Here is a 222,800-nt window from a genome sequence, read left to right as displayed (position 1 = left end):
GGCGGCCGCGGGCGCGTCCTGAGGACGCCCGCCGCCTTCCGTGGTGGAGGGGTCGTCCACGGCGGGGTGGGCCGGATCGGCGGCGGCGGCCGTCTCCTTGACGGCGGGCGCGATGTCCTTCGTGATGTCGACGCCCTTGGGCGGGGCGTCGGGGCCGTGGGTGCACAGGCCGCCCTGGGTGCGGTACACACCCACGCACCGGTCGCCCTTGGGGGCGGCCTGGAGGCCGTCGTACACCATGCCGCGGGCGTTCTCGTTGGCCGGAGCGCCCGACAGCGGGGCCGGCTCCTGGTCCCGGGCGGGCTCGGCGGCCATCACGGCCGTCTCGGCCGCGGCCCCCGAGGCCTCCCCGGCCTCGGCTCCGTCGCCGATGCCGGAGTAGGCGATTCCTGCGGTGATCACCGCCGCCGAGGCCATGGCGGCGGTGAGGAGTATCAACCGCCGCGGTTTGCGGCGGTGTTCGCTTCGTCTGCGTCGTCCTGTCATGGGCACCTCAAGTCGTTGGTCGGATGACTGGGTGCGCGGAAGCCTGCCAGACGAATGCGCCGGAGAATTCGGACAAAGGTGAGGGCGGCTCAAGAAATCCTTCTGTTACCTGAACCTCAAATTTGACGAACAATCAATTCGCTGTAAAACAAGGGCAGTTACGCGCGTCGCACTTCATTGGTCCAGGCCTTCCCGGGGGATTCGTTACCGAATCGAGATATGGCGACTTTGCTTGTTGACGGGAATTCAGTCAGGGATTCATCCAATTACTACCTGTCGAATTTCCTCGGTTACGACCCGTGAGGAACCGTGCAGTCCGGTCGCCGCTTCGAGGGTCCCCGTCAGCCGGCGCCCGCCCGGTAGCGTCCCGGGGTCGTGCCGAACTCCCTGCTGAAGGCGTGCGACAGGGCGTACGGAGTGCCGTAGCCGACCCGACGGGCGATGGCGGCCAAGGGGTCCGGGGTGTCGCGGAGCATGGCGGCGGCGAGGGTCAGGCGCCACCAGGCGAGGTACGCCATCGGGGGCCGGCCGACCAGCCTCGTGAACCGGCGGGCCAGGGTGGCGCGGGAGACTCCCGCCTCGGCGGCGAGCCGGTCGTTGCTCCACGGCGCGGACGGCTCCGAGTGCAGGGCCCGCAGGGCGGCTGCCGTCACCGGGTCGCCCAGCACGGCCGGCCACGCCCCGGCGGTGTCCTCGGTCACCCACGAACGGATCATGTACACGAGGAGCAGGTCGAGCAGGCCGGGGACCGCCAGGCAGGCTCCCGGCTGCCGCCCGTCCAGCTCCCGGCCCAGCAGGTCGATGGCGGCCCGCAGTTCGGGCCGGACGCCGACCCGGTTCGGCAGGTGCACGACCGGCGGCAGCTCCGCCAGGAGCGGATGTACACGACTGTGGTCGAGCCGGTACTTGCCGCACAGCAGCTCGACCTCCCCGACGCCGGCGCCCCGCGGCGCGCCCGGTTCCCTCCCGCCCGACCACCGCTCGAAGGGCACCGCCCGCGCCACCGTCGCGGCATCGGCGGGGGAGTCGGCGATCACGTGCCCCGTCCCGTGCGGCAGCAGCACGGCGTCCCCCGCGCCGAGCGCGACCGGGGGACCGCCGTCGGGCAGCAGCCAGCAGCTCCCCTCCAAGACCACGTGGAATCCGGCACCGTCGTACGGAGCCAGCCGTGCGCACCAACTGCCGCCCACCCGCACCCGGTTGGAGGAGGCCTGCCCCGTGCGCACCGTCGAGATCGCGTCGCTCACCACATCCATCGCACCAGGGTACGGAACGGCAGTGAGACGCACGCGTATCGGGAAGAGCCAGACGGGCATTGAGAGACTCACCCCCCGCTTCCTAAGGTCGGGGACATGAGCGAAGAGAGCGCACAGCGCATGATGCTGGGAGACGTCGAGGTCATCCGGGTGGTCGAGTGGCAGGGACCCTTCGTCCCGGCCCGGGACCTCGTACCGGACGCCGCGGCCGAGGTGTGGAAGGACAACGAGCGCGAACTGGCCCCGGACCACTGGGATCCGGAATCCGACAGGGCGGTGATGGCACTGCAGACCTGGGTGCTGCGCAGCGCCGGGCGGACGGTCCTGGTCGACACCGGCGTGGGCAACGGGCGGGAACGGCCCGGCTCCCCGCAGTTCCACCAGTGGCAGGGGGACTTCCTCGGACAGCTGGCCCGGGCCGGCGTCCGCCCCGAGGACGTGGACGTCGTCGTCAACACCCACGTCCACGGCGATCACGTCGGCTGGAACACGGTGGGCGTACCGGGGGAGTGGGCGCCGGCCTTCCCCAATGCCCAGTACCTCATCCCGGCGGCCGACGACTTCCACTTCGGCCCCGGCAACGCCTACGCGAAGGGCCTGCGGGAGGACGACCGGCTCATCTACGAGGACAGCATCGAGCCCGTCCACCGGGCCGGGCAGTCCCTGCTGTGGGACGGCGCCCACCGCATCGACGAGAACCTCACCTTGGAATCCGCACCCGGCCACACGCCCGGCTCCGCCGTACTGCGGCTCGCCTCGGGCGCCGACCGGGCCGTCTTCGTCGGGGACCTCCTGCACAGCCCGGTGCAGATCCTGGGGCCGGCCTGCAACAGCTGCTTCTGCATGGACGCGAGCCAGGCCGAGGCCAGCCGCCGCCGGGTCCTCCAACGCGCCGCCGACGAACGGGAGCTGGTCGTCCCCGCCCACTTCGGCGGGTCGGGAGCCGTGGAAGTGCGCCGCGACGGCAGCGGCGACGGCTTCGCCCTCGCCCGGTGGGCCGCCTAGTGCGGCGCCGCGTTGATCCTTCGGGGGGTTGCCGATCAGCCGGCGGGGTCGCCGAGGTAGAGGCCGACGGCGCAGTCGAGGGCGCCTTCGGGGCTTCCGAAGGACAGGCCCGTGGGCAGGATGTCGTCCTTGTGGCGTTCGTTGCCGTAGGTGAACAGAGCGAAGCCCCGCATCTCGGGGTGGCCGGTGTCCTTGCGAGGTCTGCCATGCCGCGGCCATTTCGCCTCCCGCGACGAACTGGCCGCGGCCATCGACACCTTCGTCCTGGCCTACGACGAACACGACGCCAAGCCCTACCGCTGGACCTACGACGGCAGCCCACTCAAAGCCGCATGAACCCCCGAAGGATCAACGCGGCGGTGCCCTGGTACGTCCTAGTACTGGAAGAGGACTTCCGGATTGTTCGGCGAGGGGCCGTCCAGCAGCGGACCGTGGATCCCCTTCAGCGTCTGGTCGAAGAACGCTGTCACGTACTCGCGGGTGATCACCACCCCGCGTTCCGGGGAGAGGGGCGGCGTCGGGAACCCGGCCTCCTCCAGAAGCAGGTCCAGGTCGCTGAAGCTGAAGTGGTCGGCGCCGGCGACCGTCAGCCACTTCTTGTAGCCGCCGAGGGCGGCCCAGGTCTGCCCCCACGTGGTGTCGTGGCCGCCGACCGGGTGGTTGTCGGCCGCACCCAGCATGAGGAACGGCCGGTTGATCTGGCCGGGCATCGGGGCCGGGTGGAAGGCGCCGTCCATGTTCACTCCGGCCCGTACGCGCGGGTCGGCGATCATCGTGGCGGCGGCCGCCGCTCCGCCGAGGGAGTGTCCGGCCATGCCGATCACGTGCTTGTCGATGAGGTGTGCCAGGCGCCACGCCGTATTGCCATGCGTCAACTGGTCGATCACGAAGGACACGTCCAGCGCGCGGCCGGCGGCGACGGAGTCGAAGTCGAGCGCCGGGTCATCGCAGATCGCGCACGGCGGCGTCTGGCCGTTCGCCAGCGTCTCCCCGCTGTCCTCGTAGGTGTGGCCGACGAGCGCGACGACGTAGCCGTGACTGGCCAGGTCGGTCGCGAGCGAGGTGAGCACCATGCGCGGGTCCTCGTACGCGGGTGAGAGGACCACCAGCGGATGCTTGCCGCGTTGCGGCCGCGCGCCGTCGAAGGCGTGAGTGGTGACGTTGGAAAGGTTCTGCGGGGTGACGCCGGAGCTCGCCGGCAACTTCGCTTGCCGGATGATTCCGGCTGCCTCGGCGAGGGTCATATAGGGGGCCGGAGTCCCGGTCCCGGGGACGGCCGGGTAGACCATCGTGACGGTCAGTTGGCGGGGGCCGGATGACGGCACCCACGGGTCGGGACGGCTCGCGTCGGTGAGGTGGATGACGTCCTCGCCGGCGGCGTAGGGGCCGGTCGGCGCAGGGAGCGTGCCTTGGAAGGACCGCGGTGGCGCGGTGGCCGTGGCCGGTGCGGTGTCGAACGCGTGCGTGGCCACCGGTGTGGCCGACGGTGTGGTCGTGGCGCCGAACCCGGCGCCGGTTCCGGTGACGAGGGCGGCGAGCGCCAGCACCGCGACAGCGCTGATACGGCGATTGCGTTTCATCCTGCCGGCCGAGCAGGGGCGGCCGGCGGCGCTCGAGTGTCGATCGGTCATGGCCCCACGATGTCGCACCAGGCGGCGCCGGGTCGGTAGTGTGAACCCGCCGGCCGGAAGGGGGGTAAACCCCACCCCGCTGATGTGCTCTCCTCGCTACGCGGCCACGGGCGCCCAGCGGTGGACGCCGACGCGGCGCGGGGTTCCCTTCGCTGACATCGTCTAGAGCCACCTACGTCCTGGCCTACGACGAACACGACGCCAAGCCCTACCGCTGGACCTACGACGGCAGCCCACTCAAATCCGCATGAACCCCCGAAGGACCAACGCGGCACTGCACTGGCGCGCCGCCGGGCCCGTCCGGCTCACCCCTCGTCCGGGAGCAGGAACGCGCGCCGTTCCTCGGCCGACAGCCGGTGCAGGATGCGCGAGCGGGTACGGCGCAACAGGGCGTCCGGGTCGGTCTCGGACACGTCCCAGATCCGCATCGTGCGGTCCCGCGAGGCGGTCACCAGGCGGGAGCCGTCCGGATGCCAGTCCAGGCTGTTGACCCAGTCGCCGCCGATCCCGACGACGGCGAGCTGCGTCGCCGTGTCCGGGTCCCAGAGGCGGATCGTGCGGTCCCGGGACGCGGAGGCGATCCGGGTGCCGTCAGGCGACCAGGCCACGCCCTGCACCCGGTCCTCGTGGCCGGTCAGGACGGCGAGTTCGCTGCCGACGGCGGGATCCCAGAGCCGCAGCGTGCGGTCGCGGGAACCGGTGACCAGCCGGGTGCCGTCCGGCGACCAGTCGACCTTCCAGGCGTGGTCGGCGTGGCCCGTCAGCACGGTCCGCGCCCGGCCCGTCTCCGTGTCCCACACGACGACGGTCCACCCGGCGCCGGAGGTGGCGAGCAGCCGGCCGTCCGGCGACCAGGCCGCCCCGGTGAGCCAGTCGTCGTGGCCGCGCACCCGCGACCCGGACTCCAGGACGTGCAGCGCGGCGCCCGTGACCGCGTCCCAGATCCGTACGGTGCCGTCCCGGGAGGCCGTCGCCACCCGGGTGCCGTCCGGCGACCACGCGATGTCGGACAGCTCGTCCCGGTGCCCGAGCAGTTCCGTACGGGAACCGCCCGCTCCGGGCACCCACAGCAGGGCCCGGCCGTCGCGCAGGGCCGCCGCCACCCGGGCGCCGTCGGGGGACCAGGCGACGTCCGACACCTCGGCCCCGGGGCGCAGCAGGTCCGTCTGCCGGCCGGAGCGCGGCTCCCACAGTCGTACGGTGCCGTCCTGAGAGGCACTGGCCAGCCGCCGCCCGTCGGGGGAAAACGCGGCGTGCCACACCGAATCCTCGTGGCCGCGCAGGCCGGTGGTCCGCTCGCCGGCGTCCCACACGGCGAGGACGCAGTCGCGGGAGGCACTGGCCAGCCGTGACCCGTCCGGGGACCAGGAGACGGCGTACACGGTGTCGGTGTGGCCGCTCAGCCAGAGCGAGGCCTCCGCCGCGGGCGCCAGCGGCGCTTCGGGCAGCTGCCAGACCCGCACCCCGCGGTCCTGGTCCCCGGCGGCCAGCCGCCGCCCGTCCGGGGACCAGGCCAGGCAGTTGAGGCCGTCCATGCTGTCGAGCCGCTGCCGCACCGTCCAGGTGTCGGTGGACCAGATCCGCACCGTACGGTCCTTGGACGAGGAGGCGAGTCCGCTCCCGTCCGGGGACCAGCACACGGCCTCCACCGTGTCCTGGTGGTCCCGCAGTTCGCGCACCGTCTCCCCGGTGTCCGCCGCCCAGATCCGTACGACGGTTCCCTCGCCCGCGCTGGCGATCCACCGGCCGTCGGGGGACCAGTCCACGGCCCACACCGGGCGTACGTGCCCCTGGAGGGCCGCCACCTCGGCGTACGCGCCGGCCGGGTCGGTGTCCCAGACGCGCAGGACCCGGTCGCTGCCGACGGACACGAGGCGGCCGCCGTCGGGCGCCCAGGCGATGCCGGTCACCCCCTCCGTACGGTCGCCGTGCCCGTGCCGCAGCGAGGCGAGCGACGTCCAGGTGGCGGTGGACCAGATGCGCACCGTCCCCTCGCGGGCGCCGCAGGCGATCCGGGTCCCGTCGGGCGACCAGACCACGGAGCGGAGCCAGTCGCGCCCCGTCAGGTGAACCGCCGGGTCCGCCGCGATGTCGGCCTCCGCGTCCGCCACGGACCACACGCGCAGGCCCCCGTCCCCCGAAGAGGCCGCCAGCCACCGGCCGTCGGGTGACCAGGCCGCGTCCGTCACCGAGGCGCGGAAACCCCGGTGGACCCCGCGGAGCCGGGAGGAACCCACCGCGGTGCGCAGCGCCTGGGTCAACGCCGGCGTGAGCCCGTACTCCCGTGCCGCGGCGACCCCGGCCGCCATGGCCTGCTCCGGCCTGCGGTCCGCGCTTTCGAGCAGCCGCACGGCCACGGCGTCCGCCGCGCGCGCCATCGTCGCCCGGTCCGCCCGCGCGGAGCGGTCCACGAACTCCGCGACCAGCGGCGCCGAGCCCAGCGCCGGGGCGGACCCCTCCATCCACCGCCGTGCCAGGGTGAGCCGCTCCCCGGCCAGCAGGTACGCGTCCGGCCGGCCGGCGTGCTCCCAGTCCTGGGCCCAGCGCTCCAGTTCCGTACGCCGGCGCAACTCGTCGGCGCGGGCGGCGACCGCCTGGCCCAGCGGCGGCCACCGCCGGAACAGCGCCTCGTGCGCCACGTCCAGCGTCCCGCGGTCGCCCGTCAGCAGCCGCCCCGCCACGAAGGCGTCGGCGACCTCCCGCTGCGCCGGCCCCAGTTCGGCGCGCGGCACCCGCCGCCGGGTGGGCTCGTCCCGGTCGACCGTGACGAAACGCAGCAGCGTCTCCAGGACCGGCGCCCCCGCGCCCAGCTCGGCCGTGATCCGGTCCGCCCGCTCGGACAGGGCCCCCGGAACCCCGCCCAGGGCGCGGTAGGTCTCGTGGGTCACCGTCCCCCCGGAGCCGCCCGCGCGCAGGTACAACTCCTGAAGGGTGTAGGCCAACAGCGGCAGGGCGTCGCCGCCCCCGCAGTCGTCGACCATACGGGCCGCGACACCCGGGGCGAAGGACAGGCCGGCCTGTTCGGCGGGCCGCTCGATGACCTCGTACAGCTCCTCCCGGCCGAGCGCCCCGATCGCCATGGTGTCCCGGACCAGCTCGGCGAGCCCGCCCTCCAGGACGCCGGTGAGGAAGTCCGAGCGCAGGGTGGCCACCACCCACAGCTGCGGCTCATCGCGCAGGGCCGTGCGCAGCACGTCGAGGAAGGCTGCGCGCTCCTCCGGGCCGGACAGGGTGAGCAGCTCCTCCAGCTGGTCGACGACCAACAGTGCGGGCCGGTCGCCCGGCAGCCGCTCCAGTCCGAGGCGCAGCGCGCCCACCGGGTCCGTACCGGGCGAGAACGGTTCGGCCACCGCCCAGCGCCTGCGCCGCCGGGCCAGCGCGGGCAGCAGTCCGGCCCGTACGAGGGAGGACTTGCCGCTGCCCGAAGGCCCGACGACGGTGACGCACCGCGCCGCCCGCCCGGGCACCGCCGGGTGCAACCGGCCCACGAGCTCGGAGACTTCGCGGTCGCGGCCGAAGAAGACGGCCGCGTCGGCCTCGGTGAAGGCTTCGAGGCCGGGATAGGGCGGCTGCCCGGAAGTCCACGTCCGCCGGACGGCCGCGGGCCGGTCGAGATGGTGCAGCCAGACCTGGCCGGCGACCAGCGCCAGCACCCCGAAGCCGAGCAGCGGCACCGACCAGGTGCGCAAGAGCCGGAGCGGCAGCGGGATTTCGCCCTCCTCGCTGGTCGCGTAGTTCGTCGTGATGGCCAACAGCGCCCCGACCAGGACGAGCAGGACATCGAGTATGAGTTTGACAGGCCGTCGGTCCACCCCGACAACCTAACCGGGCGGCACGGAAGTTGGGCTCCACGGTCCGGTGCGCGGACGCCCCGCCGCGCATAGCGTGCCCGTATGAACATCGACAACGCGAGCGGCGTCCTCGACGAAGCCCTGGAGCGACTGCACACATCGGGTCCGGAGCGCCTCGGGCGCCTCACCAACCACGCCCCCATGGTGGTCGAGTCCCTCGCCTCGCACGGCCGGTCGGCCGACGTGCACCGCTGGCTCGACCTCTACTCCTCACACCTGGAGGAGTTCCCGGCCCCCTTCGCCCCCGTCACCGGGGCCGACTGGCCCGAGGCGCTCGGGGACCCGCGCCGGGCCGCCGACTGGATCGCGTACTTCACCCGGGAGATCGCCGACCGGCCCTGGCGGGAGCTGCTGGCCACCTGGTGGCCGCGACTCCTGCCCGGCATGTACGGCGGCTCCACCCACCCCGTCATCCGGGTCGGCCACGCCGTCCGCGCGCTCACCCTGAACGGCGAGAACCCGCCCCGGCTCACCGAACTCGCCCACGGACTCGGCTACTGGGCCGCCCGCCACCAGCCGATCACCGGCATCACACCGCTCGCCGCCGCGCCCGGGGTCGGCGCCCTGGCCGCCCTCGACTCCGTACCGCCCATCGCCGGTGCCGGCGGCGGCTTCCCCACCCGGCTGGCCCGCGTCGACCGGCTGCCGGCCTGGCAGGACGGCACGACCGACCCCGACGAGGCGCGGCTGCGGCTCACCGAGCTGGTGCGCGCCGCGACGCACCGCTACGCCACGCACGGCCACGGCAACGCGACGATGATGGTCCACGCGGCGACGGCCCCCAACGCGGTGCTGCGGACCCTTCCCGCACTTCCGCGCGAGCTGTGGGTGCCGAGCCTGCACGCCGCGTGGACGGCCTCCGCCGCGGTGACGGCGATGTACGCCCCGGCGGAACCGGTCGCGTGCACGGGCCCGCGCGTGCGGCTCACGGGGGAGGAGGTCATGGAGCGCGCCCTCGCCCACGGCGACGAGCACGTGATCAAGATGACCGACACGGCGCTAGACGTCGGCGACGAGCAGGCACTCGCCGCCGCCCTCCGCTGCGCCGAACTCAGCGACCCGCTGCAGGGTTGAGCAGCAGCCCGCGCAGGTCGATCACCTCGTAACCCTCCTCCTGGACGGCGTCTACGATCCGGGGGAGGGCCTGCGCGTCGAGGACGACCCCGTCGCCGGTACTGCCCACGTGCATCTGGATGATCGCGCCGGGGGCGAGCGCGTCGACGGCCCGCTCGACGGCCTCGTCCACGCTCATGCCGCCCGCCGGCCCGAGGTAGCCGTTGGTGTCGGTGGTGAACTCGATCGCCGCGTAACCCAGGTCGTTGACGTCCGCGACGGACTCCTCCGAGGTGGCGCTGTACGGGAACCGGAAGAACGGTAGCGGCTCCGCCCCGGAGGCCGCGCGGATCGCCGCGTCGGCGCGGCGCACCTCGTCCGCCCGCTCCGCGGTGCTCAGGTCGTCGAAGTAGGGGTGGCTGTGCGAATGGTTGCCCAGGCCGTGCGCGGCGCCCATCGCACGGACCGCGGCGGGGTGCTCCTCGGCGAACCGCCCCGTCGGGAAGAACGTCGCGGGAAGCTTCCGGCGGCGCAACTCGCCGAGGACCGCGTCGATCCCGCTCTCGTCCCAGGCGGCGTTGAAGGTGAGCGCCACCACCTTGCGGGACGTGGGGATGCGCCGGATCTCACTGCCCAACAGCTCCGCCGGCGGACGCGGGCCGGGCGGCGCCCAGCCGGAGCGCCGCACCGTCCGCCCCGACGCGGACGCGGCCGTACACGGCGCCAGTCCCGCGCCCGCGGCCAGCGAAAGTGCCGCCAGCGCGGCCCGTCGTCCCGGATCCACCATCGTCACGTCACCCTCCGTACGGTCTGCGGCGACCATGGAAGACGACTATGGAAGAGGCGGGGCGTGGTGCCCGGCAGCCCCGGCCGGGCACCCGGGTGATCTCAGCCGTGCATCCGGCGCAGCCGGGTGGTGAGGTGGTGCTGCAAGGGCTGCCCCACCGCCGCCATGTCGTGGGTGACCGTCATCCCGCCCTCGTGCAGGGCGTAGTGGCGCCGCGTGCCGGTGACCTCCTTGGCCAGCGGGGTCAGCGCCACGTCCTTCGTCTCGATCTCGATCTCCGTGCCGGACACCCGCCCGACGTACGTCTCGACGATGCCGGTCGGGTGGGCGAGCACGACCTCCAGGCCCGCGTCGGGCGTCACCCGCCACCAACCCGCCTCGCGACCCGCCGGGCGCACGGGCGCCCCGTCCCCGTCGATCAGCCACGCCCGCGCCTCGTAGCGCAGGAAAGGCCGGCCGTCGTGGCTGAAGGTGATCTCCTGCTCGTACCGGAAGTCCTTCTCCAGGGTCGGGTACTGACCCTCCCCGCGGCCGTGCCAGCGCCCGATCAGGGGCAGCACGGGCGTCAGCAGCGGGTGCGGCTCGGGCCCCTCGCCGAGGACGTGGGTGTCGGGGTACGGATTGTCCTGCGCCGACTCGAACATGTTCACCTTGCCTGTGTACGAAGATCCCGGGCTCCGCAGCCTAATGCCCGGGCCCCGACGGGACCCGCCCGTCCCGGGGAGCGGGACGGGCGGGTCGTACCGGGCGTGGTGCCGTCGGCTACCGGGTCGGCACCGTTCCCGCGACCGAGGACGGAACCGGCGCCAGACCCGCCGGCCGGGTCGTGAACGTGCCCCGGCCCTGGGTCCGGCCGCGCAGCCGGGACGCGTAGCCGAACAGCTCGGCCAGCGGCACGACCGCGGTGACCACGGCGGCCCCGGACACGGCGGTGGACGCCGAGACCCGGCCCCGGCGGGCCGCGAGGTCGCCGAGGACGCCGCCCACGGACTCCTCGGGGACGGTCACCGTCACCTCCGCGACCGGCTCCAGCAGCTCCATCGCGCTCGCGCGCAGCGCCTCGCGCAGGCCGAACCGGCCCGCCGCGCGGAACGCCGGCTCCGAGGAGTCCTTGGAGTGGGTCGCCCCGTCGGTGAGCGTGACCCGCAGGCCCGTCACCGGGTGGCCGCCGAGCGGTCCCGCGAGGAGGGCGTCGCGACAACCGGCCTCCACGGCACGCGCGTACTCCTGCGGCACCCGCCCGCCGACGACCGTCGACCGGAACTCGAACACGGCCTCCTCCAACGGCTCGACGTCGAGGACGACGTGCGCGAACTGCCCGGCCCCGCCTTCCTGCTTGACGTGACGGTGGACCAGGCCCGTCACTCCGCGCACGACGGTCTCCCGGTAGGAGACCTGCGGACGGCCGACCTCGATCTCCACCCGGTGGGCGCGGCGGACCTTCTCCACCGCCACCTCCAGATGGAGTTCACCCATCCCCGACAGCACCGTCTGACCCGTTTCCGGGTCCGACCGCACCACCAGCGAGGGATCCTCCTCGACCAGCCGCGCCAGCGCCGAGGCCAGCCGCCCCGTGTCGGTGCTGCGCCGGGCCTCGACCGCCACCGACACCACCGGGTCCGCCACCGACGGCGGTTCCAGGACCAGCGGCGCCCCCGGCGCGCACAGCGTCGTGCCCGCCCGGGCCGCCTTCAGCCCGATCACCGCGACGATGTCACCCGCACGCGCCTCCTCCCGTTCCTCGTGCCGGTCGGCCTGCACCCGCAGGATCCGGCCGACCCGCTCGGTGCGGCCCGTCGCCGGATCCAGTACGGACTCGCCCTTGCGCAACGTGCCCGCGTAGACCCGTACGTAGGTGAGCCGGCCCGTGGCCGTGGCCGTCACCTTGAAGGCGAGGGCCGCGAACGGCTCCGCGGGGTCGGGGGCGCGCTCCTGCTCCGCGCCGCCCGCGACCGTCCCCCGTACCGGCGGCATGTCCGCCGGCGAGGGAAGGTACGCCACCACGGCGTCCAGCAGCGGCTCGATCCCGCGGTTGCGGTAGGCCGACCCGCACAGCACCACCACGGCCTCCCCGCTCAGCGTCAGCTCCCGCAGGGCGCTGACCAGGGTCCGCTCCGTCAGCGCCGACGTCGCGCAGAACTCCTCCAGGGCCCGGGGGTGCAGCTCGGCCACCGATTCCTCCAGCAGCCGGCGACGCCTCAGGGCCTCCTCCCGCAGCGGCTCCGGGACGGGACCGGCCTCGTACGCGTCGGAGCCGGAGCTCCAGGTCAGCGCGCGCATGGCGAGCAGGTCGACGACACCGGTGAAGGCGTCCTCGCTGCCCACGGGCAGCTGGACCACCAGGGGTACGGTGCCGAGCCGCTCCCGGATGGAGGCGACGGCCGTGTCGAGGTCGGCGCCCGCCCGGTCCAGCTTGTTCACGAACGCGATCCGCGGCACTCCGTACCGGTCGGCCTGGCGCCACACCGACTCGCTCTGCGGCTCCACGCCGGCGACGGCGTCGAACACCGCGACCGCCCCGTCCAGCACGCGCAGGGAACGCTCGACCTCGTCGGCGAAGTCGACGTGCCCCGGGGTGTCGATGAGGTTGACGCGATGACCGCCCCAGGAGCAACTGACGGCCGCGGCGAAGATGGTGATGCCGCGGTCGCGTTCCTGGGCGTCGAAGTCGGTGACGGTCGTGCCGTCGTGGACCTCGCCGCGTTTGTGGACGGCGCCGGTCGCGTACAGGACGCGTTCGGTGATCGTGGTCTTGCCGGCGTCGACGTGGGCGAGGATGCCCAGATTGCGGACGGTGGTGAGGTGGGTGCTGCGCATGGCCCGAGGCCTTTCGGATGACGAGGAAGAGGGCAGCGCGATTCCCGGACGCGGACGCGGACACCCGTCCGCGCGGCCGGAAGGGCCGTACGGATCACGGGCGGGGCGAACGAACTCGGATGAGCTGGTACGAGCCGAGGGGAACTCAGCTGTGCGTCACGGGCATACGGTGACGGCCGCGCGGCCGGCACCGCACGCTCCGAGACACCGGGATCACGTCGTACCGGGACCGGGGAGCGAAAGCGGCGGTGCGGTGAACGCACATGGCTCGGCTCCCCCTTCTCTTCACTCGGCATGAGGCGCGCGATGCCCTGTCGGCAGCGCGTGAGGCGAGTGTAGTGAGCGAACTCGCCGCGGGGCACGTCATTTTGGTGGGGGGTCAGGCGTCCGCCGTGAAATCGGGCAGGACCAGGGAACCGTCCTCGGCCAGGGTGAAGCCGGGGTTGTGGGCGACCTCCCAGGCGTGGCCGTCGGGGTCGGTGAAGACGCCCGAGTAGAAGCCGATGGCGTTGACGGCGGCGGGGCGGGTGACGGTGCCGCCGGCCTTCGCGGCGGCGTCGAGGAGGGCGTCGACCTCGGCGTCCGTGCGTACGTTGTGCGCGAGGGCGATGCCACCGAACCCGGTGGGCGCGGGGGATTCCGGCAGCCCGCAGTCCGCGGCCAGTTTCCGCCGGTCCCACAGGACCAGGGCCAGACCGCCCGCCTGGTGGAAGACCGTCTCCTCGACCTCGGTGCCGCGCCATCCGAGCGCCGCGTAGAACGCCTTGGCACGGGCGAGGTCGGTGATGCCCAGGGTCACGAGGCTGATCCGCTGTTCCATCCCCTCACCGTATCCGCCGGACACGGGCCGGGCCGGGAAGTCGGGCGCCGCGAAGGGTGTGAGCGGACCCGACGAGGGCAGACCCGGAGTACGGGGCGCGAGCGAAGGAGCCGCGCCCCGGCCACGGTTCGGCCCGGGCTACGGGTCGCCGCCCGGGCTACGGGGCACGGTTGGTCTATGGGCCGCGCCCGGCCGTGGGTCTCCGCCCGAGCCGTGGGCCGCCGCCGCGGCCGTGGGGCCGCCGCCCGGCTACGGGCTACTGTCCCGCCCGCCCGGCCGCGTACGCGCTCTGGGCCACTGCCCTGGGCAGGGCCACCGCCGGGGCTACGAGCCGCTACCCCGGGCACGGGCCACCGCCGGGGCCGGCCCCGAACCCCGGGCGATTCCAGCCCCTCCGGCGTTTGAGGAGCGGGGTCTGGGGCGGAGCCCCGAGAAACCCGGCCGCGGGCCACCACGCCAATGGGTTGTGGGCCGAGCCTGCCACGGGTCGTCGCCCGGGCTATGACACCCGGGCGCGGGCCCCCGCCGGGGCCACGGGCCACGGGCCGCGCGCCCGGATCAGGATCCCCCGTCGGTGCCCTCCGCTTCGGCCGTGGCTTCCATCGCGGCGATGCGGCGCTTGACCACGACCGTCGCGGCGGCCGCGCTGAGGGCGAACGCCACCGCGATGAATGCCGGACGGTCGAGTCTGTGCCCGCTGACGTGGTCGAGCGAGATGCGCCCCGGGCCGGTGACGCCGAGGCAGGCGGCGACGGAGCCGAGGAAGGCCGGGTACTCGAAACCACCACCCTGCGCGAAGAAGCCGGCGGGGGCGTGGACGGAGACGGCCCCGGCCATGGCGCCCGCCGCCGCGGCCCCGGCCGCGGGGGTGGCCAGCCCCAGCACCAGCAGCGCACCCCCGCCCGCCTCGCCGAGCCCGGCCGCGATGGCGCTCTCCCTGCCCGGAGTGAAGCCCATGTGCTCCATCGCCCGGGCCGTACCGTCGATGCCGCCCCCGCCGAACCAGCCGAAGAGCTTCTGTGTACCGTGCGCGATCAGAACGCCGCCCGCCGCGAGGCGCAGGCCGAGCAGCCCGAGGTCCTTACGAAGCGCGAAGTGCATGGGGCGACCTTTCGACGGGCGTGCATGGGCGAGTGGCGGAACGGCGGGATCTGTTCCCGCACCCCACCCACCGCCACACCGCACCCCCGCCGAATGGCGCAGGGCGCAGAGCGGCACCAACGGGCGGCACGAACGGACGGCAGCGAAGGGCCGCGGCGAAGGGCCGCGGCCTCAGCGCTCATCGGCCGCGCGCTCCGGATGCGGGCGGACCTGCTCCTCCCTTCCTGTGCCGGTCCGCTGCCGCTTGGCCGTGTGGCCCCCGGCTCCGGCGTCATCCGCGCCGGTGGGTTCCGGACGGCCCGCCGCGTCCGCGGCCGCTGCCCGGCGGGCCACTTCGCCTCTCCTCGCGTCCTGCTCGCTCATGGGGTGCTCCATACGGTCAATCAGGCGGCTCCGGGACGGCCGGACGCTCGCTGGGAGACGGTTCGGCGGGTGGGTGCGCGGGCCCGGGCGGGGGCTCGTCGGGGTCCGGGGTGCCGGGATCGCGCGGAACCGGGTCCGGGCTCTGTCGTCCGTTCCATGCGACTCTCGCCTCCTGTTCCCGTTCCTATTCCTGTTCGTCGATCCCGATGGCGTCCTCCAACTCACGGTGGGCCGAGCTCCAGGCGCCTTCCCGCTGCTCCAACAGGGCGTGGGCGATCGCGTCCAGCTTGCGCTGGATCGCATGCTCGGCCCGGCGCTCGGAGTTCTTCAGCAGGGCCAGCAGCAGCAGGGACACCGCGCCCATGGCGTCACCGGCGAGGTGCTGCCATTCCATCGGCAGGTGGAACAGGTGCACGGTGGCGAACCCCGCCACCAGCAGGAGGCACAGGCACGAGAAGAGGGCGGAACTCGTGAAGTTCGAGGCGAGTTCGGCCAGCCTCTCGAAGCGGCCGAGCCGCCCCGGGCGGCCCTTCTTCGCCGGGTGCGTGAACGTCATGCCCGGCGCCTGCCCCCATGAGGGCCGCCGAACCACATTCCGGGCGGGGACACGTACCGCGGTCGACGGCCACGCAGCGCACATGAGGACGCCCCCGGGCCCGGCGGGGGCGTCCTTTCCGCGGCGTCAGGTCCGCAGCAGCCGGCCGAAGAGCCCGCTTCCCCGTACGCGGACTCCTCCGCGTCCGTGAGGTCGGCCTCCTGCCGCAGTTCGCCGCGGTCCGCCTCGCGGGTGTCGTCGGCGGTCGCCTCACCCGGGTGCAGCGGGCGCTCCCCGTCGTCTCCGGACCGGGCGAACTGCTCGGTGGTCAGGCCCTGTTCCTCCGTGCGCCGTTCTTCGTCCTCATGCATGTCCGGCGCCGGCTTCGTCCACGGCCTCCGCCAGCAGGTAGCTGCCGAGGAAGGGACAGATCTCCAGCGGGCCGTTCATGCGGGACGACGACACCGGCCACCGACCGTGGCCGGTGCGGCCGAGGTGGGTCAGCCCCGCAGGAGGCGGTCCTTCTGGACGGCGAACTCCGTGTCCGTGAGCACGCCCTGCTCGTGCAGCTTGCCCAGGCGTTCCAGCGCGTCGAGCGTCTCGTCGGTCATCCCGCCCGCTGCCGCGGCCGGCGCGGGTGCGTACTCGGGCTGCTCGACGACCTGCTGCGCGGCGGCCTTCTCGGCCTGGTGCCGGGCGACTCGGCCGGACACGGCCGTCGCGGTGCCCGCGACCACGGCGGTGCGCGCGGCGACACCGACGATCCCCGGTCGTCCTCCTCGCGCGAGGCGACGTCCTAGCATGGTCCTCACCCTTCTCTCATGTCCCTCAAGCGGCGTTCTCGTACGCCTGCTCGACCACGGCCGCCGGGATGCGCTCGTGTGCCACGAGTTCACCGCCGGCCCTGCGAATGGCACTCGTGATGCCGGCCGCCCAGGTGTTCTCCCAGACCAGCAACGCCGCCGCGGAGTTCGGTACGAGGTCCTCGGCGATCAGTTCGAGGTCCTCGTGGCTGAACAGGCCGCCGATCTCGCCTTCGACGTCTTCGAACACCACGGCTTCGTCGGGCTCCAGCGCGTCGAGTTCGACGTAGGTGACCGCTCCGTCCGCGTCCTTCTTGACGAAGGTGAGGTCGAGGATCCGTACCGTGCCGCTCGCCACGAGCGCCTTCAGCTCCGGGACGATCTCACCGCTGAACCGGTTGCCCGGGAAGGCGATGACCACGTACTCGACAGGTCCCACTTCCATGTCCGATGTCCTTCCTCACGTGATCGAGCGTACTGCTCCGTGCGTCCCCGGAGACGGCCCTCAGCTCGCGAGGACCTTCGCCTTGGCCTGCTCGTACTCGGCGGCGGTGATGTCGCCGCGGTTCTTGAGGTCGGCGAGCTTGGACAGCTCCTCGGCATGGCTGGTCGGGGTCCCGGCGCTCTCGCGCACGTAGGAGCGGAAGGCCGCTTCGTGCTGCTGGGCCCGTTGCATCTCGCGCATGCCCATGCCGCGCCCGCGGGCGATCAGGTAGACGAACACGCCGAGGAAGGGCAGGAAGACGACGAACACGGTCCATCCGGTCTTGCCCCAGCCGCCCAGGTCATCGTCGCGGAAGATGTCCCCGATGATCCGGAAGAGCAGCATGAACCACAGGATCCAGATGAAGATGATCAGGGTGCTCCAGAACACGCCCAGCACCGGATAGTCGTAGGCCAGGTACAGCGTCGCGCCGTTCATGCGGTTCTCCCGTCGATCGTGGTGCCCGCACCGGGGCTGCTCCAAGAATGTGGCGCCGGGCGGGGCCGCCGCCTCACCCCACGGGGGTGAAGCCCGGGGCGTCCGGCGGGCGGGGCCGGGACACCGCTGCCGAGGGCGCCGCGGGCCTCGCATCACCCCAGCCAGGTGACCCGACTGGTGATCACCACCGATCCCGGCTTCAGTGGAGGGCGTGGGACGATCACAGGCCGTACCTCCGGTTCCAGGGATCCCGGCGACGACCGGTGACCCCATGCTCACGGTCAGGTTCACCGTGCCGGCCGTGCCGAAGCACCTCGTCCACCGGAGCGGACTGCTCAAGCGCCTGACGGCCGGGGTGGAGGGGCCCCTCACCCTCGTCAACGGCCCGGCCGGCTCCGGCAAGACCGTCCTCGCCGCACACTGGGTCGCCGAGGGCACGGCCCCCGGCCCCACCGCATGGCTGACCGTGGAGCCGGGCGACGCTCCCGGCGCCTTCTGGGCGTACGTCCTGGAGGCCCTCGACCACAGCGGGGCCGTGCTGCCCGCCGAAGTCGGCCGGCCCACCCGCGCCGAGGGGGTCACCCGCTCGTTCCTGGTACGCCTGGCGGAGGCGCTGGCCGGGTCCGACCGGCCCGCCGTCCTCGTCCTCGACCAGTTCGACACGGCCGAGGCACCCGACGTCACCGAGGGCCTGGACTTCGTACTGCGGCACGCCGCCGAAGGCCTGCGCATCGTCCTCACCAGCCGGACCGACCCCCTGCTGCCCCTGCACCGCTACCGCGCGGCGGGCGAGATAGCGGAGATACGGTACGAGGACCTCAGGTTCACCGACGAGGACGCCGAGGCCCTGCTGCGCGAACACGGGCTGGCGGTCTCGGACGCCGGGATCGGGCTGCTGATGGAACGGACCGAGGGCTGGGCGGCGGGAGTGCGCCTGTGCGCGCTCGCGATGCAGAACAGCGCCGACCCCGAGGCGTTCCTGCGCCAGTTCGCCGCGGACCGCACCACCATCGCCGACTACCTCCTGCGCGAGGTGCTCGACGCCCAGCCGGGGCCCGCACAGGACCTGTTGCTGCGCGCCTGCGTCACGGACCGCATCCACCCCGACCTCGCGGACACGCTGACCGGCCGGGACGACGCCGCCCGGACCCTCGCCGGACTGGCCCGCGACAACGCCTTCCTGCAACAGACCGAGACCTCCGCCTGGTACCGGCTGCACCCCCTGTTCGCCGAGGTCCTCCGCGCTCACCTGAGGGAACGCCGGCCGGGCCTCGAACCCCGGCTGCGCGGGCGGGCGGCGCGCTGGTTCGCCCGGACCGGGCGCCTCCCGGAGGCCGTGGCCCAGGCCGCGGCCTGCGGGGACTGGCAGTTCGCGTCGGGGCAGCTCGTCGACAACCTGGCGATCGGACGGCTCTTCACCGGTCTGGAGGCCGACCAGCTGGGCCGGGCCTTCGCCGAGATGCCGGCCGGTACGCCGGGCGCGGCGCCCGCACTGGTCGCGGCGGCCTGCCGCCTCCCCGACCAGGACCTCTCCGGGTGCGAGGCGGGGCTGCGGCGCGCTGACGACTACCTCACCGACGAGTCGGGCCCGGAGGCCAGGCTCACCCGGGCCTTCGTCGGGGTGCTCGCGGGACGGCTCGCCGACGACGTGGCGGCCACCGAACGGGCGGCGGCCGACGCCGACCGGCTGCTCGGCGAGCTGCCCGGGCCACTGCTCGCCGAGCGCCCCGAGATCCGCGCCCTGATGCTGGCGGGCCTGGGCGCGGCCGAGCTCGGGGCGGGGCGCCTCGACCGCGCCGAGACCGTCCTCACCGCGGCCGTCGATGCCTGCGGGGCACCGGGGACGGAGTACCCGCTCTGCGACGCGCTCGGTTCGCTGGCCCTGGCCGAGCTGAGGGGCGGCCGGCTGCGGCAGGCGGCCGAGCACGCGCACGCCGCGCTCGCCGTCGCCGAGCAGTCCGCGCTGCCGCCCGAGCGGCGGACCGGCGTCGCCCACCTCGTCCTGGCGGGCGTCGCCACCGAGCACGACGACCTGGCGGCCGCCCGCGACCACCTGGACCTGGCGACGGCCGCGGCCGGCCCCAGGCCGGAGCGCGTGGCCGCGGTCGAGGCCGCCGTCATCGGGGCCCGGCTCGCGGCCTCCGAGGGCGACGGGCGCGCCGCCATCGGGGTCCTGCACGCGGCGGGCACGGCCGGGGCCCCGCCGCGACCGCAGGTGTGGGCGCTCGCGGAGCTGGCCGCGGCCGAGTCGGCCGTCCACCTGGCCCACGGCGACGCCGCCGCCGCACTCGCCGCCCTGGACGGCGTCGACGCCGCGGCCGCCGGCCGGCCCGAACACGCGGTGGCCCGCGCCCGGGCGCTGCTCGCGGCCGGACGGGCCGACCAGGCCGCGGAGGCGCTGGCGGAGCTCCCGGCGGACGACGGCCTCAGCGCCCCGGTACGGGCCCGGGCCTGCCTGCTCCGCGCGGAGGCCGCCGCCGCGGACGGGGTGGACCAGGAGGCGCGACGGCGGCTGGCCGAGGCGCTGGGGCTCGCCCGGCCCGAGGAACTGCGTCGGATCTTCGCCGAGAGCGGCCCCTGGGTGCGCCGCGCCCTGCGCCAGGACCCGGAGCCGGCACGGGTCCACGGCTGGCTGCTCTCGCGGAGCCCGGCGCCCGCGGGCGCGTCCCCGGCCGCAGGACAGCCGCTCCTGCTGGAGCCGCTGAGCCCGCGGGAGACCGAGGTGCTGCGGCAGGCCGCCCGGATGCTGTCGACGGCGGAGATCGCGGCCGAGCTGTTCGTGTCGGCCAACACCGTCAAGACCCACCTCAAGAGCGTCTACCGCAAGCTCTCCGTCACCCGCCGCAGCGAGGCCGTCCACCGCGCCCAGGACCTCGGCCTGCTCTGAGGCTTCTCGCCCGCACCGGGGGATGCCGGGCCGCTCCGCGCAGGCACAGGATGGCAGGTGAGGCCGCTGGAGCCGGGTGTCAGCCGTTCGAGAGAAGTGGGTGTGCCCCATGCGCTACGAATTCCGCATCTCGGGCGTGGTGCCGGAGACACTCGCCGCGAACTTCCCCGAGCTCGACAGGATCCCCGTCCGGGAACAGACGCTGTTCCTCGGCACCGTCTCGGACGAGGCCCACCTGTACGGGCTCCTCACCCGCTTCCGGTCACTGGGTCTGCGGGTGCTCGAAATGCGCCAGCTGCCCGTCTGAGCCGAAGACCACCCGCTTCGGGTGATCACCCGGAGCGGTCCGTCGGGCGACCGTTGACAGCAGAAGAACGGTCCGGCGCACTACCGCCAACTGTGAGGTGAGTTCCATGGGTCAGCCGACTCCGACCGGGGGGAACTGGAACACCGGCCCTGCGCCGGGCAGCACGCCGCTGTACAGCGGAGATCCGGGCGACGGCGCCGGGAGGGGAGGCACGGTATTCGCCGCGGTCCTCCTCCTGGTGACCGGCTGCCTCGGGATCCTGCAAGGCATCGGGGCCATCGCCAATGACGACGTGTACGCGCGCATCGGCAACTACGTCTTCGAATTCGACCTGACGGCATGGGGATGGATCCACCTGATCATCGGAATCCTCCTCGTCCTCACCGGACTGGGCCTGTTCGCGGGATCGAACGTCGCCCGCGGCGCGGGCATCGGCCTCGCGGGCCTGAGCGTCATCGCCAACTTCATGTGGCTCCCGTACCAGCCCTGGTGGTCGATCATCCTCATCGCGATCGACGTGTTCATCATCTGGGCCCTGTGCACGAGCTGGACGCACGAGACCGAGTGACGATCCGTCCGCGGCGCGTCGGCGGTCCGGCCCACAGGGGTCGGACCGCCGAAGCGTCGCGTCCCGGTGCTCAGCGCGTGTCGAGTACGTCGGCGACCGCGCGCCGCGGCGTCACCGGGCCCTCCGGGCCGTAACCGAGCCGGATCACCATCTGGACGTGGCTCATCCCCGCCAGCGGGTCGCGCACCGTCGGACGGAGTTCGGGCCACTCCAACGGCTGCGAGGTCATGGAGGTGACCAGACCGTCCGAGGTGGCCTGGAGCAGCACCCGCTGCATCGCCTGACCCGCCAGCAGCCAGTCCGCGGGCGTGTCGCCCGCCGTGCCCAGCAGCGCGATGTGCGGCCGGCGCTCGAAGACCGCCCACCCCCGGTGGGGCAGGGGGCGCGAGCGGCCGAAGTCGCGGACGCCGGCTCCCGGCCCGGACCGCACGGGACCGAACGCCTCGGCCGGGATCCCGTCCGGCCGGGCCTCGTCGCCCGGCGCACCCGTACGCGTCCACGCCGTGGTCTCCGCGCTCAGCGCGGGATCCGTGTCCTCGCGGTGCTCGGCATCGTGGACCAGGCCCAGCAGCGTCTCGGTGTGCCAGGCGTCCGGCACGGCCAGGCGGCACCCCTCCAGGAGCGCGGCGCCCCGCAGGGCGTCGAGCAGCGGCTCCGCGACGTCCTCCTCGGTGAAGGGGAAGCGGCTGGTGTGCCGACGCCGCAGAGCGGGGTGCAGCGGGGCGAGGTCGGCGTCCGCGGACGTCGGCGACCGCAGGGCCACGGAGGCGAGGAACCACGGATCCCCGCTGTCCGGCAGCAGCTCCACCACGGGGCCCCAGCCCGCGTGGACGGCGGACACGCGCAGGTTGAACAGTGCGGCGGCGCAGCTCAGGTGGAGGGCCCTGTGGTCCGGGTCGGCCTGCGGCATGGTCCGTTCCGGATCCCCGTACAGCTCGATGACGCCGGTGTCCGGCCGGAAGACGAACCTCCAGGGCTGGGCGTTGTGCATGGACGGCGCCGTGATCGCGTCCTCGACGAGGGCGACGGCGGCCGGGGCGTCCAGGAGCGGAGCGGTCATGGGATTCACCTTTCACCTGCGTGCGCGATGCCCTCGGCGACTTCACCACTTCTCGTGCCAATTGTCTCAGGCGGGGACCATTCGGCCGGGACGACCGGCCCGCGTCGTGGCATGCCGGGGCGCTCCGGGACACGCCGCCGCCCGTCGTTGCCCGAGGGGCCGGACCGGTGTGCCGTACGGTGACCGGGCCCGGCTCGCCCGGAGCCGGCCTGGAGGCGAGGCATGGCCATGGGACGGACCGAGGGCTCCGGGCCGACGGCTCCCGCGCACCGCGCGGGCCCGGCCCGCCGGCAGGTGCTCGGGCTCGCGGCCGGCCTCGTCGTATCGGCACCACTGACCGCGGCCGCCGCGCCGGCGCCCGTAGCGGAGGCCGTGCCCCCGCCTTTCGACGTGGCGGCCGAGAACGGGCGCCCCGGCGACCCGGACTGGAGGATCACCCACGTCGGCAAGGCCCGCGCGATCGAGGGCTACGCCGACCGCACCTCCGTCCTCCCGGGCGAGCCCCTCGGCCTGAGGGTGTCGACGAAGGCGCCCTCCTACACCGTCTCCGCCTACCGCATGGGCTGGTACGGCGGTGCCCGCGCCCGCCTGGTGTGGCGCTCGCCCACGCTGCCCGGGGTGCTCCAGCCCGCCGGGCGGGTCGATCCGGCCACGAGGAGCGCCCGAGCCGAATGGCGGCGGACCACCTGGGCCGACACCACCGGCTGGCCGGAGGGGAACTACCTGCTGCGACTGGACACCGCCGACGGCGAGCGGGCGCAGCGCTACGTCCCCGTCACCGTGCGCTCCGCCTCGGCCGCCGGCCGGATGCTCTTCGTCAATGCCGTCGGCACCTGGCAGGCGTACAACCGCTGGGGCGGCGCCGACCTGTACACGGGCGCCACCGGCACGTCGGGCTCGCGCTCCCTCGCGGTCACCTTCGACCGGCCCTACACGAACGCCCGGGGCGCGGGCCAGTTCCTCACCTACGAGGCACCGCTGCTCGCCCTGGCGGAGCGGATCGGGATGCCGCTCGCCTACGCCACCGGGATCGACGTGGCCCGGGACCGGGCACTGCTGCGGGGGGCCGTGGCCCTCGTCTCGCCCGGCCACGACGAGTACTGGAGCCCCGAGCAGCGCGCGAACGTGACCGAGGCCCGGGACGCGGGCACGAACCTGGCCGTGTTCGGGGCGAACTGCTGCTACCGGCGCGTCCGCCTCCAGGAATCCGTCGTGGGAGCCGACCGGACCGTCGTCTGCTACAAGGACGACTACGCCCTGGACCCCGGGTACCGGCGCGGCCTGCCGCCCACGAACGACTACCGGCGCCGGCCGTCCCCCGAGCCCGAGAGCAGCCTGCTGGGCGTCATCTACGACGGCTATCCGGTCGACGCGCCCCTCGTGGTGACCCGGCCCGAGCACTGGCTGTTCGCGGGCACCGGGGCGGCCGCGGGGGAGTCCTTCCGCCACCTCGTCGGCGTCGAGTTCGACCGGATCGACCTGAGGTACCCCACGCCCCGGCCCGTCGAGATCCTGGCCCACTCGCCGGTCGTCCACAAAGGGCGGAACACGTACGCGGACACCGTCTACGCCTCGCTGCCCTCCGGCGCGGGCCTCTTCGCGACGGGCACGATGCGCTGGGTGGAATCCCTGGAGGCGGGTCAGGCCGGCGCCACGGTGAAGCACGGACTGGACGCCGGCACCGGAAGGTTCACGCGCGCCGTCACCGAGAACGTCCTGCGCGCCTTCGCCGCCGGCCCCGCGGGGAGCGGGCGACCCGCGCTGGACAACGTGTCCCTCCACTACGGTCCGGACGGTACCCCGACAAGACCAGCCTCCGGCGTGTAACCGGAACACCCTGCTCCGCAGTCGCTAGCGTCGGCCTCCGACCATCCGACCATCCGACCGGCGACACGTCGACGCGTCGGACCCGGCTTCCCTGGAGTGTCCGATGCTCCGTCTCGCCACCGCCCTGACCCTCCTCACCACGCTGGTCTCCGGTGCCGCCTGGGCCGGCCCGCCCGCCGCCGGTTCCGCCGCCGGCCGGGGGACGAACGTCCTCGTCGTCGGCATCGACAGCCGGGAAGGGCTGTCCAAAGCGGAGAAGGACCGGCTGCACGTGGGCGGCGCCGGGTGCAACTGCACCGACGTCATGATGCTGGTGCACCTGTCGCAGGACGGCCGCCGGGCGAGCGTGGTGTCCATCCCGCGCGACTCGTACGTCGAGTACGCCGACGGGACCGGTGTCCGCGGCAAGATCAACGGCGCGTTCAAACGGGGCGGCGGGCCCCTGACGGTCAAGACCGTCGAGAAGGTCACCGGCCTGCACGTCGACCACTACCTCGAAACCGGCTTCGCCGGCTTCGAGCAGGCGGTCAACGGCCTGGGCGGAGCGACCCTCTGCACCGACAAGCACCTCCGGGACGAGAACTCCGGACTCGACCTGACCCCCGGCATCCACAACGCCAGCGGCCGGATCGCGCTGCGCTACGTCCGCGCCCGGCACGTCGAACGCCCCGGCGATCTCGGCCGGGTCCGGCGCCAACAGCGCACGGTTTCGGACCTGCTGAGCCGCCTCACCGTCGAGGGCGCCCTCGCCGACCCGGTGGCGACCGCCGACACCGTACGGACCCTGCTCCGGTCCGTGCGCACCGACGAGGGCACGAGCGTCGCCGACCTGGTCCGCCTCGGCATGGCGGCGGGCAGGCTGAGTCCGGAACGGACCGAGTTCGCCACCGTCCCGATCAGGCTGTTCGACAACCGGGTGCCCGGTGTGGGATCCACCCTCGTCTGGGACGAGGAGCGCTCCCGCGCCCTGTGGGAGGCGCTGGCGCAGGACCGGCGGATCACGGGCGACACCCGGATCCAGCCCGTACCCGAGACCCCGGCGCGCACCAACCCCGCCGGCGTCAAGGTCCGTGTGGACGACGCCGGCGTGGCCACGGCCCTGCGGGCCGCCGGATTCGCCGTCACCGACACCTCGGCGTCGGCCCCCGCCCGACGCCCGGCGGGCCCCCCGGTGATCCGCTACGCCCCCGGGCTGGAGGACGACGCGGCGACGCTGGCCGCGGCACTGCCCGGGGCCCGGCGGCAGGTCGTCCCGGGCCACGACGCGTACTTCGACGTCGCCGTCGGCACCCGGTCCGTCGGCGTCAAGACCGTGACGTACGACCGGAACACCCTCGACGGCGCCCCGACCACCGGCGACCGGCTCGGTTGCCTGGGCTCCCGCGCCCGGCGGGCCGGGACGGGCCCGGTCGACGACTGAGCCGGCGCACCATCCGAGCCGGCGCGCCATCCGAGCCCGGCGCACCGTCGATTCCCGGCCTGATACACCCGATCGGACGCCATACTCCGGCCGGTCCTCGCGTTCCCCGCCGCCGGGCGGACAGCATGGGAGCGGCGGATCGGCGGCGCGGGACGGGACGAAGGAGCGGGCATGCGGGGCGGAACGGTGGCAGTGGTCGGCGGGTCCATCGCGGGCTGCGCGTTCGCCTCGGCGGCCGCGCGGGCCGGCGCGGAGCGCGTGGTGGTCTTCGAACGCACCGGCGGGCGGATGGCCGACCGCGGGGTGGGCCTGTGCGTCCACGACGAACGGGCCTCCGAACTCGCCGCGATGGGCACACTGCCCGCCGGGATCCCCACCCACCGGCTGACCCGCCGCCGGTGGGTGGTGCGGGACGGCTCGGGGTCGCCCGCCGGGAAGCTGTTCTGGGAACAGCCGTTCCCCTTCCACTCCTACCACTGGGGCCTGTTGTGGCGCGGGCTGCGCGAGGCGACGCCCGCCTCCGTCGTCTACCGGCAGGGCGTCACGGTGACCTCCGTCGCCCGGGACGGTGCCGGTGCCGGCGGGCGGGCCGAGTTGGTGCTCTCGGGCCCCGCCGACGCCACGGGAGACCTTGAACGGCACGACCTCGTCGTCGGCGCCGACGGGTACCGTTCGGTGGTCCGTGACGCGGTCTGCCCCGGCTCCCGGCCGCACTACGCCGGATACGTCTGCTGGCGCGGGAACTTCGACGCCCGACTGCTGGACGGACTCGGCGACGCCGACGTCTGGCCCTCAGACGCCGTGACCACCGTGTGCTTCCCCGGCGGCAGTTGCGTCGTCTACCGCATCCCCGGCCCGGACGGCACCCGCGTGAACTGGGTGCTCTACGCCGTGCCGCCGCGGTCCGGGAACCTGCGCCTCGACGACCCGACGAGCTTCCCCCCGGGCCGGCTGACCACCGAACTCGCGGACGGCCTCGCCGAGTTGCTCGCCCGGGAGTTCCCTCCGTACTGGGCCCGGCTGCTCGCGCTGACCCCGCCGGAGGACACCTTCGTCCAGCCGATCTACGACCTGGAGACCGCCCGGACCACCGCCGGACGCCTCCTCCTCGCCGGCGACGCCGCCACCGTCGTGCGGCCGCACAACACCAGCGGGGCGGCCAAGGCGCTGCAGGACGCGGCCGCCTTCGCATCCGCCTGGAGCGCCGCCGCCTCGTGGGACGAGCTGCTGCACGCCTACCAGGAGGCGCGGGGCGCGGCCGGGCGCGAACTGGTGGCGCTGGCCCGCCGCCTGGGCCGCGCCCAGGTCGAGCGGACCCCCGACTGGGCCGCGATGGGCCGCGGCGAGGCCGAAGCCTGGTGGCAGGGGCAGCTCGGGGGCGCCGCGGGGATCGGCGGCCAGGCCATGGCGCCGGCCCCCTGAGCGGTCAGTGCCGGGGGAGGTGGGTCTTGGCGTCCTCGTACGTGCCGTGGCCGGCCCCGGCCGTCGGGGAGTAGAACAGGTTCAGGACACCCGTCCGGAACGCCTCGCACGAGAGCAGCGTCATCGGGACGGTGGCCTCGCCCTCCTCGAAGAGCCGCAGGCCCTTGCGGACGGCGATCGGGTGCACCAGCAGGTTCAGTACGTCCAGCAGTCCCGCGGCCATCAGTTGACGGACCACGGAGACCGAGCCGCTGATCCAGACGCGATCGGTGCCCGGCTCGTTCTTCAGGGCCGTGACCGCCCCGGCCAGATCGCCCTCGACGCGCTCGGAGTTGCGCCAGCCCGGGTCGAGCGGCCGGTTCGACACGACGATCTTCCTCGCGTCGCCGAGGACCTTGGCGAAGGGGGCGTCCTCACCACCCGCGGCCTCCCGACCGGGCCAGGCCCCCGCGAAGCTCTCATAGGTCTTGCGGCCGAGGAGCAGCGTGTCGGCCGAGCCGAGGGTGGCGTCCACGGCCGCCCCCATCTCCTCGTTGAAGTACGGGAAGTGCCACTGGTCGGGCGCCTCCACGACGCCGTCGAGCGAGATGAAGAGCTGTGCCGCGATCTTCCGCATGCCGGCCGTCCTCCACAGGTGCCGTCGTGTTGTCGCCTGACGCCCCCAGTAGACGCTGCCGCCGATCGGACCGGACGGCGGCGCGCCCGGTCAGCCGATCGGCTGACGGGCCTCCGCGCGTACCTGAAGGGTGGTATCGGCCAGCTTGGCGAGGTCGACGGACTTGGGGGCCGGTTGCGGACCCTCCGGCCTGACGATGGCGACCACGGCCTGGGTGTTGCCGTCAGCCCAGGCGCACATGGGCATGGTGACCGTGGCACCGTCCTGCTTCGAAGTCAGGACCTGGCAGGACACGGTGATGCCCGAACCGGCGGGAGTGATGTCCCGGGCGGGGACCGCCAGGGTCGCGCCGTCGGCGTTCGCGGCGCCGTGCAGCATCTTCCTGCGGCTTGCCGCGGGGTCCTTCGACTGGCCGTACATTCCCGAAACGGCGAGGACCGTCAGCCCTTGCGGAGAGTCGGACGTGTACCGGCCGACAACGGCGTGGGGGTCGCGGAGCGTGGACGAATACGTGTCCTTCAGCCCTTCCTCGCCCTTCTGCGACAGGTCCTGGGCCAGTTCGAACTTGCCCCCCAACAGGGTCTTCGGCAGCGTGAGCCGGTATTCGGCCTTGGGGAAACCGGATCCGCTCGCCGTCGAGACCCGGTTCAACGCGAACCCGAGGACGCCGAGCACGACCAGCGAGCCGATGACGATCCCGACCACCAGGCCGGCGCGGTTCTTGCGCGGCGGCGGCCCCATCGGCGGCTGCCCCCAGGGGCCTTGGCCGGGGTAGGGCTGCTGCGGGAACGGCTGCGGCGGATAGGGCTGCGGCGGGTACTGCTGCGGGAACGGCTGCTGCGGGTACTGCCCTCCGCCGTACGGACTCGGGGGCTGCGGGGGCCCGTACGGGCCGGGGGGCTGTTGGGACGGCGGGGGCGTGCTCATGACCGAACGCTACTTCAGCCGGCAGCACACCCACCGCCCCGGCCGGCGGGCCCGCCGCCCCTTCGGGGCCCGCCGCCCCTTCGGGTCCGTCGTCCCGACGCCGCCGCCTCGGGTCCGCCGTCCCGGTTCCTCCGCCTCGGGGCTGCGGCCCGGGTCCGCCGACCCGGTTCCGCAGCCCCGTGAGCCTCAGCGGCCGGACAGGACCACGTTGCCCGTGATCGCGCCGTCCGTGCCGGACACCGTGACGGCGTGCCGGACGCCGTCCGGACCGACCACCACGGCCCGCCACGCGCTGCCGCCGCCCTCCTGGCCGACCACCCGGATGCCCTCGACCTTGCCGCCGGTCACGGCCGCCGCGGCCTTCTCCACCGCCTCGCCGATCGCAAGCGACGGCAGCGGCAGCGGCGCGGGAGCCGCCTTCTTCGGGCCCCCGGCACCGTGCTCCCCGGGCCCGCCGGGCAGCCATTCGCCGCGCTTGCCCATGCCCTCGTGCCGGCCGCCCTTGCCCATCCCCTCGGGACCGACCGCGTGCGGGCCCTGCGGACCGCCCTCGCGGACCTCGAACCGGACCGGGTGGCCGTCGCGGTGGTGGCCGGACACGGCCAGCGCCGTCAGCGCGGCCGTCCCGCCGCCCACGAGCACCACGGCCGCGCCGATCGCCGCCCAGCGGGCGCCCTTGCCGCGCGGAACGAGGCGTCCGGCACCGGCGGACTTCGCGGGTTCCGCGGCCGGCTGCTCGAACTGCGCCGTCTGCTCGGGCTCCGGGTGCGGCTGCTGCTCCGGCGGCGTGGGGAAAGACTCAGACATACGGGTGCTCCTCATGACCCCGGGCACTCCGCCCGGCTGCTCGCCCAGAGCATGCGCAAGGAAACCTGAAGCCCACCTGAAGCCTCCTGAAGACCCCTTCAGCCTGGCGCCCGCGCGGCCTGAGACCCTGGGCGCCATGCGCGTACTGGTGGTGGAAGACGAACGGCGGCTCGCCGTGGCCCTGCAGCGGGGGCTGCAAGCCGAGGGATTCACGGTGGACCTGGCCCACGACGGCCCGCAAGGGCTGTGGATGGCCACCGAGCACGATTACGACGTCGTCGTGCTCGACATCATGCTGCCCGGTCTCAACGGCTACCGGGTCTGCGCCCGGCTGCGCGCAGCCGGCGTCGAATCGGGCATCCTCATGCTCACCGCCAAGGACGGCGAGTACGACGAGGCGGAGGCCCTCGACACGGGCGCCGACGACTTCCTCTCGAAGCCGTTCTCCTACCTCGTCCTCGTCGCCCGCCTCCGGGCGCTCGGCCGGCGCACCGGCCGCCGCGGCCCGCAGACCATGCGCTTCGGGGACCTGCTCCTCGACCCCGCCCGTCACCTGTGCTCCCGCGGTGACACCCTGATCCGCCTGACGGCGCGCGAGTTCGCCGTGCTCGAATACCTCGCCCGGCGCCCCGGCGAGGTGATCCCGAAGCGGGAGATACTCGAACAGGTCTGGGACAGCGCCTTCGACGGCGACCCCAACGTCGTCGAGGTCCACATCAGCGCCGTGCGCCGCAAGATCGACGCTCCGTTCGGGCGGGCCGCGCTGGAGACCGTGCGCGGCGCCGGCTACCGGCTGGCGGCCGACGGTGGCTGAGCCCGCGGCCCCGCGCCGCCGCCTCCGCGGCCTCCACCGCCTGCGTCGGCTGCCCGGGCTGCGCCGCCTGTGGCCCGCGACCGTCCGCGCCCGGGCCACCGCGGGCGCCGTCGCCGTGGTCGCCCTGGCCCTGACGCTGGCCTCGTACGTCCTGCTCGGGCTGCTGGAGGCCAACCTGGTCCGCGGCGCCGAGGAGGACGCGCTCCGGCAGGCCCAGAGCGTGGCCCGGCTCGCGGCCGCCGGCAACCTCGACCGGGTGCGGCCGCTCGGCCACGGAGTCGACTTCGTCCAGGTCGTCGGAGCCGACGGCCGCGTCGTGCTGGCCACCCCCAACCTGGCCGGGGTACCGCCGATCGGCCCCGGCGAACCCCCGGTCCCCGGCAGGCGCGTGCGCGCCTGGAAGGGCCGCCCGCTCGGCGTCGAACACCGCCAGCAGGTCGTCCAGGTCACCACCGACACCGCCGACGGGATCATCACCGTCTACGCGGGCGCCTCCCTGCGCGACGTCGACGCCGCCGACGACACCACCACGGCCGCGCTCGCCTTCGGCGTGCCGCTGCTCCTGCTCACCGTCGGGCTCGTCACCTGGCGGGTCACCGGCCGCGCCCTCCGCCCGGTCGAGGCCATCCGCGCCGAGGTGGCCGCCATCACCGACCGGGACCTGCACCGCCGGGTCCCCGTACCGGACACCCGCGACGAGGTCGCCCGGCTCGCGCAGACCATGAACACCACCCTGGACCGGCTGGAGGCCTCGGGCGTCCGCCAGCGCCAGTTCATCGCCGACGCCTCGCACGAACTGCGCAGCCCCATCACCGTGCTGCGCACCCAGTTGGAAGTGGCCCTCGCGGTCCGGGACCCGGAGCTGTGGCCCGAGCTGATCGGCGGCGCGCTGGAGGACACCGAGCGCCTCCAGCAACTCGCCGCCGACCTGCTCCTGCTCGCCCGCATCGACGCGGCCCAGCCCGTGGCGGCCGTCCCGCTCGACCTGACCGCACTGGTCGGGGCCGCCGTCGACGCGCGCCTGGGGGACCGCGTCCCCGTACGGTCGGAGCCGGCGCCGCCGCTGATGGTGAGCGGCAGCGAACTGTGGCTCACCCGGGTGGTGACGAACCTGCTCGACAACGCCCAGCGCTTCGCGGACCGCGAGGTCCGGCTCGTCCTGCACGGCGGGGTGCACGGCGCCGTGCTGGAGGTCACCGACGACGGTCCCGGCATCCCGCCGGAGGACCGGGAACGGGTCTTCGAACGGTTCACCCGCCTCGACGACGCCCGCAGCCGCGACCACGGCGGCGCCGGCCTGGGCCTCGCCATCGCCCGCGACCTGACCGCGCATCACGGCGGCACGCTCACCGCCGAGGACTCCCCGCGCGGGGCCCGGTTCGTCGTCCGCCTGCCGCCGGCACCCACCCCGACCCCGACCCCGTCACCGGCATCGTCGGCGATCAGCGCTGGGACAGCTCCGAAGGGGCCTCCTGCACGATCCAGCCGTTCCCGTCCGGATCCGCGAACGTGAGGAACGAGTTCCAGGTGTCGCCCTTCCCGTCCTCCCACCCGGCGTCACCGATGTGCCGGACGGGCGACACGTCCACGCCCCGGGCCACCAGCTCGTCGCGGGCCGCCTCGATGTCCGTGACGCAGAGCTGGAGGCCGCGCAGGGTCCCCGGCTCCATCGGCTCCGTTCCGGGCATCGGCGGCATGCCCCGTTCCATCGTGATGGAGCACCGGGAGCCGGGCGGGGTCAGCTGGAGGATGCGCACCCCGGGCGCGACCTCGGCGTCCAGGTCGACCGTGAAGCCCACCTTGTCGGCGTAGAACTCCTTCGCCCGGTCCAGGTCGGTGACGGGCACCAGGACCACTTCGAGTGTCCAGTTCACGCAGAGCCTCCTCAGCTGCGCCGGCGGGTCCGGCCGGTCCCACCGTCGCCCACGAGGCCGCCCCGGCGCACGCCGAAAACGCGACTCCGCCCTAACGGACGACGAACTCCGCGCCCGGCGCGGCGTACTCCACGGGCCCCCGGTACCGCGCGGCGGCGCGCGACACCGCCCGCTCCGGAGTGAGGGAGGGCCCGACGTGCGTGACGACCAGCCGTCCGGCCCGGGCCGCGCGCGCCGTGTCGCCGGCGTCCTCGGGCGTGTGGTGCACCCGCTCGCCGACGGCCGGCGGCTCCGCGCTGTCGGCCTCGCACAGCAGTACGTCGCACCCCCGGGCCAGCTCGGTCAGCGCGGCGCAGGGGGCGGTGTCCCCCGAGTACACCAGGGACCCGTCCCCGGAGCCCCCGTCGCCGCCCTCGATCCGTACGGCGAAGGCGGGCATGCCGTGCTCCACGGACCGGCTGGTCAGCGTGAGCGCACCGACCCGTGCCCGGTGGCCGTCGTACAGCTCGTGGAAGGCGAACGCCGACTCGACGGGGCTGCGGGTCGCGGTGTTGGTGAGGAAGTCCGCCAGCCGGTCGGCGATGCCCGGCGGCCCGTACAGCGGGATCGGCGCGGGAAGCCGTACGTCCGCGTAGAGCGCGCCGTAGTAGGCGGTGAGGAGGTCGGCGGTGTGGTCCGCGTGCAGGTGCGAGATCCATATCGCGTCCAGCTCGTCGAGGCCCACGTACCGCCGCAGCCGCGCCAGGGTGCCGGTGCCCGCGTCCACCCACACCCGCGTGCCGCCCCCGGACACCAGGTAGCCGGAGCAGGGGTTGTCCACGTCGGGACAGGGCGTCGCGGATCCGAGAACCGTCACACGGAGAAGATCACTGGTCATCGGGGGAGTCTAGGAGTGCCCGGTCCGGGCGGGACGCGCGCGGAGGGCCGTCCGGAAATACGATGAGGGGCGGGCTGTTCGTAGATCGGAAGCAGAGGCGAATGGATTCACCTGCACCTCGGAGGGCTCCATGAGCCCGCGGCGGACACCGCGGGCGACCAGCGCCGAGCTGCTGAGCACCCTGCGGCGGCTCGCGGCGCAGACCCGGGAAGGGGTGGAGCACCAGCAGGCCCGCGTGGAGCTGGCCGAGGCGTTGCAGCGCGAGCTGCTGCCGTCCTCGCTGCCCGTCGTACCGGGACTGCGTGCCGCGGCCCGGTACGCGCCCGCCCGGCACGGCCTGGACATAGGCGGCGACTGGTACGACGGCTTCCGGCTGTCCGAGGGCGCCCTCGCCTTCTCCATCGGCGACGTGCAGGGCCACGACGTGGAGGCGGCGGCCTTCATGGGGCAGGTCCGCATCGGCCTGCGCGCCGTGGCCTCCGTGGTCGACGACCCCGGCGAAGTGTTGACCAGGGCGAACGAGGTGCTGCTCGCCATGGACCGGGAGCTGTTCGCCACCTGCACCCTGCTCCGCTTCGACCCGGAGACGTGGGAGATCGAAAGCGCCAGGGCCGGTCACGTGCCCGCGGTCTGGGCCACGGTCGACGGCCGGTGCGGGATCGCCGAGGACGCCGGAGGACCGCCGCTGGGCATGCTGCCGGGCGGCGGGTACGCGGTCACCCGCCGCCGGATCGCCGCCGCCGGGTCGATCGTCCTGCTCACCGACGGAGTGGTCGAAGGCCCGGCGTTCCCCCTCGACGAGGGGCTGGAGCGCGTGGTGCGCGTGGTCAGGGAAGGGGCGGGCACCGACCCCGAGGAGCTGGCGGCCGAGGTGATGAAGGTGGCCGATTCCACCGGGCACGCCGACGACGCCGCGGTGCTGGTCCTCAGCCATGACGGGCCGGAGCGGGCCGGGACCGCCGACCGGCCATGACGGGGCCCTGACCCCCGATCGCGCGTGTCACGGTCCGCCCGGGCCCGGCGACTGTTGTCTGATGCTGTGGTGCGCATCGAGCCATGGCGACGTTTCCCCGCGGTCATCCTGCCGATCCTCGCCGTAGCCGTCGTCTACTACGCGAGCGCCCGCCTCGGCCTGCGGCATCGCGTGGTCGTCGAGGGAGCGATCGTCACGCCCCTGTGGCCCCCCACCGGGGTCGCCGTCGCCTGCCTGCTGTGGCTGGGCGTCCGGATCTGGCCGGGGATCGCGCTCGGCACGTTCCTCGCGATCCAGCAGATCACCGCTTTCGACGCGCCCGGCCTGGGCATCGTCGCCGGGAACACCCTCGCCCCGTTGTGCGCGTACCTGCTGCTCCGCCGGGTCGGCTTCCGCACCGAGCTGGACCGGCTGCGCGACGGGCTGGCACTGGTCTTCCTGGGCGGCCTCGTCCCCATGCTGATCAGCGCGAGCGCCGGGACCGGGACGCTGTTGGTGACCGGGGACCTGCCGGCCGCCGACTTCTGGCCGACGTGGTGGGCCTGGTGGGCGGGGGACGCCATGGGGGTGCTCATCGTCACCCCGGTGCTGCTCGTCCTGCCCACGCTCAGGTGGCCCGCCGACGTCCTGCGCGTCGCGGAGGCGGTGACGCTGCTGGCGGCGGCGGTCGGCGTCACCCTCCTGGTCACCCAGACCACGCTGTCCCTGCTGTTCCTGGTGTTCCCGCTGCTCATCTGGGCGGCGGTACGTTTCCAGCTGGCCGGGAGCGCGCCGTGCGCCCTGATCATCTCGGTCGTGGCGATCTCGGCCGCCATCGACCGGGAGGGGCCGTTCGCCGGCCGCACCCTCTTCGAGATCATGGTCAACCTCCAGGCCCTCAACGGGGCCGCGGCCCTGACGGGCCTGCTGCTGTCGGCGCTCGTCGCCGAGCAGAACAACGTCCGCCTGAAGATCGAACAGGTCTGTGAGGACCTCGCCGAACTCGTGGACCAGCTCAGTCGTGGGAAACCCGATCGGTGACGGGCGCGCTCGTGAAGACCCCCGCGCGGGCCGCCGCGACGGCGGCCCGCGCCGCCCGTTCCGCCGTGGCCTCGTCCAACGGTGCTCCGGAGGTCAGGAAGCAGTAGTAGAGGGGGGCCGACACCGCGCGGACGACCTCGGCGGCGTCGGTGCCCTCCGGGAGCTCGCCCCGCTCGACGGCCTCCCGTACGCACGGCGCCCACTCGGCGACGCGGACCTCGTAGAAGCGGTGCAGCGCCTCCGCGGTCTTCGCGTCGCTCGTGGCGGCGGCGATCACGGCCTTGAACAGCGCCCCCTGGCGGGGGTCGGTGAGCGTGCGTCGCACGAGGGCGGCGTTCGCGCGCAGGTCCTCCAGCAGCGAGCCGGTCTCGGCGCGCGGCAGGGACTGTTCGGCCATGTCCGCCAGCAGGTCCGCGACCAGGCCGGTGACCGTTCCCCAGCGGCGGTACACGGTGGTCTTGCCCACCTCGGCGCGGCGGGCGATCTCCGCCAGGTCCAGTCCGTGGAAGCCCTGCTCGGCGAGGGTGTCCCCGGCCGCCTCCAGTACCGCGGCCCGGACCCGGGCCGTACGGCCCCCGGGGCGCACGCTGCCCGGCTCGGCTTCCCCACTGGCTGTCATAACGGGTCTCCGGTTCCATTAGTGTCGATCTCCTGCTACGTTGAGATCACCTTAACGGGTCCAAGGTTCCATTACCGCTCGCTGGAGGGATCCACCATGGAATACAGGCAGCTCGGTACGTCCGGCCTCGAAGTCCCCGCCCTCAGCTTCGGCGCCGGCACCTTCGGCGGCCGCGGGCCGCTGTTCGGCGCCTGGGGCACCACGGACGCGCGGGAGGCGCGCCGGCTCGTGGACATCTGCCTGGAGGCGGGCATCACCATGTTCGACACCGCCGACGTGTACTCGGCGGGCGCCTCGGAGGAGGTCCTGGGGCAGGCGATCAAGGGCCGCCGGGACCAGGTGCTGCTGTCCACCAAGGCGGGCCTGCCGACGGGCGACGGACCGGACGACGCCGGCACCTCCGGCCCCCGCCTGATCAGGGCGACGGAGGACGCCCTGCGCCGGCTCGGCACCGACCGCATCGACCTCTTCCAACTGCACGCCTTCGACGCCGCCACCCCCGTCGAGGAGGTCCTGTCCACGCTGGACGGCCTCGTCCGGTCCGGGAAGATCCGTCACGTCGGCGTCTCCAACTTCGCGGGCTGGCAGCTGATGAAGTCCCTGGCCGCCGCCGAGGAGCACGGCTTCCCGCGCTACGCGGCCCACCAGGTCTACTACTCCCTCATCGGCCGCGACTACGAATGGGAGCTGATGCCCCTCGGCCGCGACCAGGGGGTCGGCGCCCTGGTCTGGAGTCCCCTCGGCTGGGGCCGCCTGACGGGCAAGGTGCGCCGGGGCAGGCCGCTGCCCGCGGGGAGCCGCCTGCACGAGACGGCCGACTACGGCCCGCCCGTCGAGGACGGCCACCTCCACGACGTGGTCGACGCCCTCGACGAGGTCGCGCGGGAGACGGGTCGGAGCATCCCCCAGGTGGCCATCAACTGGCTGCTGGGACGCCCCACGGTGGCCTCCGTCATCATCGGCGCCCGCGACGAGGCCCAGCTGCGCCAGAACATCGGCGCGACCGGCTGGACCCTGTCACCCGAGCAGACTGCCCGCCTCGACGCCGCGAGCCACCGGCCGGCCCCGTACCCGTACTTCCCGTACGAACGCCAGGAGGCCTTCGCCCGCCTCAACCCCCCGCTGATCCCGCGGGCGGCGGAGGCGTCGTAGCCCTCGGGGCGGGTTACCGCGACCCGTCCAGGGCGTACGTGAACGTGTACGCGACGGACTGCTCGCCGTGGCGGTGGTCGAAGCCGCCCGAGCCCGACAGGCCCGTCAGGGCGCCGGTGCCCGAGCCCGGGACCACCTCGAAGCGGCAGCGGGTGCCCGAGGAGTCGAAATCGCCCCGCTCCTCCAGGAGGAACGTCCCCGCGCGGCCGTCGACCGTGCCCGACAGGAGCTCCATGCCGGTGTAGGTGCCGGACGTCTCCCCGGTGTACGCGATCGTGTACGAGCAGCTGGTCCCGGGCGCCTCGATCGCGCCGGAGAAGGAGTTGGTCACCGTGGCGCGGGCGAGCCGCGGCGCGGTGGCGGACTCGTCCCCGACGGGCTGTTCCTCCCAATCGGCGAAGGTGAAGCGGCCGCCGGTCTGCGTGGGCGTGGGTGCGGTCATGGTGGTCCTCCTGGCACGGTGCGTCCTCGGCCGGAGGGCGGTCGGTGCCCCCGGCGTGGGAACAGCCTGTCCGGGGTACCTGACACCTTCTGTCAGGTACCCCGGACAATGGCACGCATGCGCGCAGACCGGCTCCTCTCCCTGCTCCTGCTCCTCCAGAACCGCGGCCGGATGACCGCCCCCGAACTCGCCGCCGAACTGGAGGTGTCGGTCCGTACCGTCTACCGGGACATCGACGCCCTCGGCGCCTCCGGCGTCCCCGTGCACGCCGACCGGGGCCCGGCCGGCGGGTACCGGCTGATGGACGGCTACCGCACCCGGCTCACCGGCCTCACCGACGCCCAGGCCGGCTCCCTCTTCCTCGCCGGCGTGCCCGGCCCCGCCCGGGAACTCGGCCTCGGCGCCGACCTGGCCGCCGCCCAGCTGAAGCTCCAGGCGTCCCTCCCCGCCGAACTGGCCTCCCGGGCCCGGCGGATCCAGGCCCGCTTCCACCTGGACGCCCCGGCCTGGTTCCGCGACGCCGACCCCGTGCCGCACCTCGCGCGGATCGCCCAGGCGGTGTGGGACCAGCGGATCCTGCGCACGCACTACCGCCGCTGGGGCGGCGAGGTCCACCGCGAGCTGAGCCCGCTCGGCCTCGTCGTGAAGGGCGGCATCTGGTACCTGGTGGCCCGGGCGGGCGAGGGGGCGGTGCGGACCTACCGCGTGGGCCGGTTCCTGGCCGTGGAGACCCTGGAGGCCGGCTTCGAACGGCCCGCGGGCTTCGACCTCGCCGCGTACTGGCAGGAGAGCTCACGCCGCCTGGAGAGCTCGCTGCTGCGGCAGACCGCCGTCCTGCGCCTCTCCCCGCGCGCCCGGAAACTGCTGCCCATGCACTTCGGCTCGGCGGGCGTGCGCGCCCTCGCGGACGCGGAGGCGGCGGGCCCGGACGCCGTCGACGCTGAGGGCTGGCTCCACGTCCGACTCCCCGTGGAGACGCACGCCGTCGCGGTCGGGGACCTGCTGCGCCTCGGCCCCGAAGCCGAGGTCCTCGGCCCGCCCGAACTCCGCCACGCGGTCGCCGAGGCGGTGGCCGTCCTGGCCGGACGTTACGGCCGTGACGAAGCGTCCCCGGGTGCGTAGACGAATCCGTTCAAGGGCGAAAGGACCTTCCAGCCGAGCGTTTCGTACAGCGCCCGGCCCTGGACGGTCGCGCCCAGGATGCCGACGGACGCCCCGCTCCCGACGGCCGCGCCGGTGAGCGCGGCCATCACCACCGTCCCGAGGCCACGGCGCTGGTGGGCCGGTTCGGTGACGATCTGGTCGAAGACGCAGGCGCTGCCGGCCAGACCGGTCCGCCCGCACGCGGCGAGTTCCCCGTCCGCGCCGCTCAGGACGCGCACGTGGGTGACGCCCCCGACGGTCTCGACGGTGACCTCGTACCCCTCCGGGGCCCGCACGCGCGACGGTCGCAGATCGACGGCCATCAGGAAGCAGGGGTCGACCGGCTCCCACGCGGACGAGAACCACGGATCCATCTCGGCCGCCGGGAGGAACGCCTTGACGCACGTGGTGGGTTCGGTGATCGTGCCGATGAGCGCCCGGGCGGTGGCGGCATCGGCGTCGAGCAGGACGTGACGGACCGTCTCGGTCGGCCGTCCCGTCTCGACCCGCAGGCCCCAGGGCACGTCCACCGGCGCGGGCATCCCCCGGGCCACGGCCCAGCCCTCGACCCACCACCGTTCGGTCTCCAAAATCCAGCCCCCCTCGACTCGCGTGCGCCCTACTGTGGCGCGGTGACGACTCGGATGATCATTCTCAACGGTGGTTCCAGCTCCGGCAAGTCCGGCATCGTGCGCTGCCTCCAGGCCGAACTGCCCGATCCATGGCTGGCGTTCGGGTGCGACTCGTTCGTCGACGCGCTGCCCGCGCGGATGCGGGCGTCGGACGACGGGATCACCTTCGACGCGGACGGCGGGGTGAGCGTCGGCGGGGAGTTCCGGGCGCTGGAGGAGGCGTGGACGGAGGGCGTCGTCGCGATGGCCCGGGCCGGAGCCAGGATCGTCATCGACGACGTCTTCCTCGGCCGGGCGGCCTCCCAGGAGCGTTGGCGGAAGGCCCTCGGGGACCTGGAAGTGCTCTGGGTGGGCGTCAGGTGCGAGAGCGCCGTCGCAGAGGGCCGCGAGATCGCCCGGGGAGACCGGGTACGCGGGATGGCCGCGGCGCAGGCGGACCTGGTCCACGAGGGCGTCGCCTACGACGTGGAGGTGGACACGACGCACACCGAGTCGCTGCTCTGCGCCCGCGCCATCGCCGCCCACCTCCGCTGACCGGACGGTTCAGGAGATGGCGTACCACTGGCTGGCCCAGCCCGTGTTGATGGTGCTCGTGGACTGTTCCGCGAGGTTCACCGTGCGCGGCAGCGAGGTCTGGCCGGTCAGGACCGTGCTGTAGCGGAGCTGCGGGGGCGCCAGGCCCGCGTTGACCGAGATGCCCGCGCCCGTGGCCTTGAGGGTGAGCACGTTCGTGGCCCAATTGCCGTTGAGCAGCAAGGCGATGAAGTAGGTCCCGGGGGCGGCCGTGAACGGCTTGGAAAGGGCGAAGGGCTTGGCGATCGCGTCGGTCATCAGCTGCGGCGAGATGTCCTCGGTGGTCCCGACCAGTGTGCCGCCGGCGTCGTACACACCGAGGTGGCAGTTGGCGAGCTGGGCGTTCGGGTCGATGCCGGCCAGCCCGAGCCAGATGTTCGACCAGGTGATCTGCTCGCGCAGGACGATCCGTACCAGGGTGACCCGCCCGCCCACCCCCGCCGCCGACTGGGCGGTGACGTGCCCCGCGTCATTGGGGTCGCCCGTCCAGGCGAGGAGGTTCTGGTCCTGGGGCCGGGGCCCCTCGAAGGCGCCGCCCGGAGCGGGCGCGGGTGCGGGCGCGTGCGCGGAAGCGGAGGCCGGGGTGGTCGCCGCCCCGTTCCGGCCCCCGCCCGGAGCGGTGCACCCGCCCAGGATCAGCATCGTTGCGAGCGCGGCAACGAGGCCGGTCGTGGCGGTGGTGGTGCGGGTGCGCATGGTCCCCCCATGAGGTGCGGTTGTGCCGACGGGACATCGTCACACGGGCCGCCGGCGTGATCGTCGCCGGGCGGATCCCGAAGAACCCGTGCCGGCACCGATGAGTTCCGACGACGGCGCCGGTCTACCTCCTGACGGCCGACGACCGAACACCGAGGAGACGCAGATGACCGAGACCAAGACCCACACCCTGGACGCCGCGGGCGCCGAGATCACCTACGACGTCCGCGACGCCGTGGCCGGCGGCCCCGCCGGGGAGCCCGCGCTGCTGCTGGTCGGCTCGCCGATGGACGCCGCCGGGTTCGCCACCCTCGGCTCGTACTTCACCGACCGCACGGTGGTCACCTACGACCCCCGGGGAGTGGGCCGCAGCCCCCGCACCGACGGCGCGCCCGAGAACACCGTCGAGGAGCACGCCGACGACCTGCGGCGCGTGATCGAGGCCCTCGGCACGGGACCGGTGGACGTGTTCGCGAGCAGCGGCGGCGCCGTGAACGCGCTGGCCCTGGTGGCGGGGCACGGGTCCCTTGTGCGCACCCTCGTCGCGCACGAGCCGCCCTCGGCGCAGGTGCTTCCGGACCGCGAGGTGGCGCTGGCGGTCTGCGCGGACATCCACGCGACGTACCTGCGCGAGGGGACGGGGCCCGCGATGGTCAAGTTCTTCTCCGTGGTCTCCCGCAAGGGGCCCTTCCCGGCGGACTGGGCCGACGAGCCGCTCGCGTCCCCCGCCGAGTTCGGACTGCCGACCGAGGACGACGGCAAGCGGGACGACGCGCTCCTGGGGCTGAACATGCGGACCTGCACCGGTTACCTGCCCGACTTCGGCGCGCTGCGGGCCGCGCCGACCCGCGTCGTCATCGCGGCGGGCGAGGAGTCGGAGGGCGAGTTCCCGGCCCGCGCCGCGGCGGAGATCGCCGCCTTGCTCGGCACCGGGCTGAGCGTGTTCCCCAGCCACCACGGGGGCTTCCTGGGCGGCGAGTACGGCCGGGAGGGCGCCCCCGAGGAGTTCGCACGGGCGCTGCGCGAGGCACTCCGTACCGGCGAATGACGCACCCGCCCGGCACCCCGGCACCCGCCCGGCGGGTGCCGGGCGGGCATCGGGCGGAACCGATCAGGATCGGAGAAGCCCTGCTCACGGGGGCCCGGCTAGCGTGAAGCACATGGACAACACGGACATCACCGTTCACTGGACCTTCCTCCCGCACACCGACCCCGAGGCTTCCCTGGCCTTCTACCGCGACATCCTCGGCTTCGAGGTCCGCAGCGACGTGGGACAGGGCGCGATGCGCTGGATCACGGTCGGCCCCGCCGGCCGGCCCGGTACGTCGATCGTGCTGGAGCCGCCGGCCGCCGACCCCGGCATCACCGAGGACGAGCGCCGCACCGTCGCCGAGATGATGGCCAAGGGCACCTACGCCCGCATCGTCCTCGGCACCGACGACCTCGACGGCACCTTCGAGCGGTTGAAGGCCGGTGGAGCGGAGTACGTGCAGGAGCCCATCGAGCAGCCCTACGGGGTCCGCGACTGCGCGTTCCGCGATCCCGCCGGCAACTTGATCCGGATCAACGAGGTGCGCCCGGCCTGAAGGTGATTGGATCGAACAGACCCTGCACAGAGACGGAGACACGATGAGCAAGGCCACGAGGACGGACACGCCTCCGCCCGCGCCGCACGTTGCGGACAGCCACGGTTTGATCCGCGTGCACGGCGCGCGCGAGAACAACCTCAAGGACGTCAGCATCGAGATCCCGAAGCGGCGACTGACGGTGTTCACCGGGGTGTCCGGTTCGGGCAAGAGCTCGCTGGTCTTCGACACCATCGCCGCCGAGTCGCAGCGGCTGATCAACGAGACCTACAGTGCCTTCGTCCAGGGCTTCATGCCCACCCTGGCGCGGCCCGAGGTCGACGTCCTCGACGGGCTGACCACCGTCATCACCGTCGATCAGCAGCGGATGGGTGCCGACCCCCGCTCCACGGTCGGCACCGCCACCGACGCCAACGCGATGCTCCGCATCCTCTTCAGCCGGCTCGGTACGCCGCACATCGGCTCGCCGAAGGCGTTCTCCTTCAACGTCGCGTCGATCAGCGGAGCCGGCGCCGTCACCGTGGAGCGCGCCGGACAGAAGGTGAAGGAACGCCGCAGCTTCAGCATCACCGGCGGCATGTGTCCGCGCTGCGAGGGCCGGGGCACGGTCACCGACCTCGACCTGACCCAGCTCTACGACGACTCCAAGTCGCTCGCGGAGGGCGCGATCACGGCCCCCGGCTACACGGGCGGCGGCTGGAACTCCCGGCTCTACAGCGAATCCGGCTTCTTCGACCCGGACAAGCCGATCCGCAAGTTCACCAAGAAGGAACTGGCCGACTTCCTCTACCGCGAGCCGACCAGGATGAAGATCGCGGGCATCAACATGACCTATGAGGGTCTGGTCCCGCGCATCCAGAAGTCGATGCTCGCCAAGGACAAGGAGGGCATGCAGCCGCACATCCGGGCCTTCGTCGACCGGGCGGTCACCTTCACCACCTGCCCCGACTGCGACGGCACCCGGCTGAGCGAGGGCGCCCGCTCCTCGAAGATCAAGGGCATCAGCATCGCCGACGCGTGCGCGATGCAGATCAGCGACCTCGCCGAATGGGTCCGCGGAGTGGAGGACCCCTCGGTGGCGCCGCTGCTCGACGCGCTGCGGCACACCCTCGACTCGTTCACGGAGATCGGCCTGGGCTACCTCGCCCTCGACCGGCCGGCGGGCACGCTGTCGGGTGGCGAGGCGCAGCGCGTCAAGATGATCCGCCACCTCGGCTCCTCGCTCACCGACGTCACGTACGTGTTCGACGAGCCCACCACGGGCCTGCACCCGCACGACATCCAGAGGATGAACGACCTGCTGCTGCGCCTGCGCGACAAGGGCAACACCGTGCTCGTCGTGGAGCACAAGCCGCAGACCATCGCGATCGCCGACCACGTCGTCGACCTCGGCCCCGGCGCGGGACAGGCGGGCGGCACCGTCTGCTTCGAGGGCAGCGTGGAGGGGCTGCGCGCCGGCGACACCATCACCGGCCGCCACCTCGACGACCGGGCCGCCGTGAAGGAGAAGACCCGTACGGCCACCGGGACGCTGGAGATCCGCGGCGCGACGGCGCACAACCTGCGCGACGTCGACGTCGACGTGCCGCTCGGTGTGCTCTGCGTCGTCACCGGGGTCGCCGGCTCCGGCAAGAGCTCGCTCGTGCACGGGTCGCTGCCCCATCTGTCGGGGGCGGTGGGCGAAGGGGTGGTGTCGATCGACCAGGCCCCGATCCGCGGTTCGCGGCGCAGCAACCCGGCGACGTACACCGGACTGCTCGACCCGATCCGCAAGGCCTTCGCCAAGGCCAACGGCGTGAAGCCGGCCCTGTTCAGCGCCAACTCCGAGGGCGCCTGCCCCAATTGCAACGGTGCCGGGGTCATCTACACCGATCTCGCGATCATGGCGGGCGTCGCCACCACCTGCGAGGAGTGCGAGGGCAAGCGGTTCGACGCCTCGGTGTTGGAGTACAAGCTGGGCGGTCGCGACATCAGCGAGGTGCTCGCGATGCCGGTCACCGAGGCCGAGGCCTTCTTCGGTGACGGCGAGGCGCGCACACCGGCCGCGCACAAGATCCTGGAGCGGCTCGCCGACGTCGGGCTCGGCTACCTCAGTCTCGGTCAGCCGCTGACCACCCTGTCCGGCGGCGAGCGGCAGCGGCTCAAGCTGGCGACGCACATGGGCGACAAGGGCGGCGTCTACGTGCTGGACGAGCCGACCACCGGCCTCCACCTGGCCGATGTGGAGCAGTTGCTCGGCCTGCTCGACCGGCTGGTCGACTCCGGCAAGTCGGTGATCGTCGTGGAGCACCACCCGGCGGTCATGGCGCACGCCGACTGGATCATCGACCTCGGTCCCGGCGCCGGTCACGACGGCGGGCAGATCGTCTTCGAGGGCACCCCGGCCGACCTGGTCGCCGCCCGCTCCACCCTGACGGGCGAGCACCTGGCGGCGTACGTGGGCGGCTGAGACGGCCGGCCGCCGGCGCGGCTACCGACGCAGGTCGAGGACGAGGTGCGCGGAGAGCGCCCCGAGGAACTCGGCCGCGTCGAACGCCGCTCCGGCGGACAGGACCCCCGACGCCGCCGTGGTCCGGCCCGACAGGACGCGGTGTACCGCCTCCACCGCGAGCGGCGCGCTGACGGCGTAGATGTCCCGGCCGCTCGCGGTGGCGCGGCGCTCCTCGCCGCCGGAGCGCACGAGGACGTCGACGAGGAAGGACTGCGCGGACCTCCCGCGCCCGTCGACTGCGGTGGGCGCCGGGGTGTCCGGCGCCGCGAGCTCGCCCGCCGCCTCGACCGTCATGTAGGTGCGGACCTCGGGGACGTCCAGGTGACTGGGGACGGTGACGACGTCGGCCATGGTGAACTCGCCGATCACCTCACGCTCGCCCAGCGGCTCGGGGAAGGCCCACTTCAGGGTCGCCGGCGCGTCGTCGTGGTACTCCAGGCGCCCCCGGGCGTAGCGGACGCGCCGGCCGTCCCGGCGCTCCCCGGAGACCTTGCCGGCGGCGCGGGTGCCCGCGGTGGGGTGCCAACTGTCCAACGCGTACGCGACATGGACCTCGTCGGCCCGCGTCCGGTCACCCGCCGCCGCGGTGACCAGCAGGTCGCCGAGGCCGCCGAAGAATGCCATCGCGGGGATCACCAGGCTGCCGGCGGCCCGGGCGGCATCCGCGAACCGCCCGAAGGCGTCGGCGTTGGCCTCGATCTCGGCCGCCACGTCCACGTACGGGATCCCGGCGCGCAGGGCCGCCTCGATCACGGGGGCGCCGGTCGTGGCGAACGGTCCGGCGGTGTTGATCACGGCGGCCGCTCCCGCGAGTGCGCGGTCCAGGGACGCCGGGTCATCCACCGAGGCCGGTCGGACGTCGAGCCCGGGGTGGGAGGCCGCGAGCTCCCGCAGCTTGTCCGCGTCGCGTCCGGACGCGATCGGGACGAACCCGCGCTCCAGCAGTTCCGCCACCACGAAACGCCCCGTGTGCCCGTAGGCGCCGAACACCGCAACCTTGCGACCCGCACTCATCAGCTTCTCCCGCCGCTCTCGAACGTTGAACTGAGAACATCGTGCGGGTGGTTGGAGATCGGCACGAGTGTCCGGAACGACATGCCCCGTACAATTCCGGACATGAAATCCGTCGCGCTCGCCGTCACCGACGGGATGCTGCACTTCGAACTGTCCCTGGCCTGCGAGGTCTTCGGCGCCGACCTGTCCCACATCGTCGACCCCTGGTACGACTTCGCCCTCTGCGGGCCGGGCCCCGTGCGGGTCGGAAGGTTCCGGACGGAGCCCGACAGCGGCCTCGACGGCCTCGCCTCCGCCGACCTGGTCATCGTCCCCGGCTGGGCCGACATCGACGCGGCCCCGCCCGCCGAGCTCGTCGACGCGGTCCGTGCCGCCCACGAGGCGGGGGCACGGGTGGCCTCCCTGTGCACGGGCGCCTTCGTACTGGCCGCCGCCGGCCTGCTGGACGGTCGGCGCGCGACCACGCACTGGGCGCACACCCGCGCCCTGGCCGACCGCCATCCGCTGGTGGAGGTCGACCCGGACGTGCTCTACGTGGACAACGGCAGCGTGCTCACCTCCGCCGGCAAGGCCGCCGCCATGGACCTGTGCCTGCACCTGGTCCGCCTCGACCACGGCTCGGCGGTCGCCAACACCATCGCCCGCCGCCTCGTCGTGCCCCCGCACCGGGCGGGTGGCCAGGCCCAGTTCGTCTCCGCACCGGTGCCCGCCCGGGACGACCATCCCCTCGCCCCGCTGTTCCCCTGGGCGATCGAACGCCTCGACCGGGCGCTGAGCGTGGAGGACCTGGCCCGGCGGGCGAACATGAGCTCGCGCCACCTGGGCCGCCACTTCAGGGCGGTCACCGGCACCACCCCGCTGCAATGGCTGCTGACACAGCGGATCCGGCGCGCCCAGGAGCTCCTGGAGACCACCGGGGACAGCATCGACGCCATCGCGGAAGCCACCGGAATGGGCACCGCCGCGTCACTGCGCCGGCACTTCAACCGCACCGTCGGCGTCCCCCCGGACACCTACCGCCGCACGTTCCGCACCTCACGGGCCGGCGGCCGCTGACCGGGGTCCGACTGGCCGGCGAGCAGCGCGGCCAGGGCCAGGCCGAACCCGGCGAGCTGCCCGGGCGTGAAGGCCTCGCCGAGCATCAGCGCACCGATGACAGCGGCGACCAGCGGCGACACCAGCACGAGCATGCCGGTCGCCGTCACCGGAAGGCGCCCGATTCCGCGGAACCACAGCACGTGGGCGACGAAACCACCCACCGTGCCGAGCCGGCGGGCCACGCCCGGACCCGCCGGCTCCGGCGCCTCCTCGCGAAGCCGGCGCCGTGACCTCGGCCCGACCGGGGCCGCCGGTCGGGCGGAGGTGCTCAGACCTCGGCCTGCGCGGGCTCCGCGGGCCCGCTGGGTCCCGTGGGTCCTGTGGGTCCCACGGGTTCCGCGCCCCGTGCGGCAGGTTCGGGGCGCGCGGCTCGCGCGGGCACTTCGGTCCCCGCGCCATGGCCGGCCGGCGTGTCCTTCGCGGCGGGTGTCGTGGCGGCGACGCCGGCCCGACCCTCCAGCGCCGCCGCCATCGCCCGCTGTCGGCGGACGCGACGACCGCGTACGACGGCGTACAGGGCGGCGGTCATGATGCCGGCGGCGCACCAGGCGCCGACGACCACGGAGATCGTGGTGAGCACGGCCACGACGGCTCCTCGGGGTGTGAGACGGGTGAGGCAAGGGACGGGAACGGCGGTGTCGGCCGCCGTGCCTGGAGAACGAGCGGCAGGGCGTTCCCGGTTCGGTCGTGAACCCCCGCGGCAGGAGTGAACCCGGTATGTCGCACGCCGGGTTGCCGAGAAAGGCGCCCCACCCGCGCCGGGGAATGCCGTACGACCGCGTCAGGAATCACGACGAACCGCCTTCGGGCAACGACCGTGACCAGTACCGCCACTCAGGGCGATGTGGTGCTCGCTCAAGGTGACCGAGGTGTACCCCGGGGGCGCGGGCTTCACGCCCGGATCGGCCGCCGCGTCCCCCGACGGGTGTGTTCCGGCCCGTTTCCCCCGGAAGGGTGGCAGGGTGGAGACATGTGCGGTCGATATGCCTCTTCCCGGGCCCCGGAGGACCTCGCGGGCCTCTTCGACGCCGAGCGGGATCCCTCCGCCGCGGAACTCGGGCCCTCGTGGAACGTCGCCCCGACCGATGACGTGTGGGCGGTTCTGGAGCGTGCCGACCGCACCACCGGCGAAGTGGCCCGGCGGCTGCGGCCGGTGCGGTGGGGGCTGGTCCCCTCGTGGGCGAAGGACCCCGGCGTCGGCTCGCGGATGATCAACGCGCGGGTGGAGACCGTGCACGAGAAGCCCGCGTACCGGCGGGCGTTCACCAAGCGGCGGTGCCTGCTCCCCGCGGACGGCTTCTACGAATGGGTCGCCGTGCCCGCCACCGGCTCGGCCAAGGCCTACAAACAGCCGTACTTCATCCGCCCCGAGGACACGGGCGTGATGGCCATGGCGGGGCTGTACGAGTTCTGGCGCGACCCGGCCGTCAAGGACGACGACGACCCGTCGGCCTGGCTGACCACGGCCACCATCATCACCACCGAGGCCACCGACGCGGCCGGCCGCGTCCACCCCCGCATGCCGCTGGCCCTCGACCCCGGGGACTACGACATCTGGCTCGATCCCGCCCACCAGTCCACGGCGGACCTCCGCGCCCTCCTCCACACACCGGGCGGAGGCCGACTCGCGGTGACGGCGGTCTCGACCGCGGTCAACAGCGTGCGCAACAACGGCCCCGAGCTCCTGACCCCCGCCGACGCCTGAGCCGCCCCGTCGGCGGCCCCGCCGTCAGCCGACCCGCCGGGCCAGGACCTGCCCCGGCCAGGCCCCGTCGAGGAACGGATCGGTACGGGTGAAGCCGTTGCGCTCGTAGTACGCGACCAACTCGCCCCCGCCGCCCGCCCAGCAGTCGACCCGCAGCAGCGCCACGCCCGCCCGCCGGGTCTCCTCGGCGGCACGGGCGAGCAGCGTCGCCCCGACGCCCAGACCGGCGTACCGGCGGTCGGAGACCAGCAGCCGGACGTACCGCTCGGGTTCCCCGGCCGGCGCGATCGGCAGCCGCGGGCTCGGGCCGGTGTCCAGAACGAGGGCTCCGACCGGAATGCCGCCCAGCTCCGCGACGTACGGGCTGTTCTCGGTCGTGTACCGCTCGACCCGCGCCGCCGCGCCGGGCTGCTGCGAATACGGCGTCGTGCCCCACTGCTCCGTGTTGCCCCGGCCGTTCATCCAGGCGACCGCGGCGTCGAGCATGCCGAGGACGGCCGGTACGTCGGTCGGGCCGCCCTGTCGGATCCGTATGCGCTGGTCATGGCTGGTGTCGTGGTTCATGGCGAAAGCGTATGCAGCTGCCGGACCCCGCGGGCGTCGGGAGATGATGACGGGACGCACGAGGGGGAGGGGACGCGGCGGACGTGAACGACGACAGGCTGCGCGATGACGAGAGCCACGAGGCGCTTCTGGCCGGCATGGGGCTGGAGCCGCTGGGCACGTGGTGGCTTCCGGGCATACGGAAGGCCCCCACGGCGCGCCGGATGCTGGCTGCCGCGGACGCCGCGGGCGAACCGGCGGTGGGCCCCGACCGGGCGGCCGGGCTCGTGCTGGGCGGTGGCCGGGAGTTCTTGCTCGCGTTCGCCGGGCCCCACGCCCCGCGCGGTCGCATGGGCGGCGCGTGGCGGAGGGTCCGGATCCCCGCGGACGACCCGGTCCGGGCCCTCGCCGGGCTGCTCGACGGGGCGGACCCCGACCCGCGCGGGATGCTGCTGTCCGCCGTGGACGGCGAGACCTTCGCCGGTGTGGTGCCCGGCGCGGGAGGAGCCCCGCGGCTGCTCGCCCTGACCGGCGTCGGCGCACGGATCGACGAGGCGGCGCGGGCCGCGGCCCGCGAGAGCGCCGAAGAGAGCGCGGCGGTCTGGGACGCCTTCCTGGCCGCACCCGACCCGGCTCCGGCCGTCATCGAGGCCTGGACCGACGGCCTCGGCGCCAACCGGGGCACACCGGAGGGCATCCGTCTCGAACTGTTCCGCCGCTCCCCGAGTCAGCTGTGGCGGCTGCCGCCGGACGAGTTCATGGAGACGGTCCTCGGGTACTCCGACCCGAAGGCCAGACTCCGCGCGGTCGAGGGGAACCCGCACCTGACGCCCGCCGACTGGACCCGGCTGATCCGCCTGGCCGGCACCGACCGCGAACGCTGGTTCCTCGCCATGCTGGCCGCCGATCGGCGGACGGTGCTGGAGGAGGAGGCGTATGCGCTGCTGGCCACCGATCCGTCCGTCCGAATTCGGGCCGAGGCCGTCGCACTGACCGGCCTGCCGCCACGGCACGCCGTCGCGCTGACGGAGGACTCCAACGAGGGCGTCCGGGCGTCCGCCTGCTCTCCGGCCTGGCCCGCACTGCCGGCCGAGCGCCGCAAGGCCCTGCTCGACGACGAGGCTGCCGGAGTGCGGAAGCAGGCGCTGCTGCGGCACCACCAGGACGAGCCGCTCTCCCTGGAGGTCTACGTACGCGAGGAGCTGGGGGAGCACGCCGTGGAGCGCTGCCGTCTCGACCCGGACCTCGTCGAGCACCTCCTGGAGTCCGCGGACGCGCGCCTGCGCGGGGTACTCGCCGCCAACCCCCGCCTCGACGCGGGGACGGTGGCCCGCCTCGCCGCCGATCCCGACGACGAGGTCCGCCACGCGATCGCCATCCGAGGCGACATCACGGAGGAACAGCGGACGGCGATCTGCACGGAGATCGGTTCGGGGGACGGCTCGCGGACCCTGCCGTGGGTCGCGGAACTCCACGACAACCCGGAGGCCATGCGGCGCCTCGCCGCCTCCTCCCACCTGCGCGTACGCCGGAGCGTGGCACGGGCCCGGCGGCTGCCACCGGACGTGGTCCGGCGCCTCGCCTGGGACCCGGACCGCGTCGTGCAGCTGTTCCTCGCCGAGTCCTGCGACGACGCCCCCGCCGAGATGCTGCTTCGGGTGTGGACCTGGTGGACGGGGAGCCTGTCGAGCCCGGGACGCCCCCGCACGCACCCCAACTTCCCCCGCGAGGGCCTGCTGCGGTACGCGGACGACCCGCACGGCCGGATGCGACGGCTCGCCCTGGACGACCCGCTCGCACCCGCCGAACTCGTCGCCCGGTTCGCCCGGGACCGCGACCCGGAAGTGCGCGGGCGGGCCGCCGAGGACCCGCGCCTGCCCGCGGCCGACGCGGCCCGTATGACCGAGGACCCGGAGGACTCCGTACGCGGGACCGTCCTCCGGCTCCGGCACCTTCCGGCGAGCGTGCTCGCGGACCGGCTGCGCGACCCCGACACGGGCTGGGCCGCCGCCCACAACCCCGGCATCCCGCCGCACGTGCTCCGCGCCCTGGCGGAGCGGGCCCTGCGGGATCCGGAGGCGACGGTCTAGAGCTTCGGGAGGTCCTTGACGAACACGATCCCGTCGCCGCCCGCCAAGTGGGTCGGGTCGAAGGGGGCGTACCCGAACCACGGGGACACGCGGTGTGCGGGCCGCGTCTCCCCGAGGGCGGTGGCCAGCCGGCGGGCGTCCACGACGCACCGGTCCTGCGGGAGCGCGTACAGGAGCCCCTCGACCGTGTCCGGCGGCGGTGCGTCCACCCCCTGGTGCCGGATCGTGCCGAGGGCCGTGTGCACGAAGGCGTACTCGCCGCCGAGGTGCGCGCTCGCGATGGCCCCGGCGCTCCACCACTCCAGCGGAACGTCGCCCAGCCGCATGCTGCTCTTCTCCCGCTGGAGATGGGAGTTGTGGGCGTGGACGAGCACCGGGCCCCGGTCGGCGAGGGCGAGGAGGTTGCGGGCCATGATCTGGCCCCGAAGGCCCACGAGGCGGGTCAGCCGGGCCGGTGACGCGTCGGCCATCCAGTGGTGGTAGCGCAGCAGACCGGTCGCGGTGCGCCCGTACAGGCGGGCGCGGTCCCAGTCGTCCCGCGTCGTCGACGCGAGCAGGTGCGGCGTCCGCTCGTCGAACAGGGCCACCAGATCGTCGGCGACCAGCCGCAGCTCCGCCGCCTCGGGCGACTGTCCCGCGGAGCGGGCCGGGTCCATCATCGCCGCCGGCTCGGTCCACCGGTCGTCGGAGCCGAGCAGGCGGTCGAGGGTGTCCGCTGTGCAGGGGAGCAGACCCGGGTCGACGTGGGCGGCGAGGTAGCCGTGGAGCGCGGTGAGGGCCTGCCGGGGACTCGCGGCGCCCGTCATCTCCAGCGGGCCGTCGACCCCGGCGAAGCGGACCCGCTCGGACGCGGCCAGGCCCTCGTTGTGGGCACGCATCCAGCGCACCAGCTCGCGGTTGGCCGCGGAGGTCCCCCAACCGTGGCTGATCCCCCGCTCCATGACCTCGTCGAGGGTGCCCGTGCCCGAGGTGACGTAGTCGTCCACGACCAGGCCCATCATGCAGTCGCTCTCGATCGCGACGGTGCGGTAGCCCTCCTGCTCGACGAGCCGTCGGAAGAGGGTGTTGCGCAGTTCGAGGAGGCTGTCCTCGCCGTGGGTGGGCTCGCCCAGGGCGAGCACCCGGGGCGGGGCCTGCAGGAGCCCCATGACGGATTCGGCATCGAAGGGATGGACGGCGTCCTGGATGTCTTTGACCATGCCTTCAACGCTATCGTTGAACCTTCGGTTGAAACTTTTCGGCGATCCGGTCAGGTCTGGGATGCGAAACCCTCAAAACGGCGGACGGCTCAGGCCGATCGATCTGGCGCGCGGGCACGGTCTGTCCACGCAGGCCGTCAGGAACTACGAGGACGCAGGCATCCTTCCGGCCGCCGACCGCACACCGAGCGGCTACCGCACCTACACGCCGCTGCACGCTCGGGCCTTGGACGCCTTCCTCGCCCTGGTGCCGGCCCACGGCCACGGCACGGCGACGTCCGTCATGCGGGCCGTGAACCAGGGGGAGACCGACGAGGCCCTCCGACTCATCGACGAGAGCCACGCCCGGCTGCTCGACGACCGGCGGACCCTCCGGGCGGTGGAGCGCGCCCTGCGCGACCTGCCGCCCGCCATCGGGTCCGGGTCCGGACCCGGATCCGGACCCGGCACGGCGGTGGGCGGGCCCCGCGGCACGTTCGTCGGGGCGCTCGCGAAGGAGCTCGGGATCCGGCCCGCGACCCTGCGCAAATGGGAGCGCGCCGGGCTGGTGAACCCGCGCCGCGACCCGCTCACCGGGTACCGCGTGTACGACGAGGCCGACGTACGGGACGCCAGGCTGGCCCACCAACTGAGGCGCGGCGGCCACCTGCTGGAACAGATCGCCCCGCTGATCGCCCAGGTGCGTTCGGCGGGAGGGCTGGAGCCCCTCGAAGCCGTTCTGGGCGGCTGGCACGACCGGCTGTCCGCGCGCGGGCGGGCGATGCTGACCGGCGCCGCGGAACTGGAGGCGTACCTCCGCGAGCGGGGCTGAGAGCAGCAGAAAAAGAAAAGGACGAGGAGTCGCCTCTCCTCGCCACTATCAACCTATAGCGCACTGGGGGGCTTGTGGCAAGGCCCCCTTCCTGTCGCACAATCATCGGCCTCAGCCGGATACCTGCGGAAATGTGGTCTTGATGATTGACGTGATCGTTGTGGGCGCGGGCCCCACCGGCCTGATGCTCGCCGCCGAACTGCGGCTGCACGGCGTGCGGGTGGTCGTGCTGGAAAGGGACGCGGAGCCGACCCGGATCGTCCGCGCCCTCGGTCTGCACGCCCGCAGCATCGAGGTGATGGACCAGCGCGGCCTGCTGGACCGGTTCCTCGCGCTCGGCACCCAGTACCCGGTCGGAGGGTTCTTCGCCGGCATCGCCAAATCCGCGCCGGCCCACCTGGACACGGCGCATCCCTACACCCTCGGCATTCCGCAGCCCGTCACCGACCGCCTGCTGACCGAGCACGCCACCGGACTCGGCGCCGAGATCCGGCGCGGCAGCGAAATCGTCGCCGTGAGCCAGGACGAGCACGGAGTGACGGCGGAGCTGGCCGACGGCACTCGGCTGCGCTCGCGCTACCTCGTCGGATGCGACGGCGGCCGCAGCACGGTGCGCAAGCTGCTCGGCATCGGATTCCCCGGCGAGCCCAGCCGGGTCGACACGCTCCTGGGCGAGGTGGAGTTGACCGCATCACCGGAGGAACTCGCCGCCGTCATGGCCGAAGTCCGCAAGACCCAGCTGCGGTTCGGTGCCATGCCGCTGGGCGACGGGCTCTACCGCGTCGTCGCGCCGGCCGAAGGAGTGGCCGAGGACCGGACGGTCCCGCCGACCCTGGACGAGCTGAAGAAGCAGCTGCGGGCGACCTCGGGGACCGACTTCGGCGTGCACTCGCCGCGCTGGCTGTCCCGCTTCGGCGACGCCACCCGGCTGGCCGAGCGCTACCGGTCCGGCCGGGTGCTGCTCGCCGGGGACGCGGCGCACATCCACTCGCCGGCCGGCGGGCAGGGCCTCAACCTCGGTGTCCAGGACGCCTTCAACCTCGGATGGAAACTGGCCGCCGAGGTGGCCGGGTGGGCGCCGGACGGGCTGCTGGACAGCTACCAGGCCGAACGGCAGCCGGTGGCCGCGGCCGTCCTGGACAACACCCGCGCGCAGTGGGAGCTGATGTCCCTCGAACCGGGAGCGCAGGCCGTACGCCGACTGCTCACGGAACTCATGGAGTTCGAGGACGTGAACCGGTACCTGACCGAGAAGATCATCGCGATCGGCGTCCGCTACGACTTCGGCGAGGGCCATGAACTGCTCGGGCGCAGGATGAGGGACGTGGAGCTGAAGCAGGGACGTCTGTACGGCCTGATGCACGCAGGCCGAGGGCTGCTGCTCGACCGGACGGGGCGGCTCTCGGTGGAGGGCTGGTCCGACCGGGTGGACCACGTCGTCGACGGCAGCGAGGAACTCGACGTCCCCGCGGTGCTGTTGCGACCGGACGGGCACGTGGCATGGGTCGGTGACGACCGGCACGACCTGCTCGGCCACCTGCCGAAGTGGTTCGGATCCGCCGCACGTTCCTCCTCGGAGGCCGTCGCGGGATCCACCACGCCCTGAGTACGCACCCCGGACTCCCCACATCCGACGGTGCCCGGCTGTGGGGAGTCCCGCCATCGTGCACCCCGCCACACCTTCCTGGGCTCGCCGCAGTCCGATGCCGAGCAGGCGAAGGAAACGGAGTGGTGGATGAGTGTGGACAAGGTGGTCGGGGATTGCGCCGGAGCGGTCGCCGACATAGCGGAAGGCGCCTCCCCGGCGGTCGGGGGCTTCGGCCTCTGCGGGATTCCCGGGGTGCTGATCGAGGCCCTGCGCCGGCGCGGAGTCGGCGGTCCGAGGGTGGTCTCCAACAACTGCGGCGTGGACGACCGGGGTCTCGGACTCCTGCTGCGCGAGGGCGGGATCGCCCGGATGACCAGCTCGTACGTGGAGGAGAACAAGGAGTTCGCCCGCCGGTACCTCGGCGGCGAACCGGAGGTGGAGCTCGTCGCGCAGGGCACCCTCGCGGAACGGCTGCGGGCGGGCGGCTCCGGCATACCCGGCTTCTACACCCCAGCCGGTGCGGGCACCCGGGTCGCCGACGGCGGGCTGCCCTGGCGGTACGGCCAGGACGGCACGGTCGCCGTGGCCTCGCCACCGAAGGAGACGAGGACCTTCGGCGACCGTACGTACCTCCTGGAGGAGGGCATCTGGCGGCCGACCTGGCCGTCTGCGCCTGACCGGCCGCAGCCGACCGGCCCCTAGCAGGGCCGCAACGGCCGGTCAACGGGGCACGGACCACACCCATTTCGGCGGGCTGTGGTGTGCAGCACCGTTCTGGGCCGGGCTCCTCGGACCCTACGGTGACCCGCACCCCACCGGTCCGGCCGCCCCAGGCCGGTCAGCCGTACAGGAGCCGCCATGCCGCCCGGCGAAGCACCCCCACAGCCGTCCCCGTCCCCGTCCTCGTCCGCCCACCCGGCCCGTTCCACGCGTACGGGTTCACGCCTGCACCGTGTGCTCGGCCGGACGGCCGCGGTCCTGGCCCTGGTGGCGGGGGCGGCGCTGTTCTCGCCCGCCCCCGCCGCACGGGCCGCCGTCCCCCTCCAGACGATCGGCGACTTCGGCGCCAACCCGGGCGCGCTCAACATGTACGTGTACCGGCCCGCCGGGATGCCGGCCGGCCCGGCCGTGGTGGTCGCGCTGCACGGCTGCACCCAGAGCGCCCAGGTCTGCGCCGACGACTCGGGGCTGACGAAGTTCGCCGACCGGTACGGATTCCTGCTGGTCCTCCCCGAGACGACGTCCGCGAACAACAGCAGCCGACGGCACCTGCCCCTGACCCCAGCTGCCCCTGACCCCAGCTGCCCCTGACCTCACCGAACCGCCCTTCCCGTTCGCCCACCGCCCTTCCCCCGGAGGTATCCGTGCTCCTGCCCCGCATCACCACCCTGCGCAGGGCCCTCGCCGCCGCGGCGGCGCTCGTCACCCTCGCCGCCGTCCCCGCGGCCGCCGCCCAGGACCCCAACGGCGCCGGTGAGGCCGCGTCCTGCGCGCGGGTCCAGTGGCTGAGGGTGCCGGGAGCCGAACGTCAGGAGAAGGCCTGCCTCGCCGAGCTCACCACGGCCGGGACCGTCGCCTCCGGCCACACCGACCCGGCCGACTGGGCCGGGCTGACCCCCGCCGGGCTCTCCGTACCGAGCGGTGTCCCCGGCATCCAGATCGACGGATACTTCCCGGACACCTCGACGACCAACACCAACCACAACTGGCAGCACGACGCCCAGTTCGTGATCCGTCTGCCCGACCGGTGGAACGGCGGCCTGGTCGTCGCCGGTTCGCCGGGCGTCCGGGAGCAGTACGCCAACGACCGCGCCATCGGGGACTGGGTGCTGGCGCGCGGCTACGCGTTCGCCTCGACCGACAAGGGCAACGCCGGCGCCGCCTTCCACCGCGACGGCCGTACGCCGGGTGACGCGATCGCCGAATGGAACGCCAGGGTCACCCAACTCACCCGCGCCGCCCGGGCCGTCGTCACCCAACGCTATCTGCGGCCCCCCGCGCGGACGCTGGCCACCGGCATGTCCAACGGCGGGTATCTGGTGCGCTGGCAGTTGGAGAACCATCCCGAGCTCTACGACGGCGGTGTCGACTGGGAGGGCACCCTGTGGCGCGAGGAGGGCCCGAACCTGCTCACCTTCCTGCCGCCCGCCCTGGCCGCGTACCCCGTCTACGCGGCCGGCGGCGAGGGCGCCGAGCAGGCCCACCGGCGGATGACCGCGGCGGGCTTCCCCGCCGGCTCGGAGTTCCTGTGGCCCTTCCACCACCAGTACTACTGGGACCTGACGCAGCGGATCTACCGTGAGGAACTCGACCCGGACTTCGACGGCCCGCTGGAGGCCGGAAGGCCCTTCTGCGCCCCTGGAACCCCGGTCTGCGACGCCGACTACGACTACGCCTCGCGGCCCGACGCGGTACGGGAAGCGGTGTCGAGGATCGCGCTCACCGGCCGTATCGGCAAACCCCTCGTCACGGTGCACGGAACCCTCGACGTGCTCCTGCCCATCAGCCGGGACTCCGACGTCTACGCCCGCATGGTGGCCGACGCGGGCCGAGGCCGGCTCTTCCGCTACTACCGGGTCGACGGGGGCACCCACGTCGACTCGTTGTTCGACGCCTTCCCCGACCGGCTCCGACCCCTCCTCCCGTGCCACCGTGCAGCGTTCACGGCCCTGGAGGACTGGATCGGTCGCGGCGTGCAGCCGCCGCCGGGGCGCACCATCCCCCGCCCCGCCTCGGCCGGCCCCGAAGAACTGCTGACGAGCTGTCCGCTCGCCCCGTGAGACCCACTGGTGGGCTCCACCACCGCGCCGGTCGCGACTGTGGAGGGCAGACACATGGGAGCTGCGCCCACCCGTCGCGCATGATTCCGGGCATGACAAGCGGAATCACACCCCCGTCCGACGCGGCCGCGGGCGTCGACCTCAAGGGCCGTACCGCCATGGTGACGGGCGCCGGCAGCGGGATCGGCCGGGCCTGCGCCCGGGCGCTCGCCGCCGCCGGCGCGCTCGTCCACGTGGTCGACCTCGACGCCGGGGCGGCGGAATCGGTCGCCGATTCCATCGGGGGACACGCCCACGTCGTCGACCTCGCCGACGGCCGGCTCCTCGCGGGGCTCCCCACCGACGTCGACATCCTGGTCAACAACGCGGGACTCCAACACGTGGCACCCCTGGACGAGTTCCCCGTGGAGCGGTTCGAACTGCTCCAACGGGTCATGGTCCAGGCCCCGTTCCTCCTGATCCGCCGGACCCTGCCGCACATGTACGCACGCGGCTGGGGCCGCATCGTCAACGTCTCCAGCGTGCACGGCCTGCGCGCCAGCGCGTTCAAGGCCGGATACGTGACCGCCAAGCACGCGATCGAGGGGCTGAGCAAGGTCGCGGCCCTCGAAGGTGCCCCGCACGGGGTCACCAGCAACTGCGTCAATCCCGGATACGTCCGGACCCCCCTGGTGGAGCGGCAGATCACCGCCCAGGCCGAAGCCCACGGCATCGCCCCGGAACAGGTGGTCGGGGAGGTGATGCTCAGCCGTTCCTCGATCAAGCGGTTGATCGAACCGGAGGAGGTCGCCGACGTCGCCGTATGGCTCTGCGGCCCGCACACCGGTTACATCACCGGGGTGTCCATCCCCGTCGACGGGGGATGGAGCGCCGCCTGAGCATCCGTCAACGGCCGTTCGCGTCACCGCCCTCGCGGCGCCGGCGACGGCGTGCGCCGAGCGCCCCCGCCAGGCCGATCAAGCCGCCCGTGATGGCGCCGGACACCAGGATGCGCAGGAAGTTCTCCATCGGGCAGTTCCCCTCCGAGTCGGTTTCTCCGGGGACACTAGCGACGTGTGGGACGGCCTGGCTTGGACAAATCTGCCCTCGCCCTCACAGGGCGAGGGCGCCCTCCGCGAGGCGGGCGGCGGCCAGTCGTCCGGGGGTGGTGCCGGCCAGGGCGCGGAACTCCCGGTTGAGATGGGCCTGGTCGTAGAAGCCGCAGGCGGCGGTCACCTCGGTGGGGTTCGCGCCGCCGCGGGCGAGCAGCCCGACCGCCCGGTGGAAGCGCAGCACCCGCGCGGACGTCTTCGGCGTCAGACCCACCTGTTCGGTGAAACGACGCACCAAGTGCCCCTGGCTCCAGCCCACTTCGGCCGCGATCCGACCGACCGGGACCGCCCCGCCGGCATCGGACAACAGCTGCCAGGCGTGGCCGACCTCGGGCGCGGGCAGCGGACCCCGGGCGAGCCGGGCCGACAGGGCGGTGTCGAGCAGGTCGAACCGGGCCGACCAGTCGCTCGTGGCCGCCAACCGTTCCACCAGCAGCGCGGATTCGGGGCCGAGGACGTCGCCCAGCTCGACCACCCTGTTCGTCAGCTCGCCCATCGGCACGGCGAACAGCCGGTAGGCCCCCAGAGGGGTCAGTTCGATCCGGATGGCCTCCTGCCCGCCGGGATGGTCGCAGACCCGGAAGCCGTCCTCCAGCCCCGCGACCAGCGAGCCGGTCACCCGGCCGGACGGGCCCGCGTCCCCCGGCCGACTGATCCGGGTGAACGGCTCACCCAGGCTGATCACCACGACGGCGCGGCCCGTGGGCACGAGGCGCACCCGGTAGGGCGAGGCCGCCGCCTCCCAGTAGCCCGCGTAGCCGTGCAGCACCGGGCGCAGCCGGGGAGGCCAGGGGCGGGTGACCCGCCACCTGTTTCCCACGCGGGTCACTTCGAGGCCCCGACCGGCCACGCCCGTCCCCGCGGCCACCGGCATGTCCCTCTCCCTCCCTCCCGCACCCGGCCCCCGCGGCACGTCCCGTTCCTCAGCGCCAGGAGGGGTGGCCTTCGCCGGAGTTGAGGGTGGTGAGCATGCGCTCGCCGCTCCCGTCCGCGCGTACGGCCCAGATCACCGGCTTCTCGTACGGGCCCCGGACGAAGGCCACCCAGCTGCCGTCCAGGGACCAGGTGGGGTCCATCTCGTGGGCGCCGGTGGCCGCCAGCGCGCGGTCGCCGGTGCCGTCAGCGTTCACGAGGCGGATGTCGCCCTGCGTCCCGTTGCCGTAGGTTCCGGCGGTGTACGCGAACGTCTTGCCGTCCGGCGACCACACCGCGTCGAGCGCCGGATGGGGCAGCCGGGTCACCTGCTCCGGGGCGCGGTCCGGGGCGGCGGGGTCGACGAGGTGGATCTGCCAGTTCTCGGGTTCCGTCTGCAGGGAGACCGCGATGTGCTTGCCGTCCGGGGACCAGGCGGGGTCCTCGACCTGGCCCGTGCCGAAGGTGAGCTGCCGGGCCGTGCCGTCGGCCACGTCGACCGCGTACAGCTGCTGTACGCCGTCCTTCTTGCGCAGCACGGCGAGCCGGCTGCCGTCGGGCGACCAGGACGCCCTGCCGCCGGCGATCGTGGCGATCCGCCGGGCGTTCGACCCGTCGGCGTTGGCGGTCCAGACGGACGCACCCTCTGAGGTGGTGCGGGTGAACGCGAACGACTTGCGGTCGGGGGACCACTGGGGCAGTACGTCGCACGTGCTTCCCGTGACGAGCTGTACGGGTGCGTCCGTGGCGGGGGCGCGGCGGGAGATGACGCCGTGACAGGTGGCGGGCCAGCCCGCAGCGGTGTCCTGCCGGATGAGCAGGGCGTCGGTCGGGAGCGGGGCGGGGCCGGAGGTGGTGGGTGCGATGCCTCCGGACTTGCCGCCGTCACCGGCGGAACCGGGTCCGTCCCAGGGCTGCCACACGAACAGGCCGGCGGCCGCGAGGGAGACCACGAGCGCCGCCGCCACCAGCGCGAGGCGCCGTCGGGACCGGTTCGCGTCGTCCGGATCCGGGGTCTTGGCGGGCGCGGGGGAGAGCGGTGCCGTGGGGCCCGTCTCGGTGAGCGGCTGCTCCGTACGGGTCTTGGCGACAACGGCGGGGTCCGGTGCCGTGAGCTCCCGGGGCGCGGGGTCGGCGGCCGGGATGTTCAGGGGCGGCGTGCTCGCGTCCGCGGCGCCCGGCGCGGCCGAGGCGCCCGGGGCCGGTGTCCGCCGGATCCGGGGGTCCACGACCGGAGTGTCCGGGGCAGGGGTGTCCGGAGCCGGGGTCTTCCGGAGGTCCGGAACCAGGGCGTCGGGTGCGGTGGCCTGGGCGGTGGGCTTCAGAGCGGGTTCCGCGGACGGCTGTGCGGCCGGTTCATGCGGCGGGAGCAGCTGAGAGACGGCGTCCGGCAGCCAGCCGTCACCGGCCGGGTGGCGGACGGTCAGGCTGCCCAGGAAGTCGGTGGGCGTGGGCCGGTCGTCCGGGTCCTTGGACAGGCAGGCGCCGATGAGTCCGCGGAGTTCGCCGGGGACGGCGCTCAGGTCCGGCTCCTCGTGGACGACCATGTAGTGCCGGGCCGCGGACGGGCCGTTGCCGAAGGGGGAGCCGCCCGCCGCCTGGGTGAGCACCACCCCGAGCGCGAACATGTCGACGGCGGGGGTCACGGTGCCGCCGGTGAGCTGCTCGGGGGCCAGGAACCCCGGAGTGCCGATCTGCAGGCCCGTCTGCGTCAGGGCGGTTCCGTCCAGCGCCCGGGCGATGCCGAAGTCGATCACGCGCGGTCCGTCCTCCGCGACGATGATGTTCGCCGGCTTGAGGTCGCGGTGGATGACTCCCACCCGGTGGATCGCCTCCAGCGCCTCGGCCAGGCCGGCCGCCAGGACGGTGAGCGTGTCCAGCGGCAGCGATCCCACGCTCGCGAGCACCGCCTGGAGGGTGGGGCCGGGTACGAAGGCGGTCACCAGCCAGGCCGGATCGCCGTCCGGGTCGGCGTCGACGACCGGTGCGGTGTGGAAGCCGCCGACCCGCCGCGACGCCGCCACCTCGTCGGCGAACCGCCGCTTGAAGCCCGGCTCGTTGCACAGCTCCGGGCGTACGACCTTGACGGCGACCGCGCGGCCGGACTGGGACCGGCCCATGTAGACCACGCCCATGCCTCCCTGTCCGAGCCGTCCCAGCAGCCGGTAGCGGCCCTCGCCGACCGAGGTGGGATCGCCCGCTTCGAGCGGCTTCATGGGTTCCCCGTTTCACACGTTGTGCAATGAACAGCCTCTCCCTACCCGTCGCGCCGCATGACAGTCAAGCGGGGTCCACACCGTGACGTGGGCGATTGGTCCGGTTCGTTCCTGAGCCGATCCTGCGGGCTTCCTTAAGAGACCTTGAAGAAGGCCTCCTGGCGGCTCTTTTGGCTGGTCACAGCCCTAGGCTCGGTCGGACCCGTCCACCCCCTTCCCCCTGAGGTGCCACAGGCATGAGTCGCAGCCGAACTCCCGGAACATCGTCCCGCGCCGGGGCGCGACGGAAGAAGAAGGTGCGCACGCGCGTCGTGCTCTCCCTCACCGCGGCGGCCGCGGCGGTCGCGGTCGGGGTCGCGGTGGCCGATTCCGACGGCGGCGGGCGCGCGGACCGGCACGCCGACGCCGCCGGGAAGACGAACTCCGGATCGGCGGGCTCTGCCGACGGGGGCGCGACGGCGACCCCCTCCGCTCCGCTCCCCGACGGTTCGGCGTCCGCGACCGCCGCGACGCCGTCCGGGACTCCCGGCGCCGACGCCACGGGTTCCGCCACCCCCACGAAGTCCGAGGCGCAGCAGAGCCGCCCGGCGAGCTCGGCCCCGGCCGGCAAGCCCGCGCGACCGCCGGCCACGACCGGGGGCGGCGGCTCCGGGGGTTCGGGCGGTTCGGGTGGTTCCGGTGGTTCGGGCGGCTCCTCGGGGGCGTCCGATTCCGAGTCGGCCGTCCTCGCCCTCGTCAACAAGGAGCGGGCCGCGGCGGGGTGCGGACCCCTCAGTACGAACGCCAAGCTGAGCGCCGCGGCTCGGGCGTACAGCGACACCATGGCCCGCAGCGGTGTCATGTCCCACACCGGTCCCGACGGCTCCACGATGACCTCCCGCGTGGAGGACGCCGGATACGGCTGGTCCCGGTTGGGCGAGAACATAGCCCGCGGCCAGTCGGACGCCGACGCCGTGATGGACGCGTGGATGAACAGCCCCGGCCACAGGGCCAACATCCTCAACTGTGGCTTCAAGGAGATCGGCATAGGCGTCCACAAGGGCGACGGCGGTCCCTGGTGGACGCAGGACTTCGGCGCGCCGAAGTAGGCGCTGAGCAGGCGCCGAAGCAACAGTCCCCGCACCGGCCCCGCCTCCCCGTGGCCGGGCGGCGCCCGTCCCCCCGACCCGCACGCGGGTCGGGGGGACGTCGGCGTTCCCGTGCCCGGTCCGGGCCCGGCCGCGCCCGGACCGGGGGAGGAGGTGACGGGCTGCCCGGCGCGTCGGCCACTATGGGGCCGTGCCAAGAATTCCGCGCTACCTGCTCATATGGCTGTCCTGCACGGCCGCCAGCGTGACCGCCGTGCTCGGCACGGTCCGGTTCGTGGTCGGCTCGACCCGGCATTCGCCCCCGGTCGCGCAGTCCGCCCCCATGGTCTTCGATTCCCCGCCGGCGTGGCAGGCGGGCCGGGGCCAGTCTCCGGGCCCGCAGTCCCCGAGCGCGTCCGCCTCCGGTTCGCCCACCGAGACCGCGCGGCCCTCCTCCCCGGCTCCGGCGCCGACCCCCGTGAAGGCCTCGACCGGAACGCCCCGTACGACGGCGCCGAAGCCCCCCGTCGACTGCGACGGCGGCCCCGGGCTGCACACCGTGCCCGCCGAGGGCGGCAAGGCCACGGTGCGGTACGGGAGCCGAGGCGTGTGCCTGATCTCCGCGATCCCCGGCCCCGGATTCAAGGTCACGACGTCCCAGAGCGCGAACGACACCCTGACGGTCACCTTCACCGGCTCGGACCACCGCTCGGTCATCACGGCGACGATCGAGCCGATGGCGAAGGCCAGTGTCCGTGAGACGTCGTTCTGAACCCTCCGGGCCCGTTTCGGCGGTTTCACCCCTCCGTATGCGCTCATCTCCCGGGTCCCGGCGAAGCGGAAGCTGAGCTCTTCCTTAGGGGAATCTCAAGATCGCGCCCACACGGTTCCGGCGGCCCGGAGCGGTCCTATGCTCGCGTCAGCCGAGTGGCCCTCGGCGCCCGGGCGTGACGCCCCGGCGATGTGACGGGCCGCCGGTTTCACCGATCCGGGAGGCGCTCGGGCCTTCCCGCGATCCGAACCGTGCCTTGGGGTGTCTTCGCCATGAGTTCTCGCATACTCCGACCCGCTCTCGTCACCGCGGCCGTGCTCGCCGTCGGGCTGACCACGGCGTGCGGGCCGTCCACCCAGTCCGCGGGCGCCACCGCGCCGGCCGCGGCGGGCCAGTCGTCGGACGCCCTCGCCGCCGACGCCTCCGCCTCCGCCTCCGCCTCCGCCTCGGCCTCCCCGAGCACCTCGGCCTCCGCGTCGGCGTCGGCCAGTGCCGCGGCCGGCTCCTCGCCGAGCCCCTCCCGGGCCCAGACGCAGGCCGCCGCGCCCAAGCCCTCCCGTACCTCCGCCGCGCCCGCCCCGGCGAAGGTCCCCGGTCCCGGCTACGACAGTTCGGCCGACGCGCAGCAGCTCATCAACGCGGCCCTGAGCTCGGCCAAGGCCGACGGTCGGAACGTGCTGCTCGACTTCGGCGCCAATTGGTGCGGCAACTGCAAGGCGGCCGACAAGGTGTTCGGCCAGTCGCAGACCGCGGCGCTCCTCGGGGCCTCGTACCACCTGGTCAAGATCGACATCGGCGGCAACAGCTCCGCCAACTCCGCGCTCCTGCGCAAGTACAGCCCGTCGGGCGGCACGTACACGATGCCCGTCCTGGTCGTCGTCAGCCCGTCCGGGACGGTGAAGGTCGACACCCACGTCACCGGCAACCCCAGCCCCACCTCGGAGGGGCTCAACTCCTTCCTGCGCAAGTGGGCGTCATGAGAAGACCGGTTCTGCGGCCCGCCGCCCTGGCGGTCGGCGGGCTGGTGGTGGCAGCCGCCGGCTGCCTCTTCGCGGCCACCGGGAGCGGCGCCCACTCCGGCACGGCGGACGCGGGTCGTGCGGACGGCGGCGCGCTCCGCGCCGCCGCCGCGGCCGGGGTCGTCGACCCCGGCGCCCGACCGGCCGCCCCCGCCCTGGCGGGCCAGGACCTGGACGGAGAGCCCGTCAGCCTCGACGGGTTCCGCGGGCAGGTCGTCGTGCTCAACGTCTGGGGGTCCTGGTGCGGGCCCTGCCGGGCGGAGGCCGACGACCTGGCCCGGCTCGGCGAGTCGACCCGGGCCCAGGGGGTCCGGTTCCTCGGGATCAACACCCGCGACCGGGACCGCGCCGCCGCGCAGTCCTTCGTACGCGCCCACGGCATCGGATTCCCCAGCCTCCACGATCCCGACGGCGAGCTCCTGCTCCGCTTCCCGCCCGCGCTCCTGAACCCGCAGACCATCCCCTCGACCCTCGTGATCGACCGCCGCGGACGCATCGCCGTCAGCATCGGGGGAGCGGTCACCGACGAGGAACTGGGGCCGCTGGTCGCGCGCGTGGCGCAGGAGGCGTCATGACGGCCCTCACGGGCGTGGCCCTCGCCGCCGCGGACGCCCCGACCCTCCTGAACGGGACCCTGGCCGTCGCCGCCCCCGTGGCGTTCTTCGCGGGGCTCGTCTCCTTCCTCTCACCGTGCGTACTGCCGCTCGTGCCGGGCTACCTCAGCTACGTCACGAGCCTGTCGGTCTCCGACCTGGCGGACGCCCGGGGCGGGCAGCGCAGCCGCATGGCGGCCGGCGCGCTGCTGTTCGTCGCCGGCTTCACGGCCGTCCTCGTCTCCGGGGGCGCCCTGTTCGGGTACTTCGGCCGGGCCCTGCTCGCCCACCAGGCCGTGGTCACCCAGGTGCTCGGCATCTTCACCGTGCTGATGGGGCTGTCCTTCATGGGGCTCCTGCCCGGCTTCACCCAGCGGGAGTTCCGCAGCCACCGGCGGCCCGTGCTCGGACTGGCGGGCGCACCCCTCCTGGGCGCGGTGTTCGCGGTCGGGTGGACGCCCTGCATCGGCCCGACGCTGGCCGCCGTCCAGGCACTGGCCTGGAGCGAGGCGAGCGCGGCACGCGGCGCCCTGCTGATGGCGGCCTACTGCCTGGGGCTGGGCCTGCCCTTCGTGTTGGCCGCGCTGGCCTTCCGGCGGGCACTGGGCGCCTTCGGCCTGGTCAAACGCCACTACCAGTGGGTCCTGCGGCTCGGCGGCGGGATGCTCGTACTCGTCGGAGTGCTGCTGGCCACCGGAGTGTGGAACGACCTCGTCTACCGCCTGCAGTTGTGGAGCGCCGGCTTCACCGCGGCCTTCTGATTCCTCCCTTCCTGAAACGAACGCGCAGAGGCAGAGATCCACCGATGAGCATTTCCCAGTACGTCGGTCATTCCCGCAAGGCCCGCATCGCGGCCGCCCTGATCCCCCTGGCCGCCCTCGTGGCCTGCGGCGGGCAGCCCGCCAAGGCCGGCGCCGCCGCCGCGCCCACGACGCGCTTCACCGAGAACGGGGTCACCGTCACGCTCACGGTCTCCGACTGGCACGCCCCGCACGGCACCCTGACCGCGGTCTTCACCCCGGAGGGGAAGGGCTTCCACCTCTACAGCACCGACCTGCCGGCCGCCGGGATCGAGGGCGTGGGCCGACCGACCGCCGTGGACGTCAACGGAGTCCTGCGGGCGGACGGCAAGCTGACGGCCTCCGCGGACGTACGGACGATCAGCGTGCCCGGTGTCGAGGCCCCGGTCCCCGTCTACCCGGACGGACCCGTCACCACCACGCTGCCCATCCGCGCGGACGGCAACGGCGAGGCCACGGTCCTGCTCGGCTACGCGAGCTGCAGCTCGAAGGAGGGCTGCACCATCCCGGTATCCGACCGTCCCGTGCGCCTGAGCGTCGGCGACGGCGGCCCGACCTTCGGTGCCCGATAGGAACGACCGTTCACCTAAGGTGTGCGCATGCCGAGCGTCCTGGTCGTGGAAGACGACCCCAGCATCCGCCAGTCACTCATAGAGGTCCTGGCGGAACACGGGTATGCCGTGCGCAGCGTGGGCGACGGATTCGGAGCCCTGCGCGAGGTCACCCAGACGCCCGTCGACGCGGTCGTCCTCGACCTGGGGCTGCCCGATCTGGACGGAGGGGACGCACTGCGCATGATCCGGGGCATATCCTCCGTTCCCGTCATCGTGGCCACCGCCCGCGACGACGAGACGGAAATCATCCGGATCCTCAACGCGGGCGCCGACGACTACCTGGTCAAACCCTTCTCGGGGGGACAGCTCATCGCACGTCTCTCCGCCGTCCTGCGGCGCACCGGCCACGTCCCCTCCGGCCCTGCCGCGCCGCATGCGGGCCAGGGTTCCTGGCCCGCACCGGCGGCCGAACCGCTGCGCGCCACCGTCGTCGGGGAGTTGGCGGTCGACCCCGGGGCGCGCACCGCCCACCTCGCCGGCCGGGAGCTCCACCTCACCCGCCGCGAGTTCGACCTGCTGGCCTTCCTCTCCCACCACACCGGGCAGGTCGTCTCCAAACGGCGGCTGCTGACCGAGGTCTGGCGCGAGCCGTACGTGGACGACCAGACCGTCGACGTGCACCTTTCGTCCCTGCGGCGCAAGCTCGGCGAACGCGCGGCGGCCCCGCGCTACCTGCTGACCGTCCGCGGTGTCGGCATCAAGCTGGTGGAGCCGAGGTGAGACGTTCCCTGGCCGGAGTGGCGCTCGCCGTCACCTCCATGGTCGCCCTCTCCTTCCTCATACCGCTGGCGGCGCTGGTGATGTCGCTGGTCAAGGAGCAGAGCGTCACCGCGGCCGAGCAGCGGGCCGCCGCGCTGGCCCCCGTACTGACGCTGACGACGGACCCGGGCGCCCTGCGGGAGTCCGCCGCGAGCCTCGACGCGACCGAGCGGCTCGTCGTGCACCTGCCGGACGCCGCCGCCCTCGGCACCTCTCGGGCCCCCGCCGCCCTGCTCGAACGGGCCCAGCAGGGCCGCGAGTCCATCTCGCAGGCGATCCCCGGCGGGTGGATCTGCCTGCAGCCGGTGGTGCTGCCCGGCGACCGGGTCGCCGTCATCGAGAACTTCGTACCGGAGCAGGATCTGACCCGCGGGGTCAAGGCCTCGTGGGCGGTCATGCTCCTCCTCGCCGTGGGTCTGATCGGCGGTTCCGTGCTGGTCGCCGACCGGCTCGGCGCGAAGGTCGTCAGGTCCTCCAAGCGGCTCGCCCACGCCTCCCAGGCGCTGGGTCAGGGCCATCTGGACGCCCGAGTGGAGCCCATGGGCCCCAGGGAACTGCGGGACGCGGGCGTCGCCTTCAACGCGATGGCCCACCGGATGACCGAACTGCTCGCCGTCGAACGCGAACTGGTCGCCGACCTGTCCCACCGTCTGCGCACCCCCCTGACCGCCCTGCACCTGGCGTCGGAACGCATGGGCGCCTCACCGGAGTCGGCCAGGGTCGAGGCGGCCGTGTGCGAGCTGGAGACGGAACTCCAGGCCATCATCACCGCGGCGCGCACCCCGCTCGCCGTGGGCCCGATGGGCCAGGGCATGCTCGGCACGGAGCCGGGTACGGGCCACCCCGCCGCCGGCGCGGTACCGACCGGACCGCGCTGCGAGGCGGCCGACGTCGTCCGCCGCAGGACCGCCTTCTGGGCGGTCCTGGCCGAGCAGCAGGACCGGCCCTGCTCCCTCGACATCACCCAGGAGCCCACGCCCGTCGCCCTGTCCGACGACGACCTCGCCGCCGTGGTGGACGCGCTCATCGGCAACGTCTTCCGGCACACCCCGTCCGGGACCCCTTTCGGCGTCCGCGTCGTCCGTACCGCCCTGGCCGTGGAACTCGTCGTGGAGGACGCCGGTCCGGGCATCCCCGAACCGGACCGGGCCCTCTCCCGCGGGAGCAGCACGGGATCCTCGGGCCTCGGCCTCGACATCGCCCGCCGGGCGGCGGGCGTCACCGGCGGCTCGACGCAGATCACCCGCGGCCCCCTCGGGGGCGCGCACATCAGCGTGTCCTTCGAGCTCGCCTCCCCCGCTCCGTCCGGCCGCCGGCCGCGCACGTCCCGACGGCGTACGGGCCGGCCGCGGGGCCGGTCACGGGGTTAGGGCCTGCCTTTTGGGTCAGGCCCTGGCCGGACCGCCCGACAGGTCCACGCGCAGCCCGTCGGGTTCGACGCGTACGGACGTGGCCTTCAGCCCGAGCGGATACTCCTTCGGCGCTCCGGGCCCCGCACCGAGTGCGCCGTCGCCCGTCACCCCGAGACGGTCGGCGGGGACCGACCGGCCGAACAGGGTGAGCCCGTCGACGGCGAGGGTGACCCTGCCGTCCGCGAGTACGGGACGCAGCGTCAGCTGCCCGGCGCCGCCCGGGCCGACGGAGGCCAGGACGGTGCCCCGCGCCGGGTCGGTGGCGACCGCGCCCACCCGTACGGACGGTGCGGCGGCCCGGATCGCGGCCGCGATGGACTTTGTGGGAGCCGTCACCTGGGCACGGGAGGCGCCGACGGTGGGCTCGGAGCCGAGGCGCACGTCGTCGAGCCGCGCCCGGACCTTCAGGTGGTCGAGCCTTCCGGCGCGGGCGTCGTCGCTGCTGACGTCGAGCCGGGGGATGCGCCCCCGCAGCAGCTCCCACAGGACCCAGCCGCCGTCGGCGCCGACCGTCAGGTCGTCGCCGAGGGCGGGCGCCGCCTCGGAGATCCGGTCCCGGACCAGGGCGCGGGCGGTGAACTCGGCCGCTCCCGCGGCGAGGAGGGCCACCAGGACCACGGCGGCCGTCACGGTGCGGGCCCGCCGGTGGCGCAGCGCCGCCCGGATCCTCGTCGGGCGCCGCTTCACGGGCGGCCTCCCCGGGCGCGGGCCAGGACGGGGGCGGGTGCCGGCGGCGTCGGGGCGGCGGGCCCCTCCGGGTCCAGATGTGGGAGGAGACGGTCCAGCCACCCGGGGATCCACCAGTTGGCGCGTCCGAACAGGTACATGGACGCCGGTACCAGGAGCAGCCGGACCACCGTGGCGTCGATGACGACGCTGACGCCCAGGCCGAGCGCGAGCATCTTGACGGCGACGTTCGTGGAGAGCAGGAACGCCAGGAAGACGCTGGTCATGATCAGTGCCGCGCAGGTGATGACGCGCGCCGTGGCGGCGAGGCCGGTGGCGACGGCGAGGTGGTTGTCCCTCCGGTGCAGCCACGTCTCGCGGATCCGGGAGAGCAGGAACACCTCGTAGTCCATGGAGAGTCCGAAGACGATCGCGAACATCATCATCGGCACGTACGACTCGACGGGCACCTTCTCGGTGACGCCCAGCAGCGGACCGCCCCACCCCCATTGGAAGACCGCGACGACCACGCCGTACGCGGCGGCGATCGAGAACAGGTTGAGCACGGCGGCCTTGAGCGCGATGAGCGGGCTGCGGAAGACGGTGAGCAGCAGCAGGAACGCGGCGGCCACGACCACCCCGATGATCAGGGGCAGTTTGGCGGCGAGGGTGTCGGTGAAGGTCTGCCCGGCGGCAGCGGTGCCGGTGACGTAGCCGGTGGCACCGGTGCCCGCCAGGGTCCGCGGCAGGGTCTCGTCCTGCACGGTGTGGATCAGATCGCCCGTGGCCGCGTCCTGCGGGCCGGTGGCGGGGGTGACCGTGGTGATGAGCAGGACGTGGTCGGGGGAGGCGACCGGGGCCGTCACGGAGGCGACCCCGGGCCCGGCCTCCAGGTCGCCGCGCAGCGAGGCGGAGAGTTCCCGGCGCTTCGCCTCGTCGGCGACCTGCCGGCTGTCGAGTTGGGTGACCACGGTGAGCGGGCCGTTGGCGCCGGGGCCGAAGCCCTCGGTGATCAGGTCGTAGGCACGGCGGTCGGTACGGCTCGTGGACTGCGCCCCGGCGTCGACGTGCCCCAGCCGCATCGAGGCGAACGGCACCGCCAGGACGCCGAGCACCAGCATCCCGCAGGCGAGGAACAGCCAGGGGCGGCGGCTGACCAGGACGGCCCAGCGGTGCCACACGTCCGACTCGCCGGTCGGCTCGGTGACGGGGGTGCGCACGTGCCAGCGGTCGATCCGGTGCCCGAGCAGGCCCAGCAGCGCGGGAGTCAGCGTCACGGACGCCGCGGCGGCCACGACGACGCTGATCCCGGCCGCGACACCGAGGGAGCCGATGAAGCCCACGCCGGAGACGCAGAGCCCGGCGAGGGCCATGGCGACCGTGGCGGCGGCGACCAGTACGGCGCGCCCGCTGGTGGCGACCGTACGCCCGACCGCCTCGGCGGGGTCCGCTCCGGCGTGCAGGAGGGCCCGGTGGCGGGTGGCGAGGAACAGCGCGTAGTCGATGCCGACGCCCAGGCCCATCATCGAGGCCAGCGTCGGGGCCGCCTGCCCGAAGTCGAAGTGCCCGGCCAGCAGTCCGAGACCGGCCAGGCTGACGGCGAGGCCGAACACGGCCGTCACCAGCGGCAGCCCGGTGGCGGCGACGCTGCCGAAGCCGATCAGCAGCACGAGCACCGCGACGGCCAGGCCGATGGCCTCCGAGGTGCGGTCCGCGGACTTCGGCGTGGCCAACTGCCCGAGCGGCGCCCCGTACTCGACGGTGACGCCGTCGGCGCGCAGCGGCTCGACGGCCGAGTCCACCCCCGAGAGGTACGAGGAGCCGAAGGAGGCCGGATTGCCGTCGAAGCGGACGGTCAGCTGCGCGATGTCGCCCTTCGAGGACACCGCGCCGGGCGTGGCGAACGGGTCGGACACCGACAGGACGTCCGGCAGCCGGCCCAGGTCGCCGACGGCCGATTCGATCGCGGCCCGGTGCCCGGCGACGGACCCCTGGTCCGACCGGAGCACGATGGGGGCGGCGGTGCCCCCGGAACCGGTGGTGTGGGCCTGGAGCAGGTCGGCCCCGGTCTGGGTACGGGTCCCGGGCAGCGAGAAGCCGTCCGCGAAGGCGCCGCCCCACGCGCGGCTCGCCAGACCGAGGCCGACGAGGAGCAGCACCCACAGGGCGACGATCCGCCAGGCGTGCCGGGCGCACCAGTGCCCGCTGCGGTGGAGGAGGCCGGGCCGTACGGCCGATGGAGAGTTCATGGGCCCCACGGTGCGCGGCGCGGGTAAGGGGGACGTTGGCACATTGTTCGGGGAATGTACGGGCTCGCGGCCCGGCACGCGATCCCCTCACGCGTCCCCGGGCGCCGGCGGCAGGGCGACGGTGAAACAGGCCCCGCCCTCGGGGCCGTGCCCCTCGACGCCGAGGGTGCCGCCGAGGCGGCCGGTCAGGCGGCGGGCGATGACGAGCCCCAGGCCGCTGCCGACGGGCCGGCTGTCCCGGTAGCGCTCGTGCAGGGCCCCGGGGTCGAAGGCGACGCGCACGTCGTCCTCGGTGAGCCCGGGCCCGCCGTCGCGGACCTGTACCTCGGCCCCGCCGCCGGCCGCGGCGCGCACGGCGAGGACCAGGGGCGCGCCCTGCGGTGTGACCCGCAGGGCGTTCTGCACGAGGCCGTCGACCAGCTGGCGCACCCGGAAGGCGTCCGTGTCGACGACGACGGGCCCGTCGGGCCGCTCCAGGCGCAGCTCGACACCGCGGCGGGCGCACGGACCCTCCCAGAAGGCGGCGGCCTCGGCGAGGACCGCGCCGAGGTCGGCCGGGGCCACGTCGAGGCGGAACTCGTCCGCCTCCAGCCGGGCCAGGTCCAGCAGGTCCCCCAGGAAGCGGTCCAGGCGGCGGGTCTCGTCGGCGAGGATCCCGCCGACCTCGGACACCCGCTCCGGTTCGATCAGGCCGTCGGCGAGCGCCTCCGCGTACCCCTGCAACGCGGTCAGCGGGGTGCGCAGTTCGTGGGAGACGGACAGCAGGAACTCCCGCTGCCGGTTCTCGCTGCGCGCCAGCGCCCCGTCCAGGACGTTCAGGGCGCGCCCGATGTCCGCCGCCTCCCGGGGCCCGTCCACCGGTGCCGGCACGCCCCGCTCGCCGTCGGCGAGCCGGTGCGCGATCTGCGCGGCCGTCACCAGCGGGCGGGCGATGCGACGGGCCAGGAGCGCTCCGGCCAGCGCCGCGCCGAGCATGCCGGCGAGCAGCGGCGCCACCACGTTGCGGCGGATCTGGTTCGTGTTGTCGGTGACGACCGTGTACGGCTCGGTCAGCACCACCGCGCCGCCGCGCACCCCCGGCTGCCCCACCAGCAGGACGTCGCGGCCGCCCAGGATGCCAGTCGTGGAGACCGGTTTCCCGGCCAACAGCGCCGATTTCGACGTCCGGTCGACGGCCGGGGTGGCGGATCCGCTCACCGTGCCGTCCGGGGCGACCACCGCGAGCTGTACCTCGTTCGGCCCGCCGAGCACCTGGGCGCCGCGGAACAGCGCCTCGGACAGGGCCGGCAGCCGGCTCAGCACGGTCGCCTGACGCGTCAGCCGGTCCCGTTCGCGCTGCTCCGCACCGTGCGCCGCCGTCTGCCAGGCGATCAGCCCGGTCAGCGCCACCGCGAGCGCCGCCACCGCCGTGGTCAGCGCCACGATGTTGCGCGCCAGGGAGCCGCGACGCCGGCTGTCGGGGCGGCGGTCGTCGGGGCGGGGGCCGCCGGGGCCGTTCACGCGCCGGGAGCCGTCGCGCTGTACCCGACGCCCCGCACGGTACGGATCGGACTCGCGTCGCCGAGCTTGGAGCGCAGCTGCGAGACGAACACGTCGACCATCCGGGTGTCGCGGTAGCCCGGGTAGCCCCACACCTGGGCGAGCAGCTGTTCACGGGTGAAGACCTGCCCCACGTGCCGCAGCAGGTGTTCGAGCAGGTTGAACTCCGTGGCGGTGAGCTCGACCGGCTCGCCGTCGCACCGCACGGTACGGCTGACCGGGTCCAGGCTGAGCCGCCCCACCGGCTCGGGCGACCGGCCCGGCGGGCCCGCCGCCCGGCGCAGTACGGTCTTGACCCGGGCGACCAGCTCGCGCGGCGAGAACGGTTTCGTCAGGTAGTCGTCCGCGCCCAGTTCGAGGCCGAGGATCCGGTCGGCCTCCTCGCCGCGCGCGGTGACCAGCAGCACCGGCGTCCAGTCGCCCGCGTCGCGCAGCGCACGGCAGAAGGCGATGCCGTCCATGCCCGGCAGACCGATGTCCAGCACGATCGCCACCGGCCGCATCCGGCGCGCGGCCGCCAGCCCGGTGGCCCCGTCCGCCTCGACGTGGACACCGAAGCCCTCACGTGAGAGGTACAGCCGCTGCACGTCGGAGATGTGGCGCTCGTCCTCGACGATCAGCACGAGGCCCTTGGACTGCGTCATCACTGCCTCTCAGGTGCGGCACACCCTGCCGATGACCGATGCTAGCCGCACCGACCCGGCCACCCCGTGGGCGCGCCGCCGCCCGTACGTTCCCCGAACAAACGGCCCGCCGCCCCGGGTCACACCGCCGGGAAGACCGGGGGGATCCCGAGCGCCGGGGCGATCGTCCGCCAGATCGTCGACTGGGCCGTGTCGAGGTCGACCCGCGGGTCCTCCAGCATCACGCGGATGCCGAGGCCGTCGCACAGGGCCAACACCAGGGTGGCGAGCGCGGCGACGTCGCAGTCGGTGAACTCCCCGGAGGCGACGCCCCGTTCCACGACCCCGCCGACCCACGCGTGCAGCTGGTCGTACAGGTCGACGGCGAGGTGCCTGGCCGTCGCGTCGCGTTGGGAGCGCACCCACAGCTCCTGCCACAGCTTCCAGTCCTGGTGGAGCTCCGTGTCCGTGGGCAGCATGCTCCGTACGATCCGGGCCAGGACCACGGCGGCGGGGAGCGAGTCGTCCTCGCTGCCGGTGTCCGTGCCAGTCTTCGCGAAGGAGTGCGTCATCGCCTCGGCGAAGAGCTTCTCGCGGGTGTCGAAGTGGTAGTGCAACAGGGCCTTCGAGACGGCCGCGTGCTCGGCGACCTTGCGCATGCTGACGTGCTCGAAACCGATCTCGGCGATCACTTCGCACGCCGCCGTGAGGATCCGCTCACGTGTCTCCAGTGCGCGCTCGGCCTTGGTCACGTCGGCTGCTCCCCGTGTAGGCGCCCGTCGGCGGGTGAGTGGGTGGAAGGCGCCGGTACGGCGGTCCGGCCCGCCGCGCCCGAGCCACCCGTACCCCCATCCTTGCCCATGGCGTCCCCCGTGCTCCGGTAGACGTGGAAACCGCGGCCCGTCTTGCGGCCGAGCAGGCCCGCCTCCACCATCCGGGACAGCAACGGAGGCGGGGCGTACAGCGGCTCCGGGTGCTCCGCGTACATCGACCGCGCGATGGACCGCACGGTGTCCAGCCCGATGAGGTCGGCCAGCGCGAGCGGCCCCAGCGGATGGGCGCAGCCCAGGGCCATGCCCCGGTCAACGTCCTCGGCCGACGCCGCCCCCGCCTCGACCATCCGCACCGCGGCCAGCAGGTACGGCACCAGCAGGGCGTTGACGATGAACCCGGCCCGGTCGCGGGCGCGGACCACCTGCTTGCCCAGGACCCCGGCGGCGAAGGCCTCGGCCCGGCGCACGGTCCCCTCGGCGGTGAGCAGGGAGGGCACGAGCTCCACCAGGGGGAGCACCGGGACCGGGTTGAAGAAGTGCAGGCCGATCACCCGCTCCGGCCGCGAGGTGGCGGCCGCCAGTCGGACGACGGGGAGGGAGGAGGTGTTCGTCGCCAGTACGGCGTCGGGGCGTTCCACGACCGAGTCGAGCCGGGCGAGGACGTCCAGCTTGGCCCGCTCGTCCTCGGCCACCGCCTCGATCACCAGGTCCCGGTCCGCCATGCGCCCCAGGTCGGTGGTCACGGTGATCCGGGCGGCCGCGTCCGCCGCCTCGGCGGCGGTGAGTTTGCCGGCCGCCGAGGCGCGGGCCAGCGAGCGGGTGATCCGCTCCAGGCCCGCGTCCGCGGCCGCCCGGCCGGTCTCCGCGACCACGACGTCGAGTCCGGCGCGGGCGCAGACCTCGGCGATGCCGGACCCCATCAGTCCGCATCCCACGACCCCGACCCGGTCCGTCCCGGGGAGTTCCTCGGCCGCCCGACCGGCGGCGGCGGTCACCCGTCCGCCGCCGGTGGACAGTACGTCGTCGGTCACCGGGCGCCCGCGCCCTCGTCGGCCGGCATCCGCAGAACGCCCGTGCCCCGCTTGACGAGTTCACCCGCGATGATCAGGCGCTGGATCTCGGAGGTGCCCTCCCAGATCCGGTCGACGCGCAGTTCGCGGTAGAGGCGTTCGACCGGGTACGAGCGGTCGTAGCCGCGGCCGCCGAAGATCTGCAGGCACCGGTCGACGACCCGGCCCGACGCCTCGCTCGCCGCCAACTTCGCGATGGCCGCCTTGGCGTGCAGGGTCTTGCGGTCGACGAGGCCCTCGTCGACCTCCCAGGCGACCTGGTGGGTATAGGCGCGGTTGACGGCGATGTCGACGGCGCAGTCGGCGAGCATGCCCTGGATGAGCTGGAAGTCGGCGATGGGGGAGCCGAACTGGCGCCGCTCCACCGCCCAGTCGCGGGCCAGCTCCAGGGCCCGCTCGGCGGCCCCGATCGTGCGCGCGGCGATCATCAGGCGCTCCTCGGTGAACCAGGAGCGGGTGATGTCGTAGCCGTCGCCGACCTCGCCGAGCACGGCGTCCTGCGGCACGTGCACGTCGGTGAAGGTGAACTCGGGGTGCTCGTAGACGAAGGTGTGCATCCAACGAGGCACCCGGGTCATCTCCACGCCCGGGGTGTCCTTGTCGACGAGGAACAGGGTCGGTGCCCCCTCCTCCCCGGCCGCGGCGAGCACGATCATGAAGTCGGCGTGGTCCCCGACCGTGACGAACCACTTCTCGCCATTGAGCACCCAGCCGTCGGCGGTGCGCGTCGCCGTGGTCCGGATGCTCTGCGGGTCCGAGCCGGCCTCGGGCTCGCTCACCGCGTAGCAGTCGCGGCGCCGGCCCCGGATCACCGGCACCAGGTAGCGCTCGCGCTGCTCGGGGGTGCAGTGCGACAGGGCGTTGGCGGGCCGCCACACCATGTCCCAGAGCGCGCCGGTGAGCCGGCCGAGCTCCGCCTGCACGACGACCTGCTCCAGGATGGTCAGGCCGGCGCCGCCCCATTCGGGGGGCATGTTGACGGCCTGAAGGCCGCTGTCGAGGACCGCGTCGCGGATCTCGGTGTGGGCCCGCGGGGGCAGGCCGTTGTTCTCCTCGCAGTCGACCTCGTACTTCATGATGAACTCGGTGAGTTCGCGGGCCGCGCCCTGGAGCTCCTGCTGGCGTGCGGTGAGTCGGAAGTCCATGGGGTCCTCTGGGTCCTTTCGGCGGTTCACGGGACGTGTTGCGCGTGTGGCAGGTGTGGCGGGTGTGGTCGTTCGGGCGGGGCGGTGTCAGCGCGGGAGGGACAGGACCCGGGTGCCGCGCTTGACGAGCTCGTTGGCGATGATCAGGCGCTGGATCTCGGAGGTGCCCTCCCAGATCCGGTCGACGCGCAGCTCGCGGTACATGCGTTCGACGGGGTAGGTGCGGTCGTAGCCGCGGCCGCCGAAGATCTGCAGGCACCGGTCGACGACCCGCCCCGCGGCCTCGCTCGCCGCGAGCTTCGCCGTCGACGCCTTGGCGTGCAGGGTCTTGGGGTCGGTGCCGGGCTGATCGGCCTCCCAGGCGACCTGGTGGGTGTAGGCGCGATTGACGGCGATGTCGACGGCGCAGTCGGCGAGCATGCCCTGGATCAGCTGGAAGTCGGCGATGGGGGAGCCGAACTGGCGCCGCTCCACCGCCCACTCCCGGGCCAGCTCCAGGGCCCGCTCGGCGGCCCCGACGGTCCGGGCGGCGATCATCAGCCGCTCGTCCGTGAACCACTCCTTGGTCAGCTCGTAGCCGTTGCCGACCCCGCCCAGAACGTCCTCGTCGGGAACGAAGACGTCGGTGAAGGTGAACTCGGGGTGCCCGTTCACCGCGGAGTGCATGAACCGGGGCACCCGCGTCATCTCGACGCCGGGCGCCTGCTTGTCGACGAAGAAGAGCGTCGCCGCCCGCTCGGGACCCGCGTCGGCCTGCACCAGCAGGAAGTCCGCGATGTCACCGCAGGTCACGAACCACTTCTCGCCGTTCAGCAGCCAGCCGCCGTCGGTCCGGGTGGCGGTGCTCGTGCCCGAGCCGGGGTCGGAGCCCGCACCCGGCTCGGTCACCGCGAACGCGTCGAACCGCTCGCCGCGGATGACGGGCAGCAGGTACTTCTCCCGCTGCGCCTCCGTGCCGTACGCCAGGACGTTCGCGGGCCGCCAGGGGATGTCCCACAGGCAGTTGGTGACCTTGCCGAACTCCTCCTCGACGATGACCTGGTCGAGGAGGGAGAGCCCGGCGCCGCCCCATTCGGCGGGCATGTTGATCGCGTAGACGCCGGCGTCGATCGCGGCGCGGGTCAGCTCGCGGACCGTCTCGGCGGGCAGCGGGCCGCCCGCCTCCTCGGACCGGTCCTCGTAGGTCATCAGCAGCTGCGTGTAGGCGGCGGCGCGGGTCTTGAGCTCGGTCTGCTCGGGCGTGTAGCGGAAGTCCATGGTCCTCTTGCTCTCCTTCGTGAAGGGGGATCTCAGGGGGCGGTGGGCCTCAGCCCAGGACGGCCCGGGCGTCCAGGGCCAGTGCGCCGTCCGGGCGCACCAGCAGCGGGTTCACCTCCAGTTCGGCGATCTCCGGATGGGCGGCGGCGACCTCGGTGATCCGCTCGATCACGGCGGCCGCGGCGGCCACGTCCACCGCGGGCCGGCCGCGTACGCCGTCCAGCAGCGCGCCGGTCCGCAGGCTCCGGAGCAGCTGCTCGGCCCGCGCGGCCGGTACCGGTGCCAGGGCGAACGCCACGTCGCGCAGGGTCTCCGTGAGCACGCCGCCCAGTCCGACCATGGCCACCGGCCCGAACCGGGGGTCCCGGTTGACCCCGACGATCAGCTCGACGCCGTCGGAGAGGTCGGCCATCGCCTCCACCGAGTGGGCGGCGGCGCCGAGCCGGGCGTGCATCTCCCGGTAGGCGGCCAGCAGCGCGTCCCGGTCGGGCAGGCTCAGGGCCACCCCGCCCGCGTCGGACTTGTGCAACAGGTGCAGCGCCTTGAGCACGTACGGGCCCTCGAAGTCTTCGGCCGCCGCCAGTAGTTCGGTCTCGTCGATGACCTCGCGGGCCGCCGGGAACGGCACGCCCGCGGCGGCCAGCAGCGCCCGCACCCCGTGGTAGCCGGGGTCCGCCGGCTCCACCGCCGGGGCGGGCAGCGGGACGATCCCGGGCACGGGCGCGGTCGCCCGCCCGGTGATCGCCGCCAGCGCACGGGCGGCGTCCTCGGTGGCGGAGAACACCGGGACCCCGGCCTCGGCCAGCACCCGGCAGCTCGGCGACTGCGGGTACATCGACTGCACGACGAGGGGTTTCGCCGCCGTCGCCAGGTGCCGGGCGATCTCCTTCGCGGCCCTGGTCTCGCCGTCGGCGAGTACGGAGCCACCGGCCGGGCCGCCGCCCAGACCGCCCTCGGAGGCGGCGTACCCGCCGAAGTAGCCGGTCATCAGCACCGCGTCGACCTCGTCGGCGGCGAGGAGTTCCCCGACGGTGTCCGCGTAGGAGAGGGGCCGCTGCTCGCCCATCCCGGCCAGGTCCACGGGATTGGCGACGGAGGACTGCTCCCACAGCACGGCCCGCAGCCGGTCCTGCGTCGCCCCGCCGAGTTCCGGTACGTCGAGCCCGGCGTCCTCGGCCGCGTCCGCGGCGACCGCGCCGTGGCCGCCGCCATCGGTGAACACCGCGGTGCGCCGGCCGGCCGTGCGGGTCCCCGAGCTCAGCGCCGCCAGGACGACGGTCATCTCCCGCGGGGTGCGGACGAGTTCGACCCCGGCGTCGCGGCAGGCGGCCGCGACCACGTCCGCCGAGGTCGTGAGCGCCCCGGTGTGGGACTGGGCGCTGCGCGCGGAGGCCGTGCCGCGCCCGGCGGTGAGCAGGACCACCGGCTTGCCCGCCGCGGCGGCGGCCCGGGCGAAGGCCCGGCCGTCGCCGAAGTCCTCGGCGTACACGGCGATCGCTGAGGTGGCTTCGTGCCGGGCGCAGTCCTCGACGAGGTCGACGAGGGTGACGTCGGCCTGGTTGCCCAGCGAGACGAACCGGGAGAAGCCGAGGCCGTGCGGGGCGCCGCGGAGCTGGAGTTCGAGGGCGAGGTTGCCGCTCTGGCTCAGCAGGGCGAGCCCGCCGGGCGCGAACCGGTCCGAGGCGAGGTAGAGCTCTGTCGTGTTGTCGGCGATGCCCAGGCAGTTGGGTCCGACGAGGACGGCCCCGGCCTCCCGGACGCGGGCGACGACCGCGCGCTGCCGGGCCAGTCCCGCAGGACCGGCCTCCGCGAATCCCGCGGTGATGGCGACGATGGCCTTCGCCCCGCAGGCCAGGGCGTCCTCGACGGCGGCCTCGAAGCCGCTGCCGGGGACGGAGACCACCACCAGGTCGACCTGCTCGCCGATCGCGGCGAGAGAGGGCGCCGCAGCCTGGCCGAGGACGGTGCCGCCGCGCCGGTTCACCAGGTGCACCGGGCGGCGCCCGTCGGCGCGCAACGCCTGGGAGGCGACGGCGTGTCCGTACTTCGCGGGGTCGTCGCTTGCGCCGACGACGGCGACGGAGCGGGGGTCGAAGAGCGCGGTCAGATCGCGTCTCATGTCACTTCTCCACTCGGAGGGCGGAATTGGGGCAGCTCGCGGCGCAGGCGCGGGCCGCTTCCTCACCGCCGGGCGGGACCGCGAGGGCGATGACCTTCGCATAGCCCCATTCGTCGAGTTCGATCAGCTCGGGCGCGGGTTCCTGGCACAGCCCGTAGCCCTGGCAGCGGGTGGAGTCCAGCAGGAGTTTCATGACGTCCCTTTCAGTACGGGCGACGGCCGAGGGAGAGGGGAGCGCGGGACGGGGGCGCGTCTGCGACCTCCGGTACGGGCACGGCCAGGCGGCGCCCCGGACCGTCGCCGGCCGGGCCGGCGGCGCAGTCGGGGCACGGCCCGCGCAGATGGGACCGGACCCGTTCGGGGAAGGCGCGCAGGAGGCTGCCGGCGGTGGCCGCGGCGGCGTCGAGCAGGCCGCACGCGCCGCGCCCGGGCAGGGTCTGCGACCACCGCTCCAGCCGGGCGGTGGCGTCCGGGCCGGCCGTGCCCGCGGCGAGGGCGTGCACGGTGTCGCGGATCGCGGCGGTGCCGGAGACGCACACCCCGCACTGCCGTGCGCTCTCGGCGGCGAGGTGGCCGACGGCGTCGGCGGCGGTGGCGACCGGGCAGGCACCGGCGGCGAGGAAGCGGATCGCTCCGCAGCCCAGCGCGGTGCCCGCCGCGGCGAGTGCGCCGGGTTCGAGGGGCAGGTCGAGGGCCCGGGCGTCGACGAGCCCGCCGAACAGCCCGCCCATCAGGGCCCCGCCCGGGGCGGGGGTGCCGTGCCAGGCAGCCAGGGTGCGCAGCGGGACGCCGTAGGGGGCCTCGGCGAGCACGGGCTCCGAGTGCCCGCCGGACAGCGTCACCAGGGTGGAGCGGGCGATCACACGGCGCAGCCCGGGGTGGGCGGCGGTGAGGGCGATGCGGGCGAGGGTCTCGACGTTGGAGACCAGGGTGGGCGCGCCCCCGACGCCCCGCTCGAACGGCCGGGGCGGTTTCGAGGTGGGCAGAGCGGGCCCGCCGTCGATCCGGCGGACGACCGCGCTCTCCTCGCCCGCCACATAGGTGTGGTCGGTCTCGACGACCTCCACGGGCAGGTGCGGCGCGCGTTCGGCGAGGGCCCGGCGGACGGACGCGCCCGCTTCCGGGTCGGAGAGGTAGACGTAGCCGCGTACGGCGCCGGTGATCGCGGCGGCGTGGGCCAGACCGTCGAGGACCAGATGGGGCCTGGCCCGCAGCAGCCAGCGGTCCTTGACCGAGCCGGGCTCGCCCTCCTCTCCGTTGGCCACCACCACCGGGACGCCGCCCCGGTCGCGGACGGCGCGCAGCTTGACGGCCGCGGGGAAGCCGGCCCCGCCGCGGCCGCGCAGACCGGACGCGTCGAGGTGGCGCAGCAGTGCGTCCGGGTCGGTGGCGCCGGCATGGCCGCCGGTGCCGCGGTAGGCCTCGGCGCTCTCCGTCACACCCGGTGCCGCTCCGAGTACGGAGCCCGGGGACCGTGTGGTGGGGAGTCGGATGGAGGTCATCGGCGGTTTCCTGTCCGGGGGTCGGTGCGCAGGTGCAGTACGGCGCGCTCGAGCGCGGTGCGGTCCTGGGCGGTGCGGTCGTATCCCGGTCCCGGGAGGCCGATGAGCATGCGGTGGTGGTCGAGGACCACCTCGGCGGCGTGCAGGGCGGCCGCGCGGTCGGCACGCACGCCGCCGGCGGCCGCGGTGGTCACCAGCTCGGTGACCTCGGCCAGGTAGCGGAGCCAGCCGTGCCGGCTGCCGTGCAGTACGAGGCGTTCCACGCGGCGCCGCTCGACGGCGGTCAGCTCGTCGCGCTCCGTACGCGCCGAAGCGCGCAGGGCGGCGACCGCCGCGGGGAGCTCCCGCTCGGGTTCGGGGGTGAGCCCGAGCCAGTCCAGACGCCGACGACCGCTCATGGGTGCCTCCGCGAGGAGTGGGGTGGGTGGGGCACGCGGTGCCGAGGGGTGGCACGCGGTGCGGGTGAGGAAGGGCGGTGCGGGTGGGGAAGGCGGTGCGGTTGATGCGGGCCCGGATGAAGACCGGGGCGGGGCCGGCCGGCGGTTCCAACGGGACGAACACCCGCGAAAGCCGGAGAGGCGACAGACAACACGCTCACTGACCGATCGGTCAGCCACGAATGACGCTAGCTGACCGATCGGTCAGCACACAAGTCTTGACCCGGCGGAAACGAGCCAGCAATCTGGCTGTCCAATCGGTCAGCGAGATTCCGGCGTCCGTCCGGACCGCCATGCCGCAGGCCGCCTCCATCGGCACCGGTCGGCCTCGACATCGCGGACACCGATCGCCGCACGGCAGGCACGGAGGAGTCATCCGATGCAGTCCAGAGCCCCCGAAACCCAGCTCGGCCCGCCCGGCCAGGACGTTCCCGGCCCCGCGTTGCCGGCCCGCTACTACACCGACCCCGATACCGCTGCCGCGGAGACGGAGCACGTCTTCGCCCGGTCCTGGCAGCTCGTCTGCCACGAATCGGACCTGCCGGCCACCGGAGCCCGGCTCGCCGCCACCGTCGCGGGCCGGGAGGTCCTGGTGGTCCGCACCGAGGACGGCTCCCTGGCCGCCCACCTCAACGTGTGCCGCCACCGCGGAACGCGCCTGGTCACCGCCCCCGAACCGGACGGCAAGGCGATCCGCTGCCCCTACCACGGCTGGACGTACCGCCTGGACGGCAGCCTGGTCGGCGCCCCGGAGGCCCGCCAGATCCCCTGCCTCGACAAGCCCCGGCTCGGCCTGTTCCCGGCACGCGTCGAATCCTTCCTCGGCTTCGTCTTCGTCAACCTCGACATGGACGCCGTACCGCTCGCCAAGAGCTGCGCCGGACTCGCCGAGGCCGTCGGCCACTACGCCGACGCCGACCTGGTGCCGGTCGGCCGCGACCGGATCCACGACATGGCCCGCGCCGAGGTCCAGGAAGCCAACTGGAAGGTCGCGGTCGACAACTACCTGGAGGGTTACCACGTCCCGGTGGCCCACCCCGGCCTGATGCGCCTGCTCGACTACCAGGGCTACAGCTGCGAACTGGACGAGTCCTACGCCCTGTTCGCATCACCCCTGCGGGACAAGCCGTCCTCGAACTGGGCCGAACGCCTCTACCAGCGCGTCGCCGCGCCCATGCCGGGCCTCGCCGAGGCCGACCGCAGGGTCTGGCGCTACGCCGTCATCTATCCGAACACCCTCATCGACTTCTACCCCGACCACGTGCTGGCCTGGACCGCGATCCCGACGGCCGTGGACCGCGTCGCGGTACCCGGAGCGTTCTACACGCGCCGCGGCACGGGCCTGCGCACCCGGCTGGCACGCCGCCTGAACATCCACATCGGCTGGATCACCAACGACGAGGACGCCGAGCTGGTCGCCCGCGTGCAGAAGGGGCTCACCACCCCCGGGTTCGAACCCGGGCCCCTCTCCCGCCGAGAGTCGGCCGTCGGCTGGTTCGCGGCCCGCATCCGGGCCGACCTCGCCCGCGCCGACGCAGCCGGCACCCCCGACGGCCCCTGACCCCGATCAGCGCACGGCAGCAACCCCCCACGCCCCGTGAAGCACCGTTCGAGCCCCCGCCGTTCCCCCCCCCGCCGTTCCCCACGGCCCCCTACGGAGAGGACCCCGATGTCCCCCGAGGCACGCTCCCTGACCAGACGCTCCTTCCTCCGGGCCGGCACCGCCGCCGCCGTCGGACTCACCGCTGCCGGATGCGGGTTCGCATCAGGTGACGACCCGGCGGCCAAGGCGGCCGAGGAGGCCCCGATCGACGTCAAGGTCGACGGCGACCTGGTCTATTTCAACTGGGCCGACTTCGTCGACCCCGCCGTCTTCGAAGGCTTCGAGAAGGAGTACGGCGTCAAGGTCGTCCAGTCGAACTACGACTCGATGGAAGGCATGGCCGCCAAGCTCAACGCCGGCAACCGCTACGACATCGTCTTCCCCACGGCCAAGTGGTCACAGCGCCTGGCCGCCGGAGGCAAGCTCCGCACGATCGACCACTCCCGGCTGAAGAACGCGGAAGGCGTGTTCGGCGGCTACGACTACTTCGCGAACCCCTGGTACGACCCCGGCTCCCGGCACACCGTGCCCTTCACCATGTACAAGACCGGCATCGGCTGGCGCCGCGACCGGCTCGGGGACCTCACCGGATCCTGGGCCGACCTGTGGAACGAGCAGGCGAAGAACAAGGTCTTCGTGCTCGACGACCGCGACGAGGTGCTCGGCATGGGCGCGCTCAAGGCCGGCGTCGGCCTCAGCACCGAAGACCCGGCCGAGCTCGCACGGGTCACCGAGACCCTCCACTCGCTCCGCCCCCGCCTGCGCGGCTTCTCCAGCGACAGCTACAACAACCTGCTCAACGGCAACGCCGACATCACTCAGGCGTGGAGCGGGGACATGGCCGCCATGCTCGCCCAGGCCGAGGACCCCGCCGTCTTCGGCTTCGAGATCGCCAAGGAGGGGGCCCCCGTCAACTCCGACTGCTACGCCATTCCCGCCAATGCGCAGCACCCCGGCACCGCGATGCTCTTCATCGACTACATGCTCCGCCCGGAGAACGTGAAGAAGAACATCGCGTACATCGGCTACCCGATGCCGGTGCGCGGGACCGAGGACACCTACTCCGCGCTCGTGGAACCGTTCCCCCAGTGCCTGGTGACGGCCGACGACCTCAAGGACGACCACTACTTCCGCAACGCCACGGTGAAGGGCGAACAACGTCGCGACGCCGCCTGGACCGACGTGAAGGCCGGCTGACATGCCCCTACGCAATCGATCCGGAGGAACCGGGAGTTCCGGGAGTTCCGGGAGTTCCGGGAGTTCCGGGAGTTCCGGGAGTTCCGGAGCCGCCCGCCCGCCGCGCGGCGGCCCGGCGGCCTCGGAGGCGAGACTGTGGAGCGGGCTCATGCTCCCCGGCACCCTCTGGATGAGCGGGTTCCTCGTCGCCTCCCTCCTCCTGGTGGCGACCCTCGCCTTCGGCACCACCGACCCGCTCGGAAACCCGCGCTTCGGGCTGAACTTCGAGAACTTCGCCGCACTGGCCGACCCGGCCTACCGCACCGTCCTGCTGCGCTCCCTCGGCTACGCGCTGGTCACCTGCCTGATCTGCCTGGCCGTGGCCTACCCGGTCACCTACGCCATCGCGCTGCGCGGCGGACGGTTCAAGAACCTGCTGATCGCCGCGATCGTCGTACCGTTCTTCGCCAACTACCTGGTGCGCATGTACGGCTGGTCCGTCGTCCTCTCCGACGACGGGCCGCTGTTGAAGGCCCTGCGCTCGATCGGCCTCGCCGACGACGGCACCAAGATCCTCCAGACCGGCCCGGGCGTCATCGCCGGACTCGTCTACGGCTTCGTCGTCTTCATGATCATCCCGCTGTACGCGGCCATGGAACGCATGGACACCTCCCTCATCGAGGCCGGACGCGACCTCTACGGCGGCCCCCTGCGGACCTTCTTCTTCGTCACCGTGCCCGCCACCCGGCAGGGCGCCGCCGCCGGCTGCGTCCTCGTCTTCCTGCCCGCCATGGGCGACTTCGTCAGCGCACAGCTCATGGGAGGCCCCGACCAGATCATGATCGGCAACCTGATCCAGGACAAGTTCTTCCAGGGCCAGAACTGGCCCCTCGGCTCGGCCCTGACCATGCTGCTCATGGCGGTCCTGCTGCTCGGCATGCTGGGATACCTGCGCCGCGCCCGCAAGGACGAAGCGGAGGCCGCCCGATGAAGCTCCGCCGGAGCAGCGGCCGCCGCCGCGGAGCCGATCGCCGGCCCCGCTTCGCCATCGCCGTCACCGTGCTCTTCTTCGCGCTGCTCTACCTCCCCGTCGGCGTCGTCACCCTGTTCTCCTTCAACGCGCAGAAGTCCCTCACCGTCCTCGACGGGTTCAGCCTCCGCTGGTACCGGGAGTTCTTCCACGACGACGTACTGATCGGCTCGCTCGGCATGAGCCTCCAGGTGTCCCTCGTCGCCATGGCCGGCTCGCTCGTCCTCGGCGTGACCCTGGCCCTCGGCCTGGTCCGCGCCCGCTCCCGGCTCGGCTCCCTCGCGGGCCTGGTCATGCTCGTCCCGCTGATCACCCCGGAGATCGTCACCGGCGTCGCGGCGATGATGCTCTTCAAGGGCCTCGGCATCACCCTGTCCACCACCACCGTGATGCTCGCCGAGATCACCTTCTCCATCTCCTACGTGACGGTCATCCTGCGCTCCCGCATCGCCGCCCTGAACCCGGAGGTCGAAGAGGCCGCGATGGACCTCGGCGCCACCCGCCGACAGGCCCTCTTCCTCGTGACCCTGCCCGCGCTGCTCCCCAGCATCCTGGCCTCCGCGGTGCTGATCTTCGCCCTGGTCTTCGACGACTTCGTCCTCGCCTACTTCACCACCGGAGTCGACCCGCAGCCGCTGTCCGTCCGCATCTACTCGGCCATCAGGTTCGGCGTCCAACCCACCATCAACGCCGTGGGCACGCTCATGCTGGCCGGATCCGTAGCCCTGATCGTCCTCGCGCTCGCCATTCCGCGCCTGATGGGGCGCCGCGGCGGCCTCGACCTGCTCTCCGGGAAGTGATCCGCATGTATCCGACACCCGTGCACCCGACCCCCGCCGTACGCCTCGACCGCGTGAGCAAGCAGTACCCCGGAGCTGCCGGCACCTACGCCGTGCGCGAGGTCGAACTCGACATATCCCAGGGTGAGTTCTTCTCCCTCCTCGGCCCCTCGGGCTGTGGGAAGACCACCCTGCTGCGGATGACCGGCGGTTTCGCCGACCCCACGGAAGGCAGCGTCCTGCTCGACGGCGAGGACGTCACCGGCCTCCCGCCCAACAAGCGCAACGTCAACACCGTCTTCCAGAGCTACGCCCTCTTCGACCACCTCTCGCTCGCCGACAACGTGGCCTTCGGCCTCAAGCGCAAGGGCGTCGCCCGTGCCGAGATCCGCCAGAGGGTCGCCGACATGCTCGACCTCGTACAGCTCGGCGGACTGGCCGGCCGCAAGCCGCCCACCCTCTCCGGCGGCCAGCGCCAGCGCGTCGCCCTGGCCCGCGCCCTGGTCAACCGGCCCCAGGTCCTGCTGTTGGACGAGCCGCTGGCCGCCCTCGACCTGGGGCTCCGCCGCCAGATGCAGATCGAGCTCAAGCAGATCCAGCGCGAGGTCGGCATCACCTTCGTCTTCGTCACCCACGACCAGGACGAGGCCCTGACCATGTCGGACCGCCTCGCCGTCATGAACGAGGGCCGCATCGAGCAGTGCGGAACCCCCGAGGACGTGTACGAGCGCCCGACGAGCCGCTTCGTGGCCTCCTTCATGGGCACCTCCAATCTGGTCCCCGGCACCTACCGGGCCGGCCGCGTCGTCCTCGACGAGGGCCCCGCCCTGCCCGTCGGCACCCGGCCCGGCGTACCCGACGGGAGCCGCGTCAGCCTGTCGATCCGCCCCGAGAAGATCTGGCTCTCCGACTTCGAACCGGGCATGGCCACCGTCGGCGGGGTCGTCCGCGAGACCGTCTACTCCGGCCCCACCACCACCTACCTCATCGAACTCGCCCCCGGAGTCACGGTGTCCGTGCTGGAACAGAACACCGTCCGCTCCCGCATGGAGGACCGCTGGAGCGGCGGCGAGCAGGTCGAGATCGCCTGGAAGCCCGAACACTGCCTGGTCCTCGACCACGCCGACGCCTGACCGGAGGCACCCCTCATGAACCACGACGTCATCGTGCTCGGCGCCGGACTCGCCGGCCTCACCGCGGCACGCGACCTCGCCGCCGGCGGAGCCGACGTCCTCGTCCTGGAGGCCCGCGACCGGGTCGGCGGACGCGTCGAACAGACCGAACTCCCCGACGGCAGGCTCGTCCAGCTCGGCGGCGAGGTCGTCGGCCGCGCCCACACCGGCTACACGGCCCTCGCCGCGGAACTGGGCCTCACCCTCGTCCCCAGCTACGTCGCCGAGCCCGGCGCCCTCGCCCGCGCCACCCCCGAGGGGATCTCGGCCGGGGACCCGCCCCACTGGTTCCGGCCAGGAGACGACGCCCGCCACCGGAAGGTCACCGCCGCCTTCACCGAGCTCGCCCGGACCGTCGACCCCGACGACCCGTGGTCCCACCCCGACGCCACCGCCCTCGACCGGCTCTCCGTCGCCGACTGGCTGCGCTCCCAGGGAGCCGGCCCGGCCGTCGTACGCCTGTGGGAGATCGGCCGGCTCGCCCTCGCCGACGGCTCGTACGAACGCACCTCGCTGCTCGCCGCCCTCCGCAAGAACGCCGCCGTACCCGGCCCCGGCCACTACGACTACGAGGCCTGGGAAGGACTGCGGGTCGCCGAGGGCTCGGCCACCGTCGCCCTGCGCATGGCCGAGGGCCTCGGCGCCCGCGTCCGCACCGGCGCGCCCGTCGAAGCGGTCGCGGTACGCCGGCCGAGGGGGTGCGCCGTACGGATCGCGGGCGGCGAGACCCTCACCGCGGCCGCTGTCGTGAGCGCCCTGCCCGCGGGCCCGCTGCGTTCGGTCGCCGTCAGCGGGGTCTCCGAAGCCCGCCTCGCCTCGCTCCACCGCCAGCGCCACGCCCTCGCCGCCAAGTTCACCGCCGCCTACGAGACCCCGTTCTGGCGGGAGCTGGGCCTGAGCGGACTCTCCGAATGCGAAGGCGTCCTCGGCAGCACCTGGCCGCAGAGCGACGGCATCCTCTCCGCCCTGATCCCGCCCGAACGCTACGGCGTACTGCTCGGCATCCCCGGCCCGCTGCGCACCCCCGAGCTGCTGGCCGACATGGCCCGCCTCTACGGGGAGGAGGCCCACCGGCCGCTCACCACCCATCTGAGGCTGTGGGGCACCGACCCGTGGACCCAGGGCTACGTCACCCAGTGGACCCCCGGGGACGTGATGGCCGTCGGCCCCCTGCACGGCACCCACGAACCGCCCTTCTACGTCTGCGGCTCCGACCAGTGGGTGGCCGGGTACATGGAGGGCGCCGTACGCACAGGACGCGACGCCGCCCGGGAGGTGCTGAGCCGTGGCTGACGCCCTCCGCAACCACATCGGCGGCGCCGACCTCCCCGCCGCCTCCGGCGCGACCATGGAACTGACCGACCCCGCCACCGGCGAGGTCCACGGCCGCGCCCCCCGCTCCGGCCGCGCCGACACCGACGCCGCCTGCGCGGCGGCGGCAGCGGCCCTCCCCGGCTGGTCCGCGACCACCCCGGCCGGGCGCCAGCGCGCCCTGCTCGCCGTCGCCGACGCGATCGAGGCGTACGCGGACGAGCTGACGGCCGCCGAGACGGCGGACACCGGGAAGCCCGCCGAGCGGTTCCGGACCGACGAACTGCCCGCGATCGCCGACACCGTACGGTTCTTCGCGGGCGCCGCACGCAGCCTGCCGGGCGCCGCCGCGGCCGAGTACACCGAGGGCCGCACCTCGCTGCTGCGCCGCGAACCGGTCGGCGTCTGCGCCCAGATCACCCCCTGGAACTACCCGCTGATGATGGCGGCCTGGAAGATCGCACCGGCCCTCGCCGCCGGGAACACGACCGTCCTCAAACCCGCGGACACGACCCCCTCCTCGGCCGTCCTGCTGGCCAGGATCGCGGCCGCCCACCTCCCGCCCGGCGTGCTCAACGTCGTGTGCGGGGACCGCGACACCGGTCGGGCGCTCACCGCCCACCCCGAGGTCGCCCTGATCGCCGTCACCGGCAGCGTACGGGCCGGACGCGAGATCGCGGCCGCCGCGGCGGCCGATCTCAAGCGGGTCCACCTGGAGCTCGGCGGCAACGCCCCCGTCATCGTCCACGAGGACGCGGACATCGAGGCGGCCGCCGTGGCACTGGCCGAGGTCGCCTACTACAACGCGGGCCAGGACTGCACCGCGCCCACCCGGCTCCTCGTCCACCATCGGGTGCACGACGCGTTCCTCGCGGCCTTCACCGAGGCCGCAGGCACCCCGTCGAACCGCGACGCGGCCTTCGGCCCCCTCAACAGCGCCGCCCAGCTGGCCTCGATCCGCGGTCTGCTGGAGCGGCTGCCCGCCCACGCCGAGATCGTCACCGGCGGTGCGCGGCTCCCGCGCCCCGGCTTCTTCCACGCGCCCACCGTCGTCGCGGGGGCCCGCCAGGACGACGAGATCGTGCAGGAGGAGATCTTCGGCCCCGTCGTGACCGCCCAGCCCTTCACGGACGAGGAAGAGGCCCTGCGCCTCGCCAACGGCGTCCGCCTCGGTCTGGCCGCGAGCGTCTGGACGAAGGACCACGACCGTGCGATGCGTGCCACCCGGGCCCTGCACACCGGCATCGTCTGGGTGAACACGCACGGCACCACCGTCTCCGAGATGCCCCACGGCGGGGTCAAGCACTCCGGCTACGGCAGCGACCTCTCCCTGACCGGCCTCCTGGAATACACGCAGGCCAAGCACGTCATGCTGTGACCCCGGCCGAGGCCGCGGGTTTCGTGGGTCCGGAGCCGGGCAGCCGCCCCGCGGGGGTCCGGAACGGGAGGAGGCCCACGATGGACGAGCAGGGTGGAGCAGGCGGGGTGCCGCTGCACGACGACAGCGAGCAGGCCCGGCACCGCAAGCCGCACGCCGACCGCCGGGACGACCGGCGCACGGCGGCCGCGGACACGGACGAGGCCAGCCGCCTCGACCGCCCGCAGCAGCCCGAGAACGAGAGCGGGAAGGGGACGCGCTGGGTGAGCCCTAAGCACGGCTGAACCGGCGGACCGCGCACCACCGGTCCCGGCCCCGGGCCCTACGTCCGGGGCCGGGGCAGGGTCGGTCCGGCCGCCGTACGTAACCGGGAAGGCGCGGTGATCACCTGTACCGCGCAGCCGGAGCCGTGCCTGCGGCGGCGTGAGCGCATGCGGGGTTAGGCTCGAAGCCGGCCACGAAAGAGGTGATGCGCATGTGTCGCTGGCTGGCCTTCTACGGCTCGCCTGTGCTCCTCGACACGCTGCTGTACCGCCCGGAGCACTCGTTGATCAACCAGAGCCTGCGCGCCCGGATGGGCGTGGAATCCACGAACGGCGACGGCTTCGGAATCGGCTGGTACACCGCGGACGGAGACAGGACACCGGCGATCTTCCGGGACGTGGGCCCCGCCTGGAACAACCGCAACCTGCAGGAACTCGCGGCCCATGTGCGCTCGCCCCTCTTCTTCGCCCACGTGCGCGCCTCGACGGGCTCGGCCATCCAGCAGACCAACTGCCATCCGTTCCGCCACGGCCGGTGGCTGTGGATGCACAACGGTGCCATCTCGGAGTTCGAGCGGCTGCAGCGCGACCTGTACATGGCGGTCGACCCGGCCCTGTTCCCGTCCATCGAGGGCTCCACCGACTCGGAGGTGATGTTCTACCTCGCGGTGACCTTCGGGCTGGACCAGGACGTGCCGGGCTCGGTGGCCAGGATGGCGGGTCTCGTGGAGCGGCTCGGCGCCCAGCACGGCGTCGCCGACCCCCTGCAGATGACGGTGGCGGTCAGCGACGGCAGCCGCGTGTGGGCCTTCCGGTACTCCAGCCAGGGCAAGACGCGGTCCTTGTTCTACAGCAGCAAGGCCGAGACCGTACGGCGTCTGTACCCGGAACTGGACTACCTGAACAACGTGTCGGACTCCTCCCGCATCGTCGTCTCCGAGCCGCTGGGAGACCTGCCCGGTGTCTGGAACGAGCTCCCGGAAGCCAGCTACGCGGTCATCCCGTCGGACTCCGGGGACGACTACTTCCCCTTCGTCCCCGAGGTTTCCTGAACCGCCGGGACCGCCGCGCGATCACGAGGGAGGAAGGCCATGATCGTCGATTGCGCACACTACCGGGACGGGCGGCGCCAGCACGAAGGCGCGATGCCGCTGGAGGAGGCGGCCGCGCGCTGCACGACGGGCGGGTTCGTCTGGCTGGGCGTCTTCGAGCCGGGCCCCGAGGAGCTGGCCCGCATCCGGGAGATCTTCGGGCTCCACGAACTCGCGGTCGAGGACGCCACCGCCTACCACCTGCGGCCCAAGGCCGAGCAGTACGAGGACGGCACCGAGCTGATCATCCTGCGCACGGCCCGCTACGACGACGAACGCGAGGAGATCGACACCGGCGAGATCAGCGTCTTCCTCGCCGAACACTTCGTGATCACCGTGCGCCAGGGCATCGCGAGCGAGTTGCACGGTGCCCGGAGCCGGCTCGAAAGCCGCCCCGAACTGCTGAAGAACGGCAGCGCCGCGACGCTGTGGGCGATCCTGGACCAGGTCGTCGACAGTTACGCACCGGTCGTAGGAGAGCTCGAACGCGACATCGAGCAGATCGAGGCCACGGTGTTCTCCGGGGCGGTCGCGCCGACCGAGCGGATCTACTCCCTGCGCCGCGAGGCCACCGATTTCTACCGGGCCGTGCACCCGCTGCTCGCCGTGCTCGGGCGGCGTCTCCAGCCGGGCAAGTCACCGTCGGCGCTGCTGCCCTACTTCCGCGACGTGCACGACCACCTGCTGCTGGTCAACGAGGAGGTCGCCGCGCAGCGCGACCTCCTGACCACCGTGCTGGAGGCCAACATCGCGGTGATCTCCGTCGAACAGAACAAGATCAACCTCAGGCAGAGCGCCACGATGGAGCGGCTCACCGTCCTCGCGTCGGTGTTCCTGCCGCTGTCCTTCGTCGTCGGGTTCTTCGGGCAGAACTTCGGGTGGATGGTCGCCCACATCAGCAGCTTCACGGCGTTCCTCGCCTTCACCCTCGCCGGGCTGCTGCTGCCCTGCCTGCTGCTGTACGTCTGGCTGCGCCGGCGGCGCAGCCACCCGGGACAGCTGATGCCCGAGCCCTCGGGCCCGCCCCGGAGCCGGGCGGGTGCCTACGGCCCTTCGTCGTAGGTCCCCGCCTCGATCTCCAGGGCGAGTTCCTGGAGCACCTCGATCGCCGAGACGTCCGTCCGCCCGTCGTCGTGCGCGATGGCGAGGCTGGTGAACGCCAGGCTGAATCCGGAGACCATCGTGTGCAGCGCCGGCCCGAGGGCCTCGGCCACCAGGGTCGCCACCTGCTGCGGAGACGCGTCGGCGGGCACGCTGATCGACGGCAGCATTTCGTTCAGCAGCGTCGTGGCCACCCCGGCCGTCGCCGCCAGGTCGCCTTCGTGTCCGTCGACGTCCCCACCGTCCTCACCGGCCTCGGCGGCCCGGCGGATCTCCTGGGCCTCGGTGAGGATGCCGATCACTCGCTTGAGTACCTCTGCGCGTTCCATCCTGTGGAGCGTAGCCCCGGATCAGGGCAGATGGGGCCGCGTCGCACACGAAGTCCTGCCGGGCCGCGGCCGGTTACCGGGCGACGGCGCCGTTCGCGAGGGGCCACTCCCGGTTCAGGGAGCCGAGCGGGATGCGGCGTTCGAAGACCGGCGTACCGAACAGGGACAGCTGGAGGTGGAGCTGCCCGCTCAGGTCGAAGCCGCCGTACAGGGCCCACGCGCCGGACACCGATGCCTTGCCGTCGGTGGAGGCGTTCGCCTTGGCATCGGCCTCGCCGCGCAGGTAGGGCGCGAAGTCGGCGCTGACGCCGACCGCTCCGTACAGGCCGACGGAGGCTTCCGCGCCGAGGGCGCCCTTGACCCGCCCGGTGGCGGTGACGCCCGCCTTGACCGGCGAGCTCTTCACGGCGGAGGTGCTGACCGGGGCCCAGCCCTTGCCCGCCGTGTAACCGCCGCCGACCCGGAAGTCGCCCTTGACGTCCTGCTGCACGTCGAGGGTCACCCGGCCGTCGGCCTCCACCTGGACGTAGCAGGTCAGGCTGAGGTTGACGACGACGGGCACGGGGCCGACCTGGATCACCGGAGCGCTGCGGAGCGTGGCGAACGGGATCCGCTTGGGCGCCCCGGTGCTCGCGGCGGCGCGGCCCTTCAGCTCCCACCGCGAGGACCAGTCGCCGCTCATCCCGAGGAAGGCGGAGTGCGGGCCCGCGCCGCCGCCCGGCGTGCCGTCGTACGCGAACTCCACCTTGGGGGCGAGCTGTACGAAGCCCGAGACCGAGGCGCCGGCCGAGACGGGAGCACCCTCGGCGGTGTCCACCGCGGCGTTCACGTCGAGGCGCAGGCTGCCGAGGGGCAGCTCCGCCCCCTTGGGCCCGAACCGGGCGTCCTGGCCCTTGGCCCAGGAGAAGGTGACGCCCTTCATCAGCGGCTCGACGGTGACCGAAGCCGGGTCGACGGGGACCTTGCCGTCGGCCTTGTCCTCCTTGAGGACGGAGGCCAGCGTGGTGGGAGCGGTCTTCACCTCGATGCCGCGGTCGGTCTTCCCGACGACCTCGGTGACCTTCGCGAGGAGACCGTCGGGGGCGCCGGGCGCCGGAGCGCTGGCGATGACGTCGTCCACCGCGACGGGGTTCGGCGAGGCGGTGTGCTCCTGGGGGGTGGCCGATATGACGGCGCGGCCGCTCGCCTTGTCGTAGGAGGCGACCTTCAGGGAGGACTTCTCGGGCCGGCCCTGGCCGGCGCGGGCGCGGGCCACGGCCGTCGGCGCGGCGGATCCCTCGGGGGCGGAGGCGACGTCGAGCCGGCCGTCGCCTGCGCTGGTCGACGCGGAGGCGGTCGGGTTCTTCGGCTGGTCGGCGGAACCGGTGTGGGTGGGGGAGGAACAGGCGGTGGCGGTGAGCGCCAGTGTCGTCAGGCAGGGGAGGAGGAGGCGTCGGGCGAGCGTGCGCACGTCGGAGTGACCTTCGGATCGTGGGGGAGGAGGAGCCGTTACTCGTAGGTAACGTCCGAATGATCATGCCATGTGCGCACAACGGTGGTCACCTCGGGATCCGGCCAACTCACGCCCGATTCATATACGTTGAAGATTCATCCATGCGGAAGCGGATCCGGGCGCAGGGGCACTCGCGCGGGCGGTGACGTGCGCGCCGGGCACGGTGCGCTCAGGATGGGGGGACCGGTGACAAGGAGCGGAGCATGAGCAGTCCGGCCGAGCGGTCCCGAAGCGGGCGGGCCGTCCGCAAGATCCTCAGCCGTGCCTCGCACGGTCAGTGGACCGTGTCGCCCGAGCGCCCCGATCCCGTCGAGGTCCTGCGGCGGCAGGCGGTCGGCCGGGTCCCGGAGCTCCTGCCGATCCGCTACGGCCGGATGGCGGCCTCGCCGTTCGCGTTCCTGCGCGGGGCGGCCGCGGTCATGGCGGCGGACCTGGCGGCCCGACCGGACACGGGACTGACCGTCCAGCTGTGCGGGGACGCGCACCTGCTGAACTTCGGAGTCTTCGCCTCACCCGAACGCGCCCTGCTCTTCGACCTCAACGACTTCGACGAGACCCTGCCCGGCCCCTTCGAGTGGGACGTCAAGCGGCTCGTCGCGAGCGTCGCGGTGGCGGCGCGTCAGAACGGCCACGGCGACGACTGGGCCCGGGAATCGGCCCTCGCGGCGGCCCGGGCCTACCGGGAGACCATGAGGGAGCTCGCCGGGCAGGGCGAGCTGGACGTCTGGTACCACCGGATCGACACCGCCGATCTGCTGCCCCTCATCCGCAAGCCCAAGCTGCGCGGCCGGTTCGAGGCCGGACTCGCGCGAGCCCGCACCCGTACGAGCCTGCGCGCCCTGGAGAAGCTGACCGAGGTCCGCGACGGCGGCCGGCGCATCATCCACGACCCGCCCCTGCTGGAACCGCTCGGCCGGGCCGATTCGCAGCAGGTCGGCGAGATCTTCGACGAGTACCGCGGCACGCTCCCCGAGGAGCGCCGCCTGCTCCTGGACCGCTACCGGCGGGTCGACGTGGCACGGAAGGTCGTCGGGGTCGGGAGCGTGGGCACCCGCTGCCACATCGTGCTGCTCACCGGCCGGGACGACGACGACCCGCTCTTCCTGCAGATCAAGGAGGCCGGACCGTCCGTCCTGGAGGGCCACCTCCCGGCCGGCGGCCACGACCACCACGGTCACCGGGTCGTGGCCGGCCAGCGGCTGCTCCAGGCCACCGGCGACATCTTCCTCGGCTGGATGACCGGCCCCGAGGGACGCCACTTCTACGGCCGACAGCTGCGCGACATGAAGGGATCGGCCGATGTCGCGAGCATGTCCCGGGCCGTCCTCGGTCAGTACGCCGGGCTGTGCGGCCGGGCGCTGGCGCGCGCCCACGCCCGCTCCGGCGACCGCATCGCCATCGCGGGGTACCTGGGCAACGCCGACACCTTCGACCGGGCGGTCGCCGACTTCGCGCTGGGCTACGCCGACCGGACCGCCGCGGATCACGCCCTGCTGACCGCCGCGGTCGCCGACGGCTCCGTCACCGCCATCACCGGCGTCTGAACCGACGTGAAAGCGGCGCCGTCCAAGGTCCAGTGCGGGTCGGGGGTGATGCCGAGCGCGGTGTAGACGTGGGCGGCGACGTCGGCGTGGCGGAGGGACGACGGCGCCGTGGCGGGGGAGAGGCCCGGCCCGCACGCGGCGATCCAGGCCGTGCGCTCCAGCGGGCTGCGTCCCCCGTGGCCCCCTTCGTCGCGGTGGCCGTGGTCCGTCACCACGATGACCGTCCACCGCTCGCCCGGGTGGCCGGGGCGAGCGCGTACGGCGGCCAGGAGCCGGCCGAGGCGCCGGTCCGCCGCCTCGATCGCACGGCGGTACGCGGGACCGCAGCCGAGGAAGTGGGCGGTCTCGTCGACCGCGCCCAGGTAGACGAAGCCGGCGTGCAGTTCCTCGTCCAGCCCGAGGAGGTGTTCCGCGTCGGCGGTCACCCGCTCGTCCGCCTCCTCCCACGCCCCGGGGGTGTCCTCGCGGGGCGCGACGTAGCCGAGCCGGGTGGGGGCGGCGAAGAGGGGGCCGCCCTGCCGGGCGAGGAACAGCGGCTCCCAGCCCCCGACGGCGAAGGTGCGCCGTCCGCAGTCGGCGGCGAGGCGGGTGGTGAAGTCGGGGAACACGTCGAGGCGGTGGCCGTCGAAACGGTTGCCCCACACCCCGTGCTTGGCGACGCCGACCCCGGTGACGACCGTGGCCCAGCACGGGCCCGACATCGTGGGGGTGTCGGCGTCCACCTCGACGGGTGCCAGGAAGCCCGTACGGGCGATCCCGTCGAGGTGGGGCGTGTCGACTTCGGGCAGCAGGTCGAGGCGCACCCCGTCGATGCCGACCACCAGTACGCGGGCGGTGTTCGGGTCGTTGTCGTCCATGGGCCGGTCCAGGGGTGTCGTGGGCGGGTGGGGGCGTCGGGGTGGGGCGGGGCGTGGCGTTCGGGCGGCGCGCGTGAGCGTCATGCGGTGTCAGGGGGCGACCCGGCGGAGCCGGATGAGGCTGCTGGCGTGGTCGCCCGCCGGCAGCCGCGGATCGATGCCCTGGCGGACCAGCACGGCGCCGCTGTGCACCCGGCCCAGGTCCTCGTCCACGTACCGCGCCCCCGGGTCGAGGGCGGGCAGCCGGACGGGGGCGGGCGGATGGCCGAAGCGGGCCGTGGGACGCCATACGAGGACCACGTGTGCGGAGTCGTCGGGCGCCGCGTAGTGCACCGCGGTCACGGGGCCGGTCGGCGGGGCGACGCGGTACTGGTGTCCCCGCTGGACGAGCGGGCGGATCCGCTTGTACAGGTCCACGAGTCCGGCGGCTTCGGCGAGTTCCTCCTCGCTCCAGGAGGCGAGGTCCCCGCCGAGGCCCAGGGCCCCGGCCATCGCGACGTGGAAGCGGAACCGCAGCGGGGTGAGCCGGCCGGTGACCCCGTTCGGGCTGTCGGTGACCCACGCGGCCATGGCCTGGGCGGGGAAGAGCTGCCCGAAGCCGTGCTGGATGCCGATCCGGTCCACCGGGTCGGTGTTGTCCGAGGTCCAGGCCTGGTCGGTACGGGCGAGGACGCCGAGGTCGACGCGCCCGCCGCCGCCCGCGCACGCCTCGATGCGCAGACCGGGGTGGGCGGAACGGAGCCGGTCCATGATCCGGTGGACGGCCCGGGTGTGGTCGATCCACAGCCGGTCCGGGTCGGGGTGGCCGTGCCGGCCCGCTTCGGTGAAGGCGCGGTTGGCGTCCCACTTGAGCCAGTCGACGTCGTGGTCGCGCACGAGCCGGTCGAGCGTCTCCTGGGCCCAGGCCTCGACCTCGGGCCGCCCGAAGTCGAGCACCAGCTGGTTGCGGAGCTCGGTCGCGTCGAGCCGCGGCGAGTGGACGACCCACTCGGGGTGGGCCCGGTACAACTCACTGTCCCGATTGACCATTTCGGGCTCCACCCACAGTCCGAACGCCATCCCGAGTCGGTGCACCTCGTCGGCGAGCGGCCGCAGTCCGCGGGGGAAGGCCTCGGGCCGCGGAGTCCAGTCGCCGAGTCCGGAACGGTCGTCGCGGCGGGTGCCGAACCAGCCGTCGTCCAGGACGAAGAGCTCCGCGCCGGCGCGGGCGGCCAGCCCGGCCAACCGCATCTGGCCGGCCTCGTGGACGTCGAACCCGGTGGCCTCCCACGAGTTGTAGAGGACCGGCCGGTCCCGGTCGGGCTGCGGCAGCACGTGCCGGCGTACGTGGTCGTGCCAGGCACGGCTCGCCGCACCGAAGCCCTGCGGCGTGTACAGGCCCGCGTACACGGGAGTGCGCAGGCTCTCCCCCGGACGCAGGGTCCAGTCGATCCCCTCGTGCCCGAAACCGCCGGTCCAGGTGGTGCGGCCGACCGGGTCGCGGTGGACCGTGACGCGCCAACTCCCGCTCCAGGCAAGGGCAGTGCTCCACACCTCGCCCGATTCCTCCGTCGCGGTGCCGTCGTCGACGGCCAGCCAGGGCGAGGCGTGGTGTCCGGTGAGGCCCCTACGGCTCGTCAGCACGGTCTCGGCGACGGGCAGTCGATCGCGCCGGAGCTGGAACTCGCTGTTCCAGCCGCCCACCAGATGGCTGAGCCGGTAGTCGGCCAGCGGGGGAGCGGTCCAGGCGGCCGAGTCGAGCCGGCCGACCGAGACGGGTTCGTCCGTGGTCCCGGTGTGGGTCAGTTCCGTCCAGCGCTCGATGACGTCGGTTCCGGGTCGGACGCGGTAGCACAGTTCGGTGCGCAGCGGGCGGTGCCGGTCGTCGAGGAGGAGCCGCAGCTCACCGCCCTCGACGCGGTGGCCGGCGAAGCGCCACTGGACGCCCCGGGTGCCGTCGGAGAAGCGGACCTGGAGACCGGCGGGCCCGAAGCGCGCCCCGGTCTGCGGGGCGAGTTCGTCGGCGGCCGCGTCGGCCTCGAAGCTGCTCGCGGCGGGGGAGACCGCCTCCGGCAGCTCGGACAGCAGGCCGGTGTCGAGCGGCGCACCCCAGTACACGTGCCGGGGACTGCCGTCCGCGCCGACACGGAGGGCGTACACGCTGTTTGGCGTGCGCAGCACCGCGAGGCCCGGGTCGGGATCGAAGGTGACGAGCGGGAGCGTGGCGAGCACGGATGGATCCCCTGACGTGCGGATATGAACGCGGTTGTCTGCAGGCGGAGTTGGGCCCCGAGCGTAGGGCCGGCCCAACTCCCGAATCAATACTGGAAGAAGTTATTTATTTGCTCTACGTTTCACCCGTGTTCCGACATCAAGCCCAGCCTCTGGTCAGCGCACCCGCCGAGACCGCGGTCCTCGCCCTGCTCCTCGCGGAGGGCCCGCTCAGCAGAGTCGAACTGGCCCGCCGCACCGGGCTCTCCTCGACGGCCGTCACCAAGGCGGCCAGACCGCTCATCGACGACGGCTACCTGTACGAACTCCCCCCGGAGCGCACGGCGCCCGGAGCCGGCAGGCCGGTGAACCCGCTCGCGGTCGCGCCCGACCGGGAGTACTTCATCGGCCTGAAGATCAGCTCCGACCAGGTCTTCGGCGCCGTATGCGATCTGCGGGCCGGCATCAGGACCACCGCCGTCCGGCACCTCGACGTGTGCGCCCCCGAGGTCGTCGCCGCCCTCGTCGCCGAACTGGTCGACGAACTCCTGGACTCCGAACCGGCGTTCCGTGATCGCACCCGCCACCTCGGCGTCGCCGTGAACGGGGACGTGGACCGCGACAGCGGCCGGCTGCGCCATTCCGGCCTGCTCGGCTGGCGCGAGGTCCCGCTCGCCGAACTGCTCGCCGCCTCCACGGGCCTCGCGGTCACCGTCGAGAACGACGTCAGGGCCCTGACCGTCGCCGAGCACTGGTTCGGCGAGGGCATCGGCACCGGCTACTTCGCGCTGGTCACCATCGGCGCGGGCATCGGCTCCGCGCTCGTCGTCAACGGGCACCTCCTCAGAGGCGCGCACGGAGTCGCGGGCGAGGTCGGACACATCTGCGTCGACCCGTCCGGTCCGCGCTGCCGGTGCGGCGCGCGCGGCTGCGTCGAGGCCATCGCCTCGACCGGAGCGATCGTCGAAGCGGTCCGCCGGTCCACCGCGAACCCCGCTCTCACCTTCGACGAAGCCGTCGCCATGGCGCGCGATGGCCTCCCCGCGGCACGCGAGGCCTTCGCCCGCGCCGGAGAGGCCATCGGGGTCGGCATCGCCGCACTGGTCAATCTCGTCGGCCCGGAGCGGGTCGTCGTCAGCGGCGAAGGAGTCGACACCTACGACCTGTTCGGCAGCCACATCCAGGACGCCTACGCCGCACACGCCTTCGGCGCCGCGTCCCGGTGCTCCCTGTCGCTGCGCCCGCTGCCGTGGGAGGAGTGGGCCCGCGGCGGCGCCGCCGTCGCCATCCAGGCCCTGTTCCCACAGCCGGCCGCCCCCTCCACGCTCGGCGCCGGCTGACGGGGACGGCGGACACCCGCCCCCACAGCCGTCGCGTGCGCCCCTCCGACCCCCGATCGCCGCCCGCCCCTTTCCCCCGCGCGCACCGGCGGGGGCGGGCGGCCGGGAAGCACAGCACGTCCGCACCGCGCCCCCTCAGTCCCCTCAGCACCCCTCACAGAAGGAAATGCGACATGAGCGCACGCAGACCAGAGCTCAGCCGACGCGGATTCCTCACCGGATCGCTGCTCGTCGCCGCCGGAACGGTCCTGACCACCGCCTGCAGCACCGACCCCACCGGTGGCTCCTCCTCCGGAGCGAAGACCACCCTCAACGTCTGGTACCACGCCTACGGCGAGGCCGGCACCCAGCAGGCCGTGCTCCGCTACGCGACCGCCTTCACCAAGGCCAACCCGGACATAGCCGTCAAGGTGACCTGGGTGCCCGGCGACTACACGGCCAAGCTCAACGCGACCCTGCTGACCGAATCGGCGCCCGACGTCTTCGAGATCGGCGACTTCAGCGAGGCCCTCGCCCGCCGCGGCCAGATCGCCGCGCTCGACGACGTGTACGGCAGCGCCAAGAGCGACTTCAACACCAACGCCGTCGAGTCGGTCGCCGTCGACGGCAAGCTCTACGGCGTCAAGATGATCGACGACGTCATGATGCTCTACTACCGCAAGAGCGCCCTGTCGAAGGCCGGGATCACCCCGCCCGCCACCTTCGACGACCTCGTCGCCGCCGCGAAGGCCCTGACCACCGACAAGAACAAGGGCCTGTTCGTCGGCAACGACGGCATCGGCGACTCCCCGAGCATCGCCGCCTTCGCCAACGGCAGCGACCTCGTGACCCCCGACGGCAAGGTGGCCTTCGGATCCGACCGGGCGCTCGAAGCACTGACCGGGCTGAAGCGCCTGCACGACGACAAGTCCCTGCTCCTCGGGTTCACCACGGACTGGTGGGACCCCGCCGCCTTCACCCAGGGCGTCGTACCGATGCAGTGGGGCGGGCTGTGGTCGATGCCCGCCGTCTCCACGGCGCTCGGCGACGACTACGGCGTGCTGCCGTGGCCCGCCTTCAAGGCCGGCGCCGCTCCCGTCGTCCGCGTCGGCGGCTGGACGAGCTGCGTCAACGCCAAGGGCAAGCACGTGGACGCCGCGAAGAAGTTCGTCCAGTGGCTCTGGGTCGGCCAGTCCGACCTGCAGAAGGACTTCGCCGAGAGCTACGGGTTCCACGTCCCGCCGCGCACCTCCGTGGCGGCCTCCGCGCAGAAGCTCTCGGCGGGCGCGGCCAAGGAGACCGTGGAGCTGGCGGCCAAGTACGGCAAGCACTACCCGGGGACCTGGGACACCGCCGTGAGCAGCACGTTCAACGCCGCCGCGGCGAAGATAACCGGAGGGCAGGGAGATCCGTCCGCCCTCCTGGCCGACGCGGTGAAGAAGGCGCAGAGCGAGATCGACAAGCAGCTCGGCCGGTGAAACCGATGAATGCGGTGAACGCGGTGAAGCCGGTGAAGGCGGTGAACGCGGTGCACGCGGTGAAGCCGGTGAACCGGGCGACCGGCGCCGGCCGCTCCGGCCGGCTTGCCTTCGTGCTGCTGACCGCGCCCGTGCTGATCGGGCTCGGCGTCTTCAAGTACGTGGCGATCGGCTGGAGTTTCCTGCTCAGCCTCAGCGACGCCCGCGGCACCATCGCCCTCGGCCACTGGGTCGGACTCGACAACTACCGCACCCTCCTGTCCGACCCGGCGTTCCGCGGCTCGCTGGTCCAGATCCTGCTGTTCACCGCCTTCATCGTGCCGGTCACCTTCGCCGCCTCCCTCGGACTGGCCCTGCTGGTCCACCGGATCCGGCACGGCCGGGCCCTGCTGCGCACCACGTTCCTCATACCGGCGGCCGTCTCGTACGTCGCCGCGTCCCTGCTGTGGAAGATGTGCCTGTTCAACGGCCTGCCGGCGGGCGTCGCCAACACGATCGCCGGATGGTTCGGAGCGGAGCCCGTCGCCTGGCTGCAGGGCGGCTCGCCGCCGCTGTACTGGATCGTCCTCGTCAGCCTGCGCCTCTGGCTCCAGGTCGGCTTCTACATGGTGCTCTTCCTCGCGGGGCTCCAGGCCATCCCCAGGGAGGTCCACGAGGCCGCCGCGCTCGACGGGGCCACCGGCCGGCGGCTCCTGACCCGGATCACCCTGCCGATGCTGCGCAACACCTCCGTCGCCGTCCTCATGCTGCTGTTCATCGCCGCCTTCCAGGCCTTCGACGAGTTCTACAACCTCTTCAACAGCGGGCTCTCGGGCACCGGAACGGCCCCGGTGCAGACCCCGCTGGTCCACCTCTACAACATCGCCATGGGCAGCCAGAACTACGGTCTCGGCTCGGCGGGCGCCTTCGTGCTGACCGCCCTCATCGTCGGAGTGACCCTGGTGCAGGGCCGGTTCACCGGTTTCGGCAGGAGCGGAGAGTGAGAAGCGCGTGATCACCCTGCCCGGACTCTCCCGGACCGCACGCCTGTTGGCCCGCGGTCTGCTCGTCGGCCTGCTCACCACGGCCTTCCTGGCGCCCTTCTACCTGATGCTCCGCAACTCCCTCATGGACTCCCGGAGCCTGACGTCCCCGGAGTGGACGTGGTGGCCCCGGGCGGCGCACTTCGAGAACTTCACCGCCCTGTTCTCGGACCCCACCGTCTCCATGGGCCGCGCCCTCGGCAATTCGCTGCTGATCGCCGCCGTGACCGCGCCGCTCTCCACGCTCCTGGCCTCCGCCGCCGGCTACGCCCTCGCCCGGATCCCCGTCCGGGGACGCGGGGTGCTGCTCGCCCTGGTGGTGGGCACGCTGATGATCCCCGGCTCGGTCACCTTCGTACCGACCTTCGTCGTCGTCGGATCGATGGGGGGAGTCAACACGCTGTGGGGCATCATCGCGCCCGGGCTCTTCAACCCCTTCGCGGTGCTGCTGTTCCGCAACTTCTACCTCCAGTTCCCGAGTGAGATCGAGGAGGCCGGACGACTCGACGGCCTCGGCTGGCTCGGGCTGTACGGCCGGATCGCCCTGCCCAGCTCCGGCGCGATGCTGGCGTCGCTGGGCGCGCTGTCCTTCATCGAGAGCTGGAACTCCTTCCTGTGGCCCCTGGTCGTCGGCCAGGACCCGTCCGCCTGGACCGCGCAGATCGCGCTGTCCACCTTCCTCACCTCGCAGACCATCAACCTGCCCGGCCTCTTCGCCGGCGCCGTCGTCACCATCACGCCCCTGGTCGTGATGTTCCTCGTCGCCCAGCGCTACATCGTCGAGGGCATCGCCACGAGCGGTCTCAAGGGCTGACCCGAACCGGGCCCGGCCTCCCCGATCCCCCCCGGAGCTCCCGTCCGGGGTCCGCACCGCCGCACCGCATCTCCACCGCACCACCCCGCTCCCTCACCCCACTCCATCCGGAGGGAAACCCCCATGAGATCCGCAAGGTCACCGAGGTCCGTGACACGAGGCCTGCGCACGCTGTTCGCGACCGCGGCGCTGATCGCCGCCGCCGTGGCCGTTCCCGGGGCGCAGGCCGTCGCCGCGGCCCCGGCGTCGGCCACCGCGTCCGCCCCCGTCGCCCTGACGGGCGAACAGCTCGCCGCCTCCTGGCGCGGCCCGCTCTCCACCCGCGGCCGGTACGTCGTCGACGCCGACGGAAACCGCTTCAAGCTGAAGTCCGGCAACTGGGCCGGCGCCCAGGGCACCTGGCAGGGCAGCGGCGACGTCGGCGACGTGGCCAACCACCAGGCGCGGCAGAACTCCCACAACCTCCCGCTCGGCCTGGACCGCACGCCGATCGACCGGATCCTGGCCGACTTCCACGCCATGGGCCTCAACAGCGTCCGACTGCCGTTCGCCAACGCGCTGCTCCATGACACGAGCGTCGTCCCGGACTCGGCCGTGGCCGCCAACCCGCAGCTGAAGGGCAAGACACCGCTCCAGGTGTTCGACGCGGTCGTCGCGGCCCTGACCGCCGACGGCTTCGCCGTCATCCTCAACAACCACACCACCAGCTACCGCTTCTGCTGCGGCCTGGACGGCAACGAGCGCTGGAACAGCGGCCAGTCCACGCAGGCGTGGATCGACGACTGGGTGTTCCTCGTCAAGCGCTACCAGGCCGACAAGCGGGTCGTCGGCGCGGACCTGCGCAACGAGGTCCGCCGCGACACCTGGAACGACCCCAACTGGGGCTGGGGCAACGACCACGACCTCAACAAGGCCCTGGAAGACGCCGGCAACAGGATCCTCCAGGCCGACCCGGACATGCTGGTCGTCATGGAGGGCATCAACTGGCAGGGCATCCCGACGGACGTCACCCCCCACGGTCGTCCGACGCTCACCCCGGTCGCCACCCTCTCCAACACCCTCGTCCGCTCCGACAAGCTCGTCTACGCGGCCCACTTCTACGGCTACACGGGCCCGAACCACACCGGCGCCACCGGCACGGGCGAGACCCACGACCCGCGCTACGAGGAGTTCACCCCCCAGCAGCTGGCCCAGGTCGTCGACGACCAGGCGCTGTTCGTCACCCGGTCCGGGCAGCACTTCACCGCACCCGTGTGGATCAGCGAGTTCGGCGCCGCCGGCCGCGGGGACGTCGACGCCCGCGAACGCGCCTGGTTCACCAACTTCACCGACATCATGGTGCGGAACGACACCGACTTCGCCATCTGGCCGCTGGTCGGCTGGAGCGACGCGAACGGCACGCCGAACGACAACTGGGCCATGGTCAACTACCGCGCGGACGGCACGCGGCTCGGCGTCATGGACGCCGGTGACTGGCGCGCCACCGACTGGAACAAGCTCGTGGGCGCCCCCGGCAAGACCGGCCAGGTCGACCCGACCCCGCGCTGGAACATGCTCAACCTCGACTACGGCGACTACGACGTCTCCGCCACCATGCTCGCGAAGCCCGATTGGTCGCCCGGCAACCGCAAGGGCAACTGCCCCGACACCCAGCGCGTCGTCGGCCTCGGCCGCAGCGACAGCCGGGGCCTGTGCACCGACGTCAACCAGCCCGCGAAGGGCGCCGGCGCCTGGACCGTCGTCACCGACGAGCGGTACGTCACCGGGGGCGACTGGGCGGGCGGATACAACAAGCTCCAGTGCCCGGACCGCACCTTCGCGGTCGGCTACGGCGTGAACGGCAACGCCATGTCCGCGCTGCTCTGCGCGCCCGCGGCGACCGCCCTGCCCACCTCCGGGCGCGTGCTCTGGTTCGACCACGGCGACAACCGGCCCGCCACCGGTGGTTCGAACGCCAGCGACTGGGCACCCGGCCACTACAAGGGTCAGTGCGCCGACAACGAGTACCTCGCCGGCGTGGCCTTCACCTGGAAGTGGCTGCACTACGGCGTCCCGGACGCCCTGCTCTGCCGCCCCCTCGCCTAGGCCGTCTCTTCCGGATCGTGCCTGGCCCTCCCCCAGCCCCAGGGGGCTGGGAGGTGCCCCCTGCCGCCCGGCACCGCACCTCGCCGCCCTGGCGGGGCACCCCAGTACGTCCAGTACAAGGGCGCCCCGCCCAACGCGCCGATGCACGGCACCGGACGACGCGGGCTTGACCGGCAAGATCCGAAAGAGACGACCTGACCCCTTCCTCCGCACCCGCACGCACAGCTAGGAGCACCCGGCATGCCCCGACTGGAGATCGCCGAGGACGGATTCCGCCTCGATGACCGACCGTTCCGCATCCTCTCGGGCGGACTGCACTACTTCCGCGTCCACCCGCAGCAGTGGGCCGATCGGCTCCGCAAGGCACGCCTGCTGGGACTCAACACGGTCGAGACCTACGTCCCCTGGAACCTCCACGCCCCCCGGCGCGGCGAGTTCCGGCTGGACGGAGGTCTCGACCTGCCCCGCTTCCTCGACCTCGCCGCCGCCGAGGGCCTGCACGTCCTCCTTCGGCCCGGCCCGTACATCTGCGCCGAATGGGAGGGCGGAGGCCTGCCCTCGTGGCTGCTGACCGAGGAGGACATCGCCCTGCGCAGCCGCGACCCCCGCTTCCTCGCCGCCGTCGACGGCTACCTCGCCGCCCTGCTCCCGCCGCTGAAGCCGTACCTGTCCACCGCCGGCGGGCCGGTCGTCGCGGTACAACTGGAGAACGAGTACGGCGCCTTCGGCGAGGACACCGGCTACCTCGCCGACCTCGCCGGCCTGCTGCGCACCCACGGAGTCGACGTCCCGCTGTTCACCTGCGACCAGCCCGGCGACCTCGCCCGCGGCGGCCTGGACGGCGTGCTCCGCACCGTGAACTTCGGCAGCCGGGTCGAGGCCGGCCTCGACGCGCTGCGGCGGCACCAGCCGACCGGGCCGCTGATGTGCTCGGAGTTCTGGATCGGCTGGTTCGACCGCTGGGGTGCCGCACACACCACCCGTGACGCCGCCGACGCGGCCGCGGACCTGGACCGGCTGCTGTCCGCCGGGGCCTCCGTCAACATCTACATGCTGCACGGCGGCACCAACTTCGGCCTCACCAACGGCGCCAACGACAAGGGCACCTACCGTCCCACCGTCACCTCGTACGACTACGACGCGCTGCTCGACGAGGCCGGCGACCCCACCCCCAAGTACGAGGCCTTCCGCGAGGTCATCGCCCGCCACGCTCCGGTTCCCGACGCGACCGTTCCCACCAGGGCGCGGAAACTCGCCCCGGTCACCGTCGAACTCGACCACTGCGCGGGCCTGTTCCAGCAGGAGCGGCTGTTCGGCGAGGCCGTCCTCGGTGACCGTCCGCTGACCATGGAACAGCTCGGTCAGTCCTTCGGGTTCGTGCTGTACGAGGCGTCCCTGCCGGCCGCCGGGCCGACCGTGCTGCGGATCGGCGAGGTCCGCGACCGCGCCCAGGTCTTCGTCGACGGGCAGCCCGTCGGCGTACTGGAGCGGGAGCACCACGAGCACGCCCTCGCCTTCACCAGCCCCGGGCCCGGGGCGCGCCTGGTGGTCCTGGTGGAGAACCAGGGCCGGGTGAACTACGGACCCGGTGTCCACGACCGCAAGGGCCTGCTCGGCACGATCACCGTCAATGGCGCGCCGCTCGCCGAGTGGAGCAGCCGGCCGCTGCCGCTGGACTCCCCGGACGGGATCGCCTTCGCCCCGGCCGCACCGCTGGTGGGCCCTGCCTTCCACCGGGGTTCCTTCGAGGTCGACCGGCCCGCCGACGGCCACCTCGCCCTGGCCGGCTGGACCAAGGGCCAGGCCTGGATCAACGGCTTCGCGCTCGGGCGCTACTGGTCCCGGGGCCCGCAGGCGACCCTGTACGTACCCGCGCCGGCGCTCCGTGCCGGGCGCAACGAGATCACCGTCCTGGAACTCCACGCGACCGCGGTCCGCACCGTGGAACTGCGGGACCGACCCGACCGGGGTCCCGCCCAGGACTGAGCCCGGCGATCACCCCGGACCATCCGGTAGCCCTCCCCGCACACCGCGTTCACGGCACGGCGTGCGGGGATCCGCCGAGGATCGGGTGCGCCGGGGTCACTCAGGTCGACGAATTTGACTGAAGTTTCAGTCAGTGCGAGGGTGAGGTCAGGGCTGGAGCCCTGGCCGGCCGGTGCCCCCACGCCCGCGATGGCGGCACCGACCCGGCGATGGTCGACTTGATCTGGAGATGCCATGACCGAACACCGCGACGAGCGCTCGCTCGGCGACCACCTGCTCGGCTTCCTGCCCTCCCGCCGACGCCTGCTGGGAGCGGCCGGCATCGGCGCGGCCGGCCTCGCCCTCGGCGCCGGGGCGCTGACGGGGTCCTCCGCCTCGGCCGCGCCGCGTCCGGGCGGAGCGCGCCCCTGGGTGCCCGCCGATGACGTCCCCCACGCCAGGACCTGGATGTCCTGGCCGTCCCGGAAGTCGGTGTGGGGGCGGCAGCTGGCCGGCGTACAGGAGGACATCGCGCTGATCGCGCGCACCATCGCCGAATTCGAGCCCGTCGTGATGTGCGTCCCCGACGACTACAGCGCCCGCGAGGCGCGGAGCATGTGCGGCCCGCAGGTCGAGGTGACCACCGCGATCCCCACCGACGACCTGTGGATGCGCGACATCGCCCCGGTCTTCCGCCGCGACGGCTACGGGGCCCTGGACGCGGTCTGCCTCAACTTCAACGGCTGGGGCAACAAGCAGATCCACACCGACGACGCCCGGGTCGCCGAGCGCGTAGCCCGCCGCCGGAGCCTGCGGCTCACCTACGCCGACCTGGTCGGCGAGGGCGGGGCCGTGGAGACGGACGGCGACGGCACGGTGATGGCGACCGAGAGCAGCCTGGTCAACAAGAACCGCAACCGGGGCATGAGCCGCGCCGAGATCGAGGACGCCGTCCTCGACGCCTACGGCGCGGACAAGATGATCTGGCTGCCCGGAATCAAGGGCAAGGACATCACGGACGACCACGTCGACGTCACCTCGCGGTTCGTCCGCCCCGGCGTGGTGATGGTCCAACTGCCGCCCGCCGACCGCGACGACGTGTGGGCGCGCGACGCCCGCGAGCAGTTCGCGATCCTCTCCGCGGCGACCGACGCGCGTGGCCGCAAGCTCCAGGTGATCCGGGTGGACGGCCCCGACACCGTCCGCTCGAAGAGCTCGACCTTCGTCGACTCCTACCTGAACTTCGTCCTCGTCAACGGCGGCGTGATCACCGCACAGTTCGGCGACCGGGCCAAGGACGAGGCCGCCCGGCGGACCCTGGCCGCGGCCTTCCCCGGCCGCGAGGTCGTCCAGCTCGACGTCGACCGCCTGATGGGCGGCGGCGGTGGCATCCACTGCTCGACCATGCACGAGCCGATGCCCTGACCCCTGACCCCTGACCCCTGGCCACCGCCGGCGCACCGCTCCGCCGGCCCGGCCGGGTGCGCGTCCCGGCCGCCCCTCCCTTCCCCTCTCCCCTCACCCTCCGGAGGACCCCTTGTCGAATCCCGCCCTGTCACGCCGCGCCATGATGCGCACCATCGCGGGCGCGAGCGTGCTCGCCCTCGGTCTGACCGCCTGCTCCGAGCTCGACGACCCGGAGCAGGACGGCGGCCAGGCCACCGGCCCCGGAGGGGCGAACGGCCGACGGTTCGGCGCCGAGTGGGAGAAGCACACCCGTACGTTCATGTCCTGGCCCGCGTCGGAGGACGTCTGGGGCGACCAGCTGGACGACGTGCGCAAGGACATCGCCGGACTCGCCGCCGCCATCGGCGCCCGCGAACCGGTGGTGCTCATGGCCCGCCCCGACCAGGAGGAGGCGGCCCAGCAGGCCTGCGGGAACGACGTCGAGGTCATCCCGCTCGCGGTCGACGACCTGTGGGCCCGGGACACGGCGCCGGTCTTCGTCGAGGAGGGCGGCAAGGTCAAGGGCGTCGACTTCAACTTCAGCGGCTGGGGCAACAAGCAGGAGCACGCCAACGACGCCAAGGTCTCCCGCGCGCTGCTGGCGAAGTACGGCCTCGACCGCGTCGAGACCCCGATCGTCGCCGAGGGCGGCTCCTTCGAGACCGACGGCCAAGGCACCCTGGTGCTCACCGAGAGCTCCGTGGTCAACGCCAACCGCAACCCCGGCATGAGCCGCGACCAGGTCGAGCAGGAGCTGAAGAAGGCCCTCGGCGTGACCAAGGTGATCTGGCTGGCCGGCGTGAAGGGCAAGGACGTCACCGACGCGCACGTCGACTGCCTGATGCGCTTCGTCGCACCCGGCGTCGTACTGCTGGACAAGGCCTTCCCGGGCACCCCGGCCGACGTGTGGTCGCGCTCGGCGGACCAGGCGAAGTCCGTCCTCAAGGACGCCACGGACGCGCGCGGCAAGAAGATCGAGGTCATCGAACTCTCCCAGCCCGACCCCGACCGGATCACCGGCCGCGGCGACGCCTTCGTCTCCTCCTACATGAACTTCTACATCGGCGCCAAGGGCGTCTATCTGCCCCGGTTCGGCGACGCGAAGGCCGACGACCGGGCCAAGCAGATCATGAAGGACCACTTCCCCGACCGCGAGATCGTCCAGGTGAAGATCGACGCGATCGCCTCCGGCGGCGGCGGCATCCACTGCGCCACCCACGACCAGCCCGCGATCGGCTGATCGACCCCCTTCCGACCGCAGCCCGGCCCCACGTCGCACGACGTGGGGCCGGGCTGCGGTCATTCTCGTTCCGGACGCCGACGACTGTGCACTTTCGTTGCACCCGCCGGGCCGATCGCCACTACTGCGCGCCGTTCCCGCTCGCCAAAGCTGGTCCCGTGAACGACCTTCATGTGAATGACCTTCGTACGGACGAAGCAGGGAAGGCCGCCGCGGACCGCACACCGCGCGGCGAACACCGGGGCGACCGGGGGAAGACGCCCGTGCTCCTCAAGGTGCTGGCCGCCGTCGCCGCGCTGGGCGTACTGCTGCTCGGCGTCCTCGGCTCACCCGACCGGAACCTCGGCCACTCGCCCGATGTGATCGGCGAACGGGAGATGGTGCGGGTCAGCGGACCGAACGGCAAGACGCTCGAAGTGCTCGCCATGGTGGACACCGGCGCGTCGGCGTCCTCGATGGACACCAAGCTGGCCAAGGAACTCGGCTTCGACCTCAAGGCGGCCCCCAAGGTCACCGTCGCCTCCGCGCTCGGCCGCGAACAGCGGCCCGTCGTCGACTCCACGGTGCGCCTCGCCGGCCGGTCGTTCGTCGCCAAGACCACCGTCAACAACCGCTCGAAGCGGGAGACGCCGGTCCTGCTCGGCCGGCAGGACGTCCAGGGCCTCCAAGTGGTCGTCGGCAAGCGGCTGCTGACCCAGCCCGACGCCGCCAAGGCCCCGTCCGCCCTGCGCATCCTGTTCGCCAAGGCCCCCGCGATCGACCCCGTGTCCATGATGGCCCTGCTGCCGCTGGCCGCCCTGGTCATCGTCCTGCTGCGGGTGGTCGTCGGCCTGAACGCCCTCGGCACCTTCAGCCCCGTCCTGCTGGCCCTGGCCTACGCGCAGTCGGGACTGCTCCTCGGAGTGCCCCTGACCCTCGTGCTGTTCGCGCTCGGATTCGTCATCCAACCGCTGCTGCGCCGCCTGCACCTGCCGCGCGTCGCCCGCCTCGGCGTCCTGATCGGCGTGGTCACCTCCGGCCTGATCGCGGCCCAGCTCTCCCTCGGCGGCCTCGGCCTGTCCGACTCCTGGGGCATGACCCTGCCCGTCGTCGTCACCTCGATCATCACCGAACGCCTGTGGGAGCAGTGGGACCTCGACGGCGCCCGCTCGGCCCTCGTCGGGGCCGCGGTGACCATGGGCACGGCCGTCCTGGTGGCGCTGCTGCTCCTCACTCCGTTCGTACGCCACCTCGCGGAGGTCGTACCGCTGCAACTGGCGGGCGTCTGCGCGCTGTGGGCCGTGCTGGTAGGGACCTACCGCGGCCTGCGGCTGAGCGAGCTGTTCAGGTTCGCCCCCGCCGCCAAGGCGCAGGGAGGCGCCGCGTGATCCGGCTCCGCGGCTGGGACCCGGTCCTCGGCATGAACCTGCGCAACGCCCGGATCTCCGAACAGAACCCCTCGTCCGCGATCCGCCTGGTCAACGACAAGTACGCGACCAAGCAGGCCCTGGCAGCAGTCGGCGCACCGACCTCGCCGACCGTGGGCCTGCTGCGCTCCCGGCGGGAGATCGCCTCCCTCGACTGGGCCGGCCTGCCCGACGCGTGGGCACTGAAACCGAACCAGAGCCTCGGTGGGAACGGCATCCTGCTGTCGTTCGGCCGACGCCGCAACACCTGGTACTCCTCCTCCGGCAAACGGATCGCGCGGGAGACCGTCACCGACCATCTGCGGCGCATCCTGGACGGGGAGTTCTCCCCGCGACCCAACGACTGGGCGATGTTCGAGCCGCTGATCCGGGCCCACCCGGAACTCGAAAGGCTCTCCCACCAGGGCCTGCCGGACATCAGGGTGATCTGCCGCGGCGACCGGCCGCAGCTGGCGATGCTGCGGCTGCCGACCCGGTTCAGCGGCGGCCGGGCCAACCTCCACCAGAAGGCCATCGGCGCCGCCGTCGACCTCGCCACCGGCCGCATCACCCACGCCCTGGTCGGCAAGGAACCCACCGACCACCACCCCGACTCCGGGGAACCCCTGATCGGCGCGAGCGTCCCGCACTGGCCCGAGGTGCTCGACGCGGCCCGCCGCTGCGCGAAGGCGACCGGGCTGCGCTACCTGGGCGCCGACATCGTCGTCGACGCCGGCCGGGGCCCCTTGATCCTCGAGGTCAACGCCCGGCCCGGGCTCCAGATCCAGAACGTCACGGGACGCGGTCTGGCGCCCGCGTCTTCCGACCAGCACAGGAGGCACTGATGCGAGGGCTCGCCCTGGCTTCCAAGATCGTCGTCGCCGGAGTCGCCGGTGCCTTCCTCACGATGAGCGCCGTACGCGCGGAGCCGCCCCGGCCCGCGTCCGACCACGACGCCTACCGGGACGCCCCGGCCGGCGGGCAGTCCGCACCGGCGTCGGTGACGCCGTCGGTGACGCCGTCCACGAAGGCGTCCGCGTCGCCGTCCGCGGTGCCGTCGGGGCGGCCGTCCGCATCGCCGACCGTGCCCCCGGCACCGTCCCCCAGCGCGTCGAAGCGGCCCTGACGGTCCCGGTCCCGGTCCGGTGGGTCGGTCACCGGTCGGGGCGGAGCCGGGCGTCGCGGGCGAGGAGGGCCGCCTGGACCCGGTTGGCACAGCTCAGCTTGGTCAGCATCCGGCTCACGTACGCCTTGATCGTGCCCTCGCCGAGGTGCAGCCGCCTTCCGATCTCCGCGTTCGAGGCACCCGTACCGACCATGGCGAGCACCTCCAGCTCCCGCCCGGTGAGGGCCGCTATCCGGTCGAGCCGCGGATCCGCCTGCTCCTCGTCCGATTCGAGGTACCGGTCGATGAGGTGCCGGGTGATCCGCGGCGACACCATGGGGGTACCGCCCGCGACCGTACGGACGGCCTGGATGAGCTCCTGCGGGGTGCTGTCCTTCAGCATGAACCCCATCGCGCCCGCCCGCAGCGCCCGGGCCACGTACTCCTCCTCCCCGAAGGTGGTCAGCATGACCACCCGGACGGACGGGGCCCGGGCGGCGATCAGTTCGGCCGCGTCGAGCCCGTCGGAGCCCGGCATCTGGATGTCGAGCATGGCGACGTCCACCAGGTGCCGGACGGCGAGCTCCGCCGCCTCGTGGCCGGAGGAGGCCTCCGCCACCACCTCGATGTCCTCGGCATGCCCGAGGACGAGCCGGATCCCGGCACGCACCAGGTCCTGGTCGTCGGCGAGGAGAACACGGATCACGGCAGGCCTCACGGTGTGTGGAAGGAGATCGGGACGAGGGGCTCGACGGGGTCGAGGGGGTCGTGGCGGGCGTCGTCCTCCACGGAGACCCCGGGCCGCTCGAAGTCCTCCGGTCCCCCTTCCGCCGGGAAGGGGACGAAGGAGAGCGTCAGGAACTGCAGGGCGACCGCGCCCACCACGCCGAGCAGCATGACCGCGCTCGCCGCGGCCCGGCTCGGCCACGCCTGCGCTCCGACCAGTACGCCGAGCCCCATTGCCGGGTCGGCTGCCGTGCGCGGGGCGGCCGGGCCGCCGTCCAGCGGGATGCGGGCGTCGACGCTGAAACCGCCCTCGCCGGTGCGGGCCGCCCTCAGCGAACCGCCGAGCAGGCGCACCCGCTCGTGCAGACCGGCCAGCCCGAGCCCGTTGCCGCCCGCGGGCCGAGCGTGGCGGCCCGCCGGCCGAGGCCCGTTGTGCACGTCGACCCGTACCTCGCCGGTGTCGCAGTGGACGGTCACCCGCACCGGGGCCCCGCCGGCGTGCTTGTGGACGTTGGTCAGGGCCTCCCGGACCACCCGGTGGACCGCGCGCCGGGCGGTCGGGGCGGCGTCGACCAGGTCCCCGCCGGTCCAGCGCAGGTCCACCGGGATGCCGGCGGCGGCGGACTCGCCGACCAGGGCGGTCACGTCCGCGTGGGTGCCCGTCGCGGGGGTCAGCGGGTCCGGAGCCCCGGTCGCGGCGTCGCCCGCCCGGAGCACGCCCAGCACGCCCCGGAGCTCGTCCATCGCCTCCCGAACCGTGCTGTGCACCAGCACGGCGGCCCGCTGGATCTCCGGGGAACCCGCCCGGCCCGCCAGCTCCAGCCCGCCCGAGTGCAGCGCCGCCAGGCTCAGCCGATGGCCGAGCAGGTCGTGCATCTCGCCGGCGATCCGGGCCCGCTCACACGCCCTGGCCTGCTCCTCCGCCGAGTGCTGAGCCCGCTCCAGGACGGCGTTGCGCTCCCACAGCGCGCTCAGTAGCCGCTCGCGCTGACCGACGAGCGCGCCCACGAGACCCGGCAGCGCGCCGCACACGATCCCGGTGACGAGCACGACCATGGCCTGGTACTCGCGGACCGGCCCGCCCGCGCCGGCCGTGATCGCCGCGGTGACCACCACGGGCCCCGTCACGCTCACCGCCGCGAGGACGGACCGGTGACGCAGGTCCGACCAGCGGGACCCCGCCGCATGGGCCGCGGCGACCAACGCCCCGCCGGTCAGCGGTTCGACGGCGACCATCGCCGCGGCGGTCGCGAGCGCGACGGAGGGCCACCGCCGCCGGAACAGCACCGCCACCGCCGCACAGACGGTGGCCGCGTAGTACGCCACGGGACCGATCAGCCCCCGGACGCCCCAGCTGTCGGTCCACCGGAAGAGGACCGTCACGGTCAGTGTCACGGCGGCGATCAGCAGCAGATCGCCGAGCAGGCGGAGCAGGGCGGGCGGCAGCCGCCGAGGCGGGTCGGCGGCCCGTGCGCCGGGGCGTTCGGCGGACATGCGGTGGCTCTTTCGGCGGTGCGGGGGAGGGGGACGTCGACCAGGGGCCTGTCCGCATCCTCTCCTCGACTGAAGATTCAGTCAATATTGGCCCTGGCACCCCTCTCGGCCCTCGCACCCCTTGCCCAGCGGGTCACGGCCGGTCCTCGGCCGGTCCGGGTGCGCGAGGGGGCGCGTTGACGACTCCGAACGGCACGTGGACGCTCGGGGTGGCCGGCGCCGTGCCGTTCAGGTGCGCGACCTGGTCGTCGAAGAAGATGTGCGGATCGAGCGCGCGCATCACGGCGGCCTTGTCGACGCCGCCGAGGAAGAAGGCGTCGTCGACGCGCAGTCCCCACTGCTTGAGGCTCCGCACGGCACGTTCGTGTGCGGGGGCGTCACGGGCGGTGACCAGGGACACCCGCAGGCGGGGGCGGTAGTCGGAATTCCTGCGGCGCTCCTCGTCCTCGCGGCGCTGGATGCGGTTGATGCCCGCGAGGAAGTCCTTCAAGGGGCCGGGGTCGTGGGCGGTGGTCACGTTGAGGACTTCGTGCGCGCGGAACTCGGCGATGCCGGCGTCCTGGTAGATCCGCTCGGAGGAGTCGTCCGCGACCACGCCGTCGAAGTCGAAGGCGATGCGGAGTTCCCGGTCGGTGTCGTCGTCGACCCGTTCCGTCGCGAGCACGTGCCCCGCCGGCATCCCTTCGGCCACCGCTTCACGGACGTCGGAGCCGTTGGCCGAGAGGAACAAGGACATGTTCAGGGCGGGCATGAACCGGTGCGACGGCCGGCCCTGGCGGAAGACGGCCCGACTGATGCGCAAGCCGTGCGCCGCGATCGAGCGCATGACGCGGAGCCCGGTGTCCGGGTCGTTGCGCGAAAGGACGATGACCTCGACCAGTGGATCGACGGGATCCGCGAGGTCGTTCAGCGACAGCAGGCGCCGGACGAAGGGGAAGGCGACCCCGGCGGCCAGGACGTCGTCGACATGGTCCTCTTGGTGGGTCCGGTACGCGTCCTCGCCCTGCTCCCGGAACACCGTGTCGCCGTCGGTGAGGTCGAACAGGGCGCTGGAGGCGATCCCGATGACGAGGCGGTCGGACAGGTCGTACTTCATCACACCCCCCTGCCGGCGCACGTGCGGTATCGAGAGGGTTATCACCGGCTCGAATGCGCCGAAACGCGTACGGCACCGGGCGGCGTCCTGCCCGCCCGGGAGCCGTGCCGTCGCCGTCAGGCCGTCGGGTCGGTGAGCGTGAGTGCCCCGTAGAGCTCGGGGCGGCGGGTGCGCATGAGGCCGAATTCGAGCCAGTCGCGCCGCTGGTCGAGGTCCAGGTCGGCGACGAGGACGGCGGGGGTGTTGCGCGGGGCGCGGAGCATGACCCGGCCGTAGGGGTCGGAGATGAACGAGGAGCCGTAGAAGGTGGAGCCGCCCTCGGTCCCGACGCGGTTCGGCACGATGGCGAACAGGGCGTTGGCGAGACCGTTCGCACTGATCGCGTGCTCCCACATGGGGCGGGTGTCGAAGTCGGGCAGGTCCGGCTCGGAGCCGATGGCGGTGGGGTGGACCAGGATGTCCGCCCCGGCCAGCGAGTAGGCGCGGGCGAGCTCGGGGAACCACTCGTCCCAGCAGGTCGGGAAGCCGAAGCGGGCGCCTTCGTGGGCGATGACGGGGAAGCCGCTGTCGCCGGGGCGGAAGCACAGGTCCTCGCGGTAGCCGGGGAACGCGGGGATGTGGTTCTTGCGGGTCCGGGCGATGAGCCTGCCGTCGGAGTCCACGCAGACGGCGGTGTTGTAGCCGAGGCCGCCGTCCGCGGCCCGCTCGTACAGGGAGGCGTGGACGGTGATGCCGAGTTCGGTGGCCAGCCGGCCGATCAGCCGGACCGTGGGGCCGGTCTCCACGTCCTCCAGCCAGCGTTCCGCGCCGTCGGCCATCGGGTCGTCGGTGTTGCAGAAGTACGGGCTCCGTGTGAGCTCCGGCAGGCACACCACCTTCGCGCCCTGCGCGGCGGCCAGGGCGACGCCCTCGCTCAGGTGGGCGTCGTGTTCGGCCGGATCGGCGTGCCAGCGCATCTGGACGAGGCCGACGCGCAGCGGTTCGCGTTCGGCGGGCTTGGTGCGGCCGGGGGAGCCGAGGGGGGAGCCGTAGGAGGTGAGGACGGAGTACGAGGTCACGGGCGGACTGCCTTCGAGGGTGTCGGGTCTTCGCGGGGCTTCGCGGGCTTCGCGGAACGATGCGCCGATCCGTACTGACTGAAAGTTTCGTCAGCCGGGATGGCATGTGTAACGGCGGATCGGTCGCGGCAGGGGGGCGGCGGCTTGCCACTCCCCTGCCGGAACGTTCCGGCACGAGCAAATGTAGACGTGCCGGAACGTTCCGGCAAGGTCGGTCGATGACCGCCTAGAATGCGGAAACGTGACCGCCCGTACCGTGACCCTGATCGATGTGGCCCGTGCGGCGGGCGTCTCCAAGAGCACCGCCTCCGATGCGCTCCACGGCTCCGGCCGGGTCGCCGAGGCCACCCGCGACCGCGTGCGGGAGGTCGCGGACCGGCTCGGCTACCGGCCCAACAGCGCCGCCCGGCGACTGCGCCGGGCCAGTACGGGGGCGATCGGCCTGTACCTGCCGCAGACGGCCACCCGGCTCGAGTACTACATGAACCTCGCCTTCGGTGCCGTGGAACGGGCCCAGGAGGAAGGTCTGGACGTGGTCCTCCTCGGGTCGGCCGCCGGGGCGCACGGCCCCCTCGGCTCACGGGTCGACGGGCTGCTCGTCGTCGACCCCGAGATCGGCGACCCCGCCGTGCCGGCACTCCTCGACGCCGGTGTCCCGGTCGTCACCTGCGAGCGCTACCCGGGTCCCACGGCCACCCCCACCGCGGCGGTCGTCTGCGACAACGCGGCCTCCCTCACCGCGCTCCTCGACCACGTCCACGAACGCGGGGCCGTGGCGCCCGCCCTGCTGGCACCCGAAGCCACCTCCTCCTGGGCCCAGGCGCTCCGAACGGCGGCCGAGACCTGGAGCGCGGAGCGCGGGGTGTCCGTCATCGTCCACACGGTCCCCTTCGCCGCGACCCCGGCCGAAGCGGCCGAGCACACCCGCCGTCTGCTGGCCGACCGGCCGGCCGTGGACGCGGTCATCTGCGCCCCCGACGGAGCCGCCGCCGGGGTGCTGCGGGCCGCCGCCGAGTCGGGCCGAACGGTCGGCCGCGACTTCCAACTCGCCTCCTGCGTCGACGGCATCGCCGTACGCAGCTGCGACCCGCCCCTGACGGCGATCGACCTCCGGCCCGCCGAGTACGGCAGGACCTGCGCGGCCCTCCTCTGCGAGGTCCTCGCCGGCCGGGCTCGGCCCGACACGGTCCGCCTCCATGATTGGGCACTGGTGGTCCGCCCGTCCGACCGCGCCCCCGACCGCTCGTCCGTCTGACGGGGCGGGGGTCACCGCGCCGCCGCGGTGATCCGCCGACCCGTGTCCCCTCCCGACGTCGGGAGCGCCGTCTCGAAGTGGACGGTTCCGAACCCGCCGTGCTCGCCGGTGGGGCGGGCGTCGAAGACCTCGGTGGCCATGCCGCGCCAGAAGCCCTCCGTGCCGGGGATGTCGACATTGGTGTGCAGGTAGACGCGCTCGTACCCGGGTACGGCGGCCGCGAACGCGCACGCGGTGCGCACCATCGCGCGGGCCAGGCAGTGCCGCCGGTGCTCGGGGCGCACGTACACCCGCAGCAACTGCGCGGTCCGGCCCGAGGGGTGGCGCTCGACGAGGCTTCGCGGATGTGGCGGGTGGGCGGGGCCGCGTGAGGTGAGCGCGGTGGTGCCGACGACTTCGCCCCCGTCGCGCGCGGCGACGACGAGGGCGTGCCGCGGATGTTCCAGGTACGTGCCTTCGAGGTCGACGACGTCCGGGTGCCAGTCCGGCACGTACCCGTAGCCGAACTCCCGGTAGAAGGTGTCCAACGTGACGCTCCGGGCGCCCGGCACGTCCTCGCTCCTCGCGTGCCGCACCGTGTACGGGCCGATCCGCCGACCTCGCGTCAGTCCTCGCGTCGGTCCTCGCGTCAGTCCTCGCGTCGGTTCTGTCACCACACTCGCCTCTCCGTCCCGGGGAGACCGCACGCTACCGGAAAGCAGCCCTATTGGAAATGAAAACGATTTCCTATAAGGTCTGCGTCGCACGGAACCGACGGCGGTCTGGGAGGAAGTCCGGTGGGACATCTGCTGGTGATCGAAAGCTGGGTGGGGTCGATGAGCAGGCTGCTGCCCAGAGCGATCCGCGAGGAGGGGCACGAGTTCACGTTCGTCACCCGCGACCTGCACCACTACCTGCGTTCGGCCCCGGAGGGCGAGGGCCCGCACCCGCTGCTCACGGCCCGCAACGTCATCACGGCGGACACGAACGACACGGCCGCCCTCCTCGCCCGGATCGAGGGCCTGCACGGCGTGCTCGGCTTCGACGGGGTGGTCTCCTCGTGCGACTACTACCTGCCGGCCGTCGCGCAGACCGCCCGCCGGTTGGGCCTGCCCGGGCCCGCGCCGGAGGCCGTCGAGGCCGCGTGCCGCAAGGACCTGACACGTCGTGCGCTCGCCGCGGCCGACGTCCCCGGGCCCCGGTTCGCGATCTGCGAGGGCGCCGGGGAGGCGGCGGCCGCCGCTCGCGGGATCGGCTACCCGCTCGTGGTGAAGCCGGTGGACCTCTGCGCCGGCATGCTGGTCCGCGCGGTGTGCGACGAGCACGAGTTGGAACGCGCCTGCCAGGCCCTCGCCGAGTTCCCGGTCAACGCGCGCGGCCAGGACAGGGCGCCCGTCATCCTGATCGAAGAGCTCCTGGGCGGGCCCGAAGTCAGTGTCGAGACCGTCTCCTTCGGCGGGTCCACCCACGTCGTGGGCGTCACCGACAAGAGCATCGGCGGCGCTCCCGCCTTCATCGAGACCGGCCACATGTTCCCGGCCGGGATCGACGGGGCCCTGGCGTCGGAGGCCGCGGAGACCGCACTGCGGGCGGTCGAGGCGCTGGGCCTGGACCAGGTGGTCTGCCACACCGAGCTCAAACTGACGCCCGACGGGCCCCGGTTGGTCGAGGTCAACCCGCGACCGGCGGGCAACCGCATCACCGAACTGGTCCGCCACGTCTCGGGTGTCGACCTGGCAGCCGCCTGCGTCGACGTGGCACTCGGCCGCACGCCCGACCTCGCACCGCGGACGACCGGCGTGCGCAGCGCCGCCGTCGCCTTCCTGCTGCCGGACACCACGGGCACCCTCACCGGCATCGACGGGGCGCAGGCGCTCCGGGCCCGGCCCGAGGTGCTGGAGCTCACCCTCGCCGAACCCGGCCGCACGGTGCGGGCCGCCACCAGCAACAACGAGTACCTCGGTCACGTCATGACCGCCGACACCGAGGGCGGAGGCGCCCGCGCGGCCGCCGAAGCGCTGCTCTCGGGCCTGCACCCCCGCTACGAGCCCGCCCCGGTGGTGCCCGCGTGACCGTACGGGCCCCTCACACACCTGGAATCGAAGCCCCCGCGACACGCGGTCGCGCGCACGACGACCCCGCCGTCCGAACCGTCGACGGACTGTTCGACCTGGTCCGCGCGGGGGAGTACGGACCCGACCCCGCCCACGAGCGGATCTCGCTCGCCTTCACCACCGCCCAGGCCGTCCGCCACGAGGGCCGCGCCGCCGGCTACCGCAACGAGGTGCTCAGCCTGCGGCTCGACGCGGCCGTCGGATCCTGCGCCGTGGAGCCAGGCTCACTGCCGGGGGGCGCCCTCGACGACTGCGTGGGCACCACCGTTTCCGACCTCCTCGGCCACCCGCTGCTGCCCGTGCGGATCGCGGCCCTCGACGCCTACCTGGCCCACGTACGCCCGCACACCCCGATCCACGGCGCCCGTCCGCATCCGCTGCCGGGCGGGAGCTCGCTGAGCCGCTCACGGGCGCGGGCCCGTGCCGTCGTCGACCTGCTGCCCGCTCCCGCCGCCGGCCCGTCCGGCGTCGAGCACCGTCCGGTCCTGGTGGTCGGAGTGGTCAACTCGCTCCTCGAACAGCTGCGTTCGCGCGGACTGGAGTACCTGCCGTGCGACCTCAAGGGCGGCGCCACCGAGTGGGGCGAGCCCGTCCTGACCGACACGGCCGCGCAACTGGAGCGGTGCGGCGCCGTCCTCGCCTCCGGCATGACCCTCGGCAACGGCACCTTCCAGGGGCTGCTCGACCACGCCGCCGCGACCGGCAAGCCCCTCGTGATGTTCGCCCAGACCGGCAGCGCCGTCCTGCCCCGCTTCCTCGGAGCCGGAGTGAGCGCCGTGTCCGCCGAGCCGTACCCGTTCTTCTGGCTCGACGGCGGCCCGGGAACCATCCACCGCTACGGAGACCACGCATGACTCTCGCTCCGCCCGAGCGCAGGGCGCCCGCCGGCGCCAACCCCGATCTCCTGCCCCTGCTGGGGCGCACCCCCCTCGCCCGCATCACCGCCGACCTGCCCCACGGGCATCCCGGGTTCTGGGCCAAGCTCGAATGCCTCGCCGCCGGCGGGATGAAGGCCCGCGCCGCGACGTCCATGCTCACCGGAGCCCGCCGACGCGGTGAACTGCGCCCCGGCGCCCCCGTCGTGGAGTCCACCTCCGGCACCATGGGCATCGGGCTCGCCTTCGCCGGGCAGGCCCTCGGCCACCCCGTCGTCCTCGTCGGCGACACCGAACTCGAACCGTCCATGAGGCAGTTGCTGCGCGCCTACGGAGCCCGGCTGGAGCTCGTCGACACCCCGGCCCGCCACGGCGGCTGGCAGGCCGCCCGCATCACCCGGCTGCGCGAGATCCTGGCCCGAACCGAGCACGCGTACTGGCCGGACCAGTACAACAACCCGGACAACCCGTCGGGCTACCGGTCGATGGCCGCCGAACTGATCGGCCAACTCGACCACCTGGACGTGCTGGTGTGCAGCGTCGGCACCGGCGGACACAGCGCCGGACTGGTCGGCCCGCTGCGCCGCCGCTGGCCCCGGCTGAAGGTCATCGGCGTCGACTCCGTCGGCTCCGCCATCTTCGGCCGGCCCACCCGGCCGCGCCTGATGCGCGGACTCGGCAGCAGCATCCACCCCGGCAACGTCCGCCACGGCATCTTCGACGAGGTGCACTGGGTGGGCCCCGTCGAAGCCGTCGACGCCTGCCGCCGGCTCGCCCGCGGCAGCTTCGTCAGCGGAGGCTGGAGCACCGGCGCCGTCGCCCTGGTCTCCGCATGGGCGGCCCGGGCCGAGCCCGGCGCGGTCGTGGCCACCGTCTTCCCCGACGGCCCCCACCGATACCTCGGCACCGTCTACGACGACGCCTTCTGCCACGCCCACGGACTGACCGACACCGCCCCGGCCACCCGCCCCCTGGAGATCCCGCACCCCCGTGCGGCGGAGGCCCACGGCTGGACCCGCTGCCGCAGCGTCCTCTCCCCCCTCCCGGAGCGCGCCGGCGCGTCCCCCGCCGTCCCCGTCCCGGCCCCCGGAGGTGCCGCATGAGACTCACCTGGCACACCGCCCGGCTGGAACTGGCGGAGCCGCTGCGCATCTCCCGCTCCGTGATGGCCGGCCGCGACGCCGTCTGGGTCGCCCTCGAACACGGCGGAACGAGCGGCTGGGGCGAGGCCGTCAGCAGCCGGTACCTCGGGCTTCCCACGGAGCGGATCCTGCGCCGGCTGAACGCCCTGCGCCCCGCCGTCGAGCGACTGCCGGACCCGGAGACCGCCTGGCACGAACTGGCCCCCGAGGGTCCCCTCGGCGCCGACCTGCCCGCGGGCGTCCTCGCCGCGGTCGAGGCCGCCGTACTGGACCTGATCTGCAAACGAGCCGGTCTGCCCGCCCACGCGTTCCTCGGCAGCCCGATGCCACCGTCCGCGCCGACGGCCCGCACCATCGGCATCGTCGCGCCCGTCACGGCCGCCGCCCAGGCGGCCCGGTTCGCCGCGGCCGGCTTCGGAGTCCTGAAGATCAAGGCGGGATCCCCCGATCCGGGCGAGGACCTCGCCCGCGTCCACGCCGTCCGCGAAGAGGCCCCGGCGGCGCAGTTGCTGCTCGACCCCAACGGAGCCTGGACCGAGGACCAGGCCCACGCACTGCTGCCGCGCTTCGCGGCCCTCGGCGTCACCGCCGTGGAACAACCCGTCGCGGCAGGCCGGCCCGACACCCTGGCCCGGGTCGCCGCACGCTCCCCGATCCCGGTGATCGCCGACGAGGACGCCGTCTCCCACGAGGACGCGGTGGCCCTCGCCGGACGGGTCCACGGGGTCAACGTCAAACTCGCCAAGTGCGGAGGCGTACGCGCCGCGCTGCGCATCCGCGCCGCGCTCGACGGCAGCGGAACCGACCTCATGCTCGGCTGCCTCACCGCCAGTTCGCTGGGTATCGCACCCGCCGTCCACCTGGTCGACCGGGCCCGCTGGGTCGACCTCGACGGGCATCTGCTCCTCGCCGAGGACCCGTGGACCGGAATCGGCGGCACCGACGGAACCGTACGGGCCGCGCCGCGCGACGGCCTGGGAGTGCGGCCCCGTGCCGCCATACCCGCGGGGGCCGCACCGTGAGGGCCCTCGCCGCCGTGCGCGGCCTCCCACCCGCCGTACGGCTCCTCCTCGTCGACCAGTTCGGCGTCAACACCGGCTTCTACCTGCTCGTGCCGTACCTCGCCGGCCACCTCACCGACGACCTCGGACGGTCGGCGGCCGCGGTCGGCCTCGTCCTCGGCCTGCGCAACCTCAGCCGGCAGGGGCTGTTCCTCATCGGGGGCTCGGCGGCCGACCGCCTCGGGGCCCGCGGCGTGATCATCACCGGCTGCGGGCTGCGCACCCTCGGCTTCTCGCTGTTCGCCCTCGGCGACGCACTGCCCGTCCTGATCGCCGCCTCCCTGCTCAGCGGGTTGGCCGGTGCCCTGTTCAACCCGGCCGTGCGCACCTACGTCGCCCAGGAGGCGGGGCACCGCAAGGCCGAGGCGTTCGCCCTGTTCAACGTGTTCGCCACGGCCGGGGCGCTGACCGGTCCGCTGCTGTTCGGCGGCTTCCGGGCGGCGGCGCTGACCGCGGCCGGGGTGTTCGCGCTGCTCACCGTCGCCCAGGCCGCCGTACTGCCCGCCCGAGCGGTGCCGCGCCCGGCCGGCTCCGTCCTGGGCGACTGGCGGGAGGCCGCCGGCAACCGTCGGTTCGTCGCCTTCGCCCTGGCCATGGTCGGCATGTACGGCATGGAGAGCCAGCTCTACCTGCTGCTCCCGCACGCCGCTCGGCAGGCCACCGGACTGACCGGGGCCGTCGGACTGGTCTTCGTCGTCGGGACCCTCGCCGCCCTCACGGTCCAACTGCGGCTCACCCGCCGGCTGGCCGCGCGGGGCGGCGGCCGCGGCCGGTGGATCGGCGCCGGGCTCGCCCTCGGAGGCCTCGGGTTCGTACCGCTGATGGCGGTCGCCGGGGCGGCCGGGACGGACGTGGCCCGGCTCCTGCCCGTCCTCGCCGGCGTACTGCTGCTGTACCTCGGGCTGATGACCGCCCAGCCGTTCGTCATGGAACTCATCCCCGCGTTCGGGCGGGCGGAGCTCACCGGCACCTTCCACGGGCTGTTCCACGCCGTGTCCGGAGTGGCCGCGGCGGGCACCGGCGCGGGGGTCGGATGGGCCATGGACACCGCCACGAGCGGCGGTCCGGCCTGGCTCCCGTACGCCTGCTGCACGGCGCTCGGCCTGACGTCGGCGGCGGCCGTCACGCAGCTGCACCGGCGCCGGTACCTGCCCGACCCGGCCGCGCTCCCCGCCGTCGTTCTCGTACGTGCTCTCGGGGCCTGCCGTCACGACCAGAGCCGGAAGCGGCCCCAGCCGTCCGCCGTCCGTTCGTAGCGCAGCCGGGTGTGAACGCGGCTCGCCGCCGCCTGCCAGAACTCGACGACCGTCGGCGCGAGGGTGTACAGCGTCCAGGCGGAGTCGACGAGCGAGGGCTCCCTGCCGATCAGGGCCAGGGACTTCTCCAAGGCGTGGTCCCGTTCGGCGGGGTCCGCAAGGTACTGGCTCTGGCGGCCCAACAGGGCCTCGGCGCGCGCCGAGGCCGCCCGGGACAGGAAGTCCTCGGCGTTGTCCCGGGCCGAGCCGGATGCGACCTGCCCGCGCAGGCGCACCTGCCGACCGTGCTCCGGCCAGTAGAAGGTCAGTGCCGCCCGCGGATGGGCGGCCAGTTGGTTGCCCTTGGGGCTGAACGAGTGCCCGGCGAACTGCCACCCGGATGCGTCGATGCCCTTGAGGATCAGCACGCGGGCGTCCGGGTCGCCGACCTCGTCGACCGTCGACAGGGTCATGGCGTGCGGGTCGCGCAGGCCGTCCGCGACGGCGTCGGACAGCCAGGAGAGGAACAGTCGGACCGGGTCGTCCGGGGCCCGCTCGGGTACGAACTCCGGCAACGGGCCCGCGAAGACCTCGATGCCCCGGAGCCACCCACGGACGTTGCCGCTCTGCTTTCCACCGTTCACCTGCCATCTCCTCCGCAGCACACTTCGAAGCCTCATCTTGCATTTGCGTCGAAAATGCAACAACAACCTGGCAAATGCTTGTGCTGATGCTCAATGGTCGCCGCATTTGAGTAGCTGGATTTGGAGGAACTCACGGCCGACGGGGAGTCCTGCACTTCCCGCGGAGGCGAAGGCGCCAGCGGACCGCCGGGGTCACGCGCCGCCGGGCGGCGAGGGGAACACCACGCCCCATCGCGCCCGGGAGTCGTGCCACCCGGACCGGACCCGCGGTCCGGCCCGTCGGTCGGTCAGGTGCCGACCGCCGCCAGGCTGATCTGGTCGTTGAACACCACCCACTCCTGGCCCTTGTCCGCGCCGTCGCACGGCTTCGTGCCGACGTTCGGGGTGTTCCACTCGTTGGCGAAGCAGTAGGCCAGGGCGAAGTCCAGGGCGATCTGCCGGCCCGCGACGTTCCAGTACTGCCCCTGGTCGGTCGGGTCGCAGGGCTTGGTGGAGACGCTCTGGGTGCCCCAGGCGTTGGTCAGGCAGTAGTTGCGGTCGTTGGTGAGGGCGATCTGGTGGCCCGAGACGGTCCAGTGCTGGCCCCGGTCCGCCGGGTCGCAGGGCTTCGTGGAGATGTTGGCGGTCCCCCAGGTGTTCGCCAGGCAGTACCGGCCGGGCACCGCTGCCCGGGCGGCGCTCGCCGCTCCCGCCTCACCGGCCGGCAGGAGTGAGGCGGTGAGGGCCAGTGCGGCGAGGGCGACGTTCTTGCGGAATGCGATTCCCATGGTGCGGATTCCGTTCACGATGCAGGCCGAGGCATTGGGTGCACGGCCAAAGCGAAGGGGGTTATTCGGCGCGGATCCGGGCGTAGGGAAATAGATATCAGCGATCGCGGGTCAACCGAAATAATCTCCCCTCCGTTCACCCGGAAAACGCAGTACCCTGATCGTCCGATGATGAACGGACGCCGCTCCCACCTGGCCGGAACCTTGCGAGAAGCCCCTCTGTGTCGACTTGTGGGCGCACCCGCGTTGACGCCCATCGTCCAGCCGATTTCATCCTGCGGAAACGTTCCGAATTTTCGGTTCTCCGGATTTCTGCAAGGGGGTGTGAGCGGTATCGCGCCGATTATTCGGGGAATGAACGGTTCGGCACCACAGGCCGTGGCCGAAAAGAAACCGGCATCATGTCGGACCCGGGGCGACCGAGGGGACGAGGTCACCCGACACCGGACGACGGGCCCTGTGCCTGGCCGAGGTGCTCGACTTCGCCCCGGACGGACCACCGCCTGCCCGGCACCCCGAACGGACCACCGCCTGCCCGCAGCCGAAGCCGGGTCCGGCCAGGGCACTCGCCGCCGGGGTCCTCGCCGGGCTGATCGGCACGGGCACGACAGCCGCCGCCCGCGGCGCCCGGTCGGGGGGCAGCTCGTGAGAGGTGATCACGCCGGGGGCCGCGCGACCGCGCCCTCGGCGGGGTCGACCTTCGCGAAGTCGACACCGGAGGCGCCCATTTCCTCGGCCAGGACCAGCCGATCGGCCTCCTTGTCCACCACGAACACCCGCGCCGCGCCGCGCAGCGGGCCAACTCGGTGGCGTGGTAGCCCGTCGGGAAGATGTCGGACAGCATCGCGAAGTCCCGTTCGTAATCGCTGCCGGCCGGGAGCCTGAGCAGATTGAAGTCGGCCCACGGCACACGGAGGTAATCCGCTTGGCCGCCGCGGTAGGGGCCCATCTGCGGATAGCCGTAGCCTGCGGTGGGCTTGCCGCTCGGGTTCGCCCGCATGCGGGCGTTCGTCCAACCGTCGTTGCAGTTGCGGCAGGTGCCGCAGGAGACGTTGAACGGTACGGACACCCGGTCGCCGACGGAGATGCGCTCCACGCCCTGCCCGGTTTTGACGACGACGCCCATGTTCTCGTGGCCGAGGACCATTCCCTCGTCCAGAGGGGCCCGGCCTTCATAGGGATGGAGGTCGGACCCGCAGATGTTCGCCGTGGTGACGCGGATGATCGCGTCCGGTGGTCCGTCGATGCGCGGGTCCGGGACGTCCTGTACGGCGACGTCGAACGGGCCCTGGAAGAAGACGGCCTTCACGATGACTCCCTTTTACTGTGCGCGGGTGTCACATGTACGGCGTGACCTGCTCCCGGAGCGGCGTGACCCGCTCCCTGAGCAGCCCAAAGCCCGCGCGGCCGAACACCCCGGCGATTTGGCCTCGATCCGATCGACACGGCCCTCGACGACTCCGGAGTTCCACGGCTGCGAGAGCCCGGCGGTCGACCCCGGTCCCCACGGTCACGCGCACCACCGCCGGTCCGTGGCGCGGGGCAGCGGATCGGTGTCAGGTCCGGTCACGGGTTTCGTCCACGATCGGCAGCGCGCCCGCACGCCGCCGCCTCGCGACGCTCGCGTACACACCGAGCCCGAGCAGGCCGGCGCCCATCATGATCAGGCCGACCACGTCGAGGTTCACGCCGTCCATGTGCCAGTCGCTGGCGAAGGTGAGCGTGGCTCCCACCACGATCAAGGCGATACAACCGCCTATGCCGCCCATACGAGTTGCCTCCTCACGAGAGGATCGGTTGGTCGTCCGCGCGGCTACCCGCCCCGCCCCGGTCGAAACAGGGCCGAGCCAAGCGCATCCCGGCGACTACGGTGTCGCGCGTGAGGTTCCGTCGCCGGACTCCTGGTCCGCGCCGTCAACGGCGAGGGCCGGGGTAGCCGTCCCTGGGGCGGCGAGGTAGGCCAGCAGGCCGGCGATCTCCAGGCCGGCCTCCGCCGGATGGCGGAAGCGCGCGCCGGAGGCGATGACGTACCGGTTGCGCCGGCCGTCCCTGGTTCGGGTGAGGTACCCGTCCGCCTCCAGGTCCGTGACGATCGTCTGCACGGTGCGCTCGGTGAGCCCGCAGCCCGTGGCGATGTCGCGCAGGCGGACGCCCGGGTCTCGCGCGATGGCGATCAGGACCCGGGCGTGGTTCGTCAGGAACGTCCAGCGGTTCCTGCGGGGACTCGTGTGCTCGCTCTCCACGCCGCCCATTCTTGAGGGAGGACTCACGAAAAGCCAATCCGGAACTGTATTTCAGGTATTGCTTGACGTGCGTCCGTGGGCCGGGCAGGGTTCTGTGGAGCCGAACGGGGCCCACCCGCACGGCCCAGCGATCGCCCACCGCACCGCAAGCCCCGCGCCCAAGGAGCGAAAACGATGACTTCCACGGCCGCAGCCGAGGCCCGGACCTGTACGACCTCCGCCGCTTCTCCCGGTGGCGTTGCAGGCACCCTCCGACCGAGCGGTCTGCCGGACGTGCCCTGCCCCTCCGAACTGCCGACCGGCGAGGCCCGAGAGCTGACCCGCGTGTTCTTCGAACGCCTGCGGAGCCTCGAAGAGGGGACCCGCGAGTACCAGTACGTCCGCAACACGCTGATCGAAATGAACATCTCACTGGTGCACTTCGCCTCCCGCCCGTTCCGTGACCGCCCCGGCGGTCCGGAGAACGAGGACATCGTCCAGGTCGGCGTCATCGGCCTGATCAAGGCCATCGACCGGTACGACGTCGACCGCAACACGCAGTTCAGCACGCTCGCCCTGCCGTACATCAGGGGTGAGATCAAACGTCACTTCCGGGACACCACGTGGGCCGTACGTGTCCCGCGCCGCTGCCAGGAGCTGCGCTCTCAGCTGGCCAAGGCCACGGAGGAGCTGACCTCCGTACTGGGCCACGCTCCCGCTCCGGCGGAACTCGCCGACCACCTGGACCTCACCGAGGACGAGGTCCGTGAAGGTCTCGTCGCGGCCAACGGTTACTCCGCCCACTCCCTCGACGCGCCCCGGGACTCCGCGGGCGGCGCCGGTCGGGAGCCCGACGGACGGCACCCGCGCATCCTCGCCGAGACGTTGGGTGGCCCCGACCCCGCGATGGAAATGGTCGAGAACCGGCACGTCCTGGCGCCCCTGCTCGCCGACCTGGACGAACGCAGCATCCGGATCCTGGAGTTGCGCTTCGGTCAGGAGATGACCCAGGCGCAGATAGGGGCGGAGACAGGGCTCTCCCAGATGCACGTCTCCAGACTTCTGGCCCGCACCCTGAACACCCTGAACAGGCGATTCCACGGCCGCTGAAGGGCCCGCGCGGTCCGCATGGCGCCGGCCGGAGCGGGCATGCGCGGCGTATGAGACCTTCAGGAGGGTGACTCATGGCGGCGTCCACCGACGGAGTCCGGGCCCGCGGCACGCGCGAGGCAGTGGCCGTTGCCGCCCGTCTAGGCCTGGCCACGCGCGGGTTGCTGTACGTACTGGTGGGCCTGCTGGCCCTGCGGATCGCGTTCGGTGACACGGGCAAGGTGGCCGACCGTTCGGGCGCGCTCGGCGAGCTGGCCGGCCACCCCTACGGGCGGGTGCTCGTGTGGGCCATCGGCCTGGGCCTCGTGGCGATGATGCTCTGGCGCCTCTCGGAGGCCGTCTTCGGTGCGGCCGGACCGAAGGGACGCAAGCTCACCAAGCGCGGCGCCTCTGCCGCGCGAGCCGTCTTCTACGCGGTGGCGGCCTTCTCGGTCCTGGCCTTCGCCGCCGGCCGGGGTGGAGGGCGCTCCAGCGACGAGCAGTCGCGGGACGTCACGGCCAAGGCGCTGGACGCCCCTGCGGGCCAATGGCTCGTGGCGCTGGTGGGCGTCGGTATCGCCGTCGGCGGCATCGTCGTCATCGTGGGCGCGGCGCGCCTCACCTTCCGCGAGGAGATGGAGCTGGGCCGCCTGCCCGAGCGCGTACGTCAGGGCGTGGAGGCGCTCGGCGTCGTCGGCGGCATCGCCCGCGGCGCGGTGTTCGCGGCCGCCGGCGCGGTCCTCGTCCATGCGGCCGTGTCCTATGACCCGGCGAAGGCCAAGGGCATGGACGACACGCTCCGCTCCTTCGCCCAGACCCCCGTGGGCCCGTGGTTGATGGTCGTCGTGGCGGCCGGCCTACTGCTGTTCGGGGTGTTCTCGTGGGCGATGGCTGTCTGGCCCGGGTGTGAGAGGGCGCCTCGCCTCGCCGAGCGAAGTCTCCGGTTTATGCCTAGTTTGTACCCGTCGAAGTTCCGATACCAAGGAGGTCGTCATGGCTGACAAGGGAAAGATGGATCAGGCCAAGGGCAAGGCCAAGGAGGCCGTCGGCAAGGTCACCGGCAACGACCGGATGAAGGCCGAGGGCAAGATGGACGAGGCCAAGGGCAAGGCCAAGGAAGCGATGAGCGAAACCGAGGATCGCGCCCGCGACATGAAGGACTCCCTCCGCCGCAAGGGCGACAGGACCTGATCCGCCCCGACGGGTCCGCCTTCCGGACTCCCCGCTGACAGGACGCGGCTCCGGGTGCCACGGCACCGCGCGGCCGCGTCCTGCGTGCCCGGGGCGGGCGGATCACCTTTTCCAGGTCTGTAGCGATGCACGACACGAAAGGGGCGGCAGCCCATGGACAGCCGGAACGACGAGAACCCCGCGGCCGAAGTGGTGGTTGCGGTCGGCGACTGCGCACCGGAGGACGCCCGCACCGTTCTCGACCTCCTCGAGCACTCCTTTCCCGCGGAAGCCGTGGCGAGCGGCCCGGCGGAAGGCGCGGCCGCGACCGTGTGGAGCGCGACCCTCGACGCCGCCAAGCCGGCGGAGCGGCGGGAAGCCCCCGTTCGGCTGAAGGGTGAGGTCAGCGTCACCCTTCAGGGAGGACCTCGCGCCGTGGAACGGGTGCATGCCGCGCTCGCCGGACAATTCGCCGTCGAGGACACCGGAACCGTCTCGGGCGACCAGGAAAAGGAGATCGGGCTGCGCCTGCTCCCCTGATCTGCCGTTCCTACCGGTGCCGGGCCAGGGATCGGACGAGGACGACGAGGGCGAAGGCGATGACGACCAGGTGGAGCCAGGCGGGGCCGGGCGCGGCGGTCAGGCCCAGAGCGATGGACGGATTCGAAGTCATGGCGCTCGCCTGCCCCCGTTCACCGGAATGAAGCACCCCGCGGATGTGCGTGCGCCGATCGGAATCACCCGGTCGGCGGAATCGACCGGCCCGACCGACACGTGGGGCGGGCCGGATCGGGGTCATCGGCCCGTGGAGCTGCCCGAGACCAGCCGGGGCGCCTCGATCTCCGCCCAGACGGCTTTTCCGTGCGCATGGACGTGAGTGCCCCAGCGGTCGGAGGCGCGCTCCACGATGTAGAGGCCGTGCCCGCCCGGCAGGCCCCTCTGCGGGGACGGGTTGCGGCGAGGCGGCTCCGTCGTGCCGTCGAACACCTCGATCCGCAGGACCTCGCCGGCCGTGAGCGCGAGCTCGACGCAGCCACCCGCGTGCAGCGATGCGTTCGTGAGAAGTTCGGACACCAGGAGCAGGACGTCCTCGGCGGTCTCGGTCCCGTCCCAACCCCAGTCCAGCAGGGCCTGACGGACGAAGTCGCGGCCTTTGGCCACGTGGCCGCGGACGCCGGACAGTGCCAGCCGACGGCGTTGCCCCGCGCCGGAAAGCCCGGTGGGCACCGGATCGTCGGCCGCCGGCCCGATGGCTCGCACTGTGCTCTCAACCCCCGTCGTGGTGCCGATGCCGCTCACGGGAACCGTGACGGCCCGGCCGAGCAGGTCCAGGGCAGTGTAGGCGACCGACGTTCACACAGCGCCGCCATGCGCAGCCGCAGAGTGAGGCCGTCCGCCGAGGCGCGGCGGCGCCCCGCCGGCGGATCGGACAGGCGGACGCCGATGCGAGCGTGGAGGACTCGACCTCGCGCTCGGGGTCGTAGCGGTCGATGGCCTTGATCAGGCCGATGGTCCCCACCTGGACGAGGTGGGGCTCACGGCGGTGGCCGAGTGGGACATGGTGGCCGTTCCCTCCCGGTCGACTGACGGCTGCCCGGGCGCGCCTGCCCGTTCCCCTCGGCCCTACACGCCTTTCGCCGAACATCGTGTGCCGCGTCAGGTCGAGGGCATGCGCGGGGGACGAGGCCCGAAGGGAAGGCACCCCGTGTTCATCGCCGCGCTGCTGCTCCTGCCCGCTCTGCTCTGCGCCGTTCTCGCTCTCGGACGGTACGAGGAGTTCATGCTCGGGCCCCACACCGCGGCACGGACCGGCCGTCACAGGGCGCGGAGGCGGGCCCGTCACCGGCATGCCGGAGGCTCGACCACGGCTCGGCCCGGCAGGGGCACGAGTGACGGCCGGGACAGTCACAGGGTATGAAACGCATCGTGCAGTCCGGCGGCGAACCGGAACGAGAACGCTCGCGGACCGGCCCTCCTCGTCGTGAGCATGATCGCGCTCCTTACCCGGCCGCGCCCAACGCATAGGGCCGTGGTTTCGCACGGGTCACTCCGGGCAGCTTCCCGGCGATCCTCCTCGGGTTCGAGCGCGACGCGGAGATGCCCCGTCAACGCGTGGTCGCGGGTGGGCTGCCCGAGGGCGAGGAGCCTTGCGCGGGGCACTGGGGAGACGACCAGGGCATGGAGTGATGAGGACCGTCGTCGAGTGGAGTGACCCTCGGGCCCCTTGCCCAGGCGCGCCACTGATTCAATTCGCGCGGGAGTAATGGACCGTGTCGGTCCAGATGCGTTCGAGGCGCACGCGGGTGCCGGGTTTGGGGGCGTGCCAGATCTTGTCGTTCCCCGCGTAGATGCCGACGTGGCCCATGGTGCTTCCCCTGGGGAAGAAGACCAGGTCACCCGGCGTGCGTTGGGCGCGCGAGATGTGGAGGGTGTCCTCGTACTGCGCGTCCGCGGTACGGGGAAGGGGCCGGCCGGCCTTCCGGAAGGCGTAGAGGGTGAGGCCCGAACAGTCGAATTCCCTGGGCCCGGTGGCGCCGTAGACGTAAGGGGCGCCCTTTTTCGAGGCTGCGACGGCGACAGCCTTTATTCCGTAAGAGGAAGCGGCCTGGGCCGGCGCCGCGGGCGCGAACGCGACTGTCAGTGAAATCGCGAGGACCAGGACGGGACGGCAATGCTTGACGGGGCTCTTTTTTATTTTCGGCAATCGCGATACCTCCGCATTCAGATAAGGAACAGGCCGGCCCTTGACGGTGGCTGTTCTCGGTGACTGCGTTATGGCTCCCGACGACCGCCTATTTTTGCCCGAAAGGTTCGCGTTCACGGGCGTGGGACACGGCGGGTAATGTCTCATTTCGGCAAAGTGGTCCGAGAAGATATTCCTGATGATCGTCCGATGATCTCCGCACACCCTCCCTGCGGCGCGTCTGCGTGCCCGGCTGCGGGGCATGCGCGGGAGCAGTCGGGCCGGGTGCCTGCTGCGAGACGATCTTCGGGAGACACCATGACGAATGAGCCTTCCCGCGCGAACTCGGACATCGGCGCCGGCCCCCTGCCGGGCGCGCCCGGACCGGTGTCCCCGCCCGCGGACGAACCCGAGCGACTCACGGAGCCGCTGCCGCCGAAGCCGGATCAGGACGGGCCGGAGACGGTGAGCCCCACCGGTCAGGCGACCGGCACGGACCAGGCCCGGGTGGCGCAGGGCGGGCCGTACCTGACGACCGCACAGGGCGCCAGGCCGTACGACAGCGACCACTCCCTGAAGGCCGGACCGCGCGGGCCCGTGCTGCTCCAGGACCCCCATCTCCGCGAGAAGATCACCCACTTCGACCACGAGCGCATCCCCGAGCGGGTGGTGCACGCCCGCGGCGCCGCCGCGCACGGCGTCTTCCTGGGCTACGGGGCCGCGGGCGAGGTGAGCCGGGCCGCTTTCCTGGCCAAGGACGTGGAGACACCGGTGTTCGTCCGGTTCTCCACCGCGCTCGGCTCGCGCGGCTCCGCCGACACCGTGCGGGACACCCGCGGGTTCGCGACGAAGTTCTACACCGACGAGGGCACCTTCGACCTGGTCGGGAACGTCGTCGCGCAGAAGGCGGCGACGATCCAGATCCTTCCGGGGGCCGGTTCCGGTTGGGGCTGGGCTCGGGGGAGAACCTCAACGAGCACATCGTCGGAGCCGGCTGGCCCGCCGCCCACGTACGGCTGGACATGCCGGAAGACGCCGTCGACGTCATCCGGCGCATGCTCGACGGCGAGAACGTCAGCCACCACGGCGCCCACTTCGACGTCGAGAACGCCCGCCTCTGGGACGTCCCCGATCGGCCGCCCCCGATCGGCATCGCCGTCTGCGGCCCCCGTTCCCGCGAACTCGCGGGCACCCGCGGCGACCTGGTGATCGCCACCGAGCCGAAGCGGGAACTCCTGGAGGCGTTCGACGAGCACGGCGGCGCGGGCAAGCCCCGCATCGGCCAGGTGCCCCTCTGCTACGACACCGACCGCGAGGCCGCGGTCGCCCGTGCGCACGACCAGTTCCGGTGGGCCCTCGGCGGGTGGCGGGCCAACGGCGAACTCCCCGGCCCCGACGGCTTCGAGCAGGCCGCCCGGTACGTGAGGCCCGAGGACGTGACCGAGTCCATCGCCCGTGGCGACGATGTCGACGAGTTCGTCGACGCCGTACGGCCCTACGCGGAGGCGGGGTTCACCGAGGTCGCCCTCGTCCAGATCGGAGGCGATCACCAGCAACCCTTCCTGGAATGGGCCGAAGCGAAACCGCTCCCCGCACTGCGCGCCCTGTGAAGGCCGTGATTCCGCCCACCCCTCGTGTCAGCTCCCCGGCTCGGGGCAGGGGCATGGAAGTCCCTGTCCCGTACACCTGCTGAGGAGCCATGAACAGCGTCATTCGCCTGCTGTCCGTCCTGGGGGGTTCGCTCCTGCTCACCTTCGCGGCCGACTGGGCCGCTGACCGGCTGCTGTGCCGGGCCGACGCACGGCACCCCGAAACACCCCTGTGGAACCTGTTGCGCCGGTGCCGGCCGGCCCTGAGGATCGTGCTGCTCGCCGCGTTGCTCAGGGGTGCCTACGCGCAGGCCGCCTGGCGGCCGCTGCAGGACGAAGCGGACACCGTCGGCAGGATCCTCTCGCTCGTCCTGATCGGCGCCGGCGCCTGGCTCATCGTGGGAGTGGTCTCCGCAGTCGTCGAATCCGGCTACGCCCGCTACGCGACCGGCACCCGCGACCCGGCCCGGGTCCGCCGGGTGCGTACGCAGGTGACCCTGATCATGCGGGTCGTGACCGCCGTCGTCGGCGTCGTCGCGGTCGCGGCGATGCTGCTCACCTTCCCGAGTTTCCGCGCGCTCGGCACCTCGATGCTGGCCTCCGCCGGGATCATCGGGATCGTGGCCGGCGTCGCGGCCCAGTCCACCCTCGGGAACCTCTTCGCAGGTTTCCAGATCGCGTTCGGCGACATGGTGCGCCTCGGCGACACGGTCGTCGTCGCGGGGGAGTGGGGGGTCGTGGAGGACATCACCCTCACCTTCCTCGCCGTGCGAACGTGGGACGAACGCAGGATCACCATGCCCGTCTCGTACTTCACGACCCGCCCCTTCGAGAACTGGTCGCGAGGCGGCGTCCAGATGACCGGCACCGTCTTCCTCCACTGCGACCACGGCGCCCCGATCGACCTCATGCGCGACAAGGTCCAGGAGGTCCTGCACGCCTGCCCGGAGTGGGACGGCCGAGGCTGGGGCCTCGCCGTCACCGACACGACTCCCTCCACCATCGTGGTCCGGGCCATCGTCACGGCCAAGGACGCCGACGACCTGTGGACCGTGCGCTGCGCGGTACGGGAGCAGCTGGTCGCCTGGCTCGCGCAGAAGCACCCGGAGGCCCTGCCGCGCGTCACCGTGGGCCCGCAGCGGGGTGGCAGCGAGGACGAACGGCGTGCCGCGCAGCAGCCACCGTCGGGCGAGCCCAACGGCCAGGCCTCCGTCCGGGCGCGTATGGATCTCCGCTGAGGGGGCAGGCGCAGCCTCGCAGCGCCGGTTCGACCACCCGTACTACCGGCTGGACGAGGGGCCGAGCCCGGCCCGCAGGGCGAGGAGCGGGCGCCCGTCCGCGCCTGCGGTGGCCCGGAAGGCCCCGGCCACGCCTGTGCGGACGGAACGGAAGGAGAGCAGGACCCCTGGGGCCCACCGGCCGCCGCTCCCGGCTTGTGGACGCCCTCCGCTCGGTGCTGCTCTCCTGCGACGGGCTCGACGCGCGGGCCGCCCTCGACCGCGTCATGGCCGCCTACACGCCCGAGGACCACGAGGACGACACGTGCACGGTGGCCCTCCGGCTCGCCCGAGAACGATTGATCATGGCGCGACGGGGAAGCCGCAGAGTGTGATCACCGTAGGCGTCGAGGAAGAGTACTTGCTGGTGGACCCGGCCGACGGGCTGCCCGCCCCGTTCGTCGAGGGCGTACGCCGCACGGCGGGCCTGAGCCCGCTGGCAGAGCGCGACGAGGTCCAGGCCGAGCTGTTGCAGGCCCAGATCGAGGTGGCCACACCGGTGTGCACCGAGCTGGAGGAGGTGGGCGGGCACCTGCTGCGCCTGCGTCACGCGGTCGGCTCGGCGGCGGAGGAGAACGGCTGCAGGATCGCGGCCACGGGCGCCGCCCCCTTGCGAGGCGACCGGCCGGTTCCCGTGACCCCCTCGTCGCGCTACCTGCGGATGGAGGGCAGGGCCCGCCGGCTGGTCGACGAGCAGTTGATCAACGGGATGCACGTCCACGTGGCCGTTCCCGACACCGGAACGCGGGTCGCGGTGCTGAACCGCATCCGCGTATGGCTGCCGGTCCTGCTGGCCATGTCCGCCAACTCACCTGTGTGGGACGGGCAGGACACCGGGTTCGCCAGCTGGCGCACGATCGTCTTCGGCCGGTGGCCCGTCAGCGGACCGCCTCCGCATTTCGACGGATCCGTCGACTACGAACGGCGACTGGACGCGCTCGTGGCCTCGGGAGTGATCGCCGACCGGGGGCAGGTGTACTGGCAGGCACGACTCTCCGAGCGCTACCCCACGGTCGAGGTGCGGTGCCTGGACGTGCAGCTGCAGGCCGAGGACGCGGTCATGCTCGCGGGCATCGTCCGGGCGCTGGTCGCCACGGCGATGGCCGACGAGAAGGCGGGTCTGCCCGTGCCCCACCCGGCGCCGGAGCTGCTCCAGGTGGGAAACTGGCACGCGGCCCGGCACGGCCTGAACTCCGTCCTGGTGGATCCAGAGGGTCGGCCGCGCAGCAGCGGTGACGTCCTGTGCTCCCTCCTCCAGTACATCACCCCGGCCCTGGAAGAGGCCGGTGACCTCAGACAGGTCGGCTCCCTGGTGCACCGGCTGCTCCAGGAGGGCACCCCCGCGGACCGCCAGCGCCGGGCTCTCGCCGAAGGCGGACTACCCGGACTCCTCGGACTGATCACGGGCGCGACCGCGTGCGCCTGAGGGCGGCTCCGGGCCGGCCCGCTCCGCACAGGAAGACCCCGGGGCGGCGAGTGACCGACAGATCCCCTCACCCCGGAGGTCTTCACCGTGGTCAAGGCCCGCTCAGCCCGTGACCTCGCCGCGCCAGCCGCCCGTCTCGACCCCGCGCCCCTCGATGAACAGTTTGAACCGCTTCAGATCCCCGGCGACCTGACGCCTCACGAATCCGAGCTTGTCCGCGGCGTTCTCGGCGATTCCCTCGGGAACCCAGTTCATCCGCAGGACGACCTTGGTGGTGTACGCGTCGACGGGCTGGAAGGTGACCAGCCCGGCCTGGCGCGTCTCTCCGTCCACCGTCATCCACGCCACGCGCTGGTCCGGGAGCTGCTCGGTGATCCGCGCATCGAACTCACGCCGCGCACCGTTCACGTTCGTCACCCAATGGGTGAGCGTGTCCGTGCGCTGGTCGATCCGTTCGACCCCTTCCATGAAGGCGGGGAAGTCCTCGAACTGCGTCCACTGGTTGTAGGCCGTGCGTACGGGAACGTTGACCTCGACGCATTCCTCGACGTGCGACATGCGCAGCCCTTCCGTGTCGGCGTCGACGGCGGTCGCCGCACCCGGTGGATACCGCTGCCGCCGCCTTCAGAGACCCTTTCGAGGCCCGGCTACCCGCTCCATGAGGCGGCATGCGCGCCATGGAGCGGGGCATGGAGGCCGGGAAGTCGACCCGGGAAGGTCTGCGCCCTCTCCTGGAGTCGGCCGACCTGCCGGCGGCCCGCGCCGCCGACCGGGACCGCCGATTACGGCTCGCCCGACGTGCGGCGGACGCACGTCCGCCGGTACCGGATGCTCCACGTCACCGCCGCAGCCACCTCCCACGGATGACCCCAGGACGGTCCGCACCCTGCGCGCCTACACGGCCGACCGCACCGAGGACCACTACGCTTACCGCGTCAGGCACGACGGGATGCCCCTGGCCGAGAGGGAAGGCGCCTTCCTGCTCCGTGGGCTCGCCGTGGCACTGGCCGAACACCAACAGGGGCGCCGGCAGGAGGCGCTGCGCTGGTTCGAACGGAACCGGGCCGCCTGCGGACCGCCGGGCTGTTCACGCAGCGCCGCCTGAGCGGGAACCTCCCGCAGGCGTTCGTCCACGCCCTGATGCCGGAGACCGCCACCGGACCGGCAGGGCCGGAAGCAGGGCAGACCGCGCGACGGAATGGTCGACGGCGGGCAGGGAAGACGCCGGACATCTGACGGCCGGATCGAGGGGCGGCGGCATGCGAAGCGTAGGAGTGGAAGAAGAGCTGCTGCTCGTGGACCCGCACAGTGGCGCTCCGCTCGCCGTCGCGGGGGCCGTCCTCGCTTCCGCGAACCGCCTGGCCTGGGACCGTCCCGGCGTCGACGGCAGTCCGAGGCACGAATTCGAGAAGGAACTGCAGAAGGAACAGCTGGAGTTCGCCACCAAACCGGTCACGGACATGGGTGAGCTCCAGGCGGAGATCGTCCGCATACGTGGCGAGGCGGCACGGCACGCGGCCACTGCCGGCGCCGTCGTGGCGGCGGTCGCGACATCACCGCTGCCCGTACGGCCTTCGCTGAGCGCCGGCCGACGCTATCGCTGGATGGGCGAACACTTCGGACTGACGGCGCAGGAACAGCTGACCTGCGGATGTCACGTCCACGTATCCGTCGCCTCGGACGAAGAGGGCGTCGCCGTCCTGGACCGCATCAGGCCGTGGCTGGCCGTCCTGACGGCGATGAGCGCGAACTCGCCCTTCTGGCAGGGCGGCGACAGCGGCTACGCCAGCTACCGCAGCCGGGTGTGGAACCGGTGGCCCTCCGCCGGTCCGGTCGGGATCTTCGGATCCGCCGACCGCTACCACGAACAGGTCGCCAAGATGATCGACACCGGGGTGCTGCGCGACGAGGGCATGGTCTACTTCGACGCGCGCCTGTCCGCCACCTACCCCACCGTGGAGGTCCGGGTCGCGGACGTCTGCCTGGACGCCTCCACGCCCGTCCTGCTCGCCGCCCTCGTCCGCGGCCTGGTCGAGACGGCGTCCCGCGCCTGGGAGGACGGGCATCCCCCGGCCAGGATCGAGACGAGTCTGCTGCGCCTGGCCTCCTGGCAGGCAGGCCGTTCAGGCCTGGACGGATCCTTGCTGCATCCGGAAAGCATGCGGGAGACGAGCGCCGAACACGCCGTCGACGCCCTGTACCAGCACGTGCGCGAGGCCCTCAAGGACCACGGTGACGACGACTACGTGCGGGAGGCCCTCGCCCGGCTGCACGAACGGGGCAACGGCGCCCGCACGCAGCGTCGTCTGCACGCCGACGGACGGCCCCTCGGGTCGGTCGTCACCGACTGCGCCAAACTGACGATCGCACCGTGAAGCGCCGAATCGGCTCGGGCGGGCGGTCGTCCGAGCCGATTCAGGGCAGGCCGAGCCGGAGCGCCGGATCCGGCGGGCCGTCGTAGTCCACGGCGTCAGGGCCGGGCGACGCGAAGACGTGCACCGTGACGGTGGGCCCGGCATCACGAACCGCGTGCATCCGGTGGTAGAAGGTCTCGTCGAAGCGGAATCCGCGGCCCGCGCCGACCTCGTCGGTGTGCGGAGCGCTGCCGAGCCGGGCCCTGGCGTGGGTGAGAGCGCCCCTGGCGACGAATACCGCGCCCCGGATCCGTTCGTGGTCGAGGTACGCCGTCCTGGGCGGCAGGCTGTGCCGTCCGAGTGCCCACACCCCGAGGCCGTCGGCGCGGAACAGCCGGACCCAGCTCCGTTCGCCGTCCCGCTCCGCGAGCCGCCACTGCCGGCGCAGGTAGTCACGGCCGGCGTCGACGGCGATTTCGAGCAGCTCCTCGGGCTCTATGAGACGGCCGCCCGGCAGGGCAGTCACTCGTGCGTTCATCCGTACACACCGCCTCGCCACGCCTCCCGCGGCCCCCGCCCGCCTGACCGGAAGCCTTTGCGCACGTCGGTCGGCCGATCCCGCAGCGCCCGTCCGACCGGCGGGGGGCTGCGCCGCAGGGTCCGCTTTCGGTCATTTCGCGCCCACAGCACGAAGAGCTGTGCGAGCGCGGATTTCGGGGGCAGGCGAAGTGCGTTCGCATCCGTACGCCGTTTCCGGCGCGCTCGGCCCGACGGCCGACCGGGCGGCGTTCTGTTCGAGGAGGTTCTGCGATGCTGATCATCGTGACACGCAGCGGCGGGTTCGCGGGCGGGGAGCTGACCGCTGCCCTGGACACGGACTGCCGCGCCGACGGCGCCGAGCTGGAACGGCTCGCCGAGAGCGCGCTCACCAGTGAGGGCCCCGCCGGTCGGGAGCCCGTGCCGGACGGATTCGGCTATGTCGTCCGGGTCGACGGCAAACTGGTCGAGTTACGGGATCCCCACCTCACCGAGGAGCAGCGGAAGCTGATCGACGCCGTCCTGGCGGAAGCGGTCTGAGCGACCCGCACCCTGCGTCGGGACCGGGGGAACCGCACCGGCGGGCGGAGCAGGGTCACCCCTCGTCCGGTTCCTGCTCGACCACGTGCATGGCCGCTTCCTCCGCGGAAGCGGCTCCACCGTCGATCCCGGCGTCGCGGGCCACCACGGAGATGTGTCGCACCGGCGGCCCCTCGTAGGTCGGGGCCATCCGACCAGCCCGCTCTCGGCCCGCCGTGGTCGCGTCGTCGCTCGGATCGCCGGTCATGTCCTCGCTGCCGGGGGCCGGGTCCCCGGCAGCGTTCCCCCAGGGAATGACGTGCGCGTCGTCGGCCATGGCCTCCTCTTCCGGCTCCTCCTGGGCGAGGCGTTCGTCGAGGGTCTCGCCGGCCTGCTGTTCCCGGCCCGTAGTGCCGTGCCGGGTGACGGCGACAGGGCGGTCGGGCGGTGAGTACCCCGTGTCCAGGGTCTCGTCGAGATCCGGTTCGCCGAGGGCGTTCTCCATGTCCGGCTGTGACTCGCCGGGCTCCGCCTCCGCCTGGGGCTGGTGGACGTCGTCCCCTCGGGCGTCGCTTCCGATCACGGCCCTCGCCTCCTTCTTCCGCCTCCGCGCCGCGCGGCCCGGGTCCGGCTCACGGCTGTCACCGCTCACACGTCCGGTCGGGGTTCGCCATCGGCGTCGAGCCCTTCCCCTTGTCCGACGGGGCGGTCCACTCCGAAAAGACCGACCATCCGGTCCATCAGGTCGTCGAAATCCCGCCACGGGGTCTCGGGTGCCACGCCGGTGCGGGGGACGGCCCTGTGCGGCCGGCTGCCGTTTGCCGATGTCATGACGGCCTCCCTGCCGATCGTCGTAGCGCAGATCCTGGGACGCGTGCGCCTTCCCCGGATCGGCACGTTCATGCCACCGAGCCCTGCCGGACACGCCCTAGCGGCGGCCCACGCGTCGCAGCGCGCGGCGGATCCGGCCGCTGTCCTCATTGCGCAGCCGGGAATGCCGGTCCAGTTCCTCCATGAGCCGCTGGGACCGCTTGTCCACGTCGAGCTCGTCCAGCACGCGGTCCACATCCGCGAGCAGGGCCCCGTACAACTGCCACTGAGCGGGGGAGGTGCGCAACTGCTCCAGGAGGAGGCGGGCCATGAGATCACGGCTCTCGCGTGCCATCCCCAACTCGCGCGTGAGCCGGTCTTCCTGCTCCTCGGCGTTGGTGCTGACCTGGGCGGTGATCAGCCGGGAGAAGCTGTGCACCGCGAGCGCCATGTGTCCGAACAGGTCCCGCAGGACGCCGCCCACCTCGGGAGCGAACAGCGGCTCGTCCGCCCGTGCCTTCGCCAGGTCGGTGAGCGCCCGTGCCGAGACCCGCAGCACGACCGCGCAGATCTCCAGCGTGTCCAGCCCCGTGCGCAGCACCAGCCGAAACATCAGCGCCTCCCGTACTCGGGGGTTCATGCGCAGGCTGTCCTCCGCCTGGCGCAGGGCCGAGTCGACGCCGGCGATGTCGTTGTCGAGTCGGCGGGCCTCGTGCAGTCGGGACGCGGCATCGGCGACGGTGGTGCGCCCGGTCAGCTCGTTCGCCATGCCGGTCATCAGGGCCGCCATGCGGGCGGCGAGGCCGTCGATGGCCCGGCCGGCGGGCTCCACCCAGACGGGCGGGGCGAACAGCAGGTTGAACCCCAGGCCGACCACCGCGCCGATCAGCGTCTCCAGCACCCTGTCCCAGGCGGTGTCCGCCACCTGGGTCACACCGAGGACCAGCATCGCGCTGATCGCGACCTCCGGGACGAACTCGTCCACCCGGACCAGGTGCCCGACCACGAGGGAGGCCAGGATGACCAGGCCGAGGCTCCACCAGGTCAGGCCGACGAGCGCGCTGAAGCCGATGGCGATCAGCACCCCGGCCACGACGGAGTTCACGCGGCGTACGCCGGTGGTGAGCGTGGAGTACAGGGTGACCTGGACCACGAGCAGGGCGGTGAGTGGGGCCGTCAGCGGTGCCGGCTCGCTGCTGAGCCGGAGCGCGACGACGTAGGACACCACGGCGGCCCCGGTGGCACGGACGCTCTGCACCACCACGGGGTCGCGTCGCCTGCTCAACAGCCGCGGCAGGAGGTGGTGACCGGTGGGCGGGGGAGGTGCGTCGTGGGGCATACCCCTGCCCCTTCCCCCCAGGTCGCCGCGATCACGCGCGGGACCTTCGTGGTGGCGGTCCGAGACCCGTTCGGCGGGCGCGGGCGGCCGGCAGGTCCGCGAGGCGCCGCAGTGCCGGTACGAGGTCTCCGCCGTGGTGCCCCTGCCCGTACAGGCCCACCGTGTGAACGGCGGCCTCCGCCCGACGACGAGCCCGGTCCGGCTCGGCCGGCGCCGCCGCAGGTCCGGGGCTTGGAGGGCGGCAGGTGCGGGCAGGCGCCCCACGTGCCGACCGCCCGACCGGCGGTGTCACCCGGCACCGAGCGGTCCCGGCGGTCCGGAACCTGGCCGGACCGGCCGCGTGAGGGTGAGGCGCCCCACAGGACCCACGTCACATCCGAACCGGGCTAGTAGACCCGGAACGTCCGGTAGAGCCGTCCTCCTCGGCGCTCCACCGCGTGGTCGTCGTGCCCGTCCTGCGAGGTCGGTTAGTAATCGGGGTCGTTGCCAGGGTCCTGGGGCGTCGGTAGAACTGGATGAGTCGCCGGGCGGCACGGGTGTTTCACCCGCCGCCCACCGATCCCCTCTGCTTCGCGTGAGTGGCTCACGCATGCCTGTGGCGTGCGGCGACCGCCCTTGTTCCCTTCGGAAGGTTGCTCCGTGTCCAACGCCGTCATCCGCCGCATCGCCGCTTCGAAGAAGACCCTCGCGGGTACCGTCCTCGCCCTGGGTGTCGCCGGCTCCATGCTGGCCACCGTCCCGGCGCAGGCCGCCCCGATGAGCGCCAAGGCGATCGCGCAGCAGATGATCAAGGACCCGGCCCAGTTCGCCGCCTTCGACAAGATCATCTCGCACGAGAGCGGCTGGGACTACACGGCGACCAACGCCTCCTCCGGCGCCTACGGCCTGGCCCAGGCCCTTCCGGCGTCGAAGATGGCCTCCGCGGGCGCGGACTGGAAGACCAACCCGGCCACCCAGATCAAGTGGGGCCTGGACTACATGAACTCCCGCTACGGCAGCCCCGTCGAGGCCTGGAACTTCTGGTCCGCCAATCACTGGTACTAAGCCGACACAGGCATCAGTAGACGCACGAAGACGCTCGGCAGGGACTCCCCGCCGAGCGTCTTCTGCGTATGCCGTCCGGACACACCGGGGGGGTGTGGGCGGGCCACCCACGGGCAGGCGCACGGTATGGCCGTGATCGTCGGCACCTCCGGGTGGCAGTACCGGGACTGGTCTGGCGTCTTCTATCCCCCGGAGCGGCCCCAGCGGCTGTGGCTGGAAGAGTATGCGCGGCATTTCCGGACCGTGGAGAGCAACAACGCCTTCTACCGCTTGCCGTCACCGGAGACCTTCGCCCAATGGCGCGAACGGACCCCGCCGGGCTTCCTGATGGCCGTGAAGGCGAGCCGCTTCCTCACCCACATCAAGCGCCTGCGTGACCCGGCCGAGCCCGTCCACCGACTCGTGGGGCACGCCGCCTCCCTCGCTGACCGGCTCGGTCCGGTACTGCTCCAGCTCCCGCCCACGCTGCGAGCGGACCCGGAGGCGCTCGACCGCTGCCTCGCCTGCTTCCCCGCCGGGGTCCGCGTCGCCGTCGAGCCCCGCCACGAGTCGTGGTGGAGTGCGGAGGTGCGTTCGGTGCTGACCGAACGCGGTGCGGCCCTGTGCTGGGCGGACCGGGGATCCCGGCCCGTGACACCGCTGTGGCGCACCGCCGACTGGGGCTACGTCCGCTTTCACGAGGGCCGCGCCCACCCCTGGCCGAAGTACGGACGGACCGCTCTGCGGAGTTGGGCGGAACGGATCGCCGAGACCTGGCCCCGCGACGCGGACGTCTTCGCCTACTTCAACAACGATCCGGGCGGAGCGGCCGTGGCCGACGCGCGGGCGTTCATCCGGCTGGTGGCGGCATCCGAGCCGATTCGCCGGCCCTGCGTGAGACAGCCCCCACACGCCTGACCGGTACTCGACAACGCTGCGGACCGGGGCCGCTCAGGAGGGGGAGGGGAGCGGAAGGTCGGCCCAGACCGTCTTGCCGCCCCCCTCCCTCCGGGTTCCCCGGTTCAGGGTGAGGCGGTCGACGATGAAGAGGCCGTGCCCCCCGATGGCATCGGGCCGGTGTTCACCCATGCGTGGTGGCTCAGGGCTGGGATCGGTGACGGCGATCTGCAGCAGCGTGCCACGGCGTTCGAGGGAGAGCCGCAGGATTCCGCCGGCGTGTTCGGCGGCGTTGGCGAGCAGCTCCGCGGCGACCAGGACGGCGTCGCCGCCGTCGGCCGCCACGTTCCAGCCGTCCAGTGTCCGGCGTACCCAGGCGATGCCGGCGCCACATGCCGCCACCGTCCCGGAATCGAAGACGAGTTCCCGATGGGGGAATGTGGGAGGGGATGGCGGTGGGCCCATGATCGATCCCTGAGCAGTGGGCGGGTGTGCCTCGTAGCTCGCCCCTGCCCGCGCTCGTGCGGCGTACGCGTCGGCCGAGTCCCAGGATCACGGGGTGTGCCGGGCGGTGGCCTCCGCGACGGTCGGATGGACGTCGAACGAGCCCGTCGTGCCGGTCACCTCCAGCACGTGCCGGACAGCCTCACTGGGGGAGACGAGGGCCGGCGGCACGCCTCGCGCACGGGCGGCGTCGCGTATTCCAGACCCCGAGTCCCGCAAGACGCCTCGCCCCAACCCAGGGGTGCAACCCGGCGAGACGCCGCCCGGTGAGTCGAGCACCGGCACCGGTGCAGGTCCCTACCGGCCGCTCACACGCGGCTGGGCCAAGGGTCCCCTCCTGGTGATCTGCCCGGTGGCCCTGGCGCGTGCCCTCTTCTTCCTGGCCTACGCCATCATGCTGAACCTCTGAGCGGGACCGGAAGGGCGATCGGAGCGCCGGAGCAGGGGGAATCGGCATCCGCTGATCGGCGTTGTCGAGGCATGGACGATGCGTCACGACACGGTCGAGAAGAGTCCGACCCGTCCGCCTCCGCTTCCGCCTCCGCCTTCTCCACCGTCCGAGGCCGCCTCGCGGCCGACCGCGCGGACACCGTCGCGCGTCTGGCCGCGCTGGGCCGCGACTTCGACGGGATCGTCGCGGCGAACGCCCTGGTGGCCGTCGACGACGAGCACGATCCCGAAGGGGGCACGACCGCATTCGAACGGGCCCACGTGGCCGCACTCATGGCGCAGGCCCGCGAGCACCTGGAAGAACTGGACCGGGCCTTGGAACGACTCGAACGAGGCCGGTACGGACGCTGTGAAAGGTGCGGCGGGCTGATCCCGTCCGAACGCCTGGAGATCCGTCCGGCGGCGACCACCTGTGTCCGCTGCGCCGAGTCCGCCCCCGGCCCGACGCCGTCCCCGGCTTGAGTCGTGGTGGGAGCCTCGCCGACCGCCCCCCGGCATCGGGAGAGGAGGATGCCGAGGGGCGTGGCAGGCAGGTGCGAACCGGCCGGCCCCGTGTGCCACGGCGCGTCACCCGGTGTGGGTTCGCGGCCGTGGTCTTCGTCCGCTCGGTCGCGCAGGGGCGGCACAGTCAGTCGGCGTCTGTCCACTCGTGTCGGTCTCAAACTCGGCGGGGATCAGGCCCCGGTGAGGAGCGCGTCGAGCCCGGACGAGTCGTTGACGGGCAGGTACCGGCTGCCGGTCCGCCGCTGTCGGCTCAGCCCGCGGCGGGCAGACGCACCTGAAGGTTGCCGTGGCCGTCGGTCCGGGTGGCGAACACCGGCTGTGGGGCGGTGGCCGGGCCGCCCACGTTCCAGCCGTCGGAGAGGCGGAAGACGCAGCCGTGCCAGGGGCACGTCACGTGGCCGTCGGCTACCTCACCCTGCGAGAGGGGGCCGGAGAAGTGGCTGCACCGGTCCGCCAGGACGTGGAAGACGTCATCGGCTTCCCGGACCACCAGCACCGGCACCTCGCCGACCATCCGGCGCACCCCCCGGCCGTCGGGGAACTCCTCCGCGGGCCCGAGCGTGTGCCAACCGGGCGCCACCAGGCGGAGGACGGACTCGGTCTTGTTCGCGCCGGCCGCCTGCCGGTAGGCGAGGTGGCCGCCGAGAGCGGCGCCGGTGCCGACCGTCGCCAGCCCCGCGAAGCCGAGCACCCGACCCAGCCCGTGACGGCCGCGCGAACGCGCGGCCCACGACACTCCGTACAGTCCCACCGCGGCGGCGATCGACGCGGCGTGCAGCAGGCCGGTGCGCATCTGCTGCTCGTGCTGCTCGGCCCAGTCGACCCAACCCGTCCACGCCGCCGGGGCCGCGGTGACGACGCCGACCGCGACGAGTCGGCGCGCGGCGCGCTCGGAGCCGGGCACGAGGTCGAGTACACCCGCGGAGATCCACGCTCCGACCGGAATCTGGACCAGGGCGGGGTGGAGCGGGTGGCCGAGGGGTCGGCCGTGCAGCACTCCGCGCAGCCGCCCCAGCGGCAGGGCCCGGATAGCGCGCTTCAGCGGCTCGGTGACCGAGTCGAGTTCCTCGGCGTCGGCCACGGCGGCGAGCACCTTCAGAGTCCGGACGCCGATGTCGTCGCTGTGGTCGCCGTCCGCCCGGGCGGCGGCGGTGAGACGTGTGACGAATGTTCCCATGGTGCTCACGCTGCCCCCTTTCTTCCACCGGTGCGGTACGGGCTGAGCCGGACGGAGCAGCGGGCGTCGGACCGGTGACCTCGCCGCGGTGGCCGCGACGTTCGGTGACGACGGGCGCCGCCTGCGCGTCCACGCCCGCCGACCCGGTTGCTGCGCAACCTCGGCGGCTCCCGGCACTGGATCGTCAAGAACGCCGTCATCGGTTTCGCAGTCCTGCCCATGCTCGGTGCCGCCTGGCAGATGACCTCCCGCTCGCCACCCACTTCCTCCTCGTACGGGCGTCCACCCCTGCGGCCTGGTGCGCGGAGGCGGCCACCGCGGGCCTGTGTTGGACCACCGCCGGGCGCGTCCTGCGCCGGCGCGGCCCGCCCACGACCACCGCACCTATCGCCTGTTCGCGTACTGGTACGCCCTGGTCCTCCCCGCCGCCGTCATTTCGGTGAACGCGCAGTGGACGGCGTGGCGGACGACTTGGCGCCGATCGCGGCGCCCGGGCCGGTGGCTTCGCCCGCTCGGTAAAAGTTGAGGATTGTTCACTTTCCATTGACAGGGCGGGCCCCGGGGCCGGAAAGTTCCGTCAGCAGCACGCCCGGCAGCGCCTTCCCGCACCCGTGCCGGGGATCCGCGCTCCTCGACCGAAGCGAGTCCGCATGACAGAGCCCGTACCCCAGTTCCCGGCCGGATTCCTCTGGGGAGTCTCCGCCTCCGCCTTCCAGATCGAGGGCTCGCCCACGGCCGACGGTCGGGGCCCCTCCTCCTGGGACGCCTTCACCAAGGAGCAGGGACGAGTCAAGGACGGCTCGAACGCGGAGGTGGCCACCGATCACTACCGCCGCTACCGCGAGGACGTCGCGCTGATGGCCGAACTCGGCGTGGACGCCTACCGGTTCTCGATCTCCTGGTCCCGCGTCCTGCCCGACGGGCACGGCCCGGTCAACCGCGCCGGGTTGGACTTCTACGACCGGCTCGTCGACGAACTGTGCGCCGCTGGGATCGCCCCGGCCCCCACCCTCTTCCACTGGGACACCCCGCTCGCCCTGGAGGAGCGGGGCGGCTGGCTGGAGCGCGACACCGCCGAGCGGTTCGCCGCGTACGCCTCGGTGGTCGCGGAGCGCCTCGCCGACCGTGTTCCCATGTGGATCACCATCAACGAGCCCGCCGAGGTCACCCTCCTCGGCTACGGCCTGGGCGAACACGCCCCCGGCCGGCAGCTCGTCTTCGACGCCCTGCCCGCCGCCCACCACCAGCTCCTGGCCCACGGGTTGGGCGTACAGGCCCTGCGCGCGGCGGGTGCCCGCCGGATCGGCATAGCCGCCTCGCACAGCCCCGTCTGGGCCGCCGGCGAGAGCGACGAGGACCGCGCCGCCGCCGAGTTGTACGACACGCTCACCAACCGCCTCTTCGCGGACCCGATCCTGACCGGCGCCTACCCGGAGGGGCTGGATTCCCTCCTGCCGGGCCCGGTGGCGGAGGACCTCAAGACGATCTCGGCCCCGCTGGACTGGTACGGGGTCAACTACTACAACCCGATGCTCGTCGGCGCTCCGACCCCGGCCGCCGCCTCCGCCTTCGGCGGCATCGAGATCCCCTCCGGACTCCCCTTCGCCATCCGCGACATCGAGGGGTACGAACGCACCGACTTCGACTGGCCGGTGGTTCCGGACGGGCTGCGCGAGCTGCTCACCACCCTGCGCGAGCGCTACGGCGACCGGCTGCCGCCCCTGTACATCACCGAGAACGGCTGCTCGTACGGCGACGCACCGGACCCGGACACCGGCAGGGTCGAGGACGCGCGCCGGATCGCCTACCACGACGGCCACCTGCGCGCCCTGCACCGGGCGATGGCCGAAGGGGTCGACGTACGCGGCTACTTCATCTGGTCGATCCTCGACAACTTCGAGTGGGCGGAGGGCTACCGGCAGCGGTTCGGGCTCGTCCACGTCGACTACGAGACGCAGGAGCGGACGCCCAAGGAGTCGTACGCCTGGTACCGCGACCTGATCAAGAGCGGCAGATGACCGCCGAGCCGAAGGCCGCGGAACCAACGGAACCCGCGGAAGCGGGCACCGCGCCCGGCGGCCGGTGGGTGGGCGCGCTGTCCCTCGCCAACATCGGGGTGTGGGTCGGCTGGTTCGGTCCGCTGCAACTGCTCCTGGCGCGCCAGGCCGAGCAACTCGCCCCCGAACACAAGGCATCCACCCTCGCCCTGGTGACGGGATTGGGGGCGGCCGTCTCGATGGTCGCCAACCCGGTCTTCGGAGCGCTGTCCGACCGTACGACCGCACGCGTGGGCCGCCGGATCCCCTGGGTGGTCGCCGGGGTGGTGGGCGGCGCCGCCGGCCTGGTGCTCCTCTCCCTGGCGACGAGCGTCACGGCCGTGATCGCGGGCTGGTGCCTGGTCCAGCTGGCCCTCAACGCGGCGTTCGCCGCGCTCACCGCCGCCGTCCCCGACCAGGTCCCGCCCCGGCAGCGCGGTCTGGTCGGCGGCTGGCTCGGCGTCTCCCAGGTCGTCGGCATCCTGGTCGGCACGGCGCTGGCCACGGTCGCGGGCGGAATCACCGCCGGCTACCTGGCCTGCGCGGGCTTCTCGGTGCTCGCGGCCGTGCCGTACGTGGTCATGCGGCGCGACTCGACGCTCGCCCCCGAGGCCCGGCCGGCCTTCCGGTGGCGGACCTTCCTCACCGGCTTCTGGATCGACCCCCGCCGCCATCCCGACTTCGGCTGGGCCTGGCTCACCCGGTTCCTGATGAACCTGTCGTACTCCATCAGCACGATGTACCTGCTCTACTACCTGACCGACGCGGTGCGTTACAGGGGAGACGCCGACACGGGCGTACTGATCCTCACGGCGCTCAACGCGCTCACCCTGCTCTCCACCGTGGTGATCAGCGGCATCCGCTCGGACCGCAGCGGCCGCCGGAAGTCCTACGTCATCCGGTCGGGGCTGGTCATCGCCGCGGCAACCCTGCTGCTCGGCGTCTGGCAGACCTGGACCGGCGCGGTCGTCGCCTCGCTCGTCCTCGGCCTCGGCTTCGGCGTGTACACGGCGGTGGACTTCGCCCTGCTCACGGACGTGCTGCCGAACGCGGAGGACCGGGGCAAGGACCTGGGCGTGATCAACATCGCCAACGCGCTGCCCCAGGTCCTGGCGCCGGTCATCGCGGCCCCGGTCGTCACCCACCTCGGCGGGTACGCGGCCCTCTACGCCCTCGCGGGCGGCCTGGCCCTCGCGGGTTCGGTGCTGGTGCGCCGTATCCGCTCGGTGCCCTGACCTGCTGCCGGCTGCCGGGAGACGACCAGAGCCCTGCCGTTCCGGGAATCCGGAACGGCAGGGCTCTGACGGCGGCTTCGGCGCGCGGATCAGCCGAGGGCCGGGGCAGGCCGGGGCGCGGCCGCCTCCGTACCGGCGGGGTCGGTTCGGTGGGCCAGGAGCCGCTGGGCGAGGACGCCGAAGACGATTCCGAACACGGCCCACATCACGACCTGGACGCTCACCGACGCGACCCGGAACTCCCACAGCAGGGCCGCGGGGAACTCGGGCTTGACGGCGTCGGTGTTGTCCGGGAGGACGAGGAAGGCCAGGGCGGTGGCGACGACGAAGCCGGCGCCGGCCGTCAGGGTGGCGTTCCAGTTGCCCAGGCGCGGTACCAGACGCCGTCCCAGGATGATCGCGCCGACGCCGAGCAGGACGCTGAGCAGGATCATCAGGAAGAACAACGTCGTGCGCTGCCCGATGGTGTCGGGATTGCCGACGGCCGGCGGGGTGGCCGGGTACTTCAGGAACGGCACGAGGTAGACCGTGGCGAAGGCACCGGCGGCCGTGAGCGCCGCCGTGGCCCGGGGGCTGAACCCGCCGACGCGGCCGAGGGCGAAGGAGAACGCGAGGGAGGCGATGCCGCCCAGCGCCACCCCGTAGACCAGCACACCGGTCGCGAGACCGACGGTGGACTGGACGGGGCGGCTGACCAGTTCTTCCTCTTCCTCGGCGGCGGAGGCGGCGGCGCCGTGACCGGAGTGAGCGGCGTCGTGGCCGGCGTCCTGACCGACCGCGGGGGCGGCTTCCTTGGCGGCCGTGGCCTCCTCGACGGCGATGGAGCCCCGGACCGGGGGCTCACCGACCACGTAGGCGACGGCGAAGGCGAACAGACCGGCGATCAGGCCCGCGAGCATGCCGCGGACCAGGAGACCTCTGACAGTGGAGGCGTACACGGTGCGCGCGCCTCTCAGTGGCAGGGGAAGCCGAGCAGGTGACGGCCGTCGTGCACCCACTCGTGGACGGCCTCACCGGAGAACACGGCGGTGGCACCCTGCTCGGCGCCGACGAAGTACAGGGCCACGAGCATCAGGAGACCGACGAACAGCGCCCAGGGCAGGACCGCCTTCACCGGCAGCGGAGCCGACGGGGAGACGGCGGGGGTGGGTATGGCAGCGGGGGCGAGGGCCTCGGCCATGGTGGAACCTCCTCGGGGAACGACGCGTCCCATGTGGTGGTGCGGAACGACGGTCCGAGGGTCTGACTCGCCGCGGCCGCCACCCCTGGAGGTGTCGTCGCAGCACACAGTGGCGCGACCATGCCGGATTCACACCGGACTTCCGTCTCGCCGTCGTCGCTATGTGCAGATGTCGGCGTGACGCTACAGCCAGGCGGGCCGTGGCACCAAGCGGATGAGTCCTTGATCACAGGCCGGCGCCGCTGTGGCTTCCTCCGCACCGGGCCCGCGGCGTCACCGCCCGTCCGGCTGCGCGCGCTGCCCACCACCGAGCCGGTCCCGGTCCCTGGCCACGGGATAGGGGATGAACGTGGAGCTGTTCTCGTCGACGGCCAGGGTGCGACCGAGGGGCGGGACCGCGCGTTGCGGGCAGTCCAGGCGTTCGCAGAGCCGGCAGCCCATGCCGATCGGGGTGGCCGCGCCCGCGTTGTCCAGGTCGAGGCCGTCCGAGTACACGAGCCGGGGCGCGTGCCGGATCTCGCAGCCCAGGCCGATGGCGAAGGTCTTGCCGGGTTCGCCCCAGCCGCCCCGGTGCCGGGTGACGGCCCGGGCGGTCCACAAGTACCGCTGCCCGTCGGGCATGGCCGCGACCTGGACGTGGATCCGGCCGGGCGCGGCGAAGGCCTCGTACACGTTCCACAGCGGGCAGGTGCCGCCGGCCCGGGAGAAGTGGAATCCGGTCGCGGACTGCCGCTTGGACATGTTGCCGGCCCTGTCGACCCGGACGAAGGAGAACGGGACCCCGCGCAGTCGGGGGCGTTGCAGGGTGCTCAGGCGGTGGCAGACGGTCTCGTAGCCGAGGCCGAAGTGGTCGGTGAGCCGTTCGATGTCGTAGCGGAACTCCTCGGCGGCCGTGTGGAAGGCGCCGTACGGGAGGACCAGCGCGGCGGCGAAGTAGTTGGCGATGCCGATGCGGGCCAGGCCGTGGGCGGGGGAGCCGGGCGCGAAGTCCTCGGTGGCGAGGCGGTCCAGCTCGTCGCCGTACTCGACCAGGGCGAGCTGGGTGGCCATGCGGAACGCCTGCTGGCCGGGGCGGAGGCGGCTGGACACGTGCAGGACGCGGGTCGCGCCGTCGAAGTGGTGGAGGCGGTCGGAGTCGGCCGCCAGCCGGATCCCGTGGTGCTCGGTGAGGCGCTGCGAGAGCACCCGGATGACCTCCCCGGGGCGGATGCCGATCTCCTGGGCGAGGGCCTCGGCGGCGAGGTCGGTGTCGTGGAGGTAGTTCTGGCGGCGGTAGAAGAACTCGCGGATCTCCTCGTGCGGTGAACGCGGCGCGGCCGGGCCGCCGTCGCGGCCGTCGGCGGTGTCCGCGAGCCGTTCGGCCAGTACTTGCCCGCGTCGGCCCAGGTCCAGCAGGACGGAGGCCACCGCGGGCATCCGCGTGGCCAGTTCGGCCAGGTCGGAGGCGGTGACGCGGGCCGCGGCGATCTCGCCCGCCAGGGCCTCGCGCAGGTCGGCGACGAGGCGGCTGGTGTCGCGTTCCGAGAAGAAGCCGGGGTCCACGCCGAACGCCTCGGTCAGCCGCAGCAGGACGGGCACGGTGAGGGGCCGGGAGTCGTGCTCCATCTGGTTGAGGTAGCTGGGGGAGATGGCCAGGACGCGCGCCAGCTCCGCCTGGCTCATCCGGCGCTCCTCGCGCAACCGCCGCAGCCGCGCACCCGCGTACGTCTTGCTCACCCGGTCTCCTCCGGCCTCGTCCGGCCTAGTCCGGCCCCGTCCGGCCCTGTCCGGCCCTGTCCGGCTTCAGATTACGCATGATCCCGTCGCTGTGAACCCTTCGCAAACTTGGCAAACGCGCGGCGGAAGATTCGCAGAAGTTGGCAGACGTACCTCGTTGATGGCACTGCGTGCCGCTGTCAAAGTCTGTTGTGCGGCCCGCCGGGCCCTGACGGTCAGGCAGGCGTGCTGGGCCCGACCGGCTCCCTGACGGCGGGAATCCGGCCAGTCCGATCAGGCCGACCTGCGGCATTGCTCAGTTCCTCCCTGGAGGGCTCGGCGGCCCGCAACCTCAGATGAAGGCACACAGTGCCAACCTTCCACCGCGAGAGTCGGGAGGTTGGCAGACCACGCGAACCCATGGAGACGGTGACGGTCATGGCAGACACCAACACGACGGCGGCGGCCGAGCAGCTCAGGCAGCGGTGGGCCGACGACCCGCGATGGGCGGGCATCGAGCGCACCTACACGGCCGAGGACGTCGTCCGGCTCTCCGGCAGCGTCCGCGAGGAGCACACCCTCGCCCGCCGCGGCGCCGAGCGGCTGTGGCGGCAGCTCCACGACCTCGACTACGTCCACGCCCTGGGCGCGCTGACCGGCGGTCAGGCCGTGCAGCAGGTGCGGGCCGGCCTCCAGGCGATCTACCTGTCCGGCTGGCAGGTGGCCGCCGACGCCAACCAGGCCGGCCACACCTATCCCGACCAGTCCCTGTACCCGGTCAACTCCGTTCCCCAGGTGGTCCGCCGGATCAACAACGCGCTGCTGCGCGCCGACCAGATCGCCACCGCCGAAGGCGGCTCCGACACGACCGACTGGCTGGCCCCGATCGTCGCGGACGCCGAGGCGGGCTTCGGCGGTCCGCTGAACGCCTTCGAGCTGACGAAGGCGATGATCGCGGCGGGCGCGGCCGGCATCCACTACGAGGACCAGCTTGCCTCCGAGAAGAAGTGCGGCCACCTCGGCGGCAAGGTCCTCGTCCCCACCGCCCAGCACGTCCGCACCCTGAACGCGGCCCGCCTGGCCGCCGACATCGCGGACACCCCGACCCTGGTCATCGCCCGCACCGACGCCCTCGCCGCGAACCTGCTGACGAGCGACGTCGACGAGCGCGACGCGCGGTTCTGCACCGGCGAGCGGACCGCGGAGGGGTTCCACCGCGTCCGGAACGGCATGGCACCCGTCATCGCCCGGGGTCTCGCCTACGCCCCGTACGCCGACCTCATCTGGGTCGAGACCGGCACCCCGGACCTCGCCCAGGCCCGCGAGTTCGCCGAGGCGATCCACGCGCGGTACCCGGATCAGATGCTCGCCTACAACTGCTCGCCGTCCTTCAACTGGAAGGCGGCCCTGGACGACGACCGGATCGCCACGTTCCAGAAGGAGCTGGGCGCCATGGGCTACACGTTCCAGTTCATCACGCTGGCCGGCTTCCACTCCCTCAACCACGGCATGTTCGACCTGGCCCGCGGCTACGCCGAGCACGGCATGACCGCCTACGTCGACCTCCAGGAACGCGAGTTCGCGGCGCAGCAGCACGGATTCACCGCCGTCAAGCACCAGCGCGAGGTCGGCACCGGCTACTTCGACCTGGTCTCCACCGCCGTCAATCCCGCTTCCTCCACCACCGCTCTCACCGGCTCCACCGAGGAAGAGCAGTTCCACTAGGCCGTCTCGTCCGGATCTTGACTCACCCTCCCCCAGCCCCAGGGGGCTGGGAGGTGCCCCCTGCCGCCCGGCACCGCACCTCGCCTCCTTGGCGGGACACCCGAGTACGTCCAGTACAAGGGCGCCCCGCCAAGGCGCCGATGCACGGCACCGGACGACACGGGCTTGACCGGCAAGATCCGAAAGAGACGGCCTGGACGCCCCGCCCCACCCTCGGCAGGAGACCGCATGACCACCACCGTCACCACGCACCGGGTCCGGGTCCTCGCGGCACCCGGCGACCGCCACGACGAGATCCTCACGGCGGAGGCGCTCGACTTCATCGGCCGACTCGACGCGGCCTTCGCCGACCGCCGCCCGGACATCCTCAAGGAGCGGATCCGGCGCAAGGACCGCCTCGTCTCGGGATCACCGCTCGACTTCTCCATCGCCACGGCAGCCGTCCGTGCCGACCCCCACTGGCGCGTGGCCCCGCCCGCTCCGGGCCTGGAGGACCGCCGGGTGGAGATCACCGGCCCGCCGGACCGCCGCATGACGGTCAACGCGCTCAACTCCGGTGCCCGGGTGTGGATGGCCGACTTCGAGGACGCCACCGCACCCACCTGGAACAACGTCATCGGCGGCCAGCTCAACCTGCTCGACGCGATCGAGCGCCGCATCGACTTCACCACGCCCGAGGGCAAGGAGTACCGCCTTGGGGAGGACCTCGCGACCATCGTCGTCAGGCCCCGCGGCTGGCACCTGCTCGAAGAGCACCTGGAGATCGACGGACGCCCCGTCCCCGCGGCCCTGGTCGACTTCGGGCTGTACTTCTTCCATTGCGCGCAGCGCCAGATCGACGCGGGGCACGGCCCGTACTTCTACCTCCCCAAGCTGGAGAACGCCGGCGAGGCCCGCCTGTGGAACGACGTCTTCGTCCTCGCCCAGGAACTCCTCGGCATCCCGCGCGGCACCGTCCGCGCCACCGTCCTCATCGAGACCGTCACCGCGGCCTTCGAGATGGAGGAGATCCTCCACGCCCTGCGCGAGCACAGCGCCGGCCTCAACGCCGGCCGCTGGGACTACCTGTTCAGCATCGTCAAGACCTTCGGCCACCGCACCGACTTCCAGCTCCCCGACCGGGCGCAGGTCACCATGACCGCACCCTTCATGCGGGCCTACGCCGAACTCCTCGTCCGCACCTGCCACAAGCGCGGCGCGCACGCCATCGGCGGCATGGCCGCCCACGTGCCGGCCAAGGACCCCGACGCGAACACGGCGGCCCTGGCCAAGGTCCGCCTGGACAAGGAACGAGAGGCCGAGGACGGCTTCGACGGCTCCTGGGTCGCCCACCCGGCGCTCGTCCCCGTCTGCCGCGAGGTCTTCGACGCCGTCCTCGACGAACGGCCCCACCAGCTCGACCGGACCCGCGAGGACGTACACGTCCGCGCCGCCGACCTGCTCTCCGTGCGCCGCATCAGCGCCCCGCCCACGGCAGCGGGAGTACGGGCCAACGTGGCGGTCTCGCTCCGGTACTTCGAGGCCTGGCTGCGCGGCCACGGAGCGGTCGCCCTCCACGGCCTCATGGAGGACGCGGCCACCGCCGAGATCGCCCGCGCCCAGCTCTGGCAATGGCTGCGCCACCGGAGGATCGACCGGGACGACCTCCTCGCCGTGCTCGACGAGGAATGCGCCGCGCTCACCGCGGAGCGGCCCTACGCCCTCGTCCCGGAGGCCAGGGCCGTATTGGAGAGCACCGCCCTGGCGCGGGACCTGCCCGCCTTCTTCACCCCCGACGCCTACAGCCGTCACCTGGTCCGCCGAAGGGAGGAGCGGTCATGAGCGCCGGTATCCGCCGGGTCGGCATCGTGGGCGGCGGTCGGATGGGCGCCGGCATCGCCGAGGTCTGCGCCCGCGCCGGACTCGACACGGTCGTCTGCGAGGCGGACGACACGGCCGCGCGTGCGGCGCGCGAACGGGTCGCCGTCTCCTTGGAGCGTGCCGTCCAGCGGGGCGGGCTCGACCGGATCTCGGCCGAGGACGCCCTCGCCCGCCTCGTCTTCACCGGTGGCCTCGACGCCCTCGCCGACCGGCAGCTCGTCATCGAAGCGGTGACCGAGAACGCGGACGTCAAGATCGAGACCTTTGCGACGCTGGACAAGATCGTCGAAGACCGCGGGGCGATCCTCGCGACGAACACCTCGTCGCTGCCCGTCATGCGGCTGGGCATGGCCACCGGGCGCGCGGACCGGGTCGTGGGCCTGCACTTCTTCAACCCCGTGCCCGTCCTCCCGCTGGTCGAGGTGGTCGCCTCGCTGCACACCTCCGGCGAGACCGCGGAGACGGTGGAGGCCTTCGCCCGGGAGAGCCTCGGCAAGACGGTGATCCGGTCCCGGGACCGGGCCGGCTTCGTCGTCAACGCCCTTCTCGTCCCGTACCTGTTGTCGGCGATCCGCATGGTCGAGTCCGGCTTCGCCACCGCGACAGACGTCGACGCGGGCATGGAACTCGGCTGCGCCCATCCCATGGGCCCGCTCAAGCTCGCCGACCTCATCGGCCTCGACACCGTCGCCGCCATCGCGGAGTCCCTTTACGACGAGTTCAAGGAACCCCTCTACGCTCCGCCGCCGCTGCTGATGCGGATGGTGCAGGCCGGGCTGCTGGGCCGCAAGACGGGCCGAGGGTTCCACCCCTACGGCCGGGACCGATGACGACCGCAAGGCCCGCTTGCAGGCCCCGGTCCGCTTCACGCGCTCGCCCGAGCGCACGGACGCGGCCGGGGCCTGACGCCGGAGCCGTCTACGCCTCCGACAGACCGGGGACCGCGCGCGGCCGGCCCTCGGCGTCGATCGCGACGAAGGTCAGGCGGGCGGTGGCCACCTCGGTGGCGGGGGTGGTGGTGGCGTTCCAGCGTTCCGCGGTGACGCGTACGGCCACCGTCATCGAGGTCCGGCCTGCGCGTTCGAGCACGGCGTGGACGGTGAGGAGGTCCCCGGCGCGGGCGGGGGCGATGAACGTCATGCGGTCCACGGAGACCGTCACGGCCGGTCCGTCGGCATGGCGGCCCGCCGACGCCGCGGCCGCGTCGTCGATGAGCTTCATGACGACGCCGCCGTGAATGGTGCCGTACAGGTTGGTGTCGTGCTCGCTCATGATGTGGGCGAGGGTCACACGGGAGTCGGCCGGCGCCTTGTGGGCGCGGGAGCCTGGGGTGATGTCCGTGGTCACGGAACTCTCCTTCGCGAGTCGTGGCTCGACCCGGTGGTGTGCCCGGGGGCGCGAAGGAGCGGCGGGACCGGTGGGGGTGCCCGCTGCCGCCGGCCCGCCCACGAGGCCCTCGGGTCTCCGTACGCGCTCGTCGCGCACGGGCAGCGGCAGGTCTTCGGACTCGCGGGCACGCCTGCCGGTCTCCCGGCGGGCACCTACCGGCCGTCGCTTCCCGGGACCGGTTCCGGTCCCAGTGCGTATGACGGCGGTCGTTCCCGCTCACCGCTGCGGGGCAGTCCCGGATTCCCACCGGGTTCCCTCTTACGACGCGTCCCGCCTGGCGGACGGGGGCGAACCGGCTGCGTGGCCCACCCTAGGTCACGGCCGCGAGCATCCCCGCCGGGAGGCCCCGGCTCCGTCACGGGCGGGGCAAAGACGCTCCGGCCGCTCCTGACGTCGCGCGGCCCGGGTCGAGCGCGGTGTGCTCGCGCACCGCGATCCGCGCCAGTTTCGTGAGCATCATGCCGTTGCGGACCGCGACGACGTAGTCCACGGGGAGGCCGTGCATCCGCGTGCCGGGGCCCCGGAGGGGGTGCCAATCGAGGGTGAAGAGGGTGTGCTCGCCCCACGGGATCAACTGCATGGCGATGCGAGCCGCGCCGAAGGATCCCGCCTTCGCTTCCAGTTGCAGGCGGTGCAGCGGTTCACAGATGCGGACGACGCAGGTGTCGTCGAGGGTGAGGGGGCCGAGGCCGACGCGGACCTTCAGCCGTGCGCCGACGGCCGGCCACTGCGGGTCCACGGCGAGGACCTGCTGGGTTCCCGTCACCCACTCCCCGTAGCGGTGGCCGTCGGACAGCAGGTCCCAGACTTCCGACGGTGAGCTGAGGATCAGACGGCGGTTCCGGGCCATAACCACGCTCCTGGAGAAGGGGCGGCGCGGCCCCCGACCGCTCCGCGGCTCGCCGGGCGTCTCTCCGGCCGTCCCATGGGCTTGGCTTCCAGCGTCGTGCCGAGCGCGGCGCCTGCACAGCCCGAGGACTCCAGACGGGTGACGAGCGCCGACTGCCGCGCGCACGGCGAAGGCGGCCCGCACCCGGATCCTGACCGCCATCGCCACCGCCTGGGGAATCCGGCCGGACCGGCCCCGCCGCTCACCGGTGGTCGGGACGCGGAGCCGGTCGTCCGGCGCGGCGGGACCGGACCCGGGCCGACCGGCCGAGTACCGAGGCGATGAGCCCCAGCACCACGGCCGAGGCGCCACCCACCACCCCGTTGCCGGTGCCGGGACCGCCGTCGGCGACGGACGGGTTCACCACGCCGACGACCAGGCCGAACAGCCCCGGCGCCCGGCGTCGGGCTGCTCGGCATGCGCGAACGCGTCACCGCCCTCGGCGGCCTGCTCCGCGCCGAACCGCGCGACGGGGGCGGCTTCAGCGTCCAGGCCGAACTCCCCGTGGAGCAGACGTCGTGATCCGCGTCCTGCTGGTCGACGACCAGCCCCTCATCCGCAGCGGATTCCGCGCGCTCCTGGACCTGGAGGACGACATCGAGGTGGTGGCCGAGGCCGCCGACGGCAAGGAGGGCCTGGAGCTCGCCAAGCTCCACCTGCCCGACATCGCGCTCATCGACATCCAGATGCCGGTGGTCGACGGCATCGAAGCGACCCGGCGCATCGCCGCGGACCCGGCCCTCGCCGGGGTACACGTCGTCATCCTGACCAACTACGGTCTCGACGCGTACGTCTTCGACGCGCTGCGCGCCGGCGCGGCCGGATTCCTCGTCAAGGACATCGTCCCGGACGACTTCCTGCACTCCGTGCGCGTGGCCGCACGCGGCGACGCCCTGCTCGCCCCCTCGATCACCCGCAAGCTGATCGACAGGTACGTCTCCCAGCCGCTCCACACCGGCGCCGGGACGGAGTTGGCAGAGCTGACCGGCCGCGAACGCGAGGCCGTCGCGCTCGTGGCGCGGGGCCTGTCCAACGACCGGATCGCCGAGCGCATGGTGATCAGCCCGATGACCGCGAAGACCCACATCAACCGGGCCATGGCCAAACTCCACGCCCGTGACCGCGCCCAACTCGTGGTCCTCGCCTACGAATCCGGCCTCGTCACTCCCCGTACCCCGAAATAGGCTGGCGTTCCGGGGAGGGCGGAGGCACCTTCCCCGGAAGGATTGCGGGCGGACGCCGGCCTCGCGACCCGTCGCCCGGGGCCGCTCACCACCGGCATGGCGCGCAACGACGTCCGGGGCGCCCCGGACGGAGGGCGGGTGCGTGCGCCGGTCGGCGCGCGGCGGGTGCGGCCGCCGAGTCCCCGGCGGGCGCGAGCCGGGCGGCCCCCGCCGGGGCGGGGGCTGGTCGGCCGGCGCGGAAGGATCGCAAGGGCGGGCTGTCGCCGGGACGGGGGATGGCATCGGCCGCGGCCCGCAGGTCACACCACGGGCGAGAGCGCGGTCGCCCGCCTCGATCGCGGCGTCGGCCCGCGCGAAGGGCGGCCGCGTTGCGCCGACCTCCGGTCCGGCCCGGCGAACCCCCCTGCCCGCTCATGGCGACACCCCGCGCCGCCGCACTCGATTTTCGGGTCGACGGCCTTCACGCCGTACGGATCAGCGCACGGACGAGTCGCTCGACCTGCGCCTGGGCCCCCGGAGCCGCATCCGCGGAGCCGGTCATCAGGAGGTGGTGGAGGGTGCCCACGAGTGCGAGCGCCACCGACTCCACGTCCATCGGTGCCGCGACCCTCCCGAGGTCCTGCTCCGCCCGCAGGTAGCCGCTGACCGCCTCCTGGATCGCCGCGAACCCCGGCGCCCCCGCCTGCCAGGCCTCCCGGACGCGCCGGGCCGCCACCGGCCGGGTCACCGCCAGTCCCACCAGCCCCGGGTCCAGGGACAGCACCGCCGAAGCCACATCCGCGAGGTTCGCGGCCGGCGATCCGGTGCCGGCCCTGGAGGGCAGGTCCTCCGACAGCGCGGCGGCCGCCCCGAACCGGTGCAGGACCAATGCGGCGACGAACTCGTCCAGCCCGGCGAAGTGCGTGTGCAGCACCCCCTTGGCGCACTCGGCCTCCTCGGTGACGGCCCTGCTGGTCAGCGCCGCGGCCCCGTCCCGGGCCAGGACGCGCTCCGCCGCCGCGAACAACCGCTCCCGCAGGCCTTCGATGGCTACTCCGCGAGGTGACATCAACTTCCTCCTGAGGCAGGGGCATTGCAGGTATGGGCGCCTGCCCATACTGTTTGGGCGTGTGCCCATTCTAGGGCTCCCGCTCCCCGACCGGAGGTCATTCCGCATGCAGCAGACCGCCAACACCGCCCAGGCGCAGGCATGGAACGGCTACGAGGGCGCCCACTGGGCCGCCCACCACGACCGCTGGAACGCCGTCAACGCCGGCTTCGACGAGCCGCTCCTGGCGGCCGCGTCGATCGGTCCCGGGGAGCGCGTCCTCGACATCGGCTGCGGCGCGGGCGCGACCACGCGCCTGGCCGCCCGGGCCGCGGAGCAGGGCCACGCCATGGGCCTCGACCTCTCCGGCCCCATGCTCGATCAGGCCCGGACCGTCGCCGCCGCGGAAGGCATCGCCAACATCTCGTTCACGCACGGCGACGCGCAGGTCCACGACCTGCCCCGAGCCGCCTTCGACGTCGCCATGAGCCGCTTCGGTGTCATGTTCTTCTCCGACCCAGCCGCCGCGTTCGCCAACATCGCTGCCGCCCTGCGTCCGGGCGGGCGCATCGCCTTCCTGAGCGCGGCGGGACCCGAAGGGAACGAATGGCTGACCGCGCTCACCGGGCTCAAGGACATCCTGCCGATCGGCGGCTTCGGAGCCGCCGGTGGACCGGGCATGTTCTCCCTGGCCGACCCCGACGCCGCGACCGGCCTGCTGCGTGCGGCGGGTCTGCGCGAGGTGCGCGCCGCACACGTCCAGGCGCACGGGAACTGGGGTCGAACCGCCGCGGAGGCCGCGGACTTCCTCCTCGACACGGGACCCGGCCGGCACCTCCTGAACTCGGTCGATCCCGCCACTCAGGCGCTCGCGCGCCGCCGCCTGACCGAAAACCTCGGCGCCCACGAGTCCGACGGCGCGGTCCGACTCCGCAGCACCGGCTGGCTCCTGACCGCCGAGGTCGGCGCCTGACCTGCGAGAAGCGCGCGTCCTCGATCGACTCCCGGCCCGGAAACCCGTTGGCGGTGATGGAATCCGACTGCGCGATGCCGGTCAACGCGTGCGTGGTGCCCGGGAGTCGAGCCACTCGGTGCCACATGGGGCACCAGCTCGACACGGACTCGTTCGGCTGAACCGGCGACGGTCCGAAGCCCGCCCGGACCTGCGAGGACGCCCGGCGACCGATCGCCGGCGGCCGTACCACAACCACATCATCGTGTAACCGGGCGTCCGACGCCTCGTTAGGGATTGACGCTGGGTTGATCCAGCGTCAGAACCGTTCCCTTTCGAAAGCTCAACAAATGGATACAGAGAACCCGTCCACCCGCCCCGGCCGCTTAAGGGCCGCCGTCATGAAGACGGTTGTCGCCCCACGGACGATCCGCGCCAAACTCATCCGCATCCTCGTCGTCGCCGTCGCCCTGCTCCTCACCCTGCTCGGCCTCTCGGTCGCCCAGCAGGTGGGCGACTACCGCAATGCGACCAAGACCACGTCGAACGCCGAACTCGCCATCGGAGTACAGGACTTCGTCCACGAACTCCAAAAGGAACGCGGCCTCACCGTCGGACGCGTCGCAGGCGTCGACCGCTTCCGCACCATGCTCCCGGCACAGCGTGCCGCCACCGATGACGCTCGGTCCCAGCTGTCGCGCCGCCTCACCGCCCGTGAACGCGACGGCGATGGCGACAGCGCCTCCGCCGCGGCCGTGCGCAAGGCGCTGAAGCGACTCGACGGCCTGGCGGGCATCCGCGCCTCGGCCGATCGGGGCGACTTCGACGTCAACGGGACCGTCGACTACTTCACCGAGGTCATCACCTCCCTCAACCAGCTCGGACTCGGCGTCCACGAGGTCCGCGACGACGAGCTCCGCTCCGCCTTCAACGCGCTGCAGATCCTCAGCCTGGCCAAGGAGTACACCGGCGAGGAGCGGGCCATCGTCCTCGGATCGGTGCCCACGGGCCGATTCCGCGGCGATTCGTACGCACGCTTCCTGGCCGCCCGCGCCGCCCGTCTGGACGAACTGCTCCTCTACCCCGAGTGGGCCACCCCCGGGGAGAGGCAACGCCTCGACGAAGCGCTGCGCACGCCGCAGGCGCTCCGCTTCCTCGCGCTGGAGAAGACCGCCGCCGACAGCGTCGGCCAGCTGCCCGCGGACAAGATCACGGCCGCTGAATGGTGGGACACCTCGACCGCCACCATCGACGGCATGCGCACCGTGCAGAGCACGCTCGGCGCCGACATCCAGGCCCGCGCCGACCGCACGGAACGGGACGCCACCCGCGCCCTCGCACTCTTCGCGCTGCTCGCCCTCGGCTCGATCGCCCTCCTCGGCGCCCTCGCCGTCGGCTGCGCCCGCGCGGTGTCCAGGCCGCTCGCCGGCCTCACCCGCCAGGCACGCGACATCGCCGAGAACAGCCTGCCCGCCGCCGTGGCACGCGTACAGGCCACCGCCGGACGCGAGCCGGAGCCGCTCGCCCCGCTGGATCTGCCGCCGAACACCGGCACCGAGATCGCCCTGGTTGCCGAGGCCTTCGAACAGTTGCAGCAGGCCGCTTACGACCTGGCCACCGAACAGGCCGTGCTGCGCCGCAACGCGACGGAGTCCCTGGTCAACCTCGGCCGCCGCAACCAGAACCTCGTACGACGCCAGATCAGCTTCATCAACAAGCTGGAGCACGAGGACGCCGACCCGGCCACACTGGGCAACCTCTTCGAACTCGACCAGCTCGCCACCCGGATGCGCCGCAACGCGGAGAGTCTGCTCATCCTCGCCGGCGAGGCCAGCCCCCGCCCGTTCTCCACGCCGCTGTCGGTCACCGACGTCATCCGCGCCGCGCTGTCCGAGGTCGAGGAGTACCGGCGGGTGACGCTGCGCCGGGTGGACCCCGTACACATCAGCGGCAGCGTGGTGGCCGAGGTCGCCCACCTGCTCGCCGAACTCGTCGAGAACGCGCTCAACTACTCGCCGCCGGTCACCGACGTCGAGATCGAGGGCCGCCGCACCAGCGCCGGCTACCTGGTGGCCATCGTCGACCACGGCACGGGGATGGAACCCCGGGCGATCGCCGAAGCCAACGTCCGGCTCTCCGGCTCCGCCACCTTCATGGCCGAACCGACCCGCTTCCTCGGCCACTTCGTCGTCGGCGCGCTCGCCCGCAAGTGCGGCATCGAGGTCCGCCTCGGCGAGGCGCCCGCCGCCGGGACCGTGGCCCGCGTGCTCCTGCCCCACACCCTGCTGACGGATCCGGCGTCGGCGCCCGCCCCCCAGCCGGACCCGCAGGAGAAGCGGAAGCGGGAGACGGCCGCGACCGCGTCGGACGGGCCGGCCCGAGCCGTGTCCCTGCCCGCACCCCGCTCCGCCCCCGACCCCGCACCGGCCCCCGGCCCGCTCGTGGCCGACTCCACGGACGACACCCCGGCGAAACCGGCACCATCGGGATCCGCCGCCTCCCCGCTCCGGGAGGCCAAGGCCGCCGACCCGGACACCGACCCCACCGGCGGCCCGCGCGCCGCGTGCGCCGCGCGCACCCGCAACGGCCTCGTCAAGCGGCCCAAACGCAGCGCCATCCCGTCCGCCGTCAGCGAGACGGCACAGCCGCGCTGGCAGCAGGAGTCCGAGCCGACCCCGGACCGCACTCCCGACCAGGTGTCCGGGATGCTCTCGACGCTCCGCAGCGCGCACATGCGGGGGGCGATCAGCGTCGAGAAGGAGAAGCAGACGGCGCGGAAGCCGCAGCAGCGCCCCGGGAAGGGTGATGAGAAGTGACCGTCGACCTGCACGACGACACGCAGACCTTCAATTGGCTGCTGGCGAACTTCGTCCGCAAGACGGACGGGGTCCGTGACGCCGTGGCGGTCTCGTCCGACGGCCTCCTCATCGCCGTCTCGGACGGCCTGGGCCGCACGGACGCCGACCATCTCGCCGCCGTCGTCTCGGGCCTGTCGAGCCTCGCGCGCAGCGCGTCCCGGCGCTACGACTTCGAGGGGTTCAAGCTCATCATGATCGAGATGGGACGGGGCTTCCTGCTCGTCTCGGCGATCCGCGACGGCAGCTGCCTGGGAGTGCTCGCCGACAGCAGCGGTGAACTCGGCCTCGTCGGCTACGAGATGGCCGTCCTCGCCGAACGGACCGGCGACCTGCTCAACCCCGCACTCATCGCCGACCTGCGCCAGGGCCTGCCGCGATGAGCCAGGAAGCCGACGAAGACGAGCTGTTCGTCAGGCCGTTCATCATGACCGGCGGCAGGGTGCAGCCGCTGCACGACGGGCTGCGGCTGGAGACGCTCGTCGTCGCCGCGCCCGGCGCGCAGACCGGGACGCTGGAGTTCGAGCGCCGGCGGATCGTGGCGCTGTGCGCCGAACCGGCGACCGTGGCCGAGGTGGCCGCCCGGATCGGCGTACCGCTCGGCGTGGCGAAGGTGCTGATCGCCGACCTGGTGGTCGGTGGGCTGCTGGTCTGCCAACAAACCAAGGAGCTACCGCTCCATGTCCTGGAGAGGATCAGGGACCATGTTCGGTCGCTCTGACAAGCCTGTGCCCCTCGCCGTGAAGATCGTGGTCAGCGGCGGACTCGGCGTCGGGAAGACCACGTTCATCGGCGCGATCTCGGAGATCGAGCCGCTGGACACCGAAGCCGCGATCACCCAGGTGTCCGTGGGCGTCGACTCCCTCGTCGGGGTCGAGAACAAGACCACGACGACCGTCGCCCTCGACTTCGGACGGATCACCCTCGACCCGTCGCTCGTGCTGTACCTCTTCGGCACACCGGGGCAGGACCGCTTCTCGTTCCTGTGGGACGACCTCGTCGAGGGCGCCCTGGGCACGATCGTCATCGCCGACACCCGCCGTATCGAGGACTCCTTCCCCGCGCTCGACTTCTTCGAGGAGCGCGGCACCCCGTTCGTACTGGCGGTCAACCATTTCGACGGCGCACTCCACTTCGACCTGGACGAGGTGCGCGAGGCCCTCGATCTGGGCGACGAGGTGCCGGTGATCGCCCTGGACGCCCGGAACCGCGACTCGGTCCGGGACATCCTGGCCGCACTCATGGACCTCGTCGTGCAGCGGCGTACGGGGGGCACCGCGCGCCGATCGTGGGAGCTCGCCCGCTGAGCGACGACACCGTCGGCGCGGTGACGCCGGCCCGGGAAGCCTCCCGGGCCGGCGCCACCGCTCTCCCGCCAGGACCGAATCACGGGCCGACCCGTGGCCGTGGTTCACGCCGCGCGAGGCGGCACCGGCCCCCTCGGCGTACGTTCCGACTCGCCCGGATGGTCCCGGTCGCGAAGCATGGAGGGAGGGACGGCCGGCGGAATGCCTCGGGAGGAGGCGATACGGGCAGTGACCGGTGATGGCTTTGCGTTCTGCGGCGCTGAGCTTGCCGCTGTCTACGTGGTCGCCGACCAGGGCAGGGAGCTGCATCTGGCCGAGCTGACCGGCAACCGCGGTGTCCTCTACGGACTGCCCGCGGTCCTCGCCGTGGCCGGTCACTCGCCCGCCGCCACGGCCTTCCGCTCCGGCCGCCCGCTGTGGCTGGCCCCCGAGGAGCTCGCCACGTTCGTCGAGAGCGACCCCCACCACGTCCCCACCCGGGTCCGGGACGGTGGCCCAGGCTCGCCCGCCAGGACCTCGCTGGGCGCGCTGCCACTGGGACACGGCGACCAGGAGCTCGGGTGCCTGATCGTGGCGGGGGAGGTCAGGGGCGGCTTCGGCGCCGACGACCGCAGCCTTCTGGAGCTCTACGCCGATCAGGTCGCCGCCGGACTCCAATCCGTCGCCGCCCGCTCCGCCGGCCCCGCAGCCCCGCGGGTGCATCTGGGACAGTCCCTGGTGCCGGATCGAGGCGGTGCGTTCATCCTGGAACTGAGCACCGGCCGCATGGAGGCACACGCACACGTGCTGGAACTGCTCGGTCTGCCGCCCGAGCGGTTCGACGGGCAGGTGGAGACGCTGCTCGCCTGTGCCGTCCCCGACGACATGCCCGCGTTGATGGCGATCGTGGAGCCGGACCGGCTGGCCGCGGAGGGGCAGCAGCTGGCGTTCCGGATCCGCCGCCCGAACGGTGAGCTGCGCTGGCTCGGTCTGCGTTGCCGCGTGGAGGTGGACTCCGGGGGCGCGCCGCGGCGAGTCCTGGGTGTCGTGGCAGATGCCGCCTATCTGAGGCCCAGTGCCGACGAGGTCTCCCTCGTGCAGCGGCTGTCGGCCGCGCTGGCGGGAGTGGCGACCATCCGGGACGTCAGCCGGGTGGTGGCCGCCGCCCTGCGCGAGCCGCTCGGCGCCTCCCGGGTCGCGGTCGGTGAGCTGGAGCCGGAGCGGCTCATCGTCACCGCCCTCGACCCGCCGGAACCCGATGCCTGGCCTGAGGTCTGGCGCTCGGAATGGCGGTCCGTGTGGCCCGACGTCCCGCTCGGCGACTTGCCCACGCTGCAGAACGCGCTGCGTGAGGGGCACATGAGCCTGTGGCCGCCCGGCGCGACACTCGAACCCGGTTTGCTGGGCGTGGGGCCCGGAGGACTCGCGGTGCTGCCGCTGCCCGCCGAGGGCAGGATGACAGGGGCCTGTCTGGTGGGGTGGGACGCGGAGCACCGGTTCGGACCGGAGGAGCGGTCGCTGCTGACCGTGACCGGGGGATTGGTCGGGCAGGCGTTGGTACGCGCCCACGCTCTGGACGCGGGCCACGAACTCGCCAGCATGCTCCAGCGCAGTCTGCTGCCCCGCAAGCTTCCGGAGTTGCCGGGCGGGGTCGCGGTCGCCCGCTATCTCCCCGCGACGGCGGGACTCGAGGTCGGCGGCGACTGGTACGACGTGATTCCGCTCCGTGACGGTCACGTGGCGTTCGTCATCGGGGACGTACAGGGGCACAGCGCGGCGGCGGCCACCATCATGGGACAGATGCGTACGGCGGTCAGGGCCTACGCGGTGGAGGGCCACCCGGCCGACGTGGTGGTCGCGCGGGCCAACCGGCTCCTCATGGGAATGGAGACCGATCTGTTCGCCACCTGCGGGTACGTGGACCTGGACATGGAGGAGGGCATCGCCAAGGTCGTCCGCGCGGGCCATCCGCCGCCGATCCTGCGCCATCCCGACGGCGTCACCGAGGAGTTGGCGATCGAAGGCGGCCCTCCACTGGGAGTCCTCGCGGAAGCCGAGTTCCCCATGACCGAGGCGGGGTTGCTTCCCGGAACCCTGCTCGTTCTGCTGACGGACGGTCTGGTCGAGTCCGCCAGGCTACCTCTGGACAAGGGCATGCGGCGGGTGCGCGACGTGCTCGCCGCGGCCAACCCGATGGACGTCGGAGGCGTCGCCGACGAGTTGGTCGTCACCGTGGGCCGTCGCGATGACGACGTCGCGTTGCTGCTGCTGCGCTACGACGGCACACGGGACCGGCCGATGCGGAGCCACTGGACGGTGTGGCGGCTGCCCGACGCGGTCATGCACGCGCGCCGCTTCACCGCGCGCACCCTGCGGTCCTGGGGAGTGGCGGAGGAACTCGACGCGGCTCTGCTGGTCGTGTCCGAGTTGGTCACCAACGCCATCGCGCACACCCAGGGCGCGGTGGGAATGGACCTGACCCTGTCGGCGGACCGGCTGCGGATCGCCGTGAACGACGCGTCGCCGCGCAGCCCCGCCAAACCGATGGCGGTGAGCTGGGAGGCGACCGGCGGCCGAGGCCTGCTCATCGTCGAGGCGATGACGATGGCCTGGGGCTCGGTGCCGCTCAGCGGAGGCAAGCAGGTATGGGCCGAAATCCCCTGGCACGGAGCGAGCAGCTGACGCACCGGGCCCCACCTCAAGGGTGGGGCCCGGCGTCTCGCCGAACGGCGTCCTGGCCCCCCGACAGTGCCTGGCGTTTGAGGTCTGTGTGACGGCCGGGTGTCACATCAGGTGCCGAGTGAAGAACCGGGCCGCCGCCTCCCCGGCGTGCTCGGGAACGCCGGTGTGCCCGCCCATGTTGGCGAGAAGCGTCTTCTCCTTGGAGCCGAAGGCGTCGAAGAGGTCCAGGGCCGCCTGTCGGTCGTTGCCTTCGTCGTCCCACTGCAGCAGGACATGCAGCGGGATGGCGACCCGGCGGGCCTCCTCGAACACGGCCCGGGGGACGAAACTCCCGGCGAACAGAACGGCGGCCGAGATGCGCGGCTCGACCACGGCCAGCCGGGTACCGATGGAGATCACTCCCCCCGAGTATCCGACCGAGCCACCGATCTCGGGCAGCGCGAGGAGGGCGTCCAGGGCGGCTTGCCATTCCGGGACCGCCTTGTCGACCAGCGGGAGGACGAGCGCGTCGATGATCTCGTCGGAGACCGGCTCGCCGGCGTCCATCGCCCGGCGCAGGTCGGCGCGGGCCTGCTCGGCGGCGGGCCAACGGGGCCGGTCACCGCTTCCGGGGAGTTCGATGGTCGCCGTGGCGAAGCCGTTCGCGGCGGAGTGCCGGGCTCGGGCCACCAGTCGCGGGTACGTCCTGCGCAGCCCGAGGGGAGGCGGGCTCTGCAGGATCAGCGGAAACGGCGCGGATGCGGATGCGGGCGTCCACAGGACGCCCGGGATCTCGCCGAGGGCGAATTCGCGTTCGAGGACGCCGTCGTCGAGGCGCTGCTCGGAGGTGAAGTGCACGGTCGTGCCTTTCGGGAGTGCGGCTGAGCGGCGCTCCCGGACGACCTATCGCCCGACCGTGACCCCGGAGGAGAGCACCCATGTCGATACTGCGTTCACGGGTACCACCTCCTCGTTCTCTCGCACGGCCTCCGGAAAGGTAGCAGTGGCCGCCGTGGTCCGCCAACGGATTTCCGGAGGCGCCCCAGCCGATTCCTTCCAACCCGTCCGTCCCGGCGCGGTGGGGGAGCCCCGACGCGGGGGCAGGGCCCGGACCCTGCGTCGTGGTCCGGGCCCTGCCCCCTGCGGTGCCGCTCCGCGGCGGCGGTGCGTCAGCCCTGCGCGGTGCCGTCGCTCGCCTGGTCGGCGGCCGCAGCCGCGGCCGCCTTCTCGCGCATCTTGCGCACCAGCTCCGCCTTCTTGTCGGCGGCGCCCTGGCGGTCGAGGTTGCGGTGCGGACCGTTGTTCTGCCGTTCGGCGCGGGACTGCCTCTTGCGCTGGCCGCCGCCCTGGCCCACGGGGTTGTTGATGTTCTTGCTGTCGGTCACGGGTTCTCCCGGTGGTGATGTGAAGTGATCTACGGATTCAACGGTGGGGGACGGGCGCGGCGACGTGGAGGGACGTCAGCGGGGGCCCGTCACGCTCTCACTCGTGAATCGGTGTTTGGAAGAACATGACAAAGACGGTACCCGGTTTCGTGGCCCCCGCGCGCCAAGCCCTCCCGGGTGGCCTTCGGGTGGTCCCCGACGGCGCGGGGCAGGCCGAGCCAGGCCCGGAAAGTCCGCATGGTGGGGGAGGAAGTTGCACAATCGAGAGTGAGGAGCGCCGCATCCGCGCTCCCACTGGAGGGCGGCCAGATGCCTGGGAACCGGTCTCGTTCGCGTTATGTCCCGGACAAGGGACTCACCACTCGCATGGTGACGACCATGTTCCTCATCGGGCTGCTCTACGTCGTCTTCGTCGGCACCCTGCTGGCCCTGTACCGGAACTCGTGGCCCGCCATTCTGGTGATGTCGGGGGGTCTGTTCGTCGCGCAGTTCTGGTTCAGCGACCGGATCGCGGCCTCCGGCATGGGTGCCCGCGAGGTCACCCAGGAGCAGGCGCCCGAGCTGCACGGTGCCGTGGACCGCATCTGCGCCCTCGCCGACATGCCCAAGCCCCGGGTGGCGGTCGCCGACAGCGACGTGCCGAACGCCTTCGCCATCGGCCGGGGAGAGCGCACCGCACTGGTCTGCGTCACCACCGGGCTGCTGCGCCGCCTGGAGCCGGAGGAACTGGAGGGTGTCCTCGCGCACGAGCTGTCGCACGTCGCCCACCGCGACGTCGCGGTGATGACCGTCGCGTCCTTCCTCGGTGTCCTCGCGGGAATCATGACCCGCATCGCGGTCTACAGCGGACTCGGCCGCAACAGCCGCGACAGCAACGCCGCCATCGTGGCGATCCTGATACCCCTGGTCAGCGCCGTCGTCTACGTGATCAGCTTCCTGCTGACCCGGCTGCTGTCCCGCTACCGCGAGCTGTCCGCCGACCGTGCGGCCGCACTGCTGACCGGCCGGCCGTCCGCACTCGCCTCCGCGCTCACCAAGGTGACCGGTGAGATGGCGAGGATCCCCAGCCGGGATCTGCGCAAGGCGGAGCCGTTCAACGCGTTCTGGTTCGCGCCCGCGTTTTCGTCGAAGGAAAGCCTGAGCAGGCTGCTCTCCACCCACCCCACGCTGGAGGAGCGGTTGGACCGGCTGGGCAGGATCACGGAGCAGCTCGGCCGTCCCTGAACAGCCGGGCGCGTCACCGGCAACGGAGGTTCGTACCGTGGGACTCCTCGACACCATCCTCGGCCGCAGCAAGCCGGTACTTCCCGACCTCGACCGGCTCTTCGGCCTGCCCGCCGCCGCGATCACCCTTGAGGCGGGTGCCGGGTTCGCCCCGACCGGCGTCGGCTCGGTGTGCTTCGCCGGCGTCGAAGGCGGTGCCTTCGCCCGGATCCGGGAGGACGTACGGGAGCTGCTCGACGCCGATACCGGCAGCGGGGGCCGACCGGTCGAGTTCAGCCAGGACGCCTACGGCTACACCTGGCTCCTCGCCCGGCACCCTGCCGACGACACCGCCTCACTGGTCAACGACCTGCACGCCGTCAACACCCTCCTCCAGGACGCCGGCTTCGGTCCGCAGCTGCTCTGTTCCCTGATGGGTTTCCACGACGCGACGGCGGAGCGTGCTCTGGCCCTGATCTACCTGTACAAACGCGGCACTTTCTATCCGTTCGCCCCGCTTACCGCACAGACCGGGAACACCGGCAAGCGGGACAACGCCGCGGAACTGCAGATCAGGGCGCTGCTCGCGGACGACCTGCCCATGGAGCCGGACCTCGGCCGCTGGTTCCCGGTGTGGGGCGCTCCCGGTCTCGGCTGAGCCCGTGGCGCGCCGGCAGCCCGCCGATCGGGCACGGCACGAGGCACGTGGCAGCCACCCCGAAGAAGACCGGGAGGAAGAGCAGCACGGGGGTGGTGCCCAGCGGGCCCAGCCGGTCCGAGAGGGCACCGAAGCCCGCGGCGGCCGTGGCCGGGGTGGGCGTGATGGTGGCCAGGACCGTGATGTGCAGGGGATCCATGAGGGACGCCTGAGTCGGCACCCAACCAGCGCGGGAAGCGGAGTCGATCAATCCAGCGCCACCCCGACAGAACACCACCGCACTTCGGCAACCCCTGGACGGACACCGTCCCCGTCACGCTCTGTGCCCGGAAGGCACCGGCGGCGGCCCGGATTCCCTCCGGGCCGTCCGTGCGATCAGGCTCCGAGCGCCCGGTGCAGTCCGAGCCGGTCGGTGCCCAGTTTCGTGAAGACCGCGGACAACAGCTCCGACACCGCTTGGGTGTTGGTCTGCATCGCCGCGGCGATCGCCCTGTTGTCCATCCCCGCCGAGGCGTGGCGGGCAGCCGTGAGCTCGGCGGTGGTCAAGGTGTCCTGCTCGGAGGTGTGCAGACGGCGAGGCCGGAGACCTGCCGCGGCCAGCTGGGCCCTGGCCCGGCTCACGAGCCCGTCGGCGCCGCAGTCGGCGGCCAACTCCATGCCCCGGTAGGTCTGCTGCGCTGCCTGGTGCGGGTCGCCGATGGCGTGCAGGGCCATGCCGTGGTCGATGAGCGCGTGCGCGAGTTCGCAGGCGGCCGGTGACTGTTCGAGGTGCTCCACCGCCTCCTGCAGCAGGCCCGCCGCCTGGGACGGGTCCGTGGCCGCGGCCGCGACGCGCAGGGCGTGTCCGATCACGCTGGACGTCCCGAACGCGCGGGCCCGTGCCACCGCTTCGGCCGCCGTGGCCCGTGCCTGCTCGGGCGCGTGCGTTGCCTGCGCGAGTGCCAAGTCCAGCTGCCAGGGACTCCACGAGGGATTGCGCGTTCCGCGCAGGTCCAGGCGCCGGCCGGCTGCGGTGAGGTGGTGCTCCGCCTCCTCGATCCTGCCCTGGGCCAGGAGCAGCTTGCCCCACACGGCCTGCGGATCGGGATAGACCACGGCCTGGGGGAAGCCGTCCGCCAGCTTGTAGGCCTTGGCGATGAGCTGGGCCTCGGCGGTGTTCCCGCGGGCGAGCAGGGTCTCGATGAGGGTACCGATCGCGTACCACTGCGCCGGGGTCCCGGTGCCGACGCGGTCGGCGATCTGCAGGCCGTTGCGTACGAAGTCCTCGGCCTCGGCGAGCTGCCCGCGCCGGTAGCGGACGTAGCCGAGCAGGGTGTAGACGAACGACAGGTGCGCGCCGCGCCAGCCCTTCCCCTCGAACTCGATGATCGCCGTGTTGAAGAGGTCCTCGGCCCGGCCGGGCTGGTCGCAGTACATGAGCGTGACCGCGAGGACGGCGGGCACCTCGAAGCCGAAGTCCTGGTCGGTCCAGCTCATGCCCCCGTCGAGTGCCTGCTCCGCGTACTCCAGGGCGGTGGAGGCGGGCTCGCCGCGCATCGCGGCGTCCCAGGCCCGCAGACCGAGGATGTGCCGCTCGGCCAGACCACGACCGGTGAGCCGCTTGGCGAACTGGGCGAGGAGCCGGGAGCGGGCGGGCGAGTTCTCCTCGTCGAACCGGACGGCGTTCCATTTGAACTGCTCGGCCTGCATGCGCAGCCGCGTACGGGCGCTCGTGGCGCGCCGGGCCTCGTCCGCGAGGAGCTCTGACGCCAGACCCAGCTGACCCGTGTGGCCGAGCGCCTGGGCGAGCCGGTACGTGATCGCCTCGCGCAGGGCCTGGTCGGTCTTGGGCTCCTCCAGCGCGGCCCTGAGCTGGTTGATCGTCGTCGTGGGCTCGTGCAGGAGGTTGGCGGATCCGAGTTCGAACAGGACCTCGGCGCGGTCCTCCACCTCCGGGGGCTCACGCAGGGCACGTGCCAGGTAGCGGCGCGCGGCATCGGGAGCGCCCGCGGAGAAGCTCTCGCGCGCGGCCTGGCGCAGCTGCTGTACGACCCACGGGTCGCCCTCGGGGTGCATCTCCAGCAGGTGGCGGGCGGCGGCCGCGGAACCCTGCCCGTCGTCGATCACGGCTTGGGCGGCCATCCCGTGCATGGCCACGCGTACACCGGGCGGAATCGAGCGGTACACGGCGGTGGCGATGAGCGGGTGGAAGAACTCCACGACTTCCTTGCGCCGAACGCCCGTGAGGACGGTCAGGATGCGTGCGGCCCGCAGCTGGTCGATGGCTTCGGCGGCCTGCGCCTCACCGAGGGCGGCCACGCCACCGACGATGCCGAGGGGGACCGCGGTACCGAGCACGGCGGCCGCCCACGCGAGCCGGACGGTGGAAGGGCCGAGCTGTTCGAGACGGTCGATCAGGCCGCTGCCCTTGACCGCGGAAGCCAGGTCGCGCAGTTGGGGGATGTTGCCCTGGTACGGCTTCAACCCACGGTCGCGGCCCTTCATGACCAGCTCGACGACCTCGAAGGGGTTTCCGCCGGTGATCGTCCAGCATTCGCGGCAGAACACGTTGTCCGCGTTCTCGCCGAGTGCGTCGCGCACGATGCGCGCGACGGCGCTCGTGGTCAGGGGAGCCAGCTCGTGCGGGCGCGTCCCCTGGCGTCCCATGAGGGCGCGCAGCGCACCGGCGTCGGCTGGGATCTCGTCCGGCCGGCAGGCCACCATGATCAGCATGGCCAGTTCCTCCGCGCGCGCCGCGAAGGAGGTGAGCCAGCTCAGGGACTCCGCGTCCGCCCAGTGCGCGTCGTCGACGATCAGCACGACGGGGGCGTTGCGTACCGCTAAATGCGTGACCACCCAGTCGAGTCCGTCGCGCACGCCCTGCGGGTCGGGCCCCGCCGGACCCTGCGGGGCGGCCGTCAGCCCGAGCGCGGGGGCGATGATGCCGTACCAGTTGCCGAGCGCGTCGCGCCGTTCGTCCTCGCTCATGGCGGCGAGGGCCGGCTGGATGAGCTGGCGCATCACGTGGAACGGCACCTGCCGCTCCTGCTCGCCGCCGCGCGCGAAGAGCACGGTGCAGGAGCGGTCGGCGGCGTGCCGGCGGGCCTCGTTCAGCAGGGTGGTCTTGCCTATGCCGGCCGATCCGGCGAAGGTCAGGACACCGCCGCTGCGGTTGGCCGGGCCCTTGCCCGAGATGCCGCAGAGTACGTCCACCGCGCGTTGGATCGCGAGGACTTCCGCCTCCCGCTCGAGCAGGGGCTGAGTGTTCCAGCTTCTCGGTTCCGTGACCTGTGACATCCTTTGCCCCCTCCAGCCCGTGCGGCAGAGTGTACGGGTCGGAGCAGGAGTTGATGTTGTTTCAGCACACTATTGCGGCTTCTTCTCACTCGTATGAGAAGAGTGTTGTATATTCCGCGCCACGGGAATCATCGGCAGTTCGCTGGGCTGCGGGATCCCTGCGGGAACTTCGCGCACGGTGATGCCCGGGGCGGGCTTCAGGTGCCATCGCGAGGCGACGGTCGCCACCGCGGTCAGGATCTCCGCCACGGCGAAGGAATCGCCGATGCACTTGTGCTGGCCGGCCCCGAACGGGACGTAGCTGTGCGTACGGGAACGCTCCTTCGCCCCCTTCTGCCAGCGGTCCGGGTCGAAGACGCCGGGGTCGGGGAAGAGCACGGGGTCCCGGTGCAACGCGTACGGACTGTAGGCCACTTCCGCGCCGGCCGGGATCGAGGTTCCGCCGAGGGTGAGGGGGGCCAGGGCCCTGCGGGTGAAGAGCAGGGGGGAATGCAGGCGCAGGGCTTCCTGGAAGACGTCGTGCGTGTAGGTCAGCGCGGGTATGTCTTCCGGACGCACGGGCCGGGACCCCACCACCGAGTCGACTTCGGCGTGGACGCGCGCTTCCACCTCGGGGTGCCTGCCGATCTCGTGGAAGATCCAGGACAGGGTGGTCGCAGAGGTCTCGGTGCCGGCGAGCATGATGGCGATGACCTCGTCCCGCACCTGCCCGGCATCCATCGTCGACCCCGTCTCGGAGTCCACGCCCGCCAGCAGCATGGAGAGCAGGTCGTGGCGGTCGCCCCGCTCGGCCGACTCCTCGGCGCGGTACTGCTCGATCACCTCGTCGATGATCCGGCGCAGCCGGGCGGCCGCGCCGTCGAACCGCCGGTTGTACGGAATGGGCAGCCGATCCAGCGACTTGGGCATGACCGCCCGTACGAGCATGCCCTCCAGGACGATGGGCAGCGAGCGGTGCACCTCGTCGACGGCGGGCCGGCTCAGGTCCCCCGAGAAGATCATCTCGGCGACCGAGGACATCGCGTACCCGCGCGCCTCCGTGACCACGGAGATCTCGCGGCCGGCCGTCCACGACGCGGACATCATCTCCGCCTGCCGGCACATCACCTCGGCGTACTCGGCGATGTGGTTGCGGTGGAAGGCGGGTTGCATCATCCGGCGCTGCTTGCGGTGGAAGTCGCCGTCGGTGGTCACGATCCCGTTGCCGAACACCGGGCGGAGCCTGTCGAAGATCCTTCCCCGGCCGAACTGCTGCGCCTGCTGGACCAGTACGGAGTGGACGTGCTCCGGGCTCGTCAGCACGTGGACGGGCCAGGTGCCGATGTCGAGCCGTACGATGTCGCCGTGTTCCCGGAGCGACTCCAGGAACGCGATCGGCCGGCGCCACAGTTGCAGCGCGTGCCCCAGGAGCGGTAACCGTCCCGGGGCGACCGGAGCATGGACCTCGGGACCGGAATGCGCCTCAGATGCCATGAACTGACTTTCCGTCACGCCACGGAGACAAGATCCGGACGGGTGTACGCAGACTCCAGTCCGGCCGCGAACCGTTCGTCGCTGTACCGCGTGCACTCGTAACGCTGCCACAGATCGGCGCCGATCATCCAGTCCTCGTAACTGCGCACGCAGCGGGTGACCGCGTCGACCAGCGACGGTTCCGTCCCGGGGAGCGCGTTGACGGCCTGAATCAGACGTTCTTCTCCGGTCAGATACTGCTCGATGCGCTCCTGGATGCGCCCCTCGACCGCCTGGACGGCGTCGGGGAGGGAGCACCTCTCCCAGAAGGAGATGAGGGAGACGAGGTTGTTGGTGTCCCCGCAAGCGTGCTCCTTCGGCAGGGAGAACACGTCGTTGCCCCAGGAGATGACGTCGAGCACGCTCGCGGCGAGGTCTTGGAACTCGGGGAGGTCGTGGACGTTCTGCGGGAGGTCGATCCCGAGCCCGGCCTCCACCATGTCCATCATCGGAAGGATCTGGGAGCTGTGGCGGCGCATGAGGACGTACTCCTGGACCCCCGGACGGCTCGTGGCGGCGCGGTTGCCCGCCTCCTGGTCCAGGGAGTCGAGCATGAGGGGGACATGGGCGCGGTACCGGGCCGCGGTCCCCTCGGACATGCCGGCCAGGATCCGGTCGCACAGTTCCACGAATCCCGTCACCAACGGATTTCGGCCCGCTGTCGCCCCCTCGATCCGCCCCGTTCGCAGATAACCGGTGATCGCATCGGTGACGGGCCGCCAGGCCGAGACCTCTCCGGCCCTGATGAGGTGATCGTGCTGGTCGTCCAGGACGAACGACCAGGCCATCCACTCGGCGAGCAGGAGGACCCGCTCGTAGGGGACGTCACCGCTCACACGGCCGGCCAGGTGGCCCACGCCGATGCCCGAGAACTGCTCGGCCGCGGCGGTCACCAGCTCGTGTTGCAACACCCACGAGGTCGCCTCGGCGTTCGCCCGGGCGGCCCCGGGGTGCTTGGAGTTTCCGAACGGAAGGTGGAAATCGGGGATGGAAAAAGAACCGAGCTGGGCCATTGATCCCCCACGGAAGAATCGGATTCGTCAATACCCGCTCACTACGCGACCACGCCGTGCACCCGCGACCCCAACGCCTCTCTCCTGCGACATCGCCGCGGCCACCCCAGGTGACCGGTGGAACGAACCGGTCACGGAGTGGCCTGATCCGGCCTCCCTGCGACCACATCAGGCCACCTGTGAACTCATTTACCCCCAAGACGCAGCACGCTGTCAACGTTGGGAGAGTGAACGCAGGTAATCCATCCCGGAATTGCCGAAATCGCAGCCCTTTTGAATGTGCGATTGGCATAGTCGATTGCGTCCGGGGCGCCTGGGGCCAGGGGCGCCGGAGAGGAGGCGGCCGGGGCCGGCCGGGTGGCCGAAGAGCGCCGTCGAGGCACGGGCCCCTGCCTACACTGCGCAGGGCAACAGCCGTCAGGAGAAGGGCGGAAGCGTGACCGGGAATCATCCGCCGGACCCTGGAGAGCCTGGAACGCAGGTGGATCACGGCGGGTCGGGAGGCGGCCAGGAGGCCGACGTCCTCGGCTCCCATCTGGAGTTCTTGCGGGCGCGGTTGAGCGGGGAGCAGTTCGAGGCACTCGTCCGAGCCGTCCAGACCACGTGCACGCTCCTGGCCGAGGAACAGCAGGTCCTCCTGGGAGGGGCGCAGGAGGGCGAGCTCACCCCCGACCTCCGGGGAGAGTACCTGTCCCTCATGGCGGTGATGATCACTGGACACCTCGACCACCACCTGGTCGAGTTCAGGACCTTCGACGGCGCCAAGGGTTGGGCGGTCGTGGAGAACCCCGGCACCCGCAACCAACACCCCGGCACACCCCCGGCCGCTCGCGACGCGGCGCGACCCGCGTGGTCCGACGGCCGCCTCGACGGCATCGCCCGCGCGACCGACTCCCCGGCTCCCTGACGGGACCGCCGGAAGAGGAGGTGTCACCGCCCGGTCGCGGGCGGCGGGCATCCCTTCAGCGCCGGGCGGTCCTTCGTGCGGACGGCGGGGAGCCACGCGGTGGCGGGTGTGGAGCCGGGCGGGAGGCGGACGTGGAACCAGCGCGTGGACTGCAGGTCCGCCTCGTCGATGACGGCCCGGCCGTCGGGCAACTGGCAGTCGACGGCGAGGACGTCGTCGTGCCACACCCGGGACGGTACGACGTTGTCCGCGGTGTACTGGCGCATCGGGTCGATCGCCAGGCCCAGACTGCACTGCGGGTCCCGGTCGGCCCGGTCCTGACAGCCCTTCTCCGCGTTGAACACCCGGATCGTGCCGGCCGCCACGCCCTCCAGGCCGTCCGGTGCGGAGGAGCTCGCCCGTGCCGCGTCCGACCACAGGGTCGTACCGGCGATCCCGCAGAGCGCGGTGGTGAGGATCGCGGCGCGGGCCCGGCCCCACAGCCGTCCCGCGCCCCTCCCGCCCGCCTCCTGTTCGGCGGTGATGCGGGCGAGCAGGCTCTCCGCGGTGTGCCGGGCACGTGCCGCGTGGGTCGGGGCGAGGCAGTCGGCGGCCAGTGCGCGCCAGAACGGCGGTACGGCCTGGTCCATGCGCAGCGGCGCGCGCCCTTCTCCGTACTCCTGGACGGCAGCGCCCCGTGCCATGGGTGTGGCGCCGGAGAACGGGGAGGCGCCGGAGCCGAACACCTCGTGGATGATGACGCCCAGGGCCCAGATGTCGGCACTCGGCCGGACCTCCACGCCCAACTCCCCGAGGGGTGCGCGCCAGCGCTCGGGCGGAAGGTAGTCCAAGGTGCCCATGGGGGGCGCGTACCCGTGCGTTCCCGTCATCTGGGTGGCGAGCCCGAAGTCCGAGAGCTTCACGGAACGGCTGGCGTCCAGCAGGACGTTCTCCGGCTTGAGGTCGGCGTGGACCCAACCCGACCGGTGGAGGTGGGCGAGTCCCTCGCAGATGCCCGCGATCAGCCGGGCGCGGTCGGCCTCGGCCACTCCGGCGTCGAGGAGTTCCCGCAGACTGCCCGCGGCCCGCTCCATGACCAGCACGATCGCGCCGTCCAGGGCGGGGCGGTCCGGTGCCTCGAGGACGAAGGAGTCCAGGAGGCGGATCAGCCGTGCGTGCCCGGCCCGGCGTCCCAGTTCGACCTCGCGGCGGGCGGATTCCACGATCCTGCGCGTCTGGCGCGGAGCGTATCCGGCGGTCGGCATGATTTTCAGCGCGATCTCGGCCCGGGCCGCGGACGGGGGCGCGGGGGCGCGGCCCGTCCGGTCCGGGTCCCCGTCGGCGGGCTGTGCGGCGTAGACCGTGGACCAGCCTCCGGCCCCGATCAGGTGGGTGATGGTCCAGCCCCGCACCCGGTGGCCGGGCGGGAGCAGGTCCGTGCCCTCGGTGCCGTCGCTGCCGTCGTGTTCGGTGAGGTCGCGCAGGGAAGGGGGCGTCGTCATCGTGCGGTCTGCCGCTCCCGTCCGCCGGCCCCCGTCAGCGGCGGCAGGAGCGCCAGGTGCTCCTCGCGCACGAGCCCGAAGCGCAGGGCGAGCCCGACGATCTCCTCGCGCTTGCCGTTGCGGCGGTCGCCCTTGCCGGGTTCGCGCGGGTCCGAGGCGCCGATGCGCAGCTTCTCCTCGGCGAGGTAGTCGATGTGCGAGCTGACCGCGCGTGCGCTCAGGGTGGCGCAGGCGGTGTGGCCCCTGAGCCGTTCGACGATCTGGGGGGTCGTGGGGACCGCGACGCGGGACTGGTCGCGCAGGCGCGGTTCGCAGAGGGCGACGAGGACGAGGAAGTACGTGGCCGTTTCGTCCAGGGAGTACGCGGTGACCGTGAGACGGCCCCAGACGGCGCCCATGGCTTCCGGATCCAGGTAGACGTGGTCGGGGGCGAACACCTGGAAGGAGACGGGGACATCGCTGCGGGTGGGCAGCACGACGCGTGAGAACTCGAACGGGACGGGTGCCCCGACGCGGCGGGGCGGAACCCTCAAGTACTCGCCGGCTCCCTCCGGGTTCTCCACGAGGTAGCTGTGGGTGGTGCTGTGGTTCGTCAACTGCCAGTGGTCGTCGGTCACCCGGATCTCTCCGGCGAGCCGGGAGATCGCCGCGTCGGCGAGGCGGAGCTCCACGGGGGTCGTCGCGGAGCCGCGTCCGAAGCGGGCGACTTCGCCCGGTCCGAGGCGTAGCGTCACCGCGTCACCGTTCGGTTCGCCGCCGTCGGCGCCGCTGCACCCCTGCGGCAGATGGACGACCACACCGCTCACCGCACACCCCGTTCCACGCGTTGTGCCTGACGTGAGTGGAACAATACTCATCTTCAAGGGGAGTTCAGCGGCGCACTTCGGCCACTTCGATCGGGACGGTCCGCCGGGTCCGACCGTCAGGGCCCACCGCCCTCACAGGCCGTCCCGGGCGGCTCCCGAGGGCCCGGTCCGGGAGGCTCCCCGGCTCCCTCCGCGCGGTCGGCGCCGCTGTGTCCCGGGTCACCCCGGCTCCGTGTCGGGGGTGGCGGTTTGGGGTTGTTTTCGACTCTCTGCCGACCGGATCGGAGGAGGTGTTCGTGCCTCGGCGGGAGAGGACGGCATACCGTCGCCGTCCTCTCCCCGCGCGGGATCCGCCCCCCTGCCCCGGCCGTGGAGGTCGCGTCCGGGACCTGCCCGGGTGGGGAACGTCACCGTGCTTCGGGCGCGACGACGCCGCGGGAACCGGGCTTCAGCCGCTTTCACTTGGCGCGATCCGCACTCCCGTCTCAGAGTGCGGGACTGCCCGATACGACGGGTGCGACCGTCCGGTCGCCGAAGGCCGTCCACGGCCGCCAGCCGCCGCTCGGCCGGGCCTGGACGCGGGTGCGGATCCGGCCCTCGGTGGTGACGGCGAAGACGTGCGTGCGTCCGGTGGGGTCGAGCGCGGTCGCGGGCGGGGCGGCGAGCCTGAGGCCGGGCTCACCGAACTCCTCGCCGGCATCCCAGCCTCCGCCGGGGACGGTCTGCCGGCGGTGGTCGAGGCGGGCGCCACCGGGAGTCAGAGAGAAGGCCTCAAGCCGGCCGTCCGCGTGGGCGGTGAACGCCGGGGCGGCGGCACTCCAGCCGAACAACGGCAACCATTCGTCCCAGCCTCCGTTCGGAACGGACTGGCACCGGCGAAAGGTTCCCACGCCCGACGGTCCGATCGCGGCGACGGTGAGCCGGCCGCTGCCGTCCCTGGCCACCCGCGGTGCGGCGCCGGCGGCGGTGCCGAAGCGCTGCCAGGCGGCGGTCCAGGCGCCTCCCGGAGCCTCCTGCCACCGGTGGAAGATCCCGGCGCCTCCCGGCGAGAGGGCGAACACCTCCAGTCGGCCGTCGGCGTTCGCCGCGACCACCGGTGGCGCGCCCGCGGCCCCGCCGAAACCCGTCTCCCACGGATCCCAGGCCGGGGATCCCGGAGCCCCCTGCCGTCGCCGGGCGATGGAGGCGCCACCGGGGCTCAGGGCGAACACCTCCAGCCGGCCGTCGGCTCCGCGGGCGACGGCCGGGGCCGCGCCGGCCGGGCCGCCGAACTCCTCCCAGTCGTACCAGCCGCCGTCCGGACGCTGGGCCCGGTGGTGCAGGTTGGCGCCCTGCGGGGCGAGCGAGAACACCTCGAGCGCGCCGTCGGCGTTGCGGCCGAGCGTGGGGACCGCACCGGCCGGCCCGCCGAACTCCTCCCACTGCGACCAGGTGTCGGTGTCCGGGTCGAGCTGGACGCGCCGCAGCATCGAGCGGTCGGAGGCGTCGAGCGCGAAGACGACGAGGCGGCCGGTGGCGTCGAGGGCGGCCACGGGGTTGTCCGTGCTCTGCCACGGCGGTGGCGTGTCCCGCCATTGGAGGGGTGCCACGTGCAGCCCGCCACGGAACCAGCCCGCGGCGCTCGCGTACCAGGTGTCCCCGTCGGCGAACGCTTCCACGGCGTGACCGGCTACGTGGCCCGCGTAGCCGGAGAGGTCGAAGTGGAAGGGGTCCCGGGACGCCAGCACGTCCGTGCCCTCGTAGCCGCCCCGCGGCCCGATGAACAGGTAGTACCAGCCGTCGCGTTCCACGACGTACGGAGACTCGGTGACCGAGACGGTCGTGTCCGTGGTCGCGTCGGTGAACACGGTGCCCGGCTCGCTCCAGTGCACCAGGTCCGCGGACCGCCGGCAGGCCACGACATGGCGGCCGCCCGGGCCCGAGAGTTCCGTGTAGTACATGACCCACTCGCCGCCGACCCGCAGGACCATCGGGTCCCGCGCCACGAGCCCGCGGAACAGCGGGCCGGAGGGCTCGCGCGTCCAGGTGAACAGGTCGGACGAGGTGGCGAGGTTGATCGCGGCACCGCTCGCGCCGCCGGCCGCGTAGAACATCCAGAACCTGCCGCCCGCCTCCACGACATGGGGCGCCCACAGGTGCTCCTCGCCGAAGTAGGACGGGGCGACGGTGAGTGCGTCGGCGTGGGTGGTCCACGGCCCGTGCGGGCTCGGCGCGGAGGCGTGGGCGAGGGAGGTCTCCCTCGTGCTGTCGGGGGATTCACCGCGCGGCGCGCTGCGTCCGACGATGCTGAACAGGTGCCAGCGGCCCTGCGCCTTGATCAGCGTGTGGTCGTTGAGATAGCGCGGGCCGTCGAAGGTGGAGGGGTCGTAGACGTAATCGAAGGCTCCCGCTCCGACCCAGCGAGGGGGCGGTGCCGTGTCGGAGGCCAGGGCCTCGGCCCGGCCATCGCCCAGGAACGGGAGCGCGCCCGCCCCTGCGGCGCCCAGCAAGAGGTTCCGTCTGCTGATCGGAAGCATGAGTCTCTCCAGAGAGGCCCCCTGGTCGGCCGGGCCTTGCGGGCGCGGCCGACCAGGGGTCGGGTGGGGGCGGGCGGAGGGCGTCAGCCGACGGCGGGGCCGGCGGTGTTGTTGAGCCAGACCCAGTCGGACCAGCCGGAGAAGCCGGTCTGCCACCTGTGGTAAGTGCCGGCGTGGCTGGTCCCGAAGACCTCGATCCGTCCGTCGGCGTTGGCGGCCGCCGTGACCTCGGTGCCGCCACCGCCGAAGGCGGACCAGTCGCCGTAGGACGCGTTGACGGCCGTCTGCCAGGCGTGCACGGCCGTACTGCCGTTCATCGCGAAGACCTCGACCCGCCCGTCCGCTGTGCGCGCACTGGTGAGCTGCGCGTCGGCGGGACCACCTGTCGGCTCCCAGTTCGACCAACTTGTCGCATTGGTCTGGTACTTGTGGAACACGCCCTGCGGGCCGGAGGCGAAGACCTCCAGGCGGCCGTCGGCGTTGTGATCGACGGTGAGGTCGTGGCCGCCGCCTCCGAAGGCGTCCCAGTCCGACCAGCCGCCGTTGGGGGCCGTCTGGTACTTGTGCTGGAAGGCGCCGCTGCCCAGGGCGAACACCTCCAGCCGGCCGTCGGGCGACTTCTCCATCTCCAGCCGGCCGTTGGCGGGGCCTCCACCGGTGGGCTCCCAGTTCGACCAGCCGCCGTTGGGGGCGACCTGGTACCTGTGGAAGACGCCGGACGCGTTGGAGGCGTAGACCTCGATCCGTCCGTCGGCGTTCACACCGGCCGCCGTGTCACTCCCGCCGCCACCGAAGGTCGCCCAGTTCGACCAGCCGCCGGAGGGGGAGAGCTGCCAGCGGTGCTGGAAGGTGTCACCGGCCAGGGCGAACATCTCCAGGCGGCCGTCGGCATTGGGCGCGATGGCCAGTTCGGCGTTGCCCGGCCCGCCGAGCGGCTCCCAGGCCGACCAGTTGCCGTTCACTTCCTGCTGCCAGGCGTGCTGCACACCATCGGCGCCGGCTGCGAACACCTCCAGGCGTCCGTCCGCCGACCGCGCCGACACCACCCGGCCCGACTCCGCCGGATACTCCAAGGCCTTGGGCCGCGGACCGCTGCCCGGGGTGCACGGCAGTACGACGCCGCGTTCCGCGAGGTAGGCCTCGGGGTCGATGCCCCAGGAGGCGGACTGGTCCCCCCAGATCCGCAGGTGGAGGTGGGGGCCGTCGACGTTGGTGCCCTCCGCGCCCACCAGCGCGATCTGTTGGCCGGCTACGACGTGGTCGCCCTCGAAGACGTCCCGCCTGGACATGTGCCCGTACTCGGAGATCCTGCCGTCGGGGTGCAGGATGCGGATCCACTGGCCGTAGTCGCCGACGTATCCGGAGATGGTCACCACGCCGTCGCCCACCGCGTAGATCGGTGTCCCGACATCGGCCGCGATGTCGACGCCGTTGTGGCCGCTGTGGAAGTGCTGGGACACGGGTCCGGTGGTGGGACAGGCCGCGGTGAGATCGGCGGTCCCGGCCTCGGCCGGACCCGTGGAGGCCAGCGCCGACAGCGCCGAGAGGAGGAGGACGGCAGTCGCCGCGAAAGCACGGCTCAGGCGGCCGTTCACGCCTTGCGCAGCCGGTCGATGACGCCGTTGATGTCGTCTTCCAGCAGGTTCCGGCGGACCCAGTGGCCGCCCTCCACCTCGTGCTGCTCGTAGGGGATGCCCGCACGGTCGAGCTGCCACTTGAACTCCCGCTGGGTGGCGAGCACCAAGGTCTCGTTGGCGTAGCCCTGGATGTCCTGGGGGCTGGTGCCCGCGACCAGGAAGACCCGCTTGTTCCGGTAGCTCTCGACGCGCTCGCACGGGTTGTCCGCGCTGACCCGGGCCTGGTCCCAGAAGGGCATGCCGTAGACGCTGCCGCCGCCCAGTTCCACCGCGGCGGAGGAGGCGTTGGCCCAGTGGGTCACCAGATCACCATTGCCCCCGCGCAGGTTGGCGGGGCCGGAGTGGGCGCTGACCGAGGCGAAGTGGCCGTAGTACTTGGCCGCGTACTTCAGGGCGCCGAAGCCGCCCATGGAGAACCCGGAGACGGCGCGGCCGTCGTACTCGGCGTAGGTGCGGAAGTTCGCGTCGACCCAGGGGATCAGCTGCCCGATGTGGAAGTGCTCCCAGTTGCGGGCGCCGTAGTTGGAGCTCACCGCGTTGGAGTACCAGCCGGCGCGCCCGCCGTCGGGCATCACCACGATGATGTCCTTCCAGGCCGTCAGACCCCGGATGTCGTGGAACCGGTCGAAGGTGATGAAGTCCTCCAGGCCTCCGTGGAGCAGGTAGAGGACGGGGTAGCGGCGCCCGCTGGTGTGGTAGCCGTCGGGCAGCAGCACGTTGACGGCCGGGGTCCAGCCGCCGATGGCGGAGGTCTGGAACCGGTAGTACCACATCCGGGGATCCTGCTCGCCGCGTTCCGTGATGTGCAGGCCGGGGATGTCACCGACGGCGGAAGCGGTCGACGCGGCGGCGAGGACTCCCGCGCCGCCCATGGCCATCGCGGCCGTGAGGCCGCCGGCGGTCTTCAGGATGCTCCTACGGCTGGGCTGCTGCGCGCTCACTGTGTCCTCCTGATCGGGAACCTGACGATGCGTCTGGAAGGTAGCAACGGTGCCCGGGCCCGCAGACCCCGGAAGCTTCCGGACTGACAGGCGCGGGCACGTCGACTAGGGCGTCCCTCTCGGATCTTCCCGGTCGGGTAGTCGTGAGGGCGCCGCGGAATCCGGAACGATCCGGAGTGACACGGGCGATGGCGCCGGATGAACTCTGTGTGCCCGGACTCCTCCGGCCGGTGCCCGCCGCGCGTCGAGCAAGTGGGCGGCCGAAGGCCCCGCGGGCACAGCGCACTTCACTTCACGACAGAACAGAGGGGAACCATGGCCATATCCGGTTCGCGCCGCCCGGTCACCAGACTGGCCTTCGTGGCCGCCATATGGGCGCTGGTCATCGGCATGACGGCCTCGGTCGCCTCCGCCGCGTCGCCCAGGCCCGGTCCGGGCCCGGGCGGTGACCGCTCCGGTGTCTCGCGGTACTTCAGCGGCCCACAGGGCTTCGCCATTCCGACCGTGCCGTGCGATCCGGCCGGCCCGTCGGCCACCGACGGCATCATGGCCGACCAGCTCAACCCCCAGTTGCACGCGAAGATGGCCGGATACCTGGACGCCTACAAGGTGTCCTGTGCGCGGATGGTGACGCAGGCGGTGAAGGCCCGGGGCCTGAACCAGAGGGCCGCGGCCATCGCCATCGCCACGGTCATCGTGGAATCCAGCCTCAACAACTACGCCCAGGCCGTCGACTACACCAGCCTCGGGCTGTTCCAGCAGCAGGACTGGTGGGGCACCCGGGAGGAGCGGCTGGACCCGGTCCACGCCACCAACGCCTTCTTCGACGAAGTGGAACGGATGTATCCGGGCGGCTCGTGGAACAACGAGGCGATCGGAGACGTGTGCTGGCACGTTCAGCGCCCGAGGGAGGACCTGCGCGGCCTTTACGCCATCGAGGCGGGCGACGCGGCACTCATCGCCAACGCCCTGTGGGCCGGTACGGGCGCGAGCGGTCCCAAGCACCCGTACGCGTCGGGCCGGGTGACCACCGGGCGGTCCGCGGACGGCCGGCTCGAGGCCTTCGCCGCCGGCGCGGACGGCGTGTACCACGCGTGGCAGACCGCGGTGAACGGCGGCTGGTCGCAGTGGCGCTTCGAAGGGGGGCCGCGCAACGCGCAGTTGGCCGTGGCATCCAACACGGACGGCCGACTGGAGGTGTTCGCGCTGTCGGACAGCACCTTCGACCACATGTGGCAGACCGCGCCCGGCGGGAGTTGGTCGGCCTGGGCGAACTTCGGCGGAGGAGGGTACCGACTGGCCGCGGGCAACAACTCCGACGGCCGCATCGAGGTGTTCGCCTCCAACGCGACGGGCGTGTTCCACCGGTGGCAGACCGCGCCCAGTGGCGGCTGGGCCGGCTGGGAGGGCACCGCCGGCGGCCCGGCGAACTCCCGGCTCGCCATCGAGACCGCGCCCGACGGGCGCCTTGAGGTCTTCGCGCTCTCCGACTCGACCTTCGAGCACCTCTTCCAGACCGGAGTCAACGGCGGCTGGTCCGCCTGGGAGAACTTCGGCGGCGGCGGTCACGACCTGTCCGCCGGCTACAACCAGGACGGCAGGCTGGAGGTGTTCGCCTCCAATGGCAACGGCGTGTTCCACCGCTGGCAGACCAGCCCGACCTCGTGGTCGCAGTGGGAGGGCATGGGCGGTATCACCAATGCCGAGCTGACCGTCGCACGGACGGCCGACGGCAGGGTCGAGGTGTACGCGATCAATGCCAACGACGCGAGCCACGCCTGGCAGACCCGACCGAACGCCGCGTTCTCGCCGTGGGAGACGTTCGGTGGCGGCGGCACGGAGATCGTCGCGGGCAACAACGCCGACGGCCGCATCGAGGTCTTCGCCACCAGTCACGCCGGTGTCTACCACAAGTGGCAGACCGGCTTCGCCACGTGGTCGGAGTGGGCCTGGCTGAACAATGCCGGGCCGGCGATCGCCTAGCACTCGGGCAGGGACTCAAGTGCCCGACCTGCCGGTTTGGTTGGGCGTCCGGATGGTGGCGGGTGGTGGAGTGGTCAGGGGCGGTCCTCGCCGGGCCGCGTCCGCCCCTGCCCCCGCCCCTGCCCCGTCCGCGGCCGGGGCCCCGCAGGCACCAAACGTGGCGAACCCCGCTGTCACTCCGGATGGTTCCGGGTGCCGCGCCCCCTCCGCCGACTCCTAGTTTGTGGCCCAGCCAGTACCACCACGGACACGAAGGAGACGGATCACATGCGCGTCACAAGAACCCTTCTGCTCGGCGGAGCCCTTGCCCTCACCTCCCTCACCCCGGCGACCGGCGCCCTGGCCGCCACCTCCGGGCCCGCCGGCGAGGCGAGGACGTACGACGCCGTCCAGTCCTTCCGGAACCAGGCCACGGACCGGTGCATGGACGACACCGGCAACGGCTTCCGCACCTGGAGCTGCAACGGCTCGAACCCGCAGCAGTGGAGCGTGCACGTCTGGGGGGACGGGACGCGCCAGCTGACGAACGTCAACACCGGCCGCTGCATCGAGGACACCGACAGCGGCTTCCGTACCGCGGTCTGCAACTCCAGCCCGGAGCAGAGCTGGTGGATCAAGGTCTGGAACGACGGCACCGTCCGCTTCCAGAACCAGCACACCGCGCGCTGCATCGACGACAGCTCCCTGGGCTTCCGTACCTGGGCGTGCAACAGCCTTCCGTACCAGAGCTGGTCCTGAGCCCGACGACGGCGCACGGCGAAGCAACTCCCCTTCCGGCAGTGCCGGCAGTTCCGGCAGACGTTTCCCTCCACGAGGAGCAGGTTCGATGAAGCTGAAGTCGAAGTCGAAGTCGAAGTCGAAGTCGAGGTCGAGGTTGAAGCTGAGCCCGACCGCGATACGGTCCTCGCTCGTCCTCGGTGTGGCCGGTGCGCTCCTGGCAGTGCCCACGGCCGCACAGGCACAGGTCCAGGCGCAGGCCCCGGCGCAGGCCCCGACCCAGGCGACCGAGGACCACTCCGCCACGCTCGCGGCCCTGAACTCCCTCAAGGCGGGCGGCGGTCCCGGGGCGGGCGTGTACGCGGGGACCCGCGACGCCTCGTGGAACCTCTCCACCGGCACGGCCACGATCAACACGAACGATCCGATCGGCCCGGACGAGTACTACCGAGTCGGGAGCCAGTCGAAGACCTTCACCGCCGTCACCGTACTGAAGCTCGCGGAGGCGAACGGGATCGGCCTCGACGACCCCATCGAACGGCACCTGCCCGGTGTGGTCTCCGTGAACGGCTACGACGGCAACCGGATCACCGTCCGGCACCTCCTCCAGCAGACCAGCGGCATACCGGGGAACGGCCTCCCGCTCGCGCAGGCCGGCCCGGACGGCTCGTTCACGCTCGCGGCCCTGGTGAAGGACGGACTGCGCTTCGCCCCGGTCTCCCAGCCGGGCGCCGCCTTCCACTACTCGAACACCAACTACGAGATCCTCGGCATGCTGATCGAGAAGATCACCGGCCTGCCCGTGCACCAGGCCGTCACCCAGCAGGTGATCCAGCCGCTCGGCCTGGCCCACACGCGCTTCCCCGCCCCCACGGACCGCGCCGTTCCGGGCCCGGCGATCCACGGCTACCGGGGTACCCGGATCGGCGCCTTCTTCTTCTGGCTGGACGGGACGGCGTTCGAGCCGTCCACCTTCTACGCCTCCGGCGCCGTCATCTCCACGCTCCGGGACATGACAGCCTTCTACCAGGCGATCGTCGACGGCACGGCGCTCTCGGCCGCGAACCTCGCCGAGATGGAGAAGACCTTCGAGGTCGGCCTGCCCGGCTCGGGGTACGGCTACGGCCTCGGGATGGTGAAGATCCCCCTGCCGTGCGGCGGCACGGCCTGGGGACACGACGGCGCCGTACCCGGTTACTACTCGCAGACGCTCGTGACCGCGGACGGCCGGCACGCCTCCGTCCTGACCAACGCGCACCTCGCCACGAACATCCCGGCCGCGCAGATGCACAACACCCTGACCAGCGCCCTGTGCGAGACGCCGTCCTGACCCGGCCCGCCCCGCCACAGCACTCACAGAAGGGAGAACCACCGTGCGATCCCTGCTCACGGGCCCTGCCGGCTTCCGCGCCGCGCTACGGGCCACCGCGCTGACCGCCGCCGCCCTGGCGGCCGTCGCGGCGACCGCTCTCACCGGCTCCGCGGCCCACGCCGCCGCCGTCGCCGACACCCCCACGATCCCGGCCTTCACCGACGGGCAGGGTCTGACCCAGGTCCCCGAAGCCATCGAGGTGCGCTCCGAGACCGACTTCACCCTCACCGTCACCACGCCGCAGCTCTCCGGCCGGCACAAGGTACGCGTCTTCCTGCCGAGCGGCTACTACGCCGAGCCGGGCAAGCGCTGGCCGGTGACGTACTTCCTCCACGGCGGTGGCGGCACCGTGAACGACGCCGCCGCGGCCCCGGCCCTGCGGGACGACCGGATGATCACCGTCGTTCCGGACGGCGGCCTGAAGGGCTGGTACGCGAACTGGCGCATGCAGAACACCGCCGAGGGCGCCGCCAACTGGGAGACCTTCCACCTGCAGCAGGTGGTCCCCTTCATCGACGCCAACCTGCGGACCCTCCCCGACCGCGGCCACCGCGCGGTAGTCGGCCTGTCCATGGGCGGCTTCGGGGCCCTCCACTACGCCCAGGCCCGCCCTGACCTGTTCGGGCGCGTCGCCTCCCTGTCCGGGGGCATCGACTTCGGCCTGTGGGAAGTCCGTGCCGCGGTGCTGGCCACGGAGCTCAACCTGACCGGCGCCTGGTGCGCCTCCACCACCTCGGGTACCGGCAACTGCACCGGCTTCGGGCCGGTGGTGGACAGTGACGCGATCTTCGGCTCGCCGTACGCGATCTTCAACGACCGGATCTGGAACGAGGTCAACCCCGCCTCGCTCGCCAACCTGGGCAAGCTCGCCAACACCGGAGTCACCCTCTACACCGGCGACCAGGGTCTCATCGACGGCAAGACGGTGGTTGCCTCCACCAACGTCGCGAACCGCCTGAACCAACTGGGCATCCCGAACCGCTTCGTCAACTACGGCAACGGCTCCGCCCTGTCGCCCACCTGCAAGGGCGACCACACCTACACCTGCTGGGCCCCGGCCCTCGCCGACTACATCCCCCGCCTCGCGAACGATTTCGCCCAGGCCGGCTGAACCCACCGCTCAGCCACCCCACTCGCCCCCACCCCACTCGCCCCCACCCCACTCGCCCCCACCCCACTCGCCCCCACCCCACCGGGCCCGCACCAGCGGGTCCGGTGTGCCGTTCGGGGGCAGGCGGTGCGTGGCGTCAGCGTGCGAACTTTGCGATGGCCGCCGGGGTGACGGGAGTGAAGAAGTTGACGAGGTTGCCGTCGGGGTCGCGGAACAGCAACGACCGGTTTCCCCAGGGCATGGTGGTGGGCTCGGTGACGAAGTCGGTGACGAAGCCGGTCAGGTTCTGGTGAACGCGGTCCACGTCGTCGACGAGGAACTCGGTGATCACGCTGTGGTTGTCCGCCGGCCGGGCGGAGCCCGGGGCGAACAGCGGGACGGTGCGGGTGCCGGCGATCGCGAGGGTGGCGCCCGCGCTCCGAAGTTCGGCGAAGTCCTCGGTGGCCCACGTCGCCCGCGCCCCTGTCGCTCGCTCGTAGAAGTCGACGAGGCGTGCGACGTCGCCGGTGATGATGCGGATCGAGACGAAGTCCATGGGAATCTCCTTGGCTGTGCGGGAGGCGTGCTCGTCGCAGGCTAGGAGAAATAGCGGACAGAATCGGTCCTGTATTCGCGCTAGGCTGCCAACATGTCTCGACCGACCGGCCGCGTGCTGACACTCCTGGAGCTGCTGCAGTCGGGCGGCACCCGGACGGTGGCCGAACTCGCCGACCGGCTCGGCGTCGAAGGGCGCACCGTGCGCCGCTACGTGGACCAGCTGATCGACCTCGACGTGCCCGTGGAATCGGTGCGCGGCCGCTACGGCGGGTACCGGCTGGCTCCCGGGTACCGCTTGCCTCCGCTCATGCTCAGCGACGACGAGGCGCTGGCCGTGCTGCTCGGCCTGGTCGCGGGCCGCCGAGCGGGGTTGACGACGGCGGAGCGCACGGCGAGCGAGACGGCGTCGGCGAAGATCCGGCGGGTGCTGCCCAAGCGCATCGCCCATCGGCTCGACACGCTCATGGAAGCCCTCGCCTTCACGGATCAGCCCGGCGAGTTCGAAACCCCGGACGCCGGGGTCCTGCTCACGATCGCCGATGCGGTGCGCCACCACCGACCGGTCTCCATCCGCTACACGGACCGTGACGGACGGCGCAGCGAACGCACGCTGCACGCGTACGGGATCGTCACCCATGGGGGCCGGTGGTACGTCACGGGCAAGGACGCCCGGATCGGCGAGGACCGAACCTTCCGGCTCGATCGCATCGCAGACGCGCGGACCCTGCCCGGCTCGTTCGAAGCGCCAGTGGGTCCCGGTCCGGCAGAGCGCGTGTTGTCGGGGTTCGCCACGGCCGAGTACCGGCACGAGGTGACGTTGCGGATCCACGGGACGGTCGAACAGATCCGCGCCCGCCTTCCGGCCGGCGTCGCGAGCCTGGAGGAGTACGAGTCCGCGGCCGGCGAGGACCGCGCGACCGAGCGCTGGCTGCGCGTCGAGCTGCGGGCGGAGCGGCTCGACTGGTTGCCCGCGGTACTCGCCTCACTCGACCGGCCGTTCGTCATCGAGCGCCCCGATGAACTCCGCGACCTCGTCATCGCACTCGCCGATCGCCTCACGTCCTGCGCCGGCGATCCTGACCGCGAGCAACCGATGTCCTGATGAGTTGCCCGAAGCACCACGCGCACTGATCACATGTGCCGTGTGCTCGACTTCTTCTGGTCGATCGCCCGAAGGCCTGCCGTCTGGCGGGGCGCGCCCCTGCCAGGGGGCCCGGGACGCTGCGACCGGGCTCCGCACGCCCCCGGCCGTGCCGGCCGTCGGGTTCGCCCGGTCGTGGCGGCTACGGCCTGCCGGTGGACGTCGTCCATGTCGGTGGACCGAATCCATCCGGCCCGGAAGCCGATCAGGTCTCCTCCCGTATACCCAGTGGGGTATACGGGAGCTGTGGCCGGGGTGAGGGCGGCTCTGTTCCGTGCTCCCGTGAGTCATCGACCCTCGAATACCCAGGGGGGTATTTGACAGCGTTCACGGGAGGCGCTTACCGTCGAAGCCGTAATACCCGGGGGGGTATCTGGAGGGGCGCGGCCGGTGGGCCGCGGACCGCCTTGCCGTCGCCGGGACGGATGCCCTTTCCGTCGCCGGCGGGACCCGAGCCCGCGTCGGCGTCGGCCGCCCGGTCGTGACCGGGTCCGCCCCCGGGGTGGTCTGGCCTTCCCCGCCCACTCGCTCGCCCGCCCCTCCGGGGGCGGGCCACCTTTCGGCCTCCCGGATACCCCCCTGGGTATCCGGCTCATCGCTTACGGAGGTTTCCGTGTTCTTCGCCCAGTACTACCTCGACTGCCTCTCCCAGGCGTCGTACATGATCGCCGACGAGACCACCGGCAAGGCGGTGGTCGTCGACCCCCGCCGGGACGTCTCGGAGTACCTGGCCGACGCCGAGGCCCGCGGCTTCACCGTGGTCGGCGTCATCAACACCCACTTCCACGCGGACTTCGTCGCCGGGCACCTGGAGATGGCGGCTGAAACGGGTGCCTGGATCGGCTACGGACGCCGCGCCGAGACCGAGTACCCCATCCGCAAGCTCGCCGACGGCGCGACCATCGGTCTCGGTGACGTCACTCTGGAGATCATGGAGACGCCCGGTCACACCCCGGAGTCGATCAGTGTGCTGGTCCACGAGCACGGCGAGGACCGCGTGCCGTACGGCGTGCTCACCGGCGACGCGCTCTTCATCGGCGACGTGGGCCGCCCCGACCTGCTCGCCTCCATAGGCTTCTCCGCCGACGAGCTCGGTGCCATGCTCCACGACAGCGTGCAGAACAAGCTGATGGCCCTGCCGGACGAGGTGCGGGTCTTCCCCGCCCACGGCGCCGGATCCGCCTGCGGCAAGAACCTCTCGACCGAGAAGCAGTCCACCATCGGCGCTCAGCGCGCCACCAACTATGCCTGTGCGCCCATGTCGCAGGACGACTTCGTGGCCATCGTGACCGCCGGCCAGTCCGCTGCCCCCGACTACTTCGTCCACGACGCGATCCTCAACCGCAGCGAGCGCCCGCTGTTCGACCCGGCCACCGCATCGAGGGCGCTGAGCGTCGAGGACTTCACCGCCCTCCGCGCCTCCGGCGCCGTGGTCGTCGACGCCCGCGACCCGCAGGCGTTCGCCGCCGGACATCTGCGCGGCTCGGTGAACGTGCCGGCCGACGGTCGCTTCGCCGAGCAGGCCGGCACCGTCCTGCCTGCCGGCGTGGAGCTGCTGGTCGTCGCCCCGGAAGACCGTGAGGAGGAGATCGTCACGCGCCTGGCCCGGATCGGCTTCGACCGTGTGGCCGGCTACCTGCGCTCCCCGGACGACGCCCTGACCGTGGCGGCCGAGGAGGTCGCTCCGGCCAGTCGTCTGACCGCCGCGCAGGTCCGTGCCGCGCTGTCGGGCGACAACCCGCCGGTCGTCATCGACGTCCGCAACTGTGGCGAGCGCGGTGACAACGGATTCATAGAGGGTGCCCTGCACATCGCGCTCGGCGAGCTGTACCGCCGCATGGACGAGATCCCGCGCGACCGCTCCCTGGTCCTGCACTGCGCCGGCGGCCACCGTTCTTCGATCGCCGCGAGCCTGCTGCGCCATCACGGCTTCACGGACGTCTCGGACATCCTCGGCGGCCACGCTGCCTGGGTGCTACTGGACACCCCGGCGACCGTCTGACCGGCTGCCGCCCCCTCCACGGGCCGGCCCTTCCCGGCCGCGACGAGCGGCCAGTGCCCCTGTGGCCTGTGGGGAGGCTCTCTGCCCTGACGGCCCCCTCGCGCGGGCAGCGGCACCCGCCCCCGAGCTCGGACATACCCCGCCCCGTATTCGGGTGCGGGATCATCTCACCACGACGGAGTTTTCATGACGACCGACGTATCCCGTATCGCCGGCCTCGCCCCCGCCGCCCTGCGGCAGCTGATCGAGGACGGACGCGGACCACGTCTGCTGGACGTGCGCACGCCGGGCGAGTTCCGGACGGTCCACATTCCCGGTTCCCACAACGTCCCGCTGGACAGCCTGCGCGAGCACCGCGCCGAATTCCTGACCCACCTCGACCAGGACGTGGTCCTCGTCTGTCGTTCCGGTGCCCGCGCCGCCCAAGCCGAGCAGGCCCTCGCCGAGGCCGGTCTGCCCCACCTGCGCGTCCTGGACGGCGGCATGACGGCCTGGGAGGCGGCCGGTGCTCCCGTCAACCGGGGCGAGGCAAGGTGGGACCTGGAGCGTCAGGTCCGGCTGATCGCCGGATCGGTCGTGCTCGTCACCGGCGTCGTGGGCATGCTCGTGCCCGGTGTGCACCTGATCGGTACCGTCATCGGCGCCGGGCTGACCTTCGCCGCGCTCACCAACACCTGCGCCATGGGCATGATGCTGTCCAAGCTGCCCTACAACCGCGGCCCGCGCACCGACGTCCGCACCGTCATCGCCTCCCTGCGGGACCGCTCGTGATGACGCTCGTCCTCGTGGCGTCCGTACTGATCGGCGTCAGCCTGGGCACCCTGGGGGGCGGCGGTTCCATCCTGACCGTGCCGATCCTGGTCTACCTGGCCGGCCAGGACACCAAGGAGGCCATCGCCACCTCCCTGTTCGTGGTCGGCGTCACCAGCATGGTCGGACTGATCCCGCATGCCCGGGCGGGCCGGGTGCGCCGGCGCACCGGCCTGACCTTCGGCGCGGTCGGCATAGTCGGCGCCTACGGCGGCGGACGCCTCGCCGAGCACATCCCCGCCACCGTCCTGCTCGTCGCGTTCGCGCTGATGACGCTCGCCACCGCCGCCGCCATGCTCCGCAAGTCCCGCAAGGCGAAGGCGGCCAAGCCCGCTCACACCGAACTCCCCGTCAAGCACGTGGTCGTCGAGGGTCTCGTCGTCGGCGCGGTCACCGGCCTGGTCGGCTCCGGCGGAGGCTTCCTCGTCGTTCCCGCCCTCGCCCTGCTCGGCGGACTGCCCGTGAGCGTCGCCGTCGGGACCTCGCTGCTGGTCATCGCGATGCAGTCCTTCTCGGGGCTCGCCGGCCACCTCTCTGGTGTGACGATCGACTGGAACGTCGCCTTGATGGTGACCGGCGCGGCCGTCATCGGCGGCCTGATCGGCAGCCGCTTCGCGGGACGCATCCCGCAGGACACCCTGCGCAAGGCGTTCGGCTGGTTCGTGGTCGTCATGGGCGTCTTCGTCCTCGGCCGGCAACTGCCCCACGCCGTCTGGGCCGACCCGCTCACTTGGACCGGCATCGGCCTCGCGGCAGCGACCGCCGTGACCTGGGGCGCAGTGCGGGCGCGCCGTCCACGGCCCGCCACGGACGCGCCCCAGGTAGGCTCCCGGGAATCGGCCGCCCACCCGTAGCGTTATACCCGGCGGGGTATTCTTGAGTCGACGGTCGGAGTCGACGGTCGGTTGAGAAGGAGGAACCCGGTGAAGGTGGAAGAAGAGGCGGCGACCGCGGTCCTCAACCGGCTGCGGCGCGCTCAAGGGCAGCTCGCGGGCGTCATCGCCATGATCGAGGCCGGCCGCGACTGCAAGGACGTCGTCACGCAGCTCGCCGCCGTCTCCCGCGCCCTCGACCGGGCGGGCTTCAAGATCGTCGCGAGCGGGATGCGCCAGTGCCTCGCCGAGAGCGAGGAAGGCGCACCTCCCATGACCGAGCAGGAACTGGAGAAGCTCTTTCTCGCACTCGCGTGACTCGTGACGGCGGCCGGCGGACATCCGCCGGCCGCCGTCGTTTCATGCCGAGGGCGGACGCGTGCGCGCCCGGCTTCCGCGGGGGCGGTCATCGGTTCCCTGCCCATGACCGAAACGACAACTGGCTTGCCCGAGCCCGACCACAAAGGCCGGTGCGGTAAGGGGCGATCGGGCATGCCGCAGGCCCATGGCTGTTCGCCCCGTGTGGCGGGCTGAATCCGATGGTGGTTCGGTGGAGATGACGGCCGTGTTCGTCGAACCGGATCCGAGGAGGCACGCGCGATGAGCGGTGCGATACGGCTCACCTTCGAGTACCAGGGCCACCACATCGAACTGGTCTCCAGCGAACCGGTCGACCTCGTGATCCCGGGAGGCCCCGACGGACGGGCGGGCCCGTCGATCGGCTTGGCCCCGGCCGGCGCAGGCGAGGAGCCGGGCGTATCGATCGGCTACCGGGTGGACGTACTGAACGCGCGCGGAGAGCGGATCCACAGCCGTCCGCTGGACGACCCGATCAAGCAAGAGGCGGAAGTCGCATCCACCGACCCGGACCGGCCCTTCACGCACAAGGCGATCAACCAGCCCAAGGGACGCTTCTTCGTCCTGGTGCCCGCATTGGCCGAAGCCAAGGAGGTGGCGCTGCTGCGCACCAAGGTGCACACGCAGACGGTCGCCCGGTACCCGCTGGGACACGGTACCGAGGGAGGCGGAGCCTGATGGGAACCGGCGACGGCACCGTCGTCGGGACGACGCTGCTCCACGACAGCGGCCCGACGGCCTCACGGTGGAACCTCGTTCTGCTCTCAGAGGGTTACAAGAGCAGCGAGATGACCCAGTGGCACACGGACGCGCAGTTCTTCGTCAGCCAACTCCTCGCCATGCCACCGTTCAACGAGCCCGCGATCCAGGGCCGGATCAACATCCACCGGGTGGACGTCACCTCCACCGGCAGCGGCGCCGACGACCCCGCGGCCTGCGGCGGAACGGGAGCCACTCCGAAGACCTACTTCGACGCCACGTACTGTTCGGGCGGACTCGGCAGGCTGCTGACGGCCAACACGTCGATCGTGCAAGGGGTGCTCACGGCCCAGGTTCCGGCCTGGCACCAGGGGATCGTGGTGGTCAACAGCGCCAAGTACGGGGGCTCGGGCGGCCCCATCGCCGTGACCTCGACGACCTCCAACTGGGTCACGGTCGCCGCGCACGAACTGGGACACTCCGCATTCGGACTCGCCGACGAGTACGAGTACTACGCCGGCTGCGACGAGACCGGACACGCCTCCTACGGCGGCACCGAACCCACCGCGCCGAACGTCACCCTCGACGCCGGCCGCACCACGAACAAATGGCGGGACCTGGTCCAGGCGGCAACAGCGATGCCCACGACCAGGAACGCCGACTGTGCGGTGTGCGACCAGCAGGCCAGCCCCGTATCGGCGGGCACGGTCGGCGCCTTCGAAGGTGCGGGCTACTACCACTGCGGTCTCTACCGGCCGGCGTTCAACTGCATGATGCGCAACCTCACCCCCTTCTGCGGCGTGTGCCAACGCACGATCCGTCACACGCTCCGCCCGTTCGAGTGGGTCCCGCGCGTGGTGGAGGTCCGCGCACCCGACATCAACTACGTCTTCGACCCTTCCGGAACGGTCGTGGTGAACGACATCGCGCCGGCCATCCAGCTCGCCGGTACCACAGGATCGGGTTTTCTCCAGTCGCGGCTGTTTCCGCGCGGCGTCGCCGGCACGGTCGGTGCGGGAAAGTACCCGTACGAGTACCGCGTCAGCATGACGGAGGTCTCGGGACCTCTGCCGGCGTCGGCCGTCCGCACGCTCAGCCTCGACTTCGGGCCCATCGCCCGTCTCAACTTCGACGGCACGGGCGGATCGGACGTCTACGTCATCACGCAAGGCGGCTTGGGAACGGTCCGGCCGGTCTCCGTCACGCAGAAGGGGGACCGTCTGACCATGGACTTCGGCACCCCCGGAGTTCCGGCCGGCAGCGGCCCGGGCGGCGGACAGACCAGCTTCTTCATCGGCCTCGCCTCGGACTATCCGCCGCGCGACACCACAGCCCAGATCACCGACGGAGCAGGGAACACGCTCACCCTCACAACCCGGGCTCCGGCGTTCCCGACGTCTTAGAACACCGGCTCGACTCCCGTTCGACCATCAAGGCGCGCGCTGTGTGAACAGGCTCAGGCGGTACGTAGTCGGGTGGATCAGGCGGCCGCACATGACGTCGATGCGGGCCATCGACCAGTCGATCTGTTCGTTCCTGGGCAGGGCGTGCAGCCGGCGGAGCTCCGCTCTCCATTCCGACTCGTCCTGGGTCGAGAAGAGCACCTCCCAGTGGCCCGCTTCGGGGGCGAAGTCGGCGGCTCTTCGGTCGGCTTCTCGGCGCTGCTGACGTTTTCTCTTCCGCTGACCCGGCATCCCCCCACCTTCGGCGGCCGGCCGCCCCCGCCGCAAGGCCGTTTAACGCGCGGCTTGTTGTCTGTGACGGTCTCCACCGTGTGGGGATGAGGCCCCTCAGGATCATCGACGGGGATGCGACCGGTCCGGTCCGCGGCCAAGGCGCCCAAAGCCGTCGCGCACCGCCACCCCCGACTTCTGGAACCGGACCCTGCAGAACTGGCAGTCCGAACTCCTCGCGGTCGCGGCGATGGTCGTGCTGTCGTTCTGCCTCCGCCGGCGCGGCTCCCCGGAGTCCAGACCGGTCGGCGCCGCACACACTCGACAGGGCTCGAAGGCTGACCGGTCTTCGCCTCGTTGTACAACTGCTCCTTCGCCGGTCCCTCGGATCCGCTGTGGGAGCGCTGCCGGGCCCGCTTGGGGGAGCCCCACGGGGCATGACCCTTCTCATGTCTTGCACGTCTACCCAGGGAGGAAGCCGTGCCAGGGGACAGCGCCGGGCAGAGGGCGAACAGTCCGGTCGATCCGGTGCACACCGGGCTCCGGCCCTTCGGAGCCGGTGCGCGCGGCACGCGTGCACCGTCCGGTGCCGACGTGGTGTGTGTCCGGGTGCGGCGACGAGCGCCATGTACGCCTCCGACCCGACGTGCGCGGCGATCGGCTACGACGGCTTGGGACGGCCCTCTGCAAGAGGCCAGTGCAGCTCTTTCCATCGGCCCGGTAAGCGGTCAAAGGCCTCAGCAGCGGAGCCCAGCGATGGCGTACTACCGCTCGCCCCGTCCCAGCTGTGAGTGAAGGGCATTCCCATCCCCATCGGATAGAAGAGCATGAGGGGCTGCACGACGCCGAGGCCTCCTCCCTTCCTCGACGCTCGCCGCGCCATCAGCGTGACAACCCCGGCCATACCAGCAACGATCTTGCTGACGATGGGGTCCGGAACGGCGCCGGCCGCCAGGGAGAGAACGCTCGTACCATCGGCGATGCTGTCGGTCTCACTGGTGCTGAAGTGGACAACCAGTACGTAGGGCTTGTACCTGATGTACGGCATACCGCTCCTTCCGTGGCGTCCTGCGAAGATGCCCGTGCAATGACACCTTCACCCATCCCCGTCCTTTGGGGTGGCCCTGGCCGAAGCCCCGCCTGCCCCGTCGAGCAAGGATTGAGGTGAGTGAGTGAGTGTCCAGCCCGGGGTCCCGCAGGGGTAGGTCAACCACACCCTCCGGCCACGCTGCTCGTACGCTGGCTCGCCAACTGGGCAGTCCTCGCGGCCGTCGCCGTGGGGAAGCGGGCCGTTCAGGGCCTTGGCCAGCCGCTCCGCAGACTCGGCGCGCGCCATGCAGGACTTCTGGACCAGCAGTCCGAACGACGAACCTTCGAAGTCTGGCCCTCCGAGCTTCCTGTGGCAACGCGCTGGTCGCCGACGGAACCTGCCACACGCTGCCCCCCGGCATGATCGAACGCCGCTGGGGCCAGATCGTGAATATCCGCAGCGTCAACGCCCGCGCCGGCCGTACGAACCTCGTCGCGTACAGCACCGCGAAGGCCGGGCTGCCGGGCCTGACCCGCTCCCTGGCTTGTGAACCGGGCCCGTACGGGATCTGCGTCAATACGGTGATGCCCGGCGCCATCCAAGTCGACCCCGGGCGCACCATCCCCACCCAGCACCGTGCCCGCCCGGAAGACCAGATCAAGCGCCAGTGCGTCCCTCGCCGTGGACGGCCCGAAGACGTCGCGGCCCTGGTGGCGTTCCTCGTGGGCCCCTCCGCCTCGTTCATCACTGGGCAATCCGTCCACGTCGACGGCGGCCGGCTGCTGCACTGAGACCGTCAACAAGCAAGGAGACAGACCGAAATGAAGGAACGAGTCCGCGCCGTCCTCGTCACCGCTGACGACACGATGCTGGTCATCCGCCGTACCAAGCCCGACATCCCCGAGTACTGGGTACTCCCCGGCGGTGGTGTCGAACCCAGCGACGAGTCCCGTGAGGCCGCTCTCCACCGTGAGATCCACGAGGAGATCGCGGGGAAGGCCGACATCGTCCGCCTCTTCCACACGATGGAGTCCGATGACGAGCGTCAGCTGTTCTACCTCGCCCGCATCGCGAACTGGTCCTTCGAGGACCGCACCGGACCCGAGTTCAGTGTCGAGGGCCGCGGCGAATACGCGCTGGAAGAGATCCCGCTGACCGCGGAGGGGTTCGACCGCATCGACCTCAAGCCCGAGGAAATCGCCCACGTCCTCCGAGGCGCCATCACAGCCGGCACCCTCGTCGACGAAGCCGCAGTGTAGCCCCACGGCCGAAGGGTGTTGCAGAAGGTCAGGCGTCGGGATGGGCGCTTGACCTACTGCAACACCCAGGCAAGGCGAAGACTGTGCCGAGGATGATGGCATCCCGGAGCCGCACGGAGTGGGTGAATCGCCCCCTCGAAGCGGCGCTGGTGTTCCATGTCCTGCAGTGTTGTGGTCGTACCAACTGATGGTGGGGCCGACGATTCTGTCGAGCACCATCCGCCGGACGTGCGCGGGGAAGAGCTGGGCGCCGCCGGAGCCCAGCGAGGTGCCCCAGGAGCCGCCGTAGAAGTTGATCTTCGGCGCTCCGAGCGCACGCCGGATGCGGACCTCACAGAGCCCCCCGTACGGCGAGAAGCGGACCCCCAGGCCTGGTTGTCGTTGTAGGCGACATAGCCGTCGCGGTAGGTGGTGCAGAGGTCCTGGGAGCCGCTGGCGGCGTTCGCCGTGTCGGCGGTGATGACGGCAGTTCCCCCAGCGAGGGCGAGGGCGGCGGCGGTCATGCTGATGGGCCGGCGAGTCTCGGCGGCCCGCCCCGGAGGAGATGGGGCAGGCCGCGGGATGTGTGTCAGTTGTTCTGCGTGGCGTCCGAGTCCGCCTGGGCGGCGGCCTGGTCGGCGTTGTCGAGCTTCTGCTGCATGTCCTGCGTCTGCCTCTGCGTCGCGCTGTCCGGTGCGGCGGCTTCGTTCTTTCCGCAGCCGGTGAGGAGCAGGGCGGCCGTCGCCGCCAGGACCGCGAGGCCGGTGGCGGTGCGGTTGATCACTTCTTTGCCTCCGGGGCGCCCTGGGTCGCGCACCAGGTGCTGACGGACTTCAGGTCGTTCTGGCGGCCCTGGAGCGTGGGCAGCAGGCTCTTGCGGAAGGTGAGCCGGTTGTTGAGGTAGGTGTGGATCTCGGTGTGACCGGCTGCCTTGGCGTCGGCCACCCGCTGCTCCAGACGGGCGATCGAGCCGGGCACGGTGGCGTCGCCGTTCAGCCGGGTGATCGAGTTGGCGACCTTCTTCTCCGTCTCCGGCAGGCGCTTGCAGATCGCCTTCGCCCCGTCGCCCTTCGGGGCGGGCTTGGCGGTCACCGCCAGCGCCGGGGTGGCGGCGAGCAGGGCGCCCGCCAGGGCGAGCGTGCCGATGGCGGCGACTGTCGTACGGTTCGCGCGCATGTTCATGTCTCCTTCGAGGCCACGAGCGTTCGAGGGTTCGAGGGTTCGACCCGTGGTGGTCCAACCGGGCAGGAACGTAGCGCGCGTCTTTGTGGCTTCTTTGTGAATCGGCGGTCAGCCGTTCCGGGAGATCCAGTCCCGCCGGACCGGCAGCTGCGGGGCCCTCGCGTCCGCGACCAGCAGCGGCAGGTGCACCTCGAACCTGCTGCCCGTACCGCCCGGCGGTGTCGCGGCGGCGACCGTGCCGCGGTGCAGCGCCACCTGCTGGGCGACCAGCGTCAGACCGAGCCCCGAACCCTGGCTGTCGGCTCCGCGGTGGAAGCGGCGGAAGACCGCTTCCCGGTCGGCGGGCGCGATACCGGGCCCGGCGTCGTCCACGGTGAGTACCGCGGATCCGCCTTCCGCACGCAGCCGTACGGAGATCCGGGCGGGCTCGCCGGGCAGGTGCCCGTGGGCCACCGCGTTGCCCAGCAGGTTGGCGAGCAGGATCCGAAGACCCGCATCCCAGCCGAAGATCCGCAGTTCGGCGGGGAGCGCGGTGCTCACCCTCACCTCGGGGTGCCGGCGCCCGGTCTCCGCGACCGCCGAGTCGACCAGCTCCGCCAGGTCGAGCGGGCCGAACGCGGACACTTCCACCAGGTCGCCCTGGGCGAGCATCCGGAGCGCGGTCAGCAGCTCCAGCAGCCGCGCGTGGTCGTCCTGCAGGTCCTGCACCACCTCGGCGCGTTCGGCGGCGGACAGGTCGGGGTGGGCGGACAGGACGTCCAGGTTGGTCCGCATGCTCATCAGCGGTGTGCGCAACTCGTGCGAGGCCGCGGAGGAGAACGAGCGGGCGGTGTCCAGCGCCTGCGCCGTGCGCCCCGCCTGCTCCTCGTACCGGGCCAGCAGCTGTCCGATGGAGGAGGTGAGTTCGTCCACCTCGGTGATGCGCGAGCGTTCGGCCGTGAAGCCCGCCGCACCCGCGCGCGGATCCAGCGCGGCGGCCCGGCGGCTGAGCCGGCGCAGGGAGGCCGTCGCCCGGTCGGCCAGAGCGTACGCGAGCAGTCCGGAGACCGGCGCGGCGAGCAGGGCCACCAGCAGCATCCGGCGCCGTACGGCGCTGATCTGCGGGTCGGACGCCGAGGCCGGCGAGAACAGCCAGAGCGTCCCCGGCGAGGCGCCCTCCACCCGTACGGTCAGGACCCGCCAGGTGTGGCCCTTGGCCCGTACGGTCACCGGGCCGCCCGGGGCGGTGGCGGTCGGGGGTTCGGCCGGCTGCGGACCGCCGGCCAGGACCAGCGTGCCGTCCGCCGCGACCACCCGGACGCCGGCGTCCAGCGCGTCACCGAGCACTTTGCGCTGCTGGTTCTGCTCGACCTTCGGCCGGCCGTTGCGCTCGGCGTTCAGCAGCGTCCGGACGTCCGGCAGGACGGCCGTCGCCAGCTCGTGCAGCCGACTGTCCTGCTGGTGGCGCAGGTCGCGGTTGACCAGCCCGAGCAGCAGCAGTCCGGCGGCGACCACCAGCAACGGCACCACCACGGTGACCGAGAGCGCGATCCGGGTGGACAGTTTCACTTGCCGCCGCCTCCTTCCGGGAGGCGCAGGACGAAGCCCACACCGCGGACGGTGTGGATCATGCGGGGCCGGCCGCCGTCCTCCAGCTTGCGCCGCAGGTAGCTGACGAAGGTGTCGACGACGTCGGAACGGACGTCGAAGTCGTAGCCCCAGACGCGGTCGAGCAGCTGATCCCGGCTGAGCACGATCCCGGTGTTCCGTACCAGCTGCGCCAGCAGATCGAACTCCCGTCTGGTCAAGTGGAGCTCCACACCGCCGTGGAACACCTGGTGGACGGCCTCGTCGATCACCAGCGGCCCGGCCCGCAGCTGGTCACGGGGCGGCGGCACGGTGGGACGGCGGCGCAGCAGAGCCTGGATCCGCAGGGCCAGCTCCTCCAGCGCGAAGGGTTTGACCAGGTAGTCGTCCGCGCCGGCCTGGAGTCCGGCGATCCGGTCGGCGACCTCGTCCAGCGCCGAGAGCATGAGTACGGGCGTCTCGTCGCCCCGGGCACGCAGGGTGCGGCAGACCTCGATACCGCTCAGGCCGGGCATGGACACGTCCAGCACCATCATGTCCGCCCCCAACCCGGTGAGCTGCTCCAGCGCCCGGAGCCCGTCCTCGGCGAGCAGTACGGTGAAGCCGCTGAGCCGCAGCCCGCGCTCCAGCGAGCGGCGGATCGCCGCGTCGTCGTCCGCGACCAGTACCCGTCCGGTGGTCATGTGCCGTGCTCCTGCCTGACGGTGCGTGTCCGTGGCTACGTGTAGGGGAGCGAGAATCTCACGGCTACCGGAACGGACGTGTGGCAGGGTGCGGTCCAGTACCCGGATTCCCCCGGGTACTGGCTGCGGGACCACCAGGTCAGGTGGCCGCCGCCCACGGCCAGTCGGCGTCCTGGCCGCCCTCGATCAGGGACACCATGCGGAAGGCCGCGTCGGTGAGCCCGCCGAACGTGTGCCGGTTCGCGGTACCGGAGGGCGCGTGGCCCACCCGGTAGCCGGCCAGGTTCCACGTGTACACCGGGACGGTGTCCGCGACCGGGGCCGTCGGGTCACCGCCGTGGTGGTGGGTGGCCTGCTCGTCGGTGACGATCAGGACCGGTCGTGGTCCTTCCAGTGCTGCCGCACGGCCTCGGTGGTGTTGGTGCCGCCGAGGTCACGAAGCGCGCTCCAGCACCTTCAGTACCGACTCGCCCCTCTCGTACGCGACCGCCTTGCCGCTCGTGCCGAACCGCACCAGGTCCGCGTCCTCGGCGCGCAGGGCCGGCGCCGAGCCGAAGACAACAGGGGGAGGCGTGACGTGTGGAGTGCCCGAGATCAAAGTCGGCGACGGGACTCGAACCCGCGGCCGCCGCACGCAGTGGAAGTAGGTTTCGCCTTCGCGCCTGGACGAGTCACACGTCAGGCGGCGGCGCCGGGCGCCGCCACGCAATTGCGCCCCGGTGCTGCGGTCACACCGCGGCGGGCGACAGGGCGTGGAGCTGTACGAGGCGGCCGCGGGTCTCCTCGTCCACCGGGACGTAGGTCACCAGACGCGGGCCCGCCGCCGGTCCCAGCCACAGGTTGACGTGCTCCAGGTACAGCAGGCCGACGTGGGCGTTGCGGATGTACTTCGTCTTCCCGCCTTGGCCGACCACCTCGTGCCGCGCCCACACCTCCCGGAACTCGGGCGACGCCGATTCCAGCCGGGCCACCAGCGCCTTCCAGGCGGGCTCGGCCAGGTGCTCGGCCATCGAGGCACGGAACTTGGCCGCCATCGTCCGCTGCGCCTCGGGCAGGTCGACGACGGCCGCCTGCCAGTCCGCGTCGGTGAACGCCAGCCACAGGGCGTTGCGGTCCTCGGGCGGCAGGCGGTCCAGGTCGTTCAGCAGGCGCCCGAACGTCGTGTTGTAGGCGAGGATGTCGTACCGGCTGTTCTGCACGCTGGCCGGAATCGGGTCCAGTTGGTCGAGCATCGCCCGCACGGCCGGGGTCACGGTCGCGCAGAGGGTGTGCGGCGCCGGGTCGAGGCCGCCGGCCAGCGCGAACAGATGGGCGCGCTCGCTGGCGTCCAGCAGCAGGGCGCGGGCCAAGGCGTCCAGCACCTGCGGGGACACCTGGATCTCGCGGGCCTGCTCCAGCCAGGTGTACCAGGTGACACCGACAGCGGAGAGCTGCGCGACCTCCTCACGGCGCAGCCCGGGGGTGCGCCGGCGGCGGCCGCGTACGAGCCCGACCTGCTCGGGAGTGATGCGCTCACGCCGGCTGCGCAGGAAGTCGGCCAGCTCGTGCCGTCGTACGTCGCTCTCCGGGGCCACAGTGGTCATGGTTCCAGGGTGCCGCACCGCTCAGCCGGTTGCCAGGTACTGCTGGTACCAGGATAAGGAGACTCTGGTACCAGGCTGAGCGCGGGAGGATCGTCTCCTCCGTGAGCGAAGCCACCGTACGTACCCCGTCGTCCTCCCCGGCCCCTACGGGCGCCGCCCCCGCCCCCGTCCCCGTCATCCGTCACGGAGCGGTACTGGGTCCACTCGGACTGTTCACCGTGCTGCTGGGCGCGGCACTCCCGCTGATCGACTTCTTCATCGTCAATGTCGCACTGCCCACCATCGACGGTGATCTCGCCGCCGGTCCCGCCGTGCTCGAACTGATCGTCGGCGGCTACGGCGTCGCCTACGCCGTGATCCTCGTCCTCGGCGGCCGCCTCGGCGACACGGCCGGACGGCGCCGGCTCTTCCTGATCGGCATGGCCGCCTTCGGCGTCACGTCGCTCGCCTGCGGGCTGGCCCCCACCGCCTGGACCCTGGTCGGCGCGCGGGTGGCCCAGGGGGCCGCGGCGGCCCTGATGCTGCCGCAGGTGCTCGCCACCATCCAGGCCACCACGCAGGGACCGCGCCGCGCTCGGGCGATGAGCCTGTACGGTGCGACCGCCGGGCTGTCCATGGTCGCCGGGCAGATTCTGGGCGGGGTGCTGGTCGCCGCCGACGTGGCGGGCTCCGGGTGGCGTTCGGTGTTCCTGGTGAACGTGCCGGTGGTGGTCCTCGGGCTGGTGCTGGCCGTCCGCGCCGTCCCCGAGACCCGCTCGGAGCGCCCGGCCTCGGTCGACGTACGGGGGACTCTGCTGCTGGCCCTGTCGCTGGTGTCGCTGCTGCTGCCGCTGACCGAGGGTCGGGCGGCGGGCTGGCCGCTGTGGACGTGGGTGTCGCTCGGGGTATTCCCATGTGCGGCCACGGCCTTCTGGCGGGTCGAGCGCCGTGCCGACCGCGCCGGCCGTACCCCGCTGGTGCCGCCGAGCCTGCTGCGCCTGGAGTCGCTGCGGCGCGGCCTGGTGATGGTCGCGCCGTTCTCGATCGGCTTCAGCGGCTTCATGTTCGTGGTCGCGGTGGCGCTCCAGCAGGGCCTGAGCATGGGGCCGGTGGCCGCGGGCCTCGCCCTGGTGCCGATGGCTACGGCCTTCTTCGCGGCCTCACTTGCCGGACCGCGACTGGTCGGCCGGTTCGGCACCCGGGTCGTCACCGTGGGCGGCGTCCTGCAGGCCGTGGGCATCCTCCTGCTCCTGCTGGCGGTCATGCGCGACTGGCCGGAACTCGGGCTCGCCGCCCTCGCTCCCGGCGTCGCTGTCGCGGGCCTCGGGCAGGGGCTCCAACTGCCGGTCCTGATGCGCCTGATGCTCTCGGACGTCCCGGCCGACCGGGCCGGGGTGGGCAGCGGAGTCGTGGTCACCACCCAGCAGTCGGCGCTCGCCCTGGGTGTGGCGACCCTGGGCAGCCTCTTCCTCGCGCTGAACCCGTTGATGGGGATGCGCGACGCCTTTGCCGTAACTCTGTTGGTCCAGTTGGGCCTGATCGCGCTGACGGTCCTCCTCAGCCTGCGGCTGCCGCGCGTGATGCGCTGAGGAGGGCTCGGTGGTGTGCGTCGGAGCCGGAGAGCCCGGTCATTTCGGTGATCTTGCTGCCCGGGCCCACGACCACGTCGTAGGAGTGCTTCTGCTCCGGGTCCGCGCACTGCTTGACGTGGCCGATACCGGACAGGGTCTTGTCGGTGTTGGTCGCCGGGCGGGCCTCGGGGCCGTTCTTGCCGAGGACGGCCACCTTGGCGTTGGGGTCGACGTTCGCCTTGTCGGAGGCTCTGCCCGTCCACGGCTTCGGCCGCCGGCGATAATCGACCGATGAGCGCCATCGAACGCCCTTCGCCGCCCCTGAACGCCGACGAGCGCACCACGCTCGAAAGCTGGCTTGACTTCCACCGCGCCACCCTCGCCATGAAGTGCGAGGGCTTGGACGACGGGCAGGCCGCCGTCGCGTCCGTGCCACCGTCCGACTTCACATTGACCGGCCTCGTCCAGCACATGGCAGAGGTGGAGCGGAACTGGTTCCGCCGAGTGTTCGCCGGAGAACAGGCACCGCCCATCTTCGACCCGCAGGCCGACCCGACTGCCCCTGACGGCGGCTTCGAACTGGCCGAGGGCGCCACACTGCACGACGCCCTTGCCACCTGGCAGGCGGAGATCGCCCGCGCCCGCGAGCTCTGCGCCGACCGCGCTCTGACCGATGCAGGCCGCTTCATGGGGCAGGACGTCAACCTCCGCTGGATCTACGTCCACATGATCGAGGAGTACGCCCGCCACAACGGCCACGCCGACCTGGTCCGGGAACGCATCGACGGCACCACTGGCGTATGACGCCAGATCAAGTCGCGTCCTCCCTGATGTGAGTGACGCGCCGCCGAGTTCCGTACAGGGCGGCGCGTCGGGCACAGCGATCGATCCGTTTCTACTTCTGGCTGATTTTCCAACGCGTGTGTGCAGGCTGCCCGGTGCGTGCTGAGTGCCTTGCCTACGCTCTCGACGAGCGGATCGAGCACGGCGTGGGGCGGCATGACGGAACGCGAGCGGCGAGCGCTGCTGAAACGCCGGCCCACCGTCCAGTCGTGGGCGGAGCTCCTGCGAGCGGCCCGTCAGGAGTACGAAGCCGCGTTGACGTCTCCTGGTCTCCGTTCCGCCTGAGGTTCGGCTGATGTGAGCCCGTACACGAATGCCTGCCGTGGGGCACGGGTCTGCCTCAGACGCATGCCGGGATGATCCTCCGGTCGCGGCCGTGAGGTGCGCGCGCGTCAACGGCGGTGACCGAGCACGACGCCGAGCAGCTGGCGGGACTGTTACGTGCGGCGGTGCTGGACGGCCGGCCCGTGAGCTTCGACGGTCTCAAGCAGCACTTCGTCCCCGCAGCTCCCACAAGCACGGCACCGATGGAAGCAACTCATGATCCGGTCCTTCCGAAGCAGACCGGGATTCAGTCGGGCCAAACGGGTGAAACCGGGTTGGGCCTGTGGTCGCCGGCCCCTGCTGTCAGGCCAGTGCGACGGTCAGGGCCTCTCGCGCCGATGCGCACACGGGCCGCCTCGGGTCCGGGCCAGTGGTGACCCGACGCCCACCACGGCCAGGCGCCCGTGTCTCATAGGTGGTCACTCGTGGAACACCCGACCGCAGGACGGCCGCTGGTCAGGTGGTGAGGGCCCTCACCGTCAGCCCGATTCCGACCAGGACGACGAGGGCGGAGGTCGCCAGGGGGCCGATGCGTGAAGCGAAGTGCATCAACCGTCGGGCGATGGAACCTTCGGAGGCTGCCGTGAGGCGGTGTTTGACGTGCAGGAGGAGCAGTCCGGCGAGGGTCAGAGTGGCGGCCATGCCCAGGCCGTAGGCGAGGACGAGGAGGATGCCGAAGGAGGTGCGGCCGAGGGCGACGGCTCCGAGGAGGACGACGAGGGCGGAGGGGCTGGGGACGAGTACAACTACCCGGCCGAGCACTGGATCCACCTGCGGACCACCAACCCGATCGAGTCGACCTTCGCCACCGTCCGGCTCCGTACCAAGGTCACCAAGGTCACCAAGGTCACCAAGGGCCCCGGCTCCCGCGCCGCCGGCCTGGCGATGGTGTTCAAGCTCGTCGAGTCGGCCCAGGCACGTTGGCGGGCGGTCAACGGCGCCCACCTCGTGCCGCTCGTCCGCGCCGGAGCCCGTTTCGAACGCGGCCAGCTCGTCGAGCGCCCCGAAGCGGTGGCCGCGTGAAGCGCCCGACGCGCGGTAAACGAGCTGTCCGTTGGGTGGCTACTGTTGCGCGTCGCCGGCCAGACGGCGGAAGGTCGGCCGGAGCTGCTACGGGTGACCGCGTCGGGTCGAGGGCCCTGCCGGATCCGGTGCTGGGTGCAGGTCCAGCATCATGTCGAGTGACTGGGAACCGTCCGCCTCGGTGAAGAAGCCGACCGGCTGGAAGCCGTTCTTCTCGTAGTAGCGGATGGCGCGAGGGTTGTCGGCGCGGACGCCGCCCCACAGGATGATCCTTGTCCTGCCAAGCAGTCGTGCGACCTCCGTGACAAGCGGGAAGGCGAGCGTCCCGACGCCTCGGCCCTGGTAGTCGTCAGCCAGAGTGGGGCCGAAGCGGCAGTCAGTTGGCTCGGTGAGGCGGATGCCCGCGTCCTGGTAGCGCGCGATGTCCGCAGGAGTCAGAGCGAGGCTGAATTCGAGAAGGCCGACGATCCTGCCGGACGGCACGTCCTCGAGCACCAGCCTGAGCTTGTCGTAGCGCGCGATCGCGTCACACAGCTCCCGGGCGGTCGCGAGGTCGTACCCGCCGAATGTACTGAAGCGCCTCGACTCGGAGGACAGGGCATCGAGGAACTCGGCCAATTGCCCCGTGTCGGCGTGCGTCAGGGGGCGGAGGATGACATCCGAACCGCCATGAGGTTTCAGACGGCTCGTCAGGCGAAGGGGGTCCTCGGCAATCTCGGTCAGCGTGAGCACCCCAGCAGCCTCTCTCCGAACCGGCTTCGATGAGACAACCTACCGGCTCCCGAGATTCCCAAGAACGATTAGTCCTTGACCGCGGCAAGCAGGTCATTGCCGTCCTCACCTGGTAGCGGGGGCGCCGGTCAGAAGGTGCTGCGGGTGGCTGTGCCGACAGCCACCCGCAGCCGACCCGCCCGGCTCATGGTTCCTACCGGGCACGAGACGTCCTCACGGCCGCCTCGTGCCCGATGCCGGGCGGATCGCCGGTCCGCTCCACCCCGTCGTGTCGGAGGCGGACGGAGCTCTTCTCGTGGCGCGCGATCAGCCGCTGACGCAGGTGTTGCCGAAGGACGGGTTCAGCAGCCCGATGATGCTCACGGTGTTGCCGCAGGCGTTGACGGGGATGTGGATGGGTACCTGGATCAGGTTGCCCGAGGCCACACCGGGTGAGTACGCGGCCACACCCTGCGCACCGGCATCGGCCGCAGCCATCGACGCGCCGCCCACCACGACCGCACCGGCTGCCAGAGCCACCGCAATGCCTCGTCGCACACGAACCATCTGAAATACCTCCCATGGGGGTAGCTGCGCCGGGCGGAGGTTCCGCTCGGCCCGCGAGCGAGCCGCTGAGTGCCTCGCGGCTCCCTCACCCGTGCCTTCGCCGCCGTTCGCCCTTCGGCTGGGCCGACGCGTCACGGTTCCCTCGAACGGGGCAACCGCCCGGGCTGCGGGTGACGAAATGTCGTCCCATCCGCACACCCGTCCGCTACGAAGAACTGCTGACACGCCCACCTGCTCCGGTGGCCGGGACGCCTTCGGGACGGTCCGGCCCGTCTGAGCGCAAGAATCAAGGACCGGCATGCGATGGACACCCCGCCCCCCGACGGCCGTACCCGGCCGCCCCTCCGCCTTCTCTCCACGGCCGGAGCAGCGCCGGTGAACCAACCCATCCCCTTCGGTGCCGGCCCTGCCGCGGGGCGTGGCGATCTGGTCGAGATCATGCGCGACGTCGCCCACGGCGACAAACAGGCCTTCTCCGTCCTCTACGACGCCCTCGCACCCCTGGTGTTCGGGATCGTGATCAAAGTCGTACGCGACCGGGCCCAGTCCGAGGAGGTCGCCCAGGAGGTCATGATCGACCTGTGGCGGCAGGCCGCCCGCTACCGGCCCGAAGCGGGCAGCGTCACCACCTGGGCGGCGACGATCGCCCACCGGCGGGCCGTGGACCGGGTCCGATCCGCCCAGGCCGCAACCGACCGCGAACAGGCCCAGGCCGCCCGCGAGCACACCACCGCCTTCGACGAGGTCGCCGAGCAGGTCGAGACCCGCCTGGAGAGCGAGCAGGTACGGCGCTGCCTGCGCGGCCTGACCGAACTCCAGCGCCAGGCTGTGACCCTGGCCTACTACCGGGGGCTCACCTACCGTGAAGTCGCCGAAGCCCTGCGCACTCCGCTTCCCACCATCAAGACACGCATGCGCGACGGGCTCATCCGGCTCCGCGACTGCATGGGGGTGACCACATGAACCACCACACGTCCGACGCCCACACCCTTGCCGCCGCCTACGCCCTCGGCGCCCTCGACACCGGCGAACGCGCGGACTTCGAATCCCACCTGGAGGCGTGCGAGGCGTGCCGGCAGGAAGCCGCGGAGTTCGGGGCGACCGCCGCACGCCTGGCAGCAGCGGCCTCCCAACCACCGCCCGCGGCGATCAAGCCGCAGGTCATGGCCGCCATCGACGGCGTACGCCAGCTGTCCCCGCGCGTCCCCTCCACTGCCTCCGCACCCGCCGTCGGCGGCATGCTGCGCAGCCGGGCCCTGCCACTGGCGCTGGCGGCCAGTGTGGCCGCCGCCGCCCTCGGCGGTGTCGCGCTGTGGCAGGCGCAGAACGGCGAGGACGTCAGGCAGCAGGCCCGCCAGGCGCAGCAGCGGCTGGACGAGGTCAGCAGCGTTCTGGCCGCGCCCGATGCCCGCACCGTCCACGGACGGGCCGCCAACGGGGCCCTGACCACCGTCGTCGCATCCGACCGCCAGAACAAGGCCGTGTTCACCGCCGGCAACCTTCCCGCACCCGGAGCCGGCAAGACCTATCAACTGTGGCTCGCCCACGGGGACACCATGCGCCCGGCCGGATTCATCGACCACGACGGTACGGTCGTCCTCAGCGGGAACCCGGCTGACGCGGGCGCGGTCGGCCTCACCCTCGAACCCGCCGGAGGATCGCCCCAGCCCACCACCGCCCCCCTGCTCCTGATGACCCTTCCCACCTGACCCGCAGGCCCCGCCGGACAGGCGCCGCGCGTCACCCGACAGCAATCGAGGTCCCTCATGGCCAACACCCCGAAGATCGGGGACACCGTCGGAGACTTCCGCCTGAGCGGCGGGCACCTGGACGGAGAAACCTTCCACCGAGCCGACTACACCCTGTCCGAGCAGCGCGGCAAACCGCTCGTCCTCGCCTTCTACCCCGGCGACGACACCCCGGTGTGCACCGCACAGCTCTGCTCCTACTCCGACGGCCTGGCCGGGCTCCAGTCCGCCGGGGCCACCGTCTGGGGCATCAGCCCCCAGGGAGTGGACAGTCACGAGAAGTTCGCCCGGGACAGGGGCCTGCGCATGCCGCTGCTGTCCGATCCGGGGCGTACGGTCGCCAAGTCCTTCGGGATCACCGCACCCCTGATCGGGCTGCGCCGTTCCGTCTTCATCGTCGACAGCACCGGCCGCCTGCACTGGAAGCACGTCACCGCGGTCGGCGCCACCTACCCGCCCGCCGGGACCTTGAAGGTGCAGCTCGCCCGCCTGACCGGCTGAACCGGCAGGCACCGCCCCGGCCCGCGCCCGCCGCCACACATTCTCTCCAATCCGGCCGCCCGGCCGCTGCGAAGTACGGGTGAAACGCAGCAGCCGAGCAGCGTGTCGAGTGGCGGGAGTGGCCGGGTGGAACAGCGCAATGTGGCCGTCGTAGGCGCGGGGGTGGCGGGCCTGACCGCCGCCTACGTGCTCGCGACCTCGTGTCGGGTCACGCTGTACGAGGCGGACGACCGGCTCGGCGGTCACGCCCACACACATGAGACGGCGGGCCCCGGCGGCCGTGCCATCGCTGTGGACTCGGGCTTCATCGTGCACAACGAGCGCACCTACCCCACCCTGCTGCGGCTGTTCCGGGAACTCGGAGTCGGCACGCAGGACGCCGAGATGAGCATGTCGGTGCGGTGCGACGGCTGCGGCCTGGAATACGCGGGCGCCCGCGGTCCGGCGGGCCTGTTCGCCTCCAGGGCCGCGCTGCGGGGGCGCTACCTGCGGCTTCTGGCCGAGGTCCCGGTCTTCCACCGGGGCGCCCGGCGGCTCCTGGCCCGTGGGGCGAACCCGGGCATCACCTTCGGGGACTTCTTGCGCGAGGGCGGGTTCTCCTCGTACTTCGTCAGCCACTTCGCTCTGCCTCTTGTGGCGGCGGTCTGGTCCTGTCCGGCGCGCACCGCCTTGTCCTATCCGGCCGCCTACCTCTTCGCCTTCCTCGACCACCACGGCCTGCTGTCCGTGACGGGCTCCCCGCAGTGGAAGACCGTCACCGGCGGTTCGGCCGCGTACGTCGCCGCCGCGGCCAAGCACGTGCAGCGGGTCCACACCTCCAGCCCGGTCCACGCCGTCCGGCGCACCGACAGGGGCGTACGTGTCACGACCGGGGACGGCACGGACACCCACGACGCCGTGGTGATCGCCACGCACCCGGACCAGGCGCTGCGTCTGCTCGCGGACCCCACCGAGGACGAGCGGCGGCTCCTGGGCGCCTTCACGTACTCGCGCAACCCCACCGTGCTGCACACCGACACCCGGATCCTGCCGTCCGCGCCCCACGCCCGGGCCTCCTGGAACTACCGCATGACCGGCTGCGACCCCTCGGCGGAGCCCGTCCGCGTCAGCTACGACATGCGGCGCCTCCAGCACCTGCCCGAGGGCGCCGACTACGTCGTCACCCTCGGCGGGGAGGACGGCATCGCCGCGGACCGTGTGGTGGAGCGGATGACCTACGAGCACCCGGTGTACACCCCCGCATCGGTCGCGGCGCAGCGGGAGCTGCCCCGCCTCAACACGGGCGTGACCGCCTACGCCGGGGCCTGGCACGGCTGGGGGTTCCACGAGGACGGCTGCCGCTCCGGCGCGGAGGCCGCCCGGTCCCTGGGGGTGCGCTGGTGACCGGGACCGAAGGACCCGCCGCACGCAACGCGCCCGCCGCGGCGCTCTACGAGTGCGTGATCACGCATACCCGCACCAGAGCGCTGCACCACTCCTTCCGGCACCGCACCTACCTGTGGTGCGTGGACCTCGACCGGCTGCCCGTACTGCCCCGGCCGGTGCGTCCGCTCGCCCGGTTCGACGCCCGCGACCACTTCGGCGGCGGCGCGCCCTCCATCCGCGCCGGACTCGACACCTTCCTCGCCGGCCACGGCATCGACCTGGACGGCGGGAACGTGACCATGCTGGCGCACGCCCGCGTGCTCGGGTTCGTCTTCAACCCGCTCAGCCTGTACTGGTGCCACGACCGCTCCGGCACCCTGGTGTGCGTCGTGGCCGAGGTCCACAACACCTACGGGCAGCGCCACTGCTACCTCCTGCGGACGGACGGCGCCGACGAGGCGGAAGTGGACAAGGAGTTCTACGTCTCGCCCTTCTTCGCCGTCGAAGGCCACTACCGGATGAGGCTGCCGCTCCCCGGTGACCGGCTGGCGCTCACCATCCACCTCGAGAACGAGGACGGCCGGGCCTTCACCGCCGTGGTCCGCGGCCGCCGCCGGCCCGCCACCGTGCCCGCCCTGTTGTCCGCCGCGGCCCGCAGGCCGTGGTCGACCGTCGCTGTCTGGGCCGGCATCCACCGGCACGGCGTCCACCTGCTGCTGCGCGGTCTGCCCGTACACCCCCGTCCCCGCCCCACCCCGCAGGAAGGCATGCTGCCGTGACCCAGCCCGCCACCACCTCCCACTGCCGCGCCCTCGGAATCCCCCCGCAGCCCCAACCCCCGTCGCGGCGGGTACTCGCCCCGCACGGCGTCCGACGCCCCGATGTCGAGCCCGCCCGCTGGCCGGACGTGGCCCGCCTGCCGTCTGCGGGGCCGGTCCGGACCGCCGTGGCAAGACACCTGGTCGGCGGCGCCCTGGAACGGCTGGCACTGACGGCTCCGGGCGGGACGACCGGACCGCAGTTGACCCTGCACGACCCGGAAGCCTTCCACCGGCGCATCGGCCGCCACGGCCTGATCGGATTCGGCGAGTCCTACATGGCCGGCGAATGGGACAGCGACGACCTGGCCGGCGTACTGACCGTCCTCGCCGCACACGTCGACGAGCTCGTACCCGCCCCACTGCGCCGGCTCCGCGGACTGTGGGTGGCCGCCCGCCCCGCCGGTGACCGCAACACCCGTGCCGGAGCCCGCGACAACGTCCAGCGCCACTACGACCTGTCCAACGACCTGTTCTCGGCGTTCCTCGACCCCACCCTCACCTACTCCGCCGCCGTGTTCACCGACTTCCCGGCCCGGTTCGAGGCACTGGAACCCGCCCAACACCGCAAGATCGACAGGCTTCTGGACCTCGCCGGGGTCGGGGAGGGCACCCGGCTGCTGGAGATCGGCACCGGCTGGGGCGAACTCGCCCTGCGGGCCGCCGCACGCGGCGCCCGGGTCACCACCCTGACCCTCTCCGCCGAGCAGGCAGCCCTTGCGCGCGAGCGCATCGCCGCCGCCGGATTCACCGGTCGGGTGGAGGTCCAGCTGCGCGATTACCGCGACGCCGAGGGCTGCTACGACGCGGTGATCAGCGTCGAGATGATCGAGGCCGTCGGCGCGGAGTACTGGCCCTCCTACTTCGCGGCGCTGCGCCGCGCGCTCGCCCCCGGTGGCAGGATCGCCCTTCAGACCATCACCATGGGCCACCAGCAGATGCGGCACACCGCCGCCACCCACACCTGGATCAGCAAGTACGTCTTCCCCGGAGGCCTGATCCCCTCCCGCAGGGCCATCGCCGAGCACTCCGCCGCCGCCGGGCTGGCCACCGTCGCCGACCACGGCTACGGCGAGCACTACGCCGAGACCCTGCGCCTGTGGCGCGAGCGGTTCACCGCCCGCCGCGACCTCGTCACCGACCTCGGCTTCGACACCGTCTTCCAGCGCATGTGGGAGTTCTACCTCGCCTACTCCGAGGCCGGGTTCCGCTCCCACTACCTCGACGTGCGCCAGCTCCTCCTCACCGAAGGGACCCGCCCATGAGGCCCGCCGCCGACCGACTCGCAGAACTGCTGGGCCACCTCCTGCCGGGCCCGCTGCCGGTGCGCCTACGGGCCTGGGACGGCAGCCGGGCCGGCCCGTCCGACGCCCCCCTCGTGATGCTCCGCTCACCCGACGCCCTGCGCCGCCTACTCTGGCAGCCGGGCGAACTCGGCCTCGCCGAGGCCTACGTCACCGGAGACCTCGACATCGACGGCGACCTCGCCGACGCCCTGTCACACGCCGGCCGGGCCATTCGCGACCGGCCCTGGGAGCGCCCTCGCCCGGCCGCGCTGGCCGCGGCCGCCGCCCTCGCCGTCCGGCTCGGCGCGGCCGGCCCGCCTCCCCGGCGCCCCGACGGGAGGGCGCGCCTGACAGGCACCCTGCACAGTGCCTCCCGCGACCGCGCGGCGATCAGCCACCACTACGACCTGTCCAATGACTTCTACGCCCTCCTCCTCGACGAGTCCATGGCGTACTCCTGCGCCTACTGGACCAGGCCCGACGACCCCGCCTACGCGCTGGCCGACGCCCAGCGCGACAAGCTCGAACTGATCTGCCGCAAACTCGGTCTGCGGGCCGGCGACCGGCTGCTCGACGTCGGCTGCGGCTGGGGCTCCCTGACCGTGCACGCCGCCCGGGAACACAAGGTGCGCGTCACCGCCGTCACCCTCTCCCGCGCCCAGCGGGACTTCGTCGCCGAGCGCGCCGTACGCGAGGGCGTGGACGACCTGGTGGACGTCCGACTGCTGCACTGGCGGCACATCGACGGCGGCGGCTACGACGCGGCCGCCGCCGTCGAGATGGGCGAACACGTCGGCGACGCCGAATACCCCGCCTTCGCCGCGAAGCTCCACGACGCGCTGCGTCCCGAGGGCAGGCTGCTGATCCAGCAGATGTCCCGCGGCGCGCACGCGCCCGGAGGAGGCGCCTTCATCGAGAGCTACATCGCCCCCGACATGCACATGCGCCCCCTCGGCCGGACCGTGGACCTCCTCGAATCCGCCGGTCTGGAAGTCCGCTCCACCGAGTCCCTCCGCGAGCACTACGCGGCCACCATCGACGCCTGGCGCGCCACCCTCGAAAGCCGCTGGAACGATGTCGAGGACCTCGTCGGGGAGACCACCGGACGGGTATGGCGCCTCTACCTGGCCGGAGCCTCCCTGGCCTTCGCCGAACGCCGCATGGGCGTGGACCAGATCCTCGCCGTGCGTCCCACCCGCGAGGGCACATCGGCCATGCCGCCCACCCCCGCCGCCTGGTACTCCCCGGCGAGCCCGTCGTGAACGGCACCGACTGGGGCGCCCTCGCCACCAACCTCGCCGTCACCGCGGCCACGGCGGGGTCGGTGCTGCTCACCACCTTCGCCATCGCCGTGCGCCGCGGCCTGCACCGCATCGTCGACATCGCGTGGGGCATCGCCTTCAGCGCCGTCGCCGCCGTCACCTGGCTGCTCTCCACCGGACACGGGGACGACGGTCGCCGCCTGCTGGCCGCCGCGGCGACGATCCTGTGGGGGCTGCGCCTCTCGGCACACATCGCACGACGCTCCCGCGGCCACGGCGAGGACCCGCGCTACACCGCCCTCCTCGACAAGGCCCCCGGCAACCGGACCGTGTACGCGCTGCGCACCGTCTACCTCGGGCAGGCGGCCCTGGTCTGGCTGATCTCCCTGCCGGTCCAGGCTGCCTCCTACAGCTCCGAACCAGTGGGCCCGCTCGCCTTCTGCGGGATCGCGGTGTGGGCGCTCGGACTCGCCTTCGAGGCCGTCGGCGACCACCAGCTCGCACGCTTCAAGGAGGATCCCGCCCACCGGGGCCGCATCATGGACCGGGGCCTGTGGGCCTGGACCCGGCACCCCAACTACTTCGGGGACATGCTGGTCTGGTGGGGCCTGTACCTGCTCGCCTGCACCGCCTGGCAACCGGCCCTTGCCGTCCTGGTCTCCCCGGTCGTCATGACCCTGCTGCTCACCGTTGGCAGCGGCAAGCGCCTCCTGGAGAAGCACATGGCAGACCGCCCCGGCTACGCCGAATACGCCGCGCGCACCAGCGGCTTCCTGCCGCTGCCACCCCGCCGACACTCCGCCGCACAACGGAGGCCGTGAATGAACGCGACATCGGGCGACGGGGGAGAGACGGTCGGCCGTGCCCTCGTACCCATCACCAGCGGGCGGCCCCCGCACGGGGCGAAGGCCGCCGTCCTGGTCCTGCACGGCGGACGCGCGGACGCCCCGGAGCCACCGCCCCGCCTGAACCTCCCCGGCCTGCGCATGCGGCCCTTCGCCGCCCACATCGCTCGAGCGACCGCGGCCGAGGGCGTGCTGGTCGCCCACGTCCGCTACCGCCACCGGGGCTGGAACGGCCACCACGCCCACCCCGTCGCCGACGCACACCGGGCCCTGGACGAACTGCGCGCGCTCACCGGCCCCGTGCCCGTCGTGCTGGTGGGCCACTCCCTCGGCGGCAGAGCCGCGCTCCGTGCCGCGGCGGACCCGCAGGTCACCGGAGTGGTCGCCCTCGCCCCCTGGTGCCCGCCCGACGAACCCACGACCCACCTGCTGGGCCGCACCGTCGTCGCGCTCCACGACGAGGCCGACCGGGTCACCCGCGCGGCGGACACCTGGGCCTTCCTCACCCGCGCCCAGCACGCCGGGGCCCTCGTATCAGGCGTCGCGATGCCCAGAGGCGGCCACAGCATGATCCCCGATGCCCTTCGGTGGCACCGCTTCACGACGGATGCTGCCACGGCACTCCTCGGACTGCCGCCCGGCCTTCCCGCGCCGGCCCAAGGCCTCCCCTGGGAAGGCCGTCCGGCCTGCCCACGCTGAACCTCTGGCCGAAGGGGGGGGGGAACTCAGCTCGGTGCCGTCACCTGCGAACCACGGGCGTCATGACCGGCCGCGTCGGCTCTGGTCACCACTCGGAGATGAGCGGCGTGTCCGGTTCGTGCTGCCGCCAGGCTTCGGTGAGGCGGGCGAGGCGGGCGGGGGCGGCGATGCCGCGCACGGTTGCGATCCTGCCGCCTGTGATGTCGAAGGTCACGGAGCCGGCGATGCGGTCGCCGACTACGAAGAGGAGTGCGGGAGCGCCGTTGACGACCGCGTGGTGGAGGGCCGGTGTGCCGCCGGCGAGTCGTCGTTTCGCGGGTGTGGGTGTGAGGCCGGCCCGTACGATCGCGGCGATGCGCTGCGGGCTGTCGTACCGCAGCAGCGTCTTGGCCTTACCGCCGGCGCCGTCGGAGATCGCGGTCGCGTCGCCGGTGAGCAGGGCCACGAGTCGTTCGGTGCGGCCCGAGGCAGCGGCGGCGAGGAATTCCTCGACGATCCCGCGGGCGGACGCCGGGTCGACTTCGCTTCCGCCGCGGCGCGCGGCGGTGATGCGCTGTCGGGCGCGGTGGAGGTGTTGCTGGCTTGCGGACTCGGTGATGTCGAGGATCTCGGCGATTTCGGCGTGGCCGTAGGCGAACGCTTCGCGCAGGACGTAGACGGCCCGCTCGTGGGGTGAGAGGCGTTCCATGAGGGTGAGCACGGCCAGGGAGACCGATTCGCGCTGTTCGAAGGTGTCGGCCGGGCCGAGCATCGGGTCGCCGTCGAGCAGTGGTTCGGGCAGCCAGGCGCCGGCGGTGCGTTCGCGGCGGGCCTGTGCCGAGCGGAGCCGGTCGAGACACAGGTTGGTCGCGACCTTGGTCAGCCATGCCTCCGGCACCTTGATCTGCTGCCGGTCGGCGGCTTGCCAGTGCAGGAACGTGTCCTGCACGGCGTCTTCGGCGTCGTTGGGTGATCTCGGTGTCCGCCGGGGACAGCCGGCGGGCCAGGGTCCCGGCTGCGTAGGCCCCGGCGTAGCCGGCTCCGAGGACGACGATGCGGTGCTTCATGTGCTGCTCCTGTCGGTCGTTCCGCTTGGTCTCGGTGACTTGAGCGGAACAGCTCCCCGATTCCTGACAGAAGTCGCATGTGACGCGGGTCACGGAGCGGTAGTGGCGTTGCCCGGCGATGCTCGCGGTGCCGAGGCGGTGTGGAACCAGACCCGGCTGAACGTCGATCTGCGGCAGATTCGCCCCCCACGCCCGCTCGCCGCAGCAACCGCGATCGTGCTCGGCTCCACGGGACTGGGACTGGGACTGGCCCTGGGGGCGGCGACTGCCGCCGGCGACGCGTGCTGCGAGACGGTTGTCGGTCAGCAGCTCCAGCGCACCGGGGGTGAGGTCGGGCGGGCTCACCGGCCGGACGTGGATCATCTCCATGCACCACCTCCATCGCTCGCCCGTCGGCCGTCGGCCGTACTGAGGGCGCCACGGTGCGAGCGAGTGGTCGAGCCCGGGCCCGCGTGTCCTGGGCCGACCCAGTCAGTAACACCCGCAGGTGGGCGGTCGGCAAACCGAGGTCGGTCGCCATGGCGTGGCGG

At 72.6% G+C, this 222,800-nt stretch carries 214 protein-coding genes, 9 pseudogenes and 1 riboswitch (1 of these 224 running past the window's edge); of the genes and pseudogenes, 121 read left to right on the top strand and 102 right to left on the bottom strand.

The window, feature by feature from the left end:
• Together ACFYYJ_RS29855 and ACFYYJ_RS29850 are read right to left on the bottom strand one after the other, a co-directional pair.
• Nucleotides 1-438: the 5' portion of an RICIN domain-containing protein gene (locus ACFYYJ_RS29855; protein WP_389137076.1), read on the bottom strand. The gene continues 1,584 nt to the left of window position 1, outside the view; 438 of the gene's 2,022 nt are visible here — the first part of the coding sequence; its start codon is at nt 436-438; the stop codon falls past the left edge of the window.
• Between the two features lie 389 nt (nt 439-827).
• The gene (locus ACFYYJ_RS29850; protein ID WP_385364862.1) at nt 828-1,742 is read right to left on the bottom strand and encodes an AraC family transcriptional regulator; all 915 of its coding nucleotides are present in this window, start codon (nt 1,740-1,742) and stop codon (nt 828-830) included.
• A 96-nt stretch (nt 1,743-1,838) separates the two neighbouring features.
• On the opposite strand from ACFYYJ_RS29850, the gene ACFYYJ_RS29845 reads away from it, so the two are divergent.
• On the top strand, nt 1,839-2,747 hold the full coding sequence (locus ACFYYJ_RS29845; protein ID WP_389137073.1) for an MBL fold metallo-hydrolase: 909 nt from the start codon (nt 1,839-1,841) through the stop codon (nt 2,745-2,747).
• A gap of 35 nt (nt 2,748-2,782) precedes the next feature.
• Here ACFYYJ_RS29845 and ACFYYJ_RS29840 read toward each other — a convergent pair whose 3' ends face one another.
• Nucleotides 2,783-2,920 (bottom strand): hypothetical protein, encoded by a 138-nt coding sequence (locus ACFYYJ_RS29840; RefSeq protein WP_389137071.1) that lies wholly within the window; start codon nt 2,918-2,920, stop codon nt 2,783-2,785.
• 19 nt (nt 2,921-2,939) lie between these two features.
• Between ACFYYJ_RS29840 and ACFYYJ_RS29835 the strand changes: the two genes are divergently transcribed.
• Nucleotides 2,940-3,083, top strand: a complete 144-nt coding sequence (locus ACFYYJ_RS29835) for a hypothetical protein (RefSeq protein WP_389137069.1) — start codon at nt 2,940-2,942, stop codon at nt 3,081-3,083.
• A gap of 38 nt (nt 3,084-3,121) precedes the next feature.
• Here the strand turns inward: ACFYYJ_RS29835 and ACFYYJ_RS29830 are convergent, their stop codons facing one another.
• On the bottom strand, nt 3,122-4,378 hold the full coding sequence (locus ACFYYJ_RS29830; RefSeq protein WP_389137067.1) for an alpha/beta hydrolase family protein: 1,257 nt from the start codon (nt 4,376-4,378) through the stop codon (nt 3,122-3,124).
• A 305-nt stretch (nt 4,379-4,683) separates the two neighbouring features.
• The gene (locus tag ACFYYJ_RS29825; protein ID WP_389137065.1) at nt 4,684-8,190 is read right to left on the bottom strand and encodes an NACHT and WD repeat domain-containing protein; all 3,507 of its coding nucleotides are present in this window, start codon (nt 8,188-8,190) and stop codon (nt 4,684-4,686) included.
• 81 nt (nt 8,191-8,271) lie between these two features.
• Here ACFYYJ_RS29825 and ACFYYJ_RS29820 point away from each other — a divergent pair, with 81 nt between their 5' ends.
• Nucleotides 8,272-9,303: a questin oxidase family protein gene (locus ACFYYJ_RS29820; protein WP_389137064.1), complete on the top strand. Its 1,032-nt coding sequence runs from the start codon at nt 8,272-8,274 to the stop codon at nt 9,301-9,303.
• Here ACFYYJ_RS29820 and ACFYYJ_RS29815 read toward each other — a convergent pair.
• The 12 genes and pseudogenes from ACFYYJ_RS29815 to ACFYYJ_RS29760 form a co-directional block, all read right to left on the bottom strand.
• Nucleotides 9,281-10,105 (bottom strand): polysaccharide deacetylase family protein, encoded by an 825-nt coding sequence (locus ACFYYJ_RS29815; protein WP_385364873.1) that lies wholly within the window; start codon nt 10,103-10,105, stop codon nt 9,281-9,283. The two genes, ACFYYJ_RS29820 and ACFYYJ_RS29815, sit on opposite strands and share 23 nt — an antisense overlap.
• 65 nt (nt 10,106-10,170) lie before the next feature.
• The gene (locus ACFYYJ_RS29810; protein ID WP_385123122.1) at nt 10,171-10,713 is read right to left on the bottom strand and encodes an FABP family protein; all 543 of its coding nucleotides are present in this window, start codon (nt 10,711-10,713) and stop codon (nt 10,171-10,173) included.
• A gap of 118 nt (nt 10,714-10,831) precedes the next feature.
• Nucleotides 10,832-12,886 (bottom strand): elongation factor G, encoded by a 2,055-nt coding sequence (fusA, locus tag ACFYYJ_RS29805; protein ID WP_385364875.1) that lies wholly within the window; start codon nt 12,884-12,886, stop codon nt 10,832-10,834.
• Nucleotides 12,887-13,265: 379 nt separating this feature from the next.
• Entirely contained in the window at nt 13,266-13,706 is a 441-nt protein-coding gene (locus ACFYYJ_RS29800) for a VOC family protein (RefSeq protein ID WP_385364877.1), read from the bottom strand.
• 558 nt (nt 13,707-14,264) lie between these two features.
• Nucleotides 14,265-14,807 (bottom strand): DoxX family protein, encoded by a 543-nt coding sequence (locus ACFYYJ_RS29795; protein ID WP_385364878.1) that lies wholly within the window; start codon nt 14,805-14,807, stop codon nt 14,265-14,267.
• A gap of 171 nt (nt 14,808-14,978) precedes the next feature.
• On the bottom strand, nt 14,979-15,170 hold the full coding sequence (locus ACFYYJ_RS29790; protein ID WP_389137060.1) for a hypothetical protein: 192 nt from the start codon (nt 15,168-15,170) through the stop codon (nt 14,979-14,981).
• A gap of 184 nt (nt 15,171-15,354) precedes the next feature.
• Nucleotides 15,355-15,726, bottom strand: a complete 372-nt coding sequence (locus ACFYYJ_RS29785) for a low affinity iron permease family protein (protein ID WP_385122727.1) — start codon at nt 15,724-15,726, stop codon at nt 15,355-15,357.
• Nucleotides 15,723-16,076, bottom strand: a complete 354-nt coding sequence (locus ACFYYJ_RS29780; RefSeq protein ID WP_389137058.1) for a hypothetical protein — start codon at nt 16,074-16,076, stop codon at nt 15,723-15,725. The genes ACFYYJ_RS29785 and ACFYYJ_RS29780 overlap by 4 nt, the downstream gene beginning before the upstream one ends.
• A pseudogene (locus tag ACFYYJ_RS29775) lies at nt 16,072-16,173 on the bottom strand (metallophosphoesterase); the annotation flags it as partial. The gene ACFYYJ_RS29780 and the pseudogene ACFYYJ_RS29775, both read right to left, overlap by 5 nt.
• Nucleotides 16,174-16,205: 32 nt before the next feature.
• Nucleotides 16,206-16,508, bottom strand: coding sequence for an SHOCT domain-containing protein (locus ACFYYJ_RS29770; protein ID WP_389137055.1), 303 nt, complete (start codon nt 16,506-16,508; stop codon nt 16,206-16,208).
• Between the two features lie 25 nt (nt 16,509-16,533).
• A complete protein-coding gene (locus ACFYYJ_RS29765; RefSeq protein ID WP_389137052.1) occupies nt 16,534-16,953 on the bottom strand; it encodes a DUF6325 family protein in 420 nt (139 codons plus the stop codon).
• A 60-nt stretch (nt 16,954-17,013) separates the two neighbouring features.
• Nucleotides 17,014-17,430 carry an SHOCT domain-containing protein gene (locus tag ACFYYJ_RS29760; protein WP_385122751.1) on the bottom strand — a complete coding sequence of 139 codons (417 nt, stop codon included), beginning with the start codon at nt 17,428-17,430 and terminating at the stop codon, nt 17,014-17,016.
• Nucleotides 17,431-17,701: 271 nt separating this feature from the next.
• On the opposite strand from ACFYYJ_RS29760, the gene ACFYYJ_RS29755 reads away from it, so the two are divergent.
• From ACFYYJ_RS29755 to ACFYYJ_RS29745, 3 genes are all read left to right on the top strand, one after another.
• Nucleotides 17,702-20,317: a LuxR C-terminal-related transcriptional regulator gene (locus ACFYYJ_RS29755; RefSeq protein ID WP_389137048.1), complete on the top strand. Its 2,616-nt coding sequence runs from the start codon at nt 17,702-17,704 to the stop codon at nt 20,315-20,317.
• Nucleotides 20,318-20,426: 109 nt separating this feature from the next.
• Nucleotides 20,427-20,624 carry a hypothetical protein gene (locus ACFYYJ_RS29750; RefSeq protein ID WP_385122756.1) on the top strand — a complete coding sequence of 66 codons (198 nt, stop codon included), beginning with the start codon at nt 20,427-20,429 and terminating at the stop codon, nt 20,622-20,624.
• Nucleotides 20,625-20,730: 106 nt separating this feature from the next.
• The gene (locus ACFYYJ_RS29745; RefSeq protein WP_385122759.1) at nt 20,731-21,192 is read left to right on the top strand and encodes a hypothetical protein; all 462 of its coding nucleotides are present in this window, start codon (nt 20,731-20,733) and stop codon (nt 21,190-21,192) included.
• A 70-nt stretch (nt 21,193-21,262) separates the two neighbouring features.
• Here the strand turns inward: ACFYYJ_RS29745 and ACFYYJ_RS29740 are convergent, their stop codons facing one another.
• On the bottom strand, nt 21,263-22,252 hold the full coding sequence (locus ACFYYJ_RS29740; protein WP_389137044.1) for an Acg family FMN-binding oxidoreductase: 990 nt from the start codon (nt 22,250-22,252) through the stop codon (nt 21,263-21,265).
• A 222-nt stretch (nt 22,253-22,474) separates the two neighbouring features.
• On the opposite strand from ACFYYJ_RS29740, the gene ACFYYJ_RS29735 reads away from it, so the two are divergent.
• From ACFYYJ_RS29735 to ACFYYJ_RS29725, 3 genes are all read left to right on the top strand, one after another.
• The gene (locus tag ACFYYJ_RS29735) at nt 22,475-24,079 is read left to right on the top strand and encodes a N,N-dimethylformamidase beta subunit family domain-containing protein (RefSeq protein ID WP_389137041.1); all 1,605 of its coding nucleotides are present in this window, start codon (nt 22,475-22,477) and stop codon (nt 24,077-24,079) included.
• Nucleotides 24,080-24,182: 103 nt separating this feature from the next.
• Nucleotides 24,183-25,499 carry an LCP family protein gene (locus tag ACFYYJ_RS29730; RefSeq protein WP_389137038.1) on the top strand — a complete coding sequence of 439 codons (1,317 nt, stop codon included), beginning with the start codon at nt 24,183-24,185 and terminating at the stop codon, nt 25,497-25,499.
• Nucleotides 25,500-25,670: 171 nt separating this feature from the next.
• Nucleotides 25,671-26,921, top strand: coding sequence for an FAD-dependent monooxygenase (locus ACFYYJ_RS29725; protein ID WP_389137035.1), 1,251 nt, complete (start codon nt 25,671-25,673; stop codon nt 26,919-26,921).
• Between the two features lie 4 nt (nt 26,922-26,925).
• Here the strand turns inward: ACFYYJ_RS29725 and ACFYYJ_RS29720 are convergent, their stop codons facing one another.
• From ACFYYJ_RS29720 to ACFYYJ_RS29710, 3 genes are all read right to left on the bottom strand, one after another.
• The gene (locus ACFYYJ_RS29720) at nt 26,926-27,537 is read right to left on the bottom strand and encodes a dihydrofolate reductase family protein (protein ID WP_389137032.1); all 612 of its coding nucleotides are present in this window, start codon (nt 27,535-27,537) and stop codon (nt 26,926-26,928) included.
• A gap of 90 nt (nt 27,538-27,627) precedes the next feature.
• Nucleotides 27,628-28,464: a hypothetical protein gene (locus tag ACFYYJ_RS29715; RefSeq protein ID WP_389137030.1), complete on the bottom strand. Its 837-nt coding sequence runs from the start codon at nt 28,462-28,464 to the stop codon at nt 27,628-27,630.
• Between the two features lie 186 nt (nt 28,465-28,650).
• Complete coding sequence (locus ACFYYJ_RS29710) at nt 28,651-29,271, bottom strand: hypothetical protein (protein ID WP_389137027.1); 621 nt, start codon at nt 29,269-29,271, stop codon at nt 28,651-28,653.
• 136 nt (nt 29,272-29,407) lie between these two features.
• On the opposite strand from ACFYYJ_RS29710, the gene ACFYYJ_RS29705 reads away from it, so the two are divergent.
• Nucleotides 29,408-30,085, top strand: coding sequence for a response regulator transcription factor (locus ACFYYJ_RS29705; protein ID WP_385122782.1), 678 nt, complete (start codon nt 29,408-29,410; stop codon nt 30,083-30,085).
• 58 nt (nt 30,086-30,143) lie between these two features.
• Nucleotides 30,144-31,598 (top strand): sensor histidine kinase, encoded by a 1,455-nt coding sequence (locus ACFYYJ_RS29700; RefSeq protein ID WP_389137089.1) that lies wholly within the window; start codon nt 30,144-30,146, stop codon nt 31,596-31,598.
• Here ACFYYJ_RS29700 and ACFYYJ_RS29695 read toward each other — a convergent pair.
• Entirely contained in the window at nt 31,528-31,959 is a 432-nt protein-coding gene (locus ACFYYJ_RS29695) for a VOC family protein (RefSeq protein ID WP_385366495.1), read from the bottom strand. The two genes, ACFYYJ_RS29700 and ACFYYJ_RS29695, sit on opposite strands and share 71 nt — an antisense overlap.
• Before the next feature lie 91 nt (nt 31,960-32,050).
• Nucleotides 32,051-32,836, bottom strand: a complete 786-nt coding sequence (locus ACFYYJ_RS29690; protein ID WP_389137024.1) for an MBL fold metallo-hydrolase — start codon at nt 32,834-32,836, stop codon at nt 32,051-32,053.
• Between the two features lie 130 nt (nt 32,837-32,966).
• Here ACFYYJ_RS29690 and ACFYYJ_RS29685 point away from each other — a divergent pair, with 130 nt between their 5' ends.
• Both ACFYYJ_RS29685 and ACFYYJ_RS29680 read left to right on the top strand, forming a co-directional pair.
• Entirely contained in the window at nt 32,967-33,809 is an 843-nt protein-coding gene (locus tag ACFYYJ_RS29685) for a PP2C family protein-serine/threonine phosphatase (protein WP_385122790.1), read from the top strand.
• 66 nt (nt 33,810-33,875) lie between these two features.
• Nucleotides 33,876-34,829, top strand: a complete 954-nt coding sequence (locus tag ACFYYJ_RS29680) for an MASE1 domain-containing protein (RefSeq protein ID WP_385122793.1) — start codon at nt 33,876-33,878, stop codon at nt 34,827-34,829.
• On the opposite strand, the gene ACFYYJ_RS29675 is transcribed toward ACFYYJ_RS29680, so the two are convergent.
• The gene (locus ACFYYJ_RS29675) at nt 34,804-35,448 is read right to left on the bottom strand and encodes a TetR/AcrR family transcriptional regulator (protein WP_389137019.1); all 645 of its coding nucleotides are present in this window, start codon (nt 35,446-35,448) and stop codon (nt 34,804-34,806) included. The genes ACFYYJ_RS29680 and ACFYYJ_RS29675 overlap by 26 nt on opposite strands.
• Before the next feature lie 96 nt (nt 35,449-35,544).
• Between ACFYYJ_RS29675 and ACFYYJ_RS29670 the strand changes: the two genes are divergently transcribed.
• The gene (locus ACFYYJ_RS29670; RefSeq protein ID WP_389137017.1) at nt 35,545-36,600 is read left to right on the top strand and encodes an aldo/keto reductase; all 1,056 of its coding nucleotides are present in this window, start codon (nt 35,545-35,547) and stop codon (nt 36,598-36,600) included.
• A 13-nt stretch (nt 36,601-36,613) separates the two neighbouring features.
• Here the strand turns inward: ACFYYJ_RS29670 and ACFYYJ_RS29665 are convergent, their stop codons facing one another.
• The gene (locus ACFYYJ_RS29665; RefSeq protein WP_385365427.1) at nt 36,614-37,042 is read right to left on the bottom strand and encodes a DUF3224 domain-containing protein; all 429 of its coding nucleotides are present in this window, start codon (nt 37,040-37,042) and stop codon (nt 36,614-36,616) included.
• 117 nt (nt 37,043-37,159) lie between these two features.
• Between ACFYYJ_RS29665 and ACFYYJ_RS29660 the strand changes: the two genes are divergently transcribed.
• Entirely contained in the window at nt 37,160-38,164 is a 1,005-nt protein-coding gene (locus tag ACFYYJ_RS29660; RefSeq protein WP_385122804.1) for a helix-turn-helix transcriptional regulator, read from the top strand.
• Here the strand turns inward: ACFYYJ_RS29660 and ACFYYJ_RS29655 are convergent.
• Nucleotides 38,131-38,775 carry a GNAT family N-acetyltransferase gene (locus tag ACFYYJ_RS29655; RefSeq protein WP_389137013.1) on the bottom strand — a complete coding sequence of 215 codons (645 nt, stop codon included), beginning with the start codon at nt 38,773-38,775 and terminating at the stop codon, nt 38,131-38,133. The two genes, ACFYYJ_RS29660 and ACFYYJ_RS29655, sit on opposite strands and share 34 nt — an antisense overlap.
• Before the next feature lie 54 nt (nt 38,776-38,829).
• Between ACFYYJ_RS29655 and cpt the strand changes: the two genes are divergently transcribed.
• Complete coding sequence (cpt, locus tag ACFYYJ_RS29650; protein WP_385122809.1) at nt 38,830-39,351, top strand: chloramphenicol phosphotransferase CPT; 522 nt, start codon at nt 38,830-38,832, stop codon at nt 39,349-39,351.
• Nucleotides 39,352-39,360: 9 nt separating this feature from the next.
• On the opposite strand, the gene ACFYYJ_RS29645 is transcribed toward cpt, so the two are convergent.
• Nucleotides 39,361-40,086 carry a hypothetical protein gene (locus tag ACFYYJ_RS29645; protein ID WP_385122812.1) on the bottom strand — a complete coding sequence of 242 codons (726 nt, stop codon included), beginning with the start codon at nt 40,084-40,086 and terminating at the stop codon, nt 39,361-39,363.
• Between the two features lie 166 nt (nt 40,087-40,252).
• Between ACFYYJ_RS29645 and ACFYYJ_RS29640 the strand changes: the two genes are divergently transcribed.
• The 3 genes from ACFYYJ_RS29640 (at nt 40,253) to ACFYYJ_RS29630 (ending at nt 44,121) form a co-directional block, all read left to right on the top strand.
• Nucleotides 40,253-41,134: an alpha/beta fold hydrolase gene (locus ACFYYJ_RS29640; RefSeq protein ID WP_389137008.1), complete on the top strand. Its 882-nt coding sequence runs from the start codon at nt 40,253-40,255 to the stop codon at nt 41,132-41,134.
• A gap of 112 nt (nt 41,135-41,246) precedes the next feature.
• The gene (locus ACFYYJ_RS29635) at nt 41,247-41,672 is read left to right on the top strand and encodes a VOC family protein (protein ID WP_385122818.1); all 426 of its coding nucleotides are present in this window, start codon (nt 41,247-41,249) and stop codon (nt 41,670-41,672) included.
• A gap of 43 nt (nt 41,673-41,715) precedes the next feature.
• Nucleotides 41,716-44,121: an ATP-binding cassette domain-containing protein gene (locus ACFYYJ_RS29630; RefSeq protein ID WP_389137005.1), complete on the top strand. Its 2,406-nt coding sequence runs from the start codon at nt 41,716-41,718 to the stop codon at nt 44,119-44,121.
• A gap of 21 nt (nt 44,122-44,142) precedes the next feature.
• Here ACFYYJ_RS29630 and ACFYYJ_RS29625 read toward each other — a convergent pair whose 3' ends face one another.
• Entirely contained in the window at nt 44,143-45,177 is a 1,035-nt protein-coding gene (locus ACFYYJ_RS29625; protein ID WP_389137002.1) for a saccharopine dehydrogenase family protein, read from the bottom strand.
• 102 nt (nt 45,178-45,279) lie between these two features.
• Between ACFYYJ_RS29625 and ACFYYJ_RS29620 the strand changes: the two genes are divergently transcribed.
• Nucleotides 45,280-46,233, top strand: a complete 954-nt coding sequence (locus ACFYYJ_RS29620; protein ID WP_385365439.1) for a helix-turn-helix domain-containing protein — start codon at nt 45,280-45,282, stop codon at nt 46,231-46,233.
• Here ACFYYJ_RS29620 and ACFYYJ_RS29615 read toward each other — a convergent pair.
• Nucleotides 46,191-46,457, bottom strand: a complete 267-nt coding sequence (locus ACFYYJ_RS29615; RefSeq protein ID WP_389136999.1) for an EamA family transporter — start codon at nt 46,455-46,457, stop codon at nt 46,191-46,193. The genes ACFYYJ_RS29620 and ACFYYJ_RS29615 overlap by 43 nt on opposite strands.
• Before the next feature lie 86 nt (nt 46,458-46,543).
• Nucleotides 46,544-46,861, bottom strand: coding sequence for a hypothetical protein (locus ACFYYJ_RS29610; protein WP_385122832.1), 318 nt, complete (start codon nt 46,859-46,861; stop codon nt 46,544-46,546).
• Between the two features lie 384 nt (nt 46,862-47,245).
• Here ACFYYJ_RS29610 and ACFYYJ_RS29605 point away from each other — a divergent pair, with 384 nt between their 5' ends.
• Nucleotides 47,246-47,980: an SOS response-associated peptidase gene (locus ACFYYJ_RS29605; RefSeq protein ID WP_385364887.1), complete on the top strand. Its 735-nt coding sequence runs from the start codon at nt 47,246-47,248 to the stop codon at nt 47,978-47,980.
• Between the two features lie 24 nt (nt 47,981-48,004).
• On the opposite strand, the gene ACFYYJ_RS29600 is transcribed toward ACFYYJ_RS29605, so the two are convergent.
• Nucleotides 48,005-48,544, bottom strand: coding sequence for a GNAT family N-acetyltransferase (locus tag ACFYYJ_RS29600; protein WP_385122836.1), 540 nt, complete (start codon nt 48,542-48,544; stop codon nt 48,005-48,007).
• 83 nt (nt 48,545-48,627) lie between these two features.
• Between ACFYYJ_RS29600 and ACFYYJ_RS29595 the strand changes: the two genes are divergently transcribed.
• A complete protein-coding gene (locus tag ACFYYJ_RS29595) occupies nt 48,628-50,613 on the top strand; it encodes a PE-PGRS family protein (RefSeq protein WP_389136995.1) in 1,986 nt (661 codons plus the stop codon).
• Here ACFYYJ_RS29595 and ACFYYJ_RS29590 read toward each other — a convergent pair.
• Nucleotides 50,610-51,812 (bottom strand): erythromycin esterase family protein, encoded by a 1,203-nt coding sequence (locus ACFYYJ_RS29590; protein ID WP_389136993.1) that lies wholly within the window; start codon nt 51,810-51,812, stop codon nt 50,610-50,612. The genes ACFYYJ_RS29595 and ACFYYJ_RS29590 overlap by 4 nt on opposite strands.
• Before the next feature lie 61 nt (nt 51,813-51,873).
• On the opposite strand from ACFYYJ_RS29590, the gene ACFYYJ_RS29585 reads away from it, so the two are divergent.
• The 6 genes and pseudogenes from ACFYYJ_RS29585 to ACFYYJ_RS29560 all read left to right on the top strand — a co-directional run bounded on the left by ACFYYJ_RS29585 (nt 51,874) and on the right by ACFYYJ_RS29560 (nt 57,869).
• On the top strand, nt 51,874-52,623 hold the full coding sequence (locus ACFYYJ_RS29585) for a TioE family transcriptional regulator (protein WP_389136990.1): 750 nt from the start codon (nt 51,874-51,876) through the stop codon (nt 52,621-52,623).
• A gap of 142 nt (nt 52,624-52,765) precedes the next feature.
• Nucleotides 52,766-54,229, top strand: a complete 1,464-nt coding sequence (gene rox, locus ACFYYJ_RS29580) for a rifampin monooxygenase (RefSeq protein WP_389136987.1) — start codon at nt 52,766-52,768, stop codon at nt 54,227-54,229.
• Between the two features lie 129 nt (nt 54,230-54,358).
• A pseudogene (locus ACFYYJ_RS29575) lies at nt 54,359-54,859 on the top strand (CoA transferase subunit A); the annotation flags it as partial.
• A gap of 210 nt (nt 54,860-55,069) precedes the next feature.
• Nucleotides 55,070-55,522, top strand: coding sequence for a PHB depolymerase family esterase (locus ACFYYJ_RS29570; RefSeq protein ID WP_389136985.1), 453 nt, complete (start codon nt 55,070-55,072; stop codon nt 55,520-55,522).
• A gap of 53 nt (nt 55,523-55,575) precedes the next feature.
• The gene (locus ACFYYJ_RS29565; protein WP_389136983.1) at nt 55,576-56,991 is read left to right on the top strand and encodes a 3-hydroxybutyrate oligomer hydrolase family protein; all 1,416 of its coding nucleotides are present in this window, start codon (nt 55,576-55,578) and stop codon (nt 56,989-56,991) included.
• Between the two features lie 92 nt (nt 56,992-57,083).
• Nucleotides 57,084-57,869, top strand: a complete 786-nt coding sequence (locus tag ACFYYJ_RS29560) for a 3-hydroxybutyrate dehydrogenase (RefSeq protein ID WP_385364900.1) — start codon at nt 57,084-57,086, stop codon at nt 57,867-57,869.
• A gap of 7 nt (nt 57,870-57,876) precedes the next feature.
• Here ACFYYJ_RS29560 and ACFYYJ_RS29555 read toward each other — a convergent pair whose 3' ends face one another.
• From ACFYYJ_RS29555 to ACFYYJ_RS29545, 3 genes are all read right to left on the bottom strand, one after another.
• Complete coding sequence (locus ACFYYJ_RS29555) at nt 57,877-57,999, bottom strand: hypothetical protein (RefSeq protein WP_385122855.1); 123 nt, start codon at nt 57,997-57,999, stop codon at nt 57,877-57,879.
• 84 nt (nt 58,000-58,083) lie between these two features.
• Nucleotides 58,084-58,956: a helix-turn-helix domain-containing protein gene (locus ACFYYJ_RS29550; RefSeq protein ID WP_389136979.1), complete on the bottom strand. Its 873-nt coding sequence runs from the start codon at nt 58,954-58,956 to the stop codon at nt 58,084-58,086.
• Between the two features lie 49 nt (nt 58,957-59,005).
• Nucleotides 59,006-61,210: a protein kinase gene (locus ACFYYJ_RS29545; protein ID WP_389136977.1), complete on the bottom strand. Its 2,205-nt coding sequence runs from the start codon at nt 61,208-61,210 to the stop codon at nt 59,006-59,008.
• Between the two features lie 236 nt (nt 61,211-61,446).
• Here ACFYYJ_RS29545 and ACFYYJ_RS29540 point away from each other — a divergent pair, with 236 nt between their 5' ends.
• From ACFYYJ_RS29540 to ACFYYJ_RS29505, 8 genes are all read left to right on the top strand, one after another.
• On the top strand, nt 61,447-62,298 hold the full coding sequence (locus ACFYYJ_RS29540; protein WP_389136974.1) for a CAP domain-containing protein: 852 nt from the start codon (nt 61,447-61,449) through the stop codon (nt 62,296-62,298).
• 190 nt (nt 62,299-62,488) lie between these two features.
• The gene (locus tag ACFYYJ_RS29535) at nt 62,489-63,049 is read left to right on the top strand and encodes a hypothetical protein (RefSeq protein WP_385122862.1); all 561 of its coding nucleotides are present in this window, start codon (nt 62,489-62,491) and stop codon (nt 63,047-63,049) included.
• A gap of 272 nt (nt 63,050-63,321) precedes the next feature.
• Nucleotides 63,322-64,029 (top strand): thioredoxin family protein, encoded by a 708-nt coding sequence (locus tag ACFYYJ_RS29530; RefSeq protein ID WP_385122863.1) that lies wholly within the window; start codon nt 63,322-63,324, stop codon nt 64,027-64,029.
• On the top strand, nt 64,026-64,643 hold the full coding sequence (locus tag ACFYYJ_RS29525) for a TlpA disulfide reductase family protein (RefSeq protein WP_389136970.1): 618 nt from the start codon (nt 64,026-64,028) through the stop codon (nt 64,641-64,643). The genes ACFYYJ_RS29530 and ACFYYJ_RS29525 overlap by 4 nt, the downstream gene beginning before the upstream one ends.
• Complete coding sequence (locus ACFYYJ_RS29520; RefSeq protein WP_389136967.1) at nt 64,640-65,422, top strand: cytochrome c biogenesis CcdA family protein; 783 nt, start codon at nt 64,640-64,642, stop codon at nt 65,420-65,422. Before ACFYYJ_RS29525 ends, ACFYYJ_RS29520 begins: the two co-directional genes overlap by 4 nt.
• 44 nt (nt 65,423-65,466) lie before the next feature.
• The gene (locus ACFYYJ_RS29515; protein ID WP_389136965.1) at nt 65,467-66,033 is read left to right on the top strand and encodes a hypothetical protein; all 567 of its coding nucleotides are present in this window, start codon (nt 65,467-65,469) and stop codon (nt 66,031-66,033) included.
• A gap of 27 nt (nt 66,034-66,060) precedes the next feature.
• Nucleotides 66,061-66,795, top strand: coding sequence for a response regulator transcription factor (locus ACFYYJ_RS29510; RefSeq protein ID WP_385122875.1), 735 nt, complete (start codon nt 66,061-66,063; stop codon nt 66,793-66,795).
• Nucleotides 66,792-68,204, top strand: coding sequence for an ATP-binding protein (locus ACFYYJ_RS29505; protein ID WP_389136962.1), 1,413 nt, complete (start codon nt 66,792-66,794; stop codon nt 68,202-68,204). The genes ACFYYJ_RS29510 and ACFYYJ_RS29505 overlap by 4 nt, the downstream gene beginning before the upstream one ends.
• Nucleotides 68,205-68,219: 15 nt before the next feature.
• Here the strand turns inward: ACFYYJ_RS29505 and ACFYYJ_RS29500 are convergent, their stop codons facing one another.
• From ACFYYJ_RS29500 to ACFYYJ_RS29445, 12 genes are all read right to left on the bottom strand, one after another.
• Nucleotides 68,220-68,933 carry an LmeA family phospholipid-binding protein gene (locus ACFYYJ_RS29500; protein ID WP_389136959.1) on the bottom strand — a complete coding sequence of 238 codons (714 nt, stop codon included), beginning with the start codon at nt 68,931-68,933 and terminating at the stop codon, nt 68,220-68,222.
• Entirely contained in the window at nt 68,930-71,161 is a 2,232-nt protein-coding gene (locus ACFYYJ_RS29495; RefSeq protein WP_389136956.1) for an MMPL family transporter, read from the bottom strand. The genes ACFYYJ_RS29500 and ACFYYJ_RS29495 overlap by 4 nt, the downstream gene beginning before the upstream one ends.
• Before the next feature lie 87 nt (nt 71,162-71,248).
• Nucleotides 71,249-72,661, bottom strand: a complete 1,413-nt coding sequence (locus tag ACFYYJ_RS29490) for a histidine kinase dimerization/phospho-acceptor domain-containing protein (RefSeq protein ID WP_389136953.1) — start codon at nt 72,659-72,661, stop codon at nt 71,249-71,251.
• A complete protein-coding gene (locus tag ACFYYJ_RS29485) occupies nt 72,658-73,344 on the bottom strand; it encodes a response regulator transcription factor (RefSeq protein ID WP_385361373.1) in 687 nt (228 codons plus the stop codon). The genes ACFYYJ_RS29490 and ACFYYJ_RS29485 overlap by 4 nt, the downstream gene beginning before the upstream one ends.
• A gap of 119 nt (nt 73,345-73,463) precedes the next feature.
• Nucleotides 73,464-74,075, bottom strand: coding sequence for a TetR/AcrR family transcriptional regulator (locus ACFYYJ_RS29480; protein ID WP_385361375.1), 612 nt, complete (start codon nt 74,073-74,075; stop codon nt 73,464-73,466).
• The gene (locus ACFYYJ_RS29475; protein WP_389137087.1) at nt 74,072-75,016 is read right to left on the bottom strand and encodes a 3-hydroxybutyryl-CoA dehydrogenase; all 945 of its coding nucleotides are present in this window, start codon (nt 75,014-75,016) and stop codon (nt 74,072-74,074) included. The genes ACFYYJ_RS29480 and ACFYYJ_RS29475 overlap by 4 nt, the downstream gene beginning before the upstream one ends.
• Nucleotides 75,017-75,123: 107 nt before the next feature.
• Entirely contained in the window at nt 75,124-76,311 is a 1,188-nt protein-coding gene (locus ACFYYJ_RS29470; protein WP_389136948.1) for an acyl-CoA dehydrogenase family protein, read from the bottom strand.
• Between the two features lie 87 nt (nt 76,312-76,398).
• On the bottom strand, nt 76,399-77,568 hold the full coding sequence (locus tag ACFYYJ_RS29465) for an acyl-CoA dehydrogenase family protein (protein ID WP_389136945.1): 1,170 nt from the start codon (nt 77,566-77,568) through the stop codon (nt 76,399-76,401).
• A 49-nt stretch (nt 77,569-77,617) separates the two neighbouring features.
• A complete protein-coding gene (locus ACFYYJ_RS29460; RefSeq protein WP_389136942.1) occupies nt 77,618-79,687 on the bottom strand; it encodes an acetate--CoA ligase family protein in 2,070 nt (689 codons plus the stop codon).
• Between the two features lies 1 nt (nt 79,688).
• The gene (locus ACFYYJ_RS29455; RefSeq protein WP_384753555.1) at nt 79,689-79,880 is read right to left on the bottom strand and encodes a ferredoxin; all 192 of its coding nucleotides are present in this window, start codon (nt 79,878-79,880) and stop codon (nt 79,689-79,691) included.
• Between the two features lie 10 nt (nt 79,881-79,890).
• Nucleotides 79,891-81,189, bottom strand: coding sequence for an NADH-ubiquinone oxidoreductase-F iron-sulfur binding region domain-containing protein (locus tag ACFYYJ_RS29450; protein ID WP_389136938.1), 1,299 nt, complete (start codon nt 81,187-81,189; stop codon nt 79,891-79,893).
• Nucleotides 81,186-81,587, bottom strand: coding sequence for a hypothetical protein (locus ACFYYJ_RS29445; protein ID WP_389136935.1), 402 nt, complete (start codon nt 81,585-81,587; stop codon nt 81,186-81,188). The genes ACFYYJ_RS29450 and ACFYYJ_RS29445 overlap by 4 nt, the downstream gene beginning before the upstream one ends.
• 418 nt (nt 81,588-82,005) lie before the next feature.
• Here ACFYYJ_RS29445 and ACFYYJ_RS29440 point away from each other — a divergent pair, with 418 nt between their 5' ends.
• The 10 genes from ACFYYJ_RS29440 (at nt 82,006) to ACFYYJ_RS29395 (ending at nt 92,491) form a co-directional block, all read left to right on the top strand.
• Nucleotides 82,006-83,187, top strand: coding sequence for an aromatic ring-hydroxylating dioxygenase subunit alpha (locus ACFYYJ_RS29440; protein WP_385361391.1), 1,182 nt, complete (start codon nt 82,006-82,008; stop codon nt 83,185-83,187).
• Nucleotides 83,188-83,295: 108 nt separating this feature from the next.
• On the top strand, nt 83,296-84,426 hold the full coding sequence (locus tag ACFYYJ_RS29435) for an extracellular solute-binding protein (RefSeq protein ID WP_389136931.1): 1,131 nt from the start codon (nt 83,296-83,298) through the stop codon (nt 84,424-84,426).
• Nucleotides 84,427-84,574: 148 nt separating this feature from the next.
• Nucleotides 84,575-85,396 carry an ABC transporter permease gene (locus tag ACFYYJ_RS29430; protein ID WP_385361396.1) on the top strand — a complete coding sequence of 274 codons (822 nt, stop codon included), beginning with the start codon at nt 84,575-84,577 and terminating at the stop codon, nt 85,394-85,396.
• The gene (locus ACFYYJ_RS29425; protein WP_385122916.1) at nt 85,393-86,235 is read left to right on the top strand and encodes an ABC transporter permease; all 843 of its coding nucleotides are present in this window, start codon (nt 85,393-85,395) and stop codon (nt 86,233-86,235) included. Before ACFYYJ_RS29430 ends, ACFYYJ_RS29425 begins: the two co-directional genes overlap by 4 nt.
• 5 nt (nt 86,236-86,240) lie before the next feature.
• Nucleotides 86,241-87,347: an ABC transporter ATP-binding protein gene (locus ACFYYJ_RS29420; RefSeq protein ID WP_385122919.1), complete on the top strand. Its 1,107-nt coding sequence runs from the start codon at nt 86,241-86,243 to the stop codon at nt 87,345-87,347.
• 15 nt (nt 87,348-87,362) lie between these two features.
• Nucleotides 87,363-88,679 (top strand): flavin monoamine oxidase family protein, encoded by a 1,317-nt coding sequence (locus ACFYYJ_RS29415; protein ID WP_389136926.1) that lies wholly within the window; start codon nt 87,363-87,365, stop codon nt 88,677-88,679.
• Nucleotides 88,672-90,075 (top strand): aminobutyraldehyde dehydrogenase, encoded by a 1,404-nt coding sequence (locus ACFYYJ_RS29410; RefSeq protein WP_389136922.1) that lies wholly within the window; start codon nt 88,672-88,674, stop codon nt 90,073-90,075. The genes ACFYYJ_RS29415 and ACFYYJ_RS29410 overlap by 8 nt, the downstream gene beginning before the upstream one ends.
• 80 nt (nt 90,076-90,155) lie before the next feature.
• Nucleotides 90,156-90,359, top strand: a complete 204-nt coding sequence (locus tag ACFYYJ_RS29405; protein ID WP_385361406.1) for a hypothetical protein — start codon at nt 90,156-90,158, stop codon at nt 90,357-90,359.
• Between the two features lie 191 nt (nt 90,360-90,550).
• Complete coding sequence (locus tag ACFYYJ_RS29400) at nt 90,551-91,390, top strand: class II glutamine amidotransferase (RefSeq protein WP_389136918.1); 840 nt, start codon at nt 90,551-90,553, stop codon at nt 91,388-91,390.
• Nucleotides 91,391-91,429: 39 nt separating this feature from the next.
• Nucleotides 91,430-92,491 carry a magnesium and cobalt transport protein CorA gene (locus ACFYYJ_RS29395; RefSeq protein WP_385361410.1) on the top strand — a complete coding sequence of 354 codons (1,062 nt, stop codon included), beginning with the start codon at nt 91,430-91,432 and terminating at the stop codon, nt 92,489-92,491.
• On the opposite strand, the gene ACFYYJ_RS29390 is transcribed toward ACFYYJ_RS29395, so the two are convergent.
• Nucleotides 92,473-92,859, bottom strand: a complete 387-nt coding sequence (locus tag ACFYYJ_RS29390) for a hypothetical protein (protein WP_385361413.1) — start codon at nt 92,857-92,859, stop codon at nt 92,473-92,475. The two genes, ACFYYJ_RS29395 and ACFYYJ_RS29390, sit on opposite strands and share 19 nt — an antisense overlap.
• A 73-nt stretch (nt 92,860-92,932) precedes the next feature.
• A complete protein-coding gene (locus ACFYYJ_RS29385) occupies nt 92,933-94,309 on the bottom strand; it encodes a hypothetical protein (protein WP_389136913.1) in 1,377 nt (458 codons plus the stop codon).
• A gap of 245 nt (nt 94,310-94,554) precedes the next feature.
• On the opposite strand from ACFYYJ_RS29385, the gene ACFYYJ_RS29380 reads away from it, so the two are divergent.
• A complete protein-coding gene (locus tag ACFYYJ_RS29380; protein WP_385122934.1) occupies nt 94,555-95,895 on the top strand; it encodes a DUF2252 domain-containing protein in 1,341 nt (446 codons plus the stop codon).
• Here ACFYYJ_RS29380 and ACFYYJ_RS29375 read toward each other — a convergent pair.
• Nucleotides 95,835-96,752 (bottom strand): alkaline phosphatase family protein, encoded by a 918-nt coding sequence (locus tag ACFYYJ_RS29375; protein ID WP_389136910.1) that lies wholly within the window; start codon nt 96,750-96,752, stop codon nt 95,835-95,837. The genes ACFYYJ_RS29380 and ACFYYJ_RS29375 overlap by 61 nt on opposite strands.
• Before the next feature lie 90 nt (nt 96,753-96,842).
• Nucleotides 96,843-98,963 carry an alpha-galactosidase gene (locus ACFYYJ_RS29370; protein ID WP_389136907.1) on the bottom strand — a complete coding sequence of 707 codons (2,121 nt, stop codon included), beginning with the start codon at nt 98,961-98,963 and terminating at the stop codon, nt 96,843-96,845.
• 128 nt (nt 98,964-99,091) lie between these two features.
• Between ACFYYJ_RS29370 and ACFYYJ_RS29365 the strand changes: the two genes are divergently transcribed.
• The 10 genes from ACFYYJ_RS29365 (at nt 99,092) to ACFYYJ_RS29320 (ending at nt 112,541) form a co-directional block, all read left to right on the top strand.
• A complete protein-coding gene (locus tag ACFYYJ_RS29365; RefSeq protein WP_385122944.1) occupies nt 99,092-100,282 on the top strand; it encodes an ROK family protein in 1,191 nt (396 codons plus the stop codon).
• Between the two features lie 173 nt (nt 100,283-100,455).
• Entirely contained in the window at nt 100,456-101,739 is a 1,284-nt protein-coding gene (locus ACFYYJ_RS29360; RefSeq protein WP_389136903.1) for an ABC transporter substrate-binding protein, read from the top strand.
• A 5-nt stretch (nt 101,740-101,744) separates the two neighbouring features.
• Nucleotides 101,745-102,722: a carbohydrate ABC transporter permease gene (locus tag ACFYYJ_RS29355; protein WP_389137085.1), complete on the top strand. Its 978-nt coding sequence runs from the start codon at nt 101,745-101,747 to the stop codon at nt 102,720-102,722.
• A 7-nt stretch (nt 102,723-102,729) separates the two neighbouring features.
• Complete coding sequence (locus ACFYYJ_RS29350; protein WP_385361429.1) at nt 102,730-103,575, top strand: carbohydrate ABC transporter permease; 846 nt, start codon at nt 102,730-102,732, stop codon at nt 103,573-103,575.
• A gap of 123 nt (nt 103,576-103,698) precedes the next feature.
• Nucleotides 103,699-105,660 carry a glycoside hydrolase family 5 protein gene (locus tag ACFYYJ_RS29345; RefSeq protein ID WP_389136899.1) on the top strand — a complete coding sequence of 654 codons (1,962 nt, stop codon included), beginning with the start codon at nt 103,699-103,701 and terminating at the stop codon, nt 105,658-105,660.
• Between the two features lie 240 nt (nt 105,661-105,900).
• The gene (locus ACFYYJ_RS29340; protein ID WP_389136896.1) at nt 105,901-107,646 is read left to right on the top strand and encodes a beta-galactosidase family protein; all 1,746 of its coding nucleotides are present in this window, start codon (nt 105,901-105,903) and stop codon (nt 107,644-107,646) included.
• A 234-nt stretch (nt 107,647-107,880) separates the two neighbouring features.
• On the top strand, nt 107,881-109,050 hold the full coding sequence (locus ACFYYJ_RS29335; RefSeq protein WP_385122959.1) for an agmatine/peptidylarginine deiminase: 1,170 nt from the start codon (nt 107,881-107,883) through the stop codon (nt 109,048-109,050).
• A 112-nt stretch (nt 109,051-109,162) separates the two neighbouring features.
• On the top strand, nt 109,163-110,311 hold the full coding sequence (locus ACFYYJ_RS29330; protein ID WP_389136892.1) for an agmatine/peptidylarginine deiminase: 1,149 nt from the start codon (nt 109,163-109,165) through the stop codon (nt 110,309-110,311).
• A 158-nt stretch (nt 110,312-110,469) separates the two neighbouring features.
• Complete coding sequence (locus tag ACFYYJ_RS29325; protein WP_389136889.1) at nt 110,470-111,678, top strand: 7TM domain-containing protein; 1,209 nt, start codon at nt 110,470-110,472, stop codon at nt 111,676-111,678.
• Nucleotides 111,675-112,541: a sugar-transfer associated ATP-grasp domain-containing protein gene (locus ACFYYJ_RS29320; protein ID WP_385366859.1), complete on the top strand. Its 867-nt coding sequence runs from the start codon at nt 111,675-111,677 to the stop codon at nt 112,539-112,541. Before ACFYYJ_RS29325 ends, ACFYYJ_RS29320 begins: the two co-directional genes overlap by 4 nt.
• 112 nt (nt 112,542-112,653) lie before the next feature.
• Here the strand turns inward: ACFYYJ_RS29320 and ACFYYJ_RS29315 are convergent, their stop codons facing one another.
• The 5 genes from ACFYYJ_RS29315 to ACFYYJ_RS29295 all read right to left on the bottom strand — a co-directional run bounded on the left by ACFYYJ_RS29315 (nt 112,654) and on the right by ACFYYJ_RS29295 (nt 117,175).
• A complete protein-coding gene (locus tag ACFYYJ_RS29315; protein WP_389136885.1) occupies nt 112,654-112,854 on the bottom strand; it encodes a hypothetical protein in 201 nt (66 codons plus the stop codon).
• The gene (locus ACFYYJ_RS29310) at nt 112,851-113,507 is read right to left on the bottom strand and encodes a response regulator (protein WP_385366861.1); all 657 of its coding nucleotides are present in this window, start codon (nt 113,505-113,507) and stop codon (nt 112,851-112,853) included. Before ACFYYJ_RS29310 ends, ACFYYJ_RS29315 begins: the two co-directional genes overlap by 4 nt.
• 8 nt (nt 113,508-113,515) lie before the next feature.
• A complete protein-coding gene (locus ACFYYJ_RS29305; protein ID WP_389136881.1) occupies nt 113,516-115,021 on the bottom strand; it encodes a sensor histidine kinase in 1,506 nt (501 codons plus the stop codon).
• A gap of 133 nt (nt 115,022-115,154) precedes the next feature.
• Entirely contained in the window at nt 115,155-116,117 is a 963-nt protein-coding gene (locus ACFYYJ_RS29300) for a 5'-nucleotidase (protein WP_385362948.1), read from the bottom strand.
• A gap of 116 nt (nt 116,118-116,233) precedes the next feature.
• A complete protein-coding gene (locus ACFYYJ_RS29295; RefSeq protein WP_385122973.1) occupies nt 116,234-117,175 on the bottom strand; it encodes a nitrilase-related carbon-nitrogen hydrolase in 942 nt (313 codons plus the stop codon).
• A gap of 241 nt (nt 117,176-117,416) precedes the next feature.
• Here ACFYYJ_RS29295 and ACFYYJ_RS29290 point away from each other — a divergent pair, with 241 nt between their 5' ends.
• A complete protein-coding gene (locus ACFYYJ_RS29290; protein ID WP_389136878.1) occupies nt 117,417-118,430 on the top strand; it encodes a LacI family DNA-binding transcriptional regulator in 1,014 nt (337 codons plus the stop codon).
• An 11-nt stretch (nt 118,431-118,441) separates the two neighbouring features.
• On the opposite strand, the gene ACFYYJ_RS29285 is transcribed toward ACFYYJ_RS29290, so the two are convergent.
• Nucleotides 118,442-118,981, bottom strand: a complete 540-nt coding sequence (locus ACFYYJ_RS29285; protein ID WP_389136875.1) for a GNAT family N-acetyltransferase — start codon at nt 118,979-118,981, stop codon at nt 118,442-118,444.
• A gap of 225 nt (nt 118,982-119,206) precedes the next feature.
• On the opposite strand from ACFYYJ_RS29285, the gene ACFYYJ_RS29280 reads away from it, so the two are divergent.
• The 5 genes from ACFYYJ_RS29280 to ACFYYJ_RS29260 are packed head-to-tail and all read left to right on the top strand — an operon-like array spanning nt 119,207 to nt 124,857.
• Entirely contained in the window at nt 119,207-120,481 is a 1,275-nt protein-coding gene (locus ACFYYJ_RS29280) for an ATP-grasp domain-containing protein (protein WP_389136873.1), read from the top strand.
• Nucleotides 120,482-120,507: 26 nt separating this feature from the next.
• Nucleotides 120,508-121,377, top strand: coding sequence for a Rossmann-like domain-containing protein (locus ACFYYJ_RS29275; protein WP_389137082.1), 870 nt, complete (start codon nt 120,508-120,510; stop codon nt 121,375-121,377).
• On the top strand, nt 121,374-122,501 hold the full coding sequence (locus tag ACFYYJ_RS29270) for a PLP-dependent cysteine synthase family protein (protein WP_389136870.1): 1,128 nt from the start codon (nt 121,374-121,376) through the stop codon (nt 122,499-122,501). Before ACFYYJ_RS29275 ends, ACFYYJ_RS29270 begins: the two co-directional genes overlap by 4 nt.
• Nucleotides 122,498-123,562, top strand: a complete 1,065-nt coding sequence (locus ACFYYJ_RS29265; protein ID WP_389136868.1) for a dipeptide epimerase — start codon at nt 122,498-122,500, stop codon at nt 123,560-123,562. The genes ACFYYJ_RS29270 and ACFYYJ_RS29265 overlap by 4 nt, the downstream gene beginning before the upstream one ends.
• Entirely contained in the window at nt 123,559-124,857 is a 1,299-nt protein-coding gene (locus tag ACFYYJ_RS29260; RefSeq protein ID WP_389136865.1) for an MFS transporter, read from the top strand. Before ACFYYJ_RS29265 ends, ACFYYJ_RS29260 begins: the two co-directional genes overlap by 4 nt.
• Here ACFYYJ_RS29260 and ACFYYJ_RS29255 read toward each other — a convergent pair.
• From ACFYYJ_RS29255 to ACFYYJ_RS29235, 5 genes are all read right to left on the bottom strand, one after another.
• Nucleotides 124,809-125,480, bottom strand: coding sequence for a pyridoxal 5'-phosphate synthase (locus tag ACFYYJ_RS29255; protein ID WP_389136863.1), 672 nt, complete (start codon nt 125,478-125,480; stop codon nt 124,809-124,811). The two genes, ACFYYJ_RS29260 and ACFYYJ_RS29255, sit on opposite strands and share 49 nt — an antisense overlap.
• A 287-nt stretch (nt 125,481-125,767) precedes the next feature.
• A complete protein-coding gene (locus ACFYYJ_RS29250) occupies nt 125,768-126,247 on the bottom strand; it encodes a hypothetical protein (protein ID WP_389136861.1) in 480 nt (159 codons plus the stop codon).
• Between the two features lie 433 nt (nt 126,248-126,680).
• Nucleotides 126,681-127,556 carry an alcohol dehydrogenase catalytic domain-containing protein gene (locus ACFYYJ_RS29245; RefSeq protein ID WP_389136859.1) on the bottom strand — a complete coding sequence of 292 codons (876 nt, stop codon included), beginning with the start codon at nt 127,554-127,556 and terminating at the stop codon, nt 126,681-126,683.
• A 247-nt stretch (nt 127,557-127,803) separates the two neighbouring features.
• Nucleotides 127,804-128,016: a hypothetical protein gene (locus ACFYYJ_RS29240; protein ID WP_385123074.1), complete on the bottom strand. Its 213-nt coding sequence runs from the start codon at nt 128,014-128,016 to the stop codon at nt 127,804-127,806.
• A 96-nt stretch (nt 128,017-128,112) separates the two neighbouring features.
• Entirely contained in the window at nt 128,113-128,499 is a 387-nt protein-coding gene (locus ACFYYJ_RS29235) for a helix-turn-helix transcriptional regulator (RefSeq protein ID WP_385363009.1), read from the bottom strand.
• Between the two features lie 165 nt (nt 128,500-128,664).
• Between ACFYYJ_RS29235 and ACFYYJ_RS29230 the strand changes: the two genes are divergently transcribed.
• The 4 genes from ACFYYJ_RS29230 (at nt 128,665) to ACFYYJ_RS29215 (ending at nt 131,268) form a co-directional block, all read left to right on the top strand.
• Complete coding sequence (locus tag ACFYYJ_RS29230) at nt 128,665-129,579, top strand: SigB/SigF/SigG family RNA polymerase sigma factor (RefSeq protein ID WP_389136855.1); 915 nt, start codon at nt 128,665-128,667, stop codon at nt 129,577-129,579.
• A 74-nt stretch (nt 129,580-129,653) separates the two neighbouring features.
• Nucleotides 129,654-130,559: a DUF1206 domain-containing protein gene (locus ACFYYJ_RS29225; protein WP_389136853.1), complete on the top strand. Its 906-nt coding sequence runs from the start codon at nt 129,654-129,656 to the stop codon at nt 130,557-130,559.
• Nucleotides 130,552-130,749: a CsbD family protein gene (locus ACFYYJ_RS29220; RefSeq protein WP_385123082.1), complete on the top strand. Its 198-nt coding sequence runs from the start codon at nt 130,552-130,554 to the stop codon at nt 130,747-130,749. The genes ACFYYJ_RS29225 and ACFYYJ_RS29220 overlap by 8 nt, the downstream gene beginning before the upstream one ends.
• A 153-nt stretch (nt 130,750-130,902) precedes the next feature.
• A complete protein-coding gene (locus tag ACFYYJ_RS29215; protein ID WP_385123085.1) occupies nt 130,903-131,268 on the top strand; it encodes a hypothetical protein in 366 nt (121 codons plus the stop codon).
• A 10-nt stretch (nt 131,269-131,278) separates the two neighbouring features.
• Here ACFYYJ_RS29215 and ACFYYJ_RS29210 read toward each other — a convergent pair whose 3' ends face one another.
• The 3 genes from ACFYYJ_RS29210 to ACFYYJ_RS29200 form a co-directional block, all read right to left on the bottom strand.
• Entirely contained in the window at nt 131,279-131,401 is a 123-nt protein-coding gene (locus ACFYYJ_RS29210; RefSeq protein WP_385123087.1) for a hypothetical protein, read from the bottom strand.
• A gap of 122 nt (nt 131,402-131,523) precedes the next feature.
• Nucleotides 131,524-131,988 carry an ATP-binding protein gene (locus tag ACFYYJ_RS29205; RefSeq protein ID WP_389136850.1) on the bottom strand — a complete coding sequence of 155 codons (465 nt, stop codon included), beginning with the start codon at nt 131,986-131,988 and terminating at the stop codon, nt 131,524-131,526.
• Nucleotides 131,989-132,973: 985 nt separating this feature from the next.
• Complete coding sequence (locus tag ACFYYJ_RS29200; protein WP_389136847.1) at nt 132,974-133,432, bottom strand: C40 family peptidase; 459 nt, start codon at nt 133,430-133,432, stop codon at nt 132,974-132,976.
• A 297-nt stretch (nt 133,433-133,729) separates the two neighbouring features.
• Between ACFYYJ_RS29200 and ACFYYJ_RS29195 the strand changes: the two are divergent.
• From ACFYYJ_RS29195 to ACFYYJ_RS29175, 5 genes and pseudogenes are all read left to right on the top strand, one after another.
• Nucleotides 133,730-134,302, top strand: a pseudogene (locus ACFYYJ_RS29195) (catalase); the annotation flags it as partial.
• Nucleotides 134,303-135,021, top strand: a pseudogene (locus tag ACFYYJ_RS29190) (TIGR03557 family F420-dependent LLM class oxidoreductase); the annotation flags it as partial.
• A gap of 89 nt (nt 135,022-135,110) precedes the next feature.
• Nucleotides 135,111-136,238 carry a mechanosensitive ion channel family protein gene (locus ACFYYJ_RS29185; protein WP_389136844.1) on the top strand — a complete coding sequence of 376 codons (1,128 nt, stop codon included), beginning with the start codon at nt 135,111-135,113 and terminating at the stop codon, nt 136,236-136,238.
• Nucleotides 136,239-136,435: 197 nt separating this feature from the next.
• Nucleotides 136,436-136,612 carry a hypothetical protein gene (locus tag ACFYYJ_RS29180; RefSeq protein WP_385123096.1) on the top strand — a complete coding sequence of 59 codons (177 nt, stop codon included), beginning with the start codon at nt 136,436-136,438 and terminating at the stop codon, nt 136,610-136,612.
• Nucleotides 136,609-137,703 carry a glutamate--cysteine ligase gene (locus ACFYYJ_RS29175; RefSeq protein WP_385362987.1) on the top strand — a complete coding sequence of 365 codons (1,095 nt, stop codon included), beginning with the start codon at nt 136,609-136,611 and terminating at the stop codon, nt 137,701-137,703. Before ACFYYJ_RS29180 ends, ACFYYJ_RS29175 begins: the two co-directional genes overlap by 4 nt.
• A 102-nt stretch (nt 137,704-137,805) precedes the next feature.
• Here the strand turns inward: ACFYYJ_RS29175 and ACFYYJ_RS29170 are convergent, their stop codons facing one another.
• On the bottom strand, nt 137,806-138,261 hold the full coding sequence (locus ACFYYJ_RS29170; RefSeq protein ID WP_385362989.1) for an SRPBCC family protein: 456 nt from the start codon (nt 138,259-138,261) through the stop codon (nt 137,806-137,808).
• Nucleotides 138,262-138,962: 701 nt separating this feature from the next.
• Between ACFYYJ_RS29170 and ACFYYJ_RS29165 the strand changes: the two genes are divergently transcribed.
• A complete protein-coding gene (locus ACFYYJ_RS29165; protein ID WP_389136842.1) occupies nt 138,963-140,078 on the top strand; it encodes a glutamate--cysteine ligase in 1,116 nt (371 codons plus the stop codon).
• Between the two features lie 40 nt (nt 140,079-140,118).
• On the opposite strand, the gene ACFYYJ_RS29160 is transcribed toward ACFYYJ_RS29165, so the two are convergent.
• The gene (locus ACFYYJ_RS29160; protein ID WP_389136839.1) at nt 140,119-140,595 is read right to left on the bottom strand and encodes a hypothetical protein; all 477 of its coding nucleotides are present in this window, start codon (nt 140,593-140,595) and stop codon (nt 140,119-140,121) included.
• 272 nt (nt 140,596-140,867) lie between these two features.
• On the opposite strand from ACFYYJ_RS29160, the gene ACFYYJ_RS29155 reads away from it, so the two are divergent.
• Nucleotides 140,868-141,134, top strand: a complete 267-nt coding sequence (locus tag ACFYYJ_RS29155; RefSeq protein WP_385123111.1) for a protealysin inhibitor emfourin — start codon at nt 140,868-140,870, stop codon at nt 141,132-141,134.
• A 55-nt stretch (nt 141,135-141,189) separates the two neighbouring features.
• Here the strand turns inward: ACFYYJ_RS29155 and ACFYYJ_RS29150 are convergent, their stop codons facing one another.
• The 3 genes from ACFYYJ_RS29150 to ACFYYJ_RS29140 all read right to left on the bottom strand — a co-directional run bounded on the left by ACFYYJ_RS29150 (nt 141,190) and on the right by ACFYYJ_RS29140 (nt 143,262).
• Complete coding sequence (locus tag ACFYYJ_RS29150) at nt 141,190-141,696, bottom strand: DUF5709 domain-containing protein (protein ID WP_385362997.1); 507 nt, start codon at nt 141,694-141,696, stop codon at nt 141,190-141,192.
• A gap of 65 nt (nt 141,697-141,761) precedes the next feature.
• Entirely contained in the window at nt 141,762-141,944 is a 183-nt protein-coding gene (locus tag ACFYYJ_RS29145) for a hypothetical protein (protein WP_389136835.1), read from the bottom strand.
• 97 nt (nt 141,945-142,041) lie between these two features.
• Entirely contained in the window at nt 142,042-143,262 is a 1,221-nt protein-coding gene (locus ACFYYJ_RS29140) for an aromatic acid exporter family protein (RefSeq protein ID WP_385123119.1), read from the bottom strand.
• A 639-nt stretch (nt 143,263-143,901) separates the two neighbouring features.
• On the opposite strand from ACFYYJ_RS29140, the gene ACFYYJ_RS29135 reads away from it, so the two are divergent.
• Nucleotides 143,902-144,306, top strand: a complete 405-nt coding sequence (locus ACFYYJ_RS29135; protein ID WP_385361578.1) for a transglycosylase SLT domain-containing protein — start codon at nt 143,902-143,904, stop codon at nt 144,304-144,306.
• A 126-nt stretch (nt 144,307-144,432) separates the two neighbouring features.
• Nucleotides 144,433-145,203 carry a DUF72 domain-containing protein gene (locus ACFYYJ_RS29130; protein ID WP_389136832.1) on the top strand — a complete coding sequence of 257 codons (771 nt, stop codon included), beginning with the start codon at nt 144,433-144,435 and terminating at the stop codon, nt 145,201-145,203.
• A 33-nt stretch (nt 145,204-145,236) separates the two neighbouring features.
• Here the strand turns inward: ACFYYJ_RS29130 and ACFYYJ_RS29125 are convergent, their stop codons facing one another.
• The gene (locus ACFYYJ_RS29125) at nt 145,237-145,584 is read right to left on the bottom strand and encodes an ATP-binding protein (RefSeq protein ID WP_389136830.1); all 348 of its coding nucleotides are present in this window, start codon (nt 145,582-145,584) and stop codon (nt 145,237-145,239) included.
• Between the two features lie 157 nt (nt 145,585-145,741).
• On the opposite strand from ACFYYJ_RS29125, the gene ACFYYJ_RS29120 reads away from it, so the two are divergent.
• Together ACFYYJ_RS29120 and ACFYYJ_RS29115 are read left to right on the top strand one after the other, a co-directional pair.
• Nucleotides 145,742-146,095 (top strand): DUF6480 family protein, encoded by a 354-nt coding sequence (locus tag ACFYYJ_RS29120; protein ID WP_389136828.1) that lies wholly within the window; start codon nt 145,742-145,744, stop codon nt 146,093-146,095.
• Between the two features lie 71 nt (nt 146,096-146,166).
• Nucleotides 146,167-146,598, top strand: coding sequence for a TraR/DksA family transcriptional regulator (locus ACFYYJ_RS29115; RefSeq protein WP_389136826.1), 432 nt, complete (start codon nt 146,167-146,169; stop codon nt 146,596-146,598).
• 292 nt (nt 146,599-146,890) lie between these two features.
• Here the strand turns inward: ACFYYJ_RS29115 and ACFYYJ_RS29110 are convergent, their stop codons facing one another.
• Nucleotides 146,891-147,817, bottom strand: coding sequence for a Rieske 2Fe-2S domain-containing protein (locus tag ACFYYJ_RS29110; RefSeq protein WP_385132381.1), 927 nt, complete (start codon nt 147,815-147,817; stop codon nt 146,891-146,893).
• Between the two features lie 650 nt (nt 147,818-148,467).
• Between ACFYYJ_RS29110 and ACFYYJ_RS29105 the strand changes: the two genes are divergently transcribed.
• Together ACFYYJ_RS29105 and ACFYYJ_RS29100 are read left to right on the top strand one after the other, a co-directional pair.
• Nucleotides 148,468-149,835, top strand: a complete 1,368-nt coding sequence (locus tag ACFYYJ_RS29105; protein ID WP_389136824.1) for a GH1 family beta-glucosidase — start codon at nt 148,468-148,470, stop codon at nt 149,833-149,835.
• Nucleotides 149,832-151,088, top strand: a complete 1,257-nt coding sequence (locus ACFYYJ_RS29100) for an MFS transporter (RefSeq protein ID WP_389136823.1) — start codon at nt 149,832-149,834, stop codon at nt 151,086-151,088. The genes ACFYYJ_RS29105 and ACFYYJ_RS29100 overlap by 4 nt, the downstream gene beginning before the upstream one ends.
• Nucleotides 151,089-151,177: 89 nt before the next feature.
• Here the strand turns inward: ACFYYJ_RS29100 and ACFYYJ_RS29095 are convergent, their stop codons facing one another.
• The 3 genes from ACFYYJ_RS29095 to ACFYYJ_RS29085 all read right to left on the bottom strand — a co-directional run bounded on the left by ACFYYJ_RS29095 (nt 151,178) and on the right by ACFYYJ_RS29085 (nt 153,984).
• Nucleotides 151,178-152,026, bottom strand: a complete 849-nt coding sequence (locus ACFYYJ_RS29095; RefSeq protein ID WP_389136820.1) for a CbtA family protein — start codon at nt 152,024-152,026, stop codon at nt 151,178-151,180.
• A 14-nt stretch (nt 152,027-152,040) separates the two neighbouring features.
• On the bottom strand, nt 152,041-152,268 hold the full coding sequence (locus tag ACFYYJ_RS29090) for a CbtB-domain containing protein (RefSeq protein WP_385132368.1): 228 nt from the start codon (nt 152,266-152,268) through the stop codon (nt 152,041-152,043).
• A 273-nt stretch (nt 152,269-152,541) separates the two neighbouring features.
• Nucleotides 152,542-153,984, bottom strand: a complete 1,443-nt coding sequence (locus ACFYYJ_RS29085) for a short-chain fatty acyl-CoA regulator family protein (RefSeq protein WP_389136816.1) — start codon at nt 153,982-153,984, stop codon at nt 152,542-152,544.
• A 417-nt stretch (nt 153,985-154,401) separates the two neighbouring features.
• On the opposite strand from ACFYYJ_RS29085, the gene aceA reads away from it, so the two are divergent.
• The 3 genes from aceA to ACFYYJ_RS29070 all read left to right on the top strand — a co-directional run bounded on the left by aceA (nt 154,402) and on the right by ACFYYJ_RS29070 (nt 158,378).
• Nucleotides 154,402-155,688 (top strand): isocitrate lyase, encoded by a 1,287-nt coding sequence (gene aceA, locus ACFYYJ_RS29080; protein ID WP_389136813.1) that lies wholly within the window; start codon nt 154,402-154,404, stop codon nt 155,686-155,688.
• Nucleotides 155,689-155,916: 228 nt separating this feature from the next.
• The gene (gene aceB, locus ACFYYJ_RS29075) at nt 155,917-157,509 is read left to right on the top strand and encodes a malate synthase A (protein WP_389136810.1); all 1,593 of its coding nucleotides are present in this window, start codon (nt 155,917-155,919) and stop codon (nt 157,507-157,509) included.
• Nucleotides 157,506-158,378, top strand: coding sequence for a 3-hydroxybutyryl-CoA dehydrogenase (locus ACFYYJ_RS29070; RefSeq protein ID WP_385365239.1), 873 nt, complete (start codon nt 157,506-157,508; stop codon nt 158,376-158,378). Before aceB ends, ACFYYJ_RS29070 begins: the two co-directional genes overlap by 4 nt.
• 88 nt (nt 158,379-158,466) lie before the next feature.
• Here ACFYYJ_RS29070 and ACFYYJ_RS29065 read toward each other — a convergent pair whose 3' ends face one another.
• The 3 genes from ACFYYJ_RS29065 to ACFYYJ_RS29055 form a co-directional block, all read right to left on the bottom strand.
• Nucleotides 158,467-158,895 (bottom strand): acyl-CoA thioesterase, encoded by a 429-nt coding sequence (locus ACFYYJ_RS29065; RefSeq protein ID WP_389136807.1) that lies wholly within the window; start codon nt 158,893-158,895, stop codon nt 158,467-158,469.
• Nucleotides 158,896-159,043: 148 nt separating this feature from the next.
• Nucleotides 159,044-159,198: riboswitch (cobalamin riboswitch) on the bottom strand.
• 94 nt (nt 159,199-159,292) lie between these two features.
• The gene (locus ACFYYJ_RS29060) at nt 159,293-159,787 is read right to left on the bottom strand and encodes an SRPBCC family protein (RefSeq protein WP_385365236.1); all 495 of its coding nucleotides are present in this window, start codon (nt 159,785-159,787) and stop codon (nt 159,293-159,295) included.
• Between the two features lie 241 nt (nt 159,788-160,028).
• Entirely contained in the window at nt 160,029-160,193 is a 165-nt protein-coding gene (locus ACFYYJ_RS29055; RefSeq protein ID WP_389136804.1) for a DUF6223 family protein, read from the bottom strand.
• A 17-nt stretch (nt 160,194-160,210) separates the two neighbouring features.
• On the opposite strand from ACFYYJ_RS29055, the pseudogene ACFYYJ_RS29050 reads away from it, so the two are divergent.
• A pseudogene (locus ACFYYJ_RS29050) lies at nt 160,211-160,348 on the top strand (sensor histidine kinase); the annotation flags it as partial.
• The gene (locus ACFYYJ_RS29045; protein WP_389136802.1) at nt 160,345-161,010 is read left to right on the top strand and encodes a response regulator; all 666 of its coding nucleotides are present in this window, start codon (nt 160,345-160,347) and stop codon (nt 161,008-161,010) included. The pseudogene ACFYYJ_RS29050 and the gene ACFYYJ_RS29045, both read left to right, overlap by 4 nt.
• Before the next feature lie 460 nt (nt 161,011-161,470).
• Here ACFYYJ_RS29045 and ACFYYJ_RS29040 read toward each other — a convergent pair whose 3' ends face one another.
• Nucleotides 161,471-162,058: a TetR family transcriptional regulator gene (locus ACFYYJ_RS29040; protein ID WP_385365232.1), complete on the bottom strand. Its 588-nt coding sequence runs from the start codon at nt 162,056-162,058 to the stop codon at nt 161,471-161,473.
• Between the two features lie 106 nt (nt 162,059-162,164).
• Here ACFYYJ_RS29040 and ACFYYJ_RS29035 point away from each other — a divergent pair, with 106 nt between their 5' ends.
• From ACFYYJ_RS29035 to ACFYYJ_RS29010, 6 genes are all read left to right on the top strand, one after another.
• The gene (locus tag ACFYYJ_RS29035) at nt 162,165-163,010 is read left to right on the top strand and encodes a class I SAM-dependent methyltransferase (RefSeq protein WP_389136800.1); all 846 of its coding nucleotides are present in this window, start codon (nt 162,165-162,167) and stop codon (nt 163,008-163,010) included.
• Between the two features lie 329 nt (nt 163,011-163,339).
• A complete protein-coding gene (locus tag ACFYYJ_RS29030) occupies nt 163,340-165,805 on the top strand; it encodes a nitrate- and nitrite sensing domain-containing protein (RefSeq protein ID WP_389136799.1) in 2,466 nt (821 codons plus the stop codon).
• On the top strand, nt 165,802-166,227 hold the full coding sequence (locus ACFYYJ_RS29025) for a roadblock/LC7 domain-containing protein (RefSeq protein WP_389136797.1): 426 nt from the start codon (nt 165,802-165,804) through the stop codon (nt 166,225-166,227). Before ACFYYJ_RS29030 ends, ACFYYJ_RS29025 begins: the two co-directional genes overlap by 4 nt.
• Nucleotides 166,224-166,565 carry a DUF742 domain-containing protein gene (locus ACFYYJ_RS29020; RefSeq protein WP_389136795.1) on the top strand — a complete coding sequence of 114 codons (342 nt, stop codon included), beginning with the start codon at nt 166,224-166,226 and terminating at the stop codon, nt 166,563-166,565. Before ACFYYJ_RS29025 ends, ACFYYJ_RS29020 begins: the two co-directional genes overlap by 4 nt.
• A complete protein-coding gene (locus ACFYYJ_RS29015) occupies nt 166,549-167,151 on the top strand; it encodes an ATP/GTP-binding protein (RefSeq protein WP_385132338.1) in 603 nt (200 codons plus the stop codon). Before ACFYYJ_RS29020 ends, ACFYYJ_RS29015 begins: the two co-directional genes overlap by 17 nt.
• A 228-nt stretch (nt 167,152-167,379) precedes the next feature.
• Entirely contained in the window at nt 167,380-169,812 is a 2,433-nt protein-coding gene (locus ACFYYJ_RS29010; protein WP_389136792.1) for a SpoIIE family protein phosphatase, read from the top strand.
• Nucleotides 169,813-169,914: 102 nt separating this feature from the next.
• On the opposite strand, the gene ACFYYJ_RS29005 is transcribed toward ACFYYJ_RS29010, so the two are convergent.
• Together ACFYYJ_RS29005 and ACFYYJ_RS29000 are read right to left on the bottom strand one after the other, a co-directional pair.
• Nucleotides 169,915-170,649: an alpha/beta hydrolase gene (locus ACFYYJ_RS29005; protein WP_389136790.1), complete on the bottom strand. Its 735-nt coding sequence runs from the start codon at nt 170,647-170,649 to the stop codon at nt 169,915-169,917.
• A gap of 311 nt (nt 170,650-170,960) precedes the next feature.
• Nucleotides 170,961-171,176 (bottom strand): DUF6243 family protein, encoded by a 216-nt coding sequence (locus tag ACFYYJ_RS29000; protein ID WP_385124423.1) that lies wholly within the window; start codon nt 171,174-171,176, stop codon nt 170,961-170,963.
• Nucleotides 171,177-171,485: 309 nt separating this feature from the next.
• Between ACFYYJ_RS29000 and htpX the strand changes: the two genes are divergently transcribed.
• Together htpX and ACFYYJ_RS28990 are read left to right on the top strand one after the other, a co-directional pair.
• The gene (gene htpX / locus ACFYYJ_RS28995; RefSeq protein WP_385124425.1) at nt 171,486-172,400 is read left to right on the top strand and encodes a zinc metalloprotease HtpX; all 915 of its coding nucleotides are present in this window, start codon (nt 171,486-171,488) and stop codon (nt 172,398-172,400) included.
• 37 nt (nt 172,401-172,437) lie between these two features.
• Nucleotides 172,438-173,037: a hypothetical protein gene (locus ACFYYJ_RS28990; RefSeq protein ID WP_385124426.1), complete on the top strand. Its 600-nt coding sequence runs from the start codon at nt 172,438-172,440 to the stop codon at nt 173,035-173,037.
• Nucleotides 173,038-173,412: 375 nt separating this feature from the next.
• Here the strand turns inward: ACFYYJ_RS28990 and ACFYYJ_RS28985 are convergent, their stop codons facing one another.
• The 3 genes from ACFYYJ_RS28985 to ACFYYJ_RS28975 form a co-directional block, all read right to left on the bottom strand.
• The gene (locus tag ACFYYJ_RS28985) at nt 173,413-176,313 is read right to left on the bottom strand and encodes an ATP-binding protein (protein ID WP_389136785.1); all 2,901 of its coding nucleotides are present in this window, start codon (nt 176,311-176,313) and stop codon (nt 173,413-173,415) included.
• 69 nt (nt 176,314-176,382) lie between these two features.
• Complete coding sequence (locus tag ACFYYJ_RS28980) at nt 176,383-177,786, bottom strand: cytochrome P450 (RefSeq protein WP_389136783.1); 1,404 nt, start codon at nt 177,784-177,786, stop codon at nt 176,383-176,385.
• A gap of 14 nt (nt 177,787-177,800) precedes the next feature.
• Entirely contained in the window at nt 177,801-178,838 is a 1,038-nt protein-coding gene (locus ACFYYJ_RS28975) for a lyase (protein ID WP_389136781.1), read from the bottom strand.
• A 481-nt stretch (nt 178,839-179,319) separates the two neighbouring features.
• On the opposite strand from ACFYYJ_RS28975, the gene ACFYYJ_RS28970 reads away from it, so the two are divergent.
• A complete protein-coding gene (locus ACFYYJ_RS28970) occupies nt 179,320-179,745 on the top strand; it encodes a hypothetical protein (protein ID WP_389136779.1) in 426 nt (141 codons plus the stop codon).
• A gap of 23 nt (nt 179,746-179,768) precedes the next feature.
• Here the strand turns inward: ACFYYJ_RS28970 and ACFYYJ_RS28965 are convergent, their stop codons facing one another.
• From ACFYYJ_RS28965 to ACFYYJ_RS28945, 5 genes are all read right to left on the bottom strand, one after another.
• Nucleotides 179,769-181,226, bottom strand: coding sequence for a serine/threonine-protein kinase (locus tag ACFYYJ_RS28965; protein ID WP_389136777.1), 1,458 nt, complete (start codon nt 181,224-181,226; stop codon nt 179,769-179,771).
• Nucleotides 181,223-182,032 (bottom strand): serine/threonine protein kinase, encoded by an 810-nt coding sequence (locus ACFYYJ_RS28960; RefSeq protein ID WP_385124433.1) that lies wholly within the window; start codon nt 182,030-182,032, stop codon nt 181,223-181,225. Before ACFYYJ_RS28960 ends, ACFYYJ_RS28965 begins: the two co-directional genes overlap by 4 nt.
• Nucleotides 182,033-182,517: 485 nt before the next feature.
• Nucleotides 182,518-184,548, bottom strand: coding sequence for a family 43 glycosylhydrolase (locus ACFYYJ_RS28955; protein ID WP_389136774.1), 2,031 nt, complete (start codon nt 184,546-184,548; stop codon nt 182,518-182,520).
• Nucleotides 184,549-184,631: 83 nt separating this feature from the next.
• Nucleotides 184,632-186,086 carry a peptidoglycan DD-metalloendopeptidase family protein gene (locus ACFYYJ_RS28950; protein WP_389137080.1) on the bottom strand — a complete coding sequence of 485 codons (1,455 nt, stop codon included), beginning with the start codon at nt 186,084-186,086 and terminating at the stop codon, nt 184,632-184,634.
• Nucleotides 186,087-186,139: 53 nt separating this feature from the next.
• Complete coding sequence (locus ACFYYJ_RS28945; RefSeq protein ID WP_385124436.1) at nt 186,140-187,126, bottom strand: alpha/beta hydrolase-fold protein; 987 nt, start codon at nt 187,124-187,126, stop codon at nt 186,140-186,142.
• A 315-nt stretch (nt 187,127-187,441) separates the two neighbouring features.
• Here ACFYYJ_RS28945 and ACFYYJ_RS28940 point away from each other — a divergent pair, with 315 nt between their 5' ends.
• The 4 genes from ACFYYJ_RS28940 to ACFYYJ_RS28925 all read left to right on the top strand — a co-directional run bounded on the left by ACFYYJ_RS28940 (nt 187,442) and on the right by ACFYYJ_RS28925 (nt 192,309).
• On the top strand, nt 187,442-189,109 hold the full coding sequence (locus ACFYYJ_RS28940) for a peptidase M23 (protein WP_389136771.1): 1,668 nt from the start codon (nt 187,442-187,444) through the stop codon (nt 189,107-189,109).
• Between the two features lie 267 nt (nt 189,110-189,376).
• On the top strand, nt 189,377-189,847 hold the full coding sequence (locus ACFYYJ_RS28935) for an RICIN domain-containing protein (RefSeq protein WP_385124439.1): 471 nt from the start codon (nt 189,377-189,379) through the stop codon (nt 189,845-189,847).
• Between the two features lie 88 nt (nt 189,848-189,935).
• The gene (locus ACFYYJ_RS28930; protein ID WP_389136768.1) at nt 189,936-191,156 is read left to right on the top strand and encodes a serine hydrolase domain-containing protein; all 1,221 of its coding nucleotides are present in this window, start codon (nt 189,936-189,938) and stop codon (nt 191,154-191,156) included.
• 43 nt (nt 191,157-191,199) lie between these two features.
• Nucleotides 191,200-192,309: an alpha/beta hydrolase gene (locus tag ACFYYJ_RS28925; RefSeq protein WP_389136765.1), complete on the top strand. Its 1,110-nt coding sequence runs from the start codon at nt 191,200-191,202 to the stop codon at nt 192,307-192,309.
• A gap of 136 nt (nt 192,310-192,445) precedes the next feature.
• Here ACFYYJ_RS28925 and ACFYYJ_RS28920 read toward each other — a convergent pair whose 3' ends face one another.
• Complete coding sequence (locus ACFYYJ_RS28920; RefSeq protein WP_385124443.1) at nt 192,446-192,844, bottom strand: VOC family protein; 399 nt, start codon at nt 192,842-192,844, stop codon at nt 192,446-192,448.
• A 93-nt stretch (nt 192,845-192,937) separates the two neighbouring features.
• On the opposite strand from ACFYYJ_RS28920, the gene ACFYYJ_RS28915 reads away from it, so the two are divergent.
• The 7 genes from ACFYYJ_RS28915 to ACFYYJ_RS28885 all read left to right on the top strand — a co-directional run bounded on the left by ACFYYJ_RS28915 (nt 192,938) and on the right by ACFYYJ_RS28885 (nt 200,130).
• Nucleotides 192,938-193,948, top strand: coding sequence for a helix-turn-helix transcriptional regulator (locus ACFYYJ_RS28915; RefSeq protein WP_389136762.1), 1,011 nt, complete (start codon nt 192,938-192,940; stop codon nt 193,946-193,948).
• Between the two features lie 652 nt (nt 193,949-194,600).
• The gene (locus tag ACFYYJ_RS28910; protein WP_389136758.1) at nt 194,601-195,989 is read left to right on the top strand and encodes a rhodanese-like domain-containing protein; all 1,389 of its coding nucleotides are present in this window, start codon (nt 194,601-194,603) and stop codon (nt 195,987-195,989) included.
• 186 nt (nt 195,990-196,175) lie between these two features.
• Nucleotides 196,176-196,760, top strand: coding sequence for a rhodanese-like domain-containing protein (locus tag ACFYYJ_RS28905; protein ID WP_385124447.1), 585 nt, complete (start codon nt 196,176-196,178; stop codon nt 196,758-196,760).
• Nucleotides 196,757-197,653, top strand: a complete 897-nt coding sequence (locus tag ACFYYJ_RS28900; RefSeq protein WP_389136756.1) for a sulfite exporter TauE/SafE family protein — start codon at nt 196,757-196,759, stop codon at nt 197,651-197,653. Before ACFYYJ_RS28905 ends, ACFYYJ_RS28900 begins: the two co-directional genes overlap by 4 nt.
• 69 nt (nt 197,654-197,722) lie before the next feature.
• Nucleotides 197,723-197,989, top strand: a complete 267-nt coding sequence (locus ACFYYJ_RS28895) for a metal-sensitive transcriptional regulator (protein WP_385124449.1) — start codon at nt 197,723-197,725, stop codon at nt 197,987-197,989.
• 282 nt (nt 197,990-198,271) lie between these two features.
• Nucleotides 198,272-198,706 carry a hypothetical protein gene (locus tag ACFYYJ_RS28890; protein ID WP_385124450.1) on the top strand — a complete coding sequence of 145 codons (435 nt, stop codon included), beginning with the start codon at nt 198,272-198,274 and terminating at the stop codon, nt 198,704-198,706.
• Nucleotides 198,706-200,130 carry a M64 family metallopeptidase gene (locus ACFYYJ_RS28885; RefSeq protein WP_389136753.1) on the top strand — a complete coding sequence of 475 codons (1,425 nt, stop codon included), beginning with the start codon at nt 198,706-198,708 and terminating at the stop codon, nt 200,128-200,130. Before ACFYYJ_RS28890 ends, ACFYYJ_RS28885 begins: the two co-directional genes overlap by 1 nt.
• Nucleotides 200,131-200,157: 27 nt before the next feature.
• Here ACFYYJ_RS28885 and ACFYYJ_RS28880 read toward each other — a convergent pair whose 3' ends face one another.
• Nucleotides 200,158-200,421: a hypothetical protein gene (locus ACFYYJ_RS28880; RefSeq protein ID WP_385124452.1), complete on the bottom strand. Its 264-nt coding sequence runs from the start codon at nt 200,419-200,421 to the stop codon at nt 200,158-200,160.
• A gap of 190 nt (nt 200,422-200,611) precedes the next feature.
• On the opposite strand from ACFYYJ_RS28880, the gene ACFYYJ_RS28875 reads away from it, so the two are divergent.
• A complete protein-coding gene (locus ACFYYJ_RS28875; protein ID WP_389137078.1) occupies nt 200,612-201,124 on the top strand; it encodes a DUF6766 family protein in 513 nt (170 codons plus the stop codon).
• Here ACFYYJ_RS28875 and ACFYYJ_RS28870 read toward each other — a convergent pair.
• Complete coding sequence (locus tag ACFYYJ_RS28870; protein WP_389136749.1) at nt 201,062-201,448, bottom strand: hypothetical protein; 387 nt, start codon at nt 201,446-201,448, stop codon at nt 201,062-201,064. The two genes, ACFYYJ_RS28875 and ACFYYJ_RS28870, sit on opposite strands and share 63 nt — an antisense overlap.
• Before the next feature lie 128 nt (nt 201,449-201,576).
• On the opposite strand from ACFYYJ_RS28870, the gene ACFYYJ_RS28865 reads away from it, so the two are divergent.
• Nucleotides 201,577-202,221, top strand: a complete 645-nt coding sequence (locus tag ACFYYJ_RS28865; protein ID WP_389136746.1) for an SDR family oxidoreductase — start codon at nt 201,577-201,579, stop codon at nt 202,219-202,221.
• Nucleotides 202,222-202,251: 30 nt separating this feature from the next.
• Nucleotides 202,252-202,689: an NUDIX domain-containing protein gene (locus tag ACFYYJ_RS28860; RefSeq protein WP_389136743.1), complete on the top strand. Its 438-nt coding sequence runs from the start codon at nt 202,252-202,254 to the stop codon at nt 202,687-202,689.
• Nucleotides 202,690-203,257: 568 nt separating this feature from the next.
• Here the strand turns inward: ACFYYJ_RS28860 and ACFYYJ_RS28855 are convergent.
• From ACFYYJ_RS28855 to ACFYYJ_RS28830, 6 genes and pseudogenes are all read right to left on the bottom strand, one after another.
• The gene (locus ACFYYJ_RS28855; RefSeq protein ID WP_389136740.1) at nt 203,258-203,452 is read right to left on the bottom strand and encodes a hypothetical protein; all 195 of its coding nucleotides are present in this window, start codon (nt 203,450-203,452) and stop codon (nt 203,258-203,260) included.
• Nucleotides 203,449-203,844: a hypothetical protein gene (locus ACFYYJ_RS28850; protein ID WP_389136737.1), complete on the bottom strand. Its 396-nt coding sequence runs from the start codon at nt 203,842-203,844 to the stop codon at nt 203,449-203,451. The genes ACFYYJ_RS28855 and ACFYYJ_RS28850 overlap by 4 nt, the downstream gene beginning before the upstream one ends.
• 114 nt (nt 203,845-203,958) lie before the next feature.
• Entirely contained in the window at nt 203,959-205,398 is a 1,440-nt protein-coding gene (locus ACFYYJ_RS28845; protein ID WP_389136735.1) for a sensor histidine kinase, read from the bottom strand.
• Nucleotides 205,395-206,099 (bottom strand): response regulator transcription factor, encoded by a 705-nt coding sequence (locus ACFYYJ_RS28840; RefSeq protein ID WP_389136733.1) that lies wholly within the window; start codon nt 206,097-206,099, stop codon nt 205,395-205,397. The genes ACFYYJ_RS28845 and ACFYYJ_RS28840 overlap by 4 nt, the downstream gene beginning before the upstream one ends.
• A 139-nt stretch (nt 206,100-206,238) precedes the next feature.
• Nucleotides 206,239-206,658 (bottom strand): annotated as a pseudogene (locus ACFYYJ_RS28835) (TROVE domain-containing protein); the annotation flags it as partial.
• A gap of 169 nt (nt 206,659-206,827) precedes the next feature.
• A complete protein-coding gene (locus ACFYYJ_RS28830) occupies nt 206,828-207,682 on the bottom strand; it encodes a helix-turn-helix domain-containing protein (RefSeq protein ID WP_385124463.1) in 855 nt (284 codons plus the stop codon).
• A gap of 101 nt (nt 207,683-207,783) precedes the next feature.
• Between ACFYYJ_RS28830 and ACFYYJ_RS28825 the strand changes: the two genes are divergently transcribed.
• Nucleotides 207,784-209,250, top strand: coding sequence for an MFS transporter (locus tag ACFYYJ_RS28825; RefSeq protein WP_389136730.1), 1,467 nt, complete (start codon nt 207,784-207,786; stop codon nt 209,248-209,250).
• Here ACFYYJ_RS28825 and ACFYYJ_RS28820 read toward each other — a convergent pair.
• Complete coding sequence (locus tag ACFYYJ_RS28820; protein WP_389136727.1) at nt 209,219-209,446, bottom strand: hypothetical protein; 228 nt, start codon at nt 209,444-209,446, stop codon at nt 209,219-209,221. The genes ACFYYJ_RS28825 and ACFYYJ_RS28820 overlap by 32 nt on opposite strands.
• Nucleotides 209,447-209,523: 77 nt before the next feature.
• Between ACFYYJ_RS28820 and ACFYYJ_RS28815 the strand changes: the two genes are divergently transcribed.
• The 3 genes and pseudogenes from ACFYYJ_RS28815 to ACFYYJ_RS28805 all read left to right on the top strand — a co-directional run.
• The gene (locus tag ACFYYJ_RS28815) at nt 209,524-210,036 is read left to right on the top strand and encodes a DinB family protein (protein WP_389136724.1); all 513 of its coding nucleotides are present in this window, start codon (nt 209,524-209,526) and stop codon (nt 210,034-210,036) included.
• A gap of 116 nt (nt 210,037-210,152) precedes the next feature.
• Nucleotides 210,153-210,360 (top strand): annotated as a pseudogene (locus ACFYYJ_RS28810) (WhiB family transcriptional regulator); the annotation flags it as partial.
• Nucleotides 210,361-211,140: 780 nt separating this feature from the next.
• A pseudogene (locus ACFYYJ_RS28805) lies at nt 211,141-211,422 on the top strand (IS256 family transposase); the annotation flags it as partial.
• Nucleotides 211,423-211,509: 87 nt separating this feature from the next.
• On the opposite strand, the gene ACFYYJ_RS28800 reads toward ACFYYJ_RS28805, so the two are convergent.
• On the bottom strand, nt 211,510-212,154 hold the full coding sequence (locus ACFYYJ_RS28800; RefSeq protein WP_389136720.1) for a GNAT family N-acetyltransferase: 645 nt from the start codon (nt 212,152-212,154) through the stop codon (nt 211,510-211,512).
• 306 nt (nt 212,155-212,460) lie between these two features.
• Nucleotides 212,461-212,700: a chaplin gene (locus ACFYYJ_RS28795; RefSeq protein WP_389136718.1), complete on the bottom strand. Its 240-nt coding sequence runs from the start codon at nt 212,698-212,700 to the stop codon at nt 212,461-212,463.
• A 375-nt stretch (nt 212,701-213,075) separates the two neighbouring features.
• Here ACFYYJ_RS28795 and sigK point away from each other — a divergent pair, with 375 nt between their 5' ends.
• The 9 genes from sigK (at nt 213,076) to ACFYYJ_RS28750 (ending at nt 221,224) form a co-directional block, all read left to right on the top strand.
• Complete coding sequence (gene sigK / locus ACFYYJ_RS28790; protein ID WP_385124469.1) at nt 213,076-213,663, top strand: ECF RNA polymerase sigma factor SigK; 588 nt, start codon at nt 213,076-213,078, stop codon at nt 213,661-213,663.
• Nucleotides 213,660-214,409, top strand: a complete 750-nt coding sequence (locus ACFYYJ_RS28785) for an anti-sigma factor (protein WP_389136715.1) — start codon at nt 213,660-213,662, stop codon at nt 214,407-214,409. Before sigK ends, ACFYYJ_RS28785 begins: the two co-directional genes overlap by 4 nt.
• Nucleotides 214,410-214,466: 57 nt before the next feature.
• Nucleotides 214,467-214,949 (top strand): peroxiredoxin, encoded by a 483-nt coding sequence (locus ACFYYJ_RS28780; RefSeq protein WP_385363810.1) that lies wholly within the window; start codon nt 214,467-214,469, stop codon nt 214,947-214,949.
• A 126-nt stretch (nt 214,950-215,075) separates the two neighbouring features.
• Nucleotides 215,076-216,332 carry an NAD(P)/FAD-dependent oxidoreductase gene (locus ACFYYJ_RS28775; RefSeq protein ID WP_389136711.1) on the top strand — a complete coding sequence of 419 codons (1,257 nt, stop codon included), beginning with the start codon at nt 215,076-215,078 and terminating at the stop codon, nt 216,330-216,332.
• Nucleotides 216,329-217,093 (top strand): DUF1365 domain-containing protein, encoded by a 765-nt coding sequence (locus ACFYYJ_RS28770; RefSeq protein ID WP_389136708.1) that lies wholly within the window; start codon nt 216,329-216,331, stop codon nt 217,091-217,093. The genes ACFYYJ_RS28775 and ACFYYJ_RS28770 overlap by 4 nt, the downstream gene beginning before the upstream one ends.
• Nucleotides 217,090-218,397, top strand: a complete 1,308-nt coding sequence (locus ACFYYJ_RS28765; RefSeq protein WP_389136706.1) for a class I SAM-dependent methyltransferase — start codon at nt 217,090-217,092, stop codon at nt 218,395-218,397. The genes ACFYYJ_RS28770 and ACFYYJ_RS28765 overlap by 4 nt, the downstream gene beginning before the upstream one ends.
• Complete coding sequence (locus ACFYYJ_RS28760; protein ID WP_389136704.1) at nt 218,394-219,680, top strand: class I SAM-dependent methyltransferase; 1,287 nt, start codon at nt 218,394-218,396, stop codon at nt 219,678-219,680. The genes ACFYYJ_RS28765 and ACFYYJ_RS28760 overlap by 4 nt, the downstream gene beginning before the upstream one ends.
• Nucleotides 219,677-220,501, top strand: coding sequence for a DUF1295 domain-containing protein (locus tag ACFYYJ_RS28755; protein ID WP_389136702.1), 825 nt, complete (start codon nt 219,677-219,679; stop codon nt 220,499-220,501). The genes ACFYYJ_RS28760 and ACFYYJ_RS28755 overlap by 4 nt, the downstream gene beginning before the upstream one ends.
• A complete protein-coding gene (locus ACFYYJ_RS28750) occupies nt 220,502-221,224 on the top strand; it encodes an alpha/beta fold hydrolase (RefSeq protein ID WP_389136699.1) in 723 nt (240 codons plus the stop codon).
• Nucleotides 221,225-221,309: 85 nt separating this feature from the next.
• Here ACFYYJ_RS28750 and ACFYYJ_RS28745 read toward each other — a convergent pair.
• A pseudogene (locus ACFYYJ_RS28745) lies at nt 221,310-222,176 on the bottom strand (sigma-70 family RNA polymerase sigma factor); the annotation flags it as partial.
• Between the last annotated feature and the right edge of the window lie 624 nt (nt 222,177-222,800).

The organism is Streptomyces sp. NPDC002467, from assembly GCF_042889825.1.
Lineage (GTDB): Bacteria > Actinomycetota > Actinomycetes > Streptomycetales > Streptomycetaceae > Streptomyces.
The sequence above is the reverse complement of the archived record's forward strand: the minus strand, read 5'-3'. Positions and strand labels throughout refer to the sequence as shown.

What these genes read in the sequence shown, in the direction of transcription:
- ACFYYJ_RS29850 (WP_385364862.1), bottom strand. Translation starts at nt 1,742, where the DNA reads ATGGATGTGGTGAGCGACGCGATCTCGACGGTGCGCACGGGGCAGGCC.
- ACFYYJ_RS29845 (WP_389137073.1), top strand. Translation starts at nt 1,839, where the DNA reads ATGAGCGAAGAGAGCGCACAGCGCATGATGCTGGGAGACGTCGAGGTC.
- ACFYYJ_RS29840 (WP_389137071.1), bottom strand. Translation starts at nt 2,920, where the DNA reads ATGCGGGGCTTCGCTCTGTTCACCTACGGCAACGAACGCCACAAGGAC.
- ACFYYJ_RS29830 (WP_389137067.1), bottom strand. Translation starts at nt 4,378, where the DNA reads ATGACCGATCGACACTCGAGCGCCGCCGGCCGCCCCTGCTCGGCCGGC.
- ACFYYJ_RS29820 (WP_389137064.1), top strand. Translation starts at nt 8,272, where the DNA reads ATGAACATCGACAACGCGAGCGGCGTCCTCGACGAAGCCCTGGAGCGA.
- ACFYYJ_RS29815 (WP_385364873.1), bottom strand. Translation starts at nt 10,105, where the DNA reads ATGGTCGCCGCAGACCGTACGGAGGGTGACGTGACGATGGTGGATCCG.
- ACFYYJ_RS29810 (WP_385123122.1), bottom strand. Translation starts at nt 10,713, where the DNA reads ATGTTCGAGTCGGCGCAGGACAATCCGTACCCCGACACCCACGTCCTC.
- fusA (WP_385364875.1), bottom strand. Translation starts at nt 12,886, where the DNA reads ATGCGCAGCACCCACCTCACCACCGTCCGCAATCTGGGCATCCTCGCC.
- ACFYYJ_RS29800 (WP_385364877.1), bottom strand. Translation starts at nt 13,706, where the DNA reads ATGGAACAGCGGATCAGCCTCGTGACCCTGGGCATCACCGACCTCGCC.
- ACFYYJ_RS29795 (WP_385364878.1), bottom strand. Translation starts at nt 14,807, where the DNA reads ATGCACTTCGCGCTTCGTAAGGACCTCGGGCTGCTCGGCCTGCGCCTC.
- ACFYYJ_RS29790 (WP_389137060.1), bottom strand. Translation starts at nt 15,170, where the DNA reads ATGAGCGAGCAGGACGCGAGGAGAGGCGAAGTGGCCCGCCGGGCAGCG.
- ACFYYJ_RS29785 (WP_385122727.1), bottom strand. Translation starts at nt 15,726, where the DNA reads ATGACGTTCACGCACCCGGCGAAGAAGGGCCGCCCGGGGCGGCTCGGC.
- ACFYYJ_RS29780 (WP_389137058.1), bottom strand. Translation starts at nt 16,076, where the DNA reads ATGCATGAGGACGAAGAACGGCGCACGGAGGAACAGGGCCTGACCACC.
- ACFYYJ_RS29770 (WP_389137055.1), bottom strand. Translation starts at nt 16,508, where the DNA reads ATGCTAGGACGTCGCCTCGCGCGAGGAGGACGACCGGGGATCGTCGGT.
- ACFYYJ_RS29765 (WP_389137052.1), bottom strand. Translation starts at nt 16,953, where the DNA reads ATGGAAGTGGGACCTGTCGAGTACGTGGTCATCGCCTTCCCGGGCAAC.
- ACFYYJ_RS29760 (WP_385122751.1), bottom strand. Translation starts at nt 17,430, where the DNA reads ATGAACGGCGCGACGCTGTACCTGGCCTACGACTATCCGGTGCTGGGC.
- ACFYYJ_RS29755 (WP_389137048.1), top strand. Translation starts at nt 17,702, where the DNA reads ATGCTCACGGTCAGGTTCACCGTGCCGGCCGTGCCGAAGCACCTCGTC.
- ACFYYJ_RS29750 (WP_385122756.1), top strand. Translation starts at nt 20,427, where the DNA reads ATGCGCTACGAATTCCGCATCTCGGGCGTGGTGCCGGAGACACTCGCC.
- ACFYYJ_RS29745 (WP_385122759.1), top strand. Translation starts at nt 20,731, where the DNA reads ATGGGTCAGCCGACTCCGACCGGGGGGAACTGGAACACCGGCCCTGCG.
- ACFYYJ_RS29740 (WP_389137044.1), bottom strand. Translation starts at nt 22,252, where the DNA reads ATGACCGCTCCGCTCCTGGACGCCCCGGCCGCCGTCGCCCTCGTCGAG.
- ACFYYJ_RS29735 (WP_389137041.1), top strand. Translation starts at nt 22,475, where the DNA reads ATGGCCATGGGACGGACCGAGGGCTCCGGGCCGACGGCTCCCGCGCAC.
- ACFYYJ_RS29730 (WP_389137038.1), top strand. Translation starts at nt 24,183, where the DNA reads ATGCTCCGTCTCGCCACCGCCCTGACCCTCCTCACCACGCTGGTCTCC.
- ACFYYJ_RS29725 (WP_389137035.1), top strand. Translation starts at nt 25,671, where the DNA reads ATGCGGGGCGGAACGGTGGCAGTGGTCGGCGGGTCCATCGCGGGCTGC.
- ACFYYJ_RS29720 (WP_389137032.1), bottom strand. Translation starts at nt 27,537, where the DNA reads ATGCGGAAGATCGCGGCACAGCTCTTCATCTCGCTCGACGGCGTCGTG.
- ACFYYJ_RS29715 (WP_389137030.1), bottom strand. Translation starts at nt 28,464, where the DNA reads ATGAGCACGCCCCCGCCGTCCCAACAGCCCCCCGGCCCGTACGGGCCC.
- ACFYYJ_RS29710 (WP_389137027.1), bottom strand. Translation starts at nt 29,271, where the DNA reads ATGTCTGAGTCTTTCCCCACGCCGCCGGAGCAGCAGCCGCACCCGGAG.
- ACFYYJ_RS29705 (WP_385122782.1), top strand. Translation starts at nt 29,408, where the DNA reads ATGCGCGTACTGGTGGTGGAAGACGAACGGCGGCTCGCCGTGGCCCTG.
- ACFYYJ_RS29690 (WP_389137024.1), bottom strand. Translation starts at nt 32,836, where the DNA reads ATGACCAGTGATCTTCTCCGTGTGACGGTTCTCGGATCCGCGACGCCC.
- ACFYYJ_RS29685 (WP_385122790.1), top strand. Translation starts at nt 32,967, where the DNA reads ATGAGCCCGCGGCGGACACCGCGGGCGACCAGCGCCGAGCTGCTGAGC.
- ACFYYJ_RS29675 (WP_389137019.1), bottom strand. Translation starts at nt 35,448, where the DNA reads ATGACAGCCAGTGGGGAAGCCGAGCCGGGCAGCGTGCGCCCCGGGGGC.
- ACFYYJ_RS29670 (WP_389137017.1), top strand. Translation starts at nt 35,545, where the DNA reads ATGGAATACAGGCAGCTCGGTACGTCCGGCCTCGAAGTCCCCGCCCTC.
- ACFYYJ_RS29665 (WP_385365427.1), bottom strand. Translation starts at nt 37,042, where the DNA reads ATGACCGCACCCACGCCCACGCAGACCGGCGGCCGCTTCACCTTCGCC.
- ACFYYJ_RS29660 (WP_385122804.1), top strand. Translation starts at nt 37,160, where the DNA reads ATGCGCGCAGACCGGCTCCTCTCCCTGCTCCTGCTCCTCCAGAACCGC.
- cpt (WP_385122809.1), top strand. Translation starts at nt 38,830, where the DNA reads ATGATCATTCTCAACGGTGGTTCCAGCTCCGGCAAGTCCGGCATCGTG.
- ACFYYJ_RS29645 (WP_385122812.1), bottom strand. Translation starts at nt 40,086, where the DNA reads ATGCGCACCCGCACCACCACCGCCACGACCGGCCTCGTTGCCGCGCTC.
- ACFYYJ_RS29640 (WP_389137008.1), top strand. Translation starts at nt 40,253, where the DNA reads ATGACCGAGACCAAGACCCACACCCTGGACGCCGCGGGCGCCGAGATC.
- ACFYYJ_RS29635 (WP_385122818.1), top strand. Translation starts at nt 41,247, where the DNA reads ATGGACAACACGGACATCACCGTTCACTGGACCTTCCTCCCGCACACC.
- ACFYYJ_RS29630 (WP_389137005.1), top strand. Translation starts at nt 41,716, where the DNA reads ATGAGCAAGGCCACGAGGACGGACACGCCTCCGCCCGCGCCGCACGTT.
- ACFYYJ_RS29625 (WP_389137002.1), bottom strand. Translation starts at nt 45,177, where the DNA reads ATGAGTGCGGGTCGCAAGGTTGCGGTGTTCGGCGCCTACGGGCACACG.
- ACFYYJ_RS29620 (WP_385365439.1), top strand. Translation starts at nt 45,280, where the DNA reads ATGAAATCCGTCGCGCTCGCCGTCACCGACGGGATGCTGCACTTCGAA.
- ACFYYJ_RS29605 (WP_385364887.1), top strand. Translation starts at nt 47,246, where the DNA reads ATGTGCGGTCGATATGCCTCTTCCCGGGCCCCGGAGGACCTCGCGGGC.
- ACFYYJ_RS29600 (WP_385122836.1), bottom strand. Translation starts at nt 48,544, where the DNA reads ATGAACCACGACACCAGCCATGACCAGCGCATACGGATCCGACAGGGC.
- ACFYYJ_RS29590 (WP_389136993.1), bottom strand. Translation starts at nt 51,812, where the DNA reads ATGGTCAAAGACATCCAGGACGCCGTCCATCCCTTCGATGCCGAATCC.
- ACFYYJ_RS29585 (WP_389136990.1), top strand. Translation starts at nt 51,874, where the DNA reads ATGCGAAACCCTCAAAACGGCGGACGGCTCAGGCCGATCGATCTGGCG.
- rox (WP_389136987.1), top strand. Translation starts at nt 52,766, where the DNA reads ATGATTGACGTGATCGTTGTGGGCGCGGGCCCCACCGGCCTGATGCTC.
- ACFYYJ_RS29570 (WP_389136985.1), top strand. Translation starts at nt 55,070, where the DNA reads ATGCCGCCCGGCGAAGCACCCCCACAGCCGTCCCCGTCCCCGTCCTCG.
- ACFYYJ_RS29560 (WP_385364900.1), top strand. Translation starts at nt 57,084, where the DNA reads ATGACAAGCGGAATCACACCCCCGTCCGACGCGGCCGCGGGCGTCGAC.
- ACFYYJ_RS29555 (WP_385122855.1), bottom strand. Translation starts at nt 57,999, where the DNA reads ATGGAGAACTTCCTGCGCATCCTGGTGTCCGGCGCCATCACGGGCGGC.
- ACFYYJ_RS29550 (WP_389136979.1), bottom strand. Translation starts at nt 58,956, where the DNA reads ATGCCGGTGGCCGCGGGGACGGGCGTGGCCGGTCGGGGCCTCGAAGTG.
- ACFYYJ_RS29545 (WP_389136977.1), bottom strand. Translation starts at nt 61,210, where the DNA reads ATGAAGCCGCTCGAAGCGGGCGATCCCACCTCGGTCGGCGAGGGCCGC.
- ACFYYJ_RS29540 (WP_389136974.1), top strand. Translation starts at nt 61,447, where the DNA reads ATGAGTCGCAGCCGAACTCCCGGAACATCGTCCCGCGCCGGGGCGCGA.
- ACFYYJ_RS29530 (WP_385122863.1), top strand. Translation starts at nt 63,322, where the DNA reads ATGAGTTCTCGCATACTCCGACCCGCTCTCGTCACCGCGGCCGTGCTC.
- ACFYYJ_RS29525 (WP_389136970.1), top strand. Translation starts at nt 64,026, where the DNA reads ATGAGAAGACCGGTTCTGCGGCCCGCCGCCCTGGCGGTCGGCGGGCTG.
- ACFYYJ_RS29520 (WP_389136967.1), top strand. Translation starts at nt 64,640, where the DNA reads ATGACGGCCCTCACGGGCGTGGCCCTCGCCGCCGCGGACGCCCCGACC.
- ACFYYJ_RS29515 (WP_389136965.1), top strand. Translation starts at nt 65,467, where the DNA reads ATGAGCATTTCCCAGTACGTCGGTCATTCCCGCAAGGCCCGCATCGCG.
- ACFYYJ_RS29510 (WP_385122875.1), top strand. Translation starts at nt 66,061, where the DNA reads ATGCCGAGCGTCCTGGTCGTGGAAGACGACCCCAGCATCCGCCAGTCA.
- ACFYYJ_RS29495 (WP_389136956.1), bottom strand. Translation starts at nt 71,161, where the DNA reads ATGAACTCTCCATCGGCCGTACGGCCCGGCCTCCTCCACCGCAGCGGG.
- ACFYYJ_RS29485 (WP_385361373.1), bottom strand. Translation starts at nt 73,344, where the DNA reads ATGACGCAGTCCAAGGGCCTCGTGCTGATCGTCGAGGACGAGCGCCAC.
- ACFYYJ_RS29475 (WP_389137087.1), bottom strand. Translation starts at nt 75,016, where the DNA reads ATGGGGTCCGGCATCGCCGAGGTCTGCGCCCGCGCCGGACTCGACGTC.
- ACFYYJ_RS29470 (WP_389136948.1), bottom strand. Translation starts at nt 76,311, where the DNA reads ATGGACTTCCGACTCACCGCACGCCAGCAGGAGCTCCAGGGCGCGGCC.
- ACFYYJ_RS29465 (WP_389136945.1), bottom strand. Translation starts at nt 77,568, where the DNA reads ATGGACTTCCGCTACACGCCCGAGCAGACCGAGCTCAAGACCCGCGCC.
- ACFYYJ_RS29460 (WP_389136942.1), bottom strand. Translation starts at nt 79,687, where the DNA reads ATGAGACGCGATCTGACCGCGCTCTTCGACCCCCGCTCCGTCGCCGTC.
- ACFYYJ_RS29455 (WP_384753555.1), bottom strand. Translation starts at nt 79,880, where the DNA reads ATGAAACTCCTGCTGGACTCCACCCGCTGCCAGGGCTACGGGCTGTGC.
- ACFYYJ_RS29450 (WP_389136938.1), bottom strand. Translation starts at nt 81,189, where the DNA reads ATGACCTCCATCCGACTCCCCACCACACGGTCCCCGGGCTCCGTACTC.
- ACFYYJ_RS29445 (WP_389136935.1), bottom strand. Translation starts at nt 81,587, where the DNA reads ATGAGCGGTCGTCGGCGTCTGGACTGGCTCGGGCTCACCCCCGAACCC.
- ACFYYJ_RS29440 (WP_385361391.1), top strand. Translation starts at nt 82,006, where the DNA reads ATGCAGTCCAGAGCCCCCGAAACCCAGCTCGGCCCGCCCGGCCAGGAC.
- ACFYYJ_RS29435 (WP_389136931.1), top strand. Translation starts at nt 83,296, where the DNA reads ATGTCCCCCGAGGCACGCTCCCTGACCAGACGCTCCTTCCTCCGGGCC.
- ACFYYJ_RS29430 (WP_385361396.1), top strand. Translation starts at nt 84,575, where the DNA reads ATGCTCCCCGGCACCCTCTGGATGAGCGGGTTCCTCGTCGCCTCCCTC.
- ACFYYJ_RS29425 (WP_385122916.1), top strand. Translation starts at nt 85,393, where the DNA reads ATGAAGCTCCGCCGGAGCAGCGGCCGCCGCCGCGGAGCCGATCGCCGG.
- ACFYYJ_RS29420 (WP_385122919.1), top strand. Translation starts at nt 86,241, where the DNA reads ATGTATCCGACACCCGTGCACCCGACCCCCGCCGTACGCCTCGACCGC.
- ACFYYJ_RS29415 (WP_389136926.1), top strand. Translation starts at nt 87,363, where the DNA reads ATGAACCACGACGTCATCGTGCTCGGCGCCGGACTCGCCGGCCTCACC.
- ACFYYJ_RS29405 (WP_385361406.1), top strand. Translation starts at nt 90,156, where the DNA reads ATGGACGAGCAGGGTGGAGCAGGCGGGGTGCCGCTGCACGACGACAGC.
- ACFYYJ_RS29400 (WP_389136918.1), top strand. Translation starts at nt 90,551, where the DNA reads ATGTGTCGCTGGCTGGCCTTCTACGGCTCGCCTGTGCTCCTCGACACG.
- ACFYYJ_RS29395 (WP_385361410.1), top strand. Translation starts at nt 91,430, where the DNA reads ATGATCGTCGATTGCGCACACTACCGGGACGGGCGGCGCCAGCACGAA.
- ACFYYJ_RS29390 (WP_385361413.1), bottom strand. Translation starts at nt 92,859, where the DNA reads ATGGAACGCGCAGAGGTACTCAAGCGAGTGATCGGCATCCTCACCGAG.
- ACFYYJ_RS29380 (WP_385122934.1), top strand. Translation starts at nt 94,555, where the DNA reads ATGAGCAGTCCGGCCGAGCGGTCCCGAAGCGGGCGGGCCGTCCGCAAG.
- ACFYYJ_RS29375 (WP_389136910.1), bottom strand. Translation starts at nt 96,752, where the DNA reads ATGGACGACAACGACCCGAACACCGCCCGCGTACTGGTGGTCGGCATC.
- ACFYYJ_RS29360 (WP_389136903.1), top strand. Translation starts at nt 100,456, where the DNA reads ATGAGCGCACGCAGACCAGAGCTCAGCCGACGCGGATTCCTCACCGGA.
- ACFYYJ_RS29355 (WP_389137085.1), top strand. Translation starts at nt 101,745, where the DNA reads ATGAATGCGGTGAACGCGGTGAAGCCGGTGAAGGCGGTGAACGCGGTG.
- ACFYYJ_RS29345 (WP_389136899.1), top strand. Translation starts at nt 103,699, where the DNA reads ATGAGATCCGCAAGGTCACCGAGGTCCGTGACACGAGGCCTGCGCACG.
- ACFYYJ_RS29340 (WP_389136896.1), top strand. Translation starts at nt 105,901, where the DNA reads ATGCCCCGACTGGAGATCGCCGAGGACGGATTCCGCCTCGATGACCGA.
- ACFYYJ_RS29335 (WP_385122959.1), top strand. Translation starts at nt 107,881, where the DNA reads ATGACCGAACACCGCGACGAGCGCTCGCTCGGCGACCACCTGCTCGGC.
- ACFYYJ_RS29305 (WP_389136881.1), bottom strand. Translation starts at nt 115,021, where the DNA reads ATGTCCGCCGAACGCCCCGGCGCACGGGCCGCCGACCCGCCTCGGCGG.
- ACFYYJ_RS29300 (WP_385362948.1), bottom strand. Translation starts at nt 116,117, where the DNA reads ATGAAGTACGACCTGTCCGACCGCCTCGTCATCGGGATCGCCTCCAGC.
- ACFYYJ_RS29270 (WP_389136870.1), top strand. Translation starts at nt 121,374, where the DNA reads ATGACTCTCGCTCCGCCCGAGCGCAGGGCGCCCGCCGGCGCCAACCCC.
- ACFYYJ_RS29265 (WP_389136868.1), top strand. Translation starts at nt 122,498, where the DNA reads ATGAGACTCACCTGGCACACCGCCCGGCTGGAACTGGCGGAGCCGCTG.
- ACFYYJ_RS29250 (WP_389136861.1), bottom strand. Translation starts at nt 126,247, where the DNA reads ATGGGAATCGCATTCCGCAAGAACGTCGCCCTCGCCGCACTGGCCCTC.
- ACFYYJ_RS29240 (WP_385123074.1), bottom strand. Translation starts at nt 128,016, where the DNA reads ATGGGCGGCATAGGCGGTTGTATCGCCTTGATCGTGGTGGGAGCCACG.
- ACFYYJ_RS29235 (WP_385363009.1), bottom strand. Translation starts at nt 128,499, where the DNA reads ATGGGCGGCGTGGAGAGCGAGCACACGAGTCCCCGCAGGAACCGCTGG.
- ACFYYJ_RS29230 (WP_389136855.1), top strand. Translation starts at nt 128,665, where the DNA reads ATGACTTCCACGGCCGCAGCCGAGGCCCGGACCTGTACGACCTCCGCC.
- ACFYYJ_RS29225 (WP_389136853.1), top strand. Translation starts at nt 129,654, where the DNA reads ATGGCGGCGTCCACCGACGGAGTCCGGGCCCGCGGCACGCGCGAGGCA.
- ACFYYJ_RS29220 (WP_385123082.1), top strand. Translation starts at nt 130,552, where the DNA reads ATGGCTGACAAGGGAAAGATGGATCAGGCCAAGGGCAAGGCCAAGGAG.
- ACFYYJ_RS29215 (WP_385123085.1), top strand. Translation starts at nt 130,903, where the DNA reads ATGGACAGCCGGAACGACGAGAACCCCGCGGCCGAAGTGGTGGTTGCG.
- ACFYYJ_RS29210 (WP_385123087.1), bottom strand. Translation starts at nt 131,401, where the DNA reads ATGACTTCGAATCCGTCCATCGCTCTGGGCCTGACCGCCGCGCCCGGC.
- ACFYYJ_RS29185 (WP_389136844.1), top strand. Translation starts at nt 135,111, where the DNA reads ATGAACAGCGTCATTCGCCTGCTGTCCGTCCTGGGGGGTTCGCTCCTG.
- ACFYYJ_RS29170 (WP_385362989.1), bottom strand. Translation starts at nt 138,261, where the DNA reads ATGTCGCACGTCGAGGAATGCGTCGAGGTCAACGTTCCCGTACGCACG.
- ACFYYJ_RS29165 (WP_389136842.1), top strand. Translation starts at nt 138,963, where the DNA reads ATGCGAAGCGTAGGAGTGGAAGAAGAGCTGCTGCTCGTGGACCCGCAC.
- ACFYYJ_RS29160 (WP_389136839.1), bottom strand. Translation starts at nt 140,595, where the DNA reads ATGAACGCACGAGTGACTGCCCTGCCGGGCGGCCGTCTCATAGAGCCC.
- ACFYYJ_RS29155 (WP_385123111.1), top strand. Translation starts at nt 140,868, where the DNA reads ATGCTGATCATCGTGACACGCAGCGGCGGGTTCGCGGGCGGGGAGCTG.
- ACFYYJ_RS29145 (WP_389136835.1), bottom strand. Translation starts at nt 141,944, where the DNA reads ATGACATCGGCAAACGGCAGCCGGCCGCACAGGGCCGTCCCCCGCACC.
- ACFYYJ_RS29140 (WP_385123119.1), bottom strand. Translation starts at nt 143,262, where the DNA reads ATGCCCCACGACGCACCTCCCCCGCCCACCGGTCACCACCTCCTGCCG.
- ACFYYJ_RS29130 (WP_389136832.1), top strand. Translation starts at nt 144,433, where the DNA reads ATGGCCGTGATCGTCGGCACCTCCGGGTGGCAGTACCGGGACTGGTCT.
- ACFYYJ_RS29115 (WP_389136826.1), top strand. Translation starts at nt 146,167, where the DNA reads ATGGACGATGCGTCACGACACGGTCGAGAAGAGTCCGACCCGTCCGCC.
- ACFYYJ_RS29110 (WP_385132381.1), bottom strand. Translation starts at nt 147,817, where the DNA reads ATGGGAACATTCGTCACACGTCTCACCGCCGCCGCCCGGGCGGACGGC.
- ACFYYJ_RS29105 (WP_389136824.1), top strand. Translation starts at nt 148,468, where the DNA reads ATGACAGAGCCCGTACCCCAGTTCCCGGCCGGATTCCTCTGGGGAGTC.
- ACFYYJ_RS29100 (WP_389136823.1), top strand. Translation starts at nt 149,832, where the DNA reads ATGACCGCCGAGCCGAAGGCCGCGGAACCAACGGAACCCGCGGAAGCG.
- ACFYYJ_RS29090 (WP_385132368.1), bottom strand. Translation starts at nt 152,268, where the DNA reads ATGGCCGAGGCCCTCGCCCCCGCTGCCATACCCACCCCCGCCGTCTCC.
- aceA (WP_389136813.1), top strand. Translation starts at nt 154,402, where the DNA reads ATGGCAGACACCAACACGACGGCGGCGGCCGAGCAGCTCAGGCAGCGG.
- aceB (WP_389136810.1), top strand. Translation starts at nt 155,917, where the DNA reads ATGACCACCACCGTCACCACGCACCGGGTCCGGGTCCTCGCGGCACCC.
- ACFYYJ_RS29070 (WP_385365239.1), top strand. Translation starts at nt 157,506, where the DNA reads ATGAGCGCCGGTATCCGCCGGGTCGGCATCGTGGGCGGCGGTCGGATG.
- ACFYYJ_RS29060 (WP_385365236.1), bottom strand. Translation starts at nt 159,787, where the DNA reads ATGGCCCGGAACCGCCGTCTGATCCTCAGCTCACCGTCGGAAGTCTGG.
- ACFYYJ_RS29040 (WP_385365232.1), bottom strand. Translation starts at nt 162,058, where the DNA reads ATGTCACCTCGCGGAGTAGCCATCGAAGGCCTGCGGGAGCGGTTGTTC.
- ACFYYJ_RS29035 (WP_389136800.1), top strand. Translation starts at nt 162,165, where the DNA reads ATGCAGCAGACCGCCAACACCGCCCAGGCGCAGGCATGGAACGGCTAC.
- ACFYYJ_RS29030 (WP_389136799.1), top strand. Translation starts at nt 163,340, where the DNA reads ATGGATACAGAGAACCCGTCCACCCGCCCCGGCCGCTTAAGGGCCGCC.
- ACFYYJ_RS29020 (WP_389136795.1), top strand. Translation starts at nt 166,224, where the DNA reads ATGAGCCAGGAAGCCGACGAAGACGAGCTGTTCGTCAGGCCGTTCATC.
- ACFYYJ_RS29015 (WP_385132338.1), top strand. Translation starts at nt 166,549, where the DNA reads ATGTTCGGTCGCTCTGACAAGCCTGTGCCCCTCGCCGTGAAGATCGTG.
- htpX (WP_385124425.1), top strand. Translation starts at nt 171,486, where the DNA reads ATGCCTGGGAACCGGTCTCGTTCGCGTTATGTCCCGGACAAGGGACTC.
- ACFYYJ_RS28985 (WP_389136785.1), bottom strand. Translation starts at nt 176,313, where the DNA reads ATGTCACAGGTCACGGAACCGAGAAGCTGGAACACTCAGCCCCTGCTC.
- ACFYYJ_RS28980 (WP_389136783.1), bottom strand. Translation starts at nt 177,786, where the DNA reads ATGGCATCTGAGGCGCATTCCGGTCCCGAGGTCCATGCTCCGGTCGCC.
- ACFYYJ_RS28975 (WP_389136781.1), bottom strand. Translation starts at nt 178,838, where the DNA reads ATGGCCCAGCTCGGTTCTTTTTCCATCCCCGATTTCCACCTTCCGTTC.
- ACFYYJ_RS28965 (WP_389136777.1), bottom strand. Translation starts at nt 181,226, where the DNA reads ATGACGACGCCCCCTTCCCTGCGCGACCTCACCGAACACGACGGCAGC.
- ACFYYJ_RS28955 (WP_389136774.1), bottom strand. Translation starts at nt 184,548, where the DNA reads ATGCTTCCGATCAGCAGACGGAACCTCTTGCTGGGCGCCGCAGGGGCG.
- ACFYYJ_RS28940 (WP_389136771.1), top strand. Translation starts at nt 187,442, where the DNA reads ATGGCCATATCCGGTTCGCGCCGCCCGGTCACCAGACTGGCCTTCGTG.
- ACFYYJ_RS28935 (WP_385124439.1), top strand. Translation starts at nt 189,377, where the DNA reads ATGCGCGTCACAAGAACCCTTCTGCTCGGCGGAGCCCTTGCCCTCACC.
- ACFYYJ_RS28930 (WP_389136768.1), top strand. Translation starts at nt 189,936, where the DNA reads ATGAAGCTGAAGTCGAAGTCGAAGTCGAAGTCGAAGTCGAGGTCGAGG.
- ACFYYJ_RS28920 (WP_385124443.1), bottom strand. Translation starts at nt 192,844, where the DNA reads ATGGACTTCGTCTCGATCCGCATCATCACCGGCGACGTCGCACGCCTC.
- ACFYYJ_RS28915 (WP_389136762.1), top strand. Translation starts at nt 192,938, where the DNA reads ATGTCTCGACCGACCGGCCGCGTGCTGACACTCCTGGAGCTGCTGCAG.
- ACFYYJ_RS28905 (WP_385124447.1), top strand. Translation starts at nt 196,176, where the DNA reads ATGACGACCGACGTATCCCGTATCGCCGGCCTCGCCCCCGCCGCCCTG.
- ACFYYJ_RS28890 (WP_385124450.1), top strand. Translation starts at nt 198,272, where the DNA reads ATGAGCGGTGCGATACGGCTCACCTTCGAGTACCAGGGCCACCACATC.
- ACFYYJ_RS28885 (WP_389136753.1), top strand. Translation starts at nt 198,706, where the DNA reads ATGGGAACCGGCGACGGCACCGTCGTCGGGACGACGCTGCTCCACGAC.
- ACFYYJ_RS28880 (WP_385124452.1), bottom strand. Translation starts at nt 200,421, where the DNA reads ATGCCGGGTCAGCGGAAGAGAAAACGTCAGCAGCGCCGAGAAGCCGAC.
- ACFYYJ_RS28870 (WP_389136749.1), bottom strand. Translation starts at nt 201,448, where the DNA reads ATGCCGTACATCAGGTACAAGCCCTACGTACTGGTTGTCCACTTCAGC.
- ACFYYJ_RS28860 (WP_389136743.1), top strand. Translation starts at nt 202,252, where the DNA reads ATGAAGGAACGAGTCCGCGCCGTCCTCGTCACCGCTGACGACACGATG.
- ACFYYJ_RS28850 (WP_389136737.1), bottom strand. Translation starts at nt 203,844, where the DNA reads ATGCGCGCGAACCGTACGACAGTCGCCGCCATCGGCACGCTCGCCCTG.
- ACFYYJ_RS28840 (WP_389136733.1), bottom strand. Translation starts at nt 206,099, where the DNA reads ATGACCACCGGACGGGTACTGGTCGCGGACGACGACGCGGCGATCCGC.
- ACFYYJ_RS28830 (WP_385124463.1), bottom strand. Translation starts at nt 207,682, where the DNA reads ATGACCACTGTGGCCCCGGAGAGCGACGTACGACGGCACGAGCTGGCC.
- ACFYYJ_RS28815 (WP_389136724.1), top strand. Translation starts at nt 209,524, where the DNA reads ATGAGCGCCATCGAACGCCCTTCGCCGCCCCTGAACGCCGACGAGCGC.
- ACFYYJ_RS28795 (WP_389136718.1), bottom strand. Translation starts at nt 212,700, where the DNA reads ATGGTTCGTGTGCGACGAGGCATTGCGGTGGCTCTGGCAGCCGGTGCG.
- ACFYYJ_RS28785 (WP_389136715.1), top strand. Translation starts at nt 213,660, where the DNA reads ATGAACCACCACACGTCCGACGCCCACACCCTTGCCGCCGCCTACGCC.
- ACFYYJ_RS28780 (WP_385363810.1), top strand. Translation starts at nt 214,467, where the DNA reads ATGGCCAACACCCCGAAGATCGGGGACACCGTCGGAGACTTCCGCCTG.
- ACFYYJ_RS28760 (WP_389136704.1), top strand. Translation starts at nt 218,394, where the DNA reads ATGAGGCCCGCCGCCGACCGACTCGCAGAACTGCTGGGCCACCTCCTG.
- ACFYYJ_RS28750 (WP_389136699.1), top strand. Translation starts at nt 220,502, where the DNA reads ATGAACGCGACATCGGGCGACGGGGGAGAGACGGTCGGCCGTGCCCTC.